The organism is Streptomyces sp. NBC_00654 (assembly GCF_026341775.1).
Taxonomy (GTDB): Bacteria; Actinomycetota; Actinomycetes; order Streptomycetales; family Streptomycetaceae; genus Streptomyces.
Window position 1 is genome coordinate 689,160 of record NZ_JAPEOB010000001.1, and the last position, 230,686, is coordinate 919,845.

At 71.4% G+C, this 230,686-nt stretch carries 175 protein-coding genes, 1 tRNA gene and 3 rRNA genes (1 of these 179 running past the window's edge); 104 read left to right on the forward strand and 75 right to left on the reverse strand.

Features of this window, described 5'->3' with window-relative positions; translation table 11 throughout:
- The first annotated feature begins 321 nt into the window (after positions 1-321).
- From OHA98_RS03080 to OHA98_RS03120, 9 genes are all read left to right on the forward strand, one after another.
- Entirely contained in the window at positions 322-942 is a 621-nt protein-coding gene (locus tag OHA98_RS03080; protein WP_266922549.1) for a small secreted protein, read from the forward strand.
- A gap of 85 nt (positions 943-1,027) precedes the next feature.
- Entirely contained in the window at positions 1,028-2,554 is a 1,527-nt protein-coding gene (locus OHA98_RS03085) for a methyltransferase (RefSeq protein ID WP_266922550.1), read from the forward strand.
- A 555-nt stretch (positions 2,555-3,109) separates the two neighbouring features.
- Positions 3,110-3,307 carry a hypothetical protein gene (locus tag OHA98_RS03090; protein WP_266922551.1) on the forward strand — a complete coding sequence of 66 codons (198 nt, stop codon included), beginning with the start codon at positions 3,110-3,112 and terminating at the stop codon, positions 3,305-3,307.
- A gap of 281 nt (positions 3,308-3,588) precedes the next feature.
- Positions 3,589-6,498, forward strand: coding sequence for a type I DNA topoisomerase (gene topA, locus OHA98_RS03095; protein WP_266922552.1), 2,910 nt, complete (start codon positions 3,589-3,591; stop codon positions 6,496-6,498).
- A 287-nt stretch (positions 6,499-6,785) separates the two neighbouring features.
- A complete protein-coding gene (gene tmk, locus OHA98_RS03100) occupies positions 6,786-10,055 on the forward strand; it encodes a dTMP kinase (protein WP_266922553.1) in 3,270 nt (1,089 codons plus the stop codon).
- A 120-nt stretch (positions 10,056-10,175) separates the two neighbouring features.
- On the forward strand, positions 10,176-11,381 hold the full coding sequence (locus OHA98_RS03105; protein WP_266922554.1) for a DNA polymerase III subunit delta': 1,206 nt from the start codon (positions 10,176-10,178) through the stop codon (positions 11,379-11,381).
- Positions 11,382-11,542: 161 nt separating this feature from the next.
- Positions 11,543-13,072, forward strand: a complete 1,530-nt coding sequence (locus tag OHA98_RS03110; RefSeq protein ID WP_266922555.1) for an alpha/beta hydrolase — start codon at positions 11,543-11,545, stop codon at positions 13,070-13,072.
- A gap of 119 nt (positions 13,073-13,191) precedes the next feature.
- A tRNA-Thr gene (locus OHA98_RS03115) sits at positions 13,192-13,265 on the forward strand.
- Positions 13,266-13,622: 357 nt separating this feature from the next.
- Complete coding sequence (locus OHA98_RS03120) at positions 13,623-13,838, forward strand: hypothetical protein (RefSeq protein WP_266922556.1); 216 nt, start codon at positions 13,623-13,625, stop codon at positions 13,836-13,838.
- A gap of 7 nt (positions 13,839-13,845) precedes the next feature.
- On the opposite strand, the gene OHA98_RS03125 is transcribed toward OHA98_RS03120, so the two are convergent.
- Positions 13,846-15,015 (reverse strand): hypothetical protein, encoded by a 1,170-nt coding sequence (locus OHA98_RS03125; RefSeq protein ID WP_266922557.1) that lies wholly within the window; start codon positions 15,013-15,015, stop codon positions 13,846-13,848.
- Between the two features lie 434 nt (positions 15,016-15,449).
- Positions 15,450-18,452 carry a BTAD domain-containing putative transcriptional regulator gene (locus tag OHA98_RS03130; RefSeq protein WP_266922558.1) on the reverse strand — a complete coding sequence of 1,001 codons (3,003 nt, stop codon included), beginning with the start codon at positions 18,450-18,452 and terminating at the stop codon, positions 15,450-15,452.
- Positions 18,453-18,750: 298 nt separating this feature from the next.
- On the opposite strand from OHA98_RS03130, the gene OHA98_RS03135 reads away from it, so the two are divergent.
- From OHA98_RS03135 to OHA98_RS03160, 6 genes are all read left to right on the forward strand, one after another.
- Entirely contained in the window at positions 18,751-19,641 is an 891-nt protein-coding gene (locus tag OHA98_RS03135; protein ID WP_266922559.1) for a hypothetical protein, read from the forward strand.
- 56 nt (positions 19,642-19,697) lie between these two features.
- Positions 19,698-21,941 carry a PQQ-binding-like beta-propeller repeat protein gene (locus OHA98_RS03140; RefSeq protein WP_266922560.1) on the forward strand — a complete coding sequence of 748 codons (2,244 nt, stop codon included), beginning with the start codon at positions 19,698-19,700 and terminating at the stop codon, positions 21,939-21,941.
- Between the two features lie 29 nt (positions 21,942-21,970).
- Complete coding sequence (locus OHA98_RS03145; protein ID WP_266922561.1) at positions 21,971-24,109, forward strand: PQQ-binding-like beta-propeller repeat protein; 2,139 nt, start codon at positions 21,971-21,973, stop codon at positions 24,107-24,109.
- A gap of 574 nt (positions 24,110-24,683) precedes the next feature.
- On the forward strand, positions 24,684-25,670 hold the full coding sequence (locus OHA98_RS03150; protein WP_266922562.1) for a hypothetical protein: 987 nt from the start codon (positions 24,684-24,686) through the stop codon (positions 25,668-25,670).
- 60 nt (positions 25,671-25,730) lie between these two features.
- Positions 25,731-27,578, forward strand: coding sequence for an HSP90 family protein (locus OHA98_RS03155; RefSeq protein WP_266922563.1), 1,848 nt, complete (start codon positions 25,731-25,733; stop codon positions 27,576-27,578).
- Between the two features lie 2 nt (positions 27,579-27,580).
- On the forward strand, positions 27,581-30,517 hold the full coding sequence (locus OHA98_RS03160) for a tetratricopeptide repeat protein (protein WP_266922564.1): 2,937 nt from the start codon (positions 27,581-27,583) through the stop codon (positions 30,515-30,517).
- Between the two features lie 75 nt (positions 30,518-30,592).
- On the opposite strand, the gene OHA98_RS03165 is transcribed toward OHA98_RS03160, so the two are convergent.
- From OHA98_RS03165 to OHA98_RS03185, 5 genes are all read right to left on the reverse strand, one after another.
- The gene (locus OHA98_RS03165) at positions 30,593-31,963 is read right to left on the reverse strand and encodes a deoxyribodipyrimidine photo-lyase (RefSeq protein ID WP_266922565.1); all 1,371 of its coding nucleotides are present in this window, start codon (positions 31,961-31,963) and stop codon (positions 30,593-30,595) included.
- A 126-nt stretch (positions 31,964-32,089) separates the two neighbouring features.
- The gene (locus OHA98_RS03170; protein WP_266922566.1) at positions 32,090-32,494 is read right to left on the reverse strand and encodes a GntR family transcriptional regulator; all 405 of its coding nucleotides are present in this window, start codon (positions 32,492-32,494) and stop codon (positions 32,090-32,092) included.
- A 45-nt stretch (positions 32,495-32,539) separates the two neighbouring features.
- Positions 32,540-33,508 (reverse strand): ABC transporter permease, encoded by a 969-nt coding sequence (locus OHA98_RS03175; protein WP_266922567.1) that lies wholly within the window; start codon positions 33,506-33,508, stop codon positions 32,540-32,542.
- Positions 33,505-34,449 carry an ABC transporter ATP-binding protein gene (locus tag OHA98_RS03180; RefSeq protein ID WP_266922568.1) on the reverse strand — a complete coding sequence of 315 codons (945 nt, stop codon included), beginning with the start codon at positions 34,447-34,449 and terminating at the stop codon, positions 33,505-33,507. The genes OHA98_RS03175 and OHA98_RS03180 overlap by 4 nt, the downstream gene beginning before the upstream one ends.
- 149 nt (positions 34,450-34,598) lie before the next feature.
- Positions 34,599-34,916, reverse strand: a complete 318-nt coding sequence (locus OHA98_RS03185; protein WP_266922569.1) for a hypothetical protein — start codon at positions 34,914-34,916, stop codon at positions 34,599-34,601.
- Between the two features lie 269 nt (positions 34,917-35,185).
- Between OHA98_RS03185 and OHA98_RS03190 the strand changes: the two genes are divergently transcribed.
- Positions 35,186-36,190, forward strand: coding sequence for a LuxR family transcriptional regulator (locus OHA98_RS03190; RefSeq protein ID WP_266922570.1), 1,005 nt, complete (start codon positions 35,186-35,188; stop codon positions 36,188-36,190).
- A gap of 154 nt (positions 36,191-36,344) precedes the next feature.
- Here the strand turns inward: OHA98_RS03190 and OHA98_RS03195 are convergent, their stop codons facing one another.
- The 3 genes from OHA98_RS03195 to OHA98_RS03205 form a co-directional block, all read right to left on the reverse strand.
- Positions 36,345-39,851 carry a M28 family peptidase gene (locus OHA98_RS03195; protein WP_266922571.1) on the reverse strand — a complete coding sequence of 1,169 codons (3,507 nt, stop codon included), beginning with the start codon at positions 39,849-39,851 and terminating at the stop codon, positions 36,345-36,347.
- Between the two features lie 358 nt (positions 39,852-40,209).
- The gene (locus tag OHA98_RS03200; protein ID WP_266922572.1) at positions 40,210-40,854 is read right to left on the reverse strand and encodes a response regulator transcription factor; all 645 of its coding nucleotides are present in this window, start codon (positions 40,852-40,854) and stop codon (positions 40,210-40,212) included.
- The gene (locus tag OHA98_RS03205; RefSeq protein ID WP_266922573.1) at positions 40,854-42,140 is read right to left on the reverse strand and encodes a sensor histidine kinase; all 1,287 of its coding nucleotides are present in this window, start codon (positions 42,138-42,140) and stop codon (positions 40,854-40,856) included. Before OHA98_RS03205 ends, OHA98_RS03200 begins: the two co-directional genes overlap by 1 nt.
- Positions 42,141-42,334: 194 nt before the next feature.
- Between OHA98_RS03205 and OHA98_RS03210 the strand changes: the two genes are divergently transcribed.
- Positions 42,335-43,042, forward strand: a complete 708-nt coding sequence (locus tag OHA98_RS03210; RefSeq protein ID WP_266922574.1) for a DedA family protein — start codon at positions 42,335-42,337, stop codon at positions 43,040-43,042.
- On the opposite strand, the gene OHA98_RS03215 is transcribed toward OHA98_RS03210, so the two are convergent.
- Positions 42,988-43,752 carry a thioesterase domain-containing protein gene (locus OHA98_RS03215; protein ID WP_323179502.1) on the reverse strand — a complete coding sequence of 255 codons (765 nt, stop codon included), beginning with the start codon at positions 43,750-43,752 and terminating at the stop codon, positions 42,988-42,990. The two genes, OHA98_RS03210 and OHA98_RS03215, sit on opposite strands and share 55 nt — an antisense overlap.
- A 243-nt stretch (positions 43,753-43,995) precedes the next feature.
- Here OHA98_RS03215 and OHA98_RS03220 point away from each other — a divergent pair, with 243 nt between their 5' ends.
- The 3 genes from OHA98_RS03220 (at position 43,996) to OHA98_RS03230 (ending at position 47,983) form a co-directional block, all read left to right on the forward strand.
- The gene (locus tag OHA98_RS03220) at positions 43,996-44,730 is read left to right on the forward strand and encodes an ABC transporter ATP-binding protein (protein ID WP_266922575.1); all 735 of its coding nucleotides are present in this window, start codon (positions 43,996-43,998) and stop codon (positions 44,728-44,730) included.
- The gene (locus tag OHA98_RS03225) at positions 44,724-47,219 is read left to right on the forward strand and encodes an FtsX-like permease family protein (RefSeq protein ID WP_266922576.1); all 2,496 of its coding nucleotides are present in this window, start codon (positions 44,724-44,726) and stop codon (positions 47,217-47,219) included. The genes OHA98_RS03220 and OHA98_RS03225 overlap by 7 nt, the downstream gene beginning before the upstream one ends.
- A gap of 95 nt (positions 47,220-47,314) precedes the next feature.
- The gene (locus tag OHA98_RS03230) at positions 47,315-47,983 is read left to right on the forward strand and encodes a class I SAM-dependent methyltransferase (RefSeq protein ID WP_266922577.1); all 669 of its coding nucleotides are present in this window, start codon (positions 47,315-47,317) and stop codon (positions 47,981-47,983) included.
- 93 nt (positions 47,984-48,076) lie between these two features.
- Here the strand turns inward: OHA98_RS03230 and OHA98_RS03235 are convergent, their stop codons facing one another.
- The 10 genes from OHA98_RS03235 to sbnA all read right to left on the reverse strand — a co-directional run bounded on the left by OHA98_RS03235 (position 48,077) and on the right by sbnA (position 71,566).
- Positions 48,077-49,045, reverse strand: coding sequence for a TauD/TfdA family dioxygenase (locus OHA98_RS03235; RefSeq protein ID WP_266922578.1), 969 nt, complete (start codon positions 49,043-49,045; stop codon positions 48,077-48,079).
- 16 nt (positions 49,046-49,061) lie between these two features.
- On the reverse strand, positions 49,062-49,859 hold the full coding sequence (locus OHA98_RS03240) for a 4'-phosphopantetheinyl transferase superfamily protein (protein WP_266922579.1): 798 nt from the start codon (positions 49,857-49,859) through the stop codon (positions 49,062-49,064).
- Positions 49,860-49,865: 6 nt separating this feature from the next.
- Entirely contained in the window at positions 49,866-50,807 is a 942-nt protein-coding gene (locus OHA98_RS03245) for a TauD/TfdA family dioxygenase (protein WP_266922580.1), read from the reverse strand.
- A complete protein-coding gene (locus tag OHA98_RS03250; protein ID WP_266922581.1) occupies positions 50,804-52,129 on the reverse strand; it encodes an MFS transporter in 1,326 nt (441 codons plus the stop codon). Before OHA98_RS03250 ends, OHA98_RS03245 begins: the two co-directional genes overlap by 4 nt.
- The gene (locus OHA98_RS03255) at positions 52,126-53,199 is read right to left on the reverse strand and encodes an ornithine carbamoyltransferase (RefSeq protein ID WP_266922582.1); all 1,074 of its coding nucleotides are present in this window, start codon (positions 53,197-53,199) and stop codon (positions 52,126-52,128) included. The genes OHA98_RS03250 and OHA98_RS03255 overlap by 4 nt, the downstream gene beginning before the upstream one ends.
- Positions 53,196-64,160, reverse strand: coding sequence for a non-ribosomal peptide synthetase (locus tag OHA98_RS03260; protein WP_266922583.1), 10,965 nt, complete (start codon positions 64,158-64,160; stop codon positions 53,196-53,198). The genes OHA98_RS03255 and OHA98_RS03260 overlap by 4 nt, the downstream gene beginning before the upstream one ends.
- On the reverse strand, positions 64,157-69,193 hold the full coding sequence (locus OHA98_RS03265) for a non-ribosomal peptide synthetase (protein ID WP_266922584.1): 5,037 nt from the start codon (positions 69,191-69,193) through the stop codon (positions 64,157-64,159). Before OHA98_RS03265 ends, OHA98_RS03260 begins: the two co-directional genes overlap by 4 nt.
- Positions 69,194-69,295: 102 nt before the next feature.
- A complete protein-coding gene (locus OHA98_RS03270) occupies positions 69,296-69,517 on the reverse strand; it encodes an MbtH family NRPS accessory protein (protein ID WP_266922585.1) in 222 nt (73 codons plus the stop codon).
- 67 nt (positions 69,518-69,584) lie between these two features.
- Positions 69,585-70,574: a 2,3-diaminopropionate biosynthesis protein SbnB gene (gene sbnB, locus OHA98_RS03275; RefSeq protein ID WP_266922586.1), complete on the reverse strand. Its 990-nt coding sequence runs from the start codon at positions 70,572-70,574 to the stop codon at positions 69,585-69,587.
- 8 nt (positions 70,575-70,582) lie between these two features.
- Positions 70,583-71,566 carry a 2,3-diaminopropionate biosynthesis protein SbnA gene (gene sbnA / locus OHA98_RS03280; RefSeq protein WP_266922587.1) on the reverse strand — a complete coding sequence of 328 codons (984 nt, stop codon included), beginning with the start codon at positions 71,564-71,566 and terminating at the stop codon, positions 70,583-70,585.
- Between the two features lie 188 nt (positions 71,567-71,754).
- On the opposite strand from sbnA, the gene OHA98_RS03285 reads away from it, so the two are divergent.
- The 5 genes from OHA98_RS03285 to OHA98_RS03305 all read left to right on the forward strand — a co-directional run bounded on the left by OHA98_RS03285 (position 71,755) and on the right by OHA98_RS03305 (position 78,972).
- Complete coding sequence (locus tag OHA98_RS03285; RefSeq protein ID WP_266922588.1) at positions 71,755-73,599, forward strand: acyl-CoA dehydrogenase family protein; 1,845 nt, start codon at positions 71,755-71,757, stop codon at positions 73,597-73,599.
- Positions 73,596-75,305 (forward strand): acyl-CoA dehydrogenase family protein, encoded by a 1,710-nt coding sequence (locus tag OHA98_RS03290; protein WP_266922589.1) that lies wholly within the window; start codon positions 73,596-73,598, stop codon positions 75,303-75,305. Before OHA98_RS03285 ends, OHA98_RS03290 begins: the two co-directional genes overlap by 4 nt.
- A 91-nt stretch (positions 75,306-75,396) precedes the next feature.
- A complete protein-coding gene (locus tag OHA98_RS03295; protein WP_266922590.1) occupies positions 75,397-75,699 on the forward strand; it encodes an acyl carrier protein in 303 nt (100 codons plus the stop codon).
- Positions 75,699-77,105 (forward strand): condensation domain-containing protein, encoded by a 1,407-nt coding sequence (locus OHA98_RS03300; protein ID WP_266922591.1) that lies wholly within the window; start codon positions 75,699-75,701, stop codon positions 77,103-77,105. Before OHA98_RS03295 ends, OHA98_RS03300 begins: the two co-directional genes overlap by 1 nt.
- Positions 77,106-77,169: 64 nt before the next feature.
- Positions 77,170-78,972: a fatty acyl-AMP ligase gene (locus tag OHA98_RS03305; RefSeq protein WP_266922592.1), complete on the forward strand. Its 1,803-nt coding sequence runs from the start codon at positions 77,170-77,172 to the stop codon at positions 78,970-78,972.
- 67 nt (positions 78,973-79,039) lie between these two features.
- Here the strand turns inward: OHA98_RS03305 and OHA98_RS03310 are convergent, their stop codons facing one another.
- The 3 genes from OHA98_RS03310 to OHA98_RS03320 form a co-directional block, all read right to left on the reverse strand.
- On the reverse strand, positions 79,040-80,317 hold the full coding sequence (locus tag OHA98_RS03310; protein WP_266922593.1) for a DUF1015 domain-containing protein: 1,278 nt from the start codon (positions 80,315-80,317) through the stop codon (positions 79,040-79,042).
- Positions 80,318-80,405: 88 nt separating this feature from the next.
- Positions 80,406-83,612 (reverse strand): BTAD domain-containing putative transcriptional regulator, encoded by a 3,207-nt coding sequence (locus OHA98_RS03315; protein ID WP_266922594.1) that lies wholly within the window; start codon positions 83,610-83,612, stop codon positions 80,406-80,408.
- A gap of 1,217 nt (positions 83,613-84,829) precedes the next feature.
- Positions 84,830-85,627, reverse strand: a complete 798-nt coding sequence (locus tag OHA98_RS03320; RefSeq protein WP_266922595.1) for a phosphotransferase — start codon at positions 85,625-85,627, stop codon at positions 84,830-84,832.
- Positions 85,628-85,927: 300 nt separating this feature from the next.
- Here OHA98_RS03320 and OHA98_RS03325 point away from each other — a divergent pair, with 300 nt between their 5' ends.
- The 4 genes from OHA98_RS03325 to OHA98_RS03340 all read left to right on the forward strand — a co-directional run bounded on the left by OHA98_RS03325 (position 85,928) and on the right by OHA98_RS03340 (position 90,451).
- Entirely contained in the window at positions 85,928-87,295 is a 1,368-nt protein-coding gene (locus tag OHA98_RS03325; RefSeq protein WP_266922596.1) for a carbohydrate-binding protein, read from the forward strand.
- Between the two features lie 152 nt (positions 87,296-87,447).
- Positions 87,448-88,266 carry a carbohydrate-binding protein gene (locus OHA98_RS03330; protein ID WP_266922597.1) on the forward strand — a complete coding sequence of 273 codons (819 nt, stop codon included), beginning with the start codon at positions 87,448-87,450 and terminating at the stop codon, positions 88,264-88,266.
- A gap of 164 nt (positions 88,267-88,430) precedes the next feature.
- The gene (locus OHA98_RS03335) at positions 88,431-88,940 is read left to right on the forward strand and encodes a SigE family RNA polymerase sigma factor (RefSeq protein ID WP_266922598.1); all 510 of its coding nucleotides are present in this window, start codon (positions 88,431-88,433) and stop codon (positions 88,938-88,940) included.
- Between the two features lie 62 nt (positions 88,941-89,002).
- Positions 89,003-90,451, forward strand: a complete 1,449-nt coding sequence (locus OHA98_RS03340; protein WP_266922599.1) for a hypothetical protein — start codon at positions 89,003-89,005, stop codon at positions 90,449-90,451.
- A gap of 27 nt (positions 90,452-90,478) precedes the next feature.
- Here OHA98_RS03340 and OHA98_RS03345 read toward each other — a convergent pair whose 3' ends face one another.
- Entirely contained in the window at positions 90,479-92,203 is a 1,725-nt protein-coding gene (locus tag OHA98_RS03345; RefSeq protein ID WP_266922600.1) for a bifunctional 3'-5' exonuclease/DNA polymerase, read from the reverse strand.
- A gap of 224 nt (positions 92,204-92,427) precedes the next feature.
- Between OHA98_RS03345 and OHA98_RS03350 the strand changes: the two genes are divergently transcribed.
- The 3 genes from OHA98_RS03350 (at position 92,428) to OHA98_RS03360 (ending at position 96,875) form a co-directional block, all read left to right on the forward strand.
- Positions 92,428-93,351, forward strand: a complete 924-nt coding sequence (locus OHA98_RS03350) for an NADP-dependent oxidoreductase (RefSeq protein ID WP_266922601.1) — start codon at positions 92,428-92,430, stop codon at positions 93,349-93,351.
- Between the two features lie 97 nt (positions 93,352-93,448).
- Entirely contained in the window at positions 93,449-94,639 is a 1,191-nt protein-coding gene (locus OHA98_RS03355; RefSeq protein ID WP_266922602.1) for a DUF2786 domain-containing protein, read from the forward strand.
- A 37-nt stretch (positions 94,640-94,676) separates the two neighbouring features.
- The gene (locus OHA98_RS03360; protein WP_266922603.1) at positions 94,677-96,875 is read left to right on the forward strand and encodes an FUSC family protein; all 2,199 of its coding nucleotides are present in this window, start codon (positions 94,677-94,679) and stop codon (positions 96,873-96,875) included.
- Between the two features lie 9 nt (positions 96,876-96,884).
- Here OHA98_RS03360 and OHA98_RS03365 read toward each other — a convergent pair whose 3' ends face one another.
- The gene (locus OHA98_RS03365) at positions 96,885-97,376 is read right to left on the reverse strand and encodes a hypothetical protein (RefSeq protein WP_266922604.1); all 492 of its coding nucleotides are present in this window, start codon (positions 97,374-97,376) and stop codon (positions 96,885-96,887) included.
- Between the two features lie 265 nt (positions 97,377-97,641).
- On the opposite strand from OHA98_RS03365, the gene OHA98_RS03370 reads away from it, so the two are divergent.
- Positions 97,642-97,884 carry a DUF397 domain-containing protein gene (locus OHA98_RS03370; protein WP_014155487.1) on the forward strand — a complete coding sequence of 81 codons (243 nt, stop codon included), beginning with the start codon at positions 97,642-97,644 and terminating at the stop codon, positions 97,882-97,884.
- 103 nt (positions 97,885-97,987) lie between these two features.
- Here OHA98_RS03370 and OHA98_RS03375 read toward each other — a convergent pair whose 3' ends face one another.
- Entirely contained in the window at positions 97,988-98,530 is a 543-nt protein-coding gene (locus OHA98_RS03375; RefSeq protein WP_266922605.1) for an ATP-binding protein, read from the reverse strand.
- Positions 98,531-98,868: 338 nt separating this feature from the next.
- Here OHA98_RS03375 and OHA98_RS03380 point away from each other — a divergent pair, with 338 nt between their 5' ends.
- From OHA98_RS03380 to OHA98_RS03400, 5 genes are all read left to right on the forward strand, one after another.
- Entirely contained in the window at positions 98,869-99,750 is an 882-nt protein-coding gene (locus OHA98_RS03380) for a helix-turn-helix transcriptional regulator (RefSeq protein WP_266922606.1), read from the forward strand.
- A 58-nt stretch (positions 99,751-99,808) separates the two neighbouring features.
- On the forward strand, positions 99,809-101,266 hold the full coding sequence (locus OHA98_RS03385) for an aldehyde dehydrogenase family protein (RefSeq protein WP_266922607.1): 1,458 nt from the start codon (positions 99,809-99,811) through the stop codon (positions 101,264-101,266).
- A 106-nt stretch (positions 101,267-101,372) separates the two neighbouring features.
- A complete protein-coding gene (locus OHA98_RS03390; protein WP_266922608.1) occupies positions 101,373-102,014 on the forward strand; it encodes a PadR family transcriptional regulator in 642 nt (213 codons plus the stop codon).
- 78 nt (positions 102,015-102,092) lie between these two features.
- Positions 102,093-103,043, forward strand: coding sequence for an ATP-binding cassette domain-containing protein (locus OHA98_RS03395; RefSeq protein ID WP_323179504.1), 951 nt, complete (start codon positions 102,093-102,095; stop codon positions 103,041-103,043).
- A gap of 116 nt (positions 103,044-103,159) precedes the next feature.
- Positions 103,160-103,906 carry an ABC transporter permease gene (locus tag OHA98_RS03400; protein WP_266927683.1) on the forward strand — a complete coding sequence of 249 codons (747 nt, stop codon included), beginning with the start codon at positions 103,160-103,162 and terminating at the stop codon, positions 103,904-103,906.
- 59 nt (positions 103,907-103,965) lie between these two features.
- On the opposite strand, the gene OHA98_RS03405 is transcribed toward OHA98_RS03400, so the two are convergent.
- The 4 genes from OHA98_RS03405 to OHA98_RS03420 form a co-directional block, all read right to left on the reverse strand.
- Entirely contained in the window at positions 103,966-105,393 is a 1,428-nt protein-coding gene (locus OHA98_RS03405) for a glutamate decarboxylase (protein ID WP_266922609.1), read from the reverse strand.
- A gap of 15 nt (positions 105,394-105,408) precedes the next feature.
- Positions 105,409-106,032, reverse strand: a complete 624-nt coding sequence (gene wrbA / locus OHA98_RS03410; RefSeq protein ID WP_266922610.1) for an NAD(P)H:quinone oxidoreductase type IV — start codon at positions 106,030-106,032, stop codon at positions 105,409-105,411.
- A 203-nt stretch (positions 106,033-106,235) separates the two neighbouring features.
- The gene (locus tag OHA98_RS03415) at positions 106,236-107,531 is read right to left on the reverse strand and encodes an ion channel protein (RefSeq protein WP_266922611.1); all 1,296 of its coding nucleotides are present in this window, start codon (positions 107,529-107,531) and stop codon (positions 106,236-106,238) included.
- A gap of 70 nt (positions 107,532-107,601) precedes the next feature.
- Complete coding sequence (locus tag OHA98_RS03420; RefSeq protein WP_266922612.1) at positions 107,602-107,967, reverse strand: YbjQ family protein; 366 nt, start codon at positions 107,965-107,967, stop codon at positions 107,602-107,604.
- A 145-nt stretch (positions 107,968-108,112) separates the two neighbouring features.
- Here OHA98_RS03420 and OHA98_RS03425 point away from each other — a divergent pair, with 145 nt between their 5' ends.
- Complete coding sequence (locus OHA98_RS03425) at positions 108,113-108,829, forward strand: DedA family protein (protein ID WP_266922613.1); 717 nt, start codon at positions 108,113-108,115, stop codon at positions 108,827-108,829.
- Positions 108,830-108,959: 130 nt separating this feature from the next.
- Here OHA98_RS03425 and OHA98_RS03430 read toward each other — a convergent pair whose 3' ends face one another.
- Together OHA98_RS03430 and OHA98_RS03435 are read right to left on the reverse strand one after the other, a co-directional pair.
- On the reverse strand, positions 108,960-110,690 hold the full coding sequence (locus tag OHA98_RS03430; protein ID WP_266922614.1) for a threonine/serine exporter ThrE family protein: 1,731 nt from the start codon (positions 110,688-110,690) through the stop codon (positions 108,960-108,962).
- A 203-nt stretch (positions 110,691-110,893) separates the two neighbouring features.
- The gene (locus OHA98_RS03435) at positions 110,894-111,388 is read right to left on the reverse strand and encodes an inorganic diphosphatase (RefSeq protein WP_003968257.1); all 495 of its coding nucleotides are present in this window, start codon (positions 111,386-111,388) and stop codon (positions 110,894-110,896) included.
- A gap of 86 nt (positions 111,389-111,474) precedes the next feature.
- On the opposite strand from OHA98_RS03435, the gene dacB reads away from it, so the two are divergent.
- The 6 genes from dacB to folE all read left to right on the forward strand — a co-directional run bounded on the left by dacB (position 111,475) and on the right by folE (position 119,158).
- Positions 111,475-112,992 (forward strand): D-alanyl-D-alanine carboxypeptidase/D-alanyl-D-alanine-endopeptidase, encoded by a 1,518-nt coding sequence (gene dacB, locus OHA98_RS03440; protein WP_266922615.1) that lies wholly within the window; start codon positions 111,475-111,477, stop codon positions 112,990-112,992.
- Positions 112,993-113,041: 49 nt separating this feature from the next.
- Positions 113,042-114,178, forward strand: a complete 1,137-nt coding sequence (locus OHA98_RS03445; protein WP_266922616.1) for a zinc-dependent metalloprotease — start codon at positions 113,042-113,044, stop codon at positions 114,176-114,178.
- 184 nt (positions 114,179-114,362) lie between these two features.
- On the forward strand, positions 114,363-115,472 hold the full coding sequence (gene tilS / locus OHA98_RS03450; RefSeq protein ID WP_266922617.1) for a tRNA lysidine(34) synthetase TilS: 1,110 nt from the start codon (positions 114,363-114,365) through the stop codon (positions 115,470-115,472).
- Positions 115,473-115,572: 100 nt separating this feature from the next.
- Positions 115,573-116,112 (forward strand): hypoxanthine phosphoribosyltransferase, encoded by a 540-nt coding sequence (gene hpt, locus OHA98_RS03455; RefSeq protein WP_073719669.1) that lies wholly within the window; start codon positions 115,573-115,575, stop codon positions 116,110-116,112.
- 221 nt (positions 116,113-116,333) lie between these two features.
- Complete coding sequence (ftsH, locus tag OHA98_RS03460) at positions 116,334-118,391, forward strand: ATP-dependent zinc metalloprotease FtsH (RefSeq protein ID WP_266922618.1); 2,058 nt, start codon at positions 116,334-116,336, stop codon at positions 118,389-118,391.
- A gap of 161 nt (positions 118,392-118,552) precedes the next feature.
- Positions 118,553-119,158, forward strand: coding sequence for a GTP cyclohydrolase I FolE (folE, locus tag OHA98_RS03465; RefSeq protein ID WP_266922619.1), 606 nt, complete (start codon positions 118,553-118,555; stop codon positions 119,156-119,158).
- A 69-nt stretch (positions 119,159-119,227) separates the two neighbouring features.
- On the opposite strand, the gene OHA98_RS03470 is transcribed toward folE, so the two are convergent.
- From OHA98_RS03470 to OHA98_RS03495, 6 genes are all read right to left on the reverse strand, one after another.
- Positions 119,228-119,710: a DUF3180 domain-containing protein gene (locus OHA98_RS03470; protein ID WP_266922620.1), complete on the reverse strand. Its 483-nt coding sequence runs from the start codon at positions 119,708-119,710 to the stop codon at positions 119,228-119,230.
- 73 nt (positions 119,711-119,783) lie between these two features.
- A complete protein-coding gene (folK, locus tag OHA98_RS03475; protein ID WP_266922621.1) occupies positions 119,784-120,395 on the reverse strand; it encodes a 2-amino-4-hydroxy-6-hydroxymethyldihydropteridine diphosphokinase in 612 nt (203 codons plus the stop codon).
- Positions 120,392-120,751: a dihydroneopterin aldolase gene (gene folB, locus OHA98_RS03480; protein WP_266922622.1), complete on the reverse strand. Its 360-nt coding sequence runs from the start codon at positions 120,749-120,751 to the stop codon at positions 120,392-120,394. The genes folK and folB overlap by 4 nt, the downstream gene beginning before the upstream one ends.
- A gap of 191 nt (positions 120,752-120,942) precedes the next feature.
- Positions 120,943-121,416 carry a nuclear transport factor 2 family protein gene (locus OHA98_RS03485; RefSeq protein WP_266922623.1) on the reverse strand — a complete coding sequence of 158 codons (474 nt, stop codon included), beginning with the start codon at positions 121,414-121,416 and terminating at the stop codon, positions 120,943-120,945.
- Positions 121,413-122,210, reverse strand: a complete 798-nt coding sequence (gene folP / locus OHA98_RS03490) for a dihydropteroate synthase (protein WP_266927685.1) — start codon at positions 122,208-122,210, stop codon at positions 121,413-121,415. Before folP ends, OHA98_RS03485 begins: the two co-directional genes overlap by 4 nt.
- Positions 122,211-122,303: 93 nt before the next feature.
- Complete coding sequence (locus tag OHA98_RS03495; RefSeq protein WP_266922624.1) at positions 122,304-124,133, reverse strand: phosphatidylglycerol lysyltransferase domain-containing protein; 1,830 nt, start codon at positions 124,131-124,133, stop codon at positions 122,304-122,306.
- A 143-nt stretch (positions 124,134-124,276) separates the two neighbouring features.
- Between OHA98_RS03495 and OHA98_RS03500 the strand changes: the two genes are divergently transcribed.
- Positions 124,277-125,398, forward strand: coding sequence for an esterase family protein (locus tag OHA98_RS03500; protein WP_266922625.1), 1,122 nt, complete (start codon positions 124,277-124,279; stop codon positions 125,396-125,398).
- Between the two features lie 28 nt (positions 125,399-125,426).
- Here OHA98_RS03500 and OHA98_RS03505 read toward each other — a convergent pair whose 3' ends face one another.
- A complete protein-coding gene (locus tag OHA98_RS03505; protein WP_266922626.1) occupies positions 125,427-126,608 on the reverse strand; it encodes an ABC transporter ATP-binding protein in 1,182 nt (393 codons plus the stop codon).
- Positions 126,609-126,749: 141 nt separating this feature from the next.
- On the opposite strand from OHA98_RS03505, the gene OHA98_RS03510 reads away from it, so the two are divergent.
- From OHA98_RS03510 to OHA98_RS03525, 4 genes are all read left to right on the forward strand, one after another.
- On the forward strand, positions 126,750-127,517 hold the full coding sequence (locus tag OHA98_RS03510) for an ABC transporter permease (protein ID WP_266922627.1): 768 nt from the start codon (positions 126,750-126,752) through the stop codon (positions 127,515-127,517).
- Positions 127,518-127,520: 3 nt separating this feature from the next.
- Complete coding sequence (locus tag OHA98_RS03515; RefSeq protein ID WP_266922628.1) at positions 127,521-128,195, forward strand: ABC transporter permease; 675 nt, start codon at positions 127,521-127,523, stop codon at positions 128,193-128,195.
- A 117-nt stretch (positions 128,196-128,312) separates the two neighbouring features.
- Positions 128,313-129,287 (forward strand): ABC transporter substrate-binding protein, encoded by a 975-nt coding sequence (locus tag OHA98_RS03520; RefSeq protein WP_266922629.1) that lies wholly within the window; start codon positions 128,313-128,315, stop codon positions 129,285-129,287.
- A 242-nt stretch (positions 129,288-129,529) separates the two neighbouring features.
- Positions 129,530-130,597 (forward strand): hypothetical protein, encoded by a 1,068-nt coding sequence (locus OHA98_RS03525; protein ID WP_266922630.1) that lies wholly within the window; start codon positions 129,530-129,532, stop codon positions 130,595-130,597.
- A gap of 27 nt (positions 130,598-130,624) precedes the next feature.
- On the opposite strand, the gene OHA98_RS03530 is transcribed toward OHA98_RS03525, so the two are convergent.
- Positions 130,625-131,767 carry an NADH-quinone oxidoreductase subunit D gene (locus OHA98_RS03530; RefSeq protein WP_266922631.1) on the reverse strand — a complete coding sequence of 381 codons (1,143 nt, stop codon included), beginning with the start codon at positions 131,765-131,767 and terminating at the stop codon, positions 130,625-130,627.
- Positions 131,768-131,889: 122 nt separating this feature from the next.
- Complete coding sequence (locus OHA98_RS03535; RefSeq protein WP_266922632.1) at positions 131,890-132,912, reverse strand: SAM-dependent methyltransferase; 1,023 nt, start codon at positions 132,910-132,912, stop codon at positions 131,890-131,892.
- Between the two features lie 96 nt (positions 132,913-133,008).
- On the opposite strand from OHA98_RS03535, the gene OHA98_RS03540 reads away from it, so the two are divergent.
- Positions 133,009-134,211, forward strand: coding sequence for a sensor histidine kinase (locus tag OHA98_RS03540; protein ID WP_266922633.1), 1,203 nt, complete (start codon positions 133,009-133,011; stop codon positions 134,209-134,211).
- A gap of 150 nt (positions 134,212-134,361) precedes the next feature.
- Entirely contained in the window at positions 134,362-135,036 is a 675-nt protein-coding gene (locus OHA98_RS03545) for a response regulator transcription factor (RefSeq protein WP_266922634.1), read from the forward strand.
- Between the two features lie 81 nt (positions 135,037-135,117).
- Here the strand turns inward: OHA98_RS03545 and OHA98_RS03550 are convergent, their stop codons facing one another.
- Positions 135,118-136,230: a DUF5937 family protein gene (locus OHA98_RS03550; RefSeq protein ID WP_266927687.1), complete on the reverse strand. Its 1,113-nt coding sequence runs from the start codon at positions 136,228-136,230 to the stop codon at positions 135,118-135,120.
- A gap of 103 nt (positions 136,231-136,333) precedes the next feature.
- On the opposite strand from OHA98_RS03550, the gene OHA98_RS03555 reads away from it, so the two are divergent.
- A complete protein-coding gene (locus OHA98_RS03555) occupies positions 136,334-136,501 on the forward strand; it encodes a hypothetical protein (protein WP_266922635.1) in 168 nt (55 codons plus the stop codon).
- Between the two features lie 83 nt (positions 136,502-136,584).
- Here OHA98_RS03555 and OHA98_RS03560 read toward each other — a convergent pair whose 3' ends face one another.
- Positions 136,585-137,751 carry a low specificity L-threonine aldolase gene (locus OHA98_RS03560; RefSeq protein WP_266922636.1) on the reverse strand — a complete coding sequence of 389 codons (1,167 nt, stop codon included), beginning with the start codon at positions 137,749-137,751 and terminating at the stop codon, positions 136,585-136,587.
- Positions 137,752-137,965: 214 nt separating this feature from the next.
- Between OHA98_RS03560 and OHA98_RS03565 the strand changes: the two genes are divergently transcribed.
- From OHA98_RS03565 to OHA98_RS03610, 10 genes are all read left to right on the forward strand, one after another.
- Entirely contained in the window at positions 137,966-138,901 is a 936-nt protein-coding gene (locus OHA98_RS03565; RefSeq protein WP_266922637.1) for a Rossmann-like and DUF2520 domain-containing protein, read from the forward strand.
- On the forward strand, positions 138,898-140,040 hold the full coding sequence (panC, locus tag OHA98_RS03570) for a pantoate--beta-alanine ligase (RefSeq protein WP_266922638.1): 1,143 nt from the start codon (positions 138,898-138,900) through the stop codon (positions 140,038-140,040). Before OHA98_RS03565 ends, panC begins: the two co-directional genes overlap by 4 nt.
- Complete coding sequence (locus tag OHA98_RS03575) at positions 140,037-141,767, forward strand: L-aspartate oxidase (RefSeq protein ID WP_266922639.1); 1,731 nt, start codon at positions 140,037-140,039, stop codon at positions 141,765-141,767. Before panC ends, OHA98_RS03575 begins: the two co-directional genes overlap by 4 nt.
- Before the next feature lie 91 nt (positions 141,768-141,858).
- The gene (gene nadC / locus OHA98_RS03580) at positions 141,859-142,908 is read left to right on the forward strand and encodes a carboxylating nicotinate-nucleotide diphosphorylase (RefSeq protein WP_266922640.1); all 1,050 of its coding nucleotides are present in this window, start codon (positions 141,859-141,861) and stop codon (positions 142,906-142,908) included.
- Positions 142,908-143,705 (forward strand): type III pantothenate kinase, encoded by a 798-nt coding sequence (locus tag OHA98_RS03585; RefSeq protein WP_266922641.1) that lies wholly within the window; start codon positions 142,908-142,910, stop codon positions 143,703-143,705. The genes nadC and OHA98_RS03585 overlap by 1 nt, the downstream gene beginning before the upstream one ends.
- Positions 143,706-144,004: 299 nt before the next feature.
- Positions 144,005-144,586: a hypothetical protein gene (locus OHA98_RS03590; RefSeq protein ID WP_266927689.1), complete on the forward strand. Its 582-nt coding sequence runs from the start codon at positions 144,005-144,007 to the stop codon at positions 144,584-144,586.
- A gap of 80 nt (positions 144,587-144,666) precedes the next feature.
- Positions 144,667-144,846 carry a hypothetical protein gene (locus tag OHA98_RS03595; RefSeq protein ID WP_266922642.1) on the forward strand — a complete coding sequence of 60 codons (180 nt, stop codon included), beginning with the start codon at positions 144,667-144,669 and terminating at the stop codon, positions 144,844-144,846.
- A 173-nt stretch (positions 144,847-145,019) separates the two neighbouring features.
- Positions 145,020-145,475, forward strand: a complete 456-nt coding sequence (locus OHA98_RS03600) for a BlaI/MecI/CopY family transcriptional regulator (RefSeq protein ID WP_266922643.1) — start codon at positions 145,020-145,022, stop codon at positions 145,473-145,475.
- Between the two features lie 9 nt (positions 145,476-145,484).
- Complete coding sequence (locus OHA98_RS03605) at positions 145,485-146,090, forward strand: amino-acid N-acetyltransferase (RefSeq protein WP_266922644.1); 606 nt, start codon at positions 145,485-145,487, stop codon at positions 146,088-146,090.
- Between the two features lie 144 nt (positions 146,091-146,234).
- Positions 146,235-146,570, forward strand: a complete 336-nt coding sequence (locus tag OHA98_RS03610; RefSeq protein WP_073719617.1) for an Lsr2 family protein — start codon at positions 146,235-146,237, stop codon at positions 146,568-146,570.
- Here the strand turns inward: OHA98_RS03610 and OHA98_RS03615 are convergent.
- On the reverse strand, positions 146,549-147,223 hold the full coding sequence (locus OHA98_RS03615) for an SCO3374 family protein (RefSeq protein WP_266922645.1): 675 nt from the start codon (positions 147,221-147,223) through the stop codon (positions 146,549-146,551). The genes OHA98_RS03610 and OHA98_RS03615 overlap by 22 nt on opposite strands.
- 450 nt (positions 147,224-147,673) lie before the next feature.
- Between OHA98_RS03615 and OHA98_RS03620 the strand changes: the two genes are divergently transcribed.
- A complete protein-coding gene (locus OHA98_RS03620) occupies positions 147,674-150,202 on the forward strand; it encodes an ATP-dependent Clp protease ATP-binding subunit (protein ID WP_266922646.1) in 2,529 nt (842 codons plus the stop codon).
- Between the two features lie 99 nt (positions 150,203-150,301).
- Here the strand turns inward: OHA98_RS03620 and OHA98_RS03625 are convergent, their stop codons facing one another.
- Positions 150,302-153,562, reverse strand: a complete 3,261-nt coding sequence (locus OHA98_RS03625) for an NACHT domain-containing protein (protein ID WP_266922647.1) — start codon at positions 153,560-153,562, stop codon at positions 150,302-150,304.
- 29 nt (positions 153,563-153,591) lie between these two features.
- The gene (locus tag OHA98_RS03630) at positions 153,592-153,954 is read right to left on the reverse strand and encodes a trypco2 family protein (protein WP_266922648.1); all 363 of its coding nucleotides are present in this window, start codon (positions 153,952-153,954) and stop codon (positions 153,592-153,594) included.
- Between the two features lie 460 nt (positions 153,955-154,414).
- Here OHA98_RS03630 and OHA98_RS03635 point away from each other — a divergent pair, with 460 nt between their 5' ends.
- Positions 154,415-155,137 (forward strand): M23 family metallopeptidase, encoded by a 723-nt coding sequence (locus OHA98_RS03635; protein ID WP_266922649.1) that lies wholly within the window; start codon positions 154,415-154,417, stop codon positions 155,135-155,137.
- A 59-nt stretch (positions 155,138-155,196) separates the two neighbouring features.
- Here the strand turns inward: OHA98_RS03635 and OHA98_RS03640 are convergent, their stop codons facing one another.
- Positions 155,197-155,787 carry a TetR/AcrR family transcriptional regulator gene (locus OHA98_RS03640; RefSeq protein WP_266927691.1) on the reverse strand — a complete coding sequence of 197 codons (591 nt, stop codon included), beginning with the start codon at positions 155,785-155,787 and terminating at the stop codon, positions 155,197-155,199.
- A gap of 128 nt (positions 155,788-155,915) precedes the next feature.
- Between OHA98_RS03640 and OHA98_RS03645 the strand changes: the two genes are divergently transcribed.
- Positions 155,916-157,550, forward strand: coding sequence for an MDR family MFS transporter (locus tag OHA98_RS03645; RefSeq protein ID WP_266922650.1), 1,635 nt, complete (start codon positions 155,916-155,918; stop codon positions 157,548-157,550).
- 191 nt (positions 157,551-157,741) lie between these two features.
- Here OHA98_RS03645 and cseC read toward each other — a convergent pair whose 3' ends face one another.
- From cseC to OHA98_RS03670, 5 genes are all read right to left on the reverse strand, one after another.
- The gene (cseC, locus tag OHA98_RS03650) at positions 157,742-159,079 is read right to left on the reverse strand and encodes a two-component system sensor histidine kinase CseC (RefSeq protein WP_266922651.1); all 1,338 of its coding nucleotides are present in this window, start codon (positions 159,077-159,079) and stop codon (positions 157,742-157,744) included.
- Positions 159,076-159,786, reverse strand: a complete 711-nt coding sequence (gene cseB, locus OHA98_RS03655) for a two-component system response regulator CseB (RefSeq protein WP_266922652.1) — start codon at positions 159,784-159,786, stop codon at positions 159,076-159,078. The genes cseC and cseB overlap by 4 nt, the downstream gene beginning before the upstream one ends.
- A gap of 65 nt (positions 159,787-159,851) precedes the next feature.
- On the reverse strand, positions 159,852-160,490 hold the full coding sequence (locus OHA98_RS03660) for a hypothetical protein (RefSeq protein ID WP_266927692.1): 639 nt from the start codon (positions 160,488-160,490) through the stop codon (positions 159,852-159,854).
- 86 nt (positions 160,491-160,576) lie between these two features.
- Entirely contained in the window at positions 160,577-161,224 is a 648-nt protein-coding gene (locus tag OHA98_RS03665) for a SigE family RNA polymerase sigma factor (protein WP_266922653.1), read from the reverse strand.
- 203 nt (positions 161,225-161,427) lie between these two features.
- A complete protein-coding gene (locus tag OHA98_RS03670; protein WP_266922654.1) occupies positions 161,428-162,330 on the reverse strand; it encodes an A/G-specific adenine glycosylase in 903 nt (300 codons plus the stop codon).
- A gap of 313 nt (positions 162,331-162,643) precedes the next feature.
- Here OHA98_RS03670 and OHA98_RS03675 point away from each other — a divergent pair, with 313 nt between their 5' ends.
- Positions 162,644-163,357, forward strand: coding sequence for a hypothetical protein (locus OHA98_RS03675; protein ID WP_266922655.1), 714 nt, complete (start codon positions 162,644-162,646; stop codon positions 163,355-163,357).
- Between the two features lie 235 nt (positions 163,358-163,592).
- On the opposite strand, the gene disA is transcribed toward OHA98_RS03675, so the two are convergent.
- Together disA and radA are read right to left on the reverse strand one after the other, a co-directional pair.
- Positions 163,593-164,717: a DNA integrity scanning diadenylate cyclase DisA gene (gene disA, locus OHA98_RS03680; RefSeq protein WP_266922656.1), complete on the reverse strand. Its 1,125-nt coding sequence runs from the start codon at positions 164,715-164,717 to the stop codon at positions 163,593-163,595.
- 80 nt (positions 164,718-164,797) lie between these two features.
- A complete protein-coding gene (gene radA / locus OHA98_RS03685; protein WP_266922657.1) occupies positions 164,798-166,210 on the reverse strand; it encodes a DNA repair protein RadA in 1,413 nt (470 codons plus the stop codon).
- A 240-nt stretch (positions 166,211-166,450) separates the two neighbouring features.
- Here radA and OHA98_RS03690 point away from each other — a divergent pair, with 240 nt between their 5' ends.
- Positions 166,451-168,580 (forward strand): hypothetical protein, encoded by a 2,130-nt coding sequence (locus tag OHA98_RS03690; RefSeq protein ID WP_266922658.1) that lies wholly within the window; start codon positions 166,451-166,453, stop codon positions 168,578-168,580.
- Between the two features lie 110 nt (positions 168,581-168,690).
- On the opposite strand, the gene OHA98_RS03695 is transcribed toward OHA98_RS03690, so the two are convergent.
- On the reverse strand, positions 168,691-169,533 hold the full coding sequence (locus OHA98_RS03695) for a hypothetical protein (protein ID WP_266922659.1): 843 nt from the start codon (positions 169,531-169,533) through the stop codon (positions 168,691-168,693).
- A gap of 174 nt (positions 169,534-169,707) precedes the next feature.
- Here OHA98_RS03695 and OHA98_RS03700 point away from each other — a divergent pair, with 174 nt between their 5' ends.
- The 4 genes from OHA98_RS03700 to ilvD all read left to right on the forward strand — a co-directional run bounded on the left by OHA98_RS03700 (position 169,708) and on the right by ilvD (position 174,281).
- Positions 169,708-170,655: a Ppx/GppA phosphatase family protein gene (locus OHA98_RS03700; protein WP_266922660.1), complete on the forward strand. Its 948-nt coding sequence runs from the start codon at positions 169,708-169,710 to the stop codon at positions 170,653-170,655.
- 121 nt (positions 170,656-170,776) lie between these two features.
- Positions 170,777-171,601: a sugar phosphate isomerase/epimerase gene (locus tag OHA98_RS03705; RefSeq protein ID WP_266922661.1), complete on the forward strand. Its 825-nt coding sequence runs from the start codon at positions 170,777-170,779 to the stop codon at positions 171,599-171,601.
- A gap of 23 nt (positions 171,602-171,624) precedes the next feature.
- Positions 171,625-172,311 carry a TetR family transcriptional regulator gene (locus OHA98_RS03710; RefSeq protein WP_266922662.1) on the forward strand — a complete coding sequence of 229 codons (687 nt, stop codon included), beginning with the start codon at positions 171,625-171,627 and terminating at the stop codon, positions 172,309-172,311.
- 119 nt (positions 172,312-172,430) lie between these two features.
- Positions 172,431-174,281 carry a dihydroxy-acid dehydratase gene (gene ilvD, locus OHA98_RS03715; RefSeq protein ID WP_266922663.1) on the forward strand — a complete coding sequence of 617 codons (1,851 nt, stop codon included), beginning with the start codon at positions 172,431-172,433 and terminating at the stop codon, positions 174,279-174,281.
- 165 nt (positions 174,282-174,446) lie between these two features.
- Here the strand turns inward: ilvD and OHA98_RS03720 are convergent, their stop codons facing one another.
- Positions 174,447-176,609, reverse strand: a complete 2,163-nt coding sequence (locus OHA98_RS03720; RefSeq protein WP_266922664.1) for a protein kinase — start codon at positions 176,607-176,609, stop codon at positions 174,447-174,449.
- A gap of 124 nt (positions 176,610-176,733) precedes the next feature.
- Here OHA98_RS03720 and OHA98_RS03725 point away from each other — a divergent pair, with 124 nt between their 5' ends.
- From OHA98_RS03725 to proC, 5 genes are all read left to right on the forward strand, one after another.
- Positions 176,734-177,093 carry an SH3 domain-containing protein gene (locus OHA98_RS03725; RefSeq protein WP_266922665.1) on the forward strand — a complete coding sequence of 120 codons (360 nt, stop codon included), beginning with the start codon at positions 176,734-176,736 and terminating at the stop codon, positions 177,091-177,093.
- 19 nt (positions 177,094-177,112) lie between these two features.
- Positions 177,113-177,628 (forward strand): hypothetical protein, encoded by a 516-nt coding sequence (locus OHA98_RS03730; RefSeq protein WP_266927694.1) that lies wholly within the window; start codon positions 177,113-177,115, stop codon positions 177,626-177,628.
- Positions 177,629-177,692: 64 nt separating this feature from the next.
- Positions 177,693-178,580, forward strand: a complete 888-nt coding sequence (locus OHA98_RS03735) for an ABC transporter ATP-binding protein (protein ID WP_266922666.1) — start codon at positions 177,693-177,695, stop codon at positions 178,578-178,580.
- The gene (locus OHA98_RS03740; protein ID WP_266922667.1) at positions 178,577-179,404 is read left to right on the forward strand and encodes an ABC transporter permease; all 828 of its coding nucleotides are present in this window, start codon (positions 178,577-178,579) and stop codon (positions 179,402-179,404) included. Before OHA98_RS03735 ends, OHA98_RS03740 begins: the two co-directional genes overlap by 4 nt.
- A 64-nt stretch (positions 179,405-179,468) precedes the next feature.
- Positions 179,469-180,278 carry a pyrroline-5-carboxylate reductase gene (gene proC, locus OHA98_RS03745; protein ID WP_266922668.1) on the forward strand — a complete coding sequence of 270 codons (810 nt, stop codon included), beginning with the start codon at positions 179,469-179,471 and terminating at the stop codon, positions 180,276-180,278.
- 38 nt (positions 180,279-180,316) lie between these two features.
- On the opposite strand, the gene OHA98_RS03750 is transcribed toward proC, so the two are convergent.
- A complete protein-coding gene (locus OHA98_RS03750; protein ID WP_266922669.1) occupies positions 180,317-180,904 on the reverse strand; it encodes a cysteine hydrolase family protein in 588 nt (195 codons plus the stop codon).
- A 74-nt stretch (positions 180,905-180,978) separates the two neighbouring features.
- On the opposite strand from OHA98_RS03750, the gene OHA98_RS03755 reads away from it, so the two are divergent.
- The 12 genes from OHA98_RS03755 to OHA98_RS03810 all read left to right on the forward strand — a co-directional run bounded on the left by OHA98_RS03755 (position 180,979) and on the right by OHA98_RS03810 (position 194,714).
- Positions 180,979-181,968 carry a GlxA family transcriptional regulator gene (locus tag OHA98_RS03755; RefSeq protein WP_266922670.1) on the forward strand — a complete coding sequence of 330 codons (990 nt, stop codon included), beginning with the start codon at positions 180,979-180,981 and terminating at the stop codon, positions 181,966-181,968.
- A 645-nt stretch (positions 181,969-182,613) separates the two neighbouring features.
- Positions 182,614-184,139, forward strand: a 16S ribosomal RNA gene (locus tag OHA98_RS03760).
- A 306-nt stretch (positions 184,140-184,445) separates the two neighbouring features.
- Positions 184,446-187,571, forward strand: a 23S ribosomal RNA gene (locus tag OHA98_RS03765).
- A 78-nt stretch (positions 187,572-187,649) separates the two neighbouring features.
- A 5S ribosomal RNA gene (rrf, locus tag OHA98_RS03770) occupies positions 187,650-187,766 on the forward strand.
- The 16S, 23S and 5S rRNA genes sit together here, the layout of an rRNA operon.
- Positions 187,767-187,837: 71 nt before the next feature.
- Complete coding sequence (locus OHA98_RS03775; protein ID WP_266922671.1) at positions 187,838-188,482, forward strand: HAD family phosphatase; 645 nt, start codon at positions 187,838-187,840, stop codon at positions 188,480-188,482.
- A 41-nt stretch (positions 188,483-188,523) separates the two neighbouring features.
- Complete coding sequence (locus tag OHA98_RS03780; protein WP_266922672.1) at positions 188,524-189,729, forward strand: MFS transporter; 1,206 nt, start codon at positions 188,524-188,526, stop codon at positions 189,727-189,729.
- The gene (locus OHA98_RS03785; RefSeq protein ID WP_266922673.1) at positions 189,698-190,870 is read left to right on the forward strand and encodes an acetoin utilization protein AcuC; all 1,173 of its coding nucleotides are present in this window, start codon (positions 189,698-189,700) and stop codon (positions 190,868-190,870) included. The genes OHA98_RS03780 and OHA98_RS03785 overlap by 32 nt, the downstream gene beginning before the upstream one ends.
- Before the next feature lie 120 nt (positions 190,871-190,990).
- Positions 190,991-191,806, forward strand: coding sequence for a phosphatase (locus OHA98_RS03790; RefSeq protein ID WP_266922674.1), 816 nt, complete (start codon positions 190,991-190,993; stop codon positions 191,804-191,806).
- Positions 191,807-191,934: 128 nt separating this feature from the next.
- Positions 191,935-192,147, forward strand: a complete 213-nt coding sequence (locus OHA98_RS03795) for a helix-turn-helix domain-containing protein (protein ID WP_014046653.1) — start codon at positions 191,935-191,937, stop codon at positions 192,145-192,147.
- Positions 192,148-192,257: 110 nt separating this feature from the next.
- On the forward strand, positions 192,258-192,356 hold the full coding sequence (locus OHA98_RS03800) for an AURKAIP1/COX24 domain-containing protein (protein ID WP_003948845.1): 99 nt from the start codon (positions 192,258-192,260) through the stop codon (positions 192,354-192,356).
- A gap of 189 nt (positions 192,357-192,545) precedes the next feature.
- Positions 192,546-193,640, forward strand: coding sequence for an NAD-dependent epimerase/dehydratase family protein (locus OHA98_RS03805; protein WP_266922675.1), 1,095 nt, complete (start codon positions 192,546-192,548; stop codon positions 193,638-193,640).
- Between the two features lie 15 nt (positions 193,641-193,655).
- On the forward strand, positions 193,656-194,714 hold the full coding sequence (locus OHA98_RS03810) for a lysophospholipid acyltransferase family protein (protein WP_266922676.1): 1,059 nt from the start codon (positions 193,656-193,658) through the stop codon (positions 194,712-194,714).
- 105 nt (positions 194,715-194,819) lie between these two features.
- Here the strand turns inward: OHA98_RS03810 and OHA98_RS03815 are convergent, their stop codons facing one another.
- From OHA98_RS03815 to OHA98_RS03825, 3 genes are all read right to left on the reverse strand, one after another.
- Positions 194,820-196,013: a DUF5667 domain-containing protein gene (locus OHA98_RS03815; RefSeq protein ID WP_266922677.1), complete on the reverse strand. Its 1,194-nt coding sequence runs from the start codon at positions 196,011-196,013 to the stop codon at positions 194,820-194,822.
- A gap of 342 nt (positions 196,014-196,355) precedes the next feature.
- Positions 196,356-197,132 carry an ECF subfamily RNA polymerase sigma factor, BldN family gene (locus OHA98_RS03820; RefSeq protein ID WP_266922678.1) on the reverse strand — a complete coding sequence of 259 codons (777 nt, stop codon included), beginning with the start codon at positions 197,130-197,132 and terminating at the stop codon, positions 196,356-196,358.
- A gap of 352 nt (positions 197,133-197,484) precedes the next feature.
- Positions 197,485-198,441 carry an HAD family phosphatase gene (locus tag OHA98_RS03825; RefSeq protein ID WP_266922679.1) on the reverse strand — a complete coding sequence of 319 codons (957 nt, stop codon included), beginning with the start codon at positions 198,439-198,441 and terminating at the stop codon, positions 197,485-197,487.
- Positions 198,442-198,598: 157 nt separating this feature from the next.
- Here OHA98_RS03825 and OHA98_RS03830 point away from each other — a divergent pair, with 157 nt between their 5' ends.
- From OHA98_RS03830 to hemB, 6 genes are all read left to right on the forward strand, one after another.
- Positions 198,599-198,874: a glutaredoxin family protein gene (locus OHA98_RS03830; RefSeq protein ID WP_266922680.1), complete on the forward strand. Its 276-nt coding sequence runs from the start codon at positions 198,599-198,601 to the stop codon at positions 198,872-198,874.
- A gap of 288 nt (positions 198,875-199,162) precedes the next feature.
- The gene (locus tag OHA98_RS03835; RefSeq protein WP_266922681.1) at positions 199,163-199,933 is read left to right on the forward strand and encodes a redox-sensing transcriptional repressor Rex; all 771 of its coding nucleotides are present in this window, start codon (positions 199,163-199,165) and stop codon (positions 199,931-199,933) included.
- Positions 199,930-201,432 carry a glutamyl-tRNA reductase gene (locus tag OHA98_RS03840; protein WP_266922682.1) on the forward strand — a complete coding sequence of 501 codons (1,503 nt, stop codon included), beginning with the start codon at positions 199,930-199,932 and terminating at the stop codon, positions 201,430-201,432. Before OHA98_RS03835 ends, OHA98_RS03840 begins: the two co-directional genes overlap by 4 nt.
- Positions 201,429-202,415, forward strand: a complete 987-nt coding sequence (gene hemC, locus OHA98_RS03845) for a hydroxymethylbilane synthase (protein WP_266922683.1) — start codon at positions 201,429-201,431, stop codon at positions 202,413-202,415. The genes OHA98_RS03840 and hemC overlap by 4 nt, the downstream gene beginning before the upstream one ends.
- Positions 202,412-204,082, forward strand: coding sequence for a bifunctional uroporphyrinogen-III C-methyltransferase/uroporphyrinogen-III synthase (locus tag OHA98_RS03850; protein ID WP_266922684.1), 1,671 nt, complete (start codon positions 202,412-202,414; stop codon positions 204,080-204,082). Before hemC ends, OHA98_RS03850 begins: the two co-directional genes overlap by 4 nt.
- Before the next feature lie 127 nt (positions 204,083-204,209).
- A complete protein-coding gene (gene hemB, locus OHA98_RS03855; RefSeq protein ID WP_266922685.1) occupies positions 204,210-205,214 on the forward strand; it encodes a porphobilinogen synthase in 1,005 nt (334 codons plus the stop codon).
- A gap of 117 nt (positions 205,215-205,331) precedes the next feature.
- On the opposite strand, the gene OHA98_RS03860 is transcribed toward hemB, so the two are convergent.
- The 6 genes from OHA98_RS03860 to OHA98_RS03885 form a co-directional block, all read right to left on the reverse strand.
- On the reverse strand, positions 205,332-207,290 hold the full coding sequence (locus OHA98_RS03860; protein ID WP_266922686.1) for a transglycosylase domain-containing protein: 1,959 nt from the start codon (positions 207,288-207,290) through the stop codon (positions 205,332-205,334).
- A gap of 132 nt (positions 207,291-207,422) precedes the next feature.
- Positions 207,423-207,854 (reverse strand): HEAT repeat domain-containing protein, encoded by a 432-nt coding sequence (locus OHA98_RS03865; RefSeq protein ID WP_266922687.1) that lies wholly within the window; start codon positions 207,852-207,854, stop codon positions 207,423-207,425.
- 133 nt (positions 207,855-207,987) lie between these two features.
- Positions 207,988-208,812, reverse strand: a complete 825-nt coding sequence (locus OHA98_RS03870; protein ID WP_266922688.1) for a DUF4253 domain-containing protein — start codon at positions 208,810-208,812, stop codon at positions 207,988-207,990.
- Between the two features lie 102 nt (positions 208,813-208,914).
- A complete protein-coding gene (locus tag OHA98_RS03875) occupies positions 208,915-209,712 on the reverse strand; it encodes a HEAT repeat domain-containing protein (RefSeq protein WP_266922689.1) in 798 nt (265 codons plus the stop codon).
- Between the two features lie 24 nt (positions 209,713-209,736).
- Complete coding sequence (locus OHA98_RS03880; protein WP_266922690.1) at positions 209,737-210,210, reverse strand: hypothetical protein; 474 nt, start codon at positions 210,208-210,210, stop codon at positions 209,737-209,739.
- 114 nt (positions 210,211-210,324) lie between these two features.
- Positions 210,325-211,053, reverse strand: a complete 729-nt coding sequence (locus OHA98_RS03885; RefSeq protein WP_266922691.1) for a DUF4232 domain-containing protein — start codon at positions 211,051-211,053, stop codon at positions 210,325-210,327.
- A gap of 341 nt (positions 211,054-211,394) precedes the next feature.
- Here OHA98_RS03885 and OHA98_RS03890 point away from each other — a divergent pair, with 341 nt between their 5' ends.
- Positions 211,395-212,861, forward strand: coding sequence for a helix-turn-helix transcriptional regulator (locus tag OHA98_RS03890; RefSeq protein ID WP_266922692.1), 1,467 nt, complete (start codon positions 211,395-211,397; stop codon positions 212,859-212,861).
- Between the two features lie 67 nt (positions 212,862-212,928).
- Here OHA98_RS03890 and argS read toward each other — a convergent pair whose 3' ends face one another.
- Positions 212,929-214,731: an arginine--tRNA ligase gene (argS, locus tag OHA98_RS03895; RefSeq protein ID WP_266927696.1), complete on the reverse strand. Its 1,803-nt coding sequence runs from the start codon at positions 214,729-214,731 to the stop codon at positions 212,929-212,931.
- Positions 214,732-214,866: 135 nt separating this feature from the next.
- Between argS and lysS the strand changes: the two genes are divergently transcribed.
- Positions 214,867-216,636, forward strand: a complete 1,770-nt coding sequence (lysS, locus tag OHA98_RS03900) for a lysine--tRNA ligase (RefSeq protein ID WP_266927698.1) — start codon at positions 214,867-214,869, stop codon at positions 216,634-216,636.
- Positions 216,637-216,814: 178 nt separating this feature from the next.
- Here lysS and OHA98_RS03905 read toward each other — a convergent pair whose 3' ends face one another.
- The 3 genes from OHA98_RS03905 to OHA98_RS03915 all read right to left on the reverse strand — a co-directional run bounded on the left by OHA98_RS03905 (position 216,815) and on the right by OHA98_RS03915 (position 220,530).
- Complete coding sequence (locus OHA98_RS03905; protein WP_266922693.1) at positions 216,815-218,320, reverse strand: DUF2637 domain-containing protein; 1,506 nt, start codon at positions 218,318-218,320, stop codon at positions 216,815-216,817.
- Positions 218,321-218,570: 250 nt separating this feature from the next.
- Positions 218,571-219,440, reverse strand: coding sequence for a DUF3558 domain-containing protein (locus OHA98_RS03910; protein WP_266922694.1), 870 nt, complete (start codon positions 219,438-219,440; stop codon positions 218,571-218,573).
- Positions 219,441-219,717: 277 nt separating this feature from the next.
- Positions 219,718-220,530 (reverse strand): DUF3558 domain-containing protein, encoded by an 813-nt coding sequence (locus tag OHA98_RS03915; protein ID WP_266922695.1) that lies wholly within the window; start codon positions 220,528-220,530, stop codon positions 219,718-219,720.
- Between the two features lie 172 nt (positions 220,531-220,702).
- Here OHA98_RS03915 and OHA98_RS03920 point away from each other — a divergent pair, with 172 nt between their 5' ends.
- Positions 220,703-221,896 carry an RtcB family protein gene (locus tag OHA98_RS03920; protein ID WP_266922696.1) on the forward strand — a complete coding sequence of 398 codons (1,194 nt, stop codon included), beginning with the start codon at positions 220,703-220,705 and terminating at the stop codon, positions 221,894-221,896.
- A 73-nt stretch (positions 221,897-221,969) separates the two neighbouring features.
- Here OHA98_RS03920 and OHA98_RS03925 read toward each other — a convergent pair whose 3' ends face one another.
- Both OHA98_RS03925 and OHA98_RS03930 read right to left on the reverse strand, forming a co-directional pair.
- A complete protein-coding gene (locus OHA98_RS03925) occupies positions 221,970-222,728 on the reverse strand; it encodes an SDR family NAD(P)-dependent oxidoreductase (protein ID WP_266922697.1) in 759 nt (252 codons plus the stop codon).
- A 106-nt stretch (positions 222,729-222,834) separates the two neighbouring features.
- Complete coding sequence (locus OHA98_RS03930) at positions 222,835-223,170, reverse strand: YnfA family protein (RefSeq protein WP_266922698.1); 336 nt, start codon at positions 223,168-223,170, stop codon at positions 222,835-222,837.
- A 99-nt stretch (positions 223,171-223,269) separates the two neighbouring features.
- Between OHA98_RS03930 and OHA98_RS03935 the strand changes: the two genes are divergently transcribed.
- The gene (locus OHA98_RS03935; RefSeq protein ID WP_266922699.1) at positions 223,270-223,515 is read left to right on the forward strand and encodes a hypothetical protein; all 246 of its coding nucleotides are present in this window, start codon (positions 223,270-223,272) and stop codon (positions 223,513-223,515) included.
- Positions 223,516-223,627: 112 nt separating this feature from the next.
- On the opposite strand, the gene OHA98_RS03940 is transcribed toward OHA98_RS03935, so the two are convergent.
- Positions 223,628-224,362: a Mut7-C RNAse domain-containing protein gene (locus tag OHA98_RS03940; protein WP_266922700.1), complete on the reverse strand. Its 735-nt coding sequence runs from the start codon at positions 224,360-224,362 to the stop codon at positions 223,628-223,630.
- A gap of 277 nt (positions 224,363-224,639) precedes the next feature.
- On the opposite strand from OHA98_RS03940, the gene OHA98_RS03945 reads away from it, so the two are divergent.
- The gene (locus tag OHA98_RS03945) at positions 224,640-225,722 is read left to right on the forward strand and encodes an acyl-CoA dehydrogenase family protein (protein ID WP_266922701.1); all 1,083 of its coding nucleotides are present in this window, start codon (positions 224,640-224,642) and stop codon (positions 225,720-225,722) included.
- 61 nt (positions 225,723-225,783) lie between these two features.
- Here the strand turns inward: OHA98_RS03945 and OHA98_RS03950 are convergent, their stop codons facing one another.
- The gene (locus tag OHA98_RS03950) at positions 225,784-226,368 is read right to left on the reverse strand and encodes a hypothetical protein (protein ID WP_266922702.1); all 585 of its coding nucleotides are present in this window, start codon (positions 226,366-226,368) and stop codon (positions 225,784-225,786) included.
- A 283-nt stretch (positions 226,369-226,651) separates the two neighbouring features.
- Between OHA98_RS03950 and hemL the strand changes: the two genes are divergently transcribed.
- The 4 genes from hemL to OHA98_RS03970 form a co-directional block, all read left to right on the forward strand.
- Positions 226,652-227,959: a glutamate-1-semialdehyde 2,1-aminomutase gene (hemL, locus tag OHA98_RS03955; RefSeq protein ID WP_266922703.1), complete on the forward strand. Its 1,308-nt coding sequence runs from the start codon at positions 226,652-226,654 to the stop codon at positions 227,957-227,959.
- 119 nt (positions 227,960-228,078) lie between these two features.
- The gene (locus tag OHA98_RS03960) at positions 228,079-228,726 is read left to right on the forward strand and encodes a histidine phosphatase family protein (protein ID WP_266927699.1); all 648 of its coding nucleotides are present in this window, start codon (positions 228,079-228,081) and stop codon (positions 228,724-228,726) included.
- A gap of 363 nt (positions 228,727-229,089) precedes the next feature.
- Positions 229,090-230,343: a hypothetical protein gene (locus OHA98_RS03965; RefSeq protein ID WP_266922704.1), complete on the forward strand. Its 1,254-nt coding sequence runs from the start codon at positions 229,090-229,092 to the stop codon at positions 230,341-230,343.
- A gap of 67 nt (positions 230,344-230,410) precedes the next feature.
- On the forward strand, positions 230,411-230,686 hold the 5' portion of the coding sequence (locus tag OHA98_RS03970; RefSeq protein WP_266922705.1) for a TlpA disulfide reductase family protein. 327 nt of this gene lie beyond the right edge of the window; 276 of the gene's 603 nt are visible here — the first part of the coding sequence; the start codon lies at positions 230,411-230,413; its stop codon lies beyond the right edge, outside the window.

Consider the following 230,686-nt stretch of genomic DNA (forward strand, 5'->3'; position numbering starts at 1 on the left):
CCCGCCGTGGTGCCCGGCGCTCCGTCCGGCCGTGGTGCCCGGCGCTCCAACCGCGGTGCCCGACGCTCCTGTCGCGTCGCTGACATCCCGTCCGGACACCGGGTCTGATGATCCGTCCGGAGTGTGCTCGACCGGGGCGGAAAGATCGCCCGATCGGATGGGCTTTCGTACGAGTGCCCGAGCACGTAGGTGAGTTGTATCTCCCTCATTTCCCTTGGTGCAAATGGCTTCAAAAGCACGTACATCGGATGCCCGGCACCCGGATGTCGCCCACTTGGCGTGTAAGTTCCGGGGCCGAGAGCCTTGGAAGGGACCAATCCGGTGAACAAGAAGCTTGCAGCCGCACTGTCCGGCGGTGCGGTACTCGTACTGACGCTGTCGGGCTGCAGCGACGACAGCGACGACAAGGTGAACGACTGGGCCAAGACGGTCTGCGACCAGGTGCAGCCCCAGTTGCAGAAGATCGCGAACGCCAACGCGGCCATCCAGCAGCAGACCGCGGACAACAGCAAGCCCGCGGACGTCCAGAAGACCGACTCGGCCGCCTTCCAGCAGATCTCGCAGGCGTACAAGGCGCTGGGAGCGGCCGTGGACTCGGCGGGCCCGCCGCCGGTCGACGACGGCGAGACCACGCAGAAGGAGGCCGTGAAGGAGCTCAACGCCTCCTCCGTGGCCTACGCCGGTCTGAAGACGAAGGTCGACGCCCTCGACACGGAGGACCAGGCGAAGTTCGCCGACGGTCTCAAGGGCATCGCCGACGAGCTCAACAAGATCAGCACCAGTGGCGACCAGGCGCTGAAGAAGCTTCAGTCCGGCGAGGTCGGCACCGCGATGGCCAAGCAGAAGGGCTGCCAGAAGCCGACGGCGTCGGCCCCGCCGGCCGCCGCGCCCTCGGCGTCCGCACCCGCGTCGCCCTCCGCCTCGGCGGACGACAAGTCGTAGCCGCAGCCCGCGCGGCGAGGCCCGGACATCCCGCGCGGGTGGCCGGGCCGCTGCCGTTGTCAGTGGGAGCGGACACAATGGGCGGGTGAGTACGACCAGCCTTCCCTCGTCCGACCGTATCCCCAGCCTCCGCGAGGCCCTGCTCGCGGCGGCCTTCACCGCTGACGGGCTCCTCGAACTGCTCGGTGCGCCCGCCTACGCCGCGCTGGCCCGCAGCGAGACGGTCCCCGCTCTGCGGGCCACCCGGGGCGAAACGCCGCTCGACACGCTGGTGCGGCTCTTTCTTCTTCAGCACCCCGTTCCGTACGAGCGGGCCCGCGCCGCGCTCCCTCTGGAGCAGTGCGTCGAGGACGGCTGGGTGAGTCACCAGGACGGCCTGGTCACGGCGCACGTCGACATCCGGCCGTACAGCGGTCCCGAGGGCCAGGACTGGTTCATCGTCTCCGATCTCGGCTGCGCGGTCGGCGGTGCGGGCGGCATCGGCTCGCGCGAGGAGGGGGTCGTCCTCGGTGTCGGAGGAGCGTCCACCACACTCGCCGGGATCACCGTCCGCAAGCCCGTCACCTCCGCACTCGACCTCGGTACGGGCTCCGGCATCCAGGCGCTGCACGCCGACCAGCACGCCACACGGGTCACCGCCACCGACCTCAATCCGCGCGCCCTGGACTTCACCCGGCTCACCCTCGCACTGTCCGGCAGCGCCCCCGCGGATCTGCGTGAGGGCTCGCTGTTCGAGCCGGTCGGCGCCGAGACGTTCGACCTGATCGTCTCCAATCCCCCGTTCGTCATCTCGCCCGGAGCCCGTCTCACCTACCGGGACGGGGGCATGGGCGGCGACGACCTGTGCCGGACCCTGGTACAGCAGTCCGGCGACCGGCTGAACGAGGGGGGATACGCCCAGTTCCTGGCCAACTGGCAGCATGTGGAGGGCCAGGAGTGGCAGGACCGGCTGCGTTCCTGGGTGCCGCGCGGCTGTGACGCCTGGATCGTGCAGCGTGAGGTGCAGGACATCACGCAGTACGCGGAGCTGTGGCTGCGCGACAGCGGCGACCACCGCACGGACCCCGCCGAGTACGCCGCCCGTTACGAGGCCTGGCTGGACGAGTTCGAGGCCCTCGGGACGAAGGCCGTCGGCTTCGGCTGGATCACCCTGCGCAAGTCCGCCGAGGCGGCGTCCGGGAATCCGTCGGTCGTGGTCGAGGAATGGCCGCACGCGGTCGAGCAGCCGCTCGGACCGGTGATTCTGGACCACTTCGCCCGCCAGGACTACCTCCGGGAGCAGGACGACGCGGCCCTCCTGGCCGGGCACTTCACCCTGTCGGCCGAGGTCGTGCAGGAGCAGGTCGGCCTGCCCGGCGCGGAGGACCCCGAGCACGTGGTGCTGCGCCAGCACCGGGGGATGATGCGGGCCACGAAGGTCGACGCGGTGGCCGCGGGGTTCGCGGGCGTGTGCGACGGTTCGCTGCCCGCCGGCCGGATCCTGGACGCCATCGCCCAGCTGATGTCCGAGGACCCGGTGCTGCTGCGCGACCGCACCCCGCAGGCGATCCGGCTGCTGGTCGAGGAGGGCTTCCTGGAGCCGGTGCCCGCAGCCGGACGGGAGAACGGATAGCCCGGCCGCCGGACGGGAGAACGGATAGCCCGGCTGCCGGACGGGAGAACGGATAGCCCGGCTGCCGGACGCGAGGCCGGACAGCCCGGTCCGGAGGGATCGGGCAGCCTTGCCCGGAGGGATCGGACAGCCCCGGACGGGCCGGGCGGGAGGGCCAGACGACTGGGACAGGAGTGTCCCTCCTCCTCCCGCACCCCACCCCGCCCCTGTGACCCCGCCCCGTGCAGTCCCCACCCTGCCCCGTGCTGCTCCGGTGCTGCCCCGTGCCGTCCCCGCGCTGCGCTCCGCTCCGGATCGGCCGGGCCCTGACCCGCGTACTCGGCGACCCTTCTCATCAGCGCCTTCGCCCGCGCCGTTGACTCGCTCCGACTCGCTCCGACTCGTTCCAGGGATTCCGGTCCCGTGGGCGGTGGCCTGCCGCGGTGCCGCCGGGGGAGTGCTGTTCACCCGGGGTTCGTGTCGGGGATATCCGGGCGTGGCAGCCTCCCCTCTGCCGGGCGGCGACGAGCCGAACGTGTGCGGCACGAGGGTTCACGACGGGTCGAGGGGTACGACATGGAGAGCGTCTCAGCAGTCTTCGCCGGTGCGGCCTTCGCACTCTTCGGCGCCGCCCTTTTGGTCTGGACGGGTGCGCGTGCCATTCACCGCGCGCCGGTGGCCCACGGTGTGAGTCCGGTCGCTTCCACCACGCTTGCCACACTCTTCGGCGTGGTTTTCCTCGCCCTCGGCGTCTGGTGCTTCACGCTCGTCTGATCCTCCCTCCCGGCCGGGCCGCGCACCGGGCGGCCCGGCTCTCCACAGGCGTCGCCACCGCTCCCCGAAATCCGCGGGCGGCGGGCCGGGACAGCACGGGCCGGGCAGTCCGGGCGGCAGGAATGGCGGAAGTCGGGTTACCGTTCGAGTGGCCGTTGCGGGCTTTTGCCGTTTGACACGGGGGCGGGTTGTACCGTCACACTCCGCAGCGACAGCACCGCGGGCAGCGTCACGGCGCCGCCCGGATGCCCACCGAGTGTCGACCGGAGAGAAGAGCGAAGTTGTCCCCGACCAGCGAGACCGCACAGGGCGGCCGCCGACTCGTCATCGTCGAGTCGCCTGCCAAGGCGAAGACGATCAAGGGCTATCTCGGCCCCGGATACGTCGTCGAGGCGAGCGTCGGGCACATCCGCGACCTGCCGAACGGCGCCGCCGAGGTGCCGGACGAGTACACCGGTGAGGTACGCCGTCTCGGCGTGGACGTCGAGAACGACTTCCAGCCCGTCTATGTCGTCAACGCGGACAAGAAGGCCCAGGTCAGGAAGCTCAAGCAGCTTCTGGCCGAGTCCGACGAACTTTTCCTCGCCACCGATGAGGACCGCGAGGGCGAAGCCATCGCGTGGCACCTGCAAGAAGTTCTCAAGCCCAAGGTCCCCGTCCACCGGATGGTCTTCCACGAGATCACCAAGGACGCGATCCGGGCCGCCGTCGCCAACCCGCGCGAGCTGAACCAGCGCATGGTCGACGCCCAGGAGACCCGCCGTATCCTCGACCGCCTCTACGGCTACGAGGTCTCGCCGGTCCTGTGGAAGAAGGTCATGCCGAGGCTCTCGGCGGGCCGCGTCCAGTCCGTCGCCACCCGCCTCGTCGTCGAGCGGGAGCGCGAGCGCATCGCCTTCCGCTCCGCCGAGTACTGGGACCTCACGGGCACCTTCGCCACCGGCCGCGCCGGTGACGCCTCCGACCCGTCGACCCTCACCGCCCGCCTCAGCGCGGTGGACGGCCGCCGGATCGCCCAGGGCCGCGACTTCGGTCCGGACGGACAGCTGAAGGCCTCCTCCGGCCAGACACTGCACCTGGACGAGACGAACGCCCGCGCCCTGGCCGCCGCGCTCGCCGACTCCTCGTTCTCGGTCCGGTCCGTCGAGTCGAAGCCGTACCGCCGCTCCCCGTACGCCCCGTTCCGTACGACGACCCTCCAGCAGGAGGCGAGCCGCAAGCTGGGCTTCGGGGCCAAGGCCACCATGCAGGTCGCGCAGAAGCTGTACGAGAACGGCTTCATCACCTACATGCGTACCGACTCCACGACCCTCTCGGACACGGCGGTCTCCGCCGCCCGCGCGCAGGTCACGCAGCTGTACGGGGCGAGCTATCTGCCCGACAAGCCGCGTACGTACGCCGGCAAGGTCAAGAACGCCCAGGAGGCGCACGAGGCGATCCGCCCCTCCGGCGACCGCTTCCGTACGCCTGCCGAGACCGGGCTCAGCGGCGACCAGTTCCGGCTCTACGAGCTGATCTGGAAGCGGACCGTCGCCTCCCAGATGAAGGACGCGGTCGGCAACTCCGTCACCGTCAAGATCGGCGGCCGGGCGAGCGACGGCCGGGACGCCGAGTTCTCCGCGTCCGGCAAGACGATCACCTTCCACGGCTTCATGAAGGCGTACGTGGAAGGCGCCGACGACCCGAACGCCGAGCTCGACGACCGTGAGCGGCGCCTGCCGCAGGTCGCCGAGGGCGACGCGCTGTCCGCCGAGGAGATCTCGGTCGACGGTCACGCCACCAAACCCCCGGCCCGCTACACCGAGGCCTCCCTGGTCAAGGAGCTCGAAGAGCGCGAGATCGGCCGCCCGTCGACGTACGCCTCGATCATCGGGACGATCCTCGACCGCGGCTACGTCTTCAAGAAGGGCACGGCACTCGTCCCGTCCTTCCTCTCCTTCGCCGTGGTCAACCTGCTGGAGAAGCACTTCGGCCGGCTCGTCGACTACGACTTCACCGCCCGTATGGAGGACGACCTCGACCGCATCGCGCGGGGCGAGGCGCAGTCCGTGCCGTGGCTGAAGCGCTTCTACTTCGGCGCGGGCTCCGGTGACGACACGGCCGGTGCCGGTGCGGCCTCCGACGCGGGCAACGGCGACGGCGACCACCTCGGCGGCCTGAAGGAACTGGTCACCGACCTCGGCGCCATCGATGCCCGGGAGATCTCCTCGTTCCCCGTCGGCAACGACATCAAGCTCCGCGTCGGCCGGTACGGCCCGTACATCGAGCGCGGCGAGAAGGACTCCGAGGGCCACCAGCGCGCCGACGTGCCCGAGGACCTGGCGCCCGACGAGCTGACCGTGGACCTCGCGGAGGAGCTGCTGGCCAAGCCCAGCGGTGACTTCGAGCTCGGCGCGGACCCGGTCAGCGGGAACCAGATCATCGCCAAGGACGGGCGCTACGGCCCGTACGTCACCGAGGTGCTGCCCGAGGGCACGCCGAAGACCGGGAAGAACGCGGTGAAGCCGCGGACCGCCTCGCTCTTCAAGTCCATGTCCCTGGACACGGTGACGCTGGCCGACGCGCTCAAGCTGATGTCGCTGCCGCGTGTCGTCGGTGAGGACGCCGACGGTGTCGAGATCACCGCGCAGAACGGCCGCTACGGCCCGTATCTGAAGAAGGGCACGGACTCGCGTTCGCTGACCTCGGAGGACCAGCTCTTCGACATCACGCTCGACGAGGCCCTCGCGATCTACGCCCAGCCCAAGCAGCGCGGCCGGGCCGCGGCCAAGCCGCCGCTCAAGGAGCTGGGTACGGACCCGGTGAGCGGGGCTCCTGTCGTCGTGAAGGACGGCCGCTTCGGCGCGTACGTCACCGATGGCGAGACCAACGCGACGCTGCGGACCGACGACAGCGTCGAGGCCATCACGCCGGAGCGCGGTTACGAGCTGCTCGCTGAGAAGCGTGCCAAGGGACCCGCCAAGAAGAAGACGGCGAAGAAGGCCCCGGCGAAGAAGGCGACGGCCAAGAAGACCGCCGCCAAGACCACGGCGACCAAGACCGCCGCGAAGAAGACCGCCGCGAAGAAGACGACGACGGCGAAGAAGGCCACCCCGGCGAAGAAGGCCACGGCCAAGAAGACGGCTGCGAAGAAGACCGCGTCCGCCTCTTCGTCCGCTTCCTCCTCGTCCGCTGCGGCCTCGGAGGACTGAGACCCGTTCGTCGGCCTCCGCCTCGGAGGACCGGGACCCGGCGCTCCTCGCACCGCGTACAGCGTTCCAGCACCGCCCGGCGCCTCTCCAGGTGCCGGGCGGTGCTGTGTCCGCCGAAGCCCGTACCCCGGCGGTGTCGCGGGTCGGGGCCGGGTCCGGTCCGGATCCGGGGCGGGGGCAGGGGGAGGGGGGCGGGTCCGGCTTTGGGGCCGGTCGCCGCCCGGTGCCGGCGGCCATATGTTCGGACGGGCCGACAGCGACCGCGCCGCTGCCGATAGGCTGGGCGGATGACGCGAGCCGAGCAGCCAACGGTCGTGAGCCCCACCTCCGACACACTTGCCGCAGACTCACGCGAGCGCGCCGTACGAGCCCTGTTGCGTATTCCCCCGCTGAAGCGGTTGTGGAGCGCCCAGCTCGTCGGCAGTATCGGCGATGCACTCGCCCTTCTCGTGCTTGTGCTGTTGTCGCTGCAAGCGGCGGTACTGGAGGGCTCATTCGGAGCCGGATACCGAGGGGCGGCGTTCGCCGTCGCGGCGGTGTTCGGTGCCCGGATTATTTCCACCTTGCTCTTCGGAGCCGTACTCCTGGGGCCGTTGACGACGCTCACGGGACCCGGCGGGCCGGTGGACCGGCGCTGGCTGATGATCGGGGCGGACGGGCTGCGGCTCGCGCTGCTGGTCGTCGCCCCGCTGTGGATCGACTGGACGCCCGACAAGGCGCTCATGATGATCCTGATCACCGTCTTCGTGACCGGTGTCGCCGAGCGCCTGTGGACGGTGGCCAAGGAGAGCGCCGCCCCCGCACTGCTGCCCGCCCCGCCCCTCGAAGGCGCCGCCGTACGTCCGCTGCCCGACCGCCTCGACGCGCTGCGCAGGCTCTCCCTGCGGACGAACTTCCTGGCCGTACCCGCCGCCGCGGTGGTCCTGCTGGTCGCCACGCTCATCGGCAACCTGCTCGGCTCCGGCCTCGAATGGTTCTCCTTCCACCAGGCGGCCCTCGCCTCGTACGTCGCGGCCGGGCTCTTCTCGGCCTCCATTTCCACCCTGTACTTCCTCGAACTGCCCGCCACCCCCACTCCCCGCCCGCGCTCCCCGCTGGAGGGCCTGCGCCGGCCCACCACCGGCAGCGGCCCCGACAAGGGCCGCACCGGGACCGCCCCGCTGATCGTCGGTGCCTGCGCCGCCGTCGCCGGGGCGATCGCCGCCGCGGCCGCCGTCTCCGTGCTGCACGCCGCCGACCTGGGCGGTGGCCCCGCCACGTTCGCGCTGCTGATCCTCGCGCTGACCGGAGGCACCGGCCTCGGCATCCGTACCGCGCAGAAGGTGCTGCCCGCCCTGTCGCGGCGCAGGCTGCTGGCGCTGGCCACCGCCGCCACCGGCATCGCGCTCCTCGCGCTCGGCCTGGTGCCCGACACGGCGACCGGGCTGATGATCGCGCTGCTCGCCGGTTACACGGCCGGAGTCGCCGCGCGCACCGGGCACGCGCTCCTGGACCAGGAGACCGAGGAGTTCCGGCAGGCCAGGACCACCGAGCACCTCCAGGCCGTCGTCCGGGTGCTCGTCGCCCTCGGCGCGGCCGGGGGCCCGCTGCTCGCCGCCGCCATCGGCCGGCACCGCCTGGTCTCCGGCGACTTCGTCTTCGCCCACGGCGGAGCGGCCTTCGTCCTGATGCTGACCGGCGCGCTGCTGCTGCCCGTCGCCGCGATCGTCCTCGCCAGGACGGACGACCGGGCCGGCGTGCCGCTGCGCCGTGATCTGCGGGAGGCGCTGCGCGGCGGCGACCCGGCGGTCGCGCCCTCGGCCACCGGTTTCTTCCTCGCCCTGGAGGGCGGCGACGGGGCCGGCAAGTCCACCCAGGTCGAGGCGCTCGCCCAGTGGATCCGGGCCAAGGGCCACGAGGTCGTCGTGACGCGTGAGCCGGGGGCCACCCCGGTCGGCAAGCGCCTGCGGTCGATCCTGCTCGACGTGTCCTCCGCCGGGCTCTCCAACCGGGCCGAGGCACTGCTGTACGCGGCCGACCGCGCCGAGCACGTCGACTCCGTCGTCCGTCCGGCTCTGGAACGCGGCGCGATCGTCCTGTCCGACCGCTACATCGACTCGTCCGTCGCCTATCAGGGCGCGGGCCGCGACCTGGCCCCGACCGAGATCGCCCGCATCTCGCGGTGGGCGACGGGTGGCCTCGTACCGCATCTGACGGTGCTGCTGGACGTCGACCCGGAGACCGCGCGGGAGCGTTTCACCGAGGCCCCGGACCGGCTGGAGTCCGAGCCGCCGGAGTTCCACGCCCGGGTGCGTTCCGGCTTCCTCACCCTTGCGGCGGCCGACCCGACCCGCTATCTGGTGGTGGACGCCGGCCAGGAGCCGGAAGCGATCACCACCGTCGTACGCCACCGGCTCGACCAGCTCCTTCCGCTCTCCGCGGCCGAGATCGAGGCGCAGGCCAAGGCGCGCCGCGAGGCCGAGGAAGAGGCCCGGCGCAAGGCCGAGGAGGAAGCGGCCCGCAAGGCGGAGGAGGAGCGGCTGGAGCGCGAGCGCCAGGAACAGCTCGCCAAGCTCCGTGCCGAGGAGGAGGAGCGCAAGCGCCGCGAGCTGGAAGAGGCCAGGCAGCGCGAGGCCGAGCGTCAGGCGGAGGAGGCCAGGCAGCGCGCCGAGGAGGCCCGCCGCCGCGCGGAGGAGGAGCGCCTCCGGCTCGAAGCCGAGGAGAAGGCGCGCGAGGCCGAGCAGGAACGCCTGCGCAAGCAGGCCGAGGAAGAGGCCCGGCTGCGCAAGGAGGCGGAGGAGCGGCGCCTGGAGAAGCAGCGCAAGGCGGAGGAGGCGCTGCTGCGGGCCGAGGAGGCGCGACGCCTGGCGGAGGCCGCCGCGGCGGCCCGTACGGAGGCCGCGCGTGCGGAGGCCGAACGGTTGGAGGCGGAGCGCGCGGAGGCCGCGCGGGCCGAGGCCGCTTCGCGGGCCGATGCCGCTTCGCGCAGGGAGGCGGATTCTCGTGGAGAGTCGGCCGCAGCTCCGTCCGTGCCGGACAACGAGCTCACGGTGCCGACGCCGATCGTGAACCCGAACGAGGTGACGCAGCCGGTTCCGAAGGCGGAGCCGACGGACCGCACCCCGTCCGACCACGCCCCGTCCGACCGCACCCGTTCCGATCGCTCGTCCTCGGACAGCGACGAGACGGCGATGCTGCCCCGGGTCACCGACCCGGGGGCGGGCCGCTCCGGCCACCGGCCGGTGTACGACGCGGAGGAGACCGCCGTCCTCCCGCCCGTACGCGGGGAGGGTCCCGCCGACCGGGTGCCGCCGGGCATCTTCCGGGACGAGCGTCCGGCCCCGTCCGCGGCGGAGAGCGAGAACGAGCGCACCCGCGAACTGCCGCAGATCAGCGACGACCAGCAGGACCCCCGGGCCGCCCACGGCCAGCGGGGACAGGCGCGGCGCAGCCGTCCCCGCCCGGACTGGGCCGAGGAGACCCCGCTGGACGATCTGCCCACGCTCGCCGACGAACTGCTCGGCGGGCACGACGAGGACCCGGGCGACTCGCGCCGGGGCCGCAGGCCGCGCGGCTGACGCGGGCGGGCCGGACTGTCGGACCGTTCCCCCACAATGGGAACGGACGGGACACCCGGCCCGCCGCACGATGCCACCGCACGGCACCACCGCACGACACCACCGGAAGGGCGGTGACCCATGACCGTATGGGACGACCTGGTCGGACAGGACCGAGTGCAGGAACAGCTCGGTGCCGCCGCCAGGGACGCCGATGCGCTGGTCACCGCCCACTCCGCGGGTGAGCCCGTGCCCACGGGCTCGAAGATGACGCACGCCTGGCTGTTCACCGGACCGCCGGGCTCCGGGCGGTCCACCGCCGCCCGCGCCTTCGCCGCCGCCCTCCAGTGCACCAGCCCGGACCGGTCCATGGGCGCGGCGCCGGGCTGCGGTTTCTGCGACGGCTGCCACACCAGCCTGATCGGTACGCACGCCGACGTCGAAGTGATCCGTACGGACCTGCTCTCCATCGGTGTGAAGGAGACCCGGGAGCTGGTCCGCCGGGCCCAGCTCTCCCCGGCCGTGGGCCGTTGGCAGGTCATCGTCCTGGAGGACGCCGACCGCCTCACCGAGGGGGCGGGCAACGTGCTGCTGAAGGCGGTCGAGGAGCCCGCGCCCCGCACGGTCTGGATGCTCTGCGCGCCCTCCCTGGAGGACGTACTGCCCACGATCCGGTCCCGCTGCCGCCACCTCACCCTGCGGACGCCGCCGGTCGAGGCCGTCGCCGACGTGCTGATCCGGCGGGACGGCATCGACCCGGAGCGGGCCCATGCCGCGGCCCGCGCCACCCAGGGCCACATCGGCCGGGCGCGCCGCCTGGCCACGGACGAGCGGGCCCGCGCCCGGCGCGCCGCCGTGCTCAAGGTGCCGCTCCGGGTGGCCGATGTCGGCGGCTGCCTCAAGGCGGCCCAGGAGCTGATCGACACGGCCACCGACGACGCCAAGCAGATGGCGGAGGAGGTCGACGGCAAGGAGACCGAGGACATGAAGCAGGCGCTCGGCGCGGTCGCCGGGGGCCGGATGCCGCGCGGCACCTCGGGGGCGATGAAGGAGCTGGAGGACAAGCAGAAGCGCCGCAAGACGCGTACGCAGCGCGACAGCCTCGATCTGGCGCTCACCGAGCTCACCGGCTTCTACCGCGATGTGCTGGCGCTCCAGCTCGGCTCGCAGATCGCCATCGCCAATGTCGATGTACGGGACAGCCTCGACCGGATCGCGGAGTCGTCGGCCCCGGCGCACACCCTGCGCAGGATCGAGGCGGTGATCGCCTGCCGCAAGGCGCTGGACCGCAATGTGGCGCCGCTGCTGGCGGTGGAGGCGATGACGATGTCGCTGCGGGCGGGCTGAGGTCCGCTCCGGCACTTGGCCCTGTGCCGCTCCGGCGCGGGGCGCTGCTCGGGCGCGGGGGACCGGAGCACATCGGGCGGACAGCGCCGGGCCCTTCGTCTCCGTTCACCCGTTTGCGCAGGGAATCGGACGAGTCGTCACCCGGCGACTACGCTCCCAGGATGAACACCAGCCGCCTGCTCCGTACCCTCGCCACCGGTCTCGGCACTGCCGGCCTGCTTGTCTCAGGCTGTAGCAGCGGCAGTTCGACCTCCAGCGCGTCGGCCACCGGCACCGAGGTCCCCAAGGGCCTCACGTCGTACTACGCGCAACAGCTGAGCTGGCGCGACTGCGGTGTCGAGGGCTTCGAGTGCACGACGATGAAGGCGCCGCTGGACTACGACCGGCCGGACGACGGGGACATCAAGCTGGCGGTCTCCCGCAAGAAGGCCACCGGTCCGGGCAAGCGGATCGGTTCCCTCCTGGTGAACCCCGGCGGCCCCGGCGGCTCGGCGATCGGCTATCTCCAGGGGTACGCGGGGATCGGCTATCCCGCCCCGGTGCGCGCCCGGTACGACATGGTGGCCATCGACCCGCGCGGAGTGGCCCGCAGCGAGCCCGTCGAATGCCTCACCGGCAAGGAGATGGACGCCTTCACCCAGGTCGACCAGACGCCCGACGACGACGGTGAGGTCACCGAGCTCAGCGGCGCCTTCGAGAAGTTCGCGGACGGCTGCGAGAAGCGCGCGGGCACGATCCTTCCGCATGTCTCCACGGTCGGGACGGCCCGGGACATGGACGTCCTGCGCGCCCTGCTCGGCGACGAGAAGCTGCACTATGTCGGCGCTTCGTACGGCACCTTCCTGGGCGCGACCTACGCGGACCTGTTCCCCGGCCGCGCGGGGCGCCTGGTCCTGGACGGGGCGATGGACCCGTCCCTCAGGGCCATCGACATGAACCGGGACCAGACGGCCGGTTTCGAGGGGGCCTTCCAGTCCTTCGCGGCCGACTGCGTCAAGAAGACGGACTGCCCGCTGGGCACCACGTCCACCGCGGACGCCGCCACCGCGCTGAAGAAGCTCTTCACGGACCTGGACGCCGAGCCCGTCCCCACCGGGGAGACCCGTGAACTGGGCGAGTCCCTGGCCACCACCGGCGTGATCGCCGCCATGTACGACGAGGCGGCCTGGCCCCAGCTCCGCGAGGCCCTCGCGGATGCCCAGCGCGGTGAGGGAGCCGGACTCCTCGCCCTCGCCGACAGCTACTACGAGCGCGAGCCGAACGGCACGTACGCCAACCTGATGTACGCCAACGCCGCCGTGAACTGCCTCGACCTGCCGCCCGCCTTCGACGGCCCCGACGCGGTGAAGAAGGCGCTCCCCGACTTCGAGAAGGCCTCCCCGGTCTTCGGCCGCGGCTTCGCCTGGGCCTCCCTGAACTGCGCCTACTGGCCGGCGGAGGCCACGGGAACCCCCCACCGCACCGAGGCGAAGGGCGCGGCCCCGATCGTGGTGGTCGGCACCACCCGCGACCCGGCCACCCCCTACGCATGGGCGCAGTCGCTCGCGGACCAGCTCTCCTCCGGCACCCTCCTCACCTACCGGGGCGACGGACACACGGCGTACGGCCGGGGCAGCGACTGCATCGACACGGCGATCAACACGTACCTCCTGGAGGGCACCCCGCCCACCGACGGCAAGAAGTGCGCCTGACCCCACCCACTCACAGCCTGACCTGCGCATATGCCCTTGGGGGTGCCCGGTACGGAGCACCCCCGGAAACTGTGTAGACTTGGCGTCGCTGCTGATCGCACCATAGTGCGACAGGGCGTGCCGCCTTAGCTCAGTTGGCCAGAGCAACGCACTCGTAATGCGTAGGTCTCGGGTTCGAATCCCGAAGGCGGCTCGGATGAACCCCAGGACTCACTCAACCGTGGCCTGGGGTTTTTCGTTTTGATGACCTTGGAATTCAGGCCAAACGGACCCGTGCGGTCTGCGCATCGCAATGCGTAGGTCGAAGGTATGGCCTCTGTAGTGAAAGGCTTTCCAGCCTTCTGGTGCATCGGTGCCCGCCTGCGCTGCGAGGCGCTGGTTGCGTGTCGGCGTATTGATCGTCGGCCAGGCCGCTGAAGTGCTGGGCGCAGTCGGGATGCTCCCGCAGGACGCCACCAGCACAGCAGCTCCGCCGGTCAGGCTGCGCGGCAGGGTCTGATCTTGTCCTGCGGACGCCATTGGTCCCGGACGCGCAGGGCACGAGCGGCCGGTGCTTGCTGCGGGCTTCACGCACGGCGACGGCACCGCGATGGAGGGGAAGGACACCGAGCGGCTGCTGTGGAGGTTCTGGCGCGCCGGCCGCGAACTCGGCTACCTGGAGCCGGAACGGTCCATCGACGCCCCGATCTCCCTGTCCGCCACCAGCCGCCCGGCCGCTCCCGCCACCCTCCGCCTCCTGGTCGAGGGCCCACGCGACCACATCTGAGCGCGCCTCAGCGGGTTGTCAGGTCGGCGTCGGTGAAGCGTCGCATCAGCGAGGACTTGGCACGGTGCTGCTCGCGCAGGTCGTGCAGGCGTCGGGCGAACTCCTCGGGGGTGTCCGCCCGGTCGTGGACCTCGCGGAGATCCTTCAGGAGGGTGACGGCGGTGTCGTAGGGGCGGGGCTGTTTCTGCCCGATCAGGTTGGCGATGTCCTGCCAGGCTTGCTCGGCGTTCTCGGCCAGGTGGTCCAGGTGGCGCTCGCGGGTCAGCTGTTCGGCCCGGCGGGCCTGGGCGTGGGCCTGTTCCCGCTGCCGGGTGTGCTCGCTGCGCACCTCGTGGGCGGCGTCGAGGAGTTCTGCGGCTGAGCGGCGCCGGGTGGCGGTGGACGGTTCGGCTTGGCCGTGGGACGCGGCGCGGTGGCGGGCCAGCAGTGCGGGGCCCGGTTGTGGGGCGGCGTCCAGGGCGGCGTCCAGCAGCAGGTCATCCTTCTCATGTTGCGGCAGGGCGCGGATCCAGGCGGCGAGTGCGTCCTTGTCGATTGCCTGGGAAGGGGCGGCACCGCCGGCGTGGGCAGCAGCGGTGAGCAGGTGCGGGTCGATGTGCAGGAAGTCCGCCAAGGCCTGCTGCGGACCGGTGAGTTGGGCAAGGCCTGCGGGTACGGGCGGCTCGATGGTGGAGGTGTACTCGTCCTCGTCGACGTCCTCCTCCAACTCCCAGCGGGTGAGCGCGGAAAGCCAGGCCAGATAGAGGGGGCGCAGGTCGCCCGCGGCGAGTTCGGTACGCAGGGTGGTGAACGAGGCGAGGGTGAAGGGTGTCTCGAAGTCCCATTCGCCGCCGTCCTCGGCCGAGCAGGCGAAGTCGAGCAGCAGGTGCCCGTTCCTGGTCCAGCAGGTCAAGGCGTCTTCCACGCAGTACGGTTCGGCGCTGCGGGCGGGCAGCAGCGTGGTGGGCAGGCGCAGCATCAGGCGCCGCGAGCCCCAGTTGGCGAAGTACAGGTGAGCGTCGTACAACTGCTCCACCAGTTTGCGCTCATCGCCGCGGAAGTTGCCGTAGTGGTACTCGTTGACGAAGTGCGTCGCGCTGATCCTGGCCCGGCTCGACAGGGCCCGCACCTGCTCGAGCTCATCCTGGGTCAACGGCCGGTCGATGGCCTGGAACTCGTAGTACTGGTACTCGCTCACGGCCGTGCAGCCTACCGCCGTGCGCTGCGGCTCATGTGACGGCGACCTGGGTTTGATCCCCCTGTGCAACGGGGACCTGGCGGAGAACTCGGACACATACGGGTACCTGGTGCGGGAGGTCGACCGGGGAACGCTCCGGCGTCCTTCACCGAGCTGTTCGGCCTCCCCGTACCGGTCGGACTGCCCGCGCAGGCGCTGGTGCCGCGGAGCGAGCGCATACCGCCGCGGGCCGGCCTGTGAACAGACGCTGTCCGACCGGACGTCGACCGCAGTCGACCTCGCTCCGCTCTCGGACCCTGAGCGTGCGGCACTGGGTGCGAGGGTAGTCCAGGAGTACTGCGCCGTCGGAAGGTGCGCGAGCCAGAACCGGCGAGATCAGGCATCCGAGTCCCGCCGGGTTGCTCGGGTTTCGTGCAGATCCGCTTCTCGTGCCGTCACGGATGGTGCGCCACCGGGGAGGGCGGCCGTCCCAGCTCCTCCGCCCCGGCCAAGGACAGGGCGATGTGGAACTGCTGCTCGGCCTCGGCCTGGTGGCCCGCTGCCGAGTAGGTGTGTCCGAGCCGGCGGCGGACCTCCATCTCCAGGGGCCTGCTGGTGTGCTCGGTGAGCGTGGCCAGGGCCTCTTGCTGGAGGGTGATGGCCAACGGCAGGTCTCCGTCGCCGTGTTCCGCGGCGCCGAGCAGGGACAGGCTCGTCGCGCGCAGTTGCAGGTCGCCGACCTCCTGGGCCAGGTCCGCTGCGCGTCTCGCCACGTCTTTGACCTTCGTGTGCCGGCCGAGTGCCAGGTGGGCCTCGGCGATGAAGCACAGGGTCTTGCTGATCATTCTGGGGTGGCCGATCTTCTCGGCGAAGGCGAGGGAGGCGGCGTAGTACGTGAGTGCTTCCTTGTGCCGTCCCTGCTGGTCGTGGAGGGCGCCGAGGTTGCAGCTCGACATCCCGGCCAGCCAGTCGTCGTCGAGCCGGGCCGCCAGCTCCATGGCCTCGCTCAGGTGGGCGACCGCCTCCGGGATGCGGCCCAGAGCACGCTCCGCAGCGCCCAACCCGGCGGTTGCCCGGGCCTGTTCGCGCAGGTCGCCCTGGTGGCGGGCGAGGCGCAGCGCGTCGGTGCACCAGGCGTGGGCCTGCTGGAAGCGCCCCTGATAGAGGTCCGCGATGGCCATGCAATTGCGCAGGGCGGAGGGCATCCGCCGGTCGTCGGCCACGTCCGCGCTGGGCAGTGCGAGCTCCAGGGCCGAGCGGCACTCGTGGTAGCGGCCCTGACGGACCAGCGGGTCGACCAGGGATTCGGCGATCCAGCAGACGTGGTCGTGCTGCCCGGTGGCGGCCGCGTAGGCGATCACGTCGAGCAGTTGGCCGCCCGCGGCGTCCAGCCATGCGTCGGCGTCCTGCCAGTTCGAGAAGGGGGAGTGGGAGACGTCCGGTCCGGTCGGGAAGCCCTCGGGGCCCCAGTCGCTGGCGATGCGGCCGGCGGCTGTGTAGAGGTGCAGCACGGCGGCGCGGTCCGCGGCGGACTCCTCGGGAACGGCGGCGGCCAGGCGGCGCGTGTGGTCGCGTACGAGATCGTGCAGCCGGTAGCGGCTGAGCCGCGGCTGCTGCAGCAGGCTCGCGTCGACCAGGCGCTCCAGGAGGTCCTCGGTGTCCTGGAGCGAGCGGCCCAGCATGACGGCGGGGGTGAGCCCGTCGAACTCGGCGGTGGGGGACTGGCCCAACGCCCGGAAGACGCGCTGCAGTTCGGGGGTGAGCTGGTCGTAGGACATCCGGAAGGCGGCTTCCACGCTGCGGTCCTCGGCCCGGAGCTCGCCCAGGCGGCGTTCGTCGTCCGACATCCGGCCGACCAGGTGGGCCAGTGTCCAGGACGGACGGTTCTGCAGCCGGGCCCCGGTGATCCGCAGCGCCAGCGGCAGACCGCCGCAGCGGCGTGCGAGTTCCCGCGCGGCCTCCGGTTCCTGTTCGGCGCGCGCCTCGCCCAGCAGATGCGTGAGCAGCGTGACAGCCTCGCCCGTGCCCAGCGGCTCCACGGTGAGCCGCCGGTCGGCGTCGAGGCCGGGCAGCCGCTGGCGGCCGGCCACCAGCACTCGGCTGCCCGGGCCCGCGGGCAGCAGCGGGCGCACCTGTTCCGCGCTGCGGGCGTCGTCCACGACCAGCAGCAGCCTCAGGGAGCTGGTGGCCGCGCGCCAGGCGGTGACCAACTCGTCCAGTTCGTCCGCCCGTTCGCCGTCGGCGCCGTGGACGGCACGGAGTAGCCGGTGCAGTGCGCGCTGCGGGCGCAGGCTCTCGTGGGGGACGCCGTGCGCGTGCAGGTCCACGAACAGGCAGCCGTCCGGGTACTGGGCGTGCAGCGTCCAGGCGGCGCGGACCACCAGCGCGGTCTTGCCGACGCCCGCCGTGCCGTCGACGGCGGCCACGGAGACGGAGTCGGGGGGCACGGGTGCGGTGAGCAGGGCGAGTTCTGTCTCCCGGCCGACGAGCCAGGCAGTGTCGCCGGGGAGTTCGTTGCGGCGAGGTCGTGGCGGGGGCAGGGGACGCTCGGGTGCCGATGCCCGTGTGGGTGCGGATGGCGGTGAAGGGGCCGGTGCTTGTGCTGCGTCGGATCCTGCGGTGCGGGGCAGCGGTGCCCGGCCGAGCAGCATCAGGTCGTCCCGGCGCAGTACGCCTTGGTGTACCCGGCGCAGTTCCTCGCCGGGCTCCACCCCCAGCTCGCCGCGGAGCCGGTCCCGGGTCTCCTGGTAGGCGGCGAGTGCCTCGGTCTGCCGGCCGCTGCCGTACAGCGCGCGTATGCGCAGGGCGGCGAGCGGCTCGTCGTGCGGCTGCGCCGTGGGCGCGGCCAGGAGCTCGTCCAGAGCCTCCGTGTACCGGCCCAGGAGGACCAGGCACTCCGCCTGCTCCTGATGGAGGGTGCGCCGCTGCCGGGCAAGTCGCTGCCGCTCGGCGTCGGCGAACGGCCCGGGCAGGCCGGCCAACGGCTCCCCGCGGAACAGGTTCAGTGCCCGCGTACAGCCGTCGAGAGCGGTGGTGAGGTCGCCCGCGGCCTTCGCCCTGCGGGCCGCGGCGGCCTGTCCGGCCAACTCGCCGATGTCCGTGCGGGCGTGGCCGGGTGCGAAGCGGTAGCCGCCGCGCTCGCCGCGGATCGCGGATGCGGCGGGGCCGGTGCCGGGCGCGTCCAGTGCCTTGCGTAGGGGGTAGACGTAGCTGGGCAGGACCCGGCGGCCCGTTCCCGGGGGCTCGAGTCCCCATACGTCGTCCAGCAGTTGCTGGTGGGTGACGAGCGTCTCCGCGCGCAGGATCAGCGCGGCCAGCACCGCCTGACGTCGCACGGGCCCCAGGTCGAGGGGCGCCTCGCCGCGGTGGGCTCCGACCGGGCCGAGCAGGTCGAGGCGCAGCCGATCCGCCGCATCCTCCGCACCCGTCGTACCTGCTGTGTCTGTCGCGGCCGTCATGCCGGTCGCATCCGCCGGATCCCACGCGCCCGCGCCTGAGCCGACTGTGTCCGCTGTGTTCGTGCCCACGCCGCAGTCCCCCATGGTCCCCGTAGTTCCCCGTTGCTCTGCTGCAGCCGAGTCGTCTGCCGCCGCCGAGTCCTCTGTTTCATCGGAATTTCATCGGAATTGCAGTGTCTCGCGAGAGGGTTCGGGACGTTGTGCCGGGTCCCGGTCCCGACCGTCGCTCCGGCCTGGCCCCATGGGACGGGTTCCTGCCGGTCCCGATGGCATAAACCGCACGAAAGCGAGCTGCTCCGTGAGTGAGACCCCGCAGGTGGACCCCCGGCAGGGCTTCGGCGAGAGCCGTCCCACCCAGCCGCTCGGGCAGGGCACGCCGGCCTGGGGACCCGCGGCGCAGGGACCCGGCCAGGCGCCGCCCCCGATGCCGGGTCAGGCGCCGCCGCCCGTCCCGCCGCAGGCGCCGGGTGGGCCCTCGGCCTGGTCGCAGCCGGTTCCGGCGGGCGGTCCGGGCAGCCCGGGCCCGCGCGGCGGCCGTTCGCGCATCCGGCTGATCGGTGGCGTTGCGGCGCTCGCCGTGGCCGTGATCGTCGGCGTGGTCATCGCCACGTCGGGGGGCGACGACAAGGGCACCGCGTCGGGCAAGCCCTCCGGCTCCCCGGGAGACGCCGCCAAGCCGGAGGCGCCGTCGGGCAAGGCGTTCACCAAGGTGCCCAAGGGGTGCGAGCTGATCAAGGCGTCCACCATCGAGAAGATCGCGCCCGGAGGCGAGTGCACGCCCGGCTTGATGGACGACAAGGATCTGGCCTCGATGATCACCAGGATGCCGAGGTGGGAGCACCCCGGCTACGGCGGCGCCTATCAGGGCCTGGATGTGAACCTCATGGTCGGCACGACGGCCAAGAGCACGTACGACATAAACAAGAGGACCGCTCTCAAGGACCTCGGGGGCATGCGCAAGGTGCAGGAATCCCGGTCGGTCAGCGGGCTCGGCGAGGAGGCCTTCGTCGTCGACACCGTCGACACCATGGACGGGTCGCTGGCACAGGCTGAGGTGATCGTCCGTGAGGGCAACGCCTCGCTGACCATAAACTTCACCTACAGCCGGGATACCTCCGACATCACCCAGAAGCGGGCCGAGGACGCCGCCGTCACCGCCGCCCGTGATGTGCTGGGCTCGCTGAGCTGACCGCCCGCGGCAACGACGTGCACACACCCCCATACGGAGGCAGCGACCCCACGGCCGTGCAGCCTGCGCACACCACAGTGCCGCAGCCGCCGGCCGCGGCGACCCGGCCGGTCACCGCCGTCCCGCGGCCGCCCGGCCAGGTCTCTCAGCAGCAGAGCCCTGCCCGGATCGGCCCCTACGAGGTCTTCCAACTCCTCGGCGAGGGCGGCATGGGCAGGGTGTTCCTGGCCAGGTCACCGGGATCGCGCCTGGTCGCCCTGAAGGTCATCCGGCCCGAGTACGCCGACGCGCCGAGCTTCCGCGGGCGTTTCCGGCGCGAGGCCGAATCCGCCCGCCGGGTGAGCGGGTTCTTCACCCCGCCGGTGCTCGACGCGGACGCCGATGCCCCACAGCCCTGGCTGGCCACGGCCTACGTCCCCGCGCCGTCGCTGCACGATGTCGTACGCACCTTCGGTGTGCTGCCCGAGCCTGCCCTGCGGGCGCTGGGCGCCGGCCTCGCGGAGGCGCTGCTGGCCATCCATGACACCGGCATCGTCCACCGCGACCTCAAGCCCGGCAACGTACTCGTCGCCGAAGACGGGCCCCGCGTCATCGACTTCGGCATCAGCAGGGCGGTGGACGGCACTCAGTTGACCCGGACGGGCGCCGTGATGGGGACGCCCGGGTTCATGGCGCCCGAGCAGATCGTGTCGAGCCGCGAGGCCGGACCGGCGGCCGACGTCTTCTCCCTGGGCTGCGTCCTGGTCTTCGCGGCCACCGGGCGGGGCCCCTTCGGCGCCGGAGGGACGGCCGAGATCCTCTACCGGGCCGTCCACCAGCAGCCCCAACTGGCCGGCGTGTCACAGGCGTTGATCCCGCTGATCGGTTTTTGCCTGGACAAGGATCCCGCCCGCAGGCCGCCCGCCGCGTCGGTGCTGGCCGCGCTGGGGGCAGCCGACCCTGCCGCGCTGCTCACCGAGGGTCTGCGGGAGGATCTGGCGCGGCGGAAGGCGCACGCCGCCGTTCTGGTGGCCGCACCGCCCATGCCCATGACGTCCCTCGCGCCGCCCGTCGACCCGCTCGCCACCGCCGTCCCGAGTCGCCGCAGGTTCCTGTGGATCGCCGCGGCCGGTACCACCGTCGCAGCGGGCGCAGGCGCCGCGACGCTGGCCGGGTGGCGTTCGAAGCCCGGCAGGACCCCGGACCGGGCCGGCGGCAGTGCGGGCACCACCGGCCTGCCCGAGCCCAAGGTTCCGGCCGGCCCGAAGCCGCAGTGGTCGGCTCCGCTGAAGAAGCTGGAGAGCGGACAACTGCGGCTCCTCGGCGACACGTTGGTGCACTGGGATCAGGGCAGCGCGTACGCCTATGACGCCGCGACCGGGGAGGAACGCTGGACGGGTTCGCTGCGCGCACCCTCCGACGTCTCGGGGGATCCGAAGTGGCTGGGCGTGCACGGATCGATGCTGTACGCCGAGGCCTGGGGCGGCGAGCGCGGCTATCTCTTCGGTATCGACGCCACGGGCAAGCAGAAGTTCACCCACGCGGTCACCCAGCAGGGCGCCGGCACCCGGTCCGCCGACTCCGTCGAGAGCGTTCTGTCCGTCGCCGGTTCGGTCGCCGTCGTCGGCACCAGTGGCGACGACGGTTATGGCGTGCTCGCGGTCGATATCGACTCGGGCGAGGTGCTGTGGTCGCGCACGGTCAAAGGCAGCGACTTCCAGGCCTACGCCGACGGAAGCCTCTGCTTCCTGCAGGACAACGGCACGCTCCGCGGACTCGGCATGCGCTCGGGCACCGAGCGGTGGCAGGTCCGGGACGTCATCGAGCCCGGCGCCTATCCGCACCTGTCCACCGACGGCAAGACCCTGCTCGTCACCAGTACCAAGGTGCAGGCCTTCCGCGCCGCCGATGGCGAGAGACTGTGGACCGCCGTCAACGAGACGACCACCATCAGCCCGGCCAGGGTCCGCGGTGAGCGGGCCTATGTCTACGACGGTCCGGGCACCGTGTTCGCCCTGGACATGCAGAGCGGTGAGCAGGTGTGGCACACCGCGAGCCCGGTGGATCTGACGACCACCGGCGGTGCATACGACCAGGGGCCCACCGTCTCCGCGTCCGTGGTGGCCATCGCCACGTTCGCCACCGGCGACGTCCCGGGGTTCGTCGTCCTGCGCGCCATTGACGGCAAGCCGCTCTGGGCGCACCAGCCCTCCGGGAGCAGAGCCGGGGGCAAGAGCGACTGGCTGCTGCAGGCCTCCGGCAGCACCCTCTTCGCCGCATCCGAGACCACCCTCTACGCCTTCCGGAGCGACACCCCGTGACCATGCCGCCGTCCCCGCCGATGCCGTCCGTGCGCCCCCCGCAAGCCGCCTCACCCGCCTCGTACATCGGCCCCTACCGGGTGATCCGGGAACTCGGCGCGGGCGGCATGGGCCTCGTCCACCTCGCCGCATCGCGCAGTGGCCGTGCGGTGGCCGTCAAGGTCGTACGTCCCGAACTGGCCGCCGACCCCGATTTCCGCCGCCGCTTCAAGGCCGAGGTGGACGCTGCCCGCGCGGTCTCCGGCGCCTTCACCGCGCCGGTCGTCGACGCCGACCCCGAGGGGCCCCAGCCCTGGCTGGCCACCGCGTACATCCCCGGCCCCTCCCTCGCCGACGCCCTGGACGCCCACGGGCCCATGCCCGAGTCCACCCTGCGCGTGCTCGGCGGCGGCCTGGCCGAGGCGCTGGCCGCGATCCATCGCGCCGGGCTCATCCACCGCGACCTCAAGCCGTCCAACATCCTGCTCACCCTCGACGGCCCCAGAGTCATCGACTTCGGCATCAGCCGGGCCGTAGACGGAACCGTGCTCACCGCCGAGGGCCAGGTCGCCGGCTCGCCCGGCTTCATGTCGCCCGAGCAGTCGAGAGGGGGTGAACTCACGTCCGCCAGCGATGTGTTCGCCTTCGGCGCCGTGCTCGCCTTCGCCGCCACCGGCATCCCGCCCTTCGGCACCGGTGCGGCCCACGCCCTGCTCTACCGGGCCGCCTACGAGGAGCCGCAACTGAACGGCGTCCCGCACGGCCTGCTCGGCATCGTCGCCGCCTGCCTCGACAAGGACCCCGCCCGGCGCCCCACCGTCGAGCACCTGCAGGCCCGGCTGCGCCCGGAGACCACCGCCGGCTGGCTCGGCGCGGTCGAACTGCAGGTGACCGAGGACGAGCGCACCCTGCGGGACGTGGTACGCGCCCCGCTGCTCAGCCGCCGCCGGTTGTTGACCGGCGGCGCGGTGCTCGCCGTTACCGCGGCGGCCGGGGGCACCGGCTGTTTCCTGCACTCACGGGGCGAGGACAGCAAGGACACGGTCGCCACCCCCGAACTGGACTGGACCAATGAGCTTCCGCAGCCCGACATGTCCCTGCGCGCGGTCACCCGGTCCACGCTGCTGTGCACCCGACTGGCCTCCGGCGCCTGCTTCGACCGGGACACCGGCAAGCTCCTGTGGAAGGACCTCGGCGGCCAGAACACCGACGCCCTCACCGACGACAAGCGCGTCTACACGGTACGTACCGACGGCAAGGTGCACGCGTTCGACGGCCGGTCCGGCGAGGAGGTGTGGGACGCGTCCCCGGCCGGGGACAGCGCGCCCGAGCTGGACTTCTCGGACGGCGAGTTGGTGGTGACCATGAGCGACGGGCGTATCCAGGCCCTGGAGGCGGCGAGCGGCGAGGTGCGGTGGACCTCGACCGACGAGGAAGACGTAAGCATGGTCCTCGGCGCCACCCCGGCAGGCGCGCTGCTCGCCTGGGGCAGCGCATCGAAGACGAACCCGGCCGCGACACTCAACGGATACATGGCCCTCGACCCGGACACGGGTAAACGCGTATGGGCGAAGGATCTCGTCACCCTGTACCCACCGGACACGAGCAAGGTGCTCTACGGCATCGACGCCGACATGAAGCTGCTCGCCCTCGACCCCGACGACGGCGAGACGCTCTGGAGCAGATCCACCGAACTCCCGCCGACGAACAGCGAGATCCTGGGCCTCACAGGGTCCATGAGCCTGATCGAGGGAACCCTGTTCTGCTACCCGAGCACCAACTTCAACGGCTCGACCCGCGGCTTGCTCGTCGCCTTCGACCCGGCGTCGGGCAAGACCCTGTGGACAGTGCAGACCGCCGCCGACGGCAACCGCGGCTACGCACGCGCCGGCGCGACCGTCTGCTACCTGGACAAGAAGATCCTGCACGGGATCGACGCCAAGACCGGCGCGAGACGCTGGACAGCAGGGTCAGGCCTGGCTGACCTCGAGTTCCTGGGCACCCTGCGCGGACTCTTCCTCGCCGCGGGCAAGAAGGGCCTGTACGCCTTCGACGCCGACACCGGCAAGCAGGTCTGGCACTATCAGGCCACCGGCGGCTCCGGCTCCTGGTCGACGCACGCCGTCGGCGACCACCTGTACGCCACATGGTCCGGCAAGCTCTTCCGCTTCTCGGTGCCCAAGGCATAGGCGAACCCGCCTCAGGGAATGCCTGAATCGCCCTCCCTTGAGCGATTCCATCAGCGCACAGGTTCCCTCACTCCTGTGGAGCGCGACGAGCCAACCCGGGAGATTCGGTACCGACTGCACTCCGAATCCGTGACCGGCGAGGCCGCGCCGCGATCACGCGGGGACGCCAGCGATTTTATCGCCGCCCGTCTCCCCGGTACTGGCGTCCACCTGGGCATGTCCTGACGACTCTTCGCCGCGTGCGCCGCCCTGCACAAGGCGCAGTCCGAGATGCCTGTGAACGAGTCCTGCGGAGAAAGCCCGTTCCGACGGCTTCTCGCGCGGGCGGTGGCTACTTTGCCAGTGACCATGCTGATCAGGTGGCCTGATATCCCTATAGGTGCGGCCGGAGTGCGGCCGGACGCCTGGACGAGATAGCACAGGGTGTAACGGCGGGACCGCCCGCACGTCTTCTGACCCGCCGGAACCGGCCGCGCCGAGTCGTGAAGCACCCGTGAAAACCCTGTGGAAGCGATGTCGGCAGGGCCGCTTATGCTGCACCCGACGATCATGCGGGACCAGGGGAGGGCGCAGTATGTTCGGCAAGCTGTTCGGTGGGCGTGAGGAGAGACCGGAGACGGATCCGCACGCCCTTCCTGTTCCGCGCAGGCAGAAGAACGGGATGTACACGCTGCGCGCGCTCGGGGACCGGCGGGTGCTCGCGTTGGTGGAGGCGGCCGACGCGGGGGACTGGGAGGCGGTGAAGGTGGCGCTGGCCCCCTTCGATCTCGGCCGCGACCATCAGGTTCTGGGTGAGATCGCCGAGCTGGACGGGGTGCAGGACTGGATCGGCCGGGCCGTCGAGGAGGACAAGGAGCACCGGGCGGCGGCGCTGCTGATATCCGGGACGCGCTACATCGACTGGGGCTGGGAGGCGCGTTCCGACGAGCGTGCCGCCAACGTCAGCCAGGACCAGTGGCGGGTCTTCCACGAGCGGCTCCGTATCGCCGAGGAACAGCTCCTCGAAGCCGCCGAGCTGCGGCCGGAGTGGGTCACGCCGTGGCGCCGTCTCCTCACTTCCGGCCGGGGCATGTCGCTGGGGCCCGCCGTCAACCGGACCCGGTTCGACGCCGCCGTGCGCCGTGACCCGCTGGATCTGGAGACCCACCTCGAATGGCTGTCGCAGCTGCAGCCCCGCTGGGGCGGCGAGCCGGGCGAGGCCCTGGCGTTCGCCCGCGACGCGCTCGCCCGCGCTCCGCAGGGGCACCGGCTCGGCTGTGTGGTCGCCATGGCGCACATCGAGGAATGGGTCGAGTCGGACGGCGAGGACCGCCTCCGTACCCCCGAGGTCCAGGCGGAGTTGCGGGCCGTGGCCGACCACAGCATCCTCCACCCCGCCTATGTGCGGCGCCCCGGCTGGCAGCACGACTTCAACACGTTCGCCATGGCCCTGTCGCTGGCCGGTGAGCGCCATACGGTCAGGCGCGTCTTCCAGGAGCTCGACGGCGCCTACACCAGCTGGCCCTGGGCCTATTTCGCGGAGCCCGAGAAGCAGTTCGCGCGCCGCCACCGCCGCGGCTGAGCGCATGCCGGTCCCGGTACCTCCCCGCCACTCGCCGTTCCTACTGCTTCGGACTGCCCGATGACTCTGCCCGACACCGCCGCGAACCCGCCCGGCGCCGATCGCACCTTCCAGGTGGATCTGCGCGGCCTGGTCGATCTCCTCTCCCACCACCTCTACTCCAGTCCCCGTGTCTATCTGCGCGAACTCCTGCAGAACGCGGTGGACGCGCTGACCGCCCGGCGCGGCCTCGAACCGGACGCCCCCGCCGACGCCTTCGGCATCCGGCTGTACGCCGACGGTTCGGCCGTACGCGTCGAGGACGACGGGGTCGGTCTCACCGAGGCCGATGTGCACACCTTCCTCGCCACGATCGGCCGCAGCAGCAAGCGCGCCGAACGGATCGCCGAGCAACGCGGCGACTTCATCGGCCAGTTCGGGATCGGACTGCTGTCCTGCTTCCTGGTCGCGGACGAGATCCATGTCCTGAGCCGCTCCGCCCGCACTCCCGATGCACCCGCCGTGGAGTGGCGGGGGCGCGGCGACGGCAGCTACACCGTCCGTACACTGCCCGCGTCCGCCCGCCCCAGGCCCGGTACGACCGTCACGCTGACACCGCGCGCCGACGCGGGCGAGTGGACCCGGCCGGCCCAGGTGCACGCGCTGGCCCGGCACTTCGGCTCCCTGCTCCGCCACCCGGTGACCTTCGACGACGGCAGGGGCGGTCCGGGGGCGTCCGTCAACCCCGAACCCGCACCCTGGGCGCGTACGTACCCCACCCCGGGCACCCGGTCCCGGGCGCTGGCCGCGTACGGCGAGGAGGTCTTCGGGTTCACGCCGCTGGACGTCATCGAGCTGGACCTGCCGGCCGTGGGTCTCAAGGGCATCGCGTGCGTGCTGCCCGAGGCGGTGCCGGCCGGGCGACGCCACGGCCACCGCGTGCACGTCAAGGGCATGCTGCTGTCCGAGAAGGCCGAGGAGATCCTGCCCGAGTGGGCGTTCTTCGTCCGCTGCGTCGTCGACGCCGAGAGCCTGCGTCCGACGGCGTCCCGCGAGTCCCTGTACGAGGACGACACGCTCGCCGCGGTTCGCGACGCCCTCACCGAGCGGCTGCGCGCGTGGATCGCCCGTGCCGCCGCCAGCGACCCGGACCTGCTCGCCCGTTTCCTCCAGGCCCATCACCTGGCCGTGAAGTCGCTCGCCGTGCACGACGACGAGATCCTGCGGATGCTGCTGCCCTGGCTGCCGTTCGAGACCACCGACGGGCACACCACTCTCGACGAGTTCGCGCGCACCCACCGCACCGTGCTCGTCACATCGAGCGTGGAGGAGTTCCGGCAGGTCGCGGCCATCGCCTCGGCCGCCGGGCTCGGCGTCGTCAACGGTGGCTACACCTTCGACCGTGAACTGGTCCACCGGCTGCCCGAGGTCAGGTCCGGGGTCAGCGTCGCCGACCTCGACCCGGCGACCCTCACCGCCCACCTGGACCCCGTCGACCGTGAGACGGAACTGGCCGCCGCGGCCTACCTCGGCCTGGCCCGCGACGCCCTCGCCGTCTTCGACTGCGATGTCGCGCTGCGCACCTTCCATCCCGCCTCCGCCCCCGCCCTGCTCGTCGACAGCCGCGAGGCCCGGCACGAGCGCACCCGCTCCCAGCTCGCCCGTGAGCAGGAGGGCGGCCTGTGGGGCGACATCCTCGGCGCGCTGCGCCAGGAGGCCCCGCGGGCGCAGCTGATCCTCAACCAGCTCAACCCGCTGGTCCGCACCGCCGTCGCCATCGACGAGCCCGAGCTGGCCCGCACCAGCGCCGAAGCCCTCTACGGACAGGCCGCACTGCTGTCGCGGCGCCCGCTCCGGCCCGCCGAATCGAGCCTCATCAACCGCTCCTTCCTCGACCTTCTCGCCCACGCCCTGCGCAAGGACAGCTGACGATGCCGACCGCACCCCAGACCACCGACGAGCTGTACGAGGCGCTCCAGGAGAACGACCGGCGCCCCTACGGCCGGACCCGCACCGTCACCGCCGAGGAACTCGTCGACGCCGCCGAACAGTTCGCGGAGCCCGTCCCGCTCGTTCACGCGCTCTTCGAGCTCCAGGAGGCGTACACCTACGGCTCCGAACCCCGGAAGTCGCCCGTCGTCTTCGCCCGTCTGCTCGCCCTGTTCGACGAGCAGCCCGAGGTCTTCGACGAGCGTCGGCGCCATCTGCTGTTCTGGCGGTTCAAGTGGGTGGCCAACGCCCTGCTCGCCCTGCCCGAGATACCGCTGGCCGCGCTGCGCCAGTGGCTGACGGAGATGCGCGACCGGTACGAGAGGGCCGGCCTGGGCCTCCAGCCCTACTACGGACAGGCGTACCAGCTCGCCGCCCACATCGGTGAGGGCACCACCCTCGCCCACGAGCTGTGGGCGGGCCGCCCCCGTACCCCGCTCAGCGACTGCGAGGCCTGCGAGATCTGCGAGCTGGCCCGGCACCATCTCGCGGCGGGCGACGACGAGCGGGCGCTGGGCATCTGGGAGCCCGTCCTGGCCGGGAAGGAGTCCTGCCAGGAGGAACCGGCCCGCTCCGTCTCGTACGCGCTGCTGCCCCTGCTGCGCACCGGCCGCACCGACCGGGCCCGCGAACTGCACCTCGCCGGCTACCGCGGATGCCGCCGCAACCCCTCGATGTCCGCCGAGATCGGCCGGCACCTGGAGTTCTGCGCGCTGACGGGCAACGAGGCCCGCGGCCTGGAACTGCTCGCCGAGAACCGGAACCTGTTCGACGAGGTGGAGTCGCCGCTGGAGATGTCCGGCTTCCTCACCGGCGTGGAGGTCCTCCTCCAGCGCGTCGAGCTCCTCGGCCACGGCGAACTGCCCGCCGCCGGATACGCGGGCCGCACCTGGACGGTGGCCGGTCTGCGCGCCGAGGTGCGGGGCCGCGGCGAGGACCTCGCCGCCCGCTTCGACGCCCGCAACGGAACCACGGCCCACACCGACCGCCGCCGCGCCCGCCTGGAGCGTGCCCCGCTCCTGGACGCGCTGGAACTGACCCTGCGCACCCGCCGCCTCGACGACGTGGCCCCGGCCGCCCCGGTGGCCGCGCCCGCCGCCCGCGCGGACGCCGCCGTACCGGAGTCGCTGCCCGAACTCATCCTCCGGGCGCGGGCGCTGGAGAAGGAGGGGCACCCGGACGCGCGGGCCTGCTGGGAGCGGCTGCGCACACGCGCCGCCGCCCGCGACTACACCCACCCCGAGGACCCGGCCGTGGGCCCGCTCGTACGGCTGCGCGCGGACCTGCTGGCCGACGAGGCGGGCCGGGCGGGCGAGAAGGACGAGTTCGCCGATTCCGCCGCTCTCCACGAGGAGGCGGCGGGCCTGTACGACGACGCCGGAGCGCCGGGTGACGCGGCGTTCGCCCGCGCGTGCGCGCTGCTGGCCACCGCCGAGATCCCCGCGGAGGGTGCCGGCGAGGACGCCGGGGCGAAGGCCGCCGCGCTGACCGCCGCCCACGCGGCCATGGTCCGCCTGCACGAGGAGACGCCCGGCCTCGCCCCGCACCAGGAGGCCCGCCTGCTGCGGCTGCGGGCGACCGCGCTCGGGATGCGGCTGCAGACCTCGGGGAGCGAGGAACACGTCGCACCGGTCTTCGCCGAGGCGGACCTGCTGCACGCGTTCGCCACCCGGCACGACGTCGTCAGCCAGATCTCCGGCGCTCTGCTGCTGCGCGCCAGCACCCACGCGCTCTCCGGCGACCTGCCCGCCGCGGTCACCGAGACCGACGGCCTCCTCGACCGGCTGAAGGCGTCCGGACCCGCCTGGCACCTGCCCCGTACGCTCGGACTGCGCGGCCGGCTCCAGCTCGGCCTCCGGGACGCGCAGGCCGCGCACGCGGACCTGGCCGAAGGGCTGCGACTGGCCGCCGACTGGCCGGCCGGCACGGTCGACACCTCCCGCATCCAGAGCGATCTGGCCGAGGCCTGCATGCACCTCGGCCGTCCCGACGAGGCACTGCGGCACCTGACGCGTTCGGCGGAGCTGGACCTGCGCGGCGGCAGCCGGACGGACGCGTTCTGCACCTACAGCAACGCGGCCCAGCTCTGCCTCGACCTGGGCCGGGTCGAGGACTGCATCGCTCTGCTCGACTCCCTCCTGGCCGGACCGGACGTCACCGGCGGGGAGCTGGACGACCGGCTCGTCGCCCAGCTGCGGCTGACCCGCGCCCGCGCGCTGTACGCGGGGGAGGACCTCAAGGCCGCCACGGCGGAACTGCTCGTCCTCGCCGCCGAGTCGGCCGGCTGGGAGGACGACCCGGGGAGCCACGCCATGATCGCCGCCGAGACCGCCGTACTCCTCGGCGAGTCCGGCGAGTTCGGCCGGGCCCGCGAGGTCGCGGAGCAGGCGCTCGCCGCCCATGCCCGCGCCCCGCGCTATGAGCAGCTCAGCAACTGCCTGCGCGAACTCGCCCGTCTCCAGGCCCAGCAGCAGGGCTCCGACGGCCTGGCCGACGCCCTGGCACAGCTCGCCGACGCGGGCAGGATCGCCGACGAGGCCCGCGTCGCCGAGTACGAGGCACGCGGGCGGTCCCTGGACACCGCCCTGGCCTACGAGTACGGGCGGGTCCATGCCCATGCCGGTGAGTACGAGGCCGCCGTGTCGGCCCTGGACAAGGCGCTCGCCCTGATCGGGGAGCCGGGACCGGAGGAGGGCAGCGCCGAGGAGTGGGCCGAGTGCGTCCGTCTCGCCGGTGCCGTGGAGGGCCTCTACCTGGAGCGTCCCGCTCCCGCCCTCGCCCGCCTCGACTCCGCGGTCTCCCGGCTGACCGCCCTGGGCCACACCGAGGAGGCCGGGGAGCTGGGTTCCCTGGCCGCCCGGCTGCGCGACGAGGAGTGACCCGGACGCGATGAACGCACGGGGGCGGTGCGCCGGAGCGTGGGTGCTCCGGCGCACCGCCCCCGTGCTGCGCGGCTACGAGAGGCCGCGCGCGACGGTGAATCGGGCCAGGGCGGCGGGGAGTTCGATGAGCGGGGCCGGATAGTCGTAGCGGGCCCGTTCCCGGGGCGGGAGCTTCCAGGGTTCATGGACCGCCGCGCCCTCCAGACCGGCCAGTTCGGGCAGCCAGCGGCGTACGTAGTCGCCCCGCGGGTCGTGGCGGCGGGCCTGGGCGGTGGGGTTGAGGACCCGGTTGGGGCGGGTGTCGGTGCCGGTTCCGGCCATCCACTGCCAGTTGAGCTGGTTGTTGGCCACGTCCCCGTCGACCAGCAGGTCCAGGAAGTGCCGGGCGCCGACGCGCCAGTCCAGGTAGAGCGTCTTGGTGAGGAAGCTCGCGGTCAGCATGCGTGCCCGGCCCGGCATCCAGCCCTCGTGGCGCAGCTGGCGCATCGCCGCGTCGATCACCGGATAGCCGGTGCGGCCGTCGCGCCAGGCCTGCGCCTCGGCGTCGTCGTGCCGCCAGCGGTCGTGCCGGGGGCGGTAGTCGGTGTGCGCGGCCTGCGGCCGGGCCGCCAGGACCTGCTGGTGGAAGTCGCGCCAGGCCAGTTGGCGTACGAAGGCCTCGGCGCCCGGGTTCGCGGGGTGTCCGTCTCCGGCCCGGTGGACCAGCTCGGTGGCGGACAGGGTGCCGAAGTGCAGGTGCGGGGAGAGCCGTGAGGTGGCGTCGGCCGCGAGGTCGGAGTTCCGGTCGGCGTAGGCGTCCAGGGAGCCGCGCAGCCAGGAGGTGACGTGCCGGCGGGCCTCGCGTTCGCCGCCCGTCGCGAGACCCGGGGACACTCCGGCGATTCCGGCGCGTCCGGGCAGGTCGGGCGGGCCGATGTCCGTGGGGACCGGGACGGACCGGGGGGCGGCCAGGGGCGTGCGGGCGGCCGTTCCGCGCCACCGCCGGAAGTACGGGGTGAACACCGCGAAGTGGTCCTTTCCCTGCGGCACTTGGGCCCCCGGCGGAACCACCGTGACCACCGCGTCGTGGACCCGCAGCGTGCGGCCCCGCCGGGCGAGGGCCGCGCCCAGCCGTTCCTCGCGCCGTTGTGCGTAGGCGCTGGAGCCGGCGGCCACGTGCACCTCGCGGGCCCCGTAGCGGTCGGCCACCGCGCAGACCTCCGCCACCACCTCGCCGGACCGGAGCACCAGCCGGCCGCCGCGCTCCCGCAGGCCGGCGTCGAGGCCGGCCAGGCAGTCGGCGAGGAAAGCCCGCCGGTTGGGCGCGTCGAACCCGGCCGCGCGCACGCCCTCGTCGAGCACGAACAGCGGGACCACCCGCTCGGCGCTCCGCAGTGCGGCACGCAGGACCGGATTGTCGTGCAGCCGCAGATCGGCGGTGAACAGGCAGACGGAGACGCTCACTTGTGCGCTCCGGCCGTCCGGTGGGTGTTCCTGTCGGTCATGCGACCGGCCTTTCTCGCGGGTCCGGGGTGCGAGAGGGAACGTATCGGACGGCCGGGGGAGCCGTAGGGAGCCGTGCCGGGAGGGTCAGGCGTCCGACCCGGACGGGTACGCGGTGTCGAACGCGGCCCGGAAGAGGGCGTTGACGTCCTGGCCGCTGAGTCCCTCGGCCCGCGCCTGGCGCATCCATGCGGACAGCGCGCTGTGCAGCGGGGAATCGGGGCCCGTCAGGGGCTGGGAGAGGGAGCGGGTGATGAAGGTGCCCGCTCCCTGGCGGACCTCGGCCAGGCCCGCCCGTTCCAGCTCGCGGTAGGCCTTGAGCGTGGTGTTCGGGTTGACCTTGGTGGTCGCCGCGACCTGTGCGGCCGTGGGCAGCCGGTCACCCACCTCCAGGGCGCCCATCCGCAGGGCCTGCTCGACCTGGTGGACGATCTGGAGATACGTGGCGACGCCGCTGCGCCGGTCGATGCGGAACACGACCACGGACTTCACCTTCCGCTCGATGCCGACATTTTACGTAGGACGAGGGCGCGTTCCCTACAGGGGGCGCCGGGAGACCCGCCACAGGGCGAAGGCCATCATCAGCGCCGTACCGGTGAGCAGGATGCCCGCGCCGGTCCACTGCATGGCCGCCATCTGGTCGTAGTCGAGGTACTCGATGACGCTGTTGACGATGCCCTTCTCCTTGATGCACGCGTCGGTGGCCTTCTCGGTCGCCTCGGCGCAGGAGCCCCAGCCGTAGAGGGTCCCGTCGGCGCTCGCGACCCATCGGTCCACCTCGTACGACTCGGCGAAGCGGGCCGGGAGTTCACTGTCCAGCGGGTAGGTGAACAGATGGGTCGGAGCCAGGTGCAGCCGGAGCTCGCCCCAGAGGATCTGCACGGCCGCGGAGAAGACGAAGGTGACCACCATCGAGGCCAGGACGCGGCGCAGCAGCACGCCGATGGTGATGCCGGCGGCGGTGAGGAAGAGACAGAGCGCCGGGAGCACGGGTCCGGTGTTGTCGAAGATCGAGCCCTCCACCCAGGTACTGGAGAAGACCGAGCGGTAGGGCTCCCACCACCAGGTGAAGAGCGCGGAGAGCACCGCGCCGGCCACCACGGCCACGGCCAGGCACCAGACGATCTTGACGGTCAGCCAGCGCAGGCGGGTCACGGACTGGGTGGTGGCCAGCTGGGCGGTGCCCTGCTCCTGGTCGGCGGCGATCAGGGGGGCGCCGAAGAACACGGCGAGGATCACCGGCAGCGCGCCCAGCAGGGTGGAGAGGTAGTTGTACTGGTCCCCCAGGGGCTGATCGGGGGCGGGCTTCCCGGGCCAGCCCGCGTCGTCCAGCAGCTGGATCAGCTCGGCGCGCTGGTACACGATCAGGGCCGAGCAGAGAAGCACCAGCGCGAGGACGGAGGCCAGCGCGGCACGGTGCTGGCGTACCACCAGCCAGCTCAGCCCGCGCAGTATCCGCGGCCGGTCGGTCCGTTGGGTACGGGAGTCGGTCAGGGTGGCGCTCATGCGGTCTTGGTCCCTTCGGCCTCGATACGGGCGCCGGGCGTGTACAGCGAGGGCGCGTCCGGTGAGCGGAGATGGGCGAGCAGTACTTCTTCCAGACTGGGTTCGGAGATCTGCCAGTCGCCGGAGAAGGGGCCCTTCGGCCGGACCAGGGCGTGGAACTGCCGTCCCTGGATCTTCGCTTCGACCACGGTGTGCGGGGCGAGCGCGGAGGGCAGCGCCCCGTCCTCGGTGACACCCGTGACCAGACAGTGGGCCGGGACCAGCGCGTCGGCGTCACCGGCCATCCTGATCCTGCCGTCGGCGAGGACCAGCAGGTAGTCGCACATGTCCTCCAGCTCCGTCAGCATGTGGGAGGACATCACCACGGTGGTGCCGCGCTCGACGGCCTCCGCCATCAGCAGCGTGCTCATCTCGTCGCGGGCCAGCGGGTCGAGGTCCGACATCGGCTCGTCCAGCAGCAGCAGATCGGGCCGCTTGCCGAAGGCGAGCGCGAAGGCGACGCGGGTGCGCTGGCCGCCGGAGAGCGTGCCGACCCGGGCGTCCATCGGGACCTGGCCCGAGCGGACGATCCGTTCGGCCGCCGCCTGGTCCCAGCCGGGGTTGAGCTCGCTGCCCATACGCAGTGTCTCGGCCACGGTGAACCGCTTGAACAGGGGCTTGTCCTGCCCGAGGAAGGCGAATCTGGGCAGCACGGCGGGGTCCCGCACGGGGATGCCGAAGACCCGGAGCTCACCGTCGGTCGGCTGCACCTGCCTGGTGGCCATGCCCAGCAGGGTGCTCTTGCCCGCGCCGTTGGGGCCGACGAGACCGCAGATCCGGCCGGCCGGCAGCCGGAAGGAGCAGTCGCGCAGGGCCCAGCCGCGCCGGTATCGCTTGCCCAGGCCGCGGGCCTCCAGGGCCCAGGTGCCCGAAGTCCCGTCCGGGGTGCTCGTGTCCGCCACGCGCCTCGCCTCGATTCCACTAGTCAACTAATGGAATCATGGAGTCGGGGATGAGGGCGTGTCAAACAATGGGCGGAGAACGCGCGAGGCGCCGGCCGAGGACCCCCCTGGGTACCTTCTCGGCCGACGCCTCGTGCGGTGGTGCCGTGTTATCGCGTCCAGGGCAGGTCCGGGTCCGGCTCGTCCGTGTCCGTACCGGTGCCGGGCTCGGTGTCGCCGGACGCCGCGTCGGGGGTGACCGCGGCCGTGACGGTGAGCGAGGACGGGGACGGGGAGGGGCCGGGGCCGGTCCAGGGCAGGTCGTCGTCCGTGCCGTTCGTCGCGGTGAGCGTCGCGCCGGCCGTCGGGGCCGCCTTCGTCCAGGGCAGGTCGTCGTCCGTTCCGGCGTTCGCCGTACCGGCGAAGAGCAGGACGTTCAGGCAGGCCGCACCGATGACCGCCGCGAAGAAAGTTCTGTTCTCACGCATTCTTGAGATCCCCCTCGATTGCTGCTTCGTTCGTTCTGGTCAAACCGTACCCCACCCAATTTTTGACTACATTTTTCTACGATTTCCTGCGGGGGAACCCTCGCGAAAATGTGGCGAAAGAGGGGGGAGCTAAGCTCCCCCCGAGAAGCCGGTGGAATGCGAAGCACTTTCCTCCAGTGCCGCCTGCTTCGGCAGTGACGTGAGATTCAAGGGAACGGTTCGGTCCATGCGTGGTGTGGGGGAACGCCGTGGCGCGGAGGGGGAATGGCATGCTCAAGGAGATCGGGCTCGGTCAGGATGCGGAATACGCCTATCGCACTCTGCTGAAGGAACCGACCGCAGAGGTACAGGTGCTGGCGGAACAGTTCGGCTGGTCCGTCGACCGGGTTTCCACCGCACTCGCCGAGCTTTCCGAGCTTTCGCTCGTACGGCCGTCCTGGGAGAATCGCGGAAGTTCGCGTCCGGTGGATCCCGAACTCGGACTCAAAATGCTGATCCAGTCCCAGGAAATGGAACTCCTGAAACTCCAGCAGACGCTTTCGGAGAGCAAGCTCGCGGTGGCCCGGCTGATCGCGGACTACCGGGACGAGGAGGACCGGTTCGCCCCCAGCACGGTCAAGCTGGCGAGCGGCCCGGACGCGGTCCAGGCCTGTATCGAGAGGATCAGCCATGAATGCCACGACGAGGTCGAGGTGTTTCTCCCGGGCGGCGCCCAGCCGGCGGTGAGCCTGCAGGAGTCCCGGCCGCTGGACCTGATGCTGCTGGAGCGCTCGGTGCGGGTCAGGTGCGTCTATCTGGACAGCATCCGCAACGACCGGCCGACCAGTGAGTACGCCCAGTGGCTCGGTGAGCAGGGCGGGCAGGTCAGGACCGTTCCCCAGCTGCCGCTGCGGATGATCATCTGGGACCGGCGGGTGGCGCTCGTCCCGGTGGACCCGCTCGACCAGGACCGGGGCGCGTTCCTGCTGTCGAGCCCGGGGCCGGTCGCCGCGCTCCAGGCGCTGTTCGAGCAGGTCTGGCAGATGGGGTCACGCTTCGGCGAGGAGCGCGAGCGCGACCGCTGCCGGAACTCCGACGGCGCTCCGGCCGATCAGGAGGCCGCCGTCCTGGGGCTGCTCGCCGCCGGGCTCACCGACGAGGTCATCGCCCGGAAGCTCGGGGTGTCCGTCCGCACCAGCCGCCGGATCACCGCCGAGCTGATGAGCAGGCTGGGCGCCCGGAGCCGGTTCCAGCTGGGCGCGCTGGCGGCGCAGCGCGGCTGGCTGACGGTGTGAGGGTCCGGGGACGCGAGTGGGCCCCGGGCAACCGCCCGTGACCGCCGCGGCCCGGTTCCGGTCCCGAGGCGGATGCGCGGCGGGGCCGGAACCGGGCAGGAGGCATGCTCACCGTTCGGGCGGATGAGCGGGCCGGCCGGTCAGTGGAACCTGGTCAGTCCACCTCCAGGGTGACGTCGTCCACGACGAAGGAGGTCTGGAGCGACTGGTCCTCCACACCCGTGAACTTCAGGACGACCGTCTGTCCCGCGAACTCCCCGAGGTCGTGGGTCTTGTGCGCGTACCCGGCGGCGCTGTCGGTGTTCGACAGGGCGGCCAGCGTCCTGCCGCCCGCCGTCACGGCGAGGGTGTCGTAGGCGGTGGCCTCCGTCTCGGCGGTGTCGATGTGCACGTAGTACGAGAGCCGGGCCGAGGTGCAGCCGGCCGGGATGGTCACACTCTGGGCGGCGCTGTCGGTGCGCGGGGAGCCCCAGCCGTTCAGCCAGGCCGAGAACGAGCCGCTGTGCGGCGTCTGGCCCGGCTGGTCGGTGATCACGCCGGAGGTGGTGGTCCACGGCGAACCGCCGTTCTCGAAGCCACCGTTGACGACCACCTGCGCCGGGGTGCAGCCGCTGCCGCCGCCGACGGTCAGGGTGTACGCGGTGCTGTGGCTGACGTTTCCGGCGGCGGTGACCGTCAGGGTGTATGTGCCCGGCGTCACCGAGGCGCCGACCTGGACGGAGAGGGTGGCCGTATCGCCGGTGCGCACCGAGGCCGGACTCACCGCGGCGCTCACGCCGGCGGGCGCGCCGCCGACCGAGAGGTTCACGGTCTGGGCGGCGCCGCCGACCGTCGTGGTGTTCACCGTCGCGGTGGCGGTGCCGCCCGGCTCGGCCTTCCCGGCGGCCGGGCTGACGGTGACCGAGAAGTCCTGCGCCGGGGTGTCGCCGCCGACGGCCTGCTTCCAGATCGTGTAGGCCACGCCGTCGGCGCTGCGGTCCAGCACCGTGGCGTTGATGTTGTTCGTCGTGTCACAGGCGCTGTGGTAGCAGGAGTCGTACGCGACGTTCGCCGAGCCGCCCCACTTGGCCGCCTGCGCCGAGGTCTTGCGGGCGTTGGCCCCTGCCGCGTACCCGGAGGTCGCGATGCCGGCCTGCTGGAAGGAGTAGTCGTCGCTGCGGCCCTGGCCCTCGGTGTTCTCCTCGGGCGCCAGACCGAGCGAGGTCCAGTACGCCTTCATCGGGGCGGCGGCGGCCGAGTTGACGTTGTTGATGAAGTAGCCGCCGTTGGTCGAGCCGACCATGTCGAAGTTGTAGTACGCCTTGATGGCCGTGCGCTCGGAGCTGGAGAGCCGGTTGACGTAGAACTCCGAGCCGTTGAGCCCCTGCTCCTCGTCGGTCCACCAGGCGAAGCGGACGTGCTTCGTCATGGTGGGGTTCTTCTGGGCCAGCACGAGCGCGTTCTCCAGCAGGGTCGCCGAGCCGGAGCCGTTGTCGTTGATGCCGGGTCCGGCCGAGACGCCGTCCAGGTGGGAACCGAACATGACCGTCTGGTCCGCGGGGCCGCCCGGCCAGTCGGCGATCAGGTTGTTCGACGGGTAGGTGCAGCTGGTGCAGGTCTGCTCGGTGACCGTGTAGCCGGCCGCCTGGAGCCTGGACTTCACATAGGCCAGCGACTGGGTGTACCCGGCGCTTCCGGCCCGGCGGTTGCCGCCGTTCGCCGAGGCGATGGAGCCCAGCTGGCCGAGGTGCGCCCGGACGGCGGCCACGTCGATGTTCGGCGGGTCGGTGCCCGGCTGGGTGCCGCCGACGTTGAGCGTGTAGTCGACGGTGTGCGACAGGCTCGCGCCCTGGCCCTTCACGACGACGGTCGTGGAACCGGGCGCGGCGTTGGCCGAGGCGGTCAGGGTCAGTGTCGAGGACTGGCCGGACTGCACGGTGGCGGGGGAGAACGCGGCGGTGACCCCGGACGGCAGCCCGGTGGCGCTCAGTGTGATCTGCTGCGCCTGCCCGGTGGTGGTGCCGGTGGTCACCGAGGTGCTGACCGAGGCGCCCTGCTGGACGCTGCCGGAGGCCGGGGCGAGGGCCATCGAGAAGTCGTTGTTCTGGCCCGAGGGCGTACAGGCCGGGTCGGCGGTCTGGGCGGGCACGCTGATCGCGTCCCAGGCGGCCTTGGTCTTCGTGTGCAGACCGCAGGTGGCATCGAGCGCCTTGGCCGAACTCAGCGTCGCCGTCCGGTACTTCTTGTACGACATGCCGCTGGTCTTGAGCAGCATGCCCCCGTAGAAGATCTTGCCGGCCGTGGTGATGCCCACACCGGTCAGCGTGGAGCCGTTGCAGGTACTGCTGTTGGGCTTGCCGCCACCGGGGCTGGTGCCCTCGGCGAGCAGATAGAACCAGTGGTTGAGCGGTCCCGCCGCCGCGTGCGTCTCGGTGCCGGGGATGGCGGAGCTGTAGCAGGCGGGGTCGTTGTTGACGGCCGGCGGGTTGTACATGTTGCGTATCGGCCCGCGGCCCTGGAGGTCGACCATCTCGCCGACGGTGTAGTCCGGGACGTCGTACGGAGCGGGCTGGCCGGCGTACGACTCGGTGAGCGCGCCGAAGATGTCGCCGGTGGCCTCGCCGAGACCGGACTCCTGGCCGCTGGTGCCGCCGGGGGTGTTGGTGTCGATGGCGTGCCCGTACTCGTGGGCCACCACGTCCATGCCGGCTATCCACTGGTTCGTGCTGTTGCGGCCGATGGTGACCTGGCTGCCGTCCCAGTAGGCGTTCAGCTCGTTCAGGCCGACCTTGCCGGGGAAGGAGCGGCCGTTGCCGCTGACGCCGTTGCGCCCCAGCCAGTCCTTGAGCATGTCCCACTGCTTCTGCGCGGCGAACATCAGGTCCACGCAGCCGGTTTCCTTGGAGGTGGGGTTACCGGTGCCCCAGGAGTCGGAGGACTTCGAGAAGACCTGGCCGGTGCTGTAGTCGGCGCAGCTCAGCCCGGGACGGTTCGGATCCCGCAGCGAGTAGGAGCCGCCCGACGCGGTGGTGTCGATGGCGAGCGGAGCGGGACCGTTCCACTTGCTGTTCCCGGTGCCGGCCACCACCTCGTCATGGGTGTCGAGAACCTTGCCGGTGCGCGCGTCCACGTAGACGTGCAGCTTGCTGGGGGCGCTCCCGGTACGGCCGGCCAGCACGGTCTCCCAGGCCAGAGCCTGCCGCCCGTCGGTGATCTTCACCACCAGCCGGCTGTCCACGACCTTGTCGACCCGGGCCAGCCTGGTACGGGCGACCGCCTCGGCGCGTCCTGCGCTGATCCCCGGATCGGTGGCCACGTCCACCTGCCGGTCGTCGGCGGACCGCACCGCGCGGACGTCGCCCTCGCCGTCGGCCAGCACCACCGCGTCACCGCCCACGACCGGCAGGCCGCGGTAGCTGCGCTCGTAGGCGACCGAGTAGAGGCCCTTCAGCCAGGGGGTGACCCGGCGCCGTTCGTACTGCTCCTGCGGCGCGTTGACCAGCGAGTCGAGGCCGCTGCCGACGGCCCTGTCGGCGGCCTCGACGGCCCGCGCGGCCGGATCGGCGGCGGCGGCGGTTCTGGCCTGGGGTGCGGCCGCGGCGGCCGTCTGCGTCACGACGCCGGCGAGGCCGGCCGTCAGTGACAGCGTGGCCGCGACGGCCGTGAGTCTGATGGATCGCACGGGTTCACTCCAAGGGGGAGGAGGACGAGCGGGTCAGCAGTGCGCTGCCGAGTATGAGCGTGAACATGGCAAAGGGGCCCATCTCTGTCGGCCATAAGGCGCGAGTATGGGGCGGGCCGGGCACGGCGGCACCCGGCGGCGCGTGGGCATGACGGCGCGTGGGCGTGGCGGCGCGTGGGCACGGGGCGCGTGGGCACGGGGCGCGTGGGCACGGCGGCGCGGCGCGCACGGCGGCTCGCCGCGCCCGGCTGCGCTCAGCCGGGCGCGGGCAGGTAACTCCCTTATGCGGAAAGGGTGATGAGGGCGGTGGGGTCACCGCCCGTGGGCGCCGGTCGCAGGGGGGCGGGCCCCCGCGGGCTCAGCCGCGCAGGTAGGCCAGGACCGCGAGTACCCGGCGGTTCGTGGAGTCGGAGAGGCTGAGGTCGAGCTTGGTGAGGATCGAGCCGAAGTGCTTGCTGACGGTGCCTTCGCTGACCGTCAGGGCCGCCGCGATGGAGGCGTTGGACTTGCCCTCGGCCATCAGCGCCAGCACCTCCTGCTCACGGGCCGTCAGCCGTGACATGGGGTCGCGGCGGTGCCGGATCAGCTGCCTGACGACCTCCGGGTCGACCACCGTGGCGCCCTCGGCCACCCGGTGCAGGGCGTCGATGAACTCCTCGACGTTGCCGATGCGTTCCTTCAGCAGATAGCCGACGCCCGTCCCGTCCGACGAGTCGAGCAGATCCTCGGCGTAGGTGCGCTGCACATACTGGCTGAGCACCAGGACGGGCAGTCCCGGCCGCTGCCTGCGCAGCTCGACCGCGGCCCGCAGGCCCTCGTCGGAGAATCCGGGCGGCATCCGTACGTCCGTCACCACGATGTCCGGGCTGTGTTCGAGGACCGCCGCGGTCAGCTCCTCGGCGGTGCCCGCTCCGGCGACCACCTGGTGGCCGAACCGCTCCAGCAGGCCGACCAGGCCCTCGCGCAGGAGCACACTGTCCTCGGCCAATACGATGCGCAACATCAAGTCCTCGATCGGGCGGGTGAGCAGGGGACTTGAAGGCGGAACACGGTAGGACCCCCGGGCGGACTGGACACTAGCAGGTGTCCGCCGAGCACCGAGATGCGATCGGCGACACCCTGGAGGCCCGTGCCGTCGACCGTGTCGGCACCGCCGATCCCGTTGTCCTCGACCTCCACGGTGAGCCGGCCCTTCTCCGCCCGTCCGGTCACCTTCGCCCGGGTCGCGCGGCTGTGTTTCGCCACGTTCGCCAGTGCTTCGCAGATCGCGAAGTAGACGGCGGTCTCGATGGCTTCGAGCATCCGGCCGGGCAGATCGAAGCTCACGTCCACCGGGACCGCGGAACGGTCGGCGATGTCCTCCACCGCGGCCTCCAGGCCCCGGTCGGTGAGGACCTGCGGATGGATTCCCCGGATCAGCTCCCGGATCTCCACCAGCGCGACCCCCGCCTCCTCGTGCGCCTTGGTGAGCAGGCTGCCGAGCGGTTCGGCGGGGTTCTCCAGCCTGGCCAGGCCCAGCGTCATGGACAGCGCGACGAGCCGCTGCTGCGCCCCGTCGTGCAGATCCCGTTCGATACGGCGGCGTTCGGCCTCGAAGGCGTCCACCAGACGCATCCGGGAGCGGCCCAGCTCCTGGATGCGGGAGTCGAGCCCCGACTCCGGGATGGAGAGCAGCTGCCTGGTCAGTACGGCGCGGCCGGCGGCCAGCACCCCCAGCGGATAGGCGAGCAGTGGGAGGAGCAGCACACCGGCGAGCAGGGCGGCGAAGGCCTCCGGGTAGGAGTCGGCGATCCAGAGCTTGAGTACGCGGGCCTCCTCGTCGCCCCCCGCGGCCATCATCACGGGAGTGGCGATCAGACCGCCGCAGACGGTGAGGACCGTGCCGACGGCGAGCCCCTCAAGGGGCCACAGCAGACAGGCGAACAGCAGCGCGTAGCCCAGCTCCCGCCAGGTGGCCCGCTCCTGGAGCCGCGTACGCAGCCAGGAGGACAGCCCGGTGCTCCGCGGTTCGCGGTGCGGGCCGGGGATCGGATCGCGGTCCAGGAGCCGGAGCCTGCGGCGCTCCAGGGCGGCCAGCGGGATGCCGGTGAGGACGAGCGTGAGGAGCAGGGGCACGCCGATCAGGACCACCGTGAGCACGCTGCCCGCGATGGCCAGCAGAAGCAGCGTGGCCAGCGTGGCGATACCGAGCGGCACGCTGGTCAGCAGATAGAGCGCCGAGCGCCACGGCCAACTGCTGAGGACATAGCGGCGCTGCTGGAGTGCCTGCCAGAGGCTGGGGGAGTGCATGGGGGGCACGCTATGAGACCCCGTGCCCGCGGACCACCCAGCTGGCTCCACCCTCGGGGTGGGCACTGTCTCCCCCGGAAGAGTCCTCCCAGTTGCAATGTGCCGGACCCGGCTGGCCGGGTCTCCTTGAGGCAGTGGGCAGCCGACTGCTCCCGCCCCGCGCTTCGGGGCCGCGCCACATCGAGGGGACCCCCATGGACTGGCTCCAGACCCAGTTGTCCGCTGTGCCTGTCTGGCTGACGCTGGTCATCGTGTTCCTGCTGCCCACGATGGAGCCGGTGCTGCCGGTGTTGGGCATGCTGCTTCCTTCCCAGACCGCTCTGGTGGTGAGCGGGGTGCTCGCGCACCACGGCACGCTTCCGCTGGCGGGCGCGCTCACGGTCGCGGTGCTCGGTGCGGTGGCGGGCAATGTGCTCGGTCATCTCGTCGGACGGGTGTGGGGGGCCAGGATCGCCGCCGGGCTGCCCGACCGGGTCACGCAGTCGCGCAAGTACCGGGCCGCGTTGAGCGCGGTCAGTACCTACAGCGGGCGCGCGGTGCTGCTCGGGCGGTTCAACGTGGCGCTGCGCACGATGGTCCCGGTGATGAGCGGCACCGTACGGGTGCCCTGGCGGCGGTATCTGCTCTGGTCGGTCATGGGCAGCCTGCTGTGGGCCCCGGCGTGTGTGGTGCTGGGGCTGCTGGCGGGCAGTTCGTGGCAGGAGTGGGGCGGCTCCGGTGTGCTGGCGGGTGCCTCGGTGCTGCTGCTCGTCACCACCTCGCTCCCCGCGCTCGTATCGCTGCGGCGCGGTGCGGCGCGGGGGGCCGGTACGGAGGGGGCCGGTACGGACGGCTCCGGGGCGCCGGTTCAGAGGCGTCCGCTGATGAACGCCAGCAGTTCCGCCTCCGCCGGCACCAAGTAGAAGTGGTCGCCGGGGAAGACCCGGCTCTCGAAACCGGCCGTGGTGAGCGCCGACCAGGAGGCCAGTTCGGCCACGTCGCAGCCCGGGTCGCGGTCGCCGCCCACCGCGGTGACCGGTGACCGCAGCGGGGTCGTGTCCGTGGGCCGGTAGGACTCGATCAGCCGGTAGTCGCCGCGCAGGGACGGCATCAGCAGCGGCCGGAGGTCGGGGTCGTCGTACACGGCCGAGGCCATGTGGCCCAGGCGCCGGGCCGAGGCGATGAGCCGGTCGTCGTCCAGGGTGTGCAGGGTGCCGCCGCCGCGCTCGGTGTGGGGCGCGCCGCGCCCCGACACGATGACGCGGGCGGGGGCGATGCCGTGCCGGTCCTCCAGGCGGCGCGCCACCTCGTAGGCGACGGCGGAGCCGAGGCTGTGCCCGAACAGGAAGAGCGGCAGCCGCGGTTCACGGGTGACCACCGGCTCCAGCGCGTCGGTGATCCGGTCGGCCAGCTCGGTCATGTCCTCGATGCAGGGCTCGTTGAGCCGTTCCTGGCGGGCCGGGTACTGGGTGGCGAGCAGTTCCACATCGCCGGGGATGCGCCCCGGCCAGTGGTGGAACAGAGTCGCCGTGCCGCCGGCGTGCGGGAAGCAGACCAGCCGGGCCCTGACCCTCCCCGCTCGTCGATGTGTCCGGAACCAAGGGTTCCCTTTTTCGGCGTCGATGACCGTCACGCGAATTTCCACCTCTCCGGGCCCGTCCGGCCCGCCCTCGTGCACGTCATGATCCGGCCTTCAGGTGGCCGACGGACATCCTCGCGCGTGCAGGGTCCTGTCCGGGCAGGTTCCTGCCTTCCGGTTCCCTGCCTTTTCGGCACGGGTGCAGCCATCGTGCACAGGAGGGTGGAGCTATCTCCACCACCAAGATTCCGCTCCGCTCCGATGTCTCGGAAGCGCGGGCCCTATTGAGTGGACACCATGAATCAAGCAGCCGTCCGGCTCAGTTCGGTCACCCGGTCCTACGGCAAGGACGCCAGCGCGGTCACCGCGCTGGACCGGGTCAGCCTGGACATTCCCCAGGGCACCTTCACCGCCATCATGGGCCCGTCGGGCTCCGGCAAGTCGACTCTGCTCCAGTGCACCGCGGGGCTGGACCGGCCCACCAGCGGCCAGGTGTTCCTGGGCGACACGGACCTGACCCGGCTCAGCGAGACGAAGCTGACGCTGCTGCGGCGCAAGCGCATCGGGTTCGTCTTCCAGGCCTTCAACCTGCTCCCCTCGCTGACCGCCGAACAGAACGTGGCGCTCCCGCTGCGGCTCGCCGGGCGCCGCCCCAAGCGGGCCCAGGTGCTGGACGTGCTGGAGCAGGTGGGCCTGCGCGAGCGCGCCGGGCACCGGCCCAGCGAGATGTCCGGCGGCCAGCAGCAGCGGGTGGCCCTGGCCCGCGCCCTGGTGACCCGTCCCGAGGTGCTGTTCGGGGACGAGCCGACCGGCGCCCTGGACTCCACCACCAGCCGGGAGGTGCTGTCCATGCTCCGCTCGATGGTGGACCGCGGCCAGACCGTGATCATGGTGACGCACGACCCGGTCGCCGCCTCCTACGCGGACCGGGTGCTGTTCCTGGCCGACGGCCGGGTGCAGGACGAGCTGTACGCGCCGTCCGCCGAGCAGGTCGCCGCGCGCATGACGAAGCTGGCGGCGGTCCCGTGCTGAGCCTCGCACTGCAGGGCATGAAGACCCGCTGGGTCACCTTCGTCGGCTCCTTCATCGCCCTGGCCCTGGGCGTCGGGCTGATCGCCACCACCGGGCTCGCCCTCGCGGCCACCTTCAGCGCCCCGGACCGCGGCCCCGAACGGTTCGCCAAGGCCCCCGTCGTCGTCCAGGCCTCCGACCGGCTGCGGGTCGACACCCCGATCGGCATCCGGACCCAGCCGCTGGACAACCCCCGCCCGGTGCCGGAGGAACTGGCCGCCCGGCTGGCCGGTCTCGGCCGCACGGTCGAGGACCGGACCTTCCCGGTCACCGTCCGGGACGCGGACCTCGACGGCGACGGCGAGGGAACGGTCGGCCACCCCTGGTCGGTCGCGGGCTCCACCCCGTACCGGATCTCCGGCGGACGCGCCCCCTCAGCGCCCGGCGAGGTCGTCGTCACGGCCGGGCCTGGCGCCGATGTGCGCGCGGGGGACCGGATCGAGGTCGCCACATCGGCCGGCACCCGGACCCGGACCGTCGTCGGCACCGTGGCGACGGCGGGCTTCGAGACCGCCGTGTTCTTCACCGACGCGGAGGCCGCCAGGATCTCCCCGGCCATCGACGCCGTGGTGGTGCACGCGGACGCGGAGCGGGTGCGGGCGCTGGCGGGGGAGGGGACCGGCATGGTCGTCCTCACCGGCGACGACCGGCGCCGCGCCGACCCCGACCCGGACCGCGACGACGAGGCGATGGTCTCCGTCAACGCGCTGCTGGGCACCGCCGCCGCCATCACCGGATTCGTCTCCGTCTTCGTCGTCGCCTCCACGTTCTCCTTCGCCGTGGCCCAGCGCAGGCGCGAGTTCGGCCTGCTGCGCACGGCGGGCGCCACCCCCAACCAGGTACGGCGGATGGTGTACGCGGAAGCCGTCGTCATCGGCATCCTGGCCTCGGCCGCCGGCTGCTGGCTGGGCGCCGCCGGAGCGCCGCGCCTCGCCGCCTGGATGGTCGACGTGGAGATCGCGCCCCACTGGTTCGCCATCGGCGACCAGACCTGGCCCCTGCACACCGCCTTCTGGACCGGGCTGTTCGTGGCCATGGCCGGAGTGCTGGTCTCCTCCTACCGGGCCGGGAAGGTCGGCCCCACCGAGGCCCTGCGCGAATCGGCCGTCGACAGCCGGGCGATGCCGCTGAGCCGCTGGCTGATGGCCGTGCTCGTGCTGCTCACCGGACTCGGGCTGCTGGGCATGGCGCTGGTCTCCGACCCCGGGGACGTACTCAAGCGCAAGACCTACATCACCCAGCCGATGCTGCTGATCGTCGGGTTCGCCCTGTTCGCACCGGTCCTGGTCCGGCCGCTGACCCGGCTGCTGACCTGGCTGCCCGCCCAGCTGCCCGGCGCCACCGGCGTACTGGCCAGGGAGAACGCGGCCGCCGGGGTGCGCAGGACCGCCGCCGTGGCCGCCCCCGTCATCATCACCGTCGCCCTCGCCGCCTCCCTCATGGGGACGACGGCCACCATCAACGAGGCCAAGGCCACCGAGGCGCGCAACCACACCGTCGCCGACTTCGTGATCGCCTCGGGCGACGAGGGCCGGGCCCTGTCCGCCCGGTTCGTCGAGCGCGCCCGCTCCATCGACGGGGCCACCGTCAGCGCCTCGCGCTCCACCGGGGTGACGGTCCTCGAAGAGGGCACGGCCCTGGTCAAGTCCGAGGCGAAGGCGGTCACTCCGGCCGATCTCGCCGCCGTCTCCGACCTGCCCGTGGTGGCGGGCCGGCTCACCGACCTCGACGACCGGAGCATCGTCGTCAACGAGGAGTGGCTGACCACGACCGTGGGGCGGACGGTGTCCGTCTGGCTCGGCGACGGCCGCAAGGTCTCGCTCAAGGTCGCCGCCGTCCTCGGCACCGGTACCGGCAGCAACGGGGTGTATCTGACCCCGCGCAACGCCGCCGGCGCCGGGATCGACCGGATCGACGTCAAGGTGAAGGACGGCGCCGACCGCGCCGCCGTCGCCGCCGCCCTGCGCGAGGCGGGCGCGGCCACCGGCACCGAGGTGCTGACCAGGAGCGAGTGGGTGGAGAAGCACTACCCGCGCTCCAGCGAGAACACCCGGCTCGGCCTGCTGATGATCCTGGGCATCGCCCTCGTCTACACGGGCATCGCCCTCGCCAACACCCTGGTGATGGCCACCTCCGACCGGGTCCGCGACCTCGCGGTGCTCCGTCTCTCCGGCGCCACCAAGGCGCAGGTCCTGCGCCTGGTCGCGGTGGAGGCGCTGGTGGTGGTCGCGGTGGGAGCCGTGATCGGCGGCGCCGTGGCCGCGCTGAACCTGCTCGGGGTGTGGGGCGCGCTGGGACTGCTGGACGTGTGGTCGGCGGTCGTCGTGCCCTGGGGGACCGTCGGCGCGGTCGTCGCGGCCAGTGCCGTCCTCGCCACCGTCTCCGCCGTCCTGCCCGCCTCCTTCGCCCTGCGCACCCGGCCGGTCGAACTGGCCGGAATGCGCGAGTAGTCCGGGCCGACGGAAGGGCCCGCGGCGGCCCCGGGGCCGTCCGGGCCCCGGGTCCGTGAGCGGACATCATCAACGATCCTGAGAGGCAGAGCACGTTGACGAGCGACACCGGGGTGATGCTCCATGAGTTCCTGCGGTCCCCCATGCAGGTCGGCGCGGTGGCGCCGAGCTCGCGCAGGCTCGCTGCGGCGGTGACGGCGCCCGTACCCGAGGCCGGTGACCCCGTGGTCGTCGAACTCGGCCCGGGAACGGGCGCGTTCACCGGAATGATCCAGGAGCTGCTGGGTGGCCGCGGTCACCATGTGGCCGTGGAGATCAACCCCCGGCTGGCCGGCTCCCTGCGCAGACGCTTCCCGCGGGTCGAGGTGCTCACCGCCGAGGCCGCCGAACTGCCCCGGCTGCTCGCCGCGTGCGGGCACGGGTCGGCGGACGTCGTCATCAGCGGTCTGCCCTGGGCCTCCCTGCCGGAACGGACGCAGCACGAGACACTGTGCGCGGTGCGGGAGGTGCTCCCGGTGGACGGGGCGTTCACCACGTTCGGCTACGTCCACGCGATGCGGCTCGCGCCGGCCAGGCGGTTCCGCCGCATGCTCGGCGTGAACTTCGAGGAGGTCGTGGCGGGCCGCACCGTGTGGGGCAATCTGCCGCCGGCCTTCGTCTACCACAGCAGGCGTCCGCGCGACCTGGGTCCGATGCGCCGGCTGTCCGGGCACCGCCGCGCGGACTGCGCCTGCGCGGCGACGGGCGGGCCGGGCAACGGCTGAACCCCGCGGCCCGCGCCGGCGCCGGGCCCCGGAACCGAGTCCGCCGCCGCACCTCACAGGTGCGGCGGCGGACTCGGTGGTGCCGGGGGTGCGTCAGGCGGACGGCTCCGCCATCGCCACCGCGATCCTGCGCGGGCCGGTGAACGGCTCCCGGGCGTGCGCGGCGAGCATGTTGTCGACGACCAGGATGTCGTGGCGCTCCCAGTCGAACCGGGTACTGGCCTCCCGGTAGCACTGACGCAGATGCGCCACCACGTCGTCCGGGATCGGCGCCCCGTCCCCGTAGTACGAGTTGGTCGGCAGGTCCTCGGGCGCGAATATCTCCTCCAGGCCCTCGCGCACATCCGCGCCCAGCGTGCTGACGTGGAAGAACGTGATGTGGTTGAACCACACCGGCTCGCCCGTCACCGGGTGGCGGTGCACCGCGTCGCGGATCGCGGTGGTCCGCATCCCGCCCTCGGTGAACTCCACGCCGATGCCCTTGTCGCGGCAGTACGCGGCGACCGCGTCCCGGTCGTCGGTGTTGAACGCCTGCTGCCACGGGACCCCGAAGTCCTGGTGGAAGTTGCGCACCACCCGCCAGCGGCGCCGGGTGAACTCCTCCCGTACGTCCGGGTCGATGGCCGCGTACACCGTGCGGATGTCCGCGAGCGGGGTGGCGCCCAGGGTGATCGCCGGCTCGATGCAGAAGAAGTACAGCGTGTGCGGCCAGACGGCCTGGTAGGAGTTCTCGTTGTGCAGGAAGATCTCCTCGTCCGCCGGATAGTCGGTCGAGGTGTACACCTGCCCCTTGATGGTGCTGCGCGGGGAGGAGCGCTCCGCGTACGTCAGGGGCGGCATCCCGGACAGCGCGTGCACCGAACCGTTGAAGCCGTCCACCCCCTCGACCCGGAAGCCGCGCAGCAGCACGGCCCCCCGTTCGGTGAGGGCGGCACGCAGCTCGGGCCGGTTGCGGGCGATGAACGCGCTCACCTCGGTGTCCGGGCCCGGGGCCAGGAAGACGCGTGGCAGGTATCCGGGCAGGTCGGTGCCGGTGGGCAGGGTGAAAGCCGATGTCGTCATGATGCGCAGAGCTCCTTCAGGAGCGGAAGGGTTCGAGGACGGATTGGGAGCCGGGGTGCCGGGCCCCGGCGTCCGGGGCGTGCGGATCGCGCAGGAGGACCGGTCCGGTGGAGCCGGCCGGCCGGGCGAGCGCCACGAACAGACCCCGTTCGCCGGGCAGGTCCTGGACCAGCCAGTCGTCGCCGCCCGACGACTCGCCGCCGTGCACGACGAGGGGGCCGGGGTGCTCGGGCCGGACCTCCAGGGCCTTGAGGTCCGCGGTGATACCGGTACCGATTGCCTTCACTACCGCCTCCTTGCGGGTCCAGCACCGCAGGAAGGCGGCCTGGCGTGCGCCGTCGTCCGGCAGGCTGTCCAGATGGGCCAGTTCGGATGGGGACATGACCAGGGAGGCGGCGCCGGCCGGGCTTCCCGACCTGCCGTCCTCCACATCGACGCCGACCTGTCCCGAGGTGGTCACCGCGAGGGCCCAGTGCGGCCCCGCGTGGGAGAGGTTGAAGTCGAGGGCGGTGGGCGGCCCGATCACGACCGGTCTGCCGTGATCGGGGTCCGCGCACCAGGGACAGGGCTTCGTACCGAACCGGATCCCGGCCGGCGGCACCTCCAGGTACCGGGCCAGGACCCGGCGTACGGCGATGTGCGCGCCCGCGTACCGCAGCCCCTCGGCGGGCGGTCTGCGGCGCATCACCGCGCGCTCGGCGGCCGAGAGCAGCCGCAGATCGGCGGCCGGCGGGGCACCGTGAGTGGTGCCCTGCCAGACGTGCGTGCCGCCGCTGTCCCACAGTGCGCGGTACTCGCGCTCAGTGGTGTTCACCCGGGCTCAGTCGGACATCGCGACGAGCACGCGGCGCGTACCCGTGAACGGGCGGCGGCCGTGCGACACGAGCATGTTGTCGATGAGCATCAGGTCCCCGGTGCGCCAGTCGCAGTTCCGGGCAGCCTCCAGGCCCCGGTCGCGGACCTGGATGACGTACTCGTCCGGGATCGGTGAACCGTCGGCGAACGTCACCGACTGGGGCAGTTCGTCGGCCGGGAGGATCGCCGCCAGCGCCGCCGCGGTGTCGTCACCGAGGCCCGCCGGGTGCCACTGGTCGGACTGGTTGAACCAGACCTCCGCGCCGGTCACCGGGTGGATCGCGGTGGAGGGGCGCACCTGGCTGATGCGCAGCGAGCCGTCGGCCTTCCACTCCCAGGTGGCGCCGGTGTTGCCGAGGAACGTCTCGACCTCGGCCCGGTCCTTCGTCTCGAAGGTGTCCTGCCAGCTCTTGCCGAGCCCGAAGCCGTCGTGGAGGTTCTGCTGGTAGCAGACCCCGCCCCTGAACGCCTCGCGGACCTCGGGGTCCAGGGACTCCAGCCACAGCGCGGAGTCGGTGACCGGGGTCGCCCCGCCCGTCTCGGCGGCCTTCTGGCAGAAGAACAGCAGCCGGGCCGGCCACTGGTGGGCGTACGACATCTCGTTGTGCATCGAGATGGTGAACTCCTGCGGGTACTCCGTGGAGGTGTAGACGTTCTTGCCGACCTTCGTACGGGGCGAGTTGCCGTGCACATAGGCCAGCCGGTTGGGCAGCAGCTCGTTCATGATCTTTTCGAGCGTGTCCTCGGTGACCCCGAAGCCGCGGAAGATCAGGGCCTTCTCCTTGACGAGCTGGTCGGAGATGGCCGAGGTGTCACTGACCACCTCGAACAGACCCGCGCTGGACGCCTCCACCCCGGAGTTCTCGGGAGTGATGACGAGTGGAACCCAGCTGTTGGACGCGTTCATGCGGTTTCTCCTTGTGCATCGGATGGTGCGTCGGGTCGTGCTTCGGATGGTGCGTCGGGTGATTCATGGGTGAGCCGGTGGAGCCGGGAGAGCCTGGACAGGGCGGCGGTGAGCGCCAGTACGGCCATCACCGCCCCGAGGACCGCGGCCGTGACCGCCGCGCCCATGGCGTCCAGGAGCAGCCCGCCGGCCAGGACGCCCAGCGAGTTGGCCCCCGAACCGAACAGCTGGAGCACGCTGTTGACCCGCCCCTGGAGCGCGTCGGGCGTGATCTCGACCTGGTAGATCCCCCCGGCGACATTGACCACGCCGCCGACGAAGCTCATCCCGGCGAACAGCGCGCCGAGCAGAACGGGGGACCTGGTCAGGGCCAGGGCCGGGACCAGGACGGCCCAGGCGGCCAGAGCCGCGCAGACCAGCACGGGCAGCCCGAGCCGGCGCGAGGCCCGGCCCCCGGCGAGCGCCCCGCAGGCCCCGCCGACCCCGCTGATGGCGGCGATCACACCGACCGTCCCGGCCGAGAGACCGTCCTGGTACAGGACGAAGGCGGGCAGCAGCGCGAGCGCCTGGAAGATCACATTGCTGCCGGAGATCAGCAGCGTGATCCGCCGCAGGAAGCGGCGCTGCCACAGCCACCGCACCCCTTCGGCGATCTCCGGGCCGAGCCTGCGCCGCCGGGCGGGCTCCGCCTTCTGCTGGAACGGCTTCCTGATCAGCAGGACGGCGGCCAGCGAGAGCAGGTGCGCCACCCCCGCGAGCAGGAACGGCGACCACCGCACCGCCGCGAACGCCACGCTTCCGGCGGGCTGCCCGACGAGTCCGGCGGCCCGCCCCCGCGCCTCGTTCCCGGCGAGTGCCGCCGTCAGCTGCGAGGCCGGCACCACATGGCGTACGCCGGCCCGTTCGGCCAGCCGGTAGCAGACCATCAGGGTGCCCTCGACGAACGCGGCGGCCGCCAGATGCGGCAGCCACACCCGCCCGAAGGCCACCGCCGCGACGACGCTCGCCGCGCTCAGCGCGCAGCCCGCGCTGCACAGGACCATCATCCGCCTGCGGTCCCAGCGGTCCACCAGCGCGCCGGCCGGCAACTGGATCAGCAGCTGCGGCAGTTGCGCGGCGAACCCCGCCACGGCCGCGGCCGACGCCGATCCGGTGGACCAGAGCAGCAGCAGCGGGTAGGCCACGGAGGAGGCGCGGGAACCGAGGAGCGTGAGCCCCGCGCCGCCCCACAGCAGCAGGAAGTCGCGGTTGCGGCGCAGCGGGACCGGGGTGGGTCCCGCCGCGTCCGCCACCGGCGGTGCCGCCTCGCCGGTGATGCTCATCCGCGCCGCGCGGCGCCCGTGGAGGCCGCGGAGGTGCCCGTACCGGCCGCGGAGGCCGCGGAGGTGCCCGTACCGGCCGCGGAGGCTCCCGCCCGGCACCACTTCAGTACCGCCATCGCGCTGTGCATCTTGTTCTCGGCCTGCTCGAAGGCGATGCTCCGGGGCCCGTCGAGCACCGCTCCGGTGACCTCGTCGCCCCGGTGCGCGGGCAGGTCGTGCAGGAAGACCGCCTTGGGGCTGGTCTCCCACAGGTCCTCGGTCACCTGGAAGGGGGCGAAGACCTTGCGCCAGTCCGGATCGGCCTTCGCCGTTCCCGTGGTCTGCCAGCGCGTGGTGTAGATGGCGTCGAAGCCCCCGGGCAGGTCCGCCGTGTCGTGGCGCTCCCGGACGCCCGCGCCCGAGGCCGCCGCGTTCCGTTCGGCACGCGCGAGCATCGCCGGGTCGAGCCCGTAGCCGGGCGGGGTGCGCAGCTCCAGCTCGGTGCCCTCGAAGCGGGTGAGCGCGAGGGCCAGGGCGGAGGCGGAGTTGTTGCCCTCGCCGACGTACAGGACGCGCAGCCCGGTGAGAGCGCCGAACGTCATCCGCAGCGTGGTGAGGTCGGTGAGCGCCTGCGTGGGGTGTTCGTCGGCGCTCATCGCGTTGATGACGGACATCCGGTCCTGCCGGGCCCAGGCCCGCATCTCCGCCGGGTCGCCCGCGGTCCGGGCGACCAGCACATCGAGCATCCGGGACAGCACGGCCCCGGTGTCCTCGCTGGTCTCCCCGGTGTTGAGCTGGAGGTCGCCGGGCCCGTAGGTGAGCAGCGAGGCGCCCAGCCGCAGCGCTCCGCTGGAGAATGCCGTACGGGTCCGGGTGGACGTCTTGCTGAAGTAGACGCCCACCACCTCGTCGGTCAGCGGCCGTTCGCCGCGGACGCCCTCGGAGGCGAACGCGCAGCCGTCGGCGACGATGGTGTTCAGGTCCTCGTCGGTGAGGTCGTTGATGGATATCAGGTGGCGTACGGACGGTTCCTGCACGGTGTCCTCCGGATCGGTCTGCCGGCGCGGGGTCGGGTGTGCCTGCCGGGTCATGCGCGGTCCTCCTCGGTGATCACCGGGCTCAGCAGCGGGTGATTCCCGGGTGCCTGGCCGCCGGTGCCGGCCGCCGCCCAGTCGGCCATCAACGTGCCCCGGCCGAAGCGCTGTTCGCGCCGGCTGAGGGTGGCGGTCAGATGCTTGACGACGCCCTTGCCGCTGTCGGAGTTGGTCAGGGCGACCAGGCCGACGCCGCTGCCGAGGTGGCTGAGCGAGAGGTTCCAGTAGCCGGCGGGTTCGCCGCCGTGCCCGAACTCGGCGTCGTCACCGGTGTCGTCGACGATGGTGCCGAGGCCGTAGAAGCTCCCCGGGTGTCCGGTGAGCAGCTCACCGGCGACCTCCGCGGGCAGCAGCGCGCCCGGCAGGCCGAGCAGCGAGGCACGCATCTGGCGGGTCACCGCGGCGATGTCCTCGGCGGTCGTCCACAGCCCGGCGGCGGCGAGGTGGGCGCGGTTGCGCCAGCCGCCGTCGAGCGCGACGCCCCCGGCGTGGTGCCCGAGCGCCACCGGCCGGCCGGCGGTGAGCGGGAACGCCTGGTCGAAGCTGCTGCCCGTCATCTCCAGCGGGCGGAACACCAGCCGGTCCATCAGCCGCTGGAACGACTCGCCCGTGACGTCCTCCAGCAGCTGCTGGAGGACCCAGTAGTGGGTGCTGCTCTTGCGGAACGTGGAGCCGGGGACGAGCTGCCGCGCGACCTGCGGGGTGGTGACCGGGCCGGTGCCCGACAGCAGGTCCAGCAGCGTGGGGACCTCCTCGCCGGGCGGGAACCCGACGCTGCGGTGTCTGGCCAGCCCCGCCGTGTGGCCCAGCAGATGACGGATGGTCACCGCGCCGGGCGCGGTGGCGAGGTCCGGGAGCCGCCATGAGGTCAGGTGGCTCTCGACCGGGTCGTCCAGCGCGATGCGGCCCTCGGCCACCAGCCGCAGGGCGGCCAGTGCCGTGACGTGCTTGCTGATCGAACCGACCTGGAACAGCGTCCCCGGGGTGACCGGTTCGGTGCCGCCGCTGGACAGCACCCCGGCCCCGTGCAGCTCGGTGGAGCCGTCGGCGCCGAGTACGGCGACGCTCACGCCGGGCACCCGGTGCTCGGCCATCAGCGCGCGCAGCTCGTCCAGCGGGAAGGCGGCCGGGGCGGCCTTCGTGTCCGGCCCCGTGGTCCCGGCCCTGTCCAGCAGTGCCGCGACCTGGGCGAGCGGGCCCTCGGCCAGCCGGCTCCGGTCGCCGCCCGAGGCCTGCTCCAGCAGCGTCGCGAGCAGCTCCGCCGACATCACCACCTCGGCGGGGGCCGCCTCCGCCACGACGGGCTCCGGCTCCGGCTCCGCCGCGCGGCGGGCCGCCTCCGTGTCCTCGTCGATCGCCGCGGCGAGGTCGATCAGTGTCCCGTGCTGGTACATGCGCCAGACCGAGACGGCCAGCCCCTCGCGGCGGGCGGCGGCCAGCACCTGGATCATCAGGATCGAGTGCCCGCCCAGCTCGAAGAACTTGTCGTGCACCCCGATCTGGTCGACGCCCAGCACCTCGGACCAGATCTTGGCGAGCAGCCGTTCCGTCGCGGTCCGCGGCGCCACATAGGCGTCCTCGGAGCGCATCGAGGAGCGGTCCGGCGCGGCCAGCGCCCGCCGGTCCACCTTGCCGTTGGCGTTGAGCGGGATGCTCTCCAGCGCCACGAAGGCGGCGGGGACCATGTACTCCGGCAGGTGCCGCGCGCAGTCGTCGGCCAGCGCCGAGGCGCTCGGCAGCTCCTGGCCCGCGACCGGCACGCAGTACGCCACCAGGCGCTTGTCGCCCGGGGTGGGCTCGTGCACCGTGACCACCGCGTCGCGCACGGCCGGGTGCGCGGCGACGACCGCCTGCACCTCGCCCAGCTCGAGCCGGTAACCGCGGATCTTGACCTGGTCGTCCAGCCGGCCCAGGAACTCCACGTTCCCGTCGGCCAGCAGCCGCGCCCGGTCGCCCGTGCGGTACAGCCGCGCCCCGGCGGGCCCGAAGGGGTCGGGCACGAAGCGCTCCGCCGTCAGGTCCGGGCGGCCCGCGTAACCGCGCGCCACCCCCGTACCGCCGACATACAGCTCGCCCAGCACACCCACCGGCACCGGCCGCATCGACGCGTCCAGCACGTGCACCGTCATGTTCGGCAGCGGGCGGCCGATCGGCACCACGTCGAGGGCGACACGGCTCGTCACCGGGAGGACCGTGGAGCCGACCGACGCCTCCGTCGGCCCGTACTCATTGATCATCCGGCCCGCGCCGAGCACCTCCAGCGAACGGTTGGCCGTCTCGCCGGGCAGGGCCTCGCCCGCCACCACGTACACCTGGCTGAGCCGGTCCACCTGCTCGGTGGTGAGCTGCTCGGTCAGGATGTCCAGATGGCCGGGGGTCAGCTTGATGAAGCTGTACGGGCCCGAGCCGAGCAGCGCCGCGGACAGCTCGGCCGGAGCCGTGTCCTGCGCCACCACATGCACGGCCTGCCCGGTCACCAGCGGCCCCCACAGGTTGGGGACGACCAGGTCGAAGGCGACCGAGGAGAACAGCGGCGCACCGCCCGTGCCCCGGGAGGCCAGGTCCTCGGCCGCCCAGGCCACATGGTTGGCCAGCCCGCGGTGCGGGATCTGGACACCCTTGGGCCGGCCCGTGGAACCGGAGGTGAAGATGACGTACGCCAGCCGGTCCGGGTCCTCGCTCCGGCCGGGCGGCGCGCCCGCCGGGACGTCGGTGTCCGTCCGCTCCAGCTCGTCGAGCAGCAGCACCGGAACACCGGCGGGGAAGCCGTCCGCGTACGGGGGCTCCGTCACCGCGGCGACCGCTCCCGCGCTCTCGCACATGCTCGCGATGCGCTCGGCCGGGTACGACGGGTCGATCGGCACATAGGCGCCGCCCGCCTTCCACACGCCCAGCAGCGTGGCGATCAGTCCGGGGCTCCGGTCCAGCAGCACCCCGACGGTGCTCTCCGCGCCGATCCCCGCCGCGCGCAGCCGGTGCGCGATGCGGTTCGCGCGGGCGTCCAGCTCCGCGTAACCGGTCTCCGCGCCCCGGTGGCGCACGGCGACGGCGTCCGGGGTCCGGGCCGCCTGCTCCTCGAAGCGCCGGAGCACGGTCAGCTCGCCGAACTCCCGCCCGGTGGCGTTCTGTCCGGCCAGCCACTCCCGCTCGCCCGCCGGGAGGAACGTCTGCTCGGCGCTGCCGCGCGGATCGGCGGCCATCGCCTCCAGGACCTGCCGGTACAGCCCCGTGAGCCGGTCGGCGTGCTCACGGCCCAGGGCGTGGGTGTGCGTGGTCAGCAGCAGATGGCCGGAGACCGCCGAGACCGCGAGCGCGAACTCGGTGCCGCCCTCGCCGCTGCTCGCCTCCGCGTCGACGAGCGAGGTGTCGACGTGGTCGAAGTCCTGGTAGCTGAAGCGCACATGGAGCAGCCGGCCGAGGTCGGCGTCGCGCTGGATCACCGGCATCGGGAACCTGCGGTGGTCCCAGACCTCCGCCTCCCGGGCGAAGACCCGGCGCACCAGGTCGCTCCAGCTTCCGCTCGCCCGGTCGAAGGCGAAGGGCAGGGTGTTGAGGTACATGCCGTAGACGCGCTCGGCGCCCGGCGACTCGGGGCGCGCGCTGCACACCAGGCCGCTGAAGAAGGCGTCCTCCTCGGTGACCATGCTCATCACCTTCAGATGCGCGGCCAGCAGCACGCTCTTGAACGAGACCTGGGCCGAGGTGGCCAGGGCCCGCAGCCGCGGCTCCAGGTCGTGCACGGGCACGGCGGCCCGGTACTTCTCGCGCGGCGCCGAGGCGTCGCCCTCCCACACGGACGGCAGCGCGAACGGCGCGCAGCGGCCGATGACCTGCTTCCAGTAGTCCCGGTCCGCCGCGGACTCCAGCGAGGCGAGCTCCGCCGCGATGAAGTCGGCGTACCGCACCGGGGGAGCGGTGAACGCGGCCGGGATCAGCCCGTCGCGCAGCTCGCGGTAGACGTCGAGCAGCTCCATGAGCAGGGCCCGGTGGCTCCACCCCTCGGTGATGGCGTGGCAGACGGTGACCACGAGGCGCCAGGAGCCCTCGTCCTCCACCTGGGCGGTCATCCGCAGCAGCGGGGCCGTGGCCAGGTCGAAGGGGATGGAGCGCTCCTCGGCCATGATGTCCGCCACCCGCCGCTCGCGGTCCTTCGCGCCGCGCAGGTCCTCGACGGCCAGCGGGACCACGGTGTGCGCGGCGACCAGCTGGAGCGGGGTGGTGAAGGAGTCGAGGTGGAAGGAGGTGCGCAGCATCTCGTGCCGCCCGGTCACCACGTCCAGGGCCCGGCGCAGCGCGGCCCCGTCGAACGGCGTGCCGTCCGTGATGCGGAAGGAGGCGACATTGAGATAGGCGCGCTTCTCCTGGTCGGCCAGCATCTCGACGAGCATGCCGAGCTGCACCTGGGACATCGGGTACGCGTCGACGACGCCCTCGGGCAGCCTGGCCCGGTCCTCGTCGGCCAGCAGCGCGAAGGGCTCCACGGGCGGGGCCGCCTCGGCGGGCGCCGGGCGCCCGGTGAGGAACTCGCTGAGCTGCGCCACCGTGCGGTACTCGAAGACCTCCCGTACGCCGACGTCGAAGCCGGCCGCCCGCAGCGCGCCGACCAGCGCGACCGCGCGGATCGAGTGGCCGCCGAGGTCGAAGAAGCCGTCCTCGACGCCGACCCGGTCCCGTTCGAGGACCGTGCACCAGATGGCGGCGACCTGGGCCTCGGTGAGGGTGCGCGGGGCGACATAGGTGGAGCCGCCGTCGAGCTCGTCCGCCCCGGGGGCGGGCAGCGCGCGCTTGTCGGTCTTGCCGTTGGCGTTGAGGGGGATCTCGGCCAGCGGCAGGTAGGCCTGCGGGAGCATGTAGTCGGGCAGCCGGGTCGCGCAGTGCGCCGACAGCTCCGCCGGGGTCACCTCCGTACCGTCCACCGGCACGTAGTAGGCGACCAGGCGCAGCTCGCCCGTGTCCGACGCCAGCGGTACGACGACGGCGTCACGGACCGCGGGGTGCTCGGCCACGACGGTCTGGATCTCGCCGGGTTCGATGCGGTAGCCGCGGATCTTCACCTGGTCGTCCAGCCGTCCCAGGAACTCCACGGCGCCGTCGGCCCGGGTCCGGGCCAGGTCGCCGGTGCGGTAGAGGCGTGCGCCCGGGGGGCCGAAGGGGTCGGGGACGAAGCGTTCGGCGGTGAGGCCGGGGCGGCCGGCGTAGCCGCGGGCCACGCCCGTGCCACCGACGTACAGCTCACCCGGCACACCGACCGACACCGGGGAGAGCCCCGCGTCCAGGACGTACATGGTCATGTTCGGCAGCGGGTGGCCGATGGCCAGCACCTCGGCCGGCTCGTCCTCGGGCACCGGGTAGACGCAGGTGCCGACGGACGCCTCGGTCGGCCCGTACTCGTTGATGAGCCGTGTGCCGGGCGACAGCGCGCGCCAGCGGTCCAGGGTCGCCCGGGTGAACGCCTCACCGGCCACGACCAGCACGGGCGCCAGGGCGCTCGCCTGCTCGGCCGTCAACTGCTCCGCCAGGACGTCCAGATGTCCCGGGGTCAGCTTGATGAAGCTGTACGGTCCTGCCGCCGCGAGCACCCCGCCGAGGTCGGCGATGTCGGTGTCCTGCGGAACGGTGTGCACCTGCTGTCCGGTGACCAATGGCGCCCACAGGTTGGGGACGACCAGGTCGAAGGCGACCGAGGAGAACAGCGGCGCGCCCGTCGTGCCCTGCGAGGCCAGATCGCGCACGGCCCAGCCGACATGGTTGGCGAGCCCCCGGTGGGGAACGCCGACCCCCTTGGGGCGCCCGGTCGAACCCGAGGTGAAGATGACGTACGCGAGCGCGTCGGCGTCCTCGTGACGCTCCGGGGCGGTGGACGGCAGCGCGTCCAGGGCGGGCCGGTCGCGGTCCACCAGCACGGTGGTGACGGCGCCGAAGCGGTCCGCGTACGCCTCCTCGGTGACCGCGAGCACCGCGCCCGCCGACTCCAGCATGGCGGCGATGCGCTCCGCCGGGTACGAGGGGTCGACCGGCACATAGGCCGCACCGGCCTTCCACACCCCGAGCAGACCCGCGAGCAGCTCCGGGCCCCGGTCCAGCAGGACCCCGACGACGGACTCCGCACCGGCGCCCGAGGCCCGCAGACGGTGGGCCAGACGGTTGGCCCGCGCGTCCAGCTCCGCGTAGCTCAGCGACACCTCGCCGAAGCCCACGGCCGGTGCGTCCGGGGTGCGCAGAGCCTGCTCCTCGAAGCGCCGGAGCACCGTGGCCGAGCCGAAGCCGGCCTGCTCGCCGGTCCCTTCGGCGAGCAGCCGCTGGCGCTCCGCCGCCGGCAGGTACGAGGCCGTGGCGTCGCCCTCCGGGTCGGCGGCCATCGCTTCCAGGACCTGGCGCAGCGTGCCCGCGAGGCGGTGGAGCGCGACCTCGCTCAGGTGCTTGCGGCCGCCGGTCAGGAAGAGATGGCCCAGGCGCGCGGAGACGCCCAGCGGGAATTCGGTCGGGCTGTCGTCGATGCTCGCCAGGTAGTCGACCTGTTCGCGGTCGACCTGGTCGAAGTCGTGGTAGCTGAAGCGCACGGAGACCAGCCGCTGTCCGTCCTCCGCCTCCCGCTGGATGTCCGGCATCGGGAAGCCGCGGTGCGGCCACAGTTCGACCTCACGGCCGAAGACCCGCTCCACCAGCTCGCGCCAGGTGCCGGTGGCGCCGTCGAACGCGAACGGCAGCGTGTTCAGGTGCATGCCGTAGACACCGTCGGCGCCGAGCGCCTCGGGCCGGGCGTTGCAGACCAGACCGGTGAAGAACCGCTCGTCCCCGGTGACCGAGCTCATCACCTTCAGATGTGCCGCGTGCAGCACGCTCTTCAGTGACGCGCCCGCCGCCGAGGCGAGCGCCCGCAGCCGGTCCTCCAGGTCGTGGAAGGGCACCTTGACGCGGTACGGGGCGCCCGCCTCGCCGTCGCCGGACCAGGCGTCGGGGAGCGCGAAGGCCGGGTAGCCCTCGACGATGCCGCTCCAGTACGCCCGGTCGTCCCCGGCCTCGCGGGAGGCGACCTCGGCCGCGATGAAGTCCGCGAACCGTACGTCGGGGGCAGCCGGGGTCTCGATGGCGCGGCCGTCGCGGGCCGTGCGGTAGCCCTCGACGATCTCCATGAGCAGCGAGTGGTGGCTCCAGCCGTCCAGGATCGCGTGGTTCTCGGTGATCGTCAGCCACCAGCTCCCGTCGTCGCGGGAGTGGCCGATCAGGCGCAGCAGCGGCGGGGTGTCCAGGCCGATCAGCTCGGCCCGCTCCCGGCGGGTGAACTCGCGCAGCGAGGACCGCACTTCGTCGTCGGTGAGCCCGCGCAGATCGCGCTCGGTCACCGGTACCGCGACCTCGCTGTGCACCAACTGCATCGGCACCGCGTAGGAGTTCAGGTCGAAGGAGGTGCGCAGGACGTCGTGCCGGTCGATCACGGAGCGGACCGAGGCCCGCAGCGCCGCGACGTCGAAGGGCCGCTCGTCACGGATCCGGAACGAGGTGACGTTGTGGTACGGGTGCCGGCCGGTGTCGCTCAGCATCTCGACGACCATGCCGATCTGCACCTGGGACATCGGGTACGCGTCGTCCAGGCCCTCGGGCAGCCGCTCCCGGTCCTCGGCCGTGACCAGCGCGAAGGGCCGCACACCGCGGGCCGTACGCACCTCGGGGCGGTCCGCGAGCCGCTCGGCGAGCAGGGCCACGGTGCGGTGCTCGAAGATGTCCCGCACGGAGACGTCGAGGCCCGCCTCGCGCAGGTGCCCCGCGAGGTTGATGGCGCGCAGCGAGTGGCCGCCGAGGTCGAAGAAGCTGTCGTGGACGCCGATCGGGTCCACGCCGAGCACGTCCCGCCAGATGGCGGCGACGCGGTGCTCCAGCGCGGTGCGTGGGGCGGCGTAGACCTTGCCCGCCGCGCGCACCGGGCCGGGCGCGGGCAGCGCCTTGGTGTCGAGCTTGCCGTTGACCGTCAGCGGCAGGCGCTCCAGGACGACGAAGGCGGCCGGGACCATGTAGTCGGGCAGGTCACGGGCGAGCGCGGTGCGCAGGGCGCCGGTGTCGGGTCCGGTGGCGGGTCCGGCGCCGGCCGGGTCCGCCGGGACGACATAGGCGACGAGCTGCTTGTCGCCCGGTGAGGTCTCGCGGACCAGGACGACGGCGTCGAGGACCCCGTCCTGGGCGGCCAGCGCCGCGTTGATCTCGCCCAGTTCGATGCGGAAGCCGCGGATCTTGACCTGCTCGTCGTTGCGGCCCAGGAACTCCAGGCTGCCGTCGGCGAGCCGGCGGGCCACGTCGCCGCTGCGGTACAGGCGGTCGCCGGGCGCCCCGAACTCGTCGGGCACGAAGCGCTCCGCCGTCAGCCCGGGGCGGCCGAGGTAGCCGCGGGCGATGCCGCGTCCCGCGACATGGATCTCGCCCGGGACCCCGATCGGCGCCGGGTTGCCGTGCCGGTCCAGGATCCGGATCGACAGGTCGTCCAGCGGGACGCCGACGGGGCTGCCGGCGCCCGCGAGGTCCGCCGCGCCCAGCTCGTGGTGGGTGACGTGCACGGTCGTCTCGGTGATCCCGTACATGTTGACGAGCGTCGGGGCGGCCAGGCCCAGCCGGTCCGCCCACGGCCGCAGGTCGGCGACCTCCAGCTTCTCGCCGCCGAACACCACGGTGCGCAGGGCGAGCCGGTCGATGCGCGGGTCGCCCTCACGGGCGGCGCCGACCAGCGAACGGAACGCGGAGGGCGTCTGGTTGAGCACCGTCACACGCTTGTCGACCAGCAGGTCGAGGAACTTGTCGGGGTCGCGTGCCACGTCCTTCGGCACGACGACCACGGCGCCGCCGTGCAGCAGCGCACCCCACATCTCCCAGACGGAGAAGTCGAACGCGTACGAGTGGAACAGCGTCCACACATCGGTGTCGTGGAAGCGCGTCCGCCCGGCCGTCACGGTGAACAGCCGCAGCACATTGGCGTGGGTGAGGCAGACGCCCTTGGGGCGCCCCGTCGATCCGGAGGTGTAGATGACGTAGATCAGGCCGTCGGCGTCGCCGGCCGGTGCCGGGTCGGTGTCCGGCTGCCCGGCCAGCGCCTCGCGGTCGCGGTCGAGCACCAGCAGTGAGCCGGTGTGGACGCCGGACAGCATCTCCTGGTGCGCGCTCCCGGTCACCACGACCGGGACGGCGGCGTCCTCCAGCATGAAGCCGATCCGGTCGGCGGGCACCGAGGGGTCGAGCGGCAGATAGGCGCCGCCCGCCTTCAGCACACCGAGCAGCGCGGGCAGCAGATCGGGCCCGCGCTCCAGGCAGACGCCCACGAGCGTCTCCGGTCCGACGCCGATTCCCCGCAGGTGGTGGGCGACACGGTTGGCCCGCGCGTTCAGTTCGGCGTAGGTCATGTCGAGGCCGTCGACATGGACGGCGACGGCGTCCGGGGTGCGGCGCGCCTGCGCCTCGAAGACCTGGTGCACGGTGCCGGTGACCTCACCGGAGACGGCCGCGCCCGCGGTGAGCAGGGCGAGTTCGCTCTCCCCGAGGAAACCCAGTTCGGCGACGCCCGTGTCGGGCGAGGTGACGGCGGCCTCCAGCAGCCGCACCAGGTGCGCGGTCAGCCGCTCGGCGCTCTCGCGGTCGAACAGCTCGACGGCGTACTCCAGATGACCGTGCAGGGTGCCGTCCGCGGCCTCCCGCAGCTGGAGGTCGAGGTCGTACTTGGCGGCGTTGCCCTCGCCCCGGAACGGCTCGGCCCGCAGCCCCGGCAGGGTGAACGCGCTGGTGCGCTCGCCGTGCATGGTCAGGGCGACGTCGAACAGCGGGGTGCGCGACAGATCGCGTTCCGGCTGGATCGCGTCGATCAACTGGGCGAACGGGGTGCTCTGGTGGTCGAAGGCGCCCAGGACCGTGTCCCTGGTCCGGGCCAGCAGCTCCCGGAACGACGGGTCGTCGCTCCAGTTGCCGCGCAGCACCAGGCTGTTGATGCCGAAGCCGACCATGCCCTGGAGCTCGGGCCGGCCGCGGCCGGAGACCACGGTGCCGACCGCGATGTCGGTGGTGCCGGTGTAGCGGGCCAGCAGGCTCTGGAAGGCGGTGAGCACCACCATGAACGGGGTGGCGTCGTGGCGCTGGGCGAACTCCCGCAGCCGGTCCGCGAGGGAGTCCGGCACCGCGAAGGCGACCGTGGCGCCCGTCGCGTCCCGGACCGCCCGGCGCGGCCGGTCGGTGGGCAGCTCGATCGGGGTGAGCCCGGCCAGGGTGGTCTTCCAGTAGTCGAGCTGCGCTTCGAGGGCGGCGCCGGACAGCTCGGTGCGCTGCCAGGCCGCGAAGTCGGCGTACTGCACGGCCACGGGGGGCAGTTCCGGCTCGGTGCCGGCGGCCAGGGCGGTGTACAGGGTGCTCAGTTCCCGGCCGATGACCTCGGTGGACCAGGCGTCGCAGGCGATGTGGTGGAAGACGATGGCCAGCACGTACTCGTCGTCCGCGAGGCGGATCAGGCGGGCGCGCACCGGGAGGTCCCGGGCGAGGTCGATCGGGACGAACAGGTCGTCGGTGATGACCGACTGGACCCGGGCCTCGCGCTCCCCGGCCGGGAGTGCGGAGAAGTCGTCCAGCGGCAGGGTCACCCGCTCGTCGGGCGAGATCAGCTGGACGGGGTCCTCGCCGTCCAGACCGTACCGGGTGCGCAGGATCTCGTGCCGGTCGGTCAGCCGCTGCCAGGCCTCCGCCAGCGCGGCGGTGTTCAGCTCACCGGTGAGGCGGACGATCAGCGGGACGAGGTACTGGGTGCTGTCCGGGTCGAGGCGGCTGAGGAACCACATCTGCTCCTGGCCGTGGGACAGGCGCAGCGGGGCGGACCGGTCGGCGCGGGGGATGGTGTTCCGGCGCCCGCTCCGGCGGCCGGCGAGCCGCTGACGTATCAGCTCCTCTCTCGCTCCGTCCGCGTCGAAACCGGCGGGGGTGATCGCGGCGGTACTCATGCGGTGAACTCCTTAGCCAGTTCCTGGCCGTTCGTCAGCTCTGCTGGGGAAAGTGCGGCGATCTCCGCACGGATGGCGCTCTCGGTGGCGGCGGCCAGCCGGGCCACGGTGGGGCCCTCGAAGACCGTGCGCACCTTGAAGTCGATGTCGAACTCCTCCTGGATGCGCGAGATCAGCCGGATGGCGAGGATCGAGTTGCCGCCGGAGTGGAAGAAGCTGTCCTCCACGCCGACCCGCACCCCGAGGAGTTCGGCCCAGATGTCCGCGATGCGCTGTTCGGTGGCGGTGCGCGGCTCGACGCGCCCGGCGGCGCCCCCGGCCCCGGCCCCGGCGCCCTCGGGCGACGGGAGCCGCTTGCGGTCCGTCTTGCCGTTGGCGTTGAGGGGGATCTCGGCCAGCGGCAGGTAGCCCTGCGGGAGCATGTAGTCGGGCAGCCGGGCCGCGCAGTGCGCGGCCAGGTCCGCCGCGGTCACCGCGGGGTCCTCGGCGCTGTCGGCCGGGACGTAGTACGCGAGGAGCTGCTGTTCACCAGCCGGCGTTTCACGCGCCACCACGACCGCGTCACGGACCGAGGGGTGCTCGGCCACGACGGTCTGGATCTCGCCGGGTTCGATGCGGTAGCCACGGATCTTTACCTGATCGTCGAGCCGTCCCAGGAACTCCACGGCGCCGTCGGCCCGGGTACGGGTGAGGTCGCCGGTGCGGTAGAGCCGGGCACCGGCCGGTCCGAAGGGGTCGGGGACGAAGCGTTCGGCGGTGAGGTCGGGGCGGCCGGCGTAGCCGCGGGCCACGCCCGTGCCACCGACGTACAGCTCACCGGGGACCCCGACCGGAGCCGGTTCGAGGTGCTCGTCCAGGACGTACATGGTCATGTTCGGCAGCGGGTGGCCGATGGCCAGCACCTCGTCGGTCTCGTCCTGCGCGACCGGGTGGACACAGGTGCCCACGGAGGCCTCGGTGGGCCCGTACTCGTTGATGAGCAGGGTCGCCGGTGCCAGTGCGCGCCAGCGGTCCAGGGTCGCCCGGGTGAACGCCTCACCGGCCACGACCAGCACGGGCGCCAGGGTGCTCGCCTGCTCGGCCGTCAACTGCTCCGCCAGGACGTCGAGGTGTCCCGGGGTCAGCTTGATGAAGCTGTACGGTCCCGCCGCCGCGAGCACCGCGCCCAGGTCGGCGATGTCGGTGTCCTGCGGAACGGTGTGGACGCGCTGTCCGGTGACGAGCGGTGCCCACAGGTTGGGGACGACCAGGTCGAAGGCGACCGAGGAGAACAGCGGCGCCCCCCGCCCGCCCTGCGGGGCCAGCTCGCGGGCCGCCCAGCCGACGTGGTTGGCGAGCCCCCGGTGGGTGACGCCGACCCCCTTGGGGCGGCCCGTCGAACCCGAGGTGAAGATGACGTACGCGAGCGCGTCGGCGTCGTCCCGGCGCTCCGGCGCGGTCCGGGGACGCTCGTCCAGGGCGGGCCGGTCGCGGTCCACCAGCACGGTGGTGACGGCGCCGAAGCGGTCCGCGTACGCCTCCTCGGTGACCGCGAGTGCGGCGCCCGCCGAGTCCAGCATGGCGGCGATCCGTTCCGCCGGGTACGAGGGGTCGGCCGGCACATAGGCCGCACCGGCCTTCCACACCCCGAGCAGGCCCGCGAGCAGGTTCGGCCCCCGGTCCAGCAGGACCCCGACGACGGACTCCGGACCTGCTCCCGAGGCCCGCAGGTGGTGGGCCATCTGGTTGGCACGGACGTCCAGTTGGCCGTACGTCACCGTCCCGCCGTCGAAGGCGACCGCGGGCGCGTCCGGGGTGCGCCGGGCCTGCTCCTCGAAGCGCCGGAGCACCGTGGCGGAGCCGAAGTCGGCCTGCTCGCCGGTCCCTTCGGCGAGCAGCCGCTCGCGCTCCCGGGCGGACAGCAGGGGCACCGTGGAGAGCTCGGCGGCCGGGTCGGCCGTGACCTCGGTGAGGAAGCGGATGAACTGCTCCTTGACACGGACGACGGTCGCCGCGTCGAAGAGCGAGGTGGCGTACTCGAAGACCCCTTCCAGCGAGCCGTCCGCCGAGCGCCCGATGAAGACCGAGAGATCCGTCTTGGCGACCGTCCACGCCTCGGCGAAGGCCCGCAGGTCCGCCGCGTCGGTGGCGACGCTGGTGACGCCCTCGCTGTGCATGTCGAACGCCACCTGGTAGAGCGGCGTACGGGACATGTCGCGCTCGGGCTGCATCTCCTCGACCAGCCGGTCGAAGGGCAGCTCCTGGTGGGCGAACGCGGCCACGGACGCGGCCCGGACCCGGCCCAGCGCCTCGCCGAAGGACAGGTCGCCCGCCAGCTCGCAGCGCACGACGAGGGAGTTGAGGAAGAAGCCGACCGTGTTCGCCAGCTCGGACCGGGTCCGGCCCGCGACCGGGGTGCCGACCGGCACGTCCCACTGGCCGCTCTGCCGGGCCAGCACCGAGGCGAACGCCGTGAGCAGCGTCATGAACGGGGTGGCGCCGTGCCTGCGGCCCAGCTCCTCCACCCTGGCCGCCAGCTCCGGCTCCACCCGGACCGGGACGACCGCGCCGCGCGGGTCGCGCTCGGCCGGCCGGGGCCGGTCGGTGGGCAGCTCCAGCGGGGCGATGCCCGCCAGCGCGGTGCGCCAGTGCGCCAGCTCCCCGGCGGTGAACTCCTCGGTCTGCCGGGCGCTCTGCCAGGACGCGTAGTCGGCGTACTGGACGCCCGGCGCCGGCAGTACGGCCTCCCGGCCCGAGAGCCGGGCGTCGCACAGCTCGCGCAGCTCGCGCTCCAGGACGACGGTGGACCAGCCGTCGCAGGCGATGTGGTGCATGGTGACGAGCAGGACGTGCTCCTCGCCCGGCACCCGGGCCAGCAGGACCCGCCACAGCGGGCCCGTGGCCAGGTCGAAGCCGCGTGCGAACTGCTCCTCGAAGCGTGCCGCGAGTCCGTCCCGGGTGGTGTCGACGACCCGGAGCTCCACAGGCCCGGCCGCGCCGATCACCTGGCGGGGCTCGCCGCCCTCGTCCAGGTAGCGGGTGCGCAGCGCCTCGTGGCGGGCGCCGAGCGCGGTCAGCGCGGACTGGAGCGTGTCCACCGAGGTATCGGCGGGCAGCCGCAGGATCAGCGGGGCGACCCATTCACGGCTGCCGGGGTTCAGCCGGTCCAGGAACCACAGCCGGCGCTGCCCGGAGGAGAGCGGCAGGGGTCCGGAGCGCGACACGGCCGGAATCGGTCCCGCGGTGTCGGCCGGGGCACCGATCAGCCTGGCCTGGGCCTCGACGGTGGTGGCGCTGAACAGGCCGCGCATCGAGATGGCGACACCGGAGGCGCGGAGCCTGGCCGCGAGCCGGGTGAGCTGGAGCGACGTACCGCCGAGCGCGAAGAAGTCGTCGTGCGCGCCGACCTTCTCCCGGCCCAGCAGCGCGGCCCAGACCTCGGCGACCCGCTCCTCGGCGGCGTCGCGCGGGGCGATGTAGCCGCCCTGCCCGGCCGCGGCGCCCTGCTCGTCCATGGCGGTGGCCAGCGCGGCGCGGTCCACCTTGCCGTTGGGGGTGAGCGGGAGGACGTCGACGGTGCGGAAGAGCGCGGGGACATGGCTGTCGGGCAGCCGCTCGCGCAGGAACCCGCGCAGCGCGGAGGGGCCGAGCGGGGTGCGGGTGGTGAGCGCCGCGCCGAGCCGCTTCCCGCCGTCGTCGGCGGTGAAGGCCACGACGGCCGCGCCGCTGATGTCCGGGTGGGAGGTGAGGGCGGCCTCGATCTCGCCGGGCTCGATGCGTACGCCGTTGACCTTGAGCTGGGCGTCCGCGCGGCCCTGGTACTCCAGGTAGCCCTCGGCGTTCCAGCGGACCAGGTCCCCGGTGCGGTAGAGCCGCGAGCCGGGGGCGCCGTACGGGTTGGGGACGAACCGCTCCGCGGTGAGGTCGGGGCGGCCCAGGTAGCCCTGGGCGAGGCCGACGCCGTCCGCGTACAGCTCTCCGGTGACGCCCTTGGGGACCGGGGTGCCGTCGGGGCCCATGACCAGGACCCGCGTATTGCTCAGGGCGCGGCCGATCGGCACCGGGCCGGAGGTCTGCTCCGGGTCCACGCGGTGGGCGGTGATGTCGATGGAGCACTCGGTGGGCCCGTAGGTGTTCCAGACGGCGAGCTGCCGGCCGGCCCGGCCGCGGACCCGCTCGACGAGTTCGGCGTGCAGCGGCTCACCGGCCGAGAAGAGCAGGCGCAGCGCGTAGCAGCCGGCCCAGCCGTCCTCCTCGACCAGGAGCCGCAGGACGGAGGGCACCACCTGGAGGACGGTGACGCCGCCGTCGGCGACCGCCGCCAGCAGCGCCGAGGCGTCGCGCTCGGTGCCGTCCGGGGCGATCACGACACTTCCGCCGCTGATCAGCGGGGCGAAGATCTCCCAGCCCGCCGCGTCGAAACCGACGGAGGTCTTGAACAGGACGCGGTCGGCGGCGGACAGCCGGTGCGTCCGGGCGGCCCAGGTGACCCGGTTGGCGATGCCCGCGTGGGTGATCTGCACACCCTTGGGCTCCCCGGTCGACCCCGAGGTGAAGATCGTGTACGCCACGCCGAGCGGATCGGTGTCCGTGCCGGTGGCGGCCGTCGCGGGGCTCTTTGCCCCGTCGCGGATGTCCTGCGGGGTGAGCGCGCGACCGCCACCGGCGGAGAGCGGGCCGGTCAGTTCCGGCTCGGTGACCACCAGGGCGGTGCCGCAGCGGACGAGGAGGGACTTCAGCCGCTCCTGGGGGTGGCCGGGGTCCAGGGGCACATATCCGGCCCCTGTCCGCCACACCCCCAGGAGGGTGACGACCAGGTCGATGCCCCGGCCCAGGCACACGCCGACCAGTGAACCGGGGCCCGCGCCCGCCGAGCGCAGAAAGCGCGCCGTGCGGTCGGCGGCGAGATCCAGCTCCCGGTAGGTCAGCGTGCGGGCCCCGTCGAGGACGGCGGCCGCGTCGGGCGTACGGGCAGCCTGCTGTGCGACGAGCACGGGCAGGGTGGGCGAGACAGTTCCGCTCAGGGAAGTCCCCGGCAACTGTGCGGCGTTCAACAGGTGCTCCTTCGAATGACCTGGCGCCAAATGCGACTCAGAACTCGGTGGTGGTGAGGGGCCCGCTCGGGGCTTGAGGGGCAGCCCCGGGGGGCCGGCTGATCAGGCGGCCGCGCTACGGCTCTCCATACGGCGGCGAAGGCTCGCCGGGCGCATGTCGGTCCACACGTCGTTGATGCGGGCGAGGCACTCCTCGCGGGTGCCCTCGGTGCCCTCCGCGCTCCAGCCGGCGGGCAGTTCACGCCCGGCGCGCCAGATCGAGTACTGCTCCTCGGTGTTGAGGACGACGCGGTAGACGGTGGTGTCGGTCAGCTCGCTGGACATGGTTCTCCTCGGTGAGGTGGGTGGGGTGGGTGCTGGTGCGGACAACCGCGGGCCGTGCGGGCGGGGTTCAGGACAGGAAGTCCGTGATCTCCACACCCAGGCCGAGCGCGCGGGCGCTCTCGTACACATCGACGGCCAGGGCGAGGTCGAGGACCCCGAGCCCGAACGGCGAATAGATGGTGACCTTCTTCGGTGACGGCGTGAAGGTCCGTGTCCCCGCGATGAGCTGGCCGATGGACGCGTCGATGAAGGCGCGGCCCCCGGTCATCCGCTCGGCGAGGTGCAGCGAGGTGCGCTCGCGGCACACATGGTCCGCGTCGTCCACGATGTTGTGCGCCTGGACGAGCGTCTCGGGGTCGATGTCGCGCAGCGAGATGTGCAGGACCACCGTGCCGGGCGCCGCCGCCGTCAGATCGGTGTGGGGCTCGCCCGCCGAGGTGGCGAAGGAGATCAGCGAATGGGCGGCCAGTGCCTCGTCGATGCTGGCCGCGAGAGAAATGCGGGCGTCGGGGAGAATTTCCGCACAGGCGCGGGCGAATTCCTCGGCGCGGGCCGTGGAACTGTCGTGGACCGTCACTTCCTCAAGGCTGCCGATGGCGGCCTTGAGATAGCGCAGGATCTCCCGGTTGATGACACCGCAGCCGATGAGTGAGACCCCACCGGGGCGCCGGTCCCGGGTCAGCATCTCGGCGGCGAGCGCGGCACTGGCCGCCGTGCGCGCGGCCGATATCAGAGAGCCTTCGAGAAGGGCCTCCGGGTGACCGGTGCGCAGGGAGTTGAGGAGCATCGCCGCACTGGCACGGGCGATGCCGGAATGGATGTTCCCGGGGAACGATGAAATCCACTTCATTCCGGCCGCGGGATTCTCACCGCCCCGGTACGAAGGGAGGCCGATGATCCGGTTGGCGGGCTGGTCCGGAAAGCGGAGGAAAATGGAGTGCGGGACTGCCGTGGCGCCCTGCTCATGCAGTTCATAGGTCGCCCGGACCGTCTCGATGTGTTCCCTCTCCTTTCCGCTGAGGAGCTTCTCCACATCGGATTGACGGATTACCAGCATGGGGCAGATCAACCCTTCCACAGATGCGAGACTTCACCGAAGTTCTCCCGCACCCAGTCGTCGGAATAGATGGTCTTGAGATAGCGGTCCCCCCCGTCGGGGAAGATCAGCGCGGAAACGGAGCCGGGCGGGATGCGCGGCAGCATCCGGTCCATCGCGGCGAGCACGGCCCCGGACGATCCGCCGGCCAGGATCGCCTCCCGCGCCACCAGTCGGCGGCAGTGGACGACGCAGTCGAGGTCCGAGACGTGCACCACCTCGTCGGCCGCTCCCGGGTCCATCAGCGCCGGACGTACGGAGGCGCCGTGCCCCGGGATCAGCCGCCTGGTCGGGGTCCGGCCGAAGATCGCGCTGCCGTCGGCGTCCACCGCGACGACCGTGGTCGGCAGCCCGGCCCGGTGGATGTAGTCGGCGCAGCCGCGCAGGGTGCCGAAGGTGCTGACCGAGCAGAAGAGGTAGTCGAGCCGCCCGTCGAGGGCCTCGACTATCTCGTGCATCGTGCTCTGGTGGGCCTTCGGATTGAACAGGTTCGCATACTGATTGGGCGAGTACGCGTGCGGAACGGTGTCCAGCAGTTCGCGTACCCGGCGCAGTCTGACGGGCAGGAACTCCCCGGTAGCGGCGTCCCTTTCGTCGACCACCTCGACCTCGGCCCGGTAGGCCTTGAGGATGGCCAGATTCTGTTCGGTGGTCTTGGCGTCGACCACGCAGATGAAGCGCAGGCCGTAGTACCTGCATATCTGGGCGAGTCCGACCGCCAGATTTCCCGAACTCGACTCCACGACGACCGAACGCCCCGGCGTCAGTTCGCCGCTGCGCAGCGCCTCGGCGATCATATTGAGGCCGCTTCGGTCTTTTATACTGCCACCTGGGTTGAAACGCTCGATCTTGGCGAAGACCTCTGACTGTCCCTCGGGAAACATCCGTTCCAGCTTCACGAGGGGTGTCTTGCCGATCGTACCCAGAATCCCCGAATTCGATCTTTTCGGCATGGATTCCCTCTCACCTGTAGGCGTGCAAGGGAGACAGTAGCCGCCGCTCAAACGGGGTTACGGGTTCTGCACTGGCAGGGAAGTGCCACCGCAAGGTCCTGTCAGCCCGGGGCCGGGACAGCGCTCCGTCGAGTACCCAAGACTGGGCTCGTTCCGGAATTCACGCGTTCTCTGACTCAGGTGGAGTTGTGACGAAACCTCAGCTTGTACCGGACCGGCCGGCGCACTATGCGCCGTACGAACTGGCCGGCCGATTCGACCGGGACCTCGGCGACCCGCACCGCCGGGATCTCCCCTTCTTCGCGGGCCGGCTCCGTGAACTCGACGCGGTGGAGGGCTTCCCCGAGGACGCGGTGCGCCGGCTCGACGAGCAGGGGCTGCCCGCGTACTACGTTCCGGCCGTGCACGGCGGGCGGCTGCGGAGCTACGAGGATCTGCTCCAGCTCGTCCGGGTGGTGGCCCGCCGCGACCTGACCGTGGCGATCGCCCACACCAAGACCTATCTGGGCTCGGTCAGCACCTGGGTGGGAGGCACCGCCGGCCAGGCGCGGGCGCTCGGACAGCGGGTGTCCGACGGCGCGGTGGTCTCCTGGGGTCTCACCGAGCGCGACCACGGCAGCGATCTGCTGTCCGGCGGTCTCAGCGCCACACCCACGGCGGACGGCTACCGGCTCGACGGGGAGAAGTGGCTGATCAACAACGCCACCCGCTCCCAGCTGGTCTGTGTCCTCGCCCGTACCGCCGACGGGGGCGGCACCCGGGGCTACAGCCTGCTGCTGGCCGACAAGGCGGAGCTCGCCCCCGGTACGTACAGCACCCTGCCCGCCGCGAGGACCCACGGCATCCGGGGCGCGGACATCAGCGGTATCGCCTTCCACGGCGCCGAGGTCCCGGCCGGGGCACTGATCGGCGCCGAGGGGCAGGGCATCGAGATCGTCCTGCGCAGCCTCCAGATCACCCGCACCATCTGCGCCGCGCTGTCCCTCGGCGCGGCCGACCGGGCCCTGCGCATCGCGGCGGAGTTCGGCCTGGAGCACCAGCTGTACGGGAAGCGGCTCATCGACCTCCCGCAGGCGCACCGGAGTCTCACCGAGGCCTACGCCGATCTGCTCGCCATGGAAGCGGTCACCCTCGTCGCCGGGCGCGGGGTCCACGCGCTCACCGAGGAGATGAGCGTGACGTCGAGCGCGGTGAAGTACCTGGTGCCGAGCACCGTCGACGAACTCATCTCCTCCATGGGCCAGTTCCTGGGCGCCCGGTCCTTCCTGAGCGAGGAGTTCGCGCACGGCGCCTTCGCGAAGCTGGAGCGCGACCACCGCATCGTCGGCATCTTCGACGGCAACACCCTGGTCAACCTGAACGCCCTGATCAACCAGTTCGGCGCCCTCGCCCGGGGCTACCGCGCCGAGCGCACGGACACCGAGGGCCTGGCCACCGCGGCGACCCTGACCACCACGGTCCCCGACTTCGACCCGGCCCGGCTCGACCTGACCTCACGTACCGGCAACAGCATCGCCGCCTCGTTGCCCGCGGGCGTCGCCGAACTGCGGAAGCTGGCCGCCGGCGGCGAGGTCACCCCGGCGCTCCTGGCGCTGGCCGAGGATCTTCTGAGGACCACCGACGAGACCCACCGGCAGATGGCGGCCCACCGCCCCACCCCGCGCGACGTACCGGCCGGGGCCTTCTCCCTGGCCCACCGCTACACCCTGTGCGCCGCCGCGGCCGCCTGCGTCCAGGTGTGGCTGCGCAACCGGGACACGGTGGCCCGGGACACCGCGGCCACCGGCGCGCTCTGGCGGGACGGCCTGTGGCTGGAGGCCTGTCTGAGCCGGCTGGCGAGCCGCCTGGCCCCGGGCGTGCTGCCCGGAGCGGGCGACGGCGAGGCCGACCCCACGGCGGTGCTCGACCGGCTGATGGCGCCGCTCCTGGACCAGTACCGGACGGGGGAGATGTTCTCGCTGCTGCCCTTCCGGCCGGCCGCGCCCGCCGCCGCCCCCGCGCACCCGGCACAGCCCCTTCTGGAGACGTCATGAACCCGGTACCCGCCACCCCGTGCACCACGGCCGACCTCGAAGAGGTCCTCGGGGACGCCTACGACCCCGCCAACCCGCTGGGATTCCGGGCCGTACTCGAAGCGGACGAACGCGCCGAGATCCTTCCCGAGGGCGAAAAGGCCCTGGACGCCTTCGGGTTCAACGCCGAGTTCGTCCCCCGCCGCCTCGGCGGGCGCCTCGCCGGCATCGAGCGCCTGATGCTCATGATGCGTACGGTCTCCCGCCGCGACCCCACCCTGGCCCTCGGCTACGGCTTCACCAACTACATCTCCGGCTCCGCGATGTGGACCTCGGGCAACGAGGCCCAGCAGCGCCGGATGGCCGACATCCTGCTCGCCGGCGGCAAGACCGCTGCCGGGTACAACGAGCTGGCCCACGGCAACGACTTCACCCGCACCGACCTCGCCGCCACCACCCGCGGCGACCGCATCCTCATCAACGGCCGCAAGCAGATCGTCAACAACCTCGGCCGGGCCGACGCCGTCGTGCTGCTCGCCCGCACCGGCGAGGGCCCCGGCAACCGCAGCCACTCCCACCTCTTCGTGGACCTCGCCCACGGCCCCGCCGACCGTGTCGACCGCGATGTCCGCCACCCCACCGTGGGACTGCGCGGATGCCTGATCGGCGGCGCCGATTTCACCGACTACCCGGTGCCCGCCGACGCCCCCATCGGCCCGGTCGGCGGGGCGATGGAGACCGTGCTGCGCGCGTTCCAGACCACCCGCGCCGTGCTGCCCGGCATGATGGTCGGCACCTCGGACACCCTGCTGCGCACCGTGACCCGTTTCGCGCTCGACCGCAGGCTGTACGGGCGCCGCGTCGCCGATCTGCCGCACGCCAGGGCCACCCTGACCGGCGCCTTCCTCGACCTGCTGGCCGGTGACTGCCTGTCCACCGTGTCCTGCCGCGCCCTGCACGTCCTGCCCGGCCAGACCAGCGTCCTGACGGCGGCCAACAAGTACCTCGTGCCCAAGGTCCTGCACCGGTCCTCGCACGCGCTCGGCACGGTCCTCGGCGCCAACTCCTATCTGCGCGACGGTGCGTACGGCGTCTTCCAGAAGTTCGCCCGCGACCTGCCCGCCATCACCTTCGCGCACGCCAACGCCTCGGTCTGCCAGGCCACGATGCTGCCCCAGCTGCCCCGCCTGGCGGCGGCCAGCTGGCTGCGCGCCCCGCGCCCGCCCAAGGAACTGTTCGAGCTCGACGCCCCCCTCGGCGACATCGACTACGGGGCCCTGGAGCTGACCTCCCGGGGAGCCGACCATCTGACCGCGATGCTCACCCACCCGGGCACCCGGGCGCTGCTCCCCGAGGCGGCGGTCCTCCTGGTGGACCTGCTGGCGGCGGACCTCGCCGATCTGCGCGAGCGCTGCCTCGCCCTGCCGCCGAGCGAACACTCGGTGGTCGCCGGCCGGGCCGGATTCGCCCTGGCCGACCGCTACTCCCAGCTCGCCATGGCCGCTTCCTGCCTCGGCGTCTGGCAGCACAACCAGCACGGCGACGACGCGTTCCTGCGCGGGACCGACTGGCTGACCGGTGCCCTGCACCGGATCGCGGCCCGGCTCGGCCACGACGTGGGCGCCCTGTCCGACTCGACGGAGCGACGGCTCTTCGAGGAACTGATCTCCAGGGAGGAAAGCCATGAGGGCTTCGACCTCGGCCGTCCGCGGCTGGCGCGCGCCTGACGTCCAGGCGTACCCGAACCCGTATCCGTACCCGGACCAAAAGCCTCTGCCGACCAACTTCCACACCCTGCACATCTCAAGGAGCCTTCTCATGACCGACCTCACCACCGACGTCACCACCGGCGTCAGCGACGACGTCAGCGACGCGGCGACCGTGGAGACCGTCCGCGCCTGGCTCACCGAGCGGGTCGCGTACTTCCTCGACATCACCCCGCAGGACATCGCCTCCGACGACCTGCTCGTCGAGATCGGCCTCGACTCCGTCTACGCGCTCACGCTGTGCGGCGACGTCGAGGACGAGTACGGCATCCTCGTCGAGGCCACCCTGGCCTGGGACCACCCCACCATCGACGCGCTCACGGCCCACATCCACTCCCAGCTCGGCGCCCGCTGATGGCGGAGACCGGACGCGGGGCACGAGCCCTGTCGGTCGGGCAGGAAGCGCTCTGGTTCCTGTACTGGATGGCCCCCGAGAGCCCCGCGTACAACGTGCAGGCCGCCCTGCGGATCCGGGGTGCGCTCGACGAGGACCGGGTCCGCCGGGCGCTGCGCTCCGTGGTGGAACGGCACGATGTGCTGCGGTCCACCTTCGCGGACACCCCGGCGGGCCCCCGGCGGCTCGTCGGGGCGGCGGAGTCGGTCACCCTCCGGGTGCGGGACGCACCGGCCGCCCCGGACGACACCGTGATCGTCAAGGCGGTCCGGGAGTTCGGGGACACCCCGTTCGACCTGACGGGCGAGGGCACCTGCCGGGCCCTGCTGCTGCGCCTGGCGCCGGACGACGCGGTGCTGGTGGTCTCCACCCACCACATCGTCACCGACGCCACCTCCCAGTGGCTGCTGCTCCAGGAGCTGCTGGACGCCTACGCGGCGGACGGCGCCGAGCCGCCGGCCCCGCTGAAGCGCGGGTACGACGACTACGTCACCCAGGAACAGGAGCTGCTGGCCGGGCCGCGCCGCGAGAGACTCCAGGAGTTCTGGCGGGAGTTCACCGCGTGCGCGGCCGCCGCCGAGCTGCTGCCCGACCGGCCGCGCGGCGAGGACCGGCCCGGTGTGTTCAACGGGGCCACCTGCGAACTGCGTATCCCCGACGCCCTGGTGCCCCGGCTGCGCGAGAGCGCCAGACGGTCCGGCGTCACCGGATTCGCCCTGCTGCTCAGCGTCTTCCAGACCCTCGTCCACCGCTACACGGGCCGGAGCGACTTCCTCATCGGCTGCCCGACCACCACCCGCAGCGGCCCCGGCATGCGCCAGGTCGTCGGGTACCTGGTCAACACCCTGGTGCTGCCGGCCCGGTTCACGGCCACCACGACCTTCGAGGAGGCGGCCCGCCAGGCGCAGCGCCAGGTCATGTCGGCGATGAAGCACATCGGCTACCCGTACGCCCTGCTCGCCGGGGAGGACCGGTACGGCAGCCGGAACCCGCCGGTGCGCATGGCCTTCACGATGGTGGCGCCGAGCCGGCTGGAGCCGCTGCTCCAGCAGGTCACCGAGGCGGCGGCGCGGGGCACCCGCACGGAGTACGCCGGGCTGAGCGTCGGCCTGGTCGATGTGCCGCAGCTGGAGGGCCAGTTCGACATCTCGGTGGAGATGCGGCAGAGCGCCTCCTCCCTCACCGCGGTGTTCCGGTACGCGACGGACCTGTTCGACGAGGGCACCGTCAGAAAGCTCCTGGACCACTACGTCCATCTGCTCACCGCCGCCGTCGACGACCTCGCCCGGCCCGTGTCGGAGCCCGTCCTGGTCGACACCGGCGAACTGGACGCGCTGCTGGCGCTGGGGGCGGCCGATGACTGGTGACCGCGTCCCCGTTGCCCGTCGCCCGTACCGCCCTTCCCAGCCCACTCCGTATCCAGGGGGTTCCATGTCCCAGCACCACCAGCTCATGCGGTCTCCGAGCGCCACCGCACGCATCCGCGAGAACGCGCTGGCCACTCCGGACGAGCCCGCGGTGATCTTCGTCCGCGATCCGTCCTCCCCGGACGGCGCCGAGACCTGGTCCTACGCGCGGCTGGACCACGAGGCCCGCAAGGTGGCCGGCTGGCTCCAGGCGCGGTACGCGCCGGGCGACCGGGTGCTGCTGCTGTACCCCGAGAGCCTGGAGTTCGCCGCCGCGTTCGTCGGCTGCCTGTACGCCGGAATGGTCGCCATCCCGTCCTCGCTGCCGGGCCAGTACAGCCACCAGCGGCGCCGGGTGGACTCCATCGTCGAGAACGCCGCCGTCTCGGCCATCCTCACCAGCGGGGCGGCGGCCCCCTCGGTGCTGGACTGGGCCGGCTCGGACACGGCCGCCGGCATCGACTGCGCCGTCACGGACGGTCCCGCGTTCACCGACGCCCACGCGGCCGCCTGGCGCATGCCGGAGGCGGACCACGACAGCCTGGCGCTGCTCCAGTACACCTCCGGATCGACCTCCACCCCCAAGGGCGTGATGGTCAACCAGGGGAACCTGCTGCACAATTCGCAGATCCTCAGCGAGGCGTTCGGGCTGGACCGCACCACCCGTTTCGGTTCCTGGATCCCGCAGTACCACGACATGGGACTGCTCGCGATCCTGCTGCCACCGCTGCTGCTGGGCGGCTCCTGCGTGCTGATGAGCCCGACCACGTTCCTGAAGCGGCCGCACTGGTGGCTCCGGATGATCGACACGTACGACATCACCTGGTCGGCCGCGCCGAACTTCGCCTACGAGCTGTGCGTACGCCAGGTCACCGACGAGCAGCTGTCCCAACTGGACCTGTCGCGCTGGCGGTTCGCCGCCAATGGCTCGGAACCGGTGCAGGCCTCCACCCTGACCGCCTTCGCCAAGCGCTTCGCCCCGGCGGGCTTCCGCGGCGACACCATGGCCCCGTGCTACGGCATGGCCGAGGCGACGGTGTTCATCTCCGGCACCGGCCCGCGCGAGCTGGCCGTCAGCCACATCGACGAGGAGCGGCTGGAGCGCCACGAGTTCCACCCGGTGAGCCTCGCCGAGGCCGGCCGCGACGTCGTCAGCTGCGGCGCGGCGGCCGCCTACGACGTACGGGTGGTCGACCCGGCCACCCGCGAGGTGCTGCCCGCGGGCCGGATCGGGGAGATCTGGCTGCGCGGCCCGAGCGTCGCCCAGGGCTACTGGGGCCGCGAGGACGTCACCCGCGAGACCTTCCGGGTGGAGACCGCGGACGGGGACGGCGGCTATGTCCGGAGCGGTGACCTGGGGACGGTCCACGAGGGCGAGATCTATGTCACCGGACGCATCAAGGAACTGCTCATCCTGCGCGGCCGGAACATCTACCCGCAGGACGTCGAGCACTTCCTCCGGGTGGAGGAGGACGAGCTGGTGGGCCTGTTCGGCGCGGCCTTCGTCGTCCCCGTCCAGCAGCCCGACGGTGGTGTGGAGGAGCAGCTGGTCGTGGCCCACGAGGTCCGCGGCGGCATCGGCCAGGACGGCCTCGCTGGGCTGGCCGGCCGGATCAAGGCCCACATCGCGCGCGGGTTCAGCGTGCGGCCGGGGGCCGTCGTGCTGGTCCGGCGCGGTGGCATCCTGCGTACCACGAGCGGCAAGATCCAGCGTGCCGCGATCCGCGCGACCTTCCTGAACGGCGAGCTGGAGAGCCGCTACCTGGACGTGAACGACCAGGTCGGCCTGCTGCTCGCCGGGGCCCGGGAGGCCCGCGCGGCCGCCTGAGGGAGCTGACACACGCGAAGGGCGGGCCCGGGGCGACCGGGCCCGCCCTTCGCGTGCGCGTGCGCGCTCAGTGGTGTTCGAGGCTCCGCAGCACCAGACCGGTGGGCGGCTTCGGCCCGAACGACGTCGATTTGCGCGGCATCGTGACCCCCTCACCGGCGAGCAGCCGGACGACCTCCTCCCGCACCGGGTGGAGCAGGACCGCCGTGCCGCCCAGCCGGTGCGCCCGCTCGGCCGCCTCGCGGGCGTCGTGGACGTAGGCGATGTCCGCCGGGGCGTCGGGGATCCTCCACAGATGGTCGAGCAGGGTGGCGTGCAGGACCGCGGCGTCCAGCGCCCGCCAGGCCGGGGGCCGGTCCTCGGGGAGCGTACGGGCGAGCAGGTCCGGGTCGGGCCGGTCGACGAGGTGGAAGTCGGTGCCGCCGGTGAGCAGGAAGGCGTTGCCGTACCGGGCGGCCTCGGCCAGCACCTCCAGGGCGGCGGGCAGGGAGGCCGCGACCCGCCGGACCCGGAAGGGGCCCTCGACCGCCGCCAGCGCCTCGGCCACCGGCAGTCGGCGCAGGACCCGGTGGATCGCACGGACCTGGAAGGGATGGCGGGCGGTGTCCACCAGCAGCACGAGGCCGAAGTCCCAGGCGTCCGGGCGGGGCCGCTCGGCACGCAGCCGCAGGTACGTCGCCCAGCGGTGGTGCCCGTCCGCGATCAGCGCCTGCCTGCCGGAGAGATCGGCGTCGATCTCCGCCAGTTCGGCCGGGTCCGTGACGGCCCACAGCCGGTGCCGGGTCCCGTCCGGGGTGGCGGTCGTCAGCAGCGGGGGGCGTGCCGCGGTCCGTTCGACGACGGCCCCGGCCCCGTGCGGGCCGCCGTCCCCCCGGTAGGCGAGCAGCAGCGGCTCCAGATGCGCGGCCGTCGCCCGCATCAGACCGGCCCGGTCCTCGACGATGTGCGGCATCACCGCCTCGTGCGGCAGGACGATGCCCTCGTCCGGCTCGGAGAGCCGCAGTGCCCCGATCAGCCCGCGCTGCACGAAGTCCTCGCCGCGCTGCTCGCTCACGTACAGCGCGGGCTCGGAGTCCGGGGCGAGCACGCCCCCCGACAGCCAGCCGCGCAGGGTGGCGGCGGCGCGCTCGGCGCGGTCGGCGGGGGTGGCCCCCTGCGGCAGGATCAGCCGCACGATGCTGTGCGGATGGGCGGAGTCCGGATGGTGCGGCCCGTCCGGGCCCGCCCCGGCCGTGTACGGCGGCGAGGTCACGGCCGCGAGGCTGCCGACCCGCTCGGGGACGTAGCGCAGGCCGCGGAAGGGATGGAGCTGCAGGCCGTTGCCCGCAGGGCCCGTGGATGTCATTGGCGCATCGTAGGAAGGCGCCTTTTCGATCCGATTTCACGCCGGGAAACCGGTGGACGGCCGGAGACCGGCGGCCCGCCGGAGCCGTCTACCGGGTGCCGAGCAGCCGGGCCAGGGCGTCCGCGTCGACCCGGACCCCGAGCCGGGTGGTGGCGACCATGTCCGTGATCTGCGCGGTGCGTTCCTCCCACGCGGTGGCGGCCAGGAAGCGGAAGATGTCCCGGGCGTGCTGGAGCCGCGCGACCGCCGCGGCGTCGCCCCGGACCGCCTCCGCGCAGGCCCGGTCGGTCTCGATCCGGGCTTGCAGGAACCGGTCCCCGACGTCCTCGGCGGCGGTGAGCGCCTCGCGCAGAATGGACTCCGCCTCGGTGGAACGATTCTGCCGCCACTGTGCCTCGCCGAGGGCCCGCAGGGCGTACGCCTCGCCCAGCCGGTCGCCCTGTGCACGTGTCAGTGCGATGACCTCACGGCAGGCCCGCTCGACACGCGGCAGTTCGCCCGCCCGGAGGTAGGCCTCCGCCAGCCGGTAGATGTTCTGCGCCTTGCCGCGTACGGAACCGGCCTCGTCGCTCGTCCGGATGGCCTCGCGCAGCAGCGTGATGCCGAGATCCGTCTCGCCGCGCTCCAGCTCGATCTGGGCGAGCAGCCCGAGCGCGTGGGAGCGGCTGGTCGGGTCGTCGGTGCGGCCGAAGTAGTCGAGCGCCGCGCGGCAGTGCCCGGCGGCGTTGTCGAGGTCCCCCTTGAAGCGGGAGCACAGCGCCAGGTTGCGCAGCACGATGGCCCGCTCATGGAGGTCGTCGCTCCGCTCCAGCAGCTCCATCGCCGAGGAGAGCAGGGAGTCGGCCTCGGCGTAGCGCCGCTGGTAGATCGCCAGCGTGCCGAGCGAGCGCAGCATGATCGTGGCCCCCGGGTCGTCGCCCGCGCTGCGCGCGCCGTCGAGGGCGGTCTGCGCGGTCTGCTGCCAGTCCTCCAGGTAGTTGCGCATCTCGAAGAGCGGCATGGTGCGCGCGGTCAGCCCCCAGGCGTGCGCGGAGGCTCCGCTCTGCGCGGCGTGGGCGACCATGCTGACGAGGGAGGTGCGCTCCGACTCGAACCACTCCAGGGGGTCGGCCAGCAGGTCCGCGACCGTCTCCTCGGGGAGCGTCACTTCGAGCCGGGCCCGGTGCGGGGCGAGGTGGCCCTTGCCGTACAGCTGTCTGTGCGCGGCGTCGGCCAGGGTGAGCATGGTGCCGTAGGCCCGCTCGACCGTGTCCTCCCGGTCGCTCTCGGAGTCCTCGGCGTGCGCGCGCTCCCAGGCGAACAGCCGCAGCAGCTCCTGGAACCGGAACCGGACGGGCGCGCCCGGGACGATGGTGGAGACCTCCAGCAGCTGGGCGTCCACGAGTTGTTCGAGCAGGTCCTCGGCCTCGTCCACGTCCACGTCGAGGACGGCCGCGGCCGTCCAGGCGGCGAACGTGGTCACGGGCAGCAGCCCGAGCCGCCGGTACAGCCGCGCGGCGTCCGGGGACAACTCCCGGTAGCTGAGCCAGAATCCGGCCCGCACACCGCCGTCGTTCGGGCTCAGGACGTCCAGCCTGCGGTAGCGGTCCTCCAGCCGGGAGGTCAGCTGGCGCAGCGACCAGTGGGGCCGGGTGGCCAGCCGGCCCGCCGCGATGCGCAGGGCCAGCGGCAGCCGCCCGCACAGATCGACCAGCCGGGCCGCGGAGGCCGGGTCGGTGGCGACCCGCTCGGCCCCGATGACGGTGGCGAGCATGCTGTCGGCCTCGTCCGGCGTCATCAGCTTGAGGTGGATCCGTACCGCCGCGTAGTCGCTGGTCAGTTCGTCCAGCGGGTCACGGCTCGTGATCAGTACGAAGCACTGGCCGCGCCCGGGGAGCAGCGGCTGGATCTGGGTGAACGAGCGGACGTCGTCCAGGATGATCAGCAGCTTGCGGTTGTTCAGGAGCGAGCGGTAGAGCGCGGACCGCTCCTGGAGATGGGCCGGGATCTGGGCACTGGGCACACCGAGACCGCGCAGCGACTGGTCGAGCACGGACATCGGAGACAGCGGCTGGTCGAACTCGTGATAGCCGTGTACGTCGATGAAGAGCTGGCCGTCCGGGAACCGTTCGGCGACCCGGTTCGCCCAGTGCGCGGCCAGCGCGCTCTTGCCGATGCCGCTCACCCCGGAGATGACCGCGACCGAGAGGGGCCCGCGGTCGCCCGCGTCGGGCAGCAGCGCGTCCAGCACGTCGATCTCCGGCAGCCGGCCGGTGAACGCGGTGACGGGGAGCGGGAGTTGTGCAGGCACGGCGACGGCCACCCCATGGGTGTGCCCGGCGGGAGCGGGCACGGGGGCGGGTACGGCGCCGGAGTCCGGGGCGGCGGGCACGGCGGACTGCCGGCCCGGAGCCGGGCAGGCAGGCGGGACGGCGGCGAGGGGCGCCGCGGACGGTACGGAGGACGGCGCCGCGGGCGGCGTGGCGGGCGGCGTCGTGGGGGACGCGGCGGGTGGGCGACGGGCGGCCGGGGAGGGCTGGGCGATGAACCCCTCCAGCTCGTTCGCGTCCTGGAGGATCCGCTGGTGCACTTCCTGGAGCGCGGGCCCCGGCTCGATGCCCAGCTCGTCGACGAGGGCCCGGCGCCCCTCCCGGTACACCTGGAGGGCTTCGGCGCGCCGCCCGGCCAGATGGTGCGCGTGCATGAGGTGCGCCCTGGCCTGCTCGCGCAGGGGGTGCTCCTTGACGAGGGCGGTGAGCCGGGTGATGACCGAGTGGTGGCCGCCGAGCCGCAGTTGCAGTGCGGCGTACTCCTCGTTGATGTCCAGCCTGAATTCGGACAACTGTGTGACTGTGTCGTCGATCCGGTCGCCCGTCAGCCCTTCCAGGACGGGTCCCCGCCACAGGGCGAGCGAGTGCTCGAAGAGCGCGGTCGCCTCATCCACGCGTTCGTCGTGCGCCGAGGTCAGACGGGCCTTCGCGACTGATTCGCTCAGGTCCTGGAGATCGATATAGCTGTCCCTCGAATGGAGAATGTAGCCCGGGTGCCGCGTCTCGATGAGATCTTTGACCGATGCCTTTTCCCGGAAGATTTTACGAAGCGTGGTAATGCAAATGGCTATTTGGTTACGCGCGGTGGTCGGCGGGGTGCCCTGCCACACGGCCTCCGTCAGCGCCGCGACCGAGACGGTGCGGTCCGGCGAGAGCAGCAGTGTGGCCAGGACGGCCCGTTGACGTGCGCTGCTCACCCGGATCGTCTCGCCGTTGGCCGAAATCTCCAGCGGCCCCAGCAGTTTGAAGGACAGCGTGTGGGTCACTGCATGTTCCCATCCCGGTCGTATGCCCGACGGCATGCGGTCGCCATGAACCGTTCCTGTATGACGTGGCTGAAAAGAACACGCGGACGGTCGGGCTCCGGGATCTTCGTGCACTGCTGCGCCCGGGAGTCGGCGGGCTGTCGCCCGGGAGCCGATCCCGTTGTTCCGCCCTCATGGCCGGTCGGCCGGTAACACACGGATGGCCGGGCGGCGTTGGTCGAAAGCGGATAATGGGCAGCAGTAGGCATGTTTCCAATGATCACTACCCGGGGCACAAAGTCAATGCGGATTCCCCGGATCAAAGCGTGTCGCGATTCTTGACATAATTCTGGCACGGGGGTGTCGGACGGGTGGGCGGGCCGCCGGGGTTCTCCGGCGGCGGCCGGTCGTCACCGCTCGTCCGGCGAGGTCTGCATGGGCTCTGATCAGGTGCGACGAGGTCGTCGTCGCCGCCGGGGGCACCCGGCGGGATCGTTACCGTACCTGCCTCGCGCGGATTTCGTGTCAGGGGGGCCAATCCTGCGGGGAATCCGGTGAATCCCGCTTATGGGGGCGGTCGGTCATACATCGGCGGGATGTCGCGCACCGTTACCCGGAATGCAATAATCCGCAGCCCGTTTCGGTTGCTTTATCCGATATCTTCCGGTGAATCGATGCAGTGTGTTCACGTGATCGGATATCGGAGAGGGATGGAGAGGCGTCGGAGAGGGATCGCGGCCTTACACGTCCTTGCGGGGCGCTTGCCGGATCGGCGCTCCGTCCTCAACGGCGCCGAAATAAAGGGGCGTTGATGTGCATTGCCCGGCCGCTTCGGCCAGGGATTACGGGACGGCCCGAGGAAAGGGCAATGTGCGCCGACGCGCTGTCCCGGGGCTGTCCGCCGGGGAGCGGTGGGACCGGGCGGTAATAGCCGGACGTATATGACGAGCCGGCCCGCACGGGCGCGGCCCCGGAGCGGGGGGCGGCGGCCACCCGGCACCTGTACCGGTGTCTCCGGCGGGTCAGGTCAGTGGGAATCGCCGCGCCGGCCGAGGGTCTCCACCGGGGTCGCGGTGGGGCGGGTCCACTGCGGAACGGGCCGGCCGGGCCGGTACGGACCACGGTCGGCCGACCCCGCACGGACGCGCGCCGCCCCCGTCTTCCCGAGCCCGCCCCCGTCTTCCCGCCCCCGTCTTCCCGAGCCCGGCGCCCCGCGCACGCCGCGTACCGCGCCCGGCTCACGGCACATGGCTGCGGACCAGCGCCACCGCCTCGTCCAGCGCGGCCGTCTCGTGCTCCGTCAGCCGCGGGTCGGCCGCCCGGCGGGTCCGGGCGAGGGCCAGGTCGGCGACGCTCACTCCCCCGTCCGCGGCCATCTCCCCGAGCAGCGCCGTGAGCAGGGCGCGGACGGCCGCCGCCGGTGTCTCCGCGCCCGTCCCCGCCCCTCCCGGGGAAGCCGGGGACGGCGGGGAGGCAGGGGAAGCCGGGGAGGCAGGGGACCGCGGGGAAGCCGGGGAGGCAGGGGACCGCGGGGAAGCCGGGGAGGCAGGGGCCAGTGAGGCCTGGGCCAGGATCAGGGCCGACATGGCGCGGTCGAGCCCCGGCGGGCCCTCCGTGGTGTTGCTCCAGTCGATCACCACCGGTCCCCGCTCCGTCAGGATCACGTTCTCCGGGTGCAGGTCGAGATGGAGGATGTGCTCCTCCGGGTCCGGGGAGAGCCGGGCCGGGACCGCGTGCAGTTCGCGCAGCAGCCCGGCGAGCAGCGCGCCGCCCTCCGCCGCCCGCAGGGTCCCCGCCGACAGGGCCTCGGCCATCGTCGGGCCGGTCAGCCGTTGCAGCACCAGATCGGTTGCGCGGGCCCCTTTTGCGGGCGGGCCGATGCGGGGGACCGGGAACCCGAAGGCGCAGAGGTAGGACATCACGGCCAGTTCGGGGGTGGCATCGGTGCTGTCGCGGTAGCGGCGAAGGACCCAGGAGCCGTCGAGTGCGTACACGTCGGCGGTGCGTCCCGAGCCCAGAAGTTGGCCTGTGTGCATGAGGCCGAACCTACCCGGGCGTACCCGCGAAAGGGAGCCGCCGGACGTCCCGGCGACGGCCGGGCGCCAGGCCACCGGCCTGCGGCGGGTCTCCAGAGGGTTCGGCGGCACGCCTCGGGGGCCGCCCCATAACGCGAAGTGAGGGGGTGAACGGGATCTCCTCGGCCCTCCGGTGCCCGACTACGGTTTCGGCAATTCCCGAGTCCGGCACACCCCGGGTTCCCCACCCGGGAGCCCGGGACTCGCCTTGGGTCTGCCACCCCCCGGCCCCAAGCCCCCCCCGAAATCGAGGAGAGTTACGTGGACAACGCCACGCTCCGCAGACGCGCACTCGCCGCCTGTACCGCCGCTGTCGCCGTGGGCGCGCTGGGTCTCGCAGGTCTGACCGGTATCGCGTCCGCCGACCCCACCGGTGCCACGACGCCCGCTGCCGACAGCCTCTCGCCCGGTCTGCTCCGGGCCATGGAGCGCGATCTGGGCCTCGACGCCGACGCGGCGAGGAGCCGGATAGGCAACGAGTACCGTGCCGCCGCCGTCGCCGCCGGGCTGGAGAAGTCCCTCGGCGCCAGCTTCGCCGGGGCCAGGGTCGGCGGATCCGACGCGGCCCTCACCGTTGCCACCACCGATGCCTCCGAGACGGCGAGCATCACCGCGGCGGGCGCGCGGGCCGAGGTCGTCGGCCACAGCCTGGACCGCCTCGAAGCCGCCAAGTCCGCGCTGGACGAGGTCGCCCTGAGCAAGGCGCCCAAGGGCGTGCCGGTCTGGTACGTCGATGTGCGCGCCAACCGGGTCGTCGTCAACGCCGTGAACACCCGGGCCGCCGACGCCTTCCTTGCCGCCGCGAAGGTCCGCCGCGACCTGGTGACCGTCGCCGAGTCCACCGAACAGCCCCGTACCTACGCGGATCTGCGCGGCGGCGACGCGTACTACATGAACGGCTCCGGCCGCTGCTCCATCGGCTTCCCCGTGAAGAAGGGCACGCAGAACGGCTTCGTCAGCGCCGGTCACTGCGGCACCCCCGGGGTGAGCACGAGCGGCTACAACCAGCAGGCGCAGGGCTCCTTCCAGGGGTCCACCTTCCCCGGCCGTGACTACGCCTGGGTCGCCACCAACGCCAACTGGACGCCCCGCGCCCTGGTGAACGGCTACGGCAACGGCGATGTGACCGTCACCGGCTTCACCCAGTCGGTCGTCGGCTCCTCGGTCTGCCGCTCCGGCTCCACGACCGGCTGGCACTGCGGCACGATCCAGCAGCTCAACACCAGCGTCACCTACCCGGAGGGCACCATCTCCGGGGTGACCCGTACCAACGTCTGCGCCGAACCCGGCGACTCCGGCGGCTCGTTCATCACCGGAAGCCAGGCGCAGGGTGTCACCTCCGGCGGCTCGGGCAACTGCTCCCAGGGCGGTACGACGTACTTCCAGCCGCTCAACCCCGCGCTCCAGGCGTACGGGCTGACCCTGGTCACCAGCGGGACGCCGACCGACCCGCCCACCGACCCGACCGACCCGCCGACCGAGCCGGGCGGAACCTGGGCGGCCGGCACGACCTACGCCGCGGGCGCCACGGTGACGTACGGCGGGACGACGTACCGCTGCCTCCAGGGCCACCAGGCGCAGCCCGGCTGGACCCCGCCGAACGTTCCCGCGCTCTGGCAGCAGGTCTGACCCCCACGCCTCCCGTTCCTTCTCACGACCCCAGCTCCTCCCGCTCCTCCCGCTCCTCCCGCTACTCCCGCGTCTCCAGCTCCTCCTGATCTCTCCGCTCCTCCCGCTCCTGTCCCCGCCCCTCCCGTTCCGAGGAACCCCGAGGATCCGACATGAACCCAGAAGCAAGCGACGACCTCCCCAACAGTCGCCGGATCAGCCGCAAGAGCATCCTGAAGGCCGCGCTGGTCGCGACCGCCGCTCCCCTGCTCGCCGGGGGAGGGGTCGCCCTCGCCCGTGACGCCGGCTCCAACGGTGCCCCCCTCACGCCGACCCCGGCGTGCGACGACGGTGACGACCCGACGCCGCCGCAGATGGAGGGCCCGTACTTCAAGCCCAACTCCCCCCTCCGCACCAGCCTGGTGACGCCGAGCACCCCCGGCATCCCGCTCACCGTCAGCGGCTATGTCTTCGGCCGCGCCTGCAAGCCCATCCCGGGAGTGCTCCTCGACTTCTGGCAGGCCGACACCAACGGTGGGTACGACATGAGCGGATTCGGCTTCCGCGGGCACCAGTTCACCGACACCAAGGGGGCGTTCAGCCTCACCACCATCGTGGCGGGCCTCTACCCCGGCCGCACCCGGCACATCCATGTGAAGGTCCAGGCCCCGGGCCGCCCGGTGCTCACCACGCAGCTGTACTTCCCCGACGAGCCGCGCAACAACACGGACGCGCTGTTCGACCCCGAGCTGCTCATGAACGTGCGCAACGTCGGGAACGGGCGGGAGGGCACCTTCGACTTCGTCCTCGACATCGCCCAGACACCCGGCCCCACCGATCCGCCCACGGGCGGCACCTGGGCCACGGGCACCTCCTACCGCGCGGGAGACCGCGTCACCCATGGCGGGGTCGCCTACCGCTGCCTCCAGGCCCATGTGGCCACGGCGGGCTGGGAACCGCCGAATGTCCCCGCGTTGTGGGAACGCGGGTAGACACCGGCAGCGGTGGCGCTCCACCGCCCCGAGGGCCCCGTCCACGCGGATCTCCGCGTGGACGGGGCCCTTCCGCCGTTCGTCTGAAACATTTCCGGGGGCCCGTCGCGTCGAAGGGGTGCGGGGGCCGGGAAACGGGACCCGGCCGGGCGAACGGGGAGGGCATGAGGAAGTCGCGTACGGAGGACTTCAGAGAGTTCGCGGCCGGACGCGCGAGCCATCTGTACCGTTCGGCCTGTCTGCTGACCAGCGGCGACGTTCATCTCGCCGAGGATCTGGTGCAGGAGACACTGGGACGCATGTACATGCTGTGGGGCCGCGCCCACCGCATCGACAACCCGGCGGCCTACGCGCAGACCGTGCTCGTACGCACGTTTCTGACGCACCGCCGTCGACGCTCGGCGGCCGAGAGCCCACAGGCCGAACTGCCCGACAGCGGGGCGGCGGCGGGCGATGACCCGGCGCTGCGGATGACGCTGCTGCGGGCCCTGGCGCAGCTGGCTCCCAAGGACCGCGCGGTGGTGGTGCTGCGGTACTGGGAGGACCGGAGCGTCGAGGAGACCGCGGAGGCGCTCCAGGTCAGCTCGGCGGCCGTACGGACCCGTTGTGTGCGCGCGCTCGCCCGGCTGCGCGAGCTGCTGGGGGGCAGCATCACGGAGTTCGCGGCCCGCTGACCGGGCGCCGGACGGCGCCGTACGACATTCACGTAACTCGGACCGAGAAGTGGTGGTTTGCCATGCCCTTTGAAGAGGAACTCAGCGATGAACTGCGCCGGACGGGGGAGACCTTCGACCTCGGAGACCGGCCCGGTGTGGTGGCCGGGGGGATCGACGCGGGCCGTCGCCGTCAGCGGCGCCGTACGGCAGCCGTGACCGGCAGCGTGCTGGCGCTGGCGCTGGTCGGCGCGGGCGGGGCCTTCGCGGGCGGACTGCTCGGCGGGTCCGCCACCACCTCCGGTGTGGCGAGCGGGGAGCGGACCGTGTCCGCCGGGACCGGGGGAGGCATCTCCGACGACGTGATGGTCGAGACGCTCCAGGCGTTGCTGCCGGCGGGGAGGACCGAACAGGGCAGGGGCCAGGTCACCGGCGGCGCGGACGGTCCGGACCGTGCCGAGGCGTCCGTCGTGTACGACGACGGGGAGGGCAGGGGCACGGTCTCCGTCTCGCTGTACGCCACCGAGGCGCGCCGGGTGGGAGAGACGGGCGACGGCATCTGTGGCGAGCAGGTCCGTTCCTGGGCGGCCGAGGAGAGCACCGGGGCGGCTCCCGGTGCCGGGAGCTCCGCCGGGGAGAAGGGGAGCGGGTCGGTGTACGACGCGAAACTGACCCTCTGCGGCGGCTCGAAACCCGGCGGGCTCCGGGACCGGACGGGCGACGGGCCCGGCAAGGACGACGCACTCACCAAGGACGACGCACTCACCAAGGACGACGTACTCACCGAGGACGGCAAACTCGCCGAGGGCGACAAGCCCGGCAAGGAGAAGAAGCGCGGCGGGTACGGCAAGATCAGCGCCGCGCGGGCCCTGTTCTTCACCAGGACCGGCGTGACCGTGGACCTGCGCGCGTACAACGGGGTGCTGGGCGGCGGTGGCGTGGCCACCCGCCCGAAGCCGGTGCTCGGCGGCGACACGCTCGTCGAGCTGAGCAAGTCCTCGCAGTGGCAACGGCTGGCCCTGGCCCTGAAGCCGGACAAGGGGGAGAGGACGGACACCGGCAAGGGTCCGGGGACCCCGCCCGCGGGCGACCGGGCCCCGGAGCTCGACTACGGCACGCTCATGCCCACCTTCCTGAAGCTCCTGCCCAAGGGCCTCCCGGTCGTGGAGAAGCGGCACGAGGGCGGTGAGTACGCCTATGTCGTCGCCGACGACGGCAAGGGCAGGTCGCTGGTGCAGATCAATGTGCAGCGGGACATGCGGGACGCCGCAGGCGAGCTCTACGCCGGTGCCGAGACGCTGCCCGACGGAACGAAGCTCAGGACGACCCAGCAGCCCGGGGAGAAGGGCGGCGAGGGGGTCGTGTGGTGGACGGCCGACACGATGCGCCCGGACGGCATGCGGGTCGTCGTCTCCGCCTTCAACTCCGGTGAGCAGTCGACGCCCGCCACCCGGGCCGAGCCCGCACTGACGATGGATCAGCTGACCGCGCTGGCGACCAGCCCCGAGTGGCTGAAGCTCCAGCAGAAGTAGCGCGCCTCCCGGCTCACGGCCCCGTGCTCACTTGGCGTCGGAATACCGCTCCACCACCGCCGTGGTGAAGGGGAACCGCACCGGCGTCGGTCCGAAGGCGGTCCGCCCGGCCAGCTCCCCGGCCGCGCGGATCGCCTCGACGACGGTGCCGGTCTCCTCGGCCGGGCAGTGCACGATCACCTCGTCGTGCTGGAAGAACACCAGCTCGGCGCGGAGCCCGGCCGTGAACAGCGTCCGCCGCAGGGCCGCCAGCAGCAGCAACGCCCAGTCGGCGGCGCTGCCCTGCACTACGAAGTTGCGGGTGAAGCGCCCGCGGGCACGGGAGTGGGAGGAGGCGTACCCCGGGACGAACTCGCCGCCCCGCTCGCCCGCGCCCTCCCCGTCGCCCGCCGTTCCCCCGCCGTCCTCCTGCGGAAGCCCGGCCTCGCCGCCCGTGTCGTCGTCCGCCCCGGCGGCGGGCGGGCTGGTGCGCCCCAGCCAGGTCCGTACGAGCCGCCCCTCCTCACCGGCCTTCGCCGCGTCGTCGACATAGGCGACGGCGTGCGGGAAGCGCCGCCGCAGGGCCGCGAGATTCTTCAGGCCGTCCCCGGACGTCTGGCCGTAGACGGCGCCGAGCAGGGCGAGCTTGGCGTCGTCGCGGTCGCCGTGGAACGCCCGGTCGGACAGGCTCTTGTAGAGGTCGCCGTCATGGCCGGCCACCTCCATCAGCCCGGGGTCGCGGGAGATGGCGGCCAGGACCCTGGGCTCCATCTGATCGGCGTCCGCGACGACCAGCCGCCATCCCTCGTCGGCCACCACGGCCCGCCGTATCACCTTGGGGATCTGAAGTGCCCCGCCGCCGTTGGTCGTCCAGCGCCCGCTGACCGTGCCGCCGGGCTGGTACTCCGGGCGGAACCGGCCCTCGCGCACCCAGTCCTGGAGCCAGCTCCAGCCGTGCGCGGTCCAGATCCGGTAGAGCTTCTTGTAGGCGATGAGCGGCTCCACGGCCGGGTGGTCCAGCTCCGCGAGCTCCCAGCGCCGGGTCGACTTCACCTTGATCCCGGCCTGCGCGAACGCCTTGATCACATCGGCGGGCAGATCGGGGCGCACCCGTCTGCCGAAGGCCGCGGAGACCTCGTCCACCAGCTCGGCCAGTCTGCGGGGCTCGCCGCCGCCCGCGTACCGCTCGCCCAGCAGCTCGTCGAGCACGTCCCGGTGCACATCGGCCCGCCAGGGCAGCCCGTCCCGGTGCATCTCGGCGGCCACGAGCATGCCGGCCGACTCGGAGGCGGTGAGCAGACGCATCCGCCCCGGGTGGGCGCACGCGTCATGGCGCCGCACCTGATCGGCGTAGACGGCGAGAAGTCCCTCGAAGGGCACATCGGTCCCCGAGGGCGGCTCGAAGAGCGAGGACTGCGAGCCCGGTTCGGCGGAACGGGGCGGCGGGTCGGGGGGTACGGGGGCGTGGCTCAGCCGGGCCCAGGCGGCGGCAGCGGACCGGGGTTCACCGAGCCGTCCCTCGTGCCCGAGCAGCAGCAGCTCGGCGCACTCGATGTCGTAGCACCGCTCGACCCGGACCCCGGCGGCGAGCAGCCGGGGATAGATCTCGCCGGTCGACCGCCATACCCAGCGCGCCACGCCGGGCCGGGACCTGACCGCCTCGGCGAGGTCGGGCTCGGCGAGGACCGGGCCGGCGGGCGTGCCGTCCCGTTCCAGCGGCACGAGCAGCGCACCGCCGCCCTCTGCCGTGGCCAGAGCCCAACGTACGGTCATGGCTCCGAGTCTGACACCCACCACTGACACCGCCCGGGACCCCGAGCCCCCGGGACCCCCGAGCCCCCGGCCCCTCGACGGGCCACCCCGGCCCCTCCGTCGCCTTCGACCGGCCCCGCGCTCCCCGACCGGCCCCGCGCCCGACCGCCCCCGCGCCCCCCGACCGCCCCCGCCCCCCGGTCTCCCGGGTCGCCCGAGCGGAGCCGGGCCGCGAGGATCGACGCATGGAAGCGATCGTTTACGAGGAATTCGGCGGCCCCGACGTCCTGCGCCTGGCCCGGGTGGACGAGGTACGCCCAGGCCCCGGCCAGCTCCGGGTGAAGGTCCGCGCGGCCGGGGTCAACCCGATCGACTACAAGATCCGGCACGGCTGGATGGAGCAGGTCTTCCCCACCCCGCTGCCCGCGACACCGGGCACCGAGTTCGCCGGGGTGGTCGAGGAGACGGGCGAGGGCGTCACCGCGTTCGCACCCGGCGACGAGGTGCTCGGCTGGAGCGCCACGGGCGCCTACGCCACCCACGCCCTGGCCGAGGCCGCCGCCCTCGCCCGCAAGCCGGAGGGGCTGGCCTGGGACGAGGCCGCCGCGCTGCCCGTCGCGACCGAGACCGCCTCCCGGGTGCTGGACGAGCTGGAGGTGGCCGAGGGCGACACCCTGCTGCTGCACGGCGCGGCCGGAGCGGTCGGTTCCGCCGCGGTCCAGCTGGCGGCGGCCCGGGGCGCCACGGTCATCGGCACCGCGTCCCCGGCCAACCACGACTATCTGCGGGTGCTGGGCGCGGTGCCGGTGGCGTACGGGGACGGTCTGGTCGCCCGGGTCCGGGAGCTGGCGCCGCAGGGCGTGGACGCGGTGTTCGACGCCTCGGGCCGCGGCGCGCTGCCGGACTCCATCGAGCTGCGCGGCGGTACGACGGACCGGATCGTCACCATCGCGGACCCGGACGCGGGGAAGCTGGGCGTCGCGTTCTCGGCGGGCGGCGGCGGCCCGTCGGCCGAACGCCTGGCCCGCAACGCCCGCCGCGCGGCCCTGGGAGAACTGCGCGTGCCGGTCGCCCGGACCCTGCCCCTGGCCGAGGCGAGGACCGCCCATGAACTGAGCGAGGCGGGCCACGTCCGGGGAAAGCTCGTCCTGCTGCCACCGGAGGACTGACCGGCGCCTCCCGCCGGCCGGGATGCCCCGGCCGCTCCGGGGCACCCCGGCCGGAGGCGCCCCGGTCATCCCCGGGCACCCCGCCTACCCTGGCCGGATGGAACCGGTGACCGACCAGGCATGCGCGGCAGCCCTCTACTCCGACGACGACTCCGCACTCGACACCGGCGCCTCGCTCCTCGCCGCCGACCCGTCCTCGGACGACGCCCTGCACGCCCGCGGGGAGGAGTTCGTCCGCCGCGCCTGGGACCGCGGCTGGCACCCCGCCGACCTGGTCCGCTCCGTACGGCGGGAACTGCCCGACAACGGCGAGCGCGGCGCGGCCCTGGTGGCGGGCCTGATCGTGGCGGAGACCGCCCGGTACGCCGCGCTCCCGCCCCGCTGGGCGGACCAGATCGCCGAACTGCCCGCCCCCGCCCCGCGCAACCGCCCCGACCGCTTCACCTACGCGGCCGACCTGCTGGAGCTGTACCGGGTGCTGCTGCGGCTGCCCTCGATCGAACCGGTCGGCCCGCCGCCCGGCACGGTCACCGGCCTGCCGCACCTGCCGCCCGCGCACGACGAGCCCCGGATGCTCACCCGTATCCGGGCGCTGCTGGCGAAGGCGGAGGCGACCGGTTTCCCGGAGGAGGCCGAGGCGCTGACCACCAAGGCGCAGGAGCTGATGGCCCGGCACAGCATCGACGAGGCACTGCTCGCCGCCCGGAGCCACGGCGGCCGGGCGCCCGGCGCCCGCCGGATCGGGGTCGACGCCCCGTACGAGACGGCCAAGGCCATCCTGCTCGACGCCGTCGCCTCCGCGAACCGCTGCCGCGCCGTGTGGAACAGCGACCTCGGCTTCACCACGGTCGTCGGCTTCGAGTCCGACCTGGAGGCGGTGGAACTGCTCTTCACCTCCCTGCTGGTGCAGGGCACGGCCGCGATGACCGGGGCGGAGGCGGGCCAGCGGGCCGGCGGCCGCAAGCGGACCAAGACGTTCCGGCAGTCCTTCCTGATGGCGTACGCCCAGCGCCTCGGCAGCCGGCTCGCCGCGGACACCGAACGCGTCACGGCGGCGGCGGACGTCGGCACCGCGTCCGGCGACGGCAACGGGAGCGGCGCTCCCGGCGGGCTGCTCCCGGTGCTCGCCGCCCGGGACGTCGCGGTCACCGAAACGGCCGAGCGGATGTTCCCGCGCACCACCACGACCCGGGTCCGGGGCGCCGTGGACGAGGCCGGATGGATCCATGGCGCGGCCGCCGCCGACCGTGCCCGGATGGGCGGACGCGAAGGTGAAATCGCCCGATAAGGGCGAGTTGTCCATAATCCCGGCTAGGCTCGGACCCATGAGCTGGCTCCGGGCGCTGAAGGAGACCGCCCGCGAGGGGCTGACGATCGAGCGGAGCAGTCCGGAACCGCTCATCGCGCTGCGCGGCGCGGTCGGCCTCGCCCTCGTCATCGGCGTGAGCCTCGCGCTGTTCGGGCCCGTGATCGCCGCCAGCTCCGCGTTCGGCGCGTTCCAGGCGGCCATCGCCACCTTCCAGCGGAGCTGGCGCCCGCGCCCCGTGCTCGCCCTGGTCTCCGGTGCCAGCCTCGGCGTGTCGACGTTCCTCGGCTATCTCGTCGGCTCGCAGACCATCCCCTTCATGGGCCTGCTCGCCCTCTGGACGTTCGCCGCCGGGATGGCCTGGGCGGCAGGCCCCACGGGCGGCATCATCGCGGCGTCGAACGTCGCGATCATGCTGGTGACGGTCACCCTGCCGACCTCCGTCGCGGACGCCGCCGCGCACGCCGGGATGATCGCGGTCGGCGGGCTGATCCAGGCATCGCTGGTCGTGCTGTTCCCGGTACGCCGGTGGGGCGCCCAGCGCGACGCGCTCGCCGACGCCCTGGCGGCCGAGGCCGACTACGCCCGCAGGCTGCGGCAGGACCCGGTGGCGCCCTTCGACCCGCTGCCCCTGATGACCGCCCGCAACGCCGCCGCCGTCACCCCCCGCGAGGCCCGCCGCCGCCCCGCCGAACTGCACGGTGCGCGGGGCGTCGCCGAGCGGCTGCGCCCGGTGCTGGCCTCCCTGGCGGACCCGGCGCTGGGGGTGCCCGCCGAGGGGCTGGAGCGGCTCTGGGTACGCGAACTGCTGGGCGCCGCCGGTTCCGTACTGGACGCGGCGGCCCGCGCGGTCCGGCAGGGCGACCCCGTCCACCTCGCCCCCACCGACCTCGGTGTCCTGCGCACGCCCGACAACGAGGTGATCCTCGTCGGACCGGCCCGCCGCGCGGCCGACCGGCTCGACGCGCTGCTCTCCGACGTCATCGAGATCGCCGAGGGCGCCGGCACCCGGGCCGCGGCCGAACGCGTCGGCTCCCGCCCGTCCGAACCGCCCGACCCCTACACCGCCGCTCATCCGGCCCATCCGTCCGACCTCGCCCACACCGGAGTGGAGACCCGGCGCCGGCCCACCCTCCTCCGGCTGGTCCCGGTGATCCTGAAGGCGATGCGCCGGGAACTGCACCACGGCTCCCCGATCCTGCGCCACGCGATCCGGGTCTCCGTGGTGGCCGCTGTCGGGTTCCTCATCGGTGCCGCGCTGCCGTTCGGCCACGGCTACTGGGCGCCGATGGCCGCCGTCATGGTGATGCGGCCGGACTTCTCCCAGACGTACTCGCGCTCCGTGGCCCGCTTCGGCGGCACCCTGATCGGGGTGGGGCTCGCGAGCGGGATCGTGCAGGCCGTGCACCCCGGCGTGACGCTCTCCGCGATCCTCGCGGTGTTCTGCGCCTGGCTGATGTACCTGCTGATGGGCACCGGCTATGTCGTCGGCCAGGTCTGCATCTCCGCGTATGTCGTCTTCCTGCTCGGCATGGCGGGCGACGACTGGTCCCAGACCGTCCTCGAACGCGTGGTGCTGACCCTGGTCGGCGGACTGCTCGCGATGGTCTCGTACGCCCTCTACCCGGCCTGGGAGACCCCGCGGCTGCGCAACCGGCTGGCCGACTGGCTGGTCTCGGACGGGCGGTACGCGGCCACGGTCGTCGCGCAGTACGCCGATCCGACGGCCGACAGCCACGAGGACGTGCGGACCGCGCTGCTGGCGACCCGTGAGGCCCGGGTCGCCTGGCAGGAGGCGCTGGCGACCGCCCAGCACGAACCCGTGCGCCACCGCGGCATCTCCCGCGCGGCGGCCGCCGACGCCCAGCACGCGCTGGCCGAGCTCGGCCGGTCCGCGATGCTGCTGGAGGCACACCTCCCGGCCGCCTCGGCCGCCCCCGTGCCCGGCGCCGCCGACCTGGCCGAGGCCCTGCACCGGGCGACGGAACAGGGTGCGAGGGCGGTACGGGAGCGACGCGTCCCGGACTGGCGGCAGGTCACCGAGGCGGTGGCGCACTGGGACGTGCCGGCGGACGGCACCACCCCCGCGCCCGACCCGGTCGTACGCAAGGGCGCGGCGCTGCTCCTCGAAGCGCTGGAGGAGTTCTCGCAGGCGCTGGACGAACGGGGCGGCAGCAGACGCAGTGACGTGTCCAGGTCCGGGCCGCCCCGAGGCTGAGGCCGTCCGTCAGGGAGTGGGCAGACCCGGCAGGCTCGTCGGCATCTTGCCCGGTTCGGTCTTGGCGAGGGTGTCCTTGGCGCCGCCCTCCCAGGAGACGACGAGGGTCTTGCCGTCGTTGGACTCGATGGAGCCCATCGTGCGCCCGGTGCCGCCGTCGCTGCACTTCAGGGACAGCATCGGCTCGCCCATGTCCTTCACCTCGCCCTGGCAGACGGCCTGGTCGGCGACGAGCGCGGCCTTGCCGGAGGCGACGGAGAGGGCCACGGCCTTGCCGTCGGTGAGCCCCGCCCAGGTGCCCTCCAGCGAAGCGGCGTCCGTACCGGCGGAATCCCCGGAGCCGTTCTCCGCACCGCCGCCGGGAGCCGCGCTCTGCCCGGCGCCCGAACCGGCGGCCTTGTCCTTGTCGCCGCCGTCACTGTCGCCGCCGCAGGCGGTCAGCGCGAGCGCGGCGGCCAGACCGGCGGCGACGACGGCGCCGGTGCGTACAAACCTGATCACGTGGAGTTCCCCCTTGTGGATTTCATGGTCGAAAGTCCGCGCCAAGCTACCAGGGGTGATGGGATCAACTCCGTTAACCGGGAGCGGAATAGACGTGCTGTACGTCTCTCTCTTCGGGTCTCTCTCCGGAGCAGCGGGATCAGGCGTAAAGCTGTAGTCAAAGGAACACCCCGCGTGCACGTGCATCTGCTCATGCATTGGCATATGAACACAGCTATGATCCGAGCTAGTTGACACTTGCACCTTGCAACTCGGGGAGCGTCCTGTGCACGACGTGTACAACGGCATGGCGGCCACAGAGCTTCGCGGAGTCGTCTGGCAGAAGAGCAGACACAGCAACTCCCAGGGGTCCTGCGTGGAGTTCGCGAAACTGCCCGGAGGGAATGTGGCGATGCGGAACTCGCGCCACCCCGACGGGCCCGCACTCGTCTATACGCCCGCCGAGATAGAGGCGCTGCTGCTCGGCGTCAAGGACGGGGAGTTCGACCATCTGGCGACGGGCGGCTGAGGCCACGCGATCCCGGCCGGGCGATACCGCCGCGGCCCCCGCCCGCCGTACCCGCCGCCGTCCGCCGTACCCCTGCCGCCCGCCACCGCGCGTTCACCGCTTGCTACTCCGCATGAATTCCGGCGGTTTCCTGCGGTTTCGTGCTGTCCGTCAGTTTGTTGTCCGTGAGCCGGAACAGCGCCCAGACCACCTTGCCGCGCAGCGCCGCGCAGGGCGGCTCACCCATCGGTACGGGTGAGGGGTGCCAGCCCCAGCTGTCGCTGAAGGACTCCACCAGGAACAGGCCGCGGCCCGACTCCGCGGAGTCCGGTGCCTCACCGGCCACCGGGCTCTCCTGGCTGGGGTCGCGCACGGCGCACACCAGGCGTGAGGTCCAGCGCATCAAGTGCAGCCGTACCGCCGGTTCCTGGGGGTCCCGGGGCGCGTCGTCGGGCAGCGCGTGACGCAGGGCGTTGGTGACGAGTTCGGACACCACGAGCGCGACATCGTCGAAACGGTCGGTCAGCTCCCACTGACTGAGCGTCGTTCGGGTGAACTTCCGCGCCCCGCCGACCGCTTCGTAGCGGGCGGGAAGCGAGCACGATGCCGATCCGGCGACCGCTGAGGGGTCGATGGGGGGAAGCCCCTGCCTTAACGGCTCGAGCATCGTCGATCCATTCGTCCCCATACGAGGCACTCCCGGGATTCGCGGCTGTAGCGGCACTGCCTGTAGCGGTACTGCGGGGGGTACAGCGGCACAACACGAGCACGCAGGTGCGCAAGGACCATGGTTCCGAATGCGCAGGGCAGATGCAAGGGCAGATGCACGTGCACGCGCCGGACCTGCCCGCAAGCGTGCCGATTCTTACTCATTTCTTCCGTCGGTCAGTTTCGGAGCTTTCAGGACGGCTTCTCATTTCCGTAATCGAATGAGTACGGGCTGAAGCGTTTTGGTGGCAGAATCCGGCACCGGGGTTCAGGGGGGACCCCGGTGCCCGGTAAGCGATGGGGAGGGTCGGACCAGTGTCGGCAGGCGAGTCGAGTGGATCTGTGGTGCGGCGCATCCTGCTGGGCTCTCAGCTCAGAAGGCTGCGTGAGTCGCGCGGCATCACCCGTGAGGCGGCCGGCTACTCCATCCGCGCCTCCGAATCGAAGATCAGCCGCATGGAGTTGGGACGGGTGAGCTTCAAGGCCAGGGACATCGAGGACCTGCTCACGCTCTACGGTGTCGCGGACGAGGCGGAGCGCGACTCCCTCCTCGGGCTGGCCCGGGAGGCCAACGTGGCGGGCTGGTGGCACAGTTACGGAGACGTGCTGCCCGGCTGGTTCCAGACATATGTGGGTCTGGAGGGTGCGGCCTCGCTCATCCGTATCTATGAAGTCCAGTTCGTCCACGGTCTGCTGCAGACCGAGGCCTATGCCCATGCGGTCGTCTCCCGGGGCATGCGCGGAGCGCCCGCCGCGGAGATCGACCGCCGTGTGGCGCTGCGCCTCGAACGGCAGAAGGCCCTCGTCTCCGAGCGCGCACCCCGCTTCCACGCCGTGCTCGACGAAGCGGCGCTGCGCCGTCCGTACGGCGAACGCGAGGTGATGCGCGCACAATTGCGGCATCTGATCGAAATGTCGGAGCAGCCGAACATCACGCTTCAAGTGATGCCCTTCAGTTTTGGCGGGCATGCGGGCGAGAGCGGTTCATTTACGATGCTGCGTTTCCCGGAATCCGATCTGTCGGACATTGTCTATTTGGAGCAGCTGACCAGCGCCCTCTATGTGGACAAGCCCGAGGAGGTCGCCCAGTACGAAAAGGCCATGGTGCGGCTGCACGAGGACAGTCCCGGCCCGGAAGAGAGCCGGGATCTCCTTCGCGGACTCCTCCAACTGACATGATTTGTCAGTACGATGACGTCGCATCAGGAGTCTGCGAACGCCTGCAGTAAGGGATTGCATGTCCTACTTCCACGCCTTGGCCCACCAGTACATCGACGGCGAGTGGCTGACCGGAAGCGGCTCGTGGGACATCATCGATTTCAATCCCTACAACGGTGAGAAACTCGGTTCCATCACCGTCGCCACGGCGGTGGAGGTCGACCGGGCCTACCGCGCGGCCGAACGTGCCCAGCAGGACTGGGCCGCCACCAATCCGTACGAACGCCGCGCCGTTCTGGAACGCGCCCTGCGCATCACCGAGGAGCGCACCGATGAAATCGTCGACGCGGTCATCGAGGAGCTGGGCGGCACCCGGATCAGGGCGGAGTACGAGGTCCGCGGCGGCCGGGAATTCCTGAGCGAGGCGATCCGGCAGGCGCTGCGCCCCACGGGGCGGCTGCTGCCCTCGGTGACGGACGGCAAGGAGAACCGCCTCTACCGGCTGCCCGTCGGCGTCATCGGGGTGATCAGCGCCTTCAACTTCCCTTTCCTGGTGACGATGAAGTCGGTCGCGCCCGCCCTGGCGCTGGGCAACGCGGTCGTCGTGAAACCCCATCAGAACGCGCCGGTCGTCGGCGGGGCACTGATCGCCCAGATCTTCGAGGACGCCGGGCTGCCGGCCGGGCTGCTCAATGTGGTGGTCACCGACAGTGCCGAGATAGGCGACGCCTTCATCGCCCACCCCGTGCCCAAGGTGATCTCCTTCACCGGCTCGGACCGGACGGGCCGCCATGTGGCCGCCACCGCCGCCGGGCTCTTCAAGCGGACCATCCTGGAACTCAGCGGCAACAGCGCCCTGGTGGTGCTGGAGGACGCGGATGTGGAGTACGCGGTCCAGGCGGCCGTCTTCAGCCGCTTCCTGTACCAGGGGCAGGTCAGCATGGCGGCCAACCGCATCATGGTGGACCGGCGGGTGGCGGAACGGTTCACCGAGCGGTTCACCGCCGAGGTGGCCGCGCTCAGGGCCGGGGACCCGCGTGACCCGGAGACCCGGATCGGTCCGGTCATCAACACCTTCCAGGCCGACGCCCTGGCCGCCCTGGTCGAACAGGCGGTCGCGGACGGGGCGACGGCGCTCGTGCGGGGCGGTGTCCGGGGCAATGTCGTCGGGCCGACCGTCCTGACCGGAATCCCGGAGGACTCACCGCTGCTGGCCCAGGAGATCTTCGGCCCAGTGGCACTGCTGATGACGTTCGACGGCGAGGAGGAGGCCGTACGGATGGTCAACGCCAGCCCGTACGGACTGAGCGGCGCCGTGCACACCGCGGACGCCGAACGCGGGGTGCGGTTCGCGCGGAGCGTCGTCAGCGGGATGTTCCACGTCAACGACTCCACCGTGCAGGACGATCCGCTGGTCGCCTTCGGCGGCGAGAAGATGTCCGGGAGCGGTCGGCTGAACGGTGAGGCGGTCGTGGAGGCCTTCACCACGCAGAAGTGGATGTCGATCCAGCACGGCCGGACGGTCTTCCCCCTCTGACGTCCGCCGCGGCCTCCCGCTCGGGCGGCTCCTTCAGGTGTCCCCTTCGGACTGCCGCCCCGGCCCGGGATACCCTAGTCAAAGTTGACGAGGAAGGAAGGGCGGTATGTCCGCGATCCGGCTGCTCGTCCTCGGCGCCGTGCGTCAGCACGGCCGCGCGCACGGCTATCAGGTCCGCAACGACCTGGAGTACTGGGGCGCCCACGAGTGGTCCAACGCCAAGCCCGGATCGATCTACCACGCCCTGAAGCAGATGGCGAAGCAGGGACTGCTGCTCGCGCACGAGACCGCCCCGTCCACGGCCGGCGGCCCGCCCCGCACGGAGTACGAGATCACCGGCCGGGGGGTCGAGGAGTACCGCACCCTGCTGCGCTCCGCCATCACCTCGTACGACCAGAAGATGGACGTGCTCTCGGCCGCCGTCGGCTTCATCGTCGATCTGGAGCGGGCCGAGGCGGTGGCGCTGCTCCGGGAGCGGATCGCGGTCATCGAGGCGTGGCGGTCCTCGGTCACGGAGTACTACACCCCCGAGGACGGCCCCGAATCGCTCGGGCACATCGGCGAGATCATGAACCTGTGGGTGCATTCGGCGGACGCGGGTGCCGAGTGGACGCGCGGGCTGATCGAGCGGATCGAGGGTGGGGCGTACACCTTCGCGGGCGAGGGTGAGCCGTTCGTCGGGGTCCTCGCGGAGGGCGAGGAGAACCCGTACGCGACGGGGGTCCCCGATCCGGGGGACGACCACTAATCAAGTTTGACGAATGCCTTCGGGCCGGTTACCTTTGCCCAGCTAGTCAAGTTTGACTACGAAAGGGTGGCGGGAATCGTGACCGACGCGATCGTCATGGAGGGCGTGCGCAAGCGGTACGGGGACAAGCGCGCCCTGGACGGGCTGGACCTCGCCGTCGCCAGGGGCACCGTGCACGGTGTGCTCGGCCCGAACGGGGCCGGCAAGACCACGGCCGTACGCATCATGTCGACGCTCCTGCGGCACGACGCGGGCCGGGTGGAGGTGGCGGGCCTGGACGTCCGCGACAGGGCGGGCGAGGTGCGGCGCAGGATCGGCCTGCTCGGGCAGCACGCGGCGGTGGACGAGGAGCTGAGCGGCCGGCAGAACCTGGAGATGTTCGGGCGGCTGTACCACCTGGGCGCACGCCGGGCGGGGGCGCGGGCGGACGAACTCCTGGAGCGGTTCGGGCTCGCGGACACCGGGCGCAAGGCCGTCAAGCAGTACAGCGGGGGCATGCGCAGACGGCTCGATCTGGCGGCGTCGCTGATCACCGGTCCGCAGGTGCTGTTCCTGGACGAGCCGACGACCGGCCTCGACCCGCGCGGCCGGGCCGAGGTGTGGAACGCGGTCCGTTCCCTGGTCGGCGGCGGCACCACGGTCCTGCTCACCACGCAGTATCTGGAGGAGGCGGACCAGCTGGCGGACCGGATCTCGGTGATCGACAGCGGCAGGGTGGCCGCGGCGGGCACCGCCGACGAGCTGAAGGCACTGGTCGGCGGCGACCGGATCGATGTGATCGTGCGGGACGCGGCACGGCTGGGGGAGGCGGCGGCGCTCCTGCCCGGCGCGGGCCTGAGCGTCGACGAGGACCGGCGGCTCCTCAGCGCCCCGGCCCCGGACCGGATGGCCGCCCTGACCCGGACCGTACGGGCGCTGGAGGAGGCGGGCATCGAGGCGGAGGACATCGCGGTGCGCCGCCCGACCCTGGACGAGGTGTTCCTGTCCCTCACCGACCGGAAGACGGACCACGCGGAGGTGGCGGCATGAGCGCGGCGACGATCGGCACACCGGACTGCGGTACGGCGGACTCCGGTACGCCGGACGCCGGGGCGGGTGCGTCCCGTACCGGCGGGATCGGCTGGGCCCTGGCGGACTCCTGGACGATGACCCGGCGCGAACTGGCCCACTGGGCACGGCAGCCGGTCCAGGTGGTCGTCGGCCTGGTCTTCCCGGTGATGCTGCTCCTGATGTTCAACTACCTGGTCGGCGGCGGCCGGGGCGTCGACGGCGACAACACCGAGTTCCTGGTGCCCGGCATGCTCGCGCTCACCATGGCCTTCGGCCTGGAGGCGACGATGCTCGCGGTCACCCAGGACCTGGGCAAGGGGGTCATCGACCGGTTCCGCTCGATGCCGATGGTCCCGGGCGCGGTGCTGGTCGGCCGGAGCGTCGCGGACATGCTCCAGTCGGTGGCGGCCCTGGCCGTGATGATCGGTGTCGGCTGCGCGGTCGGCTGGCGCTGGCACAACGGACTCGCCGCGGCCCTGGGGGCGGTGGGCCTGCTGCTCCTGCTGAGGTTCGCGATGCTGTGGGTCGGCATCCACCTGGCGATGGTGGCGGGCAGGCCGGAGATGGTGCAGGCGGTCCAGATCCTGGTCTGGCCGGTGGGCTTCCTCTCCAACGTCTTCGCCTCCCCCGAGTCGATGCCGGGCTGGCTGGGCGCGGTGGTCGAGTGGAATCCGATGTCGGCGACGGCCACGGCGGTGCGCGGTCTGTTCGGCAACCCGGGCGGTGCGACCGGCTCCTGGGCGGCAACCCACGCCGAACTGCTGGCGGTGCTCTGGCCGGTGGCCCTGGTCGCGGTGTTCTTCCCGCTCGCGGTACGGAGGTTCGCCCGGCTGAGCCGCTGAGCCGCGCCCGCTGAGCCGCGCCCGGTGAGCCGCCGAACGGCTCACCGGGCGCCGTCGCCTCAGTGGTGGAACGAGGTGGCCGGACTCCGGTCGTGGCTCAACGGATGGCGCTGCGCCCGGAGTTCCGGCAGCAGCAGCCGCAGATCCTCGATCAGGAGTTCCGCCAGATCCGCCGAGAACCCGTTGCGGCACACCACGCGCAGGACCGACAGATCCTGCCGGTTGGCGGGGAAGGTGTACGCGGGCACCAGCCACCCGCGCTCCCGAAGCCTGCGGGACACGTCGAAGACGTCGTACGCCCGGGTGTCCGCCGTCGTCGTCACGGCGAACACCGGCAACTCGTCGCCCCGGGTCAGGAGCCGGAAGTCGCCCAGATCCTCGACCGCGCGGGCCAGGCCGCCCGCCACGTCCCGGGACGCCTGATGGACGGCCCGGTAGCCCTCCCGCCCCAGCCGCAGGAACGTGTAGTACTGCGCCACCACCTGGGCCCCGGGCCGGGAGAAGTTCAGCGCGAACGTCGGCATGTCGCCGCCCAGGTAGTTGACCCGGAAGACCAGCTCCTCCGGGAGCTCGGCCGCCGAACGCCACAGCGCCCAGCCGACCCCGGGGTAGACGAGCCCGTACTTGTGCCCGGAGGTGTTGATGGACGACACCCGGGGGAGCCGGAAGTCCCACAGCAGGTCCTCGTCCAGGAACGGCGCCACCATCGCGCCGGACGCCCCGTCCACATGGACCGGGATGTCGAGACCCGTACGCTCCTGGAGTTCGTCCAGGGCCGCGCACAGCTCCGCGACGGGCTCGTAGGAACCGTCGAACGTGGAGCCGAGGATGCCGACGACGCCGATGGTGTTCTCGTCGCACAGGTCCGCCGCGGCCTGCGGGTCGAGATGGAAGCGGCCGCCCTCCATCGGGACCTGCCGCGCCTCGACCTCCCAGAACGTGCAGAACTTCTCCCAGCAGACCTGCACGTTGATGCCCATCACCAGATTGGGCCGGGCGGTGGCCGGGTAGCGGTCGGCGTTCCGGGCCGCCCAGCGCCGTTTCAGCGCCAGTCCGGCGAGCATGCACGCCTCGCTCGACCCCGTGGTCGAACACCCCACGGCCGCCGCCGGGTCGGGCGCGTTCCACAGGTCGGCGAGCATCGCCACACAGCGCCGCTCCAGCTCGGCGGTGCGCGGGTACTCGTCCTTGTCGATCATGTTCTTGTCCCGGCACTCGCCCATCAGCACCCCGGCCTGGGGTTCCATCCAGGTGGTGACGAACGTGGCCAGGTTGAGGCGGGAGTTGCCGTCGAGCATCAGCTCGTCGTGGACGAGCCGGTACGCCGTCGAGGGCGGCAGCGGCCCGTCCGGCAGCCGGTGCGTGGGCGGTGCGAACTCCATCCCCGCCGCCGGGTCCGCCTCGCCGAAGAAGGGGTTGAGGGCGAGCCGGCGCCGCTCCTCGGTGGGTTCGGTCCGGTGCGGATGGGCACCTCGGTGGAGCGCCATGGTGTCGTGCCCTTCTCAGCTCTCGGCGGCGAGGCCGGCCTTGATGGCCCGGGTGAACTTCACGACCCGCTCCGCCTGGACGCGGGCGGCGGTCAGGGTCTGTTCACCGACCGGGATGTCGCCCTGTCCCGCGACGTGCGAGGTGCCGTACGGGTTTCCGTCGACGAACTTCGTCGGGTCGGTGTAGCCGGGCGCGACAAGGATTCCGCCGAAGTGGTGGATGGTGTTGTAGAGCGCGAGCAGCGTGGACTCCTGGCCGCCGTGGGCGGTGGCGCTGGAGGTGAAGCCGCTGTACACCTTGTCGGCGAGCCTGCCCGCCTGCCACAGGCCGCCGAGCGTGTCGAGGAACTGCTTGAGCTGGGCGGTGACGTTCCCGTACCGGGTCGGCGAGCCGAAGATCACCGCGTCCGCCCAGATCATGTCGTCGGGCGTGACCTCGGGGATGTCCTCGGTCGCCTTCGCGTTGGCGGCCCACGCGGGGTTGGAGTCGATGGCCGCCTGCGGGGCGAGTTCCCCGGCCTTGCGCAGCCGTACCTCTGCACCGGCCTTCTCGGCGTCCCGCGCGATGGCCCTGGCCATCGCGGCGACGGTGCCGGTGGAGGAGTAGTAGATGACGGCGACATTGACGGGCGTGGGCATGCGGAAACCTCCGTCGAACCGATCCGGCGCGGAAACCGGGCACAACTGAAGTGAGGCGTAGCTCTACGAAGAGGACGATACGGACATTCGCGGCGCGTGGCTCGCCGGGTGCCGCACTCGGGGCGTCCGGACCGCCGGGCGTCGCGCGGCCCCGCCGGGCATTCCGCCGCCCGCGCGCCCGTGGCCCATGTGCCCCGTGCCCCTCACCTCAGCGGCGTACCGTCCTCGTGCAGTTGCATCTGGGGCCGCCCGGTCACCAGCAGCCAGGCGGGCAGTGTGGCCACGCACAGCAGGGGGAGCACGGCCGCGTCGCTGACCAGCACCGCGGCCGTGAACAGGCTCAGCCAGCCCTGCCGGGTGATGGCGAGCAGGACGCCCAGCACCGCGCAGGACGCCGCGACGGCGGGCGGCACCGAGTCGACCAGCGCATGGGCGCAGAGTCCGAGGGCCACCCCGGCGAAGACGGCCGGGAAGATCCGGCCGCCCCGGAAGCCGCAGGTCGCGGCGACGGTCAGGGCGGCCATCTTCACCACGGCCATCACCGCGAACTCCCCGGCCGACCACCCTGACGGGTCGGCGGAGATCTCCTTCACCTCTTCGAGCCCCTTGAAGAGGGTGAGATGTCCGCCCAGCGCGCCCAGCAGCCCCAGCAGCAGCCCGCCCGCCGTCAGGGCGAGCACGGGATGCCGCAGGGCCCGGAACGCCCGGTGCACCACCGGGAAGGCGTACACCGCCACCAGTCCGAGCAGCGCTCCCGCCGAGGCGATCACGAGCGAGGCGAGCAGATCGCCCCACTTCGGATGCGTGTAGCCGGGCAGGGACAGATCGAAGCTCGGGTGGTCGATCAGTGTCATGGTCAGCGCCCCGGCCGCGCCCGCCGCGAGCGGGGCGAAGAGCCGGTCCCAGAGCGCGCCCGGGCCGCCCCGCGAGGCGAGGGCCTCCGAGAGGATCAGGGCCGCTGCGACGGGGGTGCCGAACAGGGCGCCGATGGTGCCGGCCGCGGCGAGCGAGACCCAGAGTTCGGCGGGTGCGCCGGGCGCGGCGCGGCGGCCGAGCCAGAAGGCGAGCGCGATGTTGGCGGCGGTGATCGGGTTCTCCGGGCCGAGGCTCACCCCGCCGGCCAGCGCCAGCATGGTGACCAGGAGCAGTCCCGGGACGACACCGGGCTTCATGGGGGCGTCGACGAGGCCGGTGGTGGCGGGATCGGGGCCGCCGTGGCCGTGCACGGTATGGACGACCAGGCCGACGGCGAGGCCGGTCGCGGTGAGCATCACGATCATCCACAGCGAGGAGTACCGGCCGATGCCCAGCGCGTCGGGAAGGGTCTCCCACAGCACGTCCTGGAGTTCCTCCGCGACCAGGCTCACGCCGAGCAGGACGAGGGCGGAGACCACGCCCACGACCAGCGCGGGCAGCACGACCGGCAGCAGCCGCCGGGCGGGCGTGGGCGCGGGGGGTACGGGTGCGGGGGGCGCGGAAGCGGGGGAGTCAGGGGCCACCGGCTCACCATAAAGGCGTAAAAGCCCCATAACCCTCATAACGCGGCGCGTGTGCCCGCCCCGTATCGCGCTACGTCTTGCTGATCACCGCCGCCGTCCCGTACGCGCAGACCTCCGTGCCCACATCGGCCGCCTCGGTGACGTCGAACCGCATCATCAGCACCGCGTTGGCGCCGCGCGCCTTCGCCTGATCGACGAGCCGCTCCATCGCCTGGTTACGGGTCTCGACCAGGGTCTTGGTCAGCCCCTTCAGCTCGCCGCCGATCATCGACTTCAGCCCGGCGCCGATCTGGCTGCCGAGGTGACGGGAGCGCACCGTCAGCCCGAACACCTCACCGATCACCTGTGTCACCTGGTGGCCGGGTACGTCGTTCGTCGTGACGACGAGCACGTCCGCCTGGGCCGCCTGGCCGCCGCCGTAATCCTCAATGCCCATGGGTGGCACCTCCTGAGGACAGCTTTGCCCCGGTTCGTGCGGTGCGCATTTTCGCGTACGCCACTGGAACGCGGAGCCGTGCTCCGGCGTTGATAGCTTGGGGCGGCCACGCAGCCGCCATCGAACGATCCTGGAGCCCGGACCCTTGAATACGCTTGCGCTCGGCCCGAGCTGGCTGGACCCGGACTATCTGCTCAACACCTTCGGACTTCCCGGCCTTCTTCTCATCGTCTTCGCCGAGTCCGGACTGCTGATCGGTTTCTTCCTGCCCGGCGACTCCCTGCTGTTCACCACGGGCCTGCTGGTGACCACGGGCGATCTGAAGTACCCGCTCTGGCTGGTCTGCACCCTGGTGGCGCTGGCGGCGATCATCGGCGACCAGGTCGGCTATCTCTTCGGCCGGAAGGTGGGCCCGTCCCTCTTCAAGCGCCCCGACTCTCGCCTCTTCAAGCAGGAGAACGTGGAGAAGGCCCACGACTTCTTCGAGAAGTACGGCCCGAAGTCGCTGGTCCTGGCCCGCTTCGTGCCCATCGTGCGGACCTTCACGCCGATCATCGCCGGTGTCAGCCGGATGAACTACCGCTCGTTCATCACGTACAACATCATCGGCGGCATCCTCTGGGGCGTCGGTGTCACGGTGCTCGGTGCCCTGCTCGGCAAGATCGACTTCGTGCACGCGCACATCGAGCTGATCCTCATCCTGATCGTGCTGATCTCGGTGGTGCCGATCGTGATCGAGTTCCTGCGCGCCCGCAGCAAGTCGAAGAAGGCGGCGGCCCGGGAGCAGCGTGACGGCGACGGCCGTCCGCCGACGGGCGGGAGCTCGTCCTCCGGCCAGCGCGGCCGGCACGCCAAGCGCTGAGCGCTGAGCCGGGCCCCCGCACCGCCCGGACACCCATGCGAACGGCGCCCCCTCCGGCATCCGGAGGGGGCGCCGTTTCGCGTACGGGGCCCGTTTCGCGCCCGGGGGCGCCGCACCGCGTACGCGGGGCTCAGAAGCCGCGTGTCCGCTTGGCCGCGCGGCGGGTCGCACCCTCGACCGTGCCCGGCACCCGCATGAACAGCCGGGAGATCTCGCTCCCCAGGTTCACTCCGATCGCGATGGACAGCGCGGTCGCCACCGCCGTCGACAGCGAGGCCAGCCCCGTGTCCAGCTCGCCCTGTGCCACACCCAGCAGTCCGAAGTACGTCGCCGAACCGGGCAGCAGGGGCCCGATCGCCGCCGTGATGAACGGCAGCGAGGACGTGTACCGGTAGCGCGAGAACAACTGTCCGAACAGGCCCACCAGTCCGGCGGCCACCGCCGTGGCGGCCACGGGGGAGACGTCACTGGTACGGGCCATCGCCCCGTAGATGATCCAGGCCACGCCCCCGTTGAGCGTCACCATGAGCACGGTGGAACGTTCCTGCTGGAGCAGGACGGCGAACGCCAGGCTCAGGGCCATCGACGCCAGGATCTGCAGCACCGGCCGGTCGTTGGGCACGAACCGTGCGTCCGGATTCAGCCCGACCCCCAGCTGCACCCCCAGATAGAGGATGAGCAGCACACCGGTGACGATGCCGATGAAGAAGTACATGACTTCGAGCAGCCGGGCCGCGGCGGTGATGTAGTAGCCGGTCAGGCCGTCCTGCACACCCGCGACCAGCGCCCGCCCGGGGAGCAGCGCGAACAGCCCACCGGTGATCACCGCGGACGGACGGATGTCGGTGGAATGGGTCAGGGTCAGCGCGACGCCCATCGCGGCGGGCGGCATGGCCGCGACCATGAACTGGTAGAACTCCGGCAGCCCGCGCCCGGCGCAGAGCCAGGCCAGCCGGTCCCCGAGCATCGCGCCGGCCGCCGCCACGAGGAAGACCAGCATGCCACCGCCGACCAGGACCGAGGCCGCACCGGCGAGCAGCCCGGCGGCGGCGGTCAGCACCCAGCCCGGGTACGGGTGCCGGTTGCGGCGGATCTCCGCGAGGCGCCGGTAGGCCTCCTCCAGCGAGACATCGGCCTCTTCCGTGGTGATGTCGTCGATCAGCCGGAACACGGCGGCCAGCCGGGTGTAGTCCGTTCCCCGGCGGCGTACGGTACGGCTCGCCGTCACCGGGTCGTCGACCAGCGACGGCTGGTGCGAGATGGACAGCAGGGTGAAGGTGACGGTGGGCTCCGACCGGTCCAGACCGTACGAACGCGTCACCGCGAACATGGCCGCCTCGACGTCCTCGGCACCCTCGCCGCCCGCCAGCAGCAGCTCCCCGATACGCAGCGTCAGGTCGAGCACGCGCGGCACGGCGGGGCCCACGTCGTCCGTCCTCTGCACGCTCTCGGCGGCCGGGCGCTCGGTCACCGGCATCCGCAGCATCGTGCGCATCCGGTCCTGCCAGGGGGCTTCCTTGGTCAGCCGGATCATCGGTATGCCCTGCGCCGGGGTGAACGCGGGCGGCGAATGCTGGGCGTTGTAGGTCCGGGGCGGCGCGAAAGCGGAACTCAGCGTGTCGGAGTTCGACCCGCCGCCCGAGCCGCTTCCGGTACCGCCACCGGAGGCGGTACCGGACCCCCCACCCGAGCCGCCGGGCGCATCGGTCTGCACACCGGGCGGCAGGGCGAACTCCGACGTCGGGTGGTCGTCCTCGGGCGGAGAGGCGGGCCGGCCCGTCCCGGCAGGCGCGGAGAAGGCGCTGCGCGCCTCGTCGGACTGGGGCTTCTGGTCCTCGGGACCGCCCTGTTCCGCCACCACTCGACCCCGCTCCTCGTCGTTGCACACCCTTGGCGGCACTTGTGCCCAGTATGGCCACGGACATGGGACCCGCACGCGAAAGGGCCCCTGCGCGAACCGGGCACACCGGTCGGCCGAACAGGAAACGGGCGGCACACCCACGAGGGTGTGCCGCCCGCTCCCGTACGGCCGACCGGCTCACAAACGGAACCGGAAGAGCTGCGTCAGTGCGCGCCGCCCTGGGCCTCAAGACGCTTGTACGAGGCCTCGATCTCGGCCTCCGCCTCGGCGCGGCCGACCCAGTCGGCGCCCTCGACGGACTTGCCGGGCTCCAGGTCCTTGTAGACCTCGAAGAAGTGCTGGATCTCCAGGCGGTCGAACTCCGACACGTGGTGGATGTCGCGCAGGTGCTCCACCCGGGGGTCGGACGCCGGGACGCACAGCAGCTTGTCGTCGCCGCCGGCCTCGTCCGTCATGCGGAACATGCCGATGGCGCGGCACTTGATGAGGCAGCCGGGGAAGGTCGGCTCGTCCAGGATGACCAGCGCGTCCAGCGGGTCGCCGTCCTCGCCCAGGGTGTTCTCGACGAATCCGTAGTCGGCGGGGTAACTGGTCGAGGTGAAGAGGCGACGGTCCAGACGGATCCGGCCGGTCTCGTGGTCCACCTCGTACTTGTTCCGCGAACCCTTCGGAATCTCGATGGTGACGTCGAACTCCACGGGTGGCTCCTCCATGATCAACACATACGACTGGTGATTAAGTGTCCCCCACGCAGAAGAGTGCTCGCGAAAGGGGCTGGTCAACGGTGGCCGATCCGGTGGAAAGACCCTCGATCAAGCCGTTGAACAAGTGGGGCGGACTGAAAGACACGCTCAAGGACAAGCTGAAGGACCCGAAGAAGACGTTCGGGTCGGACAACTGGCCGCTCGTCACAGGCTCCGCGCTGCTCGGCCTGGTCGTCGCGGCCGGCGCCGTCATCGCCGCCGGTCCCTGGGACTCCGGTCAGCGTAAGGCCGAGCAGGAGTGGGCTGCCGCCCGGGATCGTACAGGTGGCGCACATCACGGCCGGACCGTGCCCGGCGGGCCGGCCCCCGCCCCCAGCGCGCCCGCCGTGCTGAGCGCGCTCGGCACCACCGCCGGCCGGGCGGTCCCCAAGGCCCCCAAGGCCCCCAAGGACACAGCCGGCCTCCCGGACGCCCTCGGCCGGCTGCTCGACGCGCCCGCCCTCGGCACCCGCGCCACCGCCGCCGTGATCGACACGGCCACCGGCGAGCAGCTGTACGGGCACGGGGCCGCCACCTTGATGACCCCGGCCTCCACCGTGAAGATCGCCACCGCGGCCGCCGCGCTCTCCGCCCTCGGCCCCGGCCACCGCATCACCACGACGGTCCGGGCCTCGCCCGACCTGCGCACCGTGACCCTCGTCGGCGGCGGCGACCCCACCCTCGACAAGGCGGCTCTGCGCTCGCTGGCGGCCGGTACCGCGCGGGCCCTGCGCGCGAAGGGTGTCACCGAGGCGGACCTGCGCTACGACACCTCCCGCTACTCCGGGCCCGCCCTGCACCCCATCGGGCCCAACGAGAACATCGCCCCCGTCAGCGCCCTGATGGTCGACGAGGGCCGCCTCGACCGCAGCGACCGCGGCCCGGCCCCGCGCACCGAGGACCCGGCCGGGGACGCCGCCCGCGCCTTCGCGGGGTATCTCGGCGACAACGGCGTCGACACGGGGTCCGAGCCCCGCGCCGGCCGCGCCCCCGCCGCGTCCGAGCCGGTCGCCACCCACCGCTCCGCCCCGCTGTCCGGCCTCGTCGAACGGGCCCTGACCAACAGCGACAACGACATCGCCGAGGCGCTCGCCCGGCAGACCGCCCTCGCGGCGGGCGAACCGGCCGACTTCAAGGGCTCCCGGCGCGCCGTCACCGCACAGCTCAAGAAGCTGAAGGTGCCGGTGACCGGCGCCCGCCTCGCCGACGGCAGCGGCCTCGACCGCGACGACCGGGTCTCCGCCGGAACGCTCGCCGCGCTGCTGGCCCGCGCCGCCGACCCGGACCACCCCGAACTCCGCCCCGTGCTCACCGGTCTCCCGGTGGCGGGCTTCAGCGGCACCCTCGGCAACCGCTACACCGGGACCTCCGGCGGCACCGGTCTGATCCGCGCCAAGACCGGCACCCTCACCGGCGTCAACGCCCTCGCCGGAACGGTCGTCGACCACCGGGGCCGGCTCCTCGCCTTCGCCTTCCTCGCCTCCGGCACCCCGTCGGCGGCCGAGGCCGAACCCGCCCTCGACGCCCTGGCCACCGCGCTCACCGGGAACACCCGATGAGCGGCGCAACACCCCACCGCCGGGCGACACCCTCACGTACGGTTGACGCATGACGAGCATCGGTGGTGCCGAGATGGTCGACTGGAAGCTCGCGGTTGCGACCGCGACCCGACTGGTCCGGCCGGGCCCCGACATCAGCCGCGAGGAGGCCCGCGCCGTCGTCGCGGAGCTCCGCAGGCATGCCAAGGCCTCGGAGGAGCACGTCCGTCACTTCACCCGGATGATCCCGGAGGGGACCGAACCGGAGGACACCCCGGTCCTGGTCGTCGACCGGGCGGGCTGGATCCGCGCCAACGTCGCGGGCTTCCGGGAACTGCTCCGCCCGCTCCTGGAGAAGATGCAGGACCGCCGCGGCGGCGGTACGGGCGGCGCCGTGCTCGGCGCGGTCGGCGGCAAGGTCACCGGCGTCGAACTGGGCATGCTGCTGTCGTTCCTGGCCTCCCGGATCCTCGGCCAGTACGAGACGTTCGCCCCCGCCACCCGTGAGCTGCCCGGCTCCGCCAACGGCGGCGGCCGGCTGCTGCTCGTCGCCCCCAACATCGTCCACGTCGAGCGCGAACTCGACGTCGACCCGCACGACTTCAGGCTCTGGGTGGCCCTCCACGAGGAGACCCACCGCACCCAGTTCACCGGGGTGCCCTGGCTCCGTGACCACCTCCAGGGCGAGATCCAGTCCTTCCTCGACGAGACCGACGTCGACCCGGTGACCGTCCTGGAGCGGCTGCGCGAGGCCGCGCAGTCCCTCTCCGGCGGCAGCCGCCCCGAGGGCGAGCGGGGCGAGGACGGCGGGCGCAGCCTGGTCGAGGTCGTCCAGACGCCCGGTCAGCGCGAGATCCTCGGCCGTCTCACCGCCGTGATGTCGCTGCTCGAAGGGCACGCGGACTTCGTGATGGACGGCGTGGGCCCCGACGTGGTCGCCTCCGTCGGCGAGATCCGGGAGAAGTTCCAGCAGCGCAGGGCGCGCGGGGCGAGCCGTCTCGACCTGGCGCTGCGCAAGCTGCTGGGCCTGGACGCCAAGCTGCGGCAGTACCGCGACGGTGAGAAGTTCGTCCGGACCGTGGTCGACGAGGTCGGCATGGACGGCTTCAACCGGGTCTGGACCTCGCCGAACACCCTGCCGACCAAGGCGGAGATCGCCAGCCCGGCGGACTGGGTCGCGCGGGTGCACCGTAAGGCAGAGTCGTGAGCCGGCCCGGCCCGACGGCCGGAGAATGCCTCTCCAATCACCCATCCGAGGGACCATAAGGGCATGGGTAGGCGTGCAATGCTCGATGAACAGCTTGGCTCTGTCACCATCGACGCACTCTGAGTGACGGGACACACCTGTTCCGGCACCCGACGCACCCCGAACTTCATGAAGGGCACCGGACATGGGTCCCCATCCTGCGGTCGCGGCGATACGCCTGGCGGTCCGCCGCGTACTCCACGACGTACTCACCGACTACAGCCGGCACTTCGATCACGACCGGCATCCGGAACAGGCGCAGCACTCCCCGCGCGCCGAACACATCCGGTTCGCCCGCGCCGGCGCGGGCGCCGGCCGCACCGCACTCCCCGAACGGCCCGCCACCCCCCTCGTGCTCGTCGCGTGCTCCGGTGGCGCCGATTCCATGGCGCTCGCCTCCGCCCTCGCCTTCGAGTCCCGCAAACTCGCGGTCCGGGCCGGCGGCATCACCGTCGACCACAACCTCCAGGTAGGATCCGGCCTGCGCGCCGCCGAGGTCGTCGCCCGGCTCACCGCCATGGACCTCGACCCCGTCGAGTCCGTCGCCGTGGACGTCGGGCGGGACGGCGGCCCCGAGGCGGCCGCCCGCGATGCCCGCTACGCCGCCCTGGACGCCGCCGCCGAGCGCCACGGCGCCGCCGCCGTCCTCCTCGGCCACACCCGCGACGACCAGGCGGAGACGGTTCTGCTCGGCCTCGCCCGCGGCTCCGGCATCCGCTCGCTCTCCGGCATGGCCGCCGCGTCCGGACCGGCCGACCGCTACCGCCGCCCCTTCCTCCAGCTCGACCGGCAGACCGCCCGCAAGGCCTGTCTGGTCCAGTCGCTCCCCGTCTGGGACGACCCGCACAACACCGACCCCGCCTACACCCGCTCCCGGCTCCGCCACGAGGGCCTGCCCGCCCTGGAGAAGGCCCTCGGCAAAGGAGTCGTCGAGGCCCTCGCCCGTACGGCCCAGCTCTCCCGCGACGATGCCGACGCCCTCGACACCTGGGCCGCCGAGGCCGAGGCCTCCGTACGCGACGACGACGGCCGGCTGGAGTGCGCCAAGCTCTACGTCCTGCCGCCCGCGGTACGCCGCCGGGTGCTGCGCCGGGCCGTGATCGACGCCGGTGCGCCGGCCGGATCGCTCTTCGCCCGGCACATCGAGGAAGTCGACCGTCTGATCACCGGCTGGCGCGGCCAGCGGGGCCTCAACCTGCCGGGCCGCGTCGAAGCCCGCCGGCAGGGTGGCAGACTGGTTATTCGGCAGAGCTGAAGCGCAAGCGGCTGAAATGCAGGCGAAACAGCCGGCCGGACCCGGGGGCAGCCCCCGGGTCCGACGGGCGAAGAAAGAGACGCGGGTGAACGAGAAGGACATGGGTACCGACCTTCAGTCGGTGCTCCTCACCAAGGAAGAGATCGACGCGAAGCTCGTCGAGCTGGCCGCGAAGATCGATGCGGAGTACGCGGGCAAGGACCTGCTCATCGTCGGAGTCCTCAAGGGCGCGGTGATGGTCATGGCGGACCTGGCGCGCGCGCTGTCCACCCCCGTCACGATGGACTGGATGGCCGTCTCCTCGTACGGCGCGGGCACCCAGTCCTCCGGCGTCGTCCGGATCCTCAAGGACCTGGACACCGACATCAAGGGCAAGCACGTCCTGATCGTCGAGGACATCATCGACTCCGGTCTGACCCTGTCCTGGCTGCTGTCCAACCTGGGCTCCCGGGAGCCGGCCACGCTGGAGGTCTGCACCCTGCTGCGCAAGCCGGACGCCGCGAAGGTCGCGATCGACGTGAAGTGGATCGGCTTCGACATCCCCAACGAGTTCGTCGTGGGCTACGGGCTGGACTACGCGGAGAAGTACCGCAACCTTCCCTTCGTCGGCACACTCGCCCCGCACGTCTACGGCGGCTGACGCCCCGAAGGGTCCGAACCACCCCGAACCGTCCCCGAAGCCGGGCGGACTCTGGGGAACCCTCACTGTTTTCCCGCCGTTGAAGGCTTCGAAAGCGGGATTCCCGGACGTCCCCGGCCGTCGCAGGCGACAATGCTGGGGTACCGTCCGAAGAACAGTCTTTATCTCACAGCAGCATTTACCTACGGGCAGGAGGGACGGGGCGACTTCGCTCCGTATGGATGGACGTGAAGCGATACTTCCGTGGGCCGGTCATGTGGATCGTGCTGGCCGTCCTCGCCGTGGTCGTGTTGATGCAGGTCGTCGGCTCGTCTGGCGGCTATAAGACGGTGGACACCGGCAAGGTGATCCAGGCGATCAGCAAGGACCAGGTGGAGCAGGCCAAGCTGACCACCGGTGACGAACAGAATCTCAAGATTGAGCTGAAGGACGGCCAGAAGCTCGACGGCGAGTCCGGCAGCAAGTTCCAGGCGAGCTACATCGGCAACCAGGGTGTCGAGCTCGCCGACACACTGCAGAAGAAGTTCGAGAGCGGTGACATCGAGAAGGGTTACACCGTCTCGCCGTCGAAGCAGTCCCCGTTCGTCTCGATCCTCCTCTCGCTGCTGCCCTTCGTCCTGATCGTGGTCGTCTTCCTGTTTCTGATGAATCAGATGCAGGGCGGCGGATCCAAGGTCATGCAGTTCGGCAAGTCCAAGGCCAAGCTGATCACCAAGGACACCCCCAAGACGACGTTCGCCGATGTGGCGGGGTCCGACGAGGCTGTCGAAGAGCTCCACGAGATCAAGGAGTTCCTCCAGGAGCCGGCGAAGTTCCAGGCCGTCGGCGCCAAGATCCCCAAGGGTGTCCTGCTGTACGGGCCGCCCGGTACGGGCAAGACGCTGCTCGCCCGCGCTGTCGCGGGTGAGGCGGGCGTGCCGTTCTACTCGATCTCCGGTTCCGACTTCGTCGAGATGTTCGTCGGTGTCGGTGCCTCCCGGGTCCGTGACCTCTTCGAGCAGGCCAAGGCGAACGCCCCGGCGATCGTCTTCGTCGACGAGATCGACGCTGTCGGCCGGCACCGCGGTGCCGGTATGGGCGGCGGTCACGACGAGCGCGAGCAGACCCTCAACCAGCTGCTCGTCGAGATGGACGGCTTCGACGTGAAGGGCGGCGTCATCCTGATCGCCGCCACGAACCGGCCGGACATCCTCGACCCGGCACTGCTGCGCCCGGGACGTTTCGACCGGCAGATCGCGGTCGACCGCCCGGACATGCTGGGCCGTCTCGAAATCCTCAAGGTGCACCAGAAGGGCAAGCCGGTCGCGAAGGACGTCGATCTCGGCGCCGTCGCCCGCCGTACGCCCGGCTTCACCGGTGCCGACCTGTCGAACGTGCTCAACGAGGCCGCGCTCCTCACGGCGCGCAGCAACAAGACACTGATCGACAACAGCATGCTCGACGAGGCCATCGACCGCGTCGTGGCGGGCCCGCAGAAGCGGACCCGGATCATGTCCGAGAAGGAAAAGAAGATCACCGCGTACCACGAGGGCGGCCACGCCCTGGTCGCGGCGGCTTCTCCCCAGTCGGACCCGGTCCACAAGATCACGATCCTCTCCCGCGGCCGCGCCCTCGGTTACACGATGGTGCTCCCGGAGGAGGACAAGTACTCCACGACGCGCAACGAGATGCTCGACCAGCTGGCTTACATGCTGGGCGGGCGCGCGGCCGAGGAGCTGGTCTTCCACGACCCGACCACCGGTGCCGCGAACGACATCGAGAAGGCCAGTGCCACGGCCCGCGCGATGGTCACGCAGTACGGCATGACGGAGCGGCTCGGCGCGATCAAGTTCGGCGGCGACAACACCGAGCCCTTCCTGGGCCGGGAGCTGGGTCACCAGCGCGACTACTCGGAAGAGGTCGCGGCGCTTGTCGACGAAGAGGTCAAGAAGCTCATCGAGACCGCGCACAACGAGGCCTGGGAGATCCTCGTCGAGAACCGCGACATTCTCGACGCCCTCGTCCTCGAACTCCTTGAGAAGGAGACGCTCGGCAAGGAGCAGATCGCCGAGATCTTCGCCCCGATCGTGAAGCGCCCGGCCCGCCCGGCGTGGACCGGCTCCGCCCGGCGCACCCCGTCGACGCGTCCGCCGGTGCTCTCGCCCAAGGAGCTGGCCCTCACCAATGGCGCCTCCACCGCCAATGGTTCGGCGGCTCCGGCGGAGATCGCCCCGAAGGACCTGACGAAGGACATCGCCCCGTCCGGCGAGGCGATTCCGGAGGACCGTCCGGAGAGTTAGCCCCGCACCGACTCCGGTGTGACCCCTGTCATGAGGGTCCCGCCGGGCCCGGAATGGATGCCGCGCCCCCCAGGTTTTAGCCTGTGGGGGCGCGGCTTTTCCGTATGCCTGCGGGGTTTGCGCAGCCCGCGCTTGTGACAGCACAGAGGAACGAGGCACAGATGACCGACCCGGTGACGCTGGACGGCGAGGGTTCGATCGGCGAGTTCGACGAGAAGCGGGCCGAGGCGGCGGTACGCGAGCTGCTCATCGCGGTCGGCGAGGACCCGGACCGTGAGGGCCTGCGGGAGACGCCGGGGCGGGTGGCACGTGCGTACAAGGAGATATTCGCGGGCCTCTACCAGGAGCCCGAGGACGTTCTGACGACCACGTTCGACCTGGGCCACGACGAGATGGTGCTGGTGAAGGACATCGAGGTGTTCAGCACATGTGAACACCACCTGGTGCCGTTCCGCGGTGTCGCGCATGTCGGCTACATCCCGGCGACCACCGGGAAGATCACCGGCCTGTCGAAGCTGGCCCGGCTGGTCGATGTCTACGCCCGCCGCCCGCAGGTCCAGGAGCGCCTCACCACGCAGATCGCCGATTCGCTGATGCAGATACTGGAGCCGCGCGGTGTGATCGTCGTCGTCGAGTGCGAGCACATGTGCATGTCGATGCGGGGCATCCGCAAGCCCGGCGCGAAGACGATCACCTCGGCGGTACGCGGTCAGCTCCGCGATCCCGCGACGCGCGCCGAGGCGATGAGCCTCATCATGGCGCGCTGACGCGGTACGGCTCCGGCCCGCGGCCGGTTCAGCAGAGGCAGCGAAGGGGACAGGGGCACGGCGGGCCGCTCACGCGGCGGCCGTGCTCCTGTCGTCGTCGTGGTCCTCGGGGAGGCGGCAGACCCGCTCCAGGAACATCGCGGCCGCGATGACGGCGATACCCGCCACCACCGCGAGGCCCGCGTAGATGGCCTGGTCGCGGCGGGGCGGGATGTCGAGGGAGCCGAGCAGGTGGATGCCCACGCCGCCGTACATCCCGGCGACCAGAGCGGCGACCAGCGCGCTCGCCTGGCCGAAGACGACCGCGCGGGCGGCCATCAGCGGCTCGACGCCCTTCGCTCCCGGCCGGCGCTCGCGCTGGGCGCGCAGCCGGGCGCGGATGGAGAGCGCCGTGGCGAGCAGGACCACCGCGATCACCGCGAGCACGACCGGGGCGGCCAGCGGCACGCTCGGCAGGGAGTCCAGCGAGTCCCAGAGCCTGGCCACGCCCCAGGACAGCACCCCGGCGCCGGCGAAGAGGCCCGCCAGCACCCTGAGCCGTAGTTGCTTCACCGCGTGAGCCGCCCTTCGCCGCCGTTGCTGGTCCGGCCGCCTCCAGGCGGCCCGTGTCCTTCGAGCCTAACGACTACTCGGGCAGCCGGAGTTCCAGATCGCCACGGGGCAGTACGCCCTCGCGTCCCACCCCGGCCAGCAGGTCGGCGACCGCTCCGGTACCGGGCAGCTGGGCCCCGGGGTCCACGTCGTGCCACGGGGCGAGCACGAAGGCCCGCTCGTGGGCGCGGGGGTGGGGGAGCGTGAGCGTCGGGTCGTCGGAGACCACATCGGCGTACGACACGATGTCGACGTCGATCGTGCGCGGTGCCCAGCGCTCGTCGCGAACCCGGTCGAAGGCCTCCTCGATGGCCTGACCGCGCTCCAGCAGGGAGGACGGGGGCAGCGTCGTCTTCACGACGACCACCGCGTTGAAGTACGAGGGCTGGGAGCCGGGCTCGACGCCCCAGGGCTCCGTCTCGTAGACCGGGGAGACCGCTTTGACCCGGAGGCCGGGGGTGTCCTCCAGCGCGTCGATGGCGCCCTGGAGGGTCTCCAGGCGGTTGCCCAGATTGGAACCGAGCGAGAGCACCGCCCGCTTGGGGTTGGAGAGGGTGATGTCCGCGGCGTCCACCTGCTCGACCACGGCGGCGGGGACCGGCTGTACGGTCGGGTCGCTCTGCCCCTCGGTGGAAAACGCAGTCATGCTCGGCTCCGGGTGATGGTGATGGTCACGTCGTCGAAGGGGACGGTGATCGGGGCGTCCGGCTTGTGCACGATCACCTCCACTTCCTGGACTCCTTCGTGCGTGAGGCACTGCTGGGCGATGCGCTCGGCGAGCGTCTCGATCAGATCGACCGGTTCGCCCTGGACGACGTCGACGACCTCTTCCGCGACCACGCCGTAGTGCACGGTGCGCGACAGGTCGTCGGCCGCCGCGGCGGGGCGGGTGTCGAGGCCGAGCACCAGATCCACGATGAAGGTCTGGCCCTCTTCCCGTTCCCGGGGAAAGACGCCATGGTGCCCACGGGCCTTGAGGCCGCGCAGCGCGACACGATCCACGCGAATCACTCCTGCTGTCGTTGGTCGTCGAGGCACACGACCGCGTGCGGGCGGCGATGTGCCTTCCTTCGAATCTACCTGCGAGCACCGACAGTGCTCGCCCGTGGGGGCTATGGACAGGACCTCACGGGGCTGGTAGCCGCCCCTACCCCGTGGCTCCGGAGCCCAACCCCCACCGGGCGGGTACCCGCTCAGGAGGGGTTCTCCTCGTCCTCCTCCTCACCGGTTTCGGTCAGTACGGGAGAGCCGTGATGCGACCAGAGCTTCCAGCCGTCGGATGTGCGGCGGAACACATTGGTGGCGACGACGAGCTGTCCGACGAGGGGGCCCAGGGAGTTGCCCTCCTCGGCCGGACCGCCGCTCAGGATGTTCTCCGTGCAGGTGACCAGCGCGGTGTCGCCGGTCATGGCGACGGAGACATCGGTGAGGAAGAACTGGATGTACTCGGTGTTCGCCATGATCAGCGCGTAACTGCGCAGTACCTCGCCGCGGCCCGTCAGTACCGGCCAGCCCGGGTGCACGCAGGAGACGGTGAGGTCCTCGCCCGGCAGCCAGAGGCCGGAGAGCTCCTCGAAGTCCCCGCGTTCCATCGCCTCGTAGAAGGCCGTGTTGGCCTGCTCGACCTCCGCGATGTCCTCGGCGGCCTGTGCCCGGTCGTCGTTCACGCGGCTCCCTCCACGGCACGGGCGACCCGCACGGCGTCGGCGGTGGCCCGGACCTCGTGGACCCGGACGGCCCAGGCGCCCGCCCCGGCGGAGAGGGCGGAGACCGCGGCGGTCGCGGCGTCGCGCTCACGGGCCGGCGGCGGGGCGGAGCCCGGCCCGGCCAGGACATGGCCGAGGAACCGCTTGCGGGAGGCGGCGACGAGCAGCGGACGTCCCAGGGCGCGCAGCTCGCCCAGGTGCGCGACGAGCGAGAGGTCGTGGGAGGCGTCCTTGGCGAAGCCGAGGCCGGGGTCGATCACCAGGCGTTCGGGGGCCACTCCGCCGGCGATCACGGCGTCCATCCGCTCCCGCAGCTCCGCGACGACCTCGGCGACGACGTCCTCGTACACCGCCCGGCTGTTCATGGACTCGCTGAAGCCGCGCCAGTGCATGACGACGAACGGCACACCGGCGGCGGCGACGACCGGGACCATGTCCGGGTCGGCGAGGCCACCACTGACGTCGTTGACCAGGGCCGCACCGGCGGCGACGGCCTGTTCGGCGACGCGGGCACGCATGGTGTCCACGGAGACGGTGACCCCCTCGGCGGCCAGCCCCCGCACGACGGGGACCACCCGTCGCAGCTCCTCCGACTCGTCGACCCGGCTGGCGCCCGGCCGGGTCGACTCACCGCCGACGTCGACCAGGTCCGCGCCCTCGGCCACCAGGTCGAGGCCGTGCTTGACCGCGGCCCTGGTGTCGAACCAGCGGCCCCCGTCGGAGAAGGAATCGGGGGTCACGTTGACGACTCCCATGACCGCACAGCGGTCCCACTCCGGCAGGCCTCGCACCGTGCCCCGTCCGCGCAACGTACTCATACGACCAGCGTAGGCCCGTACGGCGGCCGGTCACGCCGCGCGTACCCCGGGCTCCTGGCCGTGCTGGGCCTGATGAGGGCACGGGCGGGGGCGACGGGCCGGGAACGGCCGGGGCAGCGAGAGGTTCACGAAGCCCTCGGCCTGCATCGCCGCGAAGCCGATGCGGGGCAGGTCACGGCTGGTGCGGAAGACGACGAAGCGGGGCTCCCAGCGCGGCCGGAACTTGGCGTTGAACTTGTACAGCGACTCGATCTGGAACCAGCGCGAGAGGAAGATCAGCAGCCCGCGCCAGCAGCGCAGCACCGGTCCCGCTCCCAGCCGCTCGCCCCGGGCGAGTGCCGAGCGGAACATCGCGAAGTTCAGCGACACCCGGGTGACGCCCAGCTTGGGGGCGGCCTGGAGGGAGGCGACGATCAGCAGCTCGTTCATGCCGGGGTCGGCGGAGCGGTCGCGGCGCATCAGTTCGAGGGACATTCCGTCGCGCCCCCAGGGCACGAAGTGGAGCACGGCCTTCAGGTCCCCGTACGGGGACTCCTCGGGGCCGGAGCCGGCCAGGTGGGCGGTGGCGATGACACAGTCGCCGTCGCCGGGGTCGCCGATCCGGCCGAGCGCCATGGAGAAGCCGCGCTCGGTGTCGGTGCCGCGCCAGTCGGCGGCGGCCGCCCGGATGCGTTCCAGTTCGGTGTCGCCGATGTCCCGTACGCGCCGGACCCGGGTCTCGTAACCGTTACGTTCGATGCGCTTGACCATCTGGCGCACGTTCCGCATAGCCCGCCCGGCGAGGGAGAAATCCGCGACGTCCACCACCGCCTCGTCGCCCAGCTCCAGGGCGGAGAGACCGGTCTCGCGGGTCCAGACCTCGCCGCCGGTCTCACTGCACCCCATCACGGCGGGGGTCCAGGAGTGGGCCTTCGCCTCGTCCATGAAGCGTTCGATGGCGCCGGGCCAGGCCTCCACATCGCCGATCGGGTCGCCGCTGGCCAGCATCACCCCGGACACCACCCGGTAGCAGACGGCGGCCTTGCCGCTGGGGGAGAAGACGACGCCCTTGTCGCGGCGGAGCGCGAAGTGGCCGAGCGAGTCGCGGCCGCCGTGCCGCTCCAGCAGCGCGCGCAGCCGGGCCTCGTCGTCCTCGGTGAGACGGGCGGCCGGGTGTTCGGGGCGGAAGGCGAGGTACACGGTGGTGACGGCGGTCAGCAGGCCGAGGGCGCCGAGCGAGTACGCCACGGTCCAGGAGGTCCGTCCGGCGTAGTCGACGGGACCCTCGAAGCCGAACAGCCCGTACATCACGTGCTGGAGGCGGTCGGCGATGGACGGGTTCCCGACGACCCGGCCGGGGTGGACGCTGACGATGACCAGACCGAGCACGAGCGAACCCGCGCCGAGCAGCACGAAGTTGGCCAGTGCCCTCCAACGGCTCCGTGGGTCGGGAAGCGCGCGGAATTCACTCCGGTGGCGCACCAGCAGGTAGCACAGCGTCAGGGAGACGAGGACGCCGACGACCGAGTGACGGTACGCGAACTGCGCGGCGGCCCCCGCCGGGAGCAGGACGACGGCGGCCCGCCAGGCCCTCCGCTTGTGCCGCTTCAGCCCGTGCGCCAGCAGGAGCAGCAGCAGGCCCGCGCTCAGCGAGAGCGCCGCGGCGAACGGGCCGAGGGCGCCGGGGAGCACCTCGGCGACCGTGTGCATCCGGCTGTGCCGGAATCGGGGGAAGATACCCGCGGCGACATCGATCAGACCGACGACGGCGCAGGCGCTGCCGACCAGGGCAGGTATGGATTCGGGGCGCGGCCCGCGTACGAACTTGCGTACACGTTGCGGAACCGACCCTGATTTATCCCCATCTAGCGTGACAGACATCGCTTCCCGTGGCTCCGCGAGAGATTGTTAGGTCCGTCGGCCGAAGCCCCTACGGACGATGTGCGCCCTCTAGGACGAGGCTTCCGGGGAGTGGGTTCCTCCGCATTCCGGAAATTTCCTGCACAGAAAGCTCTACTTCACTCATGGGTCTCACCAGCAAGGCAGTTCTGGCGCTGGCGGCATCACTGGCCGTCCTGCTGTTCGCCGCCACGATCTGGCTGTGGCCGCGACTGGCGCGGCGAGGCGTCCGCGCGGTCGCGGGCCGGATCGGGCTGCTGCTGGCGACCCAGGTGGCGGTGTTCGTCTCGGTCGGCCTGATGGCGAACAACTCGTTCCTCTTCTACGGCTCCTGGGCCGACCTCTTCGGGCAGCAGCAGGACCTGGGCGTGGTCACCGACCACGCGCCCGGTTCGGCCGCCCCCGGGAACATGGTCCGGGTGGGCACCCAGACGCCGGACGTGCCGGGCGGCAGCCGGCCCACGAAGGGCGGGCGGATCGACAAGGTCGTCGTCTCCGGGCGGGCCTCGGGCATCGACAGCCCGGCGTACGTCTATCTGCCGCCGGAGTACTTCCAGCCGGCCTACGCCGGGCGCAAGTTCCCGGCCGTCGTCGTGCTCACGGGCTACCCGGGCACGGCCGAGAACCTGCTCAAGGGGCTCCGCTACCCGCAGACGGCACTGGAGCGGGTGAAGGCGGGCAAGGCGCAGCCGATGATCCTGGTGATGCTGCGGCCCACGGTGGCGCCGCCCAGGGACACCGAGTGCGTGGACATCGCCGACGGACCGCAGACGGAGACGTTCTTCGCGAAGGACCTGCCCCGGGCGATCTCCGAGTCGTACCGGGTCGGGAAGCGGGCCCGTAACTGGGGCATCATCGGCAACTCGACCGGCGGCTACTGCGCGCTGAAGATCGGGCTGCACCACCCGGACCGCTTCTCGGTGAGCGCCGGGCTGTCCGCGTACTACAAGGCGGCCGAGGACCCGACGACGGGCGATCTGTTCCACGGCGACGAGGCGGCGCGCAACCGGGCCGACCTGCTGTGGACCCTGGAGAACCGGCCCCCGGCCGGCGGGTCCTTCCTGGTCACGACGTCACGTCAGGGCGAGGGGAACCTCAGGGGGACCAAGGACTTCATCAAGCGGGTGAAGGCTCCCGCGCGGGTGTCCTCGATCGTGCTCGACAGCGGCGGGCACAACTTCAACACCTGGCGGCGGGAGATCCCTTCGGCCCTGGACTGGATGAGCGGCAGGCTGAGCGAGAACTGACCGCCGCGGCAGGAGGGCGGACGCCCCGTCAGGAGGCGCTGACCCTCGCCACGGTCTCCACGGCGACCTCGGCCCGCGGCAGGTCCTGGGCGTCCGCGTCGATCGAGCGGCGCAGGGCCTCGTGCAGCCGGGCCGGCGTGAGGACACCGAGGAAGCGGCCGGTGCTCTCCTCGTCGATGACCGCGATCCAGCCCGCGTCGTGCTGGAGCATGGTGGCGAAGGCCTGCTTGAGCGGGGCGCCGAGCGGGAGCCACGCCTCCATGCGGCGGGCGTGCTCGCGGACCGTGCCCCGGCCGCCGGCCGAGGCGGTGCCGGTGGCGGAGATCCAGCCGTGCAGATTGTCCTGCCCGTCCAGGACGACCGCCCAGCGCGCGCCCTCGGCCCGGAGCCGTTCGGTGGCCGTGGTGAGCGGGTCGTCGAGGTGGACGACGGGCGGCTGGTCGAGGTCGCTCTCCTCGATCGGTGTCACCGACAGCCGCTTCAGACCGCGGTCGGCGCCGACGAAGTCCGCGACGTACGGGGTGGCGGGCGCGCCGAGCACGGTGGCGGGGGAGTCGAACTGCTCGATGCGGCCCTGTCCGTAGACGGCGATCCGGTCGCCGAGGCGGACGGCCTCCTCGATGTCGTGCGTGACGAACAGCACGGTTTTCCGGACCTGTGCCTGGAGTTTCAGGAATTCGTTCTGGAGCCGTTCACGGACGACCGGGTCGACCGCCCCGAAAGGTTCATCCATCAGCAGTACGGGCGGGTCGGCGGCCAATGCGCGGGCCACACCGACACGTTGGCGCTGTCCGCCGGAGAGCTGCTCCGGATAACGGCCGCCATAAACGGAAGGATCAAGTCCGACCAGGTCGAGGAGTTCGGCGGCGCGCGCACGGCCCTTTCCGCGGTTCCAGCCGAGGAGATGGGGCACGGTCGCGGTGTTCTCCAGGACCGTTTTGTGCGGGAAGAGGCCGACCTGCTGGATCACATAGCCGATCCGGCGCCGGAGCCGGACGGGGTCGATGGCGGATATGTCGTCCCCGTCGAGGAATATCCGTCCCTCGGTCGGTTCGATCAGCCGGTTCACCATCTTCATGGTGGTCGTCTTACCGCATCCGGAAGGTCCGACGAGCGTGACCAGTTCACCCTCGGCGACCTCGAAGGAAAGGTCGTCGACGGCGGTGGTGCCGTCCGCGTACCGCTTGGTGACGTGCTCGAAACGGATCATGATTCCCCATGGTGACGGGCGTTCTGTGAAGGACATGTTGCCGGAATGCGACAGCCTCGGCGATTGTCAGTGGTCGAGGATAGGCTCGCCAGACATGTGTTCGGGGCGGCAACGTGAAGGAAAGCAGGGGGTGGGGGACGGATGGCCGGAGAGAACTGCCTGGTGGCGAACGACTGGATCTGCGGGGAGTATCTGCGCTCCCGCAGCCAGGAGTTGACCGACGCGACCGTGCAGCACATCTGGATCACGGTGGTCTCGGTGCTGATCGGCCTCGCGGTCGCTTTTCCGCTGGCGCTGCTCGCGCGCCGCGGACGGCACTTCGCCGGGCCGGTGCTCGGGCTGACGACCGTGCTCTACACGGTGCCGTCGCTGGCGATGTTCTCGCTGCTGCTGCCGCTGTTCGGGCTTTCCGCGGCGCTGGTCGTCACGGGGCTGGTGCTCTATTCGCTGACCATTCTCGTACGGAACATCCTGGCCGGGCTCGAAGCCGTTCCGCAGGAGGCGAAGGACGCCGCCCGGGGCATGGGGTACGGCCCCGCCCGGCTGCTCTGGGAGGTGGAACTGCCCCTCGCGCTGCCCGCGCTGATGGCGGGACTGCGCATCGCCACGGTGTCGACGGTCGCGCTGACGACCGTCGGTTCACTCGTCGGCAAGGGCGGGCTCGGCAATCTCATCGAGGACGCGCTGCCGAGCTTCTTCAAGGCCCAGGTGCTGACGGCGTCGGTGCTCTGTGTGCTGCTCGCGGTGGCGGCCGATCTGCTGCTGCTCGGGCTCCAGAGGCTGCTGACGCCCTGGACCCGCATACGTACGACGGCGGGCCCGGCGGACGGGGCCGGTGGCCCGGGGGGTCCGGTGGGACCGAGGAGTGCGGTGGGGCCGTCCGCCGTCGCGAAGGTGGAGGCGGGCTGACCCGTGGGAGTCGTCGCAGACGCCTGGACCTGGCTCGTCACCGGGTCCAACTGGTCGGGGGAGAACGGGGCCGCGCACCGGCTCGGTGAGCATCTGTACGTCAGCGGGGTGGCGCTCGCGGTGGCCTGCGCCATCGCCCTGCCCCTCGCCCTGTATCTGGGCCACATCGGCAAGGGGGGTGCGCTCGCGGTCAACATCTCCAACGTGGGCCGGGCGATACCCGTCTTCGCGGTCCTGGCCCTCTTCATGGTCACGCCCCTGCGCAACTCGGGCTATCTCCCCACGGTCATCGCCCTGGTGCTGTTCGCCGTGCCGCCGCTGCTGACCAACGCCTATGTCGGGATGACGGAGGTGGACCGGTCGGTGGTGGAGGCCGCTCGCGGGATGGGGATGTCCGGCGGTCAGCTCTTCCTGCGGGTCGAACTGCCGCTGGCCTACCCGATGATCATGACCGGGCTGCGGTCCGCCGCCGTCCAGGTCGTGGCCACCGCCTCGATCGCGGCGATGGTCGGCCTCGGTGGCCTGGGCCGGATCATCACCGCCGGATTCAACACGTACGACACCGCGCAGGTCTTCGCCGGTGCGGTGCTGGTCGCCCTGCTGGCCCTGCTGGTGGAAGGGGTGCTGGTCGCCCTGGACCGGCTGCTGTCCCCGCTGCGCCGCCGCCGGACCGTCTGACGCCGTGCGGCGCCGTGCCCGCACCGCCTGCGCGCGACGCGTCCGGCACGGCCGCCGTCTGTTGGTCCGCCACTCACTTCACCCTCTTCACCCTCTTCTGTCTGGACGGAGAACAACATGAGCAGGACCTCGCGCATAGCGGGTGCGGTCATCGGCATGGTGGCCCTGGCCGGGTCGCTCGCGGCCTGCGGCGGCGACAGCCTCGAAAAGGAGAAGAGCGGCTCCGGCAACGCGGCCGGCTCGGGTGACAAGAAGGGCTCGCTCGTCGTGGGCTCCGCCTCGTTCACCGAGTCCAAGGTCCTCGCCGAGCTGTACGCGCAGATCCTGGCGGACTCCGGCTACAGCACCTCGATCACCACGGTGAAGAACCGTGAGCTGTACGAACCCTCGCTGGAGAAGGGCGAGATCGACGTCGTACCGGAATATGCCGCCACGATCGCCGAATTCCTCAACGCCAAGGTGAACGGGGCCAAGGAGGCCGAGAAGAAGCCGGTGGCCTCCGGAGATGCCACGGCCACGGTCGCGGCACTGGAGAAGCTCGCCACCCCGCTCGGGCTGAAGGTGCTTCCGGCCGGTGTGGCCGTCGACCAGAACGCCTTCGCGGTCTCCGAGGAATTCGCCGGGAAGAACAAGCTCAAGACGCTCTCCGATCTTGGTGCGTCGAAGATCGGAGTGAAGATCGCGGCGGGCGACGAGTGCGCGGTGAGGCCCTTCTGCGCACCGGGACTGAAGAAGACCTACGGCATTGATGTCACCGGTATCGACCCCAAGGGCGTCGGCACCCCGCAGTCCAAGCAGGCCGTCAAGGACGGCAAGGACCAGTTGGTCCTGACGACCACCACGGACGCGGTGCTCGACGGGCTGGTGTTCCTGGAGGACGACAAGAAGCTCCAGAACGCCGACAACATCCTTCCGGTGCTCAATGCCAAGGACGCGGGTGCCCAGGACATCGCCGATGCGCTCGGGAAGCTCACCGACACACTCACCACACAGGATCTGGCGGAACTGAACCGCAAGGTCGATGCCGAGCGTGCCAAGCCCGAGGACGCGGCCAAGGAGTATCTGCAGGCGAAGGGCCTGATCAAGAAGTGACGGGGTGACGGAACGGGCGCCCGAATGAACCGGAATCGGGCGCCCGGACGAACTCCGTACCGGGAGTCCGGATGAACTCCGTACCGGGCGTCCGGACGAACTCGATACCGGACGCCCGGCCCGTGCTTTTCCGGCTTCTCGGGACGTCGCGGAAGTGCTTCGGCGGGGCGTGAGGTAACCGGCGGGGAACAGATTCCCGGGTGGCCCCCCAAGGCGCCCGTACACACGGTAAATTTCAGGCCATGCCACGTGGACGCCACCGCCATTCGCCACCCCTTCACAGAATCCTGCCGCCCTCGGCGGTGGCCGGAGTGTCGGTCGTCGGTGCCGCCGGCGCCTGGCTGCTGGCCGAACCCCTGGTCCTGCGTGGACTGGTGGCGGCCGTGGCCGCCGCCGCCGTCACCGGCGCGTATCTGATGCGCAGCTGGGACCGGTCCGCCGGACTGCGTGTCGCCGAACTGACGCGGGCGCGCGCCGGCGACGAGTGGCGCGCCGAGGAGCGGGCGGCCGAGCTGGAGCAGGACCTGGAGGAGGCGCGCGAGCTGCGCGCCCGGCTGGAGACGAAGCTGCGCCGCAAGCGCGTGGAGCTGGCCGGACTGCGCGGGGAGCACGCGGCGCTGCTGCGCCGGTACGCGAACGCCGAGACCGAGCGTGCCAGCGCACTGGAGGGGCGCAGGCAGCTCGCGATCGAAGCGGCCGCCACCCCGCGTGCGCTGCCCGCCGCCCGGTCCACGCCGACCCCGGGCGCGTATCTGCGCGCCGCCCAGGCCCTTGCGGACCTCCCGCGCAACGCCGCGCTCCAGGAGGCCCGCCGCACCGCCGAGCAGGCCAGGAAGCGGGAGCTCACGACAGGCGCGGGGACGGCGCCCGGCGCGACCGGCGCGGACACGGCGCCCGTGAACGGCCCGGCAGCCGGTCCGACTGCCGAGCCGGCTGCCGGTACGGGCGGCCACCAGCACCGCCGTCCGCCCGCCGCTCTGCCCGCGCCGCAGCAGCTCCCCCCGGCGTCCACCGCGCCCGTCCATGTTCCGCGTACCGCCCCGGGAGCCTCGGCCGTCGTTCCGTACGCCGCCGCGCGCCGGCACCTGGTCCCGCAGGGCAGCTTCGACTTCTTCGGTACGCAGAAGTCCGGCGCCGCGATCGAGGCCGTGCAGAACGAGGACCTCGCGGACGTGGTCGGCGAGGAGGCACTGGCCGCCCACCGCACGGGCACCGGCCAGAACCGCGCCGTGGGCAAGGTCATCGACCTCACCGTGCACGACGAGACCGAACAGCTGGACGTGGCGGAGCTGCGCACCGCCATCTCCTAGCGGATCGGTCGCCGTTCGGTCGCCGTACTACTTGTCGATGTCCCCGACGACGAAGAACAGCGAGCCCAGGATCGCGACCATGTCCGCGACCAGCGTGCCCGGCAGCAGTTCGGTGAGCGCCTGGATGTTGTTGAACGACGCGGACCGGAGCTTCAGCCGGTACGGGGTCTTCTCGCCCTTGGACACCAGGTAGTAGCCATTGATGCCGAGCGGGTTCTCGGTCCAGGCGTAGGTGTGGCCCTCCGGGGCCTTGAGTACCTTGGGCAGCCGCTGGTTGACGGGTCCGGGCGACAGGTCCGCCATCCGGTCCAGGCATGCGTCCGCCAGGTCCAGGGCGTTGACCGTCTGTTCCAGCAGGCACTCGAAGCGGGCCAGGCAGTCGCCCTCGGTGCGGGTGACGACCTTCAGAGTGTCCTGGAGTTCGCCGTACGCGAGATACGGCTCGTCGCGCCGCAGGTCGAAGTCGACCCCCGAGGCGCGGGCGATCGGCCCGGAGACCCCGTAGGCGTGCACCGCCCCGGCGGAGAGCACCCCCACATCACGCGTACGGCCCCGGAAGATCTCGTTGCCGAGCACCAGGTCCTCGTAGACGTCCATCCGGGACCGGACCGAGGCGACGGCCTCCCGGGCCCGGCCCGTCCAGCCCGCCGGGAGGTCCTCCTTGAGCCCGCCGACCCGGTTGAACATGTAGTGCATCCGGCCTCCGGAGACCTCCTCCATCACGGCCTGGAGCTCCTCGCGCTCCCGGAACGCGTAGAACACCGGGGTGATCCCGCCGAGTTCGAGGGGGTAGGAGCCGAGGAACATCAGGTGGTTCAGGACCCGGTTCAGTTCGGCGAGGAGCGTGCGCGTCCAGACGGCGCGCTCCGGGACCTCCATGCCGAGCATGCGCTCGACGGCCATGACGACGCCCAGCTCGTTCGAGAACGCGGACAGCCAGTCGTGGCGGTTGGCGAGCATCACGATCTGCCGGTAGTCCCGGGCCTCGAAGAGTTTCTCCGCGCCGCGGTGCATATAGCCGATGACGGGCTCGGCGTGCTGGATCCGCTCGCCGTCGAGGACGAGCCGCAGCCGGAGGACGCCGTGCGTGGAGGGGTGCTGCGGTCCGATGTTGAGCACCATGTCGGTGCTCTCCGCCGCGCCGCCGATGCCGACTGTCGTCTCCGTCATGCGGGACAGTATTCCCTGACCGACGGGGAGCGGGGCCTGTGGGCGTGATCCGGGCACCGGCGGGGCGGTCCGGAGCCGGTACCCGGGGCTCGCAGCCGCCCGCGCCCGCCCCGGTCACCCGGTCACCCCGGCGGGCGCGGGCGGGAGCGGGTGGCATCCGGGGCCCGGTCCACCCGGTGCGTGAGCCACCCGAAGTCGCCGAGACCTCCCCGGGCGGTCAGCTCCGCCGCCTCGCCCGCCGCGGAGAGCGCCCGGAGGTAGCCGGCCGGATCGGCCGAGGCCATCGCCAGCGGCGGACGTTCCCCGCTGATGCCCAGCCCGCGCAGGGCCGTCCGCTGGTCGGTGAGCTCCGGCGGTACGGCGCCCCGGTCCTCCTCCGCCCCCACCGCCGCCGCACACGCGTCCAGCGCCACATGCGAGGTGAGGTCGCAGGAGCCGTCCGGCACCGGCCGGACCTCCCGCCCCGCCCGGAAGCCGGTCAGCGTCCCGTACGGCGGCCTCGCCCCCCGTACATGCGCGTAGTCCACCGCCACCGCGAGTCCGGCCGACAGCGACCGGACCGCCCGCGCCCAGGCCTCGTCGCGCGGACGGCCGATCTCCGCCCGCTCGCCCGGCCGGGACAGCGGCCACCAGCGCCGCAGCCACCGCGCGTCCGCCCCGTCCACCGGATCGCCCAGCCGCTCCGCACCGTCCGAGGGACGGACGAGGACGTAGCGGGCGATGCCGTCGGCATCCGCCTCCGCGATCCGGGTGGGCACGTTGTCCAGCCACTCATTGGCGAACACCACCCCGGTGACCCCCTGCGGCAGCTCGGCGCGCCACTCGATCCGGGGATCCAGACCGGGCGGGCGCCCGGCGAGCTCCACGGCGTACGCCCGTACCGTCAGCCACTCCGGGACGGCGCCCAGCACCCCGGTCACCAGCTCGCCCCGGCCCGACCCCACGTCCACCAGATCGACCGTTTCCGTCCCCAGCTCACGCGCGGTTCCGGTCAGCAGCCGGGCGACGGCGGCGGCGAACAGCGGTGAGGCATGGACCGACGTACGGAAATGGCCCGCCGGTCCCTCCGGGCTCCGGTAGAAGCCCCCTTCTCCGTACAAAGCGGTCTCGGCCGCCTCCTGCCACCCACGCCACTCATCCGTCACGGGGGAAAGTCTCCACCTTGGGGAGTACGGTGCCGGGACCCGGATCGGCCCTCCGGTTGACCCGGGCACCGATCCTCTGTCCCTACGCTGGGTTACGTGCAGCGCCTCTACGATTTCATCCGCAGACACCCGACGGGCGTCGACTGCTTCTGGGCCGTCTTCCTCCTCGGGGTCTCCGGCGTGTCGATCGTGGTGGACGACTACGGCCCGGCCCGGGAGCGCGTGCTGCTGGTACCGGTCGCGATCTGCCTCAGCGCCGTCGTGGCCCTGCGCCGCCGCGTGCCCGAGAAGATGCTGCTCCTCGCCATCCTGGTGGGCGTCCTGCAGCTGGTCTTCGACATCCCGCCCAGCTTCGCGAACTTCGCCATGCTCGTGATCACCTTCACGGTGGCGGCGGTCGGCGAGCGCTGGGCGTCCCGTCTCGCCCTGGTCTGCAGCCTGATCGCGGCCGGACTGGCGCAGCTGCGCTGGCCGGAGGGCGCCTCGGACACCTGGGTCCAGTCGGCCTTCGTGGCGATCATCATGACGGTGCCGTTCGTGCTCGCCTGGGTGCTCGGCGACTCGATGCGGACCCGGCGGGCCTACTTCAGCCAGCTGGAGGAGCGCGCCGCCCGGCTGGAGCGGGAGCGCGAGGCGCAGTCCAAGGTCGCCGTCGCCGCCGAGCGGGCCCGGATCGCCCGCGAGCTGCACGATGTCGTCGCGCACAACGTGTCCGTGATGGTGGTGCAGGCCGACGGTGCTGCCTACGTCATGGACGCCGCGCCCGACCAGGCCCGGCAGGCACTGGAGACCATCTCCAGCACCGGCCGCCAGGCGCTCGCCGAGATGCGCCGGCTGCTCGGGGTGCTGCGGACGGGGGACACCCGGGAGAGCGGCGAGTACGTTCCGCAGCCCGACGTCGAGCAGATCGAGGACCTGATCGAGCAGGTCAGGCAGACCGGTCTGGCGGTGGACTTCAAGATCGAGGGCACCCCGCGCCCCCTGCCCAGCGGCGTGGAGCTGACCGCGTACCGCATCGTGCAGGAAGCCCTCACCAACACCCGCAAGCACGGCGGCCCGGACGCCGGGGCCAGTGTGCGGCTGGTCTACTTCGACGACGGCCTCGGGCTGCTGGTCGAGGACGACGGCCGGGGCGCGGCGCACGAGCTGTACGAGGACGGCGGCGCCGACGGTGCCGGGCACGGGATGATCGGTATGCGGGAGCGGGTCGGCATGGTCGGAGGCACGCTGGACGCGGGGCCGCGGCCGGGCGGCGGCTTCCGCATCAGCGCCCTGCTGCCGCTCAAGCCCGCAGGCTGAGCCGCCGGGGCACGCTCCCCGCCTCCGCCCGCCTCCGCCCCTTTCGAACCGGACCGAGCCCCTCCCGAACCCCGCCCCCGAACCCCGCTCCCTCCCGAACCCCGCTCCCTCCCGAACCCGCCGAACCTCGATCAGAAGACAGGGACCCTCATGGCCATCCGCGTGATGCTCGTCGACGACCAGGTGCTGCTGCGCACCGGCTTCCGGATGGTGCTCGCCGCCCAGCCGGACATGGAGGTCGTGGCCGAGGCCGGTGACGGAGCCGAGGCGATCGAGGTCCTGCGCTCCACGAGCGTCGACGTGGTGCTGATGGACGTCCGGATGCCGCGGCTGGACGGGGTCGAGGCGACCCGGCGCATCTGCGCCCAGCAGGACCCGCCCAAGGTGCTCATCCTGACCACGTTCGACCTGGACGAGTACGCCTTCTCGGGGCTGAAGGCCGGGGCCAGTGGCTTCATGCTCAAGGATGTGCCGCCGGGTGAGCTGCTGGCGGCGATCCGTTCTGTGCACAGCGGCGACGCCGTCGTCGCCCCGTCCACCACCCGCCGGCTGCTCGACCGGTTCTCGTCGATGCTGCCGAGCAGTTCCAAGGAGCCGCGGAACAAGCACATCGAGAAGCTGACCGAGCGCGAGCGCGAGGTGATGCTGCTGGTCGCCCAGGGCCTGTCGAACGGGGAGATCGCGGCGCGGCTCGTGCTCTCGGAGGCGACGGTGAAGACACATGTCGGCCGCATCCTGACCAAGCTGAACCTGCGCGACCGGGTCCAGGTCGTCGTCCTCGCGTACGAGACCGGGCTGGTCCGGGCGGGCGGCGGAGCGGGCTGACCCGAGGCCCGCCGGGCGTCCGGACACGGCCGGACCGCGTGGACACGGCCGGACCGCGCGGACACCGCCCGCGCGGCACCCTCAGCGCAGAACGCCCTCCAGGAAGTCGCTGCCGAGCCGGGCGACGACGGTCAGGTCCAGCTGGTGCAGCACATAGCGGCCCCGCCGCCGCGTCGTCACGAGACCGGCCTTCTTGAGCAGCGACAGATGCCGGGAGACCTCGGGGGGCGTGATGCCGTGCGAGTCGGCGAGTTCGCCCGTGGTGTACGGGGACCGGGCGAGGTTGCGGCACAGCCGCATGCGCATCGGGTGGGCCAGCGCCTCCATCCGGAGCTGGAGCAGCTCCACGGAGGCGGGGGAGGGCAGATCGGGCAGGTGCACCGGATAGTGGATCACCGGCCGCCAGCCCGGGGCGTGCAGCACCATCAGGTGCGGCCAGCCGAAGCTGCTCGGGATCAGGGTGAGCCCGGGGCCGACCGCAGGGTCGGCGGCGTTGGTCCGGCCCTCGCTCAGCTTGTCGATGCTGATGCGGCCGGCGTCCGTGTCCACCGACAGCGCGGCGGAGACGGCGCTCAGCGCCTCGCCGAGCCCCTTGCGCCGCAGCAGTTCCGTCTTGTACCGGGCGTCGGCGACCAGCTGGATCCGCACCCGCATCCAGGTGTCCGAGAAGAACGCCTGGTCGCAGTCCTCGAAGAGGCGCCGGATCCAGGTCCGTACAGTGACGGGGTCGGTCAGCAGCCGCTGGGTGAACTCCACCTGCTGCGGGCCGCGGGCGGCCGCCAGGTCCAGTGCCCGGGTCCGCATGGCGGCGCTGGCCAGCGGGGACGGCGCCCCGGCCCCGTACAGACCGGCACAGGTGAACTCCAGCGCGGCGGCGACGAACCGCTCGTCGTCCAGCCGGTCGAGGATGTCCAGGTCCTCGGCGAGGGTCGCCCCGGCCCTGCCGTCACCGCCGCGGACCCCGGCGAACGGCATGAAGATGTCGGAGAACGTGTTGCGCCAGAGGAACTCCGCCTCCAGCAGCCGGTCCGCGAGGTCCGGTTCCAGCGCGGCGGCGGTCGCGGTGGCCCAGCCGTGCAGGCCCGGGTGGTGGCCCGGCTCGGAGAGCGCATGCAGGGCCAGCCCCAGCTCGGCGAGGGGCGAGGTTTCGAAAACGATGCGGTCCGGGGGCAGGCCCGCGATGTCGATGTTCACGCTCACCCCTCCATAGTGCGGGTACGCGAACGGGTCGACGCGCCACTTGACGGCCGTCGTCAATCGGCGGGCGCGCGGCCCCTGACCTGCGCAGGCTGAGGTCATGGACGCCATTCAGCAGCAGATGCTCGACAGCTACCGCGCGGCCCGGCTGGGCGAGGACCCGCCCCCGTTGCCCGGCCGTCACGACTGGGCCACGCTGCGCACGATCCGCGACCACTGGCGCGCCCGCCGGGCCGCGCGGCCATCGGGCCCGTCCGCCGGGAACTAGGGGGCATGTACCCCGAGGCCTCAGGCCCGAGACCCCAGGCCCGAGACCCCAGGCCCCAGGATCCCGGGGCCGGAACCTCAGGGTCAGGCTTCCGTCCGCTCCAGCCGTGCCACGAACTCCCCCACCGCTTCGCGGACATCCTGTGCCGTCCACGCCAGGCCGGCCGAGGACACCGTCACCTCGGTGAACGACACCCCGGGCGGCAGTCCCGCCCCCTGCGCACCGTCGAACCACCGGTGGAACAGCGTCACCCCGGTCTCCTCCGCCTGCCGCACCGCCGCCTCGGTCAGCGCCTCGCTCCCGTACGGCAGCCACACCACGAACTGGTGCGTGTGCGGCGGCTCCGGACGCACCCGGAACCACGGCACGCCGGACGCCGCGAGGCCCTCCGTCAGTGCCCCGGCCACCACCTTCGCCTGCGCCACGTACTCCGGCAGCCGCGGCAGCTCCCGCTCCAGCCCCAGCAGCGCGGACAGCGCCGCCGGATACTGCTGGAAGACGTTCCCCCCGTAGCGGTGACGCCAGGTCCGCGCCTCCTCGACCAGCACCTCGGGACCGGCCAGCACCGCCCCGGACAGCCCGTCGAGGGACTTGTAGAACGAGACGTACACGCTGTCCGCGAGCCCGGCGATCTCCCGCAGCTCCTTCCCGAAGTGCGGCCCGCACTCCCACAGCCGTGCCCCGTCCAGGTGCACCACCGCGTCCCGCTCGCGGGCGGCGGCCACGACGGCCTCCAGCTCGTCCCAGGTGGGCAGCACGAACCCGGCGTCCCGCAGCGGCAGCTCCAGCATCAGCGTGCCGAACGGCTCGGGGAAGCCGCGGATCTCGTCCGCCGTGGGAAGCCGGGGCGCGGACGTCGGGTGCACCGTGCGCAGCCCGCTCACCGCCCCGAGTGCGCCCCGCTCGTGCAGCTCGGGATGGGCGAGCGGATGCAGCGCCACGGTCGCGTTGCCCGTGCGCCCGGCCCAGCACCGCAGCGCGACCTGCTGGGCCATCGTCCCCGTCGGGAAGAACGCCGCGGCCTCCATGCCGAGCAGTTCCGCGACCCGTCGCTCGACCTCGGCGACGACCCCGTCCCCGTAGAGGTCCGTCCACTCGTCGAGGTCGTGCACGGACCCCGCGTCGGCCGCCAGCGCGGCCAGCCGTTCGCCGAGCGTGCCCTCCGCCGACACCCGGGCCAGCGTGCGGTGGGACCCCCGCCAAGCGGTCAGTCTGCGGTGTCGCTGCTTCTGCTCTTCGGTGAGTGCCATGGGACGATCATCACCCGGACGGCTGACACGGCCCAGCCGTTTTCCACCGCGGGCCCAGCCGTTTTCCACTGCGCCGATTTCCCCTCGGATCCCTCTCGGGCGGCAGAGTTACCCACAGGCTGTGGACAGCCGGAAGGTCACTCGAAACGCTGGCGTAGCATGCAGAGAAGTCGTCCGGTACCCCCCGCGGACTGGAACGGAAGGCCATCGCCGCGTGAATACAACAGCTTCTGAGGAACCCCTCGACGCGAGGGACCGCCCCGCCCGTCTCACCGTCGGGGTCGTCGGCGCGGGCCGGGTCGGCCCCGCGCTCGCCGCCGCGCTCCAGCTCGCCGGGCACCGCCCGGTGGCCGTTTCCGGTGTCTCCGACGCCTCGGTGCGCCGGGCGGCGGCCCTGCTCCCCGACGTACCGCTGGTGCCGCCGGGCGAGGTGCTCGCACGTGCCGAGCTGGTGCTGCTGACCGTCCCCGACGACACCCTTCCCGGCCTCGTCGAGGGCCTGGCCGAGACCGGTGCCGTACGGCCGGGGCAGCTGATCGTCCACACGTCGGGGCGGTACGGGACCAAGGTCCTCGACCCCGCGCTGCGGGCCGGCGCCCTGCCCCTCGCCCTGCACCCGGCGATGACGTTCACCGGCAGTTCCGTCGACGTCCAGCGGCTGGCCGGCTGCTCGTTCGGGGTCACCGCCCCCGGGGAGCTGAGGCTGGCCGCCGAGGCGCTGGTCATCGAGATGGGCGGCGAGCCCGAGTGGATCGCCGAGGAGGCCCGCCCGCTCTATCACGCGGCCCTGGCCCTCGGTGCGAATCACCTGGTCACCCTGGTCGCGGAGGCCATGGAGCTGCTGACGAAGGCCGGGGTCGCCGCCCCCGACCGGATGCTCGGCCCGCTCCTCGGCGCCGCGCTGGACAACGCCCTGCGCTCCGGCGACGCGGCGCTGACCGGACCCGTCGCACGCGGTGACGCGGGCACGGTCGCCGCCCATGTCGAGGAGCTGCGCAGGCACGCCCCGCAGACGGTGGCCGGCTATCTCGCGATGGCCCGTGCCACGGCGGACCGGGCGCTCGCCCACGGCATGCTCAAGCCGGAGCTGGCCGAGGACCTGCTCGGCGTCCTGGCCGACGGTGAGCGCGCACCGGGGGAGGACCGATGAGCACCGCCCCGACCCCGGCACCCGGGCCCACCCCCAAGCCCGGTCCCGTGCCGAAGCCCGGTCCCGTGCCGAAGCCCGGTCCCGCGTCCGCCTCCGCGCGTACCCCCGCGGGCACCTCCGCGTCCGCCCCCGCAGGCGGCGCGGCCCTCCTGCGTACGGCCGCCGAGCTGGACGCCCTCCGCCGCCCGGCCGGTGCCCGGCGCGCGGTCGTCATGACGATGGGCGCTCTCCACGAAGGCCACGCCACCCTGATCCGGGCCGCCCGCGCCGCCGCGGGTCCGGCCGGCCAGGTCGTGGTCACCGTCTTCGTGAACCCGCTCCAGTTCGGTGAGGCGGCCGACCTCGACCGCTACCCACGCACCCTCGACGCCGACCTCGCGCTCGCCGGGCTGTCGGGCGCCGACGCGGTCTTCGCCCCCTCCGTCGACGAGGTCTACCCCGGCGGCGAGCCCCAGGTCCGGATCACCGCGGGCCCCATGGGCGAGCGCCTCGAAGGGGCCGCCCGCCCCGGGCACTTCGACGGCATGCTCACCGTCGTCGCCAAGCTCCTCCACCTCACCCGCCCCGACGAGGCGTTCTTCGGACAGAAGGACGCCCAGCAGCTGGCGCTGATCCGGCGCATGGTGCGCGACCTGAATTTCGGCGTCGGGATCACCGGCGTACCCACCGTGCGCGACCCGGACGGCCTGGCGCTCTCCAGCCGCAACCGCTTCCTCTCCCCGGAGGAACGGCACACCGCTCTCGCCCTGCCGCGCGCCCTGTTCGCGGCCCGGGACAGACTGGCCGCCCAGCAGGCCCTGCACGAGCGCGCACAGGCCACGGCGGCCAGTGCGGACCGGGCCGCCGGGCTCACCGCGCTCGGCGAGTCCCGGGCGGCGGCCGACGCCCAGGCGGTGGCGCTGGCCCGGCCCGGCGGCGGACCCGCCGCCGTGCGGGCCGCCGCACAGCTGGTCCTCGCGGACGCCGCCCGCGAACGGCAGCCGCTCGTCCTGGACTACCTGGCCCTCGTGGACCCGTCGGACTTCACCGAGATCCCCGACGACCGCGGGAGCGGGGAGGCGATCCTCGCCATCGCGGCACGGGTCGGCGCCACCCGCCTGATCGACAACATCCCCTTGACCTTCGGAGCCCTCACGTGACCGGAATACGGCTGACCGCCCCCGCCCCCGGCTGGGCCATCGACGCGGACGTCGTGGTGGTCGGCTCCGGCGTGGCCGGTCTCACCACCGCCCTGCGCTGCGCCGCCGCGGGCCTCGCCACCGTCGTCGTCACCAAGGCCCGCCTCGACGACGGCTCCACGCGCTGGGCCCAGGGCGGCATAGCGGCCGCGCTCGGCGAGGGCGACACCCCCGAGCAGCACCGCGACGACACCCTCGTCGCGGGCGCCGGACTGTGCGACGAGACGGCCGTGCGGACCCTGGTCACCGAGGGCCCCGACGCCGTGCGCCGGCTCATCGGGACGGGCGCCCACTTCGACACCACGGACAGCGGCGACATCGCGCTGACCCGGGAGGGCGGCCACCACCGCCGCCGCATCGCGCACGCGGGCGGCGACGCGACGGGTGCCGAGATCTCCCGCGCCCTGGTCGAGGCGGTCCGCGAGGCCGCCCTGCACACCGTCGAGAACGCCCTGGTCCTGGACCTGATCACCGACGCCGAAGGCCGTACGGCGGGCGTCACCCTGCATGTCATGGGCGAGGGTCAGCACGACGGCGTCGGCGCGGTCCGCGCCCCCGCCGTCGTCCTGGCCACCGGCGGCATGGGCCAGGTCTTCTCCGCTACCACCAACCCCTCGGTCTCCACCGGAGACGGGGTGGCGCTCGCGCTGCGGGCCGGAGCGGAGGTCTCCGACCTCGAATTCGTCCAGTTCCACCCGACCGTGCTCTTCCTCGGCGCCGACTCCGAGGGGCAGCAGCCGCTGGTGTCCGAGGCGGTACGGGGCGAGGGCGCCCATCTCGTCGACGCGTCCGGTACGCGCTTCATGCTCGGGCAGCACGAGCTGGCCGAGCTGGCCCCGCGCGACATCGTCGCCAAGGCCATCACCCGCCAGATGCACCTGCGCGGCACCGAGCACATGTATCTGGACGCCCGGCACTTCGGCGCCGAGATGTGGGAGCGGCGCTTCCCCACCATCCTGGCGGCCTGCCGCGCCCACGGCATCGACCCGGTCACCGAACCGATTCCGGTCGCGCCCGCCGCGCACTACGCCTCCGGAGGCATCCGCACCGACCTGCGGGGCCGTACGACCGTGCCCGGCCTGTACGCCTGCGGAGAGGTCGCCTGCACCGGCGTGCACGGCGCCAACCGGCTGGCGTCCAACTCCCTCCTGGAGGGACTGGTCTTCGCCGAGCGCATCGCCGAGGACATCGCGGGGAACACGGCCGAGGACCGTGCGCAGGACATGGCGGAGGACACCGCCGGGCGCCCGCGGCGGGCGGAAGCGGTGGCGTCCGGCGACGGCGAGCCCGCTCCGCTCCTCGCCCCCGAGTCCCGTACCGCGATCCAGCGGATCATGACCCGGGGCGCCGGAGTCCTGCGCTCCGCAGAGAGCCTCGCCACGGCGGCCGAGGAGCTGGAGGCCCTGCACGGCCGGGTGACCGCGGACGCCGGTACGGCCGAGTCCAAGGCAACCGTGCCCGGGGTGGAGGCATGGGAGGTCACCAACCTGCTTCTCGTCTCCCGGGTCCTGGTCGCCGCCGCCCGCGCCCGCGAGGAGACCCGCGGCTGCCACTGGCGCGAGGACCGGCCCGACCGGGACGACGAGCACTGGCGCCGCCACCTCGTCGTCCGGATCACCCCGGACCGGAGCCCGGATCTTCACCGCACGGAGACCGCCGCGTTCCCGCCCGTACGCCCCACGGATTGAGCAGACTGCTCACCACAGCACCCACACCCGCAGCAGCCCCAGCAAGCAGCACCACCCGCACCCCCGCCGACGCCCCCGAGGAGCCGTAACCGTGAGCACGCCCGAAGAGAATCCGCGCCCCACACCCGTGGACGTCCCGCTGATCCAGATCGGCGCGCCCGCACCGTCCGCGGGCGGCTGCGGCGACGACTGCGGCTGTGGCGACGGCTACGACCCGGACGGCCTGGAGTGCGGCCTCGACCCCGCGCTCGCCCGGCTCCTCGCCGAGGCGGGCCTGGACCCCGTCCAGGTCGAGGACGTCGCCCATGTCGCGATCGAGGAGGACCTCGACGGCGGCGTGGACGTGACCACCGTGGCGACCGTCGACGAGGAATCCGTCGCCACCGGTGACTTCACCGCCCGCGAGGCGGGCGTCGTCGCCGGGCTGCGGGTCGCCGAGGCGGTGCTGTCCATCGTCTGTACCAGCGAGTTCGAGGTGGAGCGCCATGTCGAGGACGGCGACCGCGTCGCCCCCGGCCAGAAGCTCCTGACCGTCACCACCCGCACCCGCGATCTGCTCACCGGCGAGCGCAGCGCGCTCAACCTGCTGTGCCGTCTCTCCGGCATCGCGACCGCGACCCGCGCCTGGGCCGACGTACTCGAAGGGACCGGGGCCGAGGTCCGCGACACCCGCAAGACCACCCCGGGGCTGCGTGCCCTGGAGAAGTACGCGGTGCGCTGCGGCGGCGGCGTCAACCACCGTATGTCGCTCTCCGACGCGGCTCTGGTCAAGGACAACCACGTCATCGCGGCGGGCGGCGTGGCCGAGGCGTTCAAGCGGGTGCGGGAGGAGTTCCCCGACGTACCGATCGAGGTCGAGGTCGACACGATGCAGCAGGTCCGCGAGGTGATCGACGCGGGCGCCGACCTGATCCTGCTGGACAACTTCACACCGGGGGAGACCGCCGAGGCCGTCGCCCTGGTCGGTGGCCGCGCCGTGCTGGAGTCCTCCGGCCGGCTCACCCTCGACTCCGCCCGCGCCTATGCCGAGGCGGGCGTCGACTACCTGGCCGTCGGGGCGCTCACCCACTCCTCGCCGATCCTCGACATCGGCCTGGACTTCCGGGACACCGCCCCGGCCACCGGTGAGGCCCAGGCCTGATGCTGCTCACCATCGACGTCGGCAACACCCACACCGTCCTCGGCCTGTTCGACGGCGAGGAGATCGTCGAGCACTGGCGGATCTCCACCGATGCCCGTCGCACCGCCGACGAGCTCGCCGTGCTGCTCCAGGGCCTGATGGGCATGCATCCGCTGCTCGGTGTGGAGCTGGGCGACGGCATCGAGGGCATCGCGATCTGCGCGACCGTCCCGTCCGTCCTGCACGAGCTGCGCGAGGTCACCCGCCGCTACTACGGCGACGTCCCCGCCGTGCTGGTGGAGCCGGGCGTCAAGACCGGGGTGCCGGTCCTGATGGACAACCCCAAGGAGGTCGGCGCGGACCGCATCATCAACGCGGTCGCCGCGGTCGAGCTGTACGGCGGACCGGCGATCGTCGTCGACTTCGGTACGGCCACCACGTTCGACGCGGTCTCCGCCCGGGGCGAGTACGTGGGCGGGGTCATCGCCCCCGGCATCGAGATCTCGGTCGAGGCGCTCGGGGTCAAGGGCGCCCAGCTCCGCAAGATCGAGCTGGCCAGGCCGCGCAGTGTCATCGGCAAGAACACCGTCGAGGCCATGCAGTCCGGCATCGTGTTCGGTTTCGCGGGCCAGGTCGACGGGGTCGTGGCCCGGATGAAGAAGGAACTGGCGGCCGACCCCGACGACGTCACGGTCATCGCGACGGGCGGCCTTGCTCCGATGGTGTTGGGGGAGTCGTCCGCCATCGACGAGCACGAGCCCTGGCTGACGCTCATCGGGCTGCGCCTCGTGTACGAGCGCAACGTCGCACGGATGTAGGCGCGAGGGCGCACGGAGGAGTACGGAGGCGTACGCGGGGCGGGGCGGTAGTCGTACGGGGGACAGCCGGGCATCCGGCGTCGGCACGCCCGCCACCTGCGACAACGTCCGCCGGGGTGGTGGCGGGGGGACACCGGCGGGGCCGTCGGCAGGACCGTCCGGGACGTACACCCGGGGCTCTGCCCGGCCGGCCGCCGGCACCCCGCGGACGCCGCGCCGCCGACGACCAGTTAAGCGGATTTTGTCCATTTAGCACGTATTGTCGCGTCATGCCCACGCCCTACGGTTCACGAGGCGGCATGGCGTTCAGCGCGGACGAGCTGCGGGTGCTCCGACGTGCCCTCGCCATCGCCCTCCACCCGACGCCCCTGCCCGACGAGGATGTCCAGGACTGCCTGCGGCTCGCGGGTGCCGTGGACGAGGCGGTCAGTGAGGCGGGGCGGCTGCGCGCGTTCCTCCTCGCCGACCTCGCCCGCTACCGCGAAGCGCTCCCCGGCTCCGTCAACGGCTATCTGGAGCTCCTCCAGGACGCCGTCGCCGCCGGGTACGACCCCCGCCCGGACGACCTGGCGGCTCTGCGCGCGCTGCGCGGCAAGCCGGTCGCGGCGGCGCTCCTGGCGCGCTGCCAGGTGCTCGCGGAGCGTTCGGTACGGGCCAGGCTGGCCGGCCGTGCCGTCGCGGTGACGGCCCCGGCGCCCCGCGGCCGGCTGCTCGCCCTGCCGGGCGGACGCGCCGCCGACCGGGAACCCGAGCGCCCCAAGGCGCCGGTCTCCCCCGGCCGTCCGCAGGCCCCCGGGGAGCGGCCGATGCCCAAGCCCTCCGAGGTCTTCCCGCCCCGCCGCCGCCCCGCCCCGCCGCCCGGCGAGCGCGCCGCCGGCTGAGCCGGGTGTCCGGCGGGACACGGCGCTCTCCCCGGGAGGGCGCCGTGTCCCGTCGCGCGGGGCTCGCTACTCTGGACGGCATGGACTACGTATCCGCGCTCGTGCCCCCCGTGGTGATGGCCATCTTCTTCATCGGTCTCGTCGTGACGATCGTCAAGAGTCAGGGCGGTCCGAACAAGACCAAGGAAGACGCCGCGGTGGACGCGACACTCACCCGCGCGGAGTCGGTGAAGCAGACCGCGCATCCGGAGAGTGTCTGACCCGGGACCCCCGGACCCCCGGATTCCGGGCCCCGGACCCCGCCGGTCGCGCGCCCGGAGGGCCGTCCGGCGCACCCCGTGCACCGTCAAGGGCGTACGGCTCATTGGAGCCGTACGCCCTTTCGCTGTGTAAATAACGGCCTATTCCAGACATCTGGCACTAAGGTGACGCTGTGCCTCGCCAATTGGGAGAGCTGGAAGACGCCGTGATGACACGCGTCTGGCAATGGAACCGTCCGGTCACCGTGCGGGAAGTCCTTGAGGACCTACAGCAGGAACGGTCCATCGCCTACACGACGGTCATGACCGTAATGGACAATCTCCATCAGAAGGGCTGGGTGCGCAGGGAAGTCGACGGCAGGGCATATCGATATACGGCCGTCTCCACCCGTGCCGCCTACTCGGCCGCACTCATGAACGAAGCGTGGTCGCGCAGTGACAACCCCGCGGCCGCTCTTGTGGCGTTCTTCGGCATGATGTCCGCCGAGCAGCGCGAAGCCCTCCAGGATGCGGTACGCATGGTTTCCCCGGGCCTCACCGATCAGCCGTCCCCGAGTCCCCCGGGTGACGTGCCCGCGGACGATGACGCGGCCCCGGCCGATGGCGCGGCGCCGGAGAGCGGGCGATAGCGTCGGGGCATGTCCTCAGAGCTGTCGCATGCCGAAGAGCCGCCGTATACCGAAGAGCCTCCGCATACCGGGCCGGATACCGATTTTGATACCGACCCGTCGGTAAAAAGGCCCGCCATCACCGTCCGGCGTGCCCGGACGAGCGATGTGGCGTCGGTCCGCCGTCTCCTCGACGGGTACGTGACGGAAGGGATCCTGCTCGACAAAGCGACGGTGACGCTTTACGAGGACATCCAGGAGTTCTGGGTCGCGGAACGCGACGAGGACGCCAGGGTCATCGGCTGCGGAGCACTCCACGTGATGTGGGAAGACCTCGCTGAAGTGCGCACCCTTGCCGTCGATCACAGCATCAAGGGCGCCGGAGTGGGCCACCACGTACTGGACAAGCTCTTGCAGACCGCGCGCTGGCTCGGTGTGCGGCGGGTTTTCTGTCTCACCTTCGAAGTCGACTTCTTCGCGAAGCACGGCTTCGTGGAGATCGGAGAGACGCCGGTCGACACAGATGTCTACAGCGAGCTGCTGCGTTCCTATGACGAGGGTGTCGCGGAGTTCCTCGGTCTCGAACGAGTGAAGCCGAACACCTTGGGCAACAGCCGGATGCTTCTGCACCTGTGAACCGCAGAAGACACCGGAACCCTATGTCCGAATCGCACATGTTTCCCGCGTCCTTGTGCTCCTCAACCTCTCCCGGGGGTTTGTGTTTTCCGGGGAAAAGCGGTTTCCTTTCCGCGTACTCCATTTTCGATGAAAGGAAATCCGGTGGCACAGAAGGTTCAGGTCCTTCTTGTCGATGACCTCGACGGTGTCGAGGCGGACGAGACCGTGACGTTCGCACTTGATGGCAAGACGTACGAGATCGACCTCACCACGAGCAACGCGGACAAGCTCCGTGGTCTTCTTGAGCCGTACACCAAGGGTGGCCGTCGTACCGGTGGCCGTGCCGCGACGGGTCGTGGCAAGGGCCGCGCCGTCGCCGGTGGCAACAAGGACACCGCGGAGATCCGTAAGTGGGCGCGGGAGAACGGCCACAACGTGAATGACCGCGGCCGTGTTCCCGCCGAGATCCGTGAGGCCTACGAGAAGGCCAACGGCTGAGCTGCCGGCCCATCGGTCAGCAGCCCCGCACGGGCACGCAGCAGCCGGACCCGGTGGCATTCCGTTGCCGCCGTGTCCACCAGCCGTACGAGATCGGGGGCACCCCCACCGCTGCTCCCGAAGCCCGCGAGAGCCGGCAGCGCCGGCTCCACCTCGTGGCGCGGCCCGGGGGGCCGCAGCCAGAGCGCGGCCCCCGGCGAGCCGGCCCGGAACGCGGCCGGCGCCGGGGCGGTGATGCGGCCACCGGCGCCCAGGGCCGTCAGGCCGAGGGTGATTCCCCCCCACTCCAGCCAGTCGAGCAGCCCCGGCAGCTCCTCCGCGCTCCCCGCGGCCACCAGCAGCTGCATCCGCGCTCCGGTCAGCGCCACGGGACCGGTGCGGCCCACCCGCCGCAGGACCGCGCGGCCGGCGACGGCGGGCAGCTCCAGCACGTCGAAGCACAGCCCGGTCGGCAGCCGCACCGGGGTCCTTCCGGCGGTGGTCCAGCCGAGCTCGTGCTCGTACCACCGGGCGAGGGCTTCGCCGGGCTCGACGGCCGCGGTGACCGCGGCGGTCTCTCGGGCACCTCCGGCAGCTCGGGCACCTCGCGTACCTTGCGTATCGCGGGTACCGAATTCGGGGGACGAACGGGGCGGCGGGACGGGAAAGGCCATGTCCGATGAACCGTTGAGCAGCCTCCGGGGTTACGCAGAGTTCGCGATCGATCGCTTTGGGTGCTCATGGCGGGGGCGCGTGGGGGTACTCGGGAGCGCCAGGTTGTTCGCCCGTAGCGGAGGGAACCAGGGCGCGCCGCATGGACTGTCAGTGATTGCGGGTAAGACTTTCCTAGTGGGAAGGGGCGACACGCGGGCCGAGGCGTCTCACGTTCGCCATCGGCGTACTGGCGATAGGGGTATCTGCCTGGCCTGCGGGAACATCGTCTCGCACCATCGGGTTGGAGCAGTTGTCAGCTGTTCGGCAGTAAGTTTCCCCGCCGGTGCGGGGGTGATCCGGACGGATGTCGGCAGTTGGAATGAGCTGTCCCGTCCTGCGGGACTAGCATGCGGAAGGACTGGGAGGGGACCGACCCCTCACTGACCGACCGCTCTGAGGAGCGATTAACGATGTTCGAGAGGTTCACCGACCGCGCGCGGCGGGTTGTCGTCCTGGCTCAGGAAGAAGCCCGGATGCTCAACCACAACTACATCGGCACCGAGCACATTCTCCTGGGCCTTATCCACGAGGGTGAGGGTGTCGCCGCTAAGGCCCTGGAGAGCCTCGGGATTTCGCTCGAGGCGGTCCGCCAGCAGGTGGAGGAGATCATCGGTCAGGGGCAGCAGGCCCCGTCCGGCCACATCCCCTTCACTCCCCGTGCCAAGAAGGTCCTGGAGCTGTCGCTCCGCGAGGCCCTTCAGCTGGGTCACAACTACATCGGCACCGAGCACATCCTGCTCGGCCTGATCCGCGAGGGCGAGGGCGTCGCCGCCCAGGTCCTCGTGAAGCTGGGCGCCGACCTGAACCGGGTCCGGCAGCAGGTCATCCAGCTGCTCTCCGGGTATTCGGGAGGCAAGGAGGCGGCCACCGCGGGCGGCCCCGCGGAGGGCACCCCCTCCACCTCCCTGGTGCTCGACCAGTTCGGCCGGAATCTCACCCAGGCCGCTCGTGAGTCCAAGCTCGACCCGGTCATCGGGCGCGAGAAGGAGATCGAGCGGGTCATGCAGGTGCTGTCCCGCCGCACCAAGAACAACCCGGTCCTCATCGGCGAGCCCGGCGTCGGTAAGACGGCGGTCGTCGAGGGCCTGGCGCAGGCCATCGTCAAGGGCGAGGTGCCCGAGACCCTCAAGGACAAGCACCTCTACACCCTGGACCTCGGCGCGCTGGTCGCGGGCTCCCGCTACCGCGGTGACTTCGAGGAGCGCCTGAAGAAGGTCCTCAAGGAGATCCGCACCCGCGGCGACATCATCCTGTTCATCGACGAGCTCCACACCCTGGTGGGTGCGGGCGCCGCCGAGGGCGCGATCGACGCGGCGAGCATCCTCAAGCCCATGCTGGCGCGGGGCGAGCTCCAGACCATCGGCGCCACCACGCTCGACGAGTACCGCAAGCACCTGGAGAAGGACGCCGCTCTCGAGCGCCGCTTCCAGCCCATCCAGGTCGCGGAGCCGTCGCTGCCGCACACCATCGAGATCCTCAAGGGTCTGCGCGACCGTTACGAGGCCCATCACCGGGTCTCCATCACGGACGAGGCGCTGGTCCAGGCCGCGACCCTGGCGGACAGGTACATCTCGGACCGCTTCCTGCCGGACAAGGCGATCGACCTGATCGACGAGGCCGGTTCCCGGATGCGCATCCGCCGGATGACCGCGCCGCCGGACCTCCGTGAGTTCGACGAGAAGATCGCGGGTGTCCGCCGCGACAAGGAGTCGGCCATCGACTCCCAGGACTTCGAGAAGGCAGCGTCCCTCCGCGACAAGGAGAAGCAGCTGCTGGCGGCGAAGGCCAAGCGGGAGAAGGAGTGGAAGGCCGGCGACATGGACGTCGTCGCCGAGGTCGACGGCGAGCTGATCGCCGAAGTCCTGGCCACCGCCACCGGTATCCCGGTCTTCAAGCTGACGGAGGAGGAATCCTCCCGTCTGCTGCGCATGGAGGACGAGCTCCACAAGCGCGTCATCGGGCAGAAGGACGCCATCAAGGCCCTCTCGCAGGCGATCCGCCGTACGCGAGCCGGTCTGAAGGACCCCAAGCGCCCCGGTGGCTCGTTCATCTTCGCCGGCCCGTCCGGTGTCGGTAAGACGGAGCTGTCCAAGACGCTCGCCGAATTCCTCTTCGGTGACGAGGACGCGCTGATCTCCCTCGACATGTCGGAGTTCAGCGAGAAGCACACGGTTTCCCGCCTCTTCGGTTCGCCCCCCGGTTACGTGGGCTACGAGGAGGGCGGCCAGCTCACCGAGAAGGTGCGCCGCAAGCCGTTCTCCGTCGTCCTCTTCGACGAGGTCGAGAAGGCCCACCCCGATATCTTCAATTCCCTGCTCCAGATTCTGGAGGACGGTCGCCTGACCGACTCCCAGGGCCGGGTCGTGGACTTCAAGAACACGGTCATCATCATGACGACCAACCTCGGGACCCGGGACATCTCCAAGGGCTTCAACCTGGGCTTCGCCGCCCAGGGCGACGTCAAGACGAACTACGAGCGCATGAAGACCAAGGTCAACGAAGAGCTCAAGCAGCACTTCCGGCCCGAGTTCCTCAACCGTGTCGACGACACGGTGGTCTTCCACCAGCTGACCGAGGAAGACATCATCCAGATCGTCGACCTCATGGTCGCCAAGGTGGATGAGCGCCTCAAGGACCGCGACATGGGCATCGAGCTCAGTGCCGAGGCCAAGTCGCTGCTGGCGAAGAAGGGCTACGACCCCGTGATGGGCGCCCGGCCGCTGCGCCGGACGATCCAGCGCGAGATCGAGGACATCCTCTCGGAGAAGATCCTCTTCGGCGAGCTGCGTCCCGGTCACATCGTGGTCGTGGGCACCGAGGGTGAGGGCGAGGAGAAGAAGTTCTCGTTCCGCGGCGAGGAGAAGTCGGCACTGCCCGACGTCCCGCCGATCGAGCAGGCGGCAGGCGGCGCCGGCCCGAACCTGACGAAGGAAGCGTAGGGGCGCGTAGTCGGCGTCTGAGCGTGCGGGGGCTGCCCCGGACCGGTTTCCACCGGTCCGGGGCAGCCCCTTTTCGCGGGTGGTGGGGTGGGTGGTGGCTCAGTACGCCTCGACCGTGAGCCGGTCGCCCAGGTCCTCGCTTCCGAGCAGCGGCGGCGGCCGGTGGAAGCCGGAGAGGATCGTCACCGGGAGGCCGGGCCATGCCAGCAGCGGTGTGAGGTCCAGCTCCGGTGTGTCCGCGGACGTCATCAGGGTGAGGGTGGTGAGTTCGGGGAAGAGCCCACGAAGGAGCGACACGTCCTCGCCGTTCTTCGGAGCCGGGACTGCCAAGTCCTTGAGCGACGGGACCGGTCCGGCGGAGGCGAACGGACCCGACCACGGGAATGCCCTGAGACAGAGTCCAGTGACTTGGGGGTTGGCCCGGAGCTCGGCCAGCCCGTCGTCCAGCGAGTCCAGCGCGGACGTGTTCAGCGAGGTGAGTGACTCCCACGCGTCGAGACCGTCCAGGGGCAGCGGATGGCCGCTGCCCACACTGAGGTGACGCACTGCCGGGTGGGCGGGCAGTTCGCTCAGTCGGCCCGAACCGACGTTGCTGAGGCTCAGGCGCTCCAGATTGCGGATGTGAGCGGTCGCGGGCAGCAGGCCGAACGGCCGGCCCATCGCGTCCACCACAAGATCGGTCAGCGCGGTCAGCGCGGCGAGCGGGGTGAGGTCCTCGACCGAGGGGCATCCGTAGAGGTTCAGATGCCGCAGTGTCCCGGCCTGGGGGCTCAGCGAGGACAGGTCCAGCGTGGTGTCGCTGAGAACGAGTGTGCTCAGCCGCATCCGGGCCAGTGCGGTGTGGATCTCCGCGCCCTCGACATCGCTCAGCAGATGGAGGTGCCGAAGGGTGGGCAGATGCCGCAGGGCATTCACCTGTCCCTGGTGGACCGAGACGGATGTGCTCGTCAGATCACAGTGGGCCAGCACCTCGGACGCGTACTCGTCCGCCGGGAAATTGGCCCATCTGTTTGCGAAGAGACCGCTGTGAGCGGGGTGGGCGAGGGCCCACGCGCGGGCCTGGGGGAGGGCTTCCCGGCCGCCGACCCGGCCAATCAGGTCGATCACGCCCCTGGCGGAGAGAGCCTTCGACGGCAGGCTCTCCGGCGGGGGAAGGAACGGCAGGGCAGCCGCGCCGAGACGGGTCAGCGAGATGACGTGATCGTGGCCGGCCGGCGGGAACAGCGCCGCTGTGCTGCGCCGGACCCGTTCGCGTACCGCACCGTCCAGCCAGGTGGCGTGCTGTTCGCACAGTGCGGCCAGGACATGGATGTCGGTGCGTTCCTCGGACTGCTTGGCGTGTTCCTCCCCGGCCGCCAGCAACCCGTCGATCAGCAGCGGGAGTTGGCGGCGGCCGCAGTGCCCCGCCGCCAGCAGGATCACGTCCTGCCAGGCCTCCTCGTCCGCGTGCCGCAGCAGCTCGTTGAGGTGGTCGTCCTCGATGAGCTCCTTCGCGGCGAGGAAGTCCTGGAAGGTGCGGTGGACGAACTGGTAGGTGTCGTCGCGGTGTTCCTGGAGGAGGCCGCTGCGGTTGAGGAGATGGGTGAGGATCTTCTCGGGCGGCCCCTGTGCGCCCACCCGCTCCATTCCGGTCAGGCCGCGGGCCAGTTGGCGCAGGGCCTGTTCGCGGGTGAACTCCGACTGGCCCTCGCGGACCAGCCAGACGGCGAGGCGCTGGAGGAGCTGCGTGTGCTCCTCGACGTCCATCTCGATTCCCTCGGGATCCTCTATCCGGCGGCGCCGGTCCCGGTGGCCGAGCAGCATCTCCAGGGACGAGCGGTAGAGCTTCCAGCGGGTCTCCGGCAGGAAGCCCTCGCGGCGGCGGTGCAGGGCGCAGATCACCGCGCAGAGGAGCGGGGTGCGGGCCAGATCGCGCAGGCCGGGGTTCCGGGCGAACTGCCGCGACAGATCGCCCTCCAGCTCGGCCAGCCGCTCCCGGTCGTCCTCCTCGGTCAGCCGGGCCGCCCGGTGCCAGGAGGCCACGAAGGCCTGGATGTCCTCGTCCCGCATGGTCAGCAGGCGCAGTTCCTCGAACCCCTCCGAGCGCAGCCAGTCCGGCTCGACCGCGAGCGGCCGCACCGTTGCCACACAGCGGGTCTCCGGGTAGCGCCGCAGCAGCTGGGACAGCCAGGTGTGCGCCTGCTCACGGTCCTCGGGCGGCACCTCGTCCAGCCCGTCGACCAGCAGCAGCGCCCGGCCCGACTCCAGGACCCGGCCGGTCCACCCCTCGGGCGCCCGGTCGACCACCAGGCCCGACGCGTCGGCGAGCTGCGCGGGCCCCGGGAACGTACCGCCCCGGGCCCGCAGGGTGCGCAGCGGGACGACGAAGGGCACCAGCCCGTTCAGCGGGGCCAGCGCGCCGTCCAGGGTGCGGGCCGAGGCATGGGCGGCCAGCCACCACAGCAGGGTGGTCTTGCCCGCGCCCGCCTCGCCCCGCAGCAGGACGCGGGGGCGGTCGGTGAGCAGGGCGTCGATCCGCTGGGGCGGTGCCGGTGCGTGCTTCGCCGTCCGGCCCGCCGGTGCCTGCGCCTCCAGGCTGAGGTAGGCGGTGTCCAGGTCCCATTCGGAGTCGTGGCGGCTCAGCTCGTCGAGCCCGAAGATCTTGGTGCGCCGGTACGCGGCTCCGATCGCGGCCGCGTACTCCTCCTCGTACCGCAGGTCCCTGGGGTAGTGGCCGCGCACCTGCTCGTACCGCAGCGGGGTGCCGGACTGCTCGTAGACGAGCGAGAAGGGCCGGGAGGCGACGAGGGAGGCGACGGGTACGCATTCGACCCGGAGGCCGACGCGCTGGCGCGGGATGTGGCGCGCGATCCCCAGCAGGACGTTCCCGGCGAACACCGGGCCGCCGGACAGTCCCCGCAGGGTGGGGAGCCCGTGCTCGTTGACGGCCGGGGGCGGCCCGTCGAGCTCGCAGACCAGGAGGTTGCGTACGCGCCCGGCGAGCGGCAGCACCGTGGCGGTGTACTGGTCCGCCTCCAGATGGCTGCCGGCGTGCCGCTGGATGTCGGGGAAGCCGGTGATCTCGCAGTCGAACAGGGCCTGGTCGGTCGCCAGCGTTCCCAGTCTGACCGGGCCGGCCGGCAGGACCGGTTCCTCGGTGCGCAGCAGGGCCGCATCGGTGCCGTGGTCGATCCAGGCGACCGTCGCCGCCGTCCGCCGGGGCAGATCCATGTGGGAGACACCGCTGCGGCTGCCGCCCTTGACGACATGGGCGCAGGTCAGCACCAGGCTGTCGGTGAGGAGCACCCCGCTGCCTTGGACGGATCCGGCGCCGTGGACGACGACCGTACGGGCCGCCGGGCTCAGCGGAGACGTGCTCACGGGGTCTGTCGTGCTCACCGGGGGCGCGCTCATTCGCCGCCCTGCCCCCGGCCGAAGTACGCCGTGCTGCCGTCGTCCTCGTGGCCGATCTCCCAGGCCTCGCCGGTGACGGCGTTGCGGGGGGTCAGGGTGAGCGAGACCTTGTGCGTACGGCCGGTGGCCCGGGACGCGTCGGCGCCCGCCTCCACCACCCAGGCCTTCACCTTGCCGCCCGCCTTGGCCTCCTTGCGGAGTTCGAGGGTGAACTCCATCTGGATGTCCCCGACCGCGAAGGCGAGAGGCAGGCCGGTGGCCCGGGTCGCGGCCTCGACGAGCTGGTTGCGGATGGATTCGACGGCGTCGGCCAGTTCGATGCCGTCGAAGTCGTGGTCGTGGTTGCTGTCGCTGGCCATGCTGCGGTGTCCCCCCGAAGTATTCGACCGGTGCCCCGTCAGCGTAGTGAAGTTGCCCGCCGAAGGTCCCGAATCGGAAGGACCTTGGTCCCACCGGCGGTGACAAGGCGCACAGCCCGATCGAGGCCTACTAGGGAGGATAGGAGAAGCGCCCATGATCACGAGAAGGACTTTGGGCCTGCGGCGGACGGGGGCTTCCGAATTTGGGGTGATTAGCCCTTATCGCTGCCACATGTCCGAATCGCGACGTATCGAACTGGGGTTAAACCTGTTCCGTGCCATGGACTCCGAAGATCGCCGGCGCTCTCCCGCGGGGTCTTCCGCGGCGAATTCCCGAGGCGCCATCTACGGCTTTTGATCGTAGATGGGGTGTTTGAGTACCGGCCTGGGTGCGGGTTACCAAGGTTGAGCAAGCCCGGACAGCACGCCGGGTCCACTCACCTCCGGAGGACTTCCCCGTATGTCGAAGCGCGCAACGATCCAGCACTCCACCCGCCCGTCCGTGTCCCGTGTCCGTGGCGCCGTCCTGGCCGCCGGCCTTGGTGCATCGATGGTGCTCGGTGCGGGCGCCGCGTTCGCGTCCGGCACCACGAGCGCCCCCGGCACCGCCACGCTCGCGGCCGGTGCGACGGCCGACTCGGTCGCCCAGCAGGCCGAGGCCCAGAGCAAGGCGGCCACCGCCGCCAAGCAGGCGGCGGCGAAGAAGGCGGCCGACGCGAAGAAGACGGCGGCTGCCAAGAAGGCGTCGGCCAAGAAGAAGGCCGCCTCCTGGAAGGCCCCGGTCGACCACTACGAGCTGAGCGCCAGCTACGGCACCGGCGGCGCCCGCTGGGCCGCCAAGCACTCCGGCCAGGACTTCGCCGTGCCGATCGGCACCAAGGTGAACGCCGCCCACGCCGGTACGGTCGTGAAGGCCGGCCCGAACGGCGGCGGCGACGGCCCCGCGTACGGCAACGCCGTCGTGATCAAGCACGCCAACGGCAAGTACTCGCAGTACGCGCACCTCTCGAAGATCAACGTGCACATCGGCCAGCACGTGAACACCGGCCAGAAGATCGCGCTGTCCGGCAACACCGGAAACTCCAGCGGCCCGCACCTGCACTTCGAGATCCGCACCACGCCGAACTACGGCTCCGCGCTGAACCCGGTCTCGTTCCTGCGCTCCGTGCACGTCTCGGTCTGATCCGGCCTTCCGGTCCGCGCCCTGGCGCTCCGCCCGCGCCTCTCGTGCCGTATCCCGGGTCAAGCCCCGGATCCGGCGCCCGGGTCGTGGGCCCGCGTCACCAGTTCGACGGCGACTTCGAGGACAGCCTTGCGCTTGTCCTCGGGGTCGCCGTCGACGTCGTTCATGGCGAACATCCCGGCGTGCAGCGTGAACAGCGCGCTGAAGCAGCGCACCTGGTCGGTGAGCGGTGCGTCGTCGTCCCTGATCAGATTCACCAGCGTCACGACCCGGTTCTTGATCGTGTGGCCGATGCTCAGGTCGCGCACGGTCGCCTGGTTCTCCTGCATGAAGCGGAAGAGCGGGGCGGCGCCGGCCAGCGCCTCGCTGTAGCGGGTCAGGATCTCCTTCTTCGTCTCCAGGGTGCGTGGCTGCGACTCGCCCCAGACGATCAGCTCCTCGACCGGACGGTTGAGATCGTCGAAGATGCTCTTGAGGATGTCTTCCTTGGTCTTGAAGTGGTAGTAGAGCGCGGCCTTGGTGACATCCAGCTGTTCCGCGATCTCGCGCAGCGAGGTCTTTTCGTACCCCTGCTCGGCGAAGAGCCTCAGCGCGACGTCCTGAATGCGCTGGCGCGTGTTGCCCCGGCGCGTGTGCGGCGCGCTGCCCATGTCCATCGTGCTCTCCCAAAAACTTACTTGACGCCCGGCTAGTTGGGGGTCTACGTTCCCCAGTGTAGTCAACTAGCCGGGCGGCAAGTAAGTCCCCGGTGTACCGGGGAAACAGGGGAGTGGGGACCATGGCGGAGCTGAAGAAGGCGTCTGCGGGGCGGACGGCCGGAAAACCGGAGCCGGAGCCACGCAGCGTACGGGTGGTGATCCTCGCCCTGATGATCGCGATGCTGCTGGCCATGCTCGACAACCTGATCGTCGGCACCGCCATGCCCACGATCGTCGGTGACCTCGGGGGGATGGAACATCTTTCCTGGGTGGTCACCGCCTACACCCTGACCACTGCGGTCTCCACCCCCATCTGGGGCAAGCTCGGCGACCTGTACGGCCGCAAGAGCATCTTCCTCACATCCATCGTGATCTTCCTGATCGGCTCCGTGCTGAGCGGCATGGCCCAGGACATGGGCCAGCTCATCGGCTTCCGCGCGGTGCAGGGCCTCGGCGCGGGCGGTCTCATGGTCGGCGTCATGGCGATCATCGGTGATCTGGTGCCGCCCCGGGAGCGTGGCAAGTACCAGGGCATGATGGCCGGAGTGATGGCCATCGCCATGATCGGCGGCCCGCTGGTCGGCGGCACCATCACCGACCACCTCGGCTGGCGCTGGAGCTTCTACATCAACCTGCCGCTCGGCGCGGTCGCCCTCGCCATGGTCACCGCCGTGCTGCATCTGCCGAAGAAGGAGCGGTCGCACGCGAAGATCGACTACCTGGGCGCGGCACTGCTCACCGTAGGCATCACCGCGATCGTCCTGGTCACCACCTGGGGCGGTACGGAGTACGCCTGGGACTCGGCCGTGATCATGGAGCTCATCGCGCTCGGCGTGGCCTCCCTCGTCGGCTTCCTCTTCGTCGAGCGCAAGGCGGCGGAGCCGATCATCCCGCTGCACATCTTCCGCAACGCCAACTTCACCCTCATGTCGGTCATCGGCTTCATGGCGGGCTTCGTGATGTTCGGCGCGGTGCTCTTCCTGCCGCTGTTCCAGCAGTCGGTGCAGGGCGCGTCCGCGACCAACTCCGGACTGCTGCTCCTGCCGCTGCTCCTGGCGATGATGACCGTCTCGCTGGTCTCCGGACGGATCACCACCAGCACCGGCAAGTACAAGATCTTCCCCATCGTGGGCAGCGCCCTGATGGTGACCGGTCTCTTCCTGCTCGCCCAGATGGACACCGGCACCTCGCGCCTCACCTCGGGCATCTACATGGCGGTGCTCGGCGCGGGCATGGGCTTCCTGATGCAGATCACCATGCTCGTCGCACAGAACAGCGTCGAGATGAAAGACATGGGAGTCGCCTCGTCCGCGACCACCCTGTTCCGTACGCTCGGCAGTTCCTTCGGCGTCGCCATCATGGGCGCGCTGTTCACCGGCCGGGTGCGGGACGAGATGGCGGCGCGCGGCGGCGGGGCGGCCACCGAGCACTCCGCCCAGCTGGACGCGGCCAGTCTGGCCAAGCTGCCGGTCCCGGTGCGCGAGGCGTACGAGTTCGCGGTGGCCTCGGGCACCCATATCGCCTTCCTGGTCGGCGGCTCGACCGCGGTGGTGGCCCTGGTGGCCTCGCTGTTCGTCAAGGAGGTCCCGCTGCGGGGCGCGGGCCCGGCGGCCACCTCCGACGACCAGCCCCCGGCGCCCGGCGCGAAGGAAGAGGCGAAGACCGCGACGAAGGCCGACGCGAAGACAGGGACGAAGGCGTCGCAGACCGTCTGAGAGGAGTCCCGGCCGGTACGCGCGGCCGGACCACGAGCGGCAAAGACGCGGACGAACACGGACGTGGCAACAACGCGGACGAACACGGACGCGGCAACAACGCGGACGAACACGGACGTGGCGGAAACGCGGACGGGCCCCGGAGACATCCATGTCTCCGGGGCCCGTCCCCGTACCCCCGCCGGACCCGCTCAACCGGCGGGCTGCCGCTCGTCCTCCGGCCGGAGAATCGGGAAGCTCCCGGTGTTGGTCGGGGCGTGCTCCGGCAGCCACAGCACCGCGATCGCCCCGCCGGTCCCCTCCGCCGCACCCATCGGCGCCGCGTTGCGGAACGTCAGCCGGGCCCCCAGCACCCGGGCCTGTCCGGCCGCGATCGTCAGCCCCAGCCCGTGCCCGTTCCCGGCCCGGTCGACGCTGCCCGTACGGAACCGGCTCGGCCCCTCCCGCAGCAGCGCCTCCGGGAAACCCGGTCCATGGTCGCGGACCCGTACCACCCGGCCCTCGACCGTGACCTCCACCGGGGTGGACCCGTGCTTGGCCGCGTTGCCCAGCAGATTGCCGAGGATGCGCTCCAGGCGCCGCGGATCGGTGGAGACCCAGGACTCGTGCACCACCCGCACCGCGATGTCCGGGTCCAGCACGGCGATCCGCCGGCTGACGAACTCGCCCAGCTGCAGATGCTGGAGCTCGGCCCGCTCCGAAGCGCTGTCCAGCCGCGCCACTTCGAGCACGTCCTCGACGAGGGTGCGCATCGCCTGCGCCCGGTTGCGTACCAGCTCGGTGGGGCGGCCCGGCGGCAGCAGCTCGGCCGCCGTGAGCAGCCCGGTCACCGGCGTACGCAGCTCGTGGGCGATGTCCGCGGTGACCCGGCGCTCCGCCTCGATCCGCTCGTTCAGCGCGTCGGTCAGCGCGTCGACCGCCCGCGCCAGCTCATCCGTCTCGTCGCGGACGACCCCGCCGACGGCCTCCCTGACCCTGACGTCCGTGTGCCCCTGCGCGACCTTCCCGGCCGCGGCCGCCGCCTTGCGCAGCCTGCGGGAGAGCTGGCCGCCGATCAGGACGCCCAGGGCGCAGCCGCCGAAGACCACCGAGACCGAGCCGATGATCAGCGCCCGGTCCAGGTCCTTCATGATCGTGGCGCTGCGGTCGGCGAACCGGGTGTGCAGCGAGAGGACGTCACCGTTGGCCAGCGGTACGGCCGCCCAGACGTCGGGCACCCCGTCCTTGTACTCCTCGACATGGGTGGCCCGCCGGTTGTTGCGGACCTCCTCGCGCAGGCTCGGCGGCAGCGTGGGGTCGTTGAGCTTGGCGCCGAACTTGGGCGCCGGGCTCTTCATGTTCATCGCCTCGTAGAACCGCTGCGCGCCCAGCAGCCGCTCCAGCTGCACCTCACGGGCGTTCTCGGTCATCGAGACCTGGGCGGCATTGTGGACGACAAGGCTCAGCGCCACCGCGATGAGCGCGCCGACCGCCGCGATCGCGATGCTGATCTTCCAGCGGACACCGGTCCGCAGGGCCAGTCTCTTCATGCCCGGAGCTTGTAGCCGAAGCCGCGGACGGTCTCGATCCGGTCCTGTCCGATCTTGGTGCGCAGCCGCTGCACATGCACGTCCACGACCCGGGTGTCACCGCCCCAGCCGTAGTCCCAGACCCGCTCCAGGAGCCGGTCGCGGGAGAGCACGGTGCCGGGCGCGGACGAGAACTCCAGCAGCAGCCGCATCTCGGTCGGCGTCAGCGCCACCTGCTCGCCCCCGCGCCGTACCTCCATGCCCTCGGTGTCGACCTCCAGATCACCGAAGGCCAGCACCCCGCCCTCGGCCGGTGCCTCCGCATCCGTACCGCCCGGCTGCCCGCCCGCGCCGGCCGCGTGGCCGAAGCGCCGCAGCACCGCCCGGATACGGGCGACGAGCACGGCACCGTCGAAGGGCTTGGTGACGTAGTCGTCCGCCCCGGCCTCCAGGCCGAGTACGACATCGATGGAGTCGGCCCGCGCCGACAGCATGATCACGGGCACGGTCGACTCGTCCCGGATACGGCGGCACAGGCTCACCCCGTCGAGCCCCGGCACCATCACGTCGAGCAGGGCGATGTCCGGCCGGTCGGCCCGGAAGGCCTCCAGGCCGGAGAGCCCGTCGGGCATCGCGGTGACCGCGAAACCGACCCGCTCCAGGGCGAGCTGGGTGGCCTCACGGATGACGTCGTCGTCCTCGACGAAGAGGACATGGGTCTCGGCCATGCGACTGCTTTCGGCTGCTTTCGGTAGCTCTTGGCTGCTGTTGCTGTGGTGTTCCCGCCGCTGCTTCAGTTCCCGGGTGACACCGGAGGCTCCGGGAGGGGGACCTCCCCGCTCCCGACGGCCCGGTTGAAGTCGTTGTGCACGCGGTCGTGCTCGCCGAAGCGGTCGTTCGCCCAGCGGTAGGTGACCACCTCCGAGCCGGAGGGGTAGGCGAGCGGGTCCTTCGACCCGTACACCTGCGTCGTCACCACCAGGTCGCCCCGGTCGATGGTGCCGTAGACCGCGGGCGTCTCGGCGGTGAAGACGTTCTGGTACGAGCCGTCGTCGCTCTTGCGGTACACATACGTCCCGACGCCCACCGAATCGGCGCAGGACATCACGTTGACCACGACATCGGCCACCGGGCCGTCGGTCAGCGAACCGTAGGAGGTGTCCACCGGGTAGGCGTCCCCGGCACACGGCCTGAGGCCCTCCTTGACCCGCTCGCTCACCTTCGCGTCGCCCCGCAGCAGCGCCACGGCGTCGACCCGGGTGGCGGGCTTCGCCGTGCCGGACGGGCTTCCCGAGGCGGGGGTCGTGACCTGGGCGACGGGCTGGGTGCCGGCCGGGCCCTCGTCGCGGGTGCCGGTGCCCCCCGTGGAGCAGCCGACGCAGAACAGCCCGAAGGCGGCGAGTCCGGCCAGAGCCGTACCACTCGCCGCCATGCCCGCCCGGAGCCGTGTGCTCCGGCCGGTGCCTCCGCGCCCGTCGCCGTCCGCCGGGCCGCCGCCCGCGCCGTCGCCGCTGTCCGTCAGGCCGCGCACCGCTCCCGCCCCCGCTCGTCGTGGCGCCGGTCCCGCGGCGCCGATGTGTGCACCCGGGCCGCCACGACCGTGGTGGGGCCGGAGGGACGGGCTGCCGCCGCCCGGCGGTCCCCGGCCTCGCGGCCGACCGCCTCACGGCTCATGATCTCGCGGCTCTCCAGCTCCTGACGCAGTCGCGCCAGTGCCCGGTGCAGCGTGCTCTTCACCGTACCGGCCGACATGCCCAGCGCGGCAGCCGTCTCCTCCGTGCTCATCTGTTCCCAGTGTCGCAGCACGACGACGCTGCGCTGCTTGGGAGCCAGGACGCCCAGGATGTCCATCAGCAGGGCGCGGTCGGCGCGTTGCTCGGTGCCGTCCTCGACGCTCGCGTCCGGCAGCTGCTCGGTGGGGATCTCCTCCAGCTTGCGGGCCCGCCACCACTCGGTACGCGTGTTGATCATGACGCGGCGCAGATAGGCGTCGGCGAGGGACTTGTCGGCGATGCCGTCCCAGCGGCCGTACGTACGCACCAGAGCGGTCTGCAGCAGGTCCTGCGCGTCCACCGGGTCGGGGACCAGACGGCGGGCGCTGCGGAGCAGAGCCTCCTGCCGGGTGCGTACGTAGTCCTCGAACTCGAGCACCTCGCCCTGCGCCATTCCAACCGCCTCCGTCCCCGTAGATCCCCGTGTGCACTGCTGACGGAGACGCTACGGAGGCGTTGTCACGAGGGTGTGCGCAGCAGCCATACGCGGACGCACGGCTGTCCATCGGTTGTGTAACAGCGCACTTCGGGCCCGGCCGACCGCCCAGGTCAGGCCCGTACGGGCCCCGGCCGGCCAGGTCCCGTACGGTTTCCCGCTCAGGTCAGCGGCAGCCGGTACAGACCGTCGGGCAACGGCTCGACCAGCCCGTCGGACACCAGCCCGTCCAGCGCCCTGGCCCGCTGCACCGGCTCGTCCCACACCGCGTCGAGCGCGGCCTGCGGAACGGGGTTCACCGCCTCACGCAGGACCGCGAGCAGCCGGCCGCGTACCTGCCGGTCCGTACCGGCGTACGTCTGCCCGCGGCGGGCGGGCCCCTGGTGCGGGGGCTTCCCGGCCAGCAGCCAGGCGCACTGCGAGGCGATCGGGCACTTCGAGCAGTCCTCGTTCCTGGCGGTGCACACCAGTGCGCCGAGCTCCATCGTCGCGGCCGCCCAGCGCGCCGCGCGTTCGTCCTCCTCGGGGAGCAGTGTCCTGGCGAGCTTGCGTTCGGCGGCGGTCGTCGCGTTCGGCGGGTACTGAATGCCGGACGCGGCGCGGGCGAACACCCGGCGGACGTTCGTATCGAGCACCGCGTGCCGCTGCCCGTACGCGAACGAGGCCACGGCCGCCGCCGTGTACTCGCCGATCCCGGGCAGGGCCAGCAGCTGGTTGTGCTCGCTCGGTACGTCGCCGCCGTGCCGTTCCGTTATCGCCTGCGCGGCGCCGTGCAGGCGCAGCGCCCGGCGGGGGTAGCCGAGCCGGCCCCAGGCGCGGACCGCTTCACCGGGCGCCTCGGCGGCCAGGTCGGCGGGGCGCGGCCAGCGGGCCAGCCACTGTTCGTAGACCGGGAGGACCCGGCTCACCGGGGTCTGCTGCAGCATGAACTCGCTCACCATCACGCCCCAGGCGCCCGCTTCGGGGCGGCGCCAGGGCAGATCGCGGGCGTGCTGCTCGAACCACCCGATGACGGGGGTGTGGAGGGACGTGGGGGGCATGTGTGTCGAAGTCATGGCAGTCATCGCACTTCCGATCCTGGCACGGAAGAGAGGACGACGGTCCCGGGGGCGGGGGTGTCGGCCTTCCTGACGGCTCAGGGAGTGATAACGCCACCCGTTCTGTCCCCTGTGCCCGTGTCCGGAGGCCGTAACCGGGGGTTCCGTGATGATGATCCGCAAAACTTGACGATCAGAGCGGCGGGTGGGGCGGGAGTTGGCCCGGATCTCTCGTAGAGTTTGGGCCGTGGGATCTATGCGCAATCCGGTCGGGCCGCTTCCCTCCACCATTTACTGGCGACGGAGGGCAGTAGCGGCGACGCTGGTTGCGCTGCTCGCGTTGCTGATCGTATGGGTCGTCACCTCAGGTGGCGGCAAGGAGAACACCGGCGACGCGAAACCGAGCGGATCGGATCCGGTGGAGTCGATCACCCCGGGTCCCTCGGGATCCGGGCCGGCGATCAGTCAACAGCCGGGCGGCCGTGACGAGTCGGGCGGCGACGCGGGGAGCGACGGCAGCAACGGTGACACCGGCGCCGCCGGCAGCGCGGGCTCCGGCACGGGCGGCACGACGGGATCCGACGGTGCGTCATCGGGCGGCGCGGGCACGGGCGGAACGGCGGGCCAGCAGGTCCCGGCCGACTCCCCGCTCCCCGACTGCACTCCTGACGCACTCCAGTTGAGCCTGCGTACGAAGGTGAGTTACGGCCCCGAGGACCGGCCGAAGTTCGAACTGATCGCCAAGAACAGCTCGGCCACCGCCTGCAAGGCCGACTTCGGCCCGAAGAACGCGGTCCTGACCATCACCGAGGCCGGCGACGACGACACCCGGGTCTGGTCGTCGAAGGACTGCCCGGCCACCCCGGGCCGTCTGCTCCTGAAGCTCCCGGCGGGCGCGACCGTGATCCACACCGTGGCCTGGGACCGCACACAGAGCGCCCCCCGGTGCGCCACGCCCCCTGCGGCGAAGGCCGGCCCGGGAACGTATCTCCTGGAGGCCACGGCCCCGGGCGAGCCGCTGCAGCGAGCCTCGTTCGTCCTGGCGAAGGACTGACGGGGACTGATGGGACGGCCGGGGGCTGACGGGACGGCCCGGGCCGGCCCGGGGGCCGCCCCCAGCCCGTCCGGCGTTTGAGGACGGAACCGTGCCGGTGGGGTCCGCGGGCTCTCGTCTCCGGCCGACGCGGGCGACCGGTCAGCCCGTCCGGCGCCTGAGGACAAGAAGAAACCCCGCCGCCCGGACCGCCGCCCCGGGCGTCGCGAGCCAGGCGGGACTTTCGACACACGCCCTAGACGTACCGTTCCAGGATCGACGACTCCGCGAGCCGCGACAGGCCCTCCCGTACGCTCCGGGCCCTCGCCTCCCCGACCCCGTCCACGGTCTGGAGATCGTCCACGCTCGCGGCCAGCAGCTTCTGCAGCCCGCCGAAGTGCTCCACCAGCCGCTCGATGATCGCGCCCGGCAGCCGCGGCACCTTCGCCAGCAGCCGGAATCCCCGCGGGGACACCGCGGAGTCCAGCGTCTCCGGCGAACCGCTGTACCCCAGGGCCCGTGCCACCGCGGCCAGTTCCAGCAGCTCCGTGTGGGTCAGGGCGTCCAGCTCGGTCAGCGCCTCGGCGACCGTGCGGGACCGCTTGGCCGTCGGCTCCGGCACATAGTCGCGCACGACCAGCTCGCGCTCCGGCTCGACGCCCGCGATCAGCTCGTCCAGCTGGAGCGCGAGCAACCGTCCGTCGGTGCCGAGCTCGACCACGTACTCCGCGATCTCGGTCGCGATCCGCCGCACCATCTCCAGGCGCTGGGCGACCGCCGTCACGTCCCGCACCGTCACCAGGTCCTCGATCTCCAGCGCGGAGAGCGTGCCCGCGACCTCGTCGAGGCGCAGCTTGTACCGCTCCAGCGTCGCGAGTGCCTGGTTGGCCCGGGACAGGATCGCGGAGGACTCCTCCAGGACCCGCCGTTCCCCGTCCACGTACAGCGCGATCAGACGCATCGACTGCGAGACCGAGACGACCGGGAAGACACACGCCTTGGAGACCCGGTCCGCCGTGCGGTGGCGCGTGCCGGTCTCCTCGGTGGGGATGGAGGCGTCCGGGACCAGCTGCACACCGGCCCGCAGGATCTTGGTCATGTCCTTGTCGAGGATCAGCGCGCCGTCGAGCTTGCACAGCTCGCGCAGCCGCGTCGCCGTGAACTCCACGTCCAGGACGAAGCCGCCGGTGCACATCGATTCGACGGTCTTGTCCATACCGAGGACGATCAGTCCGCCGGTGTTGCCCCGGAGGATGCGCTCCAGGCCGTCGCGCAAGGCCATTCCGGGCGCGACGGCGCTCAACGAGGCGCGCATGAGCGCCTCGTTGCCGGTGCCTTGGCCGGACTTTCCGGGCGATGCTGCCCGGTCGCTGGCTGCCACTGCACTCCTCCGGTCACAGGTTTGCGATGCCCTTGCGTCCCTCATACCGTTCGTACGGGCGGGCGAGACCAGGGCAAAGTCTACCGGCGCGCGTTGTCCTCCCGTGGTGCCTCCGTGCGAGACCGGCGCGGGAGTGCTCTCAGAGCGTCGCCCATGTCGGCGACTTCCGTGACCTTCATACCGGCCGGGACCTTCCCCGGGTCGGTCGGAACCAGGGCGTGGGTGAAGCCGAGACGGTGTGCCTCGGCCAGTCTGCGCTGGACGCCGGTGACCCGTCTGACCTCGCCCGCGAGGCCCACCTCACCGATCGCCACCAGGTTCTTCGGGAGCGGTGTGTCACTGGCGGCGCTGGCCAGGGCGAGCGCGATCGCCAGGTCCGCCGCCGGTTCGGTGAGCTTCACGCCGCCGACCGTCGCGCTGTAGATGTCCCGCTTGCCGAGCGCGCTGATGCGGCCGCGCTGCTCCAGCACGGCCAGCATCATCGATACCCGGGAGGTCTCCAGGCCGGAGGTCGTGCGCCGGGGTGAAGGGATCTGGGAGTCGACGGTGAGCGCCTGCACCTCGGCGACGAGCGGCCGCTTGCCCTCCAGGGTGACGGTCAGACAGGTGCCGGGCACCGGTGCGTCCCGGCGGGTGAGGAAGAGGCCCGACGGGTCCGCGAGTCCGGTGATGCCCTCGTCGTGGAGTTCGAAGCAGCCGACCTCGTCGGTCGCCCCGTAACGGTTCTTGACGCCGCGCACCAGACGGAGCCGGGCATGGCGGTCGCCCTCGAAGGAGAGCACCACGTCGACGAGGTGCTCCAGCAGCCGGGGTCCGGCGATCGCGCCGTCCTTGGTGACATGGCCGACCAGGAGCGTGGCCATCCCGCGCTCCTTGGACGCCCTGATGAGCGCTCCGGCGACCTCGCGGACCTGGGCCATGCCTCCCGGGGCGCCGTCGATCTCGGGCGAGGCGACGGTCTGGACGGAGTCGAGGACGAGCAGCGAGGGCTTGACCGCGTCCAGATGGCCGAGCACCGCGGACAGATCGGTCTCCGCCGCGAGGAAGAGGTGGTCGTTGATCGCCCGGATCCGGTCGGCGCGCATCCGGACCTGACTCGCGGACTCCTCGGCGGTGACATAGAGCGTGCGGTGGTCGCCGCTCGCCGCCTTGGCGGCCACGTCCAGCAGCAGCGTCGACTTGCCGACGCCCGGCTCGCCCGCCAGCAGCACGACGGCGCCGGGCACGAGCCCGCCGCCCAGCACCCGGTCCAGCTCGCTCACGCCGGTCGAGCGCGCGGTGGCCTGGCGGCTGTCGACCTGACCGATCGGGACGGCGGCGGTGGAGACCCGGCCGGCCGCGGTGGTCCGCACGGCGGGGGCGCCGCCGAACTCCTCGACCGTCCCCCAGGCCTGGCACTCGGGGCAGCGGCCGAGCCACTTGGCGGTGGTCCAGCCGCACTCGGTGCAGCGGTAGGACGGCCGGTCCTTCGCGGATTTCGTACGGGCAGCCATGGCGTCACCGTATAGGGGAGGTACGACAGCCCGGCCCGGGGCCGGTGCGGAAGCCCGCCGGCGCGGGTACGGCAGCCCGGCCGGGGCGGGCGCGGCAGCCCGGTTTCGGGCGGGGGCGCGTGGGGGCGCGCAGAGCGGAATCCGCGATTCCTGTCCCCTTTCGAGGGACACGTTCACCCGTAAGGGTTAAAAGTACTGAAGGGGTACTAAGGCCTCCTCTCCACTGCCTACGGTCGCCGGGTGACGAGCAGCAGGCTGGAGACCCCCACGCACACCACCGGCGCACACCGGGCGCACCGCCGTGCGCCCCACTCGTCGGCACAGCGAACGCCCGCATGTTACGAGCAGTACCTCGACGGCCTCTTCACCTACTGCCTCTCCGTGCTCTGCGAGCACGAAGCGGCCGCCGACGCGCTCGGCGCGGTCCTGGCGATCGCGGAGAGGGAGGACAGCCGGTGCCCGGCGGGCGAGGAGGAGCGCAAGACCTGGCTGTACGCGCTGGCCAGGTGGATGTGCCTGCGCAGGATGACCGAGCGGAAGCGCGGCCGCCAGGCCCATCGTCACTCGGCGAAGGAGGCGAGGGCGGAGCGCGCGAGGACCGCGTATCCGAGCTCCGCACGCCCGCAGTCCGCCCCTCCGGCGAGCGCCCCGCCGGAGGGCGCGCGCCCCGGGAGCGCCTGGCCCGCGGCCGCGCGGACGGGGGCGCACACGGGCCATCGCGCGCCGGGTCCCAGGCCGGTCGCCCCGCTCGCCGACCACACCCTCCCCGCCAACCGCGCCCTCCCCATCGATCTCACCCTTCCCGCCAACCTCCCCCTCGCCACTGTCCCCGCGATCCCAGCGATCCCCGCCGTCCCCGCCAATCCCGCGCTCTCCACCAATCCCGTAGTCCCCACCGACCCCACCGTCCCCGCGATCTCCACCCGCCCCGCCGCGCCCTACGCCCCCGCCAGGCCTCCCACCCCCGAGGAGGCGGTCACCCCGGCGCCCGCCGAGTCCCCGGCGGCCGAAGCGCGCCGGCGCGAACTGGCCCAGCTGGCCTGGCCCGAGGCGGCGGGCACCACCCCGGAACAGCGCGAGGCGCTCGAACTCTCGGTACGGCACGGGCTCCCCCCGCGCGCCGTGGCCTCGGTGCTCGGCCTGGAGCCCGCCACCGCCCGCGAACTGCTGGCCGCCGCGACCTGTGAGGTGGAGCGCACCCGCGCCGCCCTCGCCGTCGTGGAGACCGCGGACTGCCCTGCCGTCGCCCGTCTCACCGGCGACCACCGGGTGCCGCTCTCCGCGGTGCTGCGCCGCGAGCTCGTCCGGCACGTCGACGACTGCCCCCGCTGCCGCCTCGTCGCCGAACGCGCCGGTGCCGCCGGTCCCTGGCCGGGCGCCGCCGTCACCTCCACGACCGTGCTGCCCGTCGTCGAGGCCCCCCGCCCCTCCGTCCAGGTCGCCATGGTCCACGCCCAGCGGTCCAGGGCGGGCACCCCGCGCTTCGACCGCACGGGCTATCCGCTGGACCCGAAGGATCACGCCGCGCGCCGCGACCGGCTGCGCGCCCGGGTCGTGACGACCACCGTGGTCGCGACCGTCGTCGCCGCTCCCGTGATCGCGCTGTGGGCCGCCTACCGGGGGGCGCCGCACACCGGGGAGGGGCACGACGGCTCTGCGGTCACCGCGACCGAGCTGGACGACACGGGGGGCATGGAGGGAACCCCGTACGACCGTTACGAGAACGCGGGCAACGCCCGTCCCGGCGAGAAGGGCCGCTTCGGCAACCGCCCCAACGACGGTTCCGGCTCCCCGGACGTGACGGCCGAGGTGATCAGCTCCGGCGGCGGACGGCACGGTCCCGGCGGTCTGGACGTCACCGCGCGGACCTCGGGCGATGTCACGACCATCACCCTGACCGCCTCCGGCGGCGGCCCCGTCACCTGGTCGGCAGGGGTGGACGCGCCGTGGCTGCGCCTCAGCCGCTCGTCGGGCGTCCTCGCCGCCGGGGAGAGCGTCACGATCCGGGTCTCGGTGAACCGCAGGGCCGAGCCGGAGGGGCCGTGGCGCGCGCGGATCGGTATCGCCCCGTCGGGCTCCCTGGTCATGTTCGAGGGGTACGGGGCCGCCTCCCCGGCGAACGGTGGCGCGACGGGTCCGGCCCGCCCCACGACGAAGCCGACGGACCCCGGCACGGACCCGACCGGTCCCACCCCGGGCCCCACCCGCCCCACCGAGCCCACCCCGGGCCCGACGGACCCGACCGGTGGTCCCACGCCCGGCCCGACGGATTCCACGGATCCGGGGCCGGGCACGACCGAGCCGACGCCCACGTCCCCGGGCCCGTCCGAGCCGTCCACCGGCCCGTCCGTCCCGGCCCCCACGGGCTGACCGCTCCCGGACCGTGCCGCGGGACACCGCGGTCGTCCGGACCGCGCTGCCGGACACCGCCGCCGGCCGGACCGTCCCGCCGGAGTCGGCCGGGCGGTCCGGCGGGACGGTCAGGCCGGAGGGTCGGCCGGGTGCGGCGCCATCGGCAGCAGCGAGGACAGCCTCTCCTCGCACAGCTCGACCAGCCGGCCGTAGCCCTTCTTGCCCATCAGCTCGGTGAGCTCGGGGCGGTAGGTGACGTACACCGGGTCCCCGGCCCCGTGCGCCGATGTGGCCGAGGTGCACCACCAGTGCAGATCGTGACCGCCGGGACCCCAGCCCCGGCGGTCGTACTCACCGATCGAGACCTGGAGCACACGTGTGTCGTCGGGCCGGTCGATCCAGTCGTACGTACGCCGGATCGGCAGCTGCCAGCACACGTCGGGCTTCGTTTCGAGAGGGTCCTTGCCCTCCCGCAGCGCCAGGATGTGCAGCGAACAGCCCGCCCCGGCCGGGAAACCGGGCCGGTTCTGAAAAATGCAGGAGCCTTCCCAGCGACGCGTCTGGCGCTCGCCGTCCTCGTCGACACCCACCCAGCCCGTCTCCGTACCGACATCGTGGAACTGCCACAATTCCGGTGTCAGCCGTGCGACATGGCCGGCCACCCGCTTCTCGTCGTCCTTGTCGGAGAAGTGCGCGCCCAGCGTGCAGCACCCGTCGTCGGCGCGGCCCGCCTGGATGCCCTGGCAGCCGCTGCCGAAGATGCAGGACCACCTGGAGGTCAGCCAGGTCAGATCGCAGCGGAAGACCTGCTCGTCGTCCGCCGGGTCGGGGAACTCCACCCAGGCCCGTGCGAAGTCGAGGCCCTTCTCGTCGGAACCGTTCGGTCCGTTGTTCTCCGGCTGCTGTGTCTCCCGGTTCGTCTTCTGCTTCTTCGTGGCTTTGCCCGGCTTCGCCTTTTTCGTCTTTGGCACGCGCCAAGAGTAAGACCGACCGGTACATGCGTGGCGGCGTCGCGGCGCCGGGCACCCACATCCGCGGCGATACGGTCGCCCGTCACGGCTTTCCCCCGGGCTCCCGGCCCCGCTCCTTTCCCCTTCTCCCAGGGGCCGGCCGGTCCCGGTCCGTGGCCGCAGTAGCGTTCCGGTATGAGACTCGGAGTCCTCGACGTGGGGTCGAACACGGTTCATCTGCTGGTGGTGGACGCCCACCCCGGCGCCCGCCCGCTGCCCGCGCACTCGCACAAGGCGGAGCTTCGGCTGGCCGAACTCCTCGACAAGGACGGCTCCATCGGCCCTCCGGGCGTGGACCGGCTGGTGTCGACCATCGCCGGGGCGGTCCAGGCCGCCGAGGACAAGGGGTGCGAGGACGTCCTGGCGTTCGCCACGTCCGCGGTGCGCGAGGCGACCAACGCGGACAGGGTGCTGGCCCGGGTGCGCGACGAGACGGGCGTCGACCTCGCCGTCCTCAGCGGTGAGGAGGAGGCCCGGCTCACCTTCCTCGCCGCGCGCCGGTGGTTCGGCTGGTCGGCAGGGAAACTGCTGGTCCTGGACATCGGCGGCGGTTCCCTGGAGATCGCGTTCGGCATCGACGAGGAGCCCGACGCCGCGGTGTCCCTGCCCCTCGGCGCCGGGCGCCTCAGCGCGGCCTGGCTGCCGGCCGACCCGGCGGACCCGGCGGAGGTGAAGGCGCTGCGCCGCCATGTACGGGCCAGGATCGCCCGGAGCGTCGGCGAGTTCACCCGCCTCGGCCGCCCCGACCATGTCGTCGCCACCTCCAAGACCTTCAAGCAGCTCGCCAGGATCGCGGGCGCCGCGCGTTCCACCGAGGGGCTGTACGTACAGCGCTCCCTCAGCCGCAAGGCCCTGGAGGACTGGGTGCCGAAGCTGGCGGCGATGACCGTCGAGGAGCGGGGCCGGCTGCCCGGGGTCTCCGAGGGACGCGCCGCACAGCTGCTCGCCGGGGCGCTGGTGGCGGAGGGGACGATGGACCTGTTCGGAGTCGAGGAGCTGGAGATCTGCCCCTGGGCGCTGCGCGAGGGCGTCATCCTGCGCCGCCTGGACCACCTCCCGGCGGAACAGGCCGCGCTGCGCTGATGTCATGAGCCCGGCCGGTCCACCGGCGCGGCGCCCGGCCGGGCTCCACCCACCCCATGGCCCTGGTCACTTTCCGCCGGTGACCCTCGGCGGGGCGTACCACTGCCCGTACGCTGTCCAAGTGGCAGAACCAGTGGTGCGCATCCCCGATGCGAAGGTCGCCCTGTCGACGGCCTCGGTCTATCCGGAGTCGACCGCGACGGCCTTCGAGATCGCCGCGCGCCTGGGGTACGACGGGGTCGAGGTCATGGTCTGGACCGACCCGGTCAGCCAGGACATCGAGGCGCTGCGCCGGCTCTCGGACTACCACCAGGTCCCGATCCTCGCCGTGCACGCACCCTGCCTCCTCATCACCCAGCGGGTCTGGTCCACCGATCCCTGGGTGAAGCTCCAGCGGGCCAGGGCGGCCGCCGAGAGGCTGGGCGCGTCGACCGTCGTCGTCCACCCGCCGTTCCGTTGGCAGCGCAACTACGCCCGCGACTTCGTGACCGGCATCTGGCGCATGGCGGACGAGACCGATGTGCGGTTCGCCGTCGAGAACATGTACCCGTGGCGCTACCGGGACCGGGAGATGCTCGCGTACGCCCCCGACTGGGACGTCACGAACGACGACTACCGCCACTTCACGGTGGACCTCTCGCACACCGCGACCGCCCGCACCGACGGGCTGGCGATGGTGGACCGGATGGGCGACCGGCTGGCCCATGTCCACCTCGCCGACGGCAAGGGCTCCAACAAGGACGAGCACCTGGTCCCGGGCCGGGGCGACCAGCCCTGCGCGGAGCTGCTGGAGCGGCTGGCCCGTACCGCGTTCGACGGCCATGTCGTCATCGAGGTGAACACCCGTCGCGCCATGTCCTCCGCCGAACGCGAGGCCGACCTCGCGGAGGCGCTCGCGTTCACCCGCCTCCACCTGGCGTCGTCCGCGCGGGCCCCCCGCACGTGACGGCCAGGACACCAGCGACGCCCGTGACGCCGGACACACCCGAGAAGCCGAAGGCACAGGAGAAGCCGGAGAGGCAGAAGCAGCCGGAGAGGCCGGAGAGGCCGGAAACCGCCCCCCGCCGCCGCGGCCGCCCCTCCCGTACGGCCGGGACGACCGGCCCCGACGCCCGTACCCGCATCCTCGAAGCGGCCCGAACGGAGTTCGCCGAGCGCGGCTACGACAAGACGTCGATCCGGGGGATCGCCAAGGCGGCGGACGTCGATGCCGCGCTGGTCCACCACTACTTCGGTACGAAGGACGAGGTCTTCGCCGCCGCCATCGAGGTCTCCTTCGAGCCCGCGCTGGTCATCCCCTCGCTGCTCGGCGGCCCGGTGGACGGTCTGGGCGAACGGCTGGCCCGCTACTTCATCTCCGTATGGGAGAACCCGGTCACCCGGGCCCCGCTCCTGGCGGTCATCCGCTCGGCGCTCACCCACGAGGCGGCGGCGGGCATCCTGCGCGGCGTCGTCCTGCGACGGCTGCTGGAGCGGATCGCGGCGGAACTGGACGTTCCCGATCCGACCTTCCGGGCGGAGCTGGCCGCCTCGCACATGGTCGGCATCGCGATCCTGCGTTACGTGATCAAGGCGGAGCCGCTGGCCTCGGCGGACCCGGAGAAGATCATCGGGATGGTGGCGCCGACCCTGCAGAGATATTTCACGGAGGCCTGACCCCCTCCCGGCACTCGTCCGCCGTGAGAATCACATCCCAGGATCCGGACATCGTGTCCAGATCTTGGAGCCGAGGCGTACGCTCGGAGACAGTCTTTTCTGTCGAAGGAGCGAGCGCGATGCCGCAGCTGAGGTCCCGCACTGTCACCCACGGCCGCAACATGGCGGGCGCCCGCGCCCTTATGCGGGCGTCGGGCGTAGCGAGCGAGGACATCGGCAAGCCGATCATCGCGGTGGCCAACTCGTTCACCGAGTTCGTCCCCGGCCACACCCACCTCGCCCCGGTCGGCCGGATCGTCTCCGAGGCGATCAAGGCGGCGGGCGCCGTGCCCCGCGAGTTCAACACCATCGCCGTGGACGACGGCATCGCGATGGGCCACAACGGGATGCTCTACAGCCTCCCGTCGCGCGACCTGATCGCCGACTCCGTCGAGTACATGGTCGAGGCGCACTGCGCCGACGCGCTGATCTGCATCTCCAACTGCGACAAGATCACGCCCGGCATGCTGATGGCCGCCATGCGCCTCAACATCCCGACGGTCTTCGTCTCCGGCGGCCCGATGGAGGCCGGCAAGGCGACGCTCGTCGACGGCACGGTCCGCAAGCTCGACCTGGTCAACGCGATCAGCGACGCCGTCGACGAGAGCATCTCCGACGAGGACATCCTCCGTATCGAGGAGAACGCCTGCCCCACCTGTGGCAGCTGTTCCGGCATGTTCACCGCCAACTCGATGAACTGCCTGACCGAGGTCCTCGGTCTCTCCCTCCCCGGCAACGGCTCCGTCCTCGCCACGCACACCGCCCGCAAGGCGCTGTACGAGGAGGCCGGCCGCACGGTCGTGGAGATCACCAAGCGTTATTACGAGCAGGACGACGAGACGGTCCTGCCCCGCGCGATCGGCACCCGCGCCGCGTTCGACAACGCGATGGCGCTGGACATCGCGATGGGCGGCTCGACCAACACGATCCTGCACCTGCTCGCCGCCGCCCAGGAGGCGGAGCTGGCCTACGACCTCGACGACATCAACGAGGTCTCGCGCCGCGTTCCCTGCCTGTCGAAGGTCGCTCCCAACGTGGCCCCCGGCGGTACGTACTACATGGAGGACGTCCACCGGGCGGGCGGCATCCCCGCCCTCCTCGGCGAACTCCACCGCGCGGGCCTGCTCAACGAGGAGGTGCACTCGGTGCACTCCGACACCCTCGCGGAGTGGCTGAAGAACTGGGACGTGCGCGGCGGCTCGCCGTCGCCGGAAGCCGTCGAGCTGTGGCACGCCGCCCCCGGCTGTGTCCGGTCCGCGACCGCCTTCTCCCAGTCCGAGCGCTGGGACACCCTCGACCTGGACGCCGCGGGCGGCTGCATCCGCGACCTGGAGCACGCGTACTCCAAGGACGGCGGTCTCGCGGTCCTCAAGGGCAACCTCGCCGTGGACGGCTGTGTCGTGAAGACGGCCGGCGTCGACGAGTCGATCTGGACCTTCGAGGGCCCGGCGGTCGTCTGCGAGTCGCAGGAAGAGGCCGTCGACAAGATCCTCCGCAAGGAGATCAAGGAGGGCGACGTCGTCGTCATCCGTTACGAGGGCCCGCGCGGCGGCCCCGGCATGCAGGAGATGCTCTACCCGACCTCGTTCCTCAAGGGCCGCGGCCTCGGCAAGAGCTGCGCGCTGGTCACCGACGGCCGCTTCTCCGGCGGTACGTCGGGCCTGTCGATCGGCCACGCGTCGCCGGAGGCGGCATCGGGCGGCGCGATCGCGCTCGTCGAGGACGGCGACCGCATCCGTATCGACATCCCGAACCGGTCCATCGAGCTCCTCGTCGTCGACGCCGAACTGACCGCCCGCCGCGAGGCGCTGAACGGCGTCTACGCCCCGAAGAACCGCGAGCGCAAGGTCTCGGCGGCGCTGCGGGCGTACGCGGCGATGGCGACGAGCGCGGACCGGGGCGCCGTGCGCGACGTCTCCAAGCTCGGCTGACCCGAGGACCGACCCGACAGCACCCCACCGGAGGCCTGCTGCCACGCACCTGCGTGTGGCAGCAGGCCTCTGTACGTGTCCGGGGACCAGGTCACGTATGTGTCCGGGCGTCCGGGTCACGTACGCGGGCGGGCGTCCTGGTCATATACGCGGGCGAGCCCCCCGTCACCAGCTCCGCGGGTCCCGCCCGTCGACGGCGAACACGGACCCGTCCGGGGCCGTACCCACCACGATCCGCCCCGCCACCACGGGTGCGGGCAGGGCCGACGCGTAGGTGAGCCTGCCTTCCCGCAGCCGGGCGGGGGTCTGCCCCGCCAGCGCACCCCGCCCGGTGTCGACGGCCAGCAGCCGCCCGTCCGCCGCGGAGAAGTACAGCTGTTCGCCCGGCCCGAGGACGGGTGCCGAGGCCCGCCCGACGCCCGTCTCCAGCCGCCACCGCTCGGGTTCCGTCCGCGATTCCGTGTCGATGGCGAGCAGCGTTCCTCCCCGGGCGAGGAGATACGCGGTGCCGCCGCCCAGGACCACCTGCGGATCGTTCAGCCGGAAGGGCAGCTCGATACGGGCCAGGGCGCGCGCGTCGGGGTCGTAGCGGACGAGCGCGACGGTCTCCGAGTCCCCGTTCATCGCCGTCAGGACGAGCGAGCCGTCAGCGGTACCGGCCGGAGTGAGCATCCCGTCCAGCCGCCGCTGCCACGCCGTCCTCCCCTTCGCGCCGTCGAGGGCGGTGACGAGGGTGGTCGAGCCGGAGGGCGAGTGCTCGAAGGCGTACGCCAGCCCGGACGCCGTGTCGTAGGCGGCGAAGTCGGGGCGCGCGTGCCCGCGGACCGGGTGCTCCCAGCGGGCCTTCCCGGTCGCGCCGTCGAGCGCCTTCACCGTGCCGTCGTCCGTGACCAGCAGCAGCGTGTCACCCGCCGCGAACGGGGCGTCCGGGTACGCGGAGACGTCCGTGTCCCGGACCTGCGTGCCCTCGGCCGGGTCGTACGTGCGCAGGGTCCCGCCCGGGTCCGCGCTGTGCACGAGACCGCCCGCGACCACGGGCGGCCAGGCGGTCCTCCGCGCCGCGCCCCCCGCGGCGGCGGCCGGGTCCGACCAGAGCACGCGGCCGTCCACCGGGTCCAGGCGCGCGGTGCCGGCCCCGGCCGCCGCGCAGTAGATCCCCGAGCCCGCCGCGGTTTCGGAGCCGGCGGCCGAGCCGCTCCCGTCCGCGGAACAGACGGGGGTGGCGCTTCCGGCGGTCCGCAGCGGGGTGTGCCACGGTGCGAAGGCGGCCTTCTTCCCGGTCTCCGGCGTCCTCGGCCCGGCCGTGCCGCCCCACATTTCCGACGCGGCCACACCCGCCCCGGTCACCAGCACGAGCAGCGCGACGGCCGCCGCCACGAGCCGGCCGCGCGGCCGGCGCCGTACGACGGCCGGCGGCACGGCCCGTACATGGGTCGTGGGCCCGTCGTCCGCCTCCACGGCCACCGGCCGGCGCTGCGCGGGTATGAACGCGGCGGCCTCGTACGACGGAGGGTGCAGCGCCGCCATGATCTCGTCCGGCGTGGGCCGTTCGGCCGGGTCCTTGGCCAGGCACCGGCCGACCAGCGGCGCGAGATCACCGGGCACCCCGGCGAGATCCGCCTCGTCGTGCACCACCTGGTACGCCACGATGTACGGGCTGTCCGAGTCGAAGGGACCGCTGCCCGTCGCCGCGTGGACCAGCACGGCCCCCAGCGCGAACACATCGGCGGCGGGGCCGACCTCGCGCGGCCGCTGGAACTGTTCGGGCGCCATATAGGGCGGCGAACCGATCAGCTTGCCGGTCTCGGTGCGCAGATCGCTGTCGTACGGCCGGGAGATCCCGAAGTCGATGACCTTGGGCCCGGAATCGGAGAGCAGGACGTTGCTCGGCTTGAGATCGCGGTGGATGACCCCGGCCCGGTGGATGTCGCGCAGGGCCTCGGCGAGCCCGGCGGTCAGCCTGCGCAGCTCGGCGGGAGCCAGGGGCCCGTTCCGCTTCACCTGCTCGGCGAGGGTGGGGCCGGGTACGTAGAGGGTGGCCATCCACGGGCGTCCGGCTCCCGGATCGGCATCGACGACCGGTGCGGTGAACGCCCCGCTCACCCGCCGCGCGGCCGCCACCTCCTGCCGGAAACGCGCCCGGAACTCGGGATCCGCCGCATACGGCCCGTGCACCACCTTGACCGCCAGCTGGAGCCCCGAGGCGGAGCGCGCCAGATGCACGACACCCATGCCGCCCGATCCGAGACATGCCTCCAGCCGGTACGTTCCGGCGTACTCCGGATGCTCCGCTTCCGGATTGGCTCCGGTCTCTCGCAGCGGCGGCATCGCCCACCCCCGTGTGTTCGTCCGCAAGCGCGACGCACGGAGCCTAGTCGATGGTGCGTACGAGCGGCGTGGGGCTTGTTAGCCTGCGCGTCGTAGTCATCGTTTCTCAACGGGGGAGGCCCTCATGGGCGTTGAAGAGCAGAGCACGGCCACAGTGGACACGGCGGTGGACACGGCGGTGGAAGCGGCGGTCGGCACGGACGGGGCGGCCTCCGTCGAGGCGGCCTCCGACGATCTGGCCAAGTACCCGATCGCACCGGGCTACCGCGTCAACGTCCGGGTGGGACCGGGGACCAACTACCGGATCGTCCGGACCCTTCCGTACGGGATGAAGGTCCCGATCTACTGCCAGAAGCCGGGGGAGCGGGTCACCGGCCCGTACGGCACGTCGAACCTCTGGGACAACATCGCCAACGGACAGTTCGTCGCGGACGCCTACGTCCACACCGGCACCGACGGCTACGTCGCGCCGCGCTGCGACTGAAACCGGCCGCCCGGGGATAATCGACCCCGTGAGCGAGAACAGTGAAGCATCCGGCCCGCGGCCCGAGCCCATCCGTTTCTTCGGTACGACCTGGGTCGACCACGACGGGGGCTACGGGCTGCGGCGCGTCGGTGTCGCGGCCGGCTCGCTCGCCGCGGCGGTCGCCGCCTGCTTCGTGCTCCGCTTCGCCTACCAGGGCCTGGAGATCGCGGAGGTCGGCAGCTTCGTCGGGATGCTGGTCATCCTGATGTTCGGCATCTGCAGCGCCATCGCCTTCCGCAAGACGTGGGAAGGCTTCGGCTCCCGCCCGGCGGATCCGGGCCGCGAGGACAATCTCCGCGGCCTGAAGTCGATCGGTTTCATCGGCTCGCTGCTGGCGTATTTCTTCCGCTCCCTGCTGGAGGCGCCCGGCGAGAAGCTCCGGCGCACGGAGTACGAGACCGCCGCCGCCCAGTACGCGAAGCGCCGCTCGTCGCGCACCGGGAACCCGGCGGCCCGCGGGACGGCCAAGGGCAAACGGCCCAAGAACCGCTGACTCCTCCGCGCCGCCCCGTGCGATGCCTTGACGGGGGAGAACCACCGGACCCAAAATTCAACACATGGCGAATTACGCGCGGGCCGAGGAGCCGGACCCAGAACCGGCACCGGCAGCGGAGCCGACTCCGGAGCCCGCGCCGGCTGCGGAGCCGACCCCGGCTCGCGCACCGGCTCACGCTCCCCCCGCCGTGGAAGCCCGCTCCCTCACCGTCGTACGAGGCGACCGCACCGTCCTGCGCGACCTCGGCTTCACGGTCGAACCCGGCAGGATCACCGGCCTTCTCGGCCCCTCCGGCTGCGGCAAATCCACGCTGATGCGCGCCGTGGTCGGCACCCAGGCCAAGGCCACCGGCACGCTCGACGTCCTCGGCCTCCCCGCGGGCCACCCCGCACTGCGCCCCCGTATCGGGTACGTCACCCAGGCGCCGTCCGTGTACACCGACCTCACGGTCCGGCAGAACCTCGACTACTTCGCGGCCGTCCTCCAGCCCGGCCGCGCCCGGCGCGAAGCCCGACGGGAAGCCGTCACCCGGGCCATCCGGGACGTCGACCTCACCACCCGTACCGACGCCCTGGCCGGCACCCTCTCCGGCGGCCAGCTGAGCCGTGTCTCCCTCGCCGCCGCCCTGCTGGGCACGCCCGAACTGCTGGTCCTCGACGAACCGACCGTCGGCCTCGACCCCGTACTCCGCCGCGACCTGTGGAACCTCTTCCACACCCTCGCCGCCGACCGGGGCACCACGCTCCTGGTCTCCTCCCACGTCATGGACGAGGCCGAACGCTGCCACCGCCTGCTGCTGATGCGCGAGGGCGGGATCCTCGCCGCGGGCACACCCGAGGACCTGCGCCGCCGCACCGGCTCGGAGACCGTCGGGGAAGCCTTCCTCCACCTGGTCGACGAGGCAGCCGCAGCCGCCGCGACCGCCCCCAGCGGGGAGGCCACCCCATGACCCCCGACCGCTCCACACCCCCCGGCGGCCCCGCAACACCCACCCGCCCCGCGGAACACCTCCACCTCGTGGCCCCCTCCCGCTTCCTGACCCCGGCCCGTACGACCGCCACCGCCGCCCGGGTCCTGCGCCAGCTCCGTCACGATCCGCGCACCGTCGCCCTGCTGCTGCTCGTCCCCGTCCTGATGATCACGCTGCTCCGGTACGTCTTCGACGGCAGTCCGCGGACCTTCGACTCCATCGGCGCCTCGCTGCTCGGCATCTTCCCGCTCATCACGATGTTCCTGGTGACCTCGATCGCCACCCTGCGCGAACGCACCTCGGGCACCCTCGAACGCCTCCTCGCCATGCCGCTCGGCAAGGGCGACCTGATCGCGGGCTACGCCCTCGCGTTCGCCGCCGTGGCCGTCGCCCAGTCCGTGCTGGCCACCGCGCTCTCCGTAGGGGTACTGGGCCTGGACGTCATCGGCTCACCGTGGCTGCTGCTCCTGGTCGCGCTGCTCGACGCGCTCCTGGGGACGGCGCTCGGCCTGTTCGTCTCGGCGTTCGCGGCCTCCGAATTCCAGGCGGTCCAGTTCATGCCGGCGGTGATCTTCCCGCAGCTCCTGCTCTGCGGCCTGTTCACCCCGCGCGACCGGATGCACCCGGCGCTCGAAGCGATCTCCGACGTACTGCCCATGTCGTACGCCGTCGACGGCATGAACCAGGTCCTGCGCCACACGGACATCACCGCGGACTTCGTCCGCGACATCGCGGTCGTCGCGGGCTGCGGGCTCCTCGTCCTCTGTCTGGGCGCGGCCACCCTCAGCCGCCGCACGGTCTGAACCACCGGTGCAAGGATGACGAGGACGACCGACCAGCACAGAGCACCGCCCGGAGGGTGAACGCATGACCCAGACAGTCGCAGTCCTCGGCACCGGCAAGATCGGCGAGGCCCTGCTCAGCGGCATGATCCGGGCGGGCTGGCGCCCCGCCGACCTGCTGGTGACCACCCGCCGCTCCGAGCGCGCGGAGGAGCTCCGCACGCGATACGGCGTCGAGTCCGTCACCAACGCCGAAGCCGCCAAGAACGCCGACATCCTCATCCTCGCGGTCAAGCCCCAGGACATGGGCAGGCTCCTCGACGAACTCACCCCCCACATCACCGCCGACCGGCTGGTGATCAGCGCCGCCGCGGGCATCACGACCGCGTTCATCGAGGACCGCCTGACCGCGGACACCCCCGTGGTCCGCGTCATGCCCAACACCCCCGTCCTGGTCGACGAGGGCATGTCCGTCATCTCTGCCGGCAGCCACGCCACCACCGAGCACCTCACCACCGCCGAGGAGATCTTCGGCGGCGTCGGCAAGACCCTCCGGGTCCCGGAGTCCCAGCAGGACGCGGCCACCGCGCTCTCCGGCTCCGGACCCGCGTACTTCTACTTCCTCGTCGAGGCGATGACCGACGCGGGCATCCTTCTGGGCCTGCCCCGTGCCCAGGCCCACGACCTCATCGTCCAGGCGGCCATCGGCGCCGCGGTCATGCTCCGCGACAGCGGCGAACACCCGGTCAAGCTCCGCGAGGCCGTCACCAGCCCGGCCGGCACCACCATCAGCGCCATCCGTGAACTGGAGAACCACGGAGTGCGCGCCGCGCTCATCGCCGCCCTGGAGGCGGCCCGCGACCGCAGCCGCGAGCTGGCCTCCGGCAACGGCTGACAGCCGACGGGACACCGGCCGTCGGCGCGGCCCGTCCGTCAGACCGCCACCGCGGCCACCAGTTCCCGGCTCTCCACGACCTGCGCGAACCCACCGCCGTGCAACGACACGGCGGTGGCACGCGCCAACTCCTCCGCGCCGAGCGTCCACCCCCAGGGCCCGACCCCGTCGAAGGTGTACGTCGCGTCGAGCGCGAAGAACACCCCGTACCCCAGGTTCCCGGCCATCCGCGCCGTGGTCTCCGCGCACATGTTGGTCTGGATCCCGGCCACCACGATCTGCCGCACCCCGGCCTCCCGCAGCCAGGCATCCAGATCGGGCGTCCCGTAGAAGGCGGAGTTCACCGACTTCGTCACGAACAGCTCACCCCCGCGCCCCTTCCCGCGCCGCTCCTCCACATACGGCTTGAAGTCGTTGCCCGGGTGCCCGGGCCGCAGCGGCGAACCGGGCTTGTCCGAGTCGTGCCGTACGAAGACGACGGGCCGCCCGCTCGCCTGCCACGCGTCGATCAGATCCGCGATGTTCCGGTCCGCGTCCGGGTTGTTCCGGGCACCCCAGTACGCCTCCTCCTCGAACCCCTCCTGGACGTCCACCACAACCAGCGCCGCGTTCTCCGTGATCTCCATGCCATCGATCCTCCACCGCCCGGCCCACACCGCCCAGACGTACAGAAGCCATCGGCCGATGGTTTACTGCCACGATGCGCATCGCACTCGTGGCGTTCCCCGGCATCCGGGCCTTCGACGTCTCCGTCATCACGGAGGTATGGGGAGTGGACCGCACCGACCGCGGGGTCCCCGCCTTCGACCTGCGCCGCTCGGCCGCCGACCCGGCCCCGATCCCCCTGCGCGGCGGTCTCAGCCTGACCCCCGACCGCACCCTGGCCTGGCTGTCCCGGGCCGACCTGATCGTGATTCCCGGTCTGGACGACCATCTGACCCCGGCCCCGGCGCCGGTCCTCGAAGCGCTGCGACGGGCCCACGGCAGCGGCACACCGATCGCCGCCCTCTGCGGGGGAGCGTTCACCCTGGCGCAGGCCGGGCTGCTCGACGGCCGCCGGGCAGTCACCCACTGGAACCTCACCGGCCTCCTGCGCAGCCACCACCCCCATGTCACCGTGGTCCCGGACGCCCTGTTCCTCCACGACGACAATCTCTGGACGTCCGCGGGCACCGCGGCCGGAATCGACCTCTGTCTCCACCTCGTCCGCACGACCCACGGCGCCGAAGCGGCGGCGGCGATCGCCCGTTCGATGGTCACCGCCCCGTTCCGCACCGGAACCCAGGCCCAGTTCATCGAGCACCCCACCCCGCACGCCGACCGTGACGCCGACACCCTCGCCTCGGTACGCGCGTACGCCCTGACCCATCTGGCGGAACCCCACACGGTCGCCACCCTCGCCGCCCGCGCCGGCATGTCCCCGCGCTCCTTCGCCCGCCACTTCCAGGCCACCACGGGTACGACTCCGCTGCGCTGGTTGATCACCCAGCGCATCGCCGCAGCTCAGAAGCTTCTGGAACGCACCGACCACCCCCTCCCCGAGGTGGCCCGCCGCACGGGCTTCGGCAGCGAGATCACCATGCGCCAGCACTTCGGGGCCCACCTCTCCACCAGCCCCCGCGCCTACCGCCTGGCCTTCCAGGAGTCACCCCCCAGGCCCGGGGTTGACACACCTACCCCGGATCCGTAGTGTGCTCCGAGTTGTCCGACGTGAGCGCCGACCCCGGTCGGTCCCCGGACAGCCATTCCGCAGTAACCACGACAAGCGAGCGACTCCGTGTCGCGCTGTTTTTCGTGCGCATTCGCGAAATGAGGAATCCGTGTTCGAAGGAACGCACCCCGATTAGCGTCGGAGCCCAGGATTCCGCTAAAGTCTCACTCGTCGGAACGGCCCAACAGCCGGGAAGACAAACCCCGCTGACTGGGAATCAGGCCCGAAAGGATCTGATAGAGTCGGACTCGCCGGAAAGGGAAACGCGAAAGCGAAGAACTGGAAAGCGAAAAGAGCTTGACCCGCTTCGACCGGGAATCGGACACGAAAGAGTCTGATAGAGTCGGAAACGCAAGAACGAAGGGAAGCGCCCGGAGGGCCCCGGTGAAACGGGACCGAAGGAAGCGTCCGTTCCTTGAGAACTCAACAGCGTGCCAAAAGTCAACGCCAGATATGTTGATACCCCGGCCTGCTTCGGCAGGTTGGTGGTTCCTTTGAAAGTCCTGCTTTCGAATCCCTGGTGGTTCGGGCAGGCAATTACACAGCGAGGACGCTGTGAACGACTGGTCTTATTCCGACCGGTCGTTCCGCTCTCGTGATGTGTGTCCCGATTACGGGAAAACATTCACGGAGAGTTTGATCCTGGCTCAGGACGAACGCTGGCGGCGTGCTTAACACATGCAAGTCGAACGATGAAGCCCTTCGGGGTGGATTAGTGGCGAACGGGTGAGTAACACGTGGGCAATCTGCCCTTCACTCTGGGACAAGCCCTGGAAACGGGGTCTAATACCGGATAACACTCCTGCCTGCATGGGCGGGGGTTAAAAGCTCCGGCGGTGAAGGATGAGCCCGCGGCCTATCAGCTTGTTGGTGGGGTAATGGCCTACCAAGGCGACGACGGGTAGCCGGCCTGAGAGGGCGACCGGCCACACTGGGACTGAGACACGGCCCAGACTCCTACGGGAGGCAGCAGTGGGGAATATTGCACAATGGGCGAAAGCCTGATGCAGCGACGCCGCGTGAGGGATGACGGCCTTCGGGTTGTAAACCTCTTTCAGCAGGGAAGAAGCGAGAGTGACGGTACCTGCAGAAGAAGCGCCGGCTAACTACGTGCCAGCAGCCGCGGTAATACGTAGGGCGCAAGCGTTGTCCGGAATTATTGGGCGTAAAGAGCTCGTAGGCGGCTTGTCACGTCGGATGTGAAAGCCCGGGGCTTAACCCCGGGTCTGCATTCGATACGGGCTAGCTAGAGTGTGGTAGGGGAGATCGGAATTCCTGGTGTAGCGGTGAAATGCGCAGATATCAGGAGGAACACCGGTGGCGAAGGCGGATCTCTGGGCCATTACTGACGCTGAGGAGCGAAAGCGTGGGGAGCGAACAGGATTAGATACCCTGGTAGTCCACGCCGTAAACGTTGGGAACTAGGTGTTGGCGACATTCCACGTCGTCGGTGCCGCAGCTAACGCATTAAGTTCCCCGCCTGGGGAGTACGGCCGCAAGGCTAAAACTCAAAGGAATTGACGGGGGCCCGCACAAGCAGCGGAGCATGTGGCTTAATTCGACGCAACGCGAAGAACCTTACCAAGGCTTGACATATACCGGAAAGCATCAGAGATGGTGCCCCCCTTGTGGTCGGTATACAGGTGGTGCATGGCTGTCGTCAGCTCGTGTCGTGAGATGTTGGGTTAAGTCCCGCAACGAGCGCAACCCTTGTTCTGTGTTGCCAGCATGCCCTTCGGGGTGATGGGGACTCACAGGAGACTGCCGGGGTCAACTCGGAGGAAGGTGGGGACGACGTCAAGTCATCATGCCCCTTATGTCTTGGGCTGCACACGTGCTACAATGGCCGGTACAATGAGCTGCGATGCCGCGAGGCGGAGCGAATCTCAAAAAGCCGGTCTCAGTTCGGATTGGGGTCTGCAACTCGACCCCATGAAGTCGGAGTTGCTAGTAATCGCAGATCAGCATTGCTGCGGTGAATACGTTCCCGGGCCTTGTACACACCGCCCGTCACGTCACGAAAGTCGGTAACACCCGAAGCCGGTGGCCCAACCCCTTGTGGGAGGGAGCTGTCGAAGGTGGGACTGGCGATTGGGACGAAGTCGTAACAAGGTAGCCGTACCGGAAGGTGCGGCTGGATCACCTCCTTTCTAAGGAGCATTTCTTACCGGGCCTTTTGGTCTGGTCAGAGGCCAGTACACCGGCGAATGTTCGGTGCTGGTTGCTCATGGGTGGAACGTTGACTACTCGGCACGACAGGTTGTTTTTCACTAGTACTGCTTCGGCGTGGAACGTGGGGAGGGATCGGTCGGGTCGGGCACGCTGTTGGGTATCTGAGGGTACGGACTCGTTTGAGTCTGCCTTCGGTTGCCGGCCCCAGTGCACTCACCTGTATGGGTGGGGTGATGGGTGGCTGGTCGTTGTTTGAGAACTGCACAGTGGACGCGAGCATCTGTGGCCAAGTTTTTAAGGGCGCACGGTGGATGCCTTGGCACCAGGAACCGATGAAGGACGTGGGAGGCCACGATAGTCCCCGGGGAGCTGTCAACCAAGCTTTGATCCGGGGGTTTCCGAATGGGGAAACCCGGCAGTCGTCATGGGCTGTCACCCGCTGCTGAACACATAGGCAGTGTGGAGGGAACGAGGGGAAGTGAAACATCTCAGTACCCTCAGGAAGAGAAAACAACCGTGATTCCGGGAGTAGTGGCGAGCGAAACTGGATGAGGCCAAACCGTATGCGTGTGATACCCGGCAGGGGTTGCGCATGCGGGGTTGTGGGATCTCTTTTTCACGGTCTGCCGGCTGTGAGACGAGTCAGAAACCGTTGATGTAGGCGAAGGACATGCGAAAGGTCCGGCGTAGAGGGTAAGACCCCCGTAGCTGAAACATTAACGGCTCGTTTAAGAGACACCCAAGTAGCACGGGGCCCGAGAAATCCCGTGTGAATCTGGCGGGACCACCCGCTAAGCCTAAATATTCCCTGGTGACCGATAGCGGATAGTACCGTGAGGGAATGGTGAAAAGTACCGCGGGAGCGGAGTGAAATAGTACCTGAAACCGTGTGCCTACAAGCCGTGGGAGCGTCGCTGGCAGCACTTGTGCTGTCAGTCGTGACTGCGTGCCTTTTGAAGAATGAGCCTGCGAGTTTGCGGTGTGTTGCGAGGTTAACCCGTGTGGGGAAGCCGTAGCGAAAGCGAGTCCGAATAGGGCGATTTAGTAGCGCGCTCAAGACCCGAAGCGGAGTGATCTAGCCATGGGCAGGTTGAAGCGGAGGTAAGACTTCGTGGAGGACCGAACCCACCAGGGTTGAAAACCTGGGGGATGACCTGTGGTTAGGGGTGAAAGGCCAATCAAACTCCGTGATAGCTGGTTCTCCCCGAAATGCATTTAGGTGCAGCGTCGTGTGTTTCTTGCCGGAGGTAGAGCACTGGATAGGCGATGGGCCCTACCGGGTTACTGACCTTAGCCAAACTCCGAATGCCGGTAAGTGAGAGCACGGCAGTGAGACTGTGGGGGATAAGCTCCATGGTCGAGAGGGAAACAGCCCAGAGCATCGACTAAGGCCCCTAAGCGTACGCTAAGTGGGAAAGGATGTGGAGTCGCAGAGACAACCAGGAGGTTGGCTTAGAAGCAGCCACCCTTGAAAGAGTGCGTAATAGCTCACTGGTCAAGTGATTCCGCGCCGACAATGTAGCGGGGCTCAAGCGTACCGCCGAAGTCGTGTCATTCCAGCATGTACCCCCAACGGGGGCTGGGATGGGTAGGGGAGCGTCGTGTGCCGGGTGAAGCAGCCGCGGAAGCGAGTTGTGGACGGTTCACGAGTGAGAATGCAGGCATGAGTAGCGATACACACGTGAGAAACGTGTGCGCCGATTGACTAAGGGTTCCTGGGTCAAGCTGATCTGCCCAGGGTAAGTCGGGACCTAAGGCGAGGCCGACAGGCGTAGTCGATGGACAACCGGTTGATATTCCGGTACCCGCTTTGAAACGCCCAGTACTGAATCAGGCGATGCTAAGTCCGTGAAGCCGGCCCGATCTCTTCGGAGTTGAGGGTAGTGGTGGAGCCGATGAACCAGACTTGTAGTAGGTAAGCGATGGGGTGACGCAGGAAGGTAGTCCAGCCCGGGCGGTGGTTGTCCCGGGGTAAGGGTGTAGCCCGTGTGGTAGGCAAATCCGTCACACGTATAAGGGTGAGACCTGATGCCGAGCCGATTGTGGTGAAGTGGATGATCCTATGCTGTCGAGAAAAGCCTCTAGCGAGTTTCATGGCGGCCCGTACCCTAAACCGACTCAGGTGGTCAGGTAGAGAATACCGAGGCGTTCGGGTGAACTATGGTTAAGGAACTCGGCAAAATGCCCCCGTAACTTCGGGAGAAGGGGGGCCATCACTGGTGATCCGATTTACTCGGTGAGCTGGGGGTGGCCGCAGAGACCAGCGAGAAGCGACTGTTTACTAAAAACACAGGTCCGTGCGAAGCCGTAAGGCGATGTATACGGACTGACGCCTGCCCGGTGCTGGAACGTTAAGGGGACCGGTTAGTGCACTTTCGGGTGTGCGAAGCTGAGAACTTAAGCGCCAGTAAACGGCGGTGGTAACTATAACCATCCTAAGGTAGCGAAATTCCTTGTCGGGTAAGTTCCGACCTGCACGAATGGCGTAACGACTTCTCGACTGTCTCAACCATAGGCCCGGTGAAATTGCACTACGAGTAAAGATGCTCGTTTCGCGCAGCAGGACGGAAAGACCCCGGGACCTTTACTATAGTTTGATATTGGTGTTCGGTTCGGCTTGTGTAGGATAGGTGGGAGACTTTGAAGCGGCCACGCCAGTGGTTGTGGAGTCGTCGTTGAAATACCACTCTGGTCGTGCTGGATGTCTAACCTGGGTCCGTGATCCGGATCAGGGACAGTGTCTGATGGGTAGTTTAACTGGGGCGGTTGCCTCCTAAAGAGTAACGGAGGCGCCCAAAGGTTCCCTCAGCCTGGTTGGCAATCAGGTGTTGAGTGTAAGTGCACAAGGGAGCTTGACTGTGAGACCGACGGGTCGAGCAGGGACGAAAGTCGGGACTAGTGATCCGGCAGTGGCTTGTGGAAGCGCTGTCGCTCAACGGATAAAAGGTACCCCGGGGATAACAGGCTGATCTTCCCCAAGAGTCCATATCGACGGGATGGTTTGGCACCTCGATGTCGGCTCGTCGCATCCTGGGGCTGGAGTCGGTCCCAAGGGTTGGGCTGTTCGCCCATTAAAGCGGTACGCGAGCTGGGTTTAGAACGTCGTGAGACAGTTCGGTCCCTATCCGCTGTGCGCGTAGGAATATTGAGAAGGGCTGTCCCTAGTACGAGAGGACCGGGACGGACGAACCTCTGGTGTGCCAGTTGTCCTGCCAAGGGCATGGCTGGTTGGCTACGTTCGGAAAGGATAACCGCTGAAAGCATCTAAGCGGGAAGCCTGCTTCGAGATGAGTATTCCCACCCTCTTGAAGGGTTAAGGCTCCCAGTAGACGACTGGGTTGATAGGCCAGATGTGGAAGCCCGGTAACGGGTGGAGCTGACTGGTACTAATAGGCCGAGGGCTTGTCCTCAGTTGCTCGCGTCCACTGTGTTAGTTCTGAAATAACGAACGGCCGTGTGTGTTCCGGTGTTGGTTAATTTCATAGTGTTTCGGTGGTCATTGCGTTAGGGAAACGCCCGGTTACATTCCGAACCCGGAAGCTAAGCCTTTCAGCGCCGATGGTACTGCAGGGGGGACCCTGTGGGAGAGTAGGACGCCGCCGAACAATTTTTCCGGGAAAGCCCCGTGCCTTGTGGCACGGGGCTTTTCTGCGTTCTGAACGTCTAGGGTCGAACCATGCGCTACGAACTGGTCATCTTCGACAACGATGGTGTGCTCGTCGACAGTGAGCCGATCTCCAACACCATCCTCGCCGGCTACCTCACCGAACTCGGTCACCCCACCTCGTACGAGGAGTCCCTCCGCGACTACATGGGGGCCGCCGTGCACCGGGTGCACGATCTGATCGCGGAGCGGACGGGCGAGAAGCTGCCCGCCGACTTCGACGAGACACTGCACGCGCGGGTCTTCGCCGCGTTCCGGCGGGAGCTGGTGGCGGTGGACGGGGTGCAGGAACTGCTGGGGACGCTCGTCGCCGACGGGGTGGACTACTGCGTCGCCTCCTCCAGCAGCCACGAACGGATCAGGGTCGGGCACCGGGCGGCCGGGCTCGACCAGTGGTTCGAGGAGGAGTGGATCTTCAGCTCGGAAGACGTCGGGCGGGGGAAGCCGGCGCCCGACCTGTTCCTGTACGCCGCCGAGCGCATGGGGGTCGCCCCGGAACGGTGCGTCGTCATCGAGGACAGCCCGCTCGGCGTCGAGGCGGCCAGGACCGCCGGGATGGATGTGTACGGGTTTACGTCGATGATGCCGGCGGACCGGCTGAACGGCGTGACCGGCTACTTCTCCGACATGGCGCAGCTGCCGGAATTGCTTGCCTGATCCATCTACCCATGGGTAGTTCCTGGCCCTACGCTCCCGCCATGACAGATGCGCGGTTGCGGCACGGTCGGGCCTCCTTGGCGTTGAGCTTCCTTGTGCAAGGGGTGACCTTTGCGCTGCTCGTGACGCGTATCCCCGCCATCCAGGACCAGTACGGGATATCCGACGGGCTGCTGCCCGTCTTCCTCGCCGCTGTGCCGATCCTGGCGGGGGTCGGCAGCGTGGTGACCGAGAAGGTGGTCGCGCGGGTGCGGCCCGGGACCGTACTCAGGTGGGCGCAGCCCGTCGTGCTGCTGGCGCTGCTCGGGGTGGGCGGCGGTGGGCGGCTGTGGCACGTGGCTCTCGCGCTGGGGGTGTTCGGGCTGGCCGTCGGGGCGCTGGACGCCTCGATGAACATGATGGGCGTCAGCCTTCAGCGGGCGTACGGGCGCAGCATCATGCTCGGGTTCCATGCCGTGTACAGCCTCGGCGGGATCGCGGGGGCGTCGATGGCCTGGGCGGGGGCGCACTGGGATCTGTCGTTGCTCGTGTCCTATCTGCCCGCCGTGGTGCTGCTGCTGCCCGCCGCGTTGATCGGCAGCCGGTGGTACACCGAGGGCAAGGGGCCGGAGGGGCAGGGTGCCGGTGGAGCCGGTGCGAAGCCGGCGTCCGTTTCGTTCAAGCTGCTGCTGCCGCTGTGCCTCGTGATGGGCTTCGCGTACATCGGGGACTCGACCGTCTCCAACTGGAGTGCCAAGTACCTCCAGGACGTGCTGGGCAGCTCGGAGCAGATGTCGACGGTTCCGTACAACGTCTACATGGTGACGACGCTGCTGGGGCGGGCCGTCGGGGACTTCGGGGTGCGGCGGCTCGGGGCGGTGGCCGTGGTGCGGGGCGGGACGGTCCTGGCGGCGGCCGGCTTCGGGGTGGTGGCCGTGGCGCCGGGGGCCTGGGCGGGGATGCTCGGGTTCACGATGCTCGGGCTCGGGCTCTGTGTGATCGTGCCGCAGACCTTCGCGGCGGCCGGGCGGATGTTCCCCGGGGCCAGCGATGTGGCCATCGCCCGGCTGAACATCTTCAACTACGTGGGATTCCTCGTCGGTTCGCCGCTGGTCGGGGCGCTCGGGGACGCGTGGAGCTACCGGGGCGCCATGCTCGTACCGATGGTGCTGGTGCTGGCGACCCTCGTGTATGCCCGGTCGTTCGGTGCGGAGCCTGCCCGATACGGTGGCGGGCATGAGCGGCCGCGCACAGCTGATGTGGGATGACGCAGTAACGGGATACGACTTCGGGGACAGCCATCCGATGGACCCTGTCCGGCTCGCCCTGACGATGGGGCTGGTACGGGCGTTCGGGCTCGACGGGGCCGTGGACGTACGGGCGGCGAAGGCCGTCGGGGACTCCACGCTGCGGCTGGTCCACCGCGCGGACTATGTGGCGGCGGTGCGGGCCGCGTCCGCGGATCCGCGGTCGGCCGACCAGGCGTACGGGCTCGGCACCGTGGACGATCCGGCCTTCTCCGGGATGCACGAGGCGTCCGCGCTCATCGCCGGGCTGTCGGTGGGGGCGGCGGAGGCCGTGTGGCGGGGGGAGACCGCGCACGCGGTGAACTTCACCGGGGGACTGCACCACGCCATGCCCGGTGGCGCCGCGGGGTTCTGTATCTACAACGACCCGGCGCTCGCCATCGCCCGGCTGCTGGAGCTGGGTGTGGAGCGGGTCGCGTACGTCGATGTGGACGTTCACCACGGTGACGGTGTGCAGGCCGCGTTCTGGGAGGACCCGCGGGTGCTGACCGTGTCGGTGCACGAGCACCCGCGCACGCTGTTCCCGCAGACCGGGTGGCCGGAGGAGACCGGTTCGGGGGCGGGGGAGGGCGGTGCGGTGAATGTGGCGCTGCCCGCCGGGACGGGGGACGCGGGGTGGCTGCGGGCGTTCCACGCGGTGGTGCCCGAGCTGATCGCGGACTTCCGGCCGCAGGTGCTGGTGACCCAGCACGGGGCCGACACGCACTTCGAGGATCCGCTGGCCCATCTCGCGGTGTCGCTGGACGCGCAGCGGGCGGTCATGGCCTCCTGCCACGATCTCGCCCATGAGTATGTGGAGGGCGGTCGCTGGGTGGCGCTGGGCGGTGGCGGGTACGCGGTCGTGGATGTGGTGCCGCGGTCCTGGACCCATCTGGTGGGGATCGCCGCACATGCGCCGGTGGACCCGGAGTCGGTGATTCCGGCGTCGTGGCGGGACGAGGTCTACGCCCGGACCCGGCAGTTGGGCCCGGCCCGGATGACGGACGGACGTACGCCGTCCTGGCAGCCGTGGGACGCGGGGTACGACCCGGCGGACCGGCTGGACCAGGCGGTGCTGGCGACCCGGCGGGCGGCGTTCCCGCTGCGGGGTCTGCTGGCCTGAGCCCCCGTCCCCTCGGCGCGTGGGCCGGGGCCGGGCGGGCGTGCGGAGCGGTTACGCCAACTGTGGGGCTTCACGCGGGTTCCGGTCCCCGGCCGGGCGCCGTGCGGGAGCATCGAGAGAGTGTTGAGCACCGGAGCGCTGCGCGCTCATTTGCTGGCGGCCCGGCTGGCCGGGCCCGTGGCCACCTCGCGGGAGAACAGTCTGCGGAGCTACCGGCTCTTCGCCGCGAGAGATCCGAGAGTGACGCTCGGTCTCGATCCGGAGTGGGCCTGGGGGGAACGGGATCTGTTACGGCTGATGGCCGACAAGTGCGGGGTCTCGGACGATCCCGCGCATGTTTCCGGTCAGGATGTGATCGATCCCGAACGTACGCTGGCCGGGCTGGCCGCGTTCGCCGAGCGGCTCGCGCGTGCGGCGGCCCGGGGGGTGCCGGTGCTGTTGGGGACCGGTCATCCGCACCGGCTGCTCGGGTTCTACGCCGAGCTGGCAGACGCCTTGTCGGCGGCCGGGTGCCCCGTACTCACTCCCGCGCAGGGGCGATGTGTCGACATAACGACCCGGTTCGGCGTACGCACGTACAACCTCGACTACGTACGACGCGTCGCCCTGGTGCGCGAACCCGGCGTGCGGACGCCCGGTGGTGAGACCGGCGTGCACAGTCACTCGCCGCTGCCGGTCCGGGTCGCGCTGGCGGCCGCGGTGGAGCGGCTCGGAGTGCTTCCGGGGCTGGTGATCGGGGACCACGGCTGGGTCTGCGGTGCAGGTCAGCTGGGCATCGAGGCCATCGGGCTGGCCGATACGGACGATCCCGCGCTGTTCGTCGGGGAGGCCGAGGGGCGGGTGTCCGTCGTGGTTCCGGTTGATGACGCGGTGCAGGCGGACTACTACCGCCCGCTTACTCGCTATGTACTCAATCGGGCGTGTCTGTCACAGTAGGCGGCCGATCACCTCTCCTCTTCCCCACTCGCATCACCCGCCCCTAATCTGGGCAGTGAGCGCACAACGACGAAGAGTCACCGGAGGGGAAGCCGGTGCGCGTCGCGTGCGGAAGGTACAGGTGGGTCATGGCTGCTGGCAGCGAGAGGCCTCTCAACGAGGTCAAGTTTCTGACCGTGGCGGAAGTCGCCTCGGTCATGCGAGTGTCGAAGATGACCGTGTACCGCTTGGTGCACAGCGGTCATCTGCCGGCGATCCGGGTGGGAAGGTCGTTCCGGGTGCCGGAGCAAGCGGTTCACGAGTATCTCCGCGAGTCCTTTGTGGGGGTGGAGTCGGCCTGACATTGCCCTCGGATTACGCCCCTCACCCGGTGGCGGGTAGGCTAGGCCGACGTAGGTCGTGTGGGCCCAGACGCCCCGCACCAGTGAAGATGAAGTGAGCGAGGGTAGTCGTGGGCTCTGTTATCAAGAAGCGGCGCAAGCGGATGGCCAAGAAGAAGCACCGCAAGCTGCTCAAGCGCACGCGCGTTCAGCGTCGCAACAAGAAGTAAGCGAACGCAGTTCGTGAATCCGCAGCCCTCCCGCCGTCCCGGCGGGAGGGCTGCGGTGCTTTTTCGGCAAGCCCGCGGCAAAGCCCGTCATGGGGTCGTCACGGGGCAACATCCACCGGTTACGGTGACGGCCAGGGGATTCCCCGCTTCGTGGGGTCCCGCTTTCACGACCGACGGAAGGCGCTGATCTTGGGCAAGGTCGTGCTCGTCACAGGAGCGGCCCGGCAGCTGGGGGGCCGCTTCGTGCGGCGCGTCCAGCGGGAGCCCGGGGTGGACCGGGTGATCGCCGTCGACGCGGTCGCACCCGGGCACCGGCTGGGCGACGCGGACTTCGTACGCGCGGACATCCGGCAGCCCGCGATCGGCCGGGTCCTCGCCCAGCACTCCGTCGACACGGTGGTCCATCTGGACGTCTCCGGCAAGGCGCTCGGCGCGGGCGGCCGGACGGCGATCAAGGAGAACAACGTCATCGGCACCATGCAGCTGCTCGGTGCCTGCCAGAAGTCGCCGACCGTCCAACGGCTCGTGATCAAGTCCAGTACGAGTGTCTACGGCTCCGCGCCCCGGGACCCGGCGGTGTTCACCGAGACCACCCCGCCCAAATCGCTGCCCAGCGGCGGCTTCGCCAAGGACGCGGTGGAGGTCGAGGGGTACGTACGGGGCTTCGCCCGCCGTCGGCCGGACGTCGCCGTGTGCGTGCTGCGGTTCGCGAACATCCTGGGACCCGAGCCGGACTCGCCGCTCGCCGACTATCTCTCGCTGCCGGTCCTGCCCACGGTGTTCGGATACGACCCGAGGCTCCAGTTCGTGCACGAGGACGATGTCATCGACGTGCTGGGGATCGCCTCGCGAGAGCCCCGGCGCTCCACGCTGAACAGCGGGACGTTCAACATCGCGGGTGACGGGGTGCTGCTGCTCTCGCAGTGCTCGCGGCGGCTGGGGCGGCCGACCGTGCCGGTGCTGCTGCCCGCCGTCACCTGGGTCGGCTCGGCCCTCCGTACGATCGGCATGACCGACTTCTCACCGGAACAGATCCGGCTGCTCACCCATGGCAGGGTGGTCTCCACCGTGCAGATGCGCGAGACGCTGGGTTTCCGGCCGAGGTTCAGCACGGCGGAGACCTTCGCGGAGTTCGTGCGCGGCCGGGGGCCGGGGCTGCTGCCGCCCGAGGTCGTGGGCAGGGCGGTGGACCGGCTGGCGGCGCTGCCGCTCCCGGGCGGGGCCGGTGCCCGACCGTCGGGCGACGGGGCCGGTGCGGTACAGACGACTCATGGCGCCAGGTAGAGGAGCGCACCGACGATGGCGGATGCCAAGGTCATTCCGTTCGAGGACGACCGTTCGCGGTCCGGCGGCACCTCGCGTCCGGCGCGGCGCCGGACCGGGACGGGCAGCGGCGGGCGGGGCGAGGGCCCCGCGGCGCCTGTGAGCGCGCTGCCGGGCGGTCAGATGCCCCCGGAGGAACCCGGGCCACCCCGGGAGTCCCAGGAGCCACAGGAAGCCCAGGGAGGCCTGGAGCGGGGCGGCTGGGACCGGCGGATCGCGGGCGGGCTCGCCTTCCTGCGGCGGCGAGTCACCGGGGACTACGAGGTCGACGAGTTCGGTTACGACAAGGAGCTCACGGATCAGGTCCTGATGTCGATGCTCCGGCCGGTCGCGGACAAGTACTTCCGGGTCGAGGTGAAGGGCATCGAGAACATCCCGTCCGAGGGCGGGGCGCTCATCGTGGCCAACCACTCCGGGACGCTGCCGCTGGACGGGCTGATGCTCCAGGTCGCGGTGCACGACCACCATCCGGCCGAGCGGCATCTGCGGCTGCTGGCCGCCGATCTGGTCTTCCATCTGCCGGTCGTCAACGAGCTCGCGCGCAAGGCCGGTCACACGCTGGCCTGCGCGGAGGACGCGCAACGGCTGCTGGAGCGCGGCGAGGTCGTCGGAGTGATGCCGGAGGGCTTCAAGGGCATCGGCAAGCCGTTCGGCGAGCGGTACAAGCTGCAGCGCTTCGGGCGCGGCGGTTTCGTGTCGACGGCGCTGCGGGCGGGGGCTCCGATCGTGCCGTGCTCGATCGTGGGCGCGGAGGAGATCTACCCGATGATCGGCAACGCGAAGACGCTGGCGCGGCTGCTGGGGATTCCGTACTTCCCGATCACACCGACGTTCCCGTGGCTGGGGCCGTTGGGGGCGGTGCCGTTGCCGACGAAGTGGACGATCCAGTTCGGGGAGCCGATTCCCACGGACGGCTATCCGCCGGAGGCGGCGGAGGATCCGATGCTGATGTTCAACCTGACGGATCAGGTGCGGGAGCAGATCCAGCACACGCTGTACAAGCTGCTGGTGCAGCGGCGGTCGGTCTTCTTCTGAGCCCCGACCGTCCCGCTTGCCGGCCGCGGCCTCGGCGAAACGGCGCGTCCTCGGCGAAAGGGGGCCGGCCGCTCGGATCGAGCGGCCGGCCCCCTCCCGTACCGCCTACGGCTTCAGGTGCTCGCCGTCGATTCCCAGGCCTGGGAGCAGGCCGGGGAGCAGGGGCGGGAGTGTGACGTCCGGTGCGGGGGGCGGGCTGGCCCCGCCGTCCGGTGAGGGGGTGGCATCCCCCGTCGGGAGGCCGTCCAGCAACCCGTCCGTACCGCCGCTGAGCAGTCCTTCGGCCGGGGCGCTGTCGGAGCCGGAGGGCTCCGGCGACGTGCTGTCACCCGTGCTGCCTTCGGAGGCCTCGGGCGACGAGGGTGCGGGCTGCCGGGACCGGGCGGTGTCGCCGGACTGTCCGGGGGAGCCGGAGCGCACGCTGTCGCCGGTCCTGCCCGCCGGGCGGGGGAGCAGGGACTGGAGCGGGGCGACTTCCTGGTCCATGGCTTCGAAGACCGAGTTGACCTTGTCGCCGACATCGGTCAGCTGCACGGGAAGCCGGTCGCGAAGGGTGCTCCAGCTCGCGCGGTGCGAGCGGGAGAAGGAGTCCAGGGTCTGGATCGGGCCGATGGCACCGTCGCGCTGATACGCGGAGTGGAGCAGCCGGTGGCCCTCCCCGGCGTCGTGCGACATGCCGTTGAGCGCGCGTCTGACCTCCCCGAGCGATTCGTGGTCCATCTCGCCGGCGCGGGCCCGCTCCATCAGGCGGCGTGCCTCGCTCAGCCTGGTCGACGCCTGGTCGAGGTAGACCTCGCCGCGGTCGGCATCGCCGTTGGCCATACCGCGGTTGATGTCCTCCATGCCGCGCTTGAGCCCGTAGAGCGAATCACCGGGCAGGGCGTCGGAGCTGGCAGCGGCCACTCCGCCGAAAGCGCCCGCGGCCACACCGACGGTGAGCCCACCCGCGGTGAGGCCCTTCGCCCAGCGTGAGCGGGGGCGCAATTTCCGCAGTGGGGAGGCCCGGTGGGCCCCCTTGCTCCGTTGTTCGGGTACCGGAGGGCCCGTGGACGCGCCCCCCTCGGCGAACATGGTCTCCATGGCGGCGACGAGCTGGGCTCGCTGCACCTCTTTGACCTCGGGATCCAACTGCGGCTTCGGTAGTTCACCGAGGCCGTTCGCCAGGGCCAACAGCTTTCCGTGGTCGGCCTGTTCGGCCGGTTCCTCGGGCTGTACGGCCGCCGCACCCTGGGGGGTCTGCTCCTCCAGGGCCTGGGCGAAGGCGTTCGCCCGCCGGTGTGCCGAAACGTTTGCGATCACTGGCGGCACCTCCTCTCGTCATGCACGGTCGACTCCCCTGAGGGTCCGGAAGGTTGCACACCTTGAACGTTTCCACACGATGGAGTGAGTGGGAACGGACATGGGGTGACGACAGGGGGCCTGCAACCGGCACAACGAGCTGCGCGGCACTTGGGTTACGCACGAAGGATGATCGGACCAGTGTGTGACGGATTGGTCACCGAAGGCGTTTTCCGCGACCGTTTCTCTCCGGCCGACGGTGGGTTCGTCGGCCGGTGTCCATCGGCGGCTGCTCGTCGGCAGGTGTCCGTCGGCGGGTGTTCGTCGGCGGGGGCCGCCGGAGCCGGAGCCCCGGCGGCGGGGTCAGCGGGCGTCGTCCGGCAGGAGCCTGGCGAGCGTGCGGACGGCGCGGTACTGAAGGGTCTTGATCGCGCCCTCGTTCTTGCCCATCACCCGGGCGGTCTCGGCGACCGAGAGGCCCTGCAGGAACCGCAGGGTGACGCACTCCTGCTGTTGTGGGTTGAGTCGGCGCACGGCCTGCAGCAGTGCGGCGTTGGAGAGGGACTCCAGGACGGAGTCCTCGGGGCTGCGCTCGACCTCGTTGGCGTCGAGCATTTCGCCGGTGGTCACTTCCAGTCGGAAACGACTGGATTTGAAGTGGTCGGCGACCAGGTTTCGAGCGATGGTGACCAGCCAGGCGCCGAAATCTCGCCCCTGCCAGGTGAACGTGGAGATACGGCGCAGTGCGCGGAGGAAGGTCTCACTGGTGAGGTCCTCCGCCGTCGCCTTGCCGCCCACGCGGTAGTAGATGTACCGGTACACGGTGTCGCTGTACTGGTCGTATAGGCGGCCGAAGGCATCCGCCTCACCGGCCTGTGCGCGCTCGACGAGATCCATCATGCGCGCGCTGTCGCTGTCGGCGGTCGGCCGACGAACGGCTGACGTGGTCGTAGCGCCGCGGTTGCTGCGTCTTCCGACCGCCGCACTGCGTTCGGCCAGGGCGTAGCAAGGGCCGGCAGGTGCAGGGGTGGCAAAGGCGGGGACGGCGTACGCGGTGGGGACGAAGCCGCGCAAGCGGTCAATGACCGTTGCACGCAGCGTAGCCAGGCCCGAGGCGTCAACCCCGACGTGTGGGTACACGGGACTCCCAGAGGCAGAGCTTCCATCACGAGCAGTTCGAATACCGTCACCCGTCGTAGCGGGTGACAGCTCCGGTATGCGTCTGAGGAGAATAACGCTTCGTACAGGCGGCGCTACACCGAGTTGCTCAAATCATCGATTACGTCGTTTCTCTTACCGCTAAGTGACGTATCAAGTAGCACATCGTGACCGTTTATTGATCGGATTACTTCGTGATCTGCCTATGGGCGCGACGGGTTGTGGTCGGTCGCCGGTAATCCGACTGGCCGGAGGGGTGGTTGCGGTGCGTGGCCGACGGGCTCCCGATCGGACGCACCGACCCGGGCGTGGCCCCGGCCGGGGCGGCGGCGGGTCAGCGGCGGCGGCGGTGCAGCGCGACCGCGGCGGCGGTGCCGCCGGCCAGGGCGCCGACACCGGCCGCGGCCGGGATGCCGACCTTGGCGGCCTTGCGGCCCGTGCGGTAGTCGCGCAGCCGCCAGTCCAGGGCGCGGGCGTGCTTGCGGAGCTTGGTGTCCGGGTTGATCGCGTAGGGGTGGCCGACCAGGGAGAGCATCGGGATGTCGTTGTGGGAGTCGCTGTAGGCCGCGCAGCGCTCCAGGTCGAGGCCCTCGGCCACGGCCAGCGCGCGTACGGCTTCGGCCTTGGCGGGGCCGTGCAGCGGTTCGCCGACCAGGCGGCCGGTGTAGACGCCGTCGACGGACTCGGCGACGGTGCCGAGCGCGCCGGTCAGGCCGAGGCGGCGGGCGATGATCGTGGCGGTCTCCACCGGGGCGGCCGTGACGAGCCAGACCTTCTGTCCGGCGTCGAGGTGGGCCTGGGCGAGCGCGCGGGTGCCGGGCCAGATGCGGTCGGCCATGTACTCGTCGTAGATCTCCTCGCCGATGGACATCAGCTCGGAGACGCGGTGACCCTTGACGATGGACAGGGCGCTGTCACGGGCGTCCTGCATGTGTTCCGGGTCCTCGACGCCGGCCAGCCGGAACCACGCCTGCTGCCAGGCGAACCGGGTGAGCTCGCGGCGCTGGAAGAACTTCCGCTTGTACAGGCCGCGGCCGAAGTGGAAGATCGCGGCGCCCTGCATCACGGTGTTGTCGAGGTCGAAGAAGGCGGCGGCGCGGTCGTCCCCGGCCACCGGGAAGGCGGGTTCCTCGGCTTCGGGAACCCCGGTTCCGGGCGCTTCCGCGAGAAGAGGGGAGTCGTCGGGCGCGAGCGAGGCCCTGCGTGCGGCTTCGGCTGCTGCTTCGCCTGCCAGCACGCTCCGTGCAGTCGCGGAACGCCTACGGGGTGTGAGCCATCCAAGAGCGGCCATGCCGTGAGCATAACCAGTCCGCCCGTACCTGCCCGACCTGCCGGGATGCGGACGCGTGAACTCTTCGGGGCCGAATTGCCGAACGGGAGATTCCGGGCGTACGGGAAGGCGCCGCCATGGGGCGGGGGGCGGTCCGCCGCAGGCGCAGAATGTGTGTATGAGTGCCTTGCTGCGTCGTACGAAGAAGAAGCCCGCCGACCGGGTGGTCACCCTGGTGGGGAAGCCCGGCTGTCACCTCTGCGAGGACGCGCGGGCGGTGGTGGACGCGGTCTGCGGGGAGACCGGCGCGTCGTGGGTGGAGAAGGACATCACTCAGGACGAAGCGCTGTACAAGGAGTACTGGGAGCAGATTCCGGTCGTGCTGATCGACGGCGAGCAGCACACGTTCTGGCGGGTGGATCCGGAACGGCTGCGCAGCGCACTGGGTGCCTGAGCGTCTGTCGGGCGTGGTGAAACCCGGTTAACATCATGGGCGTTTTGAGTGGTCTCGGGGGCGTAGACGTGAGGAGTGTGTACCGCTTTGCCCCCTTCGAGCCCGCAACGGGTTGATGCGGTCCATGGTTCCGGGAACGCGCAGGCAATGTGCGTGACCCCGGTCACTTTGACCGGACAAAACGGACACCATCTTTGTGCACGCGTTCACAAAGACATAGCCTGCATTCGACGGGGCGGTCCTGGGACATACGGCCGCCTGCAGCCCCGCTCATCCCGCAGGAGCACCGTGGCAACTGGCCGAACTCACCGACCGGCGACCCGTAGCCGAGGAATTCCCGAGGCCACCGTCGCCCGACTTCCGCTGTATCTGCGCGCACTGACCGCGCTGTCCGAACGATCGGTTCCCACGGTCTCCTCCGAGGAACTCGCCACGGCGGCGGGGGTCAACTCCGCGAAGCTCCGCAAGGACTTCAGCTACCTGGGGTCCTACGGCACCCGCGGTGTCGGGTACGACGTCGAGTATCTCGTCTACCAGATCTCCCGTGAACTCGGGCTCACCCAGGACTGGCCCGTAGCCATCGTCGGCATCGGTAACCTCGGCGCGGCGCTCGCCAACTACGGCGGCTTCGCCTCCCGCGGTTTCCGGGTCGCGGCCCTGATCGACGCCGACCCCACCATGGCCGGAACGCCTGTCGCGGGCATCGCCGTCCAGCACACCGACGACCTGGACCGGATCATCAGCGACAACGGTGTGTCCATCGGCGTGATCACCACCCCGCCGGGCGCCGCGCAGCAGGTCTGCGACCGGCTCGTGGCCGCGGGTGTGACCTCCATCCTGAACTTCGCGCCGACCGTGCTCTCGGTTCCCGAGGGTGTCGACGTGCGCAAGGTGGACCTGTCCATCGAGCTCCAGATCCTCGCCTTCCACGAGCAGCGCAAGGCCGGTGAGGACACCGTCGCCGCCGAGGGCGACGACGAGTCCGCGCCGCCGATGCGCGCCACCCCTGTGAGCCGGAAGGGACCCGACGGGGACATGCCCGCCGTGATGCCGGCATGAGCCTTCTCGTCGTCGGTCTGAGCCACCGCAGCGCCCCCGTCTCCGTACTGGAGCGGGCCTCGCTCGCTGCCGGGACCCAGGCCAAGCTGCTGCAGGACACCCTCGCCGCGGAGCCCGCGACCGAGGCCGCCGTGCTGGCCACCTGCAACCGCATCGAGCTGTACGCCGACGTGGACAAGTTCCACGCGGGCGTCGCCGAGCTGTCCACCCTGCTCGCCCAGCACAGCGGGGTCGGGCTCGACGAGCTCACTCCGTATCTCTATGTGCACTACGAGGACCGGGCCGTCCACCACCTCTTCTCGGTGGCCTGCGGGCTGGACTCGATGGTCGTCGGCGAGGGCCAGATCCTCGGACAGATCAAGGACGCGCTCGCGCTCGGCCAGGAGACCCACACCGCCGGCCGGCTGCTGAACGACCTGTTCCAGCAGGCCCTGCGGGTCGGGAAGCGGGCCCACAGCGAGACCGGGATCGACCGGGCCGGGCAGTCGCTCGTCACCTTCGGGCTCCAGCAGCTCGCGGGCGGCGCCGACACCGCCGTCTGGGCCGGGGGCAAGCGCGCCCTGGTCATCGGCGCGGGCTCGATGTCCTCGCTGGCCGCCGCCACCCTCGCCCGCACCGGCGTCTCCGAGATCGTCGTCGCCAACCGGACCCGGGCCCGCGCCGACCGCCTCGTCGAGATCCTGCACCAGGCGGAGGGCACCGGAGTGCGCGCCCGGGCCGTCGAGATGACCGCGGTCGCGGACGAACTGACACGTGCAGACGTCGTGGTGTCCTGCACCGGGGCCACCGGGCTCGTCCTGACCGCCGAGGCCGTCGCCGGAGCGCTCGGCATCACCTTCGACGCGGCCGTCGAGGCGCCCGCGGTCACCGCCACCGCCGCCCCGGCCGACCTCGACCAGCACGCCGCGTGGGTGGAGAACGGTTCCGCCGCATCGGCGGCCTCCGCCGCCGTGACGACCGCGCGGGCCACCGTGCCCGCCCGGTCCGCCGGCCCCGTGCGGCTGGCCCTGCTCGACCTCGCCATGCCGCGCGACATCGACGGAGCGGCCCACCGCATCGACGGTGTGCGCCTCGTCGACATCGAGTCGCTCGCCGAGGCGTCCGCGGACGCCCCGATGGCCGCGGATGTGGACCAGGTGCGCACCATCGTCGCCGACGAGGTCGCCGCGTTCGGCGCCGCCCAGCGCGCCGCCCATGTCGCCCCGACCGTGGTCGCCCTGCGCACCATGGCCGCCGATGTGGTCGCCGGTGAGATCGCCCGCCTCGACGGACGTCTCCCCGACCTGAACGAGAAGCAGCGCGCCGAGATCACGCAGACCGTGCGGCGCGTCGTCGACAAACTCCTGCACGCGCCCACCGTGCGGGTCAAGCAGCTCGCCAGTGAGCCCGGCGGCGCCGGGTACGCCGACGCGCTGCGGGAACTCTTCGACCTCGACCCGCAGACGGTGGCCGCCGTCTCCCGGGCAGACCTGAACGACCCGAATAGAGGGCGGTCATGACCGACAACTCATCCCCGGCCGCGCGGAAGCCCGCGCCCCTGCGGCTGGGCACCCGGCGCAGCAAGCTCGCCATGGCGCAGTCAGGCCTGGTGGCCGACGCGGTCAGCGAGGTGACCGGGCGCGCCGTCGAGCTCGTCGAGATCACCACGTACGGGGACACCTCCCGCGAGCACCTCGCGCAGATCGGCGGGACCGGTGTGTTCGTCGCCGCGCTGCGCGACGCACTGCTGCGCGGCGAGGTGGACTTCGCGGTCCACTCGCTCAAGGACCTGCCGACCGCGCAGCCCGAGGGCCTCGTGCTGGCCGCCGTACCGCAGCGCGAGGACCCGCGCGACGTACTGGTGGCGCGCGACGGACTGACCCTCGCGCAACTGCCGTCCGGTGCCCGCATCGGCACCGGTTCGCCGCGCCGCATGGCGCAGCTCAACGCGTACGCCCGGTCCCACGGCCTCGACATCGAGACCGTGCCGATCCGGGGCAACGTCGATACGCGGATCGGATTCGTCCGGAGCGGAGAGCTGGACGCGGTGGTTCTCGCCGCCGCCGGGCTCAGCCGCCTCGGCCGGACCGGTGAGGTGACCGAATTCCTTTCGGTCGACACCGTTCTGCCCGCTCCCGGCCAGGGAGCACTGGCGATCGAATGCGCTGAGACCAGCGCGGACCTCGCCGCCGCGCTCGCCGAGCTCGACGACCCGTACACCCGGGCCGCCGTGACCGCCGAGCGTGCCCTGCTCGCCGCCCTGGAGGCCGGCTGTTCCGCACCCGTGGGTGCGCTGGCCGACCTCCAGGTCGACGGGCAGACTGTCAACGAACTGCGCCTGCGCGGTGTCGTCGGTACCACCGACGGCTCCTCGATGGTGCAGCTGTCCACCACCGGTCCCGTCCCCACGTCGCACGACGACGCGGCGGCCCTCGGTCGCGAGCTCGCGGCCGAGATGCTTGCCAAGGGTGCGGCCGGTCTTATGGGGGAGCGAGCACTTTGAGCCCCACCGGCCCCGCCGCATCCGACTTTCCGGTCCTGTCCGCACAAGGGCACGTCACCTTCCTCGGCGCCGGTCCCGGCGACCCGGGTCTGCTGACGCTCCGCGCCGTCGAGGCGCTTGCGAGCGCGGACGTCCTTGTCGCAGAACCGGAGGTTCTCGACGTTGTTCGCTGCCATGCGCGGGCAGGCGTAAGCACCCCTGAGCTGACGGTTGTTGACGTGGCGTCAACAGTCGCCGGAGTACCCGTTCTCAGGGATGCGGCCAATCTTGTCATGGAGGCCGCGAAGGGTGGCAGGCGGGTCGTCCGTGCTGTCACCGGCGACCCCGGCCTCGACGGCAACGCGGGCGCGGAGATGCTCGCGTGCGCCGCCGCGGGGGTGCCTTTCGAGGTCGTCCCGGGTGTCGCGAACGTCGTGGGCGTGCCCGCGTACGCCGGGGTGCCGCTGCGTGACGCGCAGGGCGCCGACGTGCGCTTCGTGGACGCCCGTACCGCCTCGGACCGCTGCTGGAGCGAGGTCGGCGCGAGCGATGCGACGGCCGTCGTGGCGACCACGCTGGACTCGGTCGCGGCCGCGGCCGGTGAGCTGGTGTCCGCGGGCCGCAAGCCCGACACCCCGCTGACCGTCACGGTCGCGGGCACGACCACCCGCCAGCGCACCTGGACGGCGACCCTCGGGACGATCGCCCAGGTCCTGAAGCAGGCCAAGGTCCTCCCGTCGCCGGACGGGCACCAGCCCGTCATAGCCGTGGTCGGGGAGCGGAGCTCCGCCGCCCAGCGCGACCAGCTCGCGTGGTTCGAGTCCAAGCCGCTGTTCGGCTGGAAGGTGCTCGTGCCGCGTACGAAGGAGCAGGCGGCATCGCTCTCCGACCAGCTGCGTTCGTACGGCGCCGTGCCGCACGAGGTTCCGACGATCGCCGTCGAGCCGCCGCGTACGCCCCAGCAGATGGAGCGTGCGGTCAAGGGCCTGGTCACGGGCCGCTACGAGTGGATCGCCTTCACCAGCGTGAACGCCGTGAAGGCCGTCCGGGAGAAGTTCGAGGAGTACGGGCTCGATGCCCGTGCCTTCGCCGGGATCAAGGTCGCGGCAGTCGGCGAGCAGACCGCCGCCGCGCTGATCGACTTCGGTGTGAAGCCCGACCTGGTGCCGTCCGGCGAGCAGTCCGCCGCCGGTCTGCTGGAGGACTGGCCGCCCTACGACCCGGTCTTCGACCCGATCGACCGTGTCTTCCTGCCGCGCGCCGACATCGCCACCGAGACGCTGGTGGCCGGTCTCATCGAGCTGGGCTGGGAGGTCGACGACGTCACCGCGTACCGCACGGTCCGCGCCTCGCCGCCGCCCGCCGACACGCGGGAGGCCATCAAGGGCGGCGGCTTCGACGCGGTGCTCTTCACCTCGTCCTCGACGCTGCGCAACCTGGTCGGCATCGCGGGCAAGCCGCACAACCTGACCGTCATCGCGTGCATCGGCCCGGCCACGGCCAAGACCGCCGAGGAGCACGGCCTGCGGGTCGACGTCCTGTCGCCGGAGCCGTCGGTGCACAAGCTCGCCGAGGCACTGGCCGCCTTCGGCGCGCAGCGCCGGGACGCGGCGAAGGAGGCCGGCGACCCGGTGACCCGGCCGAGCGAGCGGCGCCCGGGTGCGCGCCGCCGTCGCTCGACGACCTGACCGGTCCGGACACGGACGACGGGCCCTGCCGCTTCGGCGGCCGGGCCCGTCCGTCGTTCCCCGGCGCGGGTTTTTTCCGGCCCGGGTGTCGGTAAGACACTGATGTGTACGGGTCTATCGTCGAAGGATGACTGTGTACGGAAACTTCCCCGGCTCCCGCCCCCGGCGGCTGCGGACGACCCCGGCGATGCGGCGGATGGTCGCCGAGACACGGCTCGACCCGGCGAACCTGATCCTCCCCGCGTTCGTCCGCGAGGGCATCGACGCCCCGGTCGCCATCTCGGCCATGCCCGGTGTGTACCAGCACACCCTGGACACCCTGCGGAAGGCCGCCGTCGAGGCGGTGTCGGCCGGGGTCTCGGGGATCATGCTCTTCGGTGTCCCTGAGGACAGCCGGAAGGACGCCCGGGGCACGGCGGGCACGGACCCGGAGGGCATCCTCCAGCTCGGTCTGCGCGCCGTACGGGAGGAGGTCGGTGACGATCTCGTCGTCATGTCCGACCTCTGCCTGGACGAGTACACCGACCACGGCCACTGCGGTGTCCTGACCGCCGACGGCCGCGTCGACAACGACGCCACCCTGGAGCGGTACGCCGAGATGGCCCAGGTCCAGGCCGACGCGGGCGCCCATGTGGTGGGCCCCAGCGGCATGATGGACGGCCAGGTCGGTGTCATCCGGGACGCGCTGGACCAGACGGGCCACGAGGACGTCTCGATCCTCGCGTACACCGCGAAGTACTCCTCCGCCTTCTACGGCCCCTTCCGCGAGGCCGTCGGCTCCTCGCTCAAGGGCGACCGCAAGACGTACCAGCAGGACCCGGCGAACGCCCGCGAGTCGCTGCGCGAGCTGGCGCTCGACCTCGAAGAGGGCGCCGACATGGTCATGGTCAAGCCGGCCGGACCGTACCTGGACATCCTCGCCAAGGTCGCCGACTCGGTGGACGTGCCGGTCGCCGCGTACCAGATCAGCGGTGAGTACGCGATGATCGAGGCGGCGGCGGAGAAGGGCTGGATCGACCGGGACGCGGCCATCCTGGAGAGCCTGACGGGCATCCGGCGGGCCGGGGCGCGGATGATCCTGACGTACTGGGCGACCGAGGTCGCGCAGCGTCTGGGGCGCGGCGGCTCCTGAGGCGTGTACGCGAAAGTCCCGCCCCGCTCCCGTGACGTACTCCGGGAGCGGGGCGGGACTTTTGGCGTACGCGTCGTACGAGGCGTACGGGGAGCGGCCGGGGCCGGCCGGTGAGGCCTACTTTCCGGTGACGTAGGAGGTCCAGATCCGGAGCGGGAAGGTGTTGCCGCGATCCGTCTCGTCTCCGCCCATGCCCTGCATTCCCAGCAGTTGAGGGGTTCCGGGCTTGTTGCGGAACGCCGTGACGGCCGTGGTCAGCTCCTCCGTGTGGCCGATGAACCAGGCCGACCTCATCCGGTCGTCCTCGCTGGTCGCGCCCGCCGAGAGGCTGTCGAGAGTCTTGGAACTCGTGAACGGGTCGAGCCGTTTGTCGCGCGCCAGCTTCGCCCAGGCCACCGTACCCAGGACATTGTTCACATTGTTCGCCACCGAGGCGTCCATCGCGCGCGTCGGCCTGGGCTTCTCGAAGCCCTCGATCGTCTCGCCGTCCCGGGTCATCCTGGTCACCGAGTAGGGATCGGCCCGCATGCCCTCATTGCTGAAGGCGGTGTACGCGCCCGCCATCCTGACCGCGCTCGGGGTGGACGTGCCGAGGGGGAAGGATCTGTCCAGGCGCGCCAGGCTCTGTTCGCGCAGCCCGGCGGCGATCGCCAGCTTTTTCACCTTCTTGAGCCCGATGTGCTTGCCGAGCTGGACGAAGGTGGCGTTGGCCGACATGACCAGCGCCTGGCTCAGGGTCGTCGGCGCCGCGACGCTCACCGGGAGGGGAACGGCACCCGGCGGGGTGAGGGGTATCACGCCCGTGCTGCCCTTGATCAGCCGGCCGTGACTGTCGTAGCCGCTCTCCAGGGTGATGCCGTCGCCGTGCTGAAGGGCCGCGGCCAGCACGAAGGGCTTGAAGGCCGAGCCGACGGGGACGCCCGCGGTGTCGGCGTTGTTGGCGAAGCGGGTGACCGCGTCGGCTCCGCCGTACACCGCTGCCACGGCCCCGTCGGGCCGCACGGATGCCGCGCCGACCTCGACGTACTTGTCCTCGGGGCGTTTCTGGGGGTCGAGGTCGCGCTCGCGTACGCTCCGCACGGCGCGCTCCAGTTGCTGCACCCTGTCCTTCTCGAAGGTGGTGTGCACCTTGTAGCCGCCGCGGGCGAGGTCCTTGTCGGTGAGGCCGGAGCGCTGCTTGATGTGCTTGTTGGCGATGTCGACGAGGTAGCCGGTCTGGCCGCCGAGGCTGGTCGGCTTGGCGGCCGTCCGCGGTTCGGGGAACGTCCGGTAGTGCACGCGCTCGGCCTTCGTCATCATGCCGACCTCCACCTGGCGGTCGAGGATCCACTCCCAGCGGTCCACGGCGCGTTCGTGGTTGCCCTTGCCGCCGGCGGGGTCGTACTCCTCCGCCCCCTTGAGCAGAGCGGCGAGCAGCGCCGCCTGGCTGGGGTTGAGGTCCTTCGCGGGGATCCCGTAGTACGCCTGCGCCGCCGCCTGGATGCCGTTGGCGCCGCGGCCGAACCAGGAGGTGTTCAGATACCCCTGGAGGATCTCCTCCTTGCTCTTCTTGTTGTTCAGCTTCAGCGAGATGAAGAACTCCTGGAACTTCCGGGAGGCCGACTGCTCCTGGCTGAGGTAGGTGTTCTTCACGTACTGCTGGGTGATGGTGGAACCACCCTGGGTCTCACCGCCCTTGACCATGCTGACGACCGCGCGGGCGATCCCCGTCGCCGATACCCCCGGGTCGTCGTAGAAGGTCTCGTTCTCGGCGGCGATGACCGCCCGCTCCACCGAGTCGGGTATGTCGGAGAGCGTGACGTTCTGCCGGTTGACCTCGCCCACGCTCACCAACTGGCTGCCGTCCGCCCAGTAGTAGACGGAGCCCTGTCTGTTCGCCTCGGCGTTCTCGTCCGGGATGTCGACGGACGCGTACACGCCGATGAACAGCCCGGCCAGCGCGCCGACTCCGAGCAGGAACCCGCCCACCACCTGCCGCCACGAAGGAACCCAGCGGCGCCAGTTGGTTCTCCCTCGACGGGGGTAGTCGACACGGAGCCTGTGAAGGCGGTTCGGGCGGATGCGGCGTCGGGCCATGCTCCAGCTCCTCGTTCACTGTCCCGCACCGGTGGCGCGGGCTTGTGGGAGGAGATGTTCCGGATAGCGATCAGGTTGTCTCGGCGCGATTTCCTGCACAAGTCGTGAACGCGCACGGGAAGGCCCCTCGGCTCAGGCGCTGCCCGCCTCCTTCAGGGCGGACCTCGCGCAGGCCTGTACGAGGGGGTCCTCGTCCGACCGCGCGGCGGCGGCCAGCGCCTCGGTGATCCCGGGGTCGTGGGCGGCGTAGGGGCCCAGTGCCATGGCCGCGTACTGGCGCACCAGGTCCTCCTCGGGGTCGAGCAGCGCCGCCAGCAGGGCCCTGCCCGCACGGTGCCGCAGCCCGGGATCGGCCGGGGGCCACAGGCGCAGGACCGTGGCGCACTCGATGCGGGCGAGGTCGTACTCGCCCGCGTCGGCGACCACCGAGACGAGGAAGGGCTGCGCGGACGCGTCGCCGTCCAGCGCGGCGATGATCTCGCGCTTCCTGTCGCTGTCGGCCGGCAGGGCGCGGTACTCGGCGATGAGGCGCCGGGCCGGGTCAGTGGTGTCCGGTCGGGTCATGGCACGGGGCGCCTTCCGGTGCGTACGACGTCGGGTGGGGGTGCGACGGGCCGCCGGGCACCGCGGCGGAGGCGGTGCCGGCGGTGAGGGGGAGCCGGGGGTGGTACCGGCACCACCCCCGGGCGCCGACGGGTCAGTCCCACCAGAAGGACCACGCCTCCTTGTTGAGCAGCGCCTTCTCCGCGTAGACGTCCAGGTCGTTCGACTGGCCCTGGTCGAGATTGTCCGGGCAGAACGCGTAGTGCTCCTCGGCCAGTGCCCGTGCCTCCGCCGGGGTCGTGGGCGGCCGTGCGACGGAGACGACCAGGGTGTCGAACCCCAGCTCCACGACCCGGATGTCGAACCGGTCCTCCCAGGAGCGGAGCACCGCGCAGAGCCTGGCCACGTCGTTCTCGTGGTTCATCGGACCGGTCCAGCCGATGGCCGCCGGTATGTCGGCGCTGCGGCGGGCGGGGACCAGGGCGATGCGCGGCCCGGACGGCCCGTCGTCGCCCGCGTCGATGATCTGGGCCGCGATCTCCTTGGCCAGCGCGTCCGGTTCGTCCGGCCCGGCGACCTCCGGCCGGGGAACCAGGTCCAGGTGCTCGGGGCTGTCCTCGCTGTCCTCGGTGTTCTCTGCGTCTTCGGTGTCCTCGGTGTCTTCGGCGTTGTACGACCGGTAGTCGTTGAGGACCTCCTCGGCGTCGTGGTCACCGGGGTACGACGTCCCGTCCGGGTCGAGGTCCCACTCCTCGGGCCACTGCTCCCGCCGCCCGCCGTCGATCAGCACCGGGAGCAGCCCCAGCGGCTTCCCGGCGGCCCGCATCGCGGCCCATGTGCCGTGGGCAGCCGGGCCGTTCGCGTACCAGAGGAGCGGTTCGTGCCAGGTGCCGTCCATGGTGTCGTCCACCAGGGAGCCGGGCGGGAGGTCCAGGCCGGAGGACGCCAGGGACGGCAGGGGGTTCGGAAGCGATGCCATGAACGTGACTCTAAGCGGCACCACTGACAGCGACCGGGGGGCCTTCCGCGCGGGCCCCGGGCACGCGGGAAGACCCGCAGCCGGCGGGAGTCCGGGGCCTGTTCAGGCCTTCTCGGCGCGCGCGGCGAACGCGACGGCCTCGCGGACGTTCGCGTGCGGGTCGTCCGACAGGCGGTGGAGAAGGTCCGCGACGCCCGGGGTCGACCAGCCGGCGACCGCGTCGACCAGGGCCACCCGGACATCGGGGTGCGGGTGGTCGGCCAGGTGGGCCAGTTGGTCCAGCGGGCCGCGCCGGCGCATGTGGAACCAGTAGAGCGTCGGCACGAGTTGCGCCGGATCGCCGGGGTCGCCCGCCGCGGCGATCCGGCGGAGGAGCACCGCGGGGGCGGGGGCCGGGCCGTCCAGGGGGTGCGGGCGGCGCTGTCGCAGGCGTTGGGAGCCGTACTCGCCGCGCACCCGGCAGCCGAAGCAGGTGCAGGGGGCCTTGCCGTTCGAGCCGGGGAAGTAGCGCCAGCCGGTGACCTGCTTGACCGGACGCAGCCGGTGCACCTCGCGTTTGGTGACCGTACGGGGGACGAAGACCTCCCAGCCGCGCGGGTCCTCCAGGGCGGCCGTGCGGCGGACCGCCTCGACGGCGGTGGTGGTCGCGGGGGCGCGGCCGTAGTGGCCCAGGGTGACGGGTTCGTCGTCCGGCAGGCGGATGTGGACGGCGACGAGACCGCCGGGCCCGCTGCGCCGCGACAGTTCGCGCAGCCACTGGTGGGTGAGGGTGTACGAGGGGAGGACCGGGAAGCAGTAGAGGCCCCGTGATCCGGCGCGGCCGTGGCTGATGGCCCGTATCCCGGAGCGGCGGATGCGAGCCGCGTTCGCCGCAGGTGTCAGGTGCACGAACATCGCCATGCGGCCGATGCTACGCGAGCGCCCTCAAGCCCTGTCCGCGACCGCCCCGACTGGGGCTCCCTCGTCCCGGGTCCTGCGGTAGCTCACCCAACTGGCGCCCAGGGCAGCGGATCCGGCGCAGAAGAGGGCGACCGTGAGCCAGACCTTCGTGTGGAGCGATGAGGTGGACTCGTACGCCCAGCCGTCGCCCGCGAAGATCGTGTCGCCCTCGGCCACTCTTCCGCCGGTGATCCTCCCGGACTCCGTGCGGCCGTCCGCGAACGCCCACCTCCCGTAGCAGTGGGGGGCGGGCAGTTGTCCGCCGCCCTCCACGCACCGCGTGACGCTCCGGACGGTGGCGGACTCGCCGGTCACCAGCTTCCGGGCGCCGTCACCGGCCCACAGAACCATGAGGAGCGGCAGGAAGGCGGCCAGGAGGAGCGGGCCGATGAGCGCGCCCAGCGTCCTCGCACGGGACGGCCAGGGGAGCCGGGTGTGTTTTTCGGCCGTCCTGCGCATGACCCACCGCGCCCTTTCCCCTGTGCCGGTCCCGGTTCCGGTCCTCGGCCCCTCCCCGATGGTACGAGCCGTTGCTCTTCGGGGAGGGCGAGTCGGTGTTCCGGCGGTCGGGGGTTACCAGTCGAGGGCGTCGGCCATCTCGCGCTGCCAGTAGGTGACCTGCAGGGTGCTGTCCACGTACACGCTCTTGCTCAGCGGGACGACCGCCGGGGCGCCGGTGCCGTCGGAGATGCCGCCCTTCCCCGCGAAGCTGACGGACAGGTCCTTGGTGGAGTAGCCGCCGGTGCCGCTGCCGTCGGCGGAGGACGTCAGGACGCCGGCGTACGCGGACTCGCCCGGGGCGATGGTGACCACGGCCTGCGGCTTGCTGTCCTCGAAGGCCGGCGGGACGGACTGGGCCTCGCCGAAGCGGAGGGCCGGGTAGTAGTACGCGTCGCAGTTCTTGCTGCCGGTGTTGGTGACCGTGAGCAGCATGTGGTTGACGGGGCGGCTCACCGGGGTGAGCGTGAGCTTGGTGTTCGAGGCGTTGCAGGAGGTGTCGGTCGACCGGGAGTTGCTGGTCGGGGTCTTGGTGTCCGGGGCCCCGGCGTCGGGAGCGCTGTTGCCGGAGCCGGAGCCGGAGCCGGAGTTGGTGCTGGTCCCCGTGCCGGTCTCTTCGCCACCGTCCTTGCTGTCGTCCTTCGCGGGGGCCTGCTGGTCGGCGCCGGCACCGGCGGAGGCCGCGGAAGGCGTGGAGGCGGTGGACCCGGCCGCGCTGTCCTCGCCGTTGCAGGCGGTGAGCGAGAGGGCCGCCAGGAGGGCGGTCGCGGCGAGGGCGGTGGTGCGGATGCGGTTGCTGCGCATGGTGTTTCTCCCCGTGGAGTAGTGCGGTGCGAAGTGACGTGCAGGCTGACCCGGCGGGTCAGTGATGGCGGATCAGGAGGGTCACGACCGTCGTGGCCGCGATCACCACACAGATCGCCAGGACATCGATGGGCTCGATGCGGGAACGGAAGGACACGGCTGCTTCCCGGTGAGTGCTGGGCTGCTCTGCGGTGTGTCCACAGATTGCGGGGCGAAGCATTCCGGCCGCAACGCCGCTCAGCCCATTGGGAATGCTGGAACGCCTGCGCGTACGGTGACCTGGGCAGATTCCACGTCCCTGGAACGGTGTTCCGGGACGGACCAGGAGGGGGAACGCCGAAATGGCGACGCCGGAGGCTGTGGAGTTCGCGGCTCTGCTGAAGGAACTGAAGGACCGTTCGGGGCGCAGCTACGGGGTTCTCGCCGGAAGACTTCATGTCAGTACGTCCACGCTCCACCGGTACTGCAACGGGGACGCCGTGCCGAACGAGTACGCCCCGGTGGAGCGGCTCGCACGGCTCTGCGGGGCCACGGGCGACGAACTGGTGGAGCTGCACCGGCGCTGGATCGTGGCCGAGGCGGCGCGGCGGCGGGGCGCGGCGAAGCCGGAGGCCGGGGCGAAGTCCGCGCCGGAGCCTCCGGCGCGTGCGGTGGAGAGGGAACGGCCGGCGCGCGCGGTCGAGCCGGTGGCCGTGCCGGAGCCGCCGTTACTGTCGGACTCCGTGGCGCAGTCCGACGTACCCGCCGACGTACCGACCGACGCACCCGCCGATGAACCCGTCGGCGTACCGGCCGCCGTATCCGCCGCCGGGCACACCGCCGCCGTACCCGTCGACCTGCTCGCCGGTGGACCCGCGGACCCGGCCGCACCGCGCCGCGCCGGGCGGTTCGCCTCGCGGCGGCTGCGCGTCCTGCTCGCCGCGACCGCCGTCGTCGCGCTCGCCGTCTCCGGTGCGCTGGTGGCGAGCGCCCTCTCGGGCAAGCCGTCCGACGACGGCCGTACCGACGCCGCCGACAAGGTCCGCTCCTCCGCCGACGCCGTCACCCCGACACCCCGACCCGATACGAGCGCGTCCGCGAAGACCGGTACACCGAAGCCCTCGGGCACAGCGGACCAGGGCAGCCCGTCGGCCACACCGTCGGCTACGGTGCGCCGTTCCGCCCGGCCCGGCGCGCCGGTGGGCAGCGGCGTACCCGTGACCGCCACCATCAGTTCGTACAACTACGACGCGCCCTGCGGGCAGTACTACCTCCTCGACCAGCAGCCCGACGACGTACCGCCGCCGCCCCCACCACAGGACACCCGGAGCTGGGCGAAGGCGCTCGGCGGGGTCGACGGCGGCGGCATGAGGCTCGAACTCACCCTTCAGGGAACCTCGAAGGAAGCGGTCGTCCTCCAGGGGCTGCACGTACGGGTGCTGGCGCGCGACGCACCGCTGCCCTGGTCCGCGTACTCGATGGGTGAGGGCTGCGGGAGCGGCATCACACCGCAGAGCTTCGACGTCGACCTCGACGACGGCCGGCCCCGCTCCAAGCCGGTCGCCGGGCAGCAGGGTGACACCGTCGTGCCCGCGACGGACTTCCCGTACCGGGTCAGCTCCACCGACGTGGAGGTGTTCAACATCGACGCGCACGTGGAGGGGCACGACGTGACCTGGTACCTGGAACTGGAGTGGAGCAGTGGGGGCCGGAGCGGGACGCTGCGCATCGACGACCGGGGCAAGCCGTTCCGTACGAGCGGCATCAGGACCCGGCCCGAGTACCGCTACTGGCACGACAAGGCCCAGTGGGTGAAGCACGAGTACTGACGCCGGAACGCGAGTGGCGCGGCACGTCCCGCGTGCCGCGCCACCCGCGTAACGGATCCGCCGGTGCTCAGAGGCGCTCGGGCGTCCGGATGCCGAGGAGCTTCATGCCCTGGTGCAGGGTGCGGGCGGTCAGCTCGACGAGGAAGAGCCGGTTCTCGACGACCTCCGGCGCGTTGTCCTCGCTGAGCACCTGGCACTGGTCGTAGAACGTCGTGAGGTGCGACGCCAGCTGGTACAGATACGCGGCCAGCTTGTGCGGCTCGTACCCGGCGGCGACCTCGGCCAGCACCTCGCCGAACTGGTCCAGATGCAGGCCCAGCGCACGCTCGGCCGGGGCCAGCTCCAGCTCCGGGTGCGCGGCCGGCTTCGCGTCCCCGGCCTTGCGCAGGATCGACCGGATACGCGCGTACGCGTACTGGAGGTACACCGACGTGTCGCCGTGCAGCGACACCATCTGGTCCAGGTCGAACTTGTAGTCCCGCACGGCGGACGTGGACAGGTCCGCGTACTTCACGGCGCCGACACCGACGTACCGGCCGTTCTCGACGATCTCCTCCTCGGAGAGGCCCACCTTCCCGGCCTTCTCCCGGACCACCGAGGTCGCCCGCGCGACGGCCTCGTCGAGCAGGTCCTCCAGCCGGACCGTGACGCCCTCACGGGTCTTGAACGGCTTGCCGTCCTTGCCGAGCACCGTGCCGAACGCCAGCTGGTGCGCCGTGACGTCCTCGTTCAGCCAGCCTGCCCGGCGGGCCGTCTCGAAGACCATCTTGAAGTGCAGGGACTGCCGGGCGTCCACGACGTACAGCAGGGTGCTCGCCTTGAGGTTCCGCACCCGGTCGCGGATCGCGGAGAGGTCGGTGGCCGCGTAGCCGTAGCCGCCGTTCGTCTTCTTGACGATGAGCGGGACCTTGTTGCCGTCCGGGCCCTTCACATCGTCGAAGAACACGCACAGGGCACCCTCGGAGCGGACGGCGACGCCCGTCTCCTCCAGGATCCGGCAGGTCTCCTCCAGCATGTCGTTGTAGCCGGACTCACCGACGATGTCGGGGTCGCGGATCTCCATGTCCAGCTTGTTGAAGACGGAGTAGAAGTAGATCTTCGACTCGTCGACGAACCGCTGCCACATCGCCAGTGTCTCCGGCTCGCCCGCCTGGAGCGCGACGACCCGGTCCCGGGAGCGTGCCTTGAACTCCTCGTCGGAGTCGAAGAGCGCCCGCGAGGCCTTGTAGAGCCGGTTGAGGGAGGACATCGCGGCTTCGCCCGCACTGCCGTCGGTACCGGTGCCGCCCTCGTGGCCTTCGCCCGCCTCGTGGCTCAGCTCGTCCGGGTGCTCGATCAGATACTGGATGAGCATGCCGAACTGGGTGCCCCAGTCGCCGATGTGGTGGCGCCGGACCACGCTCTCGCCGGTGAACTCCAGGATCTGGACCATCGCGTCGCCGATGACCGCCGACCGCAGGTGACCGACGTGCATCTCCTTGGCCACGTTCGGCTGGGCATAGTCGATGACGGTCGTACCGGCCGTCGGGCTGAACGGCACCCCGAGGCGGCCCTCGGCGTCCGCGGCCCGCGCGGCGAGCGTCTCGACGATCGCCCGGTCGGTGAGCGTCACGTTCAGGAAGCCGGGGCCGGAGACCTCGATGTCCTTGATCAGACCGCTCTCCGGGAGGGCGGCGGTGACCTGGGACGCCAGCTCGCGCGGGTTGCCCTTGAGCTTCTTGGCGAGGGCGAGGATGCCGTTGGCCTGGAAGTCGGCCCGGTCGCTTCGGCGCAGCAGCGGGTCCGCGGTGCCGGCCTCCGGCAGAGCTGCCGTCAGGGCGTCCGCCAGCTGCTGCTGGAGCGTGGAAGCGAGGGAAGTGACCGAGGCCATGAGCTGGCTGCCGTTTCCGTAGGGGTACAGGGGATCGCTCAAGTATCCCACGCGGCGCAAAGCCGTTTTCGCGCTGTGGGTGGTACCTGGGAGAATGGGCGGTGCCCCCCGATGGGACCTATCCGAGAGAAGGACGTGCAGACCGTGGCCGAGAGTCAGAGCAGCACCGAGACCGACTGGGTCTCCCGCTTCGCGGACGATGTCATCGCCGAATCGGAGCGTCGTGCGCCTGGCAAACCGGTCGTCGTCGCCTCCGGCCTCTCCCCGTCCGGCCCGATCCACCTCGGCAACCTCCGCGAGGTCATGACCCCGCACCTGGTCGCGGACGAGATCCGCCGCCGCGGGTACACCGTCCGGCACCTGATCTCCTGGGACGACTACGACCGCTACCGCAAGGTTCCGGGCGGGGTCCCCGGCGTCGACGAGTCCTGGGCCGAGCACATCGGCAAGCCGCTGACCTCGGTGCCCGCCCCGGCCGGATCGGCGTACGCCAACTGGGCCGAGCACTTCAAGGCCGCGATGACGGACGCGCTGGACGAGCTGGGCGTCGAGTACGACGGAATCAGCCAGACGGAGCAGTACACCGCCGGTACGTACCGCGAGCAGATCCTGCACGCGATGAAGCACCGTGCCGACATCGACGCCGTCCTGGACCGCTACCGGACGAAGAAGGACCCCGCCGCCGGTCCGACCGGCAAGGGCGGCAAGAAGCCCCAGCAGCAGAAGAAGGTCGACGAGGCCGAGCTGGAGGCCGCCGAGGGCTCCGGCGCCGCCGACGAGGACGACGGCAGCGGCAACACGGCCGGCTACTTCCCGTACAAGCCCTACTGCGGCAACTGCGAGAAGGACCTCACCGTCGTCACCTCGTACGACGACGACAGCACCGAGCTGAACTACACCTGCTCGGCGTGCGGCTTCGCCGAGACGGTCCGCCTCAACGAGTTCAACCGCGGCAAGCTGGTCTGGAAGGTCGACTGGCCGATGCGCTGGGCGTACGAGGGCGTGATCTTCGAGCCCAGTGGTGTGGACCACTCCTCGCCCGGCTCGTCGTTCGTCGTCGGCGGCCAGATCGTGCGCGAGGTCTTCGACGGTGTCCAGCCGATCGGGCCGATGTACGCCTTCGTCGGCATCTCCGGCATGGCGAAGATGTCCTCCAGCAAGGGCGGTGTGCCGACCCCGGCCGACGCCCTGAAGATCATGGAGGCGCCGCTGCTGCGCTGGCTGTACGCCCGCCGCAGGCCCAACCAGTCCTTCAAGATCGCCTTCGACCAGGAGATCCAGCGGCTCTACGACGAGTGGGACTCGCTGGGCCGCAAGGTGGCCGACGGCTCGGTGCTGCCCGCCGACGCCGCCGCGTACGCCCGCGCGATCGGCACAGCCGCCGGTGAGCTGCCGAGCACCCCGCGCCCCCTGCCGTACCGGACCCTCGCCTCGGTCGCCGACATCACCGCCGGTGCCGAGGACCAGACGCTGCGCATCCTCAGCGAGCTGGACCCGGAGAACCCGCTGACCTCCCTGGACGAGGCCCGCCCGCGCCTGGACCGCGCCGAGAACTGGATCACCACCCAGGTCCCGGCCGAGGCCCGCACGATCGTGCGCGACGAGCCGGACAAGGAGCTGCTCGGCTCGCTGGACGAGCAGGGGCGCGAGTCGCTGCGGCTGCTCCTGGAGGGCCTGGACTCGCACTGGTCGCTGGACGGGCTGACGACGCTCGTCTACGGGGTGCCGAAGATGATGGCCGGGCTGGAGCCGGACGCCAAGCCGACGCCCGAGCTGAAGGTGGCCCAGCGGTCGTTCTTCGCCCTGCTGTACCAGCTGCTGGTCAGCCGGGACACCGGGCCGCGGCTGCCCACGCTGCTCCTGGCCGTCGGAGCGGACCGGGTGCGCAGGCTGCTGGGCGCGTAGGCCGCCGGGCGCGCGTGGGCGTTCGCGTCCTTCCGCGCCGAGGACGGTCGTAGGACGACGAAGGGCCGTCACTCCGGGATTCCTCCGGGGTGACGGCCCTTCGTCGTGTCCGTGCGCGAGTGCGGTCCGTGCGGTCGGTCCGTGCGTGCGTGCGGTCCGACTGTGCGCCGGGGTCCCGCTACGCGATGTGGTCCGCTTCCATCTCGCTGTCGAACCGCTTCTTGAACTCCGGCATCAGACGGCGGAGCAGCGCCGCGCTGTCCGGATGGCGCACGTTGTGCCCGTCACTGAGGTGGATGTCCAGAATCTCCAGGCTCGGGTAGTTCTGGTTCTGGTGGGTGTACGCGGCGTAGACCTCGTACGCGATGCCGGTGAACTCGGCCTCGGCCGCGGCCAGCTCGGCGGACGGCGGAATCGCGGGCTCGGCCGTGCCGGTCCGGTCCGCGTCGGGCTCCTGCGGCCCTTCCTCCGGCCGCTCCTGCTCCGGCTGCCGCTCCTGCTCCCGCTCCCGCAGCGCCGGAAGTCCGGGCTGCTGGTACGGGGGGTGCGGCTGGTGCTGCTGCGCTTCCGTGCCGCGGGGGTGGGGGACCGCGCCGATCGTGCCCACGTTGCCGAGCGGCCGGGTCCGGCCGGGGCCCGACGGGATCTTGACCGGCGTGGGCTCCAGGCCCTCGACGTACGTCGGGTTGTACGCGCTCTCGTGCGCGTTGTCCGGGACCTGCGGGGCGGCGAACCAGGGGCTGTCGTGGGAGCCGGGACCCTGCTGCGGGAGGTGTTGTTGTTGCGGCTGCTGCTGGTGCTGCGGGTGTTGCTGGGGGTGCTGCTGCTGTTGCGGGTGCTGGACGCCGTACGGCTCCTGCCCGTAGCCCTGCTGTTCCGGGCCCTTGTCGTACTCCTCGTCGTACCCCTGGTCGTAGCCCTGTTCGTGCTCCTGCTGCGGTGCGTAGGGCAGCTCGGCCTTCGGCTGCGAGGCTCCGACCGGCGGCAGCAGGGCGGGTTCGATGCCCGCGGCGGCGAGCCCGGCGGGGGCGGTCTCGGCGAGCGGGACGCCGTACTTGGCCAGGCGCAGCGGCATCATGGATTCGATGGGGGCCTTGCGGCGCCAGTTGCGGCCGAAGCGGGCCTGGAGCCGGGCCTGGTAGATCAGCCGGTCCTGTTCCAGCTTGATGACCTGCTCGTAGCTGCGCAGCTCCCACAGTTTCATCCGGCGCCACAGCTTGAACGTGGGTACGGGGGAGAGCAGCCAGCGGGTGAGGCGCACGCCCTCCATGTGCTTGTCGGCCGTGATGTCCGCGATCCGGCCCACCGCGTGACGGGCGGCCTCGACGGAGACGACGAACAGGACCGGGATGACGGCGTGCATCCCGGTGCCGAGCGGGTCGGGCCAGGCGGCCGCGCCGTTGAACGCGATCGTCGCGGCCGTCAGCAGCCAGGCCGTCTGGCGCAGCAGCGGGAACGGGATGCGCATCCACGTCAGCAGCAGGTCCAGCGCGAGCAGGACACAGATGCCCGCGTCGATGCCGATGGGGAAGACCAGGGAGAAGTCTCCGAAGCCCTTCTGTTCCGCGAGTTCACGCACGGCGGCGTAGGAGCCCGCGAATCCGATCGCGGCAATGAGCACCGCGCCGGCGACGACGACCCCGATGAGTATCCGGTGCGTGCGTGTCAGCTGCATCGCGGCCACCCGCGATCCCCTCCCCGTTACCTGTCCCTGCGTCGTGCCCGCGCCGGCATTTCGACGTCCGGCGCGGGCACAGCCTGGCACATGTGTGCGGGTCGCGTTGCGCGGGGAGGGGCGAAGCCCGGTCCCCGACGGGGGGCCGGGCTTCGGGCCGGACTTCGGAAAACCGCCTCTGGGCAGGGCGGTTCGGGCTTCCGGCGTGCTGCCTGCCGGGCCGTCGGATCAGCTCACGTCAGGCCGGACCGGGCCCGGTTCAGGACTTGCGGGTGGTCTTCGCGGCAGGCTTGGCGCTCGTCTTGGGGTTGGACGTGTCACTGGTCTTGCCGCCCGACTTGGGGCTGTCGGGCTTGTCGTCGGACGTGTCCTCGGTGGGCTTCGCCGAGGACGTGCCGGTGGCGGGGGGCACGCCGATGCCGTTGGCCTTGGCGATGGCGGCGACGGCCTCCTTCGCCGCCTTCTCGGCACCCTTCCGGATGTCCGAGGCGGAGGGGGTCTTGGCGCCCGCGTAGCCCGCACCGTTGTAGGTGAGGGTGACGACGACATTGCCCGAACGCGCCACGACCGTCGCGTACTCGAAGTCTTCCTTCGTCTTGGTCAGGTCGTACGTGACCGCCGTGGCCAGCTCGCCGATGCCGGTGACGGGGGCTGCCACGACCTTCTCGGCACCCTCGGTCGCCTTGGCCTTGGTGATCTGCTTGGTGTACTCGTCCCCGGCGCGCTTCGCGCCGCTGCCCAGGGACTGGTCCGAGTCGAAGCGGATGAAGGCGACGTCGAGCCAGCGGTACTGCGAGCCCTTGACGCCCTTGTCGTCCAGGCCGTTCCAGGAGCAGCTGCCGCGGGCCGTGAGGTCGTTGGACCCGCCCGCCGTGCCGCCCTTCTTCTTGGCCGAGGGCACCAGGTCGCGGATCGTCTTCTTGGCGATTGAGGTGCACGGGTCGGGCAGCTGGTCGAACTTCGCCGGTTCGACGGCCGCCTCCGTCTTCTTCGTGCTCGGGGAGGCGGACGAGGAGGAACCCGAGCCCTTCTTGTCGTCGGAGTCCGACGAGCAGCCTGCGGCGACGAGCATCACCGGAACGGCGGCGCAGGCGAGTATGCGGGACAGTCGCGGGGCTGATCGGTGCATGGTTCCTTCACTCGGATGGCACGAAGGTCTCGGTCGTGCGGTGTGCGGTCGGGCGGAGCGGGCCGGTCGGGCCGGTCGGGCGGTTCGGAGGGTCGGACGGAGACGGACGGATCGGGGACGGGCGCGGGCCCGGGCGGTCGGACGGTCGGACCGGCGGGCGGGGCCGGCCGGGGTGGTGCCGGAGAGCCACGGTACGACGGACGGCGCTCCGGTGCCGCCTCGGTCATGGACTCCGCCGGACCGGAATCCGCCCTTCCGGCGGCGGTCGTGCCGGGGGCTATTCGCTGAGCCTCTCGGCCAGCTTCCGGGCCAGTGCCTGGGCCTTCTCCTGGAGTTCCCCGCTGTCGGGCGCCTCGGTGACGAGGGCCGGCTGTTCGCTGTACTCGACGGTCACGATGACATTCGATGTGCGGAATACCACGCTGACGGTGCGGGAGTGTGCGGTAGTACCTTCCCGGGTGGGGCGATCGTCCAGAAATGCGGCGTCCCCGAGGCCGTCGAGGACACGTGGCCGGAGGTCGTCGCCGCCGCTGCCGGTCTCCGGGGTGGCGCCGGGACCGGTGGGACCGGTGGGGGGCGCGGTGGCGGTCGCGCCGGTGGGGGAGGCCGCTTTCGTGGGCGTTCCCGCGGTCTTCCCGCCATCCTCGCGGGGGGTGGCGGAGGGCGACAGGCCGGCCGCGGTCTCCTTCCTCGCGTACACGTCGCGGGCCCGGTCGTCGTCGCTCACCGCGGGGTCGTACGACACCACGCGCTCGAAGTCGATGGCCAGGTTCCGGGACGCGTCCGGCGTCTCGGACTTCCAGGTGCAGCCGACCTTGCGATCGGTGTCGTACGTCACGGACGCCGTGCCCTCGAAGACCTTCTCCTGCTGGTCCGCGGAGAGTTCGGCGGTGCCGGGCAGCAGGTCCTTGAGCGTGTTGACCGGCACGGCACGGCAAGGCGCGGGCAGCGTCCGGTGCTTGCCGGGTGGCGCGGCCGTGACCGTCGGGCTGCCGGGCTTGCTGTCGGCATCGGAGGCGTCGGCGCCCGCATCGGCGCTGCAGCCGACGGCGAGCGCTGCGAGGAGCGCGACGCCGGGTACGTACGCCATGTGTCGCACGGTCCCAGGCTCCCTTCGGTACGGAAAACGGGTTGCCGCGCGAAGGCGGCCGATGGACACAATGTGTATCGCACGCGCCGCTGTGAATGCCGGTCGGCCGACTCATTTGCCGATCTTGGCACCGGTTTTGCGCTTTCAGTCTTTTCGGGGGAATCGAGGAGTTATGTCGTACGTAGAGGTACCGGGAGCGAAGGTTCCCATCCGCATGTGGGCCGACCCGGCGTCGGTCGAGGACGTCGCGATGCGGCAGCTGCAGAACGTGGCCACGCTGCCCTGGATCAAGGGCCTCGCCGTCATGCCGGACGTCCACTTCGGCAAGGGCGCGACCGTCGGTTCGGTCATCGCGATGCACGGCGCGGTCTGCCCCGCCGCGGTGGGCGTGGACATCGGCTGCGGCATGTCCGCGGTGAAGACGTCCCTGACCGCCAACGACCTGCCGGGCGATCTGTCCCGGCTGCGCTCGAAGATCGAGCAGGCCATTCCGGTGGGCCGGGGGATGCACGACGACATCGTGGACCCGGGGAAGCTGCACGGGTTCGCGACGTCGGGGTGGGACGACTTCTGGGGGCGGTTCAACGGGGTCGCCGATGCGGTCAAATTCCGTCAGGAACGCGCCACGAAGCAGATGGGGACGCTCGGATCGGGCAACCACTTCATTGAATTCTGCCTCGACGAGTCGGGTTCGGTCTGGCTGATGCTGCACTCCGGGTCCCGGAACATCGGCAAGGAGCTGGCCGACTTCCACGTCGGCCAGGCGCAGCGGCTTCCGCACAATCAGGATCTCGTCGACCGTGACCTGGCCGTCTTCATCGCGGACACCCCGCAGATGGCGGCGTACCGCAACGATCTCTTCTGGGCGCAGGAGTACGCGAAGTACAACCGCGCGATCATGATGAAGCTCTTCCAGGACGTCGTGCGCAGGGAGTTCAAGAAGGCGAAGGTCACCTTCGAGCCGGAGATCAGCTGCCACCACAACTACGTCGCCGAGGAGCGGTACGACGGAATGGACCTGCTCGTCACCCGCAAGGGAGCGATCCGCGCGGGCTCGGGCGAGTACGGGATCATCCCCGGTTCGATGGGCACCGGTTCGTACATCGTGAAGGGCCTGGGGAACGAGCGGTCGTTCAACTCGGCCTCGCACGGCGCGGGTCGGCGGATGAGCCGCAACGCGGCGAAGCGGCGCTTCTCCACGCAGGACCTGGAGGAGCAGACGCGGGGTGTGGAGTGCCGGAAGGACTCCGGCGTCGTGGACGAGATCCCGGCCGCGTACAAGCCGATCGAGCAGGTCATCGATCAGCAGCGCGACCTCGTCGCGGTCGTCGCGAAGCTGAAGCAGGTCGTCTGCGTCAAGGGGTGAGCGCGCTCCGCCCGCCGCTGCCCCGTCCGGGGGCGTGGCGGTGCGAGGCGTTCACCCGGACGGGGTCCGGCACTCAGGGTGTCCGGTGGACCTTGGAGTTGGAGGCCTGGGCGCGGGGGCGGACCACCAGGAGGTCGATGTTGACGTGGCTGGGGCGGGTGACCGCCCAGGTGATCGTGTCGGCCACGTCGTCGGCGGTGAGCGGGGCGTCGACACCCGCGTACACCTTGGCCGCCTTCTCGGTGTCGCCGCGGAAGCGGGTGGTGGCGAACTCCTCGGTCCTGACCATGCCGGGGGCGACCTCGATGACCCGGACCGGGGTGCCGACGATCTCCAGGCGGAGGGTCTCGGCGAGGACGTGCTCGCCGTGCTTGGCCGCCACGTAGCCGCCGCCCCCCTCGTACGTGGACAGGCCCGCGGTCGAGGAGAGGATCACGATCGTGCCGTCGCCGCTCGCGGTGAGGGCGGGCAGCAGGGCCTGGGTGACATTGAGGGTGCCGATGACGTTCGTCTCGTACATCTGGCGCCAGTCCGCCGGGTCGCCGGACGCGACGGGGTCGGCGCCGAGCGCTCCGCCCGCGTTGTTGACGAGGACGGCCAGACCGCGGAACGCCGTGGCGAACTCGTCCACGGCCGCGCGGTCGGTGACGTCCAGCGCGTAGGCGGTCGCCTGGTGCCCGGCCTCGGTGATCTCGGCGGCGAGCGCTTCGATGCGGCCCTGGCGGCGGGCGGTCAGCACGACGCGGTAGCCGGCGGCGGCCAGCTGCCGGGCGGTCGCGGCGCCGATGCCGCTGCTCGCGCCGGTGATGACGGCGATGGGGGTGGCGGCCATGGCGATCTCCTCGGACAGCTGATCGGTACGGGCCAAGGATAGGCAGGCCGCCCGCGCGGGGTTCCGGCGGCCGAGCGGCAGCCTCGGGGGCTCGGTGGCGGTGGGTTCAGCGGGCGCGCGGGGCGTACATGATCAGCGCCGTGCCCGCCAGGCAGACCAGTGCGCCGATGACGTCCCAGCGGTCGGGGCGGTAGCCGTCGGCGACCATGCCCCAGGCGATCGAACCCGCGACGAAGACCCCGCCGTACGCGGCGAGGATGCGGCCGAACTCGCCGTCCGGCTGGAGGGTGGCGACGAATCCGTACGCGCCCAGCGCGATGACGCCGGCGCCGATCCAGATCCATCCCCGGTGCTCCCGCACTCCCTGCCAGACGAGCCAGGCGCCGCCGATCTCGAAGAGGGCGGCGACGGCGAAGAGGGCGACCGAGCGGGCGACGAGCATGCGGGCAGCGTTTCATGAGCTGCGCTGTGCGGGTTGGTGAGGGCGCGTCGTGCCGGTCATTAAATAGGGGTAGTTCGGTGCTATCGGTATGTTCCGGGCATGGTAGTGACGCGTAGAGCTCTGCTGATGCTGTCCGCCGCGGTCGCGGCGCCGGTGGCGAACACCGTGATGCCGGGGGCGGGGACGGGCGGCACGGCCGCCGCCGCACCGGCTGCCCAGGCCCAAGCCCAAGCCCAGGCCCCGGCCCCGGGTACGGGCGCGGGCGCGGGCGCGGGGGACGGGAATCCGCGGAACAACGTGCACGAGGTGCTGGCCCCGTCCACCGGGGACGCGTACGTCTTCTGAGAAGCCTTGCCGGGGGCGCGTGCCCCGGGGTGCCGGACGCGGCGCTCTTCAAGGCCGTCCCGCCGCCGTTACGCCGCCGTCCCGCAGCCGTTACGCCGCCGTCCCGCAGCCGTTACGCCGCCGCGTCGCCGAATTCGCGCACCGCGTCCGCGACGATCGTCTCCAGGTGCCCGTGGTGGGCGCCCCGCCAGTAGACGCGTGCGCACTCCGTGCACTGGGCGAACACGTCGTACGCCTGCTGGGTGCCGTGCTCCAGCCGCGCGCTGACGGACTCCTTGTCGGCCTCGGTCAGCATCCCGTTGCACGCGGTGCACCGGGTCCACGGCGCGAGGACCGGGGCGAACCGGCCGAGCACGTCGCGGAGCTGGTCCTGGGGCCGGTCGCTGTAGATGTAGGCCCCGGCCCAGATCTCCCGCCGCCGCAGCAGTCCGCGGTCCCGGGAGAGGAGGACCCGCCGCTCCCGCGCGGACAGGGTGGCCAGCGCCGGGTCGCCGATGTCCTCGCTCTCGTACGCCGTGTCGACGCCCAGGAGCCGCAACCGCCGTGCGAGCGTGCCCAGATGGACATCGAGCAGGAAGCGGAGGGGGGCGCCCGGGATCTGCTGGGGGCGCTGCACGGCGCGCACCTCCACGTGTTCGCCCGCCCCCGGGATGTGCGAAGGGTCCACGGGGCTTCCGCCGACGAGCAGTTGTCCGGCCTCGGTGAGCGGGACGCCGAGGGACTCGACGACATGGCCGAGCGTCGAGACGCCGTCCGTGGTGACGGCGGTGCGCCCCCCACGGCGCTCGTGTGCGACGAAGAGCCGTAGCTCAGGGGCTACTTCGAGGGTGATCTCGGGTCCGTTCACGTCGCCAGGATGCCACTGGAGGACGCGGGCATCCAGGGGTTTGCCGCGGGACGGTGGGGCGCGTGGACGGTCGGGGGAGGCGGACGGTTGTGTGCGCTCCGGGGCGGCCGCCGTACCTCCGGGGCCGGGCTGGAGAGTTTTCTTCGGCCAATGAATGGCTGATTTTGGCCGAATGCGGGTGCATGGACCAGAGGAGAGTGGATCCACCGCACAACCAGCGACCGGACCGGAACGAGGGGATTGCCGCATGCGTGGGGCGCCGGGCGAAGGAACCGTATTGGCCACCCCGCCGGATCTGGCGGCCGAACCACTGGTCCTGGCGGTCACCCGGGTGGCGGTCGACGTGCTCCGGCCCGTCGCGGAGCGGACCGCCGAGGAGGGGGTTCCCCGCTCGCACCTGGACGCCCTGGCCCGATGCGGTGCCCACGGTCTCGTCAGCTACGAACCCGCACCCGGCAGCGGTGTGTCCAGGGGCCGGGTGACCCGTGAGGTCCACGAGATCCTGTCCGCCGTCGACCCTTCCACCTGGTTCGTGTTCGTCCAGCACTACGCCCTGGTGAAAGCCCTGGTCAGGAGCGGCGATACGGCGCCGGCGGCCCGGTGGCTCCCCGCGCTCCTCACGGGCGGGAAGCTGGCCACCGCGGGCTTCGCCTATCTGCGGCATCCACGCCCGCCGGTGACCGCCGAACAGGTCGACGGCGGGTGGCGGCTGCGGGGACGCGTGCCGTGGATGACCGGCTGGGGCCTGGCGGACATGGCGATCATCGGGGCCGTCACCCCGGACGACCGGGCCCTGTTCGTACGGGCCGACTGCGCGCCCGGCAGCGGACTCGTCCGGGTTCCGTCGCGGGAGCTCTGGGCGATGCGGGGCACACATACGGCGGCGGTGGAGCTACGGGATCTCCTCGTACCGCCGGAGGACGTCATCTCCATCGGACCCAGGGCCGACTGGTCCCGGGACTACGACCTGGAGAACGCGAACTGCCACCCCGCCGTCCTCGGCCACATCCGTGCGGCCGTCGACCTGCTCCTGGGAGCCGCGCCCCGCGCGGGCGCGGCGTACGGGACGCTGGCCCACCGCCTGGCCGAGGAGGCCGCCCGGCTGCGCGCCGAGTCGTACGCCCTGCGCGACGAGCACGCCCCCGAGGAGGAGGTGGAGGCCCGGATCGAGAACCGCGCGGCCGTCCTGGACCTGGGGGTGCGGGCGGCGACGGCCTGTGTGGCGGCGACGGGGGGCCGGGCCGTCCAGTTCGGCGACACGGCGGGCCGGCTCGCCCGGGAGGCCCAGTTCCATCTGATCCAGGCGCAGACGTCGCAGCTGCGGGAGGCCGTGGCCCGGCGCACGCTCAAGAGCCTCTGACCGCCGCTCCGGCCGTCTCCGGCTGCCCGACGGCCCGCACGGGAACCTGTGGAACCGCGGCTCAGGGCCACACCAGGCAGTACGGCTGGTGTCCCGCGTCGTGCAGCCGGTGGGAGAAGTCCTGCCACTCGTGGAGCAGCTGGTAGACGTTGAACGCGTCGCGCGGGCCGCCGCGGTCGGGGACCGTGGACCAGATGAAGGCCGCCGCGCCGACCGACTCCTCACCGACGCCGCGCAGCGGGTCGACGACCGTCATGGGGAGCTTGACCACCGCGTAGTCGGGGTGCAGGACGACCAGTTCGAGCGGGGGGACCTTGTACAGGGGTATGCCCTGGATGCCGGTGAGGACCATGGCCGCCACCGTCTCCGGCTTGATCTTGGTGAACATGCCGCCCATGCCCAGTTCGTCGCCGCCCAGCTCCTCCGGGCGCATCGAAATGGGCACGCGTGCGGCGGTGGCCCCGTCGGGGGCACCGAAATACTTGTAGGTCACCCCCACCCGGCCACTGCTCCTGCTCCCGGGTCCCGAGACGTTCCCCGCCTGCCTGCCCTGTACGCGCTCAGCCTCACGCCGGTGCCGCCCTCGTCGGGCAGGCTCGGGCCCCAGGTCGTCGGTCCCTTCGCCCACTCCGCCACCGCGATGCATATCTCATCCACCCGACTACTTCTTAGGAGACACAGCCCCGCCGCGCAACCCGATCATCGTGTCAGTGACCTCCCCCGCGCGCGTGCGGTGAAACACCTGTCCGCAAGACCGTCCGTGCCTCTGACACCATGGCATGTGTGAGCTTTCCCCATGACGCCCCAGTTTCGCAGACGTGAGAGGGCCGACGCCCTTTCGTGATACGAGGAGAGCGCGCTCCCTGCTCACCGGTGGCCGAGATTTCCGGCCCGGCCCTCCGACACCCGAATCGCAGATCAGGACCAAAGTGGCGTATTCATACGAAGCCCCAGTTTCGCAGTCGCTGTTCGACCGTGCGTCCGTCGTGACGCCCGGCGGCGTGAACTCTCCCGTACGTGCCTTCCGGGCCGTGGGCGGTACGCCCCGGTTCATGGTGTCCGGCAGCGGTCCGTATCTCACCGACGCGGACGGCCGCGAGTATGTCGACCTCGTGTGCTCGTGGGGGCCGATGATCCTCGGCCACTCGCACCCCGAGGTCATCGCCGCGGTCCAGGACGCGGTCGGCCGGGGAACCTCGTTCGGTACGCCCGGTGAGGGCGAGGTCGCGCTGGCCGAGGAGATCGTCTCCCGTATCGAGCCCGTCGAGCAGGTGCGTCTCGTCTCGTCCGGCACCGAGGCGACCATGTCGGCGATCCGGCTGGCCCGCGGTTTCACCGGCCGGGCCAAGGTCGTGAAGTTCGCCGGGTGCTACCACGGACATGTCGACGCGCTGCTCGCCGCCGCCGGGTCCGGGGTCGCGACCTTCGGGCTGCCCGACACCCCCGGTGTCACGGGTGCCCAGGCCGGCGACACGATCGTGCTCCCGTACAACGACCTGGACGCCGTGCGGGCCGCGTTCGCCGCGCAGCCCGGCGAGATCGCCTGTGTGATCACCGAGGCGTCGCCCGGCAACATGGGCGTCGTCCCGCCGCTGGACGGTTTCAACGCCGGGCTCAAGGAGATCTGCGCCGCCAACGGTGCCCTCTACATCTCCGACGAGGTCATGACCGGATTCCGCACCTCCAGGGCGGGCTGGTACGGCATCGACGGCGTCCGGCCCGACCTGATGACGTTCGGCAAGGTCATGGGCGGCGGCTTCCCCGCCGCGGCCTTCGGCGGGCGCGCCGACGTGATGGCGCACCTCGCTCCGGCCGGTCCCGTCTACCAGGCGGGCACCCTGTCGGGGAACCCGATCGCCACCGCCGCCGGTCTCGCCCAGCTGCGCCTGCTCGACGACGCGGCGTACGCGAAGGTCGACGCGGTCTCCGCCGAGCTGCGGGGGCTGGTGAGCGAGGCGTTCACCAAGGAGGGCGTCGCCCACACGGTGTCCGCGGCGAGCAACATGTTCTCCGTGTTCTTCACCGACGAGCCCGTCCGCGACTACGAGGACGCGAAGAAGCAGGAAGCGTTCCGCTTCACCGCCTTCTTCCACTCGATGCTGGCCCAGGGTGTCTATCTGCCACCGTCCGCCTTCGAGTCCTGGTTCGTCTCCACCGCCCACGACACGCAGGCCGTCGAGCGGATCGCCGCCGCCCTGCCCGCAGCGGCCCGTGCCGCATCGGAGGCCACCGCATGAGCGAGAACGGAAGCAGCGAGAACGGAAGCAGCGAGAACGGAAGCAGCGGGAGCGCGGGCAGCGCGAACACCGGGCGCGCGAACGCCGGGCGCGCGGGCGACATCACCGTCGTGCACCTCATGCGCCACGGAGAGGTGCACAACCCGGAGGGCGTCCTGTACGGGCGGCGCCCCGGCTACCACCTCTCCGAGCTCGGCCGCCAGATGGCCGACCGGGTCGCCGAGCACCTGGAGAAGCGCGACATCACCCATGTCGTCGCCTCCCCGCTGGAGCGGGCCCAGGAGACGGCGGCCCCGGTCGCCAAGGCGCACGGCCTGGACCTGGCGACGGACGAACGTCTCATCGAGGCCGCCAATGTCTTCGAGGGCAAGACCTTCGGAGTCGGGGACGGGGCGCTGCGCAAGCCGGACAACTGGAAGCACCTGACCAACCCGTTCCGGCCGTCCTGGGGCGAGCCGTACATCGAGCAGGTCGTACGGATGATGGGCGCGCTCGACGCGGCGCGCGACGCGGCCCGGGGGCACGAGGCGGTCTGCGTCAGCCACCAGCTGCCCATCTGGATCGTGCGGTCCTTCGTGGAGCGGCGGCGGCTGTGGCACGACCCGCGCAAGCGCCAGTGCACGCTGGCCTCACTGACCAGCTTCACCTACCGGGGCGACAAGATCGTGTCGGTCGGGTACTCCGAGCCGGCGCGGGACCTGGTCCCGGCGCATCTCCTCGCGGGCGCGAAGCCGGTGAAGGGGAAGTCGAAGGCCTTCGGGGCGTAGGGGCGGGCCTCCGCCCGTTCGGGGCGTAGGAGGCGTTCTCCGTCCGGGCCCGTCCGGTGGCGCGCTGTCCTCAGCCGCCGGACGGGCCTTCGGCATGTCCGGGCGCGTACGCGTGCCCCTGTGCCGCCTGTGCCCCTGTTGCCCCGGGGCCGGGCCGTTCTCGATCGCCGTACGGGCCGGAACTGCCCGGCGGATCTGCCCGGCGGATCTGCCCGGCGGGTCTGCTCGGTGTGCAGATTCGGTAAGGGTCTGGTTCCGTCAGGAAAATTGTGTTAATCGGGGGAACCCTCGTGTTGCTTCACCCATCTAAGCCTTCGCCAGTTTGTATGGACTTGAGGTAAAACGACCGCAGATGGGGACCGCATGCGCGAGATCAACCGAAGGGGACTGCTCGGAGCCGGACTCGGGGCCGCGGCGGCGATCGGAGTCGCGGGCTGTGGTTCCTTCGGCTCCGGGAGCGACAGCCGGTCGGGCCACGGCAAGGGCGACCAGGGCACCGATGGGAACGGCCGCGGCAGCGGCACCGCGAAGAAGGACGTCCGGCTGATCGGTGACGGTTCCACCGCCGATACCGGAAAGCAGCCGAATCAGCCCGCCGCCCCCGTCCGGCTCGAACCCGGCCAGAAGCCGCCGCAGTTCGTGATCTTTTCCTGGGACGGCGCGGGCGAGGTCGGCAACGGGCTCTTCCCCCGCTTTCTCGAACTGGCCAAGGAACACGACGCGGCGATGACCTTCTTCCTCTCCGGGCTGTACCTCCTGCCCGAGTCGAAGAAGTCCCTCTACCGCCCGCCGAACAACCCCCGGGGCGCTTCCGACATCGGATATCTCACCGACGGTCACGTCAAGGAGACGCTGAAGTACGTCCGTCAGGCGTGGACCGACGGCCATGAGATCGGCACCCACTTCAACGGGCATTTCTGCGGCGGCTCCGGCTCCGTCGGCAACTGGACCCCCGCGCAGTGGCACAGCGAGATCAATCAGGCGGTGTCCTTCGTCACCGAATGGCGCACCAATACCGGCTGGAGCGACCTCGACCCGCTGCCCTTCGACTACCGCAAGGAACTCGTCGGCGGACGCACTCCCTGTCTGCTCGGCCAGGACAATCTGCTGCCCACGGCGAAGAAGCTGGGCTGGCGCTACGACGCGAGTTCTCCCGGCGGCCGTCAGATGTGGCCCGAGAAGCGCCAGGGCGTCTGGGACCTCCCGCTCCAGGGGATGCCGTTCCCCGGGCACTCCTTCGAGGTCCTCTCGATGGACTACAACATCCTCGCCAATCAGTCGAAGAATTCGACCAAGGGAATGACCTCGCGTTATCCGGGCTGGCGCACCCAGGCCACCGGCGCGTATCTCGCCGGATTCCAGCGTGCGTACGAGACCAATCGCGCGCCCTTCTACATCGGCAACCACTTCGAGGAGTGGAACGGCGGTATCTATATGGACGCCGTCGAAGAAGTGATCAAGAAGGTCGCCGGTAAGCCGGATGTGCGCCTCGTGTCCTTCCGGCAGTTCGTCGACTGGCTCGACGCGCAGGATCCCGCAGTGCTCGCCAAGCTCCGTTCGCTGGAGGTCGGCCAGTCGCCCGCGGGTGGCTGGAACAACTTCTTTAAACAGGCTTGACAAGGGGCTTTACGGGCAGTGAGGGGGGTGCGGGAGATCGTGGAAACTGCCATGCGAAACTTTTCACATGAGCTCTGGCCGCGCATCCCGACGCCGCTTCACCCTGCTCGCCGCCACTGCTGTGGCCGGTGCCCTGACCCTCTCCGCGTGCGGGGACGGCAACAAGGTCGGCGGTGGCGGAAGCACCAACTTCGTCACCGGCAGCAGTGGGATCTCCACCGTTCCCAAGGGCGAGCGGACCGCCGCACCGAAGCTGGACGGAACGAGTCTGGACGGCAAGCCCCTCGACCTGGCCGACTACAAGGGCAAGGTCATTGTCCTGAACGCCTGGGGCTCCTGGTGC

What these genes read in the sequence shown, in the direction of transcription:
- OHA98_RS03555 (WP_266922635.1), top strand. Translation starts at nt 136,334, where the DNA reads ATGGACGCCATTCAGCAGCAGATGCTCGACAGCTACCGCGCGGCCCGG.
- OHA98_RS03615 (WP_266922645.1), bottom strand. Translation starts at nt 147,223, where the DNA reads ATGGCCTTTCCCGTCCCGCCGCCCCGTTCGTCCCCCGAATTCGGTACC.
- OHA98_RS03935 (WP_266922699.1), top strand. Translation starts at nt 223,270, where the DNA reads ATGGTAGTGACGCGTAGAGCTCTGCTGATGCTGTCCGCCGCGGTCGCG.
- OHA98_RS03245 (WP_266922580.1), bottom strand. Translation starts at nt 50,807, where the DNA reads ATGAACGCGTCCAACAGCTGGGTTCCACTCGTCATCACTCCCGAGAAC.
- OHA98_RS03630 (WP_266922648.1), bottom strand. Translation starts at nt 153,954, where the DNA reads ATGGCCAGCGACAGCAACCACGACCACGACTTCGACGGCATCGAACTG.
- OHA98_RS03130 (WP_266922558.1), bottom strand. Translation starts at nt 18,452, where the DNA reads ATGACGGCCGCGACAGACACAGCAGGTACGACGGGTGCGGAGGATGCG.
- hemC (WP_266922683.1), top strand. Translation starts at nt 201,429, where the DNA reads ATGACCGACAACTCATCCCCGGCCGCGCGGAAGCCCGCGCCCCTGCGG.
- OHA98_RS03355 (WP_266922602.1), top strand. Translation starts at nt 93,449, where the DNA reads ATGGAACCGGTGACCGACCAGGCATGCGCGGCAGCCCTCTACTCCGAC.
- OHA98_RS03915 (WP_266922695.1), bottom strand. Translation starts at nt 220,530, where the DNA reads ATGGCGTACGTACCCGGCGTCGCGCTCCTCGCAGCGCTCGCCGTCGGC.
- OHA98_RS03400 (WP_266927683.1), top strand. Translation starts at nt 103,160, where the DNA reads ATGACCCGGCGCGAACTGGCCCACTGGGCACGGCAGCCGGTCCAGGTG.
- OHA98_RS03520 (WP_266922629.1), top strand. Translation starts at nt 128,313, where the DNA reads ATGAGCAGGACCTCGCGCATAGCGGGTGCGGTCATCGGCATGGTGGCC.
- OHA98_RS03150 (WP_266922562.1), top strand. Translation starts at nt 24,684, where the DNA reads ATGTTCGGCAAGCTGTTCGGTGGGCGTGAGGAGAGACCGGAGACGGAT.
- OHA98_RS03305 (WP_266922592.1), top strand. Translation starts at nt 77,170, where the DNA reads ATGTCCCAGCACCACCAGCTCATGCGGTCTCCGAGCGCCACCGCACGC.
- OHA98_RS03510 (WP_266922627.1), top strand. Translation starts at nt 126,750, where the DNA reads ATGGCCGGAGAGAACTGCCTGGTGGCGAACGACTGGATCTGCGGGGAG.
- OHA98_RS03220 (WP_266922575.1), top strand. Translation starts at nt 43,996, where the DNA reads ATGAATCAAGCAGCCGTCCGGCTCAGTTCGGTCACCCGGTCCTACGGC.
- OHA98_RS03925 (WP_266922697.1), bottom strand. Translation starts at nt 222,728, where the DNA reads ATGGCCGCCACCCCCATCGCCGTCATCACCGGCGCGAGCAGCGGCATC.
- OHA98_RS03735 (WP_266922666.1), top strand. Translation starts at nt 177,693, where the DNA reads ATGGCGAATTACGCGCGGGCCGAGGAGCCGGACCCAGAACCGGCACCG.
- OHA98_RS03910 (WP_266922694.1), bottom strand. Translation starts at nt 219,440, where the DNA reads ATGCACCGATCAGCCCCGCGACTGTCCCGCATACTCGCCTGCGCCGCC.
- OHA98_RS03860 (WP_266922686.1), bottom strand. Translation starts at nt 207,290, where the DNA reads ATGGCCCGACGCCGCATCCGCCCGAACCGCCTTCACAGGCTCCGTGTC.
- hemB (WP_266922685.1), top strand. Translation starts at nt 204,210, where the DNA reads ATGACTGTGTACGGAAACTTCCCCGGCTCCCGCCCCCGGCGGCTGCGG.
- OHA98_RS03300 (WP_266922591.1), top strand. Translation starts at nt 75,699, where the DNA reads ATGGCGGAGACCGGACGCGGGGCACGAGCCCTGTCGGTCGGGCAGGAA.
- OHA98_RS03185 (WP_266922569.1), bottom strand. Translation starts at nt 34,916, where the DNA reads ATGCGTGAGAACAGAACTTTCTTCGCGGCGGTCATCGGTGCGGCCTGC.
- OHA98_RS03755 (WP_266922670.1), top strand. Translation starts at nt 180,979, where the DNA reads ATGCGCATCGCACTCGTGGCGTTCCCCGGCATCCGGGCCTTCGACGTC.
- OHA98_RS03335 (WP_266922598.1), top strand. Translation starts at nt 88,431, where the DNA reads ATGAGGAAGTCGCGTACGGAGGACTTCAGAGAGTTCGCGGCCGGACGC.
- OHA98_RS03420 (WP_266922612.1), bottom strand. Translation starts at nt 107,967, where the DNA reads ATGGGCATTGAGGATTACGGCGGCGGCCAGGCGGCCCAGGCGGACGTG.
- OHA98_RS03175 (WP_266922567.1), bottom strand. Translation starts at nt 33,508, where the DNA reads ATGAGCGCCACCCTGACCGACTCCCGTACCCAACGGACCGACCGGCCG.
- OHA98_RS03780 (WP_266922672.1), top strand. Translation starts at nt 188,524, where the DNA reads ATGACAGATGCGCGGTTGCGGCACGGTCGGGCCTCCTTGGCGTTGAGC.
- OHA98_RS03505 (WP_266922626.1), bottom strand. Translation starts at nt 126,608, where the DNA reads ATGATCCGTTTCGAGCACGTCACCAAGCGGTACGCGGACGGCACCACC.
- OHA98_RS03590 (WP_266927689.1), top strand. Translation starts at nt 144,005, where the DNA reads ATGGCGTTCAGCGCGGACGAGCTGCGGGTGCTCCGACGTGCCCTCGCC.
- OHA98_RS03190 (WP_266922570.1), top strand. Translation starts at nt 35,186, where the DNA reads ATGCTCAAGGAGATCGGGCTCGGTCAGGATGCGGAATACGCCTATCGC.
- folP (WP_266927685.1), bottom strand. Translation starts at nt 122,210, where the DNA reads ATGGGAGTCGTCAACGTGACCCCCGATTCCTTCTCCGACGGGGGCCGC.
- OHA98_RS03645 (WP_266922650.1), top strand. Translation starts at nt 155,916, where the DNA reads ATGGCGGAGCTGAAGAAGGCGTCTGCGGGGCGGACGGCCGGAAAACCG.
- OHA98_RS03870 (WP_266922688.1), bottom strand. Translation starts at nt 208,812, where the DNA reads ATGGCATCGCTTCCGAACCCCCTGCCGTCCCTGGCGTCCTCCGGCCTG.
- OHA98_RS03830 (WP_266922680.1), top strand. Translation starts at nt 198,599, where the DNA reads ATGAGTGCCTTGCTGCGTCGTACGAAGAAGAAGCCCGCCGACCGGGTG.
- OHA98_RS03595 (WP_266922642.1), top strand. Translation starts at nt 144,667, where the DNA reads ATGGACTACGTATCCGCGCTCGTGCCCCCCGTGGTGATGGCCATCTTC.
- OHA98_RS03270 (WP_266922585.1), bottom strand. Translation starts at nt 69,517, where the DNA reads ATGTCCAGCGAGCTGACCGACACCACCGTCTACCGCGTCGTCCTCAAC.
- cseB (WP_266922652.1), bottom strand. Translation starts at nt 159,786, where the DNA reads ATGGCCGAGACCCATGTCCTCTTCGTCGAGGACGACGACGTCATCCGT.
- OHA98_RS03960 (WP_266927699.1), top strand. Translation starts at nt 228,079, where the DNA reads ATGCGCCACGGAGAGGTGCACAACCCGGAGGGCGTCCTGTACGGGCGG.
- OHA98_RS03920 (WP_266922696.1), top strand. Translation starts at nt 220,703, where the DNA reads ATGTCGTACGTAGAGGTACCGGGAGCGAAGGTTCCCATCCGCATGTGG.
- OHA98_RS03320 (WP_266922595.1), bottom strand. Translation starts at nt 85,627, where the DNA reads ATGCACACAGGCCAACTTCTGGGCTCGGGACGCACCGCCGACGTGTAC.
- OHA98_RS03495 (WP_266922624.1), bottom strand. Translation starts at nt 124,133, where the DNA reads ATGTCTGTCACGCTAGATGGGGATAAATCAGGGTCGGTTCCGCAACGT.
- OHA98_RS03090 (WP_266922551.1), top strand. Translation starts at nt 3,110, where the DNA reads ATGGAGAGCGTCTCAGCAGTCTTCGCCGGTGCGGCCTTCGCACTCTTC.
- OHA98_RS03200 (WP_266922572.1), bottom strand. Translation starts at nt 40,854, where the DNA reads ATGTTGCGCATCGTATTGGCCGAGGACAGTGTGCTCCTGCGCGAGGGC.
- OHA98_RS03890 (WP_266922692.1), top strand. Translation starts at nt 211,395, where the DNA reads ATGGCGACGCCGGAGGCTGTGGAGTTCGCGGCTCTGCTGAAGGAACTG.
- OHA98_RS03885 (WP_266922691.1), bottom strand. Translation starts at nt 211,053, where the DNA reads ATGCGCAGCAACCGCATCCGCACCACCGCCCTCGCCGCGACCGCCCTC.
- OHA98_RS03210 (WP_266922574.1), top strand. Translation starts at nt 42,335, where the DNA reads ATGGACTGGCTCCAGACCCAGTTGTCCGCTGTGCCTGTCTGGCTGACG.
- OHA98_RS03665 (WP_266922653.1), bottom strand. Translation starts at nt 161,224, where the DNA reads ATGGCGCAGGGCGAGGTGCTCGAGTTCGAGGACTACGTACGCACCCGG.
- OHA98_RS03340 (WP_266922599.1), top strand. Translation starts at nt 89,003, where the DNA reads ATGCCCTTTGAAGAGGAACTCAGCGATGAACTGCGCCGGACGGGGGAG.
- OHA98_RS03660 (WP_266927692.1), bottom strand. Translation starts at nt 160,490, where the DNA reads ATGGCGGCGAGTGGTACGGCTCTGGCCGGACTCGCCGCCTTCGGGCTG.
- OHA98_RS03155 (WP_266922563.1), top strand. Translation starts at nt 25,731, where the DNA reads ATGACTCTGCCCGACACCGCCGCGAACCCGCCCGGCGCCGATCGCACC.
- OHA98_RS03560 (WP_266922636.1), bottom strand. Translation starts at nt 137,751, where the DNA reads ATGGCACTCACCGAAGAGCAGAAGCAGCGACACCGCAGACTGACCGCT.
- OHA98_RS03445 (WP_266922616.1), top strand. Translation starts at nt 113,042, where the DNA reads ATGACGAGCATCGGTGGTGCCGAGATGGTCGACTGGAAGCTCGCGGTT.
- OHA98_RS03380 (WP_266922606.1), top strand. Translation starts at nt 98,869, where the DNA reads ATGGGGAGGGTCGGACCAGTGTCGGCAGGCGAGTCGAGTGGATCTGTG.
- OHA98_RS03260 (WP_266922583.1), bottom strand. Translation starts at nt 64,160, where the DNA reads ATGAGTACCGCCGCGATCACCCCCGCCGGTTTCGACGCGGACGGAGCG.
- OHA98_RS03605 (WP_266922644.1), top strand. Translation starts at nt 145,485, where the DNA reads ATGTCCTCAGAGCTGTCGCATGCCGAAGAGCCGCCGTATACCGAAGAG.
- OHA98_RS03250 (WP_266922581.1), bottom strand. Translation starts at nt 52,129, where the DNA reads ATGAGCATCACCGGCGAGGCGGCACCGCCGGTGGCGGACGCGGCGGGA.
- OHA98_RS03825 (WP_266922679.1), bottom strand. Translation starts at nt 198,441, where the DNA reads ATGGCCGCTCTTGGATGGCTCACACCCCGTAGGCGTTCCGCGACTGCA.
- sbnA (WP_266922587.1), bottom strand. Translation starts at nt 71,566, where the DNA reads ATGCCGAAAAGATCGAATTCGGGGATTCTGGGTACGATCGGCAAGACA.
- OHA98_RS03880 (WP_266922690.1), bottom strand. Translation starts at nt 210,210, where the DNA reads ATGCGCAGGACGGCCGAAAAACACACCCGGCTCCCCTGGCCGTCCCGT.
- OHA98_RS03530 (WP_266922631.1), bottom strand. Translation starts at nt 131,767, where the DNA reads ATGACGGAGACGACAGTCGGCATCGGCGGCGCGGCGGAGAGCACCGAC.
- OHA98_RS03205 (WP_266922573.1), bottom strand. Translation starts at nt 42,140, where the DNA reads ATGCACTCCCCCAGCCTCTGGCAGGCACTCCAGCAGCGCCGCTATGTC.
- hpt (WP_073719669.1), top strand. Translation starts at nt 115,573, where the DNA reads ATGGGTACCGACCTTCAGTCGGTGCTCCTCACCAAGGAAGAGATCGAC.
- radA (WP_266922657.1), bottom strand. Translation starts at nt 166,210, where the DNA reads ATGGCTGCCCGTACGAAATCCGCGAAGGACCGGCCGTCCTACCGCTGC.
- OHA98_RS03785 (WP_266922673.1), top strand. Translation starts at nt 189,698, where the DNA reads ATGAGCGGCCGCGCACAGCTGATGTGGGATGACGCAGTAACGGGATAC.
- OHA98_RS03965 (WP_266922704.1), top strand. Translation starts at nt 229,090, where the DNA reads ATGCGCGAGATCAACCGAAGGGGACTGCTCGGAGCCGGACTCGGGGCC.
- OHA98_RS03865 (WP_266922687.1), bottom strand. Translation starts at nt 207,854, where the DNA reads ATGACCCGACCGGACACCACTGACCCGGCCCGGCGCCTCATCGCCGAG.
- OHA98_RS03840 (WP_266922682.1), top strand. Translation starts at nt 199,930, where the DNA reads ATGAGCCTTCTCGTCGTCGGTCTGAGCCACCGCAGCGCCCCCGTCTCC.
- OHA98_RS03875 (WP_266922689.1), bottom strand. Translation starts at nt 209,712, where the DNA reads ATGGCGATGTTCGTGCACCTGACACCTGCGGCGAACGCGGCTCGCATC.
- ilvD (WP_266922663.1), top strand. Translation starts at nt 172,431, where the DNA reads ATGCCGCAGCTGAGGTCCCGCACTGTCACCCACGGCCGCAACATGGCG.
- argS (WP_266927696.1), bottom strand. Translation starts at nt 214,731, where the DNA reads ATGGCCTCGGTCACTTCCCTCGCTTCCACGCTCCAGCAGCAGCTGGCG.
- OHA98_RS03390 (WP_266922608.1), top strand. Translation starts at nt 101,373, where the DNA reads ATGTCCGCGATCCGGCTGCTCGTCCTCGGCGCCGTGCGTCAGCACGGC.
- wrbA (WP_266922610.1), bottom strand. Translation starts at nt 106,032, where the DNA reads ATGCCCACGCCCGTCAATGTCGCCGTCATCTACTACTCCTCCACCGGC.
- OHA98_RS03500 (WP_266922625.1), top strand. Translation starts at nt 124,277, where the DNA reads ATGGGTCTCACCAGCAAGGCAGTTCTGGCGCTGGCGGCATCACTGGCC.
- ftsH (WP_266922618.1), top strand. Translation starts at nt 116,334, where the DNA reads ATGGACGTGAAGCGATACTTCCGTGGGCCGGTCATGTGGATCGTGCTG.
- OHA98_RS03350 (WP_266922601.1), top strand. Translation starts at nt 92,428, where the DNA reads ATGGAAGCGATCGTTTACGAGGAATTCGGCGGCCCCGACGTCCTGCGC.
- folK (WP_266922621.1), bottom strand. Translation starts at nt 120,395, where the DNA reads ATGACTGCGTTTTCCACCGAGGGGCAGAGCGACCCGACCGTACAGCCG.
- OHA98_RS03235 (WP_266922578.1), bottom strand. Translation starts at nt 49,045, where the DNA reads ATGACGACATCGGCTTTCACCCTGCCCACCGGCACCGACCTGCCCGGA.
- OHA98_RS03640 (WP_266927691.1), bottom strand. Translation starts at nt 155,787, where the DNA reads ATGGGCAGCGCGCCGCACACGCGCCGGGGCAACACGCGCCAGCGCATT.
- OHA98_RS03720 (WP_266922664.1), bottom strand. Translation starts at nt 176,609, where the DNA reads ATGCCGCCGCTGCGAGAGACCGGAGCCAATCCGGAAGCGGAGCATCCG.
- OHA98_RS03775 (WP_266922671.1), top strand. Translation starts at nt 187,838, where the DNA reads ATGCGCTACGAACTGGTCATCTTCGACAACGATGGTGTGCTCGTCGAC.
- panC (WP_266922638.1), top strand. Translation starts at nt 138,898, where the DNA reads ATGAGCACCGCCCCGACCCCGGCACCCGGGCCCACCCCCAAGCCCGGT.
- OHA98_RS03375 (WP_266922605.1), bottom strand. Translation starts at nt 98,530, where the DNA reads ATGCTCGAGCCGTTAAGGCAGGGGCTTCCCCCCATCGACCCCTCAGCG.
- OHA98_RS03750 (WP_266922669.1), bottom strand. Translation starts at nt 180,904, where the DNA reads ATGGAGATCACGGAGAACGCGGCGCTGGTTGTGGTGGACGTCCAGGAG.
- OHA98_RS03310 (WP_266922593.1), bottom strand. Translation starts at nt 80,317, where the DNA reads ATGACATCCACGGGCCCTGCGGGCAACGGCCTGCAGCTCCATCCCTTC.
- OHA98_RS03620 (WP_266922646.1), top strand. Translation starts at nt 147,674, where the DNA reads ATGTTCGAGAGGTTCACCGACCGCGCGCGGCGGGTTGTCGTCCTGGCT.
- OHA98_RS03810 (WP_266922676.1), top strand. Translation starts at nt 193,656, where the DNA reads ATGGCGGATGCCAAGGTCATTCCGTTCGAGGACGACCGTTCGCGGTCC.
- OHA98_RS03950 (WP_266922702.1), bottom strand. Translation starts at nt 226,368, where the DNA reads ATGCATCGCGGTGGCGGAGTGGGCGAAGGGACCGACGACCTGGGGCCC.
- OHA98_RS03360 (WP_266922603.1), top strand. Translation starts at nt 94,677, where the DNA reads ATGAGCTGGCTCCGGGCGCTGAAGGAGACCGCCCGCGAGGGGCTGACG.
- sbnB (WP_266922586.1), bottom strand. Translation starts at nt 70,574, where the DNA reads ATGCTGGTAATCCGTCAATCCGATGTGGAGAAGCTCCTCAGCGGAAAG.
- OHA98_RS03725 (WP_266922665.1), top strand. Translation starts at nt 176,734, where the DNA reads ATGGGCGTTGAAGAGCAGAGCACGGCCACAGTGGACACGGCGGTGGAC.
- OHA98_RS03160 (WP_266922564.1), top strand. Translation starts at nt 27,581, where the DNA reads ATGCCGACCGCACCCCAGACCACCGACGAGCTGTACGAGGCGCTCCAG.
- OHA98_RS03545 (WP_266922634.1), top strand. Translation starts at nt 134,362, where the DNA reads ATGGCCATCCGCGTGATGCTCGTCGACGACCAGGTGCTGCTGCGCACC.
- OHA98_RS03255 (WP_266922582.1), bottom strand. Translation starts at nt 53,199, where the DNA reads ATGACCCGGCAGGCACACCCGACCCCGCGCCGGCAGACCGATCCGGAG.
- OHA98_RS03700 (WP_266922660.1), top strand. Translation starts at nt 169,708, where the DNA reads ATGAGACTCGGAGTCCTCGACGTGGGGTCGAACACGGTTCATCTGCTG.
- OHA98_RS03525 (WP_266922630.1), top strand. Translation starts at nt 129,530, where the DNA reads ATGCCACGTGGACGCCACCGCCATTCGCCACCCCTTCACAGAATCCTG.
- OHA98_RS03105 (WP_266922554.1), top strand. Translation starts at nt 10,176, where the DNA reads ATGACCGTATGGGACGACCTGGTCGGACAGGACCGAGTGCAGGAACAG.
- tilS (WP_266922617.1), top strand. Translation starts at nt 114,363, where the DNA reads ATGGGTCCCCATCCTGCGGTCGCGGCGATACGCCTGGCGGTCCGCCGC.
- OHA98_RS03670 (WP_266922654.1), bottom strand. Translation starts at nt 162,330, where the DNA reads ATGACTGCCATGACTTCGACACACATGCCCCCCACGTCCCTCCACACC.
- OHA98_RS03405 (WP_266922609.1), bottom strand. Translation starts at nt 105,393, where the DNA reads ATGGCGCTCCACCGAGGTGCCCATCCGCACCGGACCGAACCCACCGAG.
- OHA98_RS03930 (WP_266922698.1), bottom strand. Translation starts at nt 223,170, where the DNA reads ATGCTCGTCGCCCGCTCGGTCGCCCTCTTCGCCGTCGCCGCCCTCTTC.
- folE (WP_266922619.1), top strand. Translation starts at nt 118,553, where the DNA reads ATGACCGACCCGGTGACGCTGGACGGCGAGGGTTCGATCGGCGAGTTC.
- OHA98_RS03295 (WP_266922590.1), top strand. Translation starts at nt 75,397, where the DNA reads ATGACCGACCTCACCACCGACGTCACCACCGGCGTCAGCGACGACGTC.
- OHA98_RS03290 (WP_266922589.1), top strand. Translation starts at nt 73,596, where the DNA reads ATGAACCCGGTACCCGCCACCCCGTGCACCACGGCCGACCTCGAAGAG.
- OHA98_RS03795 (WP_014046653.1), top strand. Translation starts at nt 191,935, where the DNA reads ATGGCTGCTGGCAGCGAGAGGCCTCTCAACGAGGTCAAGTTTCTGACC.
- OHA98_RS03330 (WP_266922597.1), top strand. Translation starts at nt 87,448, where the DNA reads ATGAACCCAGAAGCAAGCGACGACCTCCCCAACAGTCGCCGGATCAGC.
- OHA98_RS03345 (WP_266922600.1), bottom strand. Translation starts at nt 92,203, where the DNA reads ATGACCGTACGTTGGGCTCTGGCCACGGCAGAGGGCGGCGGTGCGCTG.
- OHA98_RS03635 (WP_266922649.1), top strand. Translation starts at nt 154,415, where the DNA reads ATGTCGAAGCGCGCAACGATCCAGCACTCCACCCGCCCGTCCGTGTCC.
- OHA98_RS03740 (WP_266922667.1), top strand. Translation starts at nt 178,577, where the DNA reads ATGACCCCCGACCGCTCCACACCCCCCGGCGGCCCCGCAACACCCACC.
- tmk (WP_266922553.1), top strand. Translation starts at nt 6,786, where the DNA reads ATGACGCGAGCCGAGCAGCCAACGGTCGTGAGCCCCACCTCCGACACA.
- proC (WP_266922668.1), top strand. Translation starts at nt 179,469, where the DNA reads ATGACCCAGACAGTCGCAGTCCTCGGCACCGGCAAGATCGGCGAGGCC.
- cseC (WP_266922651.1), bottom strand. Translation starts at nt 159,079, where the DNA reads ATGAAGAGACTGGCCCTGCGGACCGGTGTCCGCTGGAAGATCAGCATC.
- OHA98_RS03110 (WP_266922555.1), top strand. Translation starts at nt 11,543, where the DNA reads ATGAACACCAGCCGCCTGCTCCGTACCCTCGCCACCGGTCTCGGCACT.
- OHA98_RS03385 (WP_266922607.1), top strand. Translation starts at nt 99,809, where the DNA reads ATGTCCTACTTCCACGCCTTGGCCCACCAGTACATCGACGGCGAGTGG.
- OHA98_RS03585 (WP_266922641.1), top strand. Translation starts at nt 142,908, where the DNA reads ATGCTGCTCACCATCGACGTCGGCAACACCCACACCGTCCTCGGCCTG.